We start from the raw sequence: 230,686 nt of genomic DNA on the forward strand, positions 1-230,686 counted from the left end.
ACCTACGCAGAGGCTGGCGATGTGATTCCTTACACGATTGTCGTGACCAATACTGGAAACGTAACCTTAACAAATGTAACGGTGACCGATCCATTGACAGGCTTCACACAAAACGTAGGCACACTAGCACCAGGCGAATCCGCTACAGTGACGACTAGCTACGAAGTGACTCAGGAAGATGTGGACAAGGGAGAGGTGATCAATACCGCTACCGCAACGGGTACAGATCCTGACGGAGGAGAAACTGGCGGTACAGCTACCGCAGTAGTTCCTGGTACAGATAATCCAAGCCTAAGCGTGGACAAAGTAGCAACCGTTACGACCTACGCAGAGGCTGGTGATGTGATTCCTTACACGATTGTCGTGACCAATACAGGAAACGTAACCTTGACGAATGTAACGGTAACCGATCCATTGACGGGTTTCACACAAAACGTAGGCACACTAGCACCAGGCGAATCCGCTACAGTGACAACTAGCTACGAAGTGACTCAGGAAGATGTGGACAACGGAGAGGTAATCAATACCGCTACGGCAACGGGTACAGATCCTGATGGAGGAGAAACTGGTGGTACAGCTACCGCAGTAGTTCCTGGTACAGATAATCCAAGCCTAAGCGTGGACAAAGTAGCAACCGTTACGACCTACGCAGAGGCTGGCGATGTGATTCCTTACACGATTGTCGTGACCAATACAGGAAATGAAACTTTGACAAACGTGGTGGTGACAGATCCTCTGACAGGAATGGTAGAAACAATTCCAACTTTGGAGCCTGGTCAAAGCATGACGTATTCAACATCTTATACAGTTACGCAGGCAGATGTAGCTAATGGAAGCATTACCAATATCGCGTCTGCTACGGGTACGGATCCTGACGGGGAAGATGTGGAAGATGAGGACGATGCTATCGTGGAAGTGATACCAAACCCGGATGTTCAGCTTATCAAGGTTGCGGATAAGGATGCTGTAATTGAAGTAGGTGAAGTGATTACCTACACCTTAACAGTGACAAATACCGGAAATGAAACTTTGGAGGATGTGGTGGTAACAGATCCGCTTACCGGATTTGAAACTACTATAACCGAGTTGGCACCTGGTGAATCTCAGAATTTTGAGACGAGCTATACGGTAACTGCAGCTGATTTTGTGGCAGCCGAACCTATAGTCAATGTAGCATTTGTGACGGCTCCTAATCCAGATGGAGGTGAAGCGCTCACAGATCAGGACGATGCTGTTACAGAGTTGACATGTGATGGTCAGACCTTGGTGACTGGTTTACTATTTAATATTATTGGTAGAGAGCCTCTGCCAAATGTACCAGTGGTACTCATACCAAACGCTTCTACGTCTGCTGATACGTTAATATCTATAACCAATGCTTTGGGAAGATATTTCTTCAGAAATATTCCAGTTGGTGATTACACGATCAAAGTACTGGATGAAAATCTAGAAATTACGCGAGGTCTTAGAGCCATAGATGCTGATACGGCTGAGATCAAAGTGGAAGCTTGTATTTATGATCCGGTAGATTTCAAATATGCGAAAACCGGGGAGGGACCTACCAACAATCCATTCCTGAGAGGGTATGTTTGGTATGATCTGAATGGAGATGGTATTCAGAATGAATGGTATGATGCTGATGGAGATGGTCAAGTGACTCAAAACATCATTGTGCAAGGTCAAGCAATCAATATCTTCAATTGGGAATGGTTTGACTTGAATGGTGATGGATCCTATGAAGGTCCTCAGAATGAAGGCGAATTGAATAAAGCCGGATTTGGAAATCCTGCAGGTCAGAATATGTCCATCAAAGGGCCAAATGGCTATGAAGCAATGGCTACTGTAGGTCAGTTTGGATTCTGGAAACATGAGCTGACGCAAGCTGATCCTTATGGTGATTACGAGGTGACTTTGGTGACTGATCCGGTGTTTGATGCGCAAGGATTGAAGCTAGGTGCTTCAGGTTTGGTGAAGGTACTACCTGACCCTTCTGGAAGATTGACAGAAATCACTGCCGGTACCCGATTGGTTTGTGAAGTGACTACACCGATCGTTCAGACGGGCTCAGTGACCCGAGAGAACCCTACGAACTTTGACTTCGATTATGGTTTGAGATGCTTCTTAGTAGATAATGAAGTCAATCTGATGGTGGAGAAAACTTCATTCGAAGTAGAAATCTACGAAGGTGATGAGTTTGAATACGAAGTAATCATTCGAAACATCGGTGGTGTAGATGCTACAGAAGTGGTATTGACTGATGACCTACCGGCAAACGTAACCTACTTGAGCAATGAGGTGACTTCAAATGCCAGCAATGCAGAACTTAGTACGAGCGTAACTGGAAACAGAATCACGTGGACTATGCCGCTATTCGTAGCTGATGCGCAGATTACATTGGTAATCCGAGTGAAAGCTGGAGATGTAGGCTTGATTACCAACGTGGCTGAAATCAGCTCAAGCGAAGTTGATACCGATGAATTGGATAATCAAGACGATGACGTCAACACGATCCTGCCATTCCATATTCCTAACGTAATCACGCCTACTACCAAGGACGGCGATAATGATACCTTTGAGATAGTAGGTTTGGGTAAGTTTGTGAGCAACGATATCGTGATATTCAACCGATATGGGGATCATGTCTTTGAAACTGAAGACTACCAGAATGACTGGGATGCTCCAGGTCAAGTCTCAGGCACATACTTCTATGTGTTGAATACGGTGGACAAAGACGGTAAAAAGCATGAATTCAAAGGTTGGATTCAGGTCATCAAGGAGTAATCCGAGCTTGCGATGAGTTAGTCAATCTTTGTCATAAAATTAGAAAGGCCTTCAGGGGCCTTTCTTTTTTGTCTAGTATCTTGCGACCGAAGTCTTTTCCCCATACAAATGAACAACACGCCTTTAGCAGAACGAATGCGTCCTACCCGATTGGAAGATCTGATCGGGCAGGAGCATTTATCTTCGCCCAAGTCATTTTTATACAAAGCCATCAAATCCGGCAATGTGCCCTCCCTGATACTTTGGGGACCTCCAGGGGTAGGGAAGACGACAATTGCCAATATAATAGCGAATGAAATCAAAGCGCCTTTTTATACCCTTTCGGCGATAAGCTCGGGGGTGAAAGATATTCGGGAGGTGATCGAAAAAGCTAAATTCCAGATGGGTGTCGTGCTATTTATCGATGAAATACACCGCTTCAATAAATCCCAGCAGGACGCTCTTTTGGGAGCTGTAGAAAAAGGGGTGATCCGATTAATCGGCGCGACTACTGAGAATCCTTCCTTCGAAGTGAACGCAGCTTTGCTCTCCCGGTGCCAGGTTTTTACGCTGAATTCTCTAGGTAAAGCAGAACTGGAAGCCATGATTCACCAAGCGTTGGAGCAAGATGTGGAGCTGAAAAAAATAAAAGTAGAGCTTCAGGAGACAGATGCACTATTGAGAATATCTGGAGGAGATGGGAGGAAGTTGTTAAACCTCCTGGAAATCGTTATCGATGGTATCAACGAAGATCCTTGTGTGATTACTGACGAAAAGGTGATGCAAATTGCGCAGCAGAAAGTAGCCCTTTACGACAAGTCCGGCGAGCAGCATTACGATATTATTTCTGCATTTATCAAATCCATCCGAGGTTCGGACCCCAATGCGGCTGTATATTGGCTGGCACGAATGATCGAAGGAGGAGAAGATGTGAAGTTTATCGCCAGGAGATTGGTGATTTTGGCTTCTGAGGATATAGGGAATGCCAATCCGAATGCCTTGCTGTTGGCTACTAATTGCTTTGAAGCGGTAAAGATTATTGGCTATCCAGAATCTAGAATTATTCTTTCCCAATGCGTGACCTATTTGGCCAGTTCGCAGAAAAGCAATGCGGCCTACCTGGCGATCAATCAAGCCCAAGCCTTGGTGAGAGAAAAGGGAGATTTGTCTGTTCCTTTAGCTTTGCGCAACGCGCCAACCAAACTGATGAAAGACCTCAACTATGGTAAAGCGTACAAATATTCACACGATTTCCCGGGAAATTTTGTAGCACAGGAATTTTTGCCAGAGGAGATAAAAGGTCTGAAACTCTACGATCCAGGAGACAATGCGCGGGAAAATGAATTGAGAAAATACCTTAGCTCAAAATGGCAAGGAAAGTATGGGTATTGAGATATTTCTCAATATGAGATTTGAAATTTCAAATTTGAAATTCATTAACCTACAAACCCTATAAAATTACTATAGAATTGTATTCTCAATTCAGTTTTTCATATATTTGTCACACTAACTATTGGTATGACACAAGAGCAATATTCTAAGTATTCATTTCTACTGGACCGTACGGCCCGGAAAGTGAAGCAATATGCTCAACAGCAGTTCAAATCAGGAGATTTTGATGTGACTGTGGATCAGTGGTTGGTATTGAAAAATCTTTCAGAAAATGAAGCATTAAGCCAGACTGAGTTGGCGAATTTGGTGTTTAAAGACCACCCTACGCTTACGCGTATCATCGATTTGCTTTGCAAAAAGGGATATGTGGAGCGCGTGCCTCATCCACAGGACAGACGTAGTTTTCAGTTGCACCTTACGGAGACGGGCGTATCCAAAGTAGTTTCACTTCGACCAGAGATTCACCATATCCGAGAAAAAGCTTGGGAGAATTTGAGCCCAAACGATTTCGATGAGTTTAAGAGAATTCTCGATACAATTTATCAAAATCTAAATGGCGAATCGCCAGAGCAATAACACCTAAAAAAAGAATTTATAATCAGGGCAAACCCCAAATTTTAATTCATTATGATCCACACAGACCTTTGTATTATCGGAGCCGGCCCAGTTGGCCTATTTGCAGTATTCGAAGCTGGTTTGCTGAAAATGCGCTGTCACCTCATCGATGCTCTGCCTCAGGTGGGTGGTCAGCTTTCGGAGATCTATCCGCAAAAACCTATCTACGATATCCCAGGCTATCCAGAAGTGAATGCTCAGGATCTGGTAGATAACTTGATGGAGCAGGCAAAGCCTTTTTCTCCGACCTTCACCCTTGGTGAGCGAGTGGATCATTTGGCTAAGCAAGAGGATGGATCATTCATCGTGACTACCAGCGACAAAACGAAAGTGCACGCTCAGGTGATCGTAATTGCTGGCGGATTGGGTTGTTTTGAACCAAGAAAGCCTGCTGTTGAGAATTTGGAGCTGTTCGAAGGTAAAGGAATTACCTATATGGTGAAAAATCCAGAAACCTTCCGTGACAAAAATGTGATCCTAGCTGGCGGTGGAGATTCTGCTCTGGACTGGACTATTTTCCTCTCTAAAGTCGCCAAGAAAGTGACTTTGGTACACAGAAATGAAACCTTCCGTGGCGCTCCTGATTCAGCTTCCAAAGTTTTTGATTTGGCTAACAAAGGAAAAATAGACCTGATTCTTTCTGCCAATTTGAAAGAGGTCTCAGGAAATGGCGTTTTGGATACCGTTACTTTTATAGACAAGAACAAAGAGGAGATTAAGATTGAAGCGGATTATTTGATCCCGCTGTTTGGGTTGAGTCCTAAGCTAGGGCCAATAGCAGACTGGGGATTGAGCATCGACAAGAATGCCATCGAAGTGGATACCCGCGATTATTCTACGGGAGTAGAGCGAATCTATGCGATCGGAGATATCAATACCTATCCAGGAAAGTTGAAATTGATCCTTTGTGGTTTCCATGAAGCAGCGATAATGATGCATTCTGCTTTCAAATATGTGTATCCAGATCAAAAATTGAGTTTCAAATACACGACCGTTAATGGTGTGAATGCCTTTTAATACTATTTTTGCGCCATGGTAAATTTTACAGTAGAAGATCAGGAAGGTAATCGCCAAGAGCATGAAGCTCCTGAGGATATGGGGTTAAGTTTGATGGAAATCCTCAAAGCATACGAATACCCCGTGTTGGCCACCTGTGGTGGGATGGCGCTTTGCGCTACTTGCCACGTGGAAATTTTGGAAGGAAATGATGGACTTGGAGAGGCTACTGATGTGGAATTAGACCAGTTGGAAAATTTGCCTGAATACTTTCCGACTTCACGCTTAGCTTGCCAAATCCGAATCGGAGAGATCTTGGAAGGTGCCGTGGTGAAGTTGAGAGGAGAGGACGTAGTCTAAATAAAGTAAAGTAGCAAGACGTTAGTATTAAGATTTAGAACCGAGAGTCAAGAACCAAGATACTTGAGCCAAGAAATATGATTTTGGAACCACCTGGAAACGGGTGGTTTTTTTGTTTTTATTTAAAAAGGGCACTAAGAAAGCGTAAAGCGTGCGGTCGTCCTGGTTCTCTAGAAGCAGGACTAGTAAGTAAGTTTATCTTAATAATGCTTAAAGCCAAGACGAACTTGGTAACTTTTGGTATTTTAGTAGAATATGAAAATTTTACTCACATTACTTATTCTGATTTTAGGCAATCAAGCTTTGGCATGTACCTGTTCATTTTCTAACCCTTCTGACAGATTTGTTTCAGCTGATTTCGTAGGTAGGATCAGGATTGTAAAAATCCATCCCAATGAAGCAAATGATAAATCCTATAAAGCTGATGTGGAAATAATCGAGCATTTCAAAGGGAACAAAATCAAATCAATATACATCGCTGGAAGAAGTGACGGAGAATTGGGTTCATCTTGTGATGTTTATTTTCCTGTAGGATCAGACTTATTGGTTTTTGCTAAATCTGATTCAAATGGCAGGATATCTTTTGGGATGTGCTCCTTTCCAATTGAGTTTGAAAATAATCTTGACCAAAATCTGCGCGATTTAGAGACAGTACGAGTTTTGAGTAAATATGACAGTGTATTTACTGCAGATTATGACACTGTAATATCTCCTAATTTCTTTGAGTTTTTGGAAAGCAAAAGAGGGATTCAATTAAAAGAACAATACGCACTTTTTGAAGTTGTGCTGGATGATCGGGTTAGTCCTTCGGAAGTGAATTTGATAAAAGGATTTGCAGATGAGATAGATTCAGAGATAATAGATGAGCTTCTAAAATCAACGTGGAAGATAAGATTTCATAGGAAAGAGAGCTTCATTGAGGGGCCATTGAAAGTTATTGTCTCTGTTTATTTCTATCCAGCAGAAGGGGAAGATAAAAGCTTAGTAAGTACTTTTGCTTTGTAAGGAAGTCGTAAAATGAAAACCTTTTTTATGGTTGATAAAAAAAGTGCTAATGCTTTTAAAAATATTTGGCCTATTGCTCAAACCACCCAATCAAAATAACTCTCCTTTGACACTTCATTCCAAACTGCATCAGGATAGGCTTTTGCAAAGGCAACGGGGATCTTGGAATTTGCCTTGCTCCACTTGAATTCCAATCCCTGCATTTTTTGCTGACTGTCGATTTCTAATAGATCTATCTCCTGCCCATCATAAGTTCTCCAAAAAAAATAGTTAGGATGGTAATCATTTGCAGCATTAAGCTTCATTCGCTCACTGATCATCCATTGTTCCCAAAGCGCTCCGATATCATTTCTGTATGTCAGAGGACTGAAATTATTGATCAAGGCATTCCGAATTCCATTGTCATAGAAATACCACTTCTTTGATTTGGATACCTCCTTCCGAAGATTTTGACTAAAGCCACCAAGTGGATAAATGATAAAGACTTTGGAAAGCAAATCTAAATAGCGATCTACCGTCTCTTTATTGATCTGAAGACTGTTTCCTAGCTCGACTGTACTGACTTGGCGTCCAACTTGGAAGGCAAGTAATATCAATAGGCGAAGCAAAACATCAGCGCCTTTGATTGCTGTTAGTGCCAGAATGTCCTTGAGCAAATAGGAATTGACCAGAGATTTCAAGTAATCTTCCTTTTCAGCTAGAGTATGAAGATGAATCAGTTCAGGATAGCCTCCATAGATCAAGCGATTCGGCAATTCATTCAAACTTTCCAATCTATTTTCTAAAGCAGAAAATTCCACTTGAGCCAGTGGGAAAAGCTGAAACTCCAATTGTCTTCCAACCAAAGGTTCTCCCGCATCGTTGATCAAATCAAAGCTACTGCTTCCAGTAGCGATGATGGTAATCCCTTTGATGGAGTCAATCATCAATTTTAAGATTTTGCCGATGTTTGGAATTGCCTGAGCTTCATCGATGATGACTAATTTTTTTTCACCAATTAATGCCTTATAGTTCGCTACAGTTCGGTTTTGAAGATATTCAGACACTTGAATGTCCTCGCCAAGAAGCATTAAGGTATTTGCTTCGTGCAGTTTAGAGATGTTTTCGATAATCGTAGTCTTCCCAGTTCTTCTACTTCCATAAAGTAGCAAGACCTTTTGCTTTCCGATTTTCGTAGCGATTTTTTGTTCAATATATCGTTGAATTTTCATGGCTAAAATATTAATTAGGCTGGTTGACCAGCGCAATTTACATTAATTAGGCTGGTTGACCGGCGCAATTTACATTAATTAGACGGTTTGGTCTTGAATTCTAGATTTTTACAAACAAAAGCGATTAGTCCTTTTGGTAGGGAATCGTTATTTTGAAGCACAGTAAACCTCATTGGATCATGAAACTTTTCTTTTTCCCACTCCTCATTCTTCTTAGTGTTGTGCAGGTAGGGATTGCTCAGACTACCGACAAACAAAAAGTGGATTCCAACGAGATTTTATATCTGATCAATCAATATTCAGCGGCAAGAGAAAATAGAGATACAGTTCTTCTGAAGAAAATTCTTACCGCAGATGTAGATCAATTAGTATCTTCTGGAGAATGGAGAAATGGGATTGACGCGGCTGTTAAAGGCATGCTCGCTAGTTCTTCCACTAATCCCGGTGATCGGAAATTAACCGTTGAGAAAATCAAATTTCTTTCAGAAAACTCTGCTCTGGTCGATGCTCGATATATCATCACTAACTCAGACCAAACACAGCGAAAAATGTGGAGTAGCTTTATCGTAGTCAAAAATAAAAATGGCTGGCAAATTTCCGCTATCCGAAATATGCTTCCCACAGGTGATTCATAACTAACTTTTCTATGCGAAATATCTTCCTTCTCTTATTATCAGCGTTGTTGCTTTTCCAATGTAAACCAGCTGATACACCCCCCACGCTGATCCTTCACAATGCTAAAATTTGGACTGGCGAAAATGAAAGTTCTTTTGTCCAAGCGTTAGCTATCCTTGATAGTTTGATCATAGCCTCGGGAGATTCCGAAGCGATTCTGGCAATGGCCGGGGAGGAAACTGAGCTCATGGATATGGGAGGTAAATTGATCACTGCTGGATTTAATGACGCGCATATTCACTTTTTGAGTGGTTCTATGGGTTTGACGCAGGTGGAATTATCAAGTGCTGAAACTTTTGAAGCGGCGATCGAAAGTACGCTGCAATTCATCGCTGAAAATCCTGATAAAGAGTGGATCACGGGTAGAGGTTGGCAATATACTTTTTTCGAATCTGGATTGCCGGATCATGAATCCATGAAAGCTTTGAATATCAATCGCCCAGTTTTCATCAGGGCCTATGATGGGCACTCTGCTTATGCCAACCCGAAGGCGTTGGAGTTAGCTGGTTTGGATGCAAGCAGTGAATTCAGTGGTTTTGGCGAGTTGGTCAAGGATGAAGCTGGTCAATTGACTGGAGCTTTGAAGGAAAATGCCATGGGATTGGTAGGAAGATTGGTGCCTGAGGATACATTTGAAGATCAATTGAATGGGCTTCGCAAAGGAATGGAATATGCTGCTTCATTGGGGATTACCTCTGTTCAAAATGCCTCAGGTTCAGAAAATGATCTTCGTCTTTTTCAGCAACTCTACGAAAATGATGAACTCACTGTCCGGTATGCGGCTGCTTTTTCGGTGTCGGAGAGCAGTACCCAAGATCAGTTGGATAGGTTTGCTTTTCTAAAAGATAGCGTAGGAAAAAACAACCCTTGGATCAAAGCTGATGCAATCAAATTCATGATCGATGGAGTGATTGAAGGGCATACTGGTGCGATGTTGCAATCCTATTCGGATCTTCCAAAAGAGGACCCTTTGGCCTTTGGTCAGCTGAATTTCTCCATAGATCGATACCAAGAGCTGGTGAAGCGCTTGGATTCCAAAGGTTTCAGATTGTACACGCATGCCATTGGTGATCGAGGGGTTCGGGAGGTTTTGGATGCGTATGAAAAAGCGCTTTCGGAAAATAATTCCCAAGCGAAACGCCACCGGGTGGAGCATATCGAGACAATTCATCCTGATGATATTTCGCGTTTTGCCACACTTGGTGTCCTACCTAGCATGGAGCCTATTCACGCTGAACCCGGGACCACGACCGTTTGGTCTAAAGCAGTAGGAGAGGAGCGATTGCCTTATTCCTTTGCTTGGAGGTCTTTATTGGACGCAGAGGCAAAGTTGGTTTTCAGCAGCGATTGGCCGGCTTGTATTAGTTTGAACCCTATTCGGGGTATTCATGATGCTGTGAATAGAAGAAATCCATCTGGCTATCCTGAAGGGGGTTGGATTCCTGAAGAGCGAATTAGCATTTTTGAAGCGATGAAAGCCTATACTTCTATGGGGGCTTATTCCTCTTTCGAGGAGAACTATAAAGGACTGTTAAAACCAGGATTCCTTGCCGATCTGGTAGTTTTTTCCCAGGACTTATTTGCTGTAGATGCTATGGATATTCATAAAACTGAAGTGGAATTGACTATGGTGGATGGAGAAATTGTATTTTCAAAAAAGTGAGCTCCTGATCTATGAGTTGCTGCTAGTTGTGGTTGGAAGGCAATGCTAGTTCATCTCTTTTTTTGACTATTACACGAATAGTACTTTTGATCATGATTTTTTGCTTTACATTACCTACGATGATTGCCTTGAAGAACAGGCGAAATCAGTTTACCACCAATACTTAACCCCACTAATTATGAAGAGAAAATTACTGCTCTTGCCAGCGATGCTTTTGGCAGGGATGTCTTTTGCACAAGATGTAGAACTTGATGCAATCGAGAAAATTAAAAAAGAAGGTTTGGAGAATTCCAAAGTGGAAGAAATTGCTTTTAACCTGATCGATAAATCAGGCGCTAGACTAATGAATTCTGAAGGCTATGAACGAGCGATGGATTATGCCGTAGAGCAGCTTACAGAATGGGGCTTGAAAGATGCCAAAAAGGAAGCTTTTGGAGAATTTGGTCGTGGTTGGGAAATGGAAAAAACGTATGTAGCGATGACCAAACCTTATTACATGCCTTTTATAGCTGTTCCTCAGGCGTGGACAGAAAGTACAAAAGGTGAGGTAACTGGCAAAGTTGTTTTCTTAGATGTCAAATCTGAGGATGAATTAGCTCAGTATAAGGGCAAACTCAAAGGTGCTATAGTAGCGATCAAGCCTTCCGGGTCACAAAATGCCACCTTCACTGCTGATGCCACGAGATTTACTGCCGAGCAACTGCATGGAATGGAGCATCCAGCGCCTAGAAGCGGAGGCAACGGAGGTTATACTCCTGAGATGATTGCTGAGTTTAGAGCAGCGAGAGCTTTGTCTCAAAAAGTAACGGAATTCATCGTCAATGAAGGTCCTGCCTTGATTATCAAAGGGGTTAACGGAAGACACGGTACGCTTTTCACGAGTAGCCCTCGAGGGTTCATGAAAGATGCGCCAAAAGGTATTCCTACTCTGGAAACTTCCCCTGAATACGTCAATCTCATGGCTCGTCTGAATAGTAATGGAGTGGAGGTAGAAGTAGAGGCGGAAGTACAGACTCGCTACAGAACGGATGATCTCCAGGGTTACAATGTGATTGCAGAGATTCCAGGTTCGGATCCGACTTTAAAGGCTGAAATTGTTATGCTGGGAGGTCATTTGGATTCTTGGCATGGAGCTACTGGAGCTACTGATAATGCAGCAGGCTGTATAGTGATGATGGAGGCAGTAAGGATCTTGCAAGCTACTGGACTTCAGCCAAAAAGAACGGTTCGAATAGCTCTTTGGGGCGGAGAAGAAGAAGGTTTGTACGGCTCTAGAGGCTATGTGAAAAAGCACTTTGGAGATCCTCAAACAAAAGAAATGAAGCCGGACCATGAGAAAATGTCTGCTTATTACAATATCGACAACGGAACTGGTAGAGTTCGCGGAATATACCTTCAGGGCAATGCAGCGGTGGAGCCAATTTTCAATGCTTGGTTTTTACCACTTGATGACATCGTGGAAGATCGTACCATTACTATTAGTAACACAGGAGGTACAGACCATCAGAGCTTTGATGCGCTTGGCTTACCAGGTTTTCAATTTATCCAAGACCCAGTCGAATACAATACCCGCACTCACCACACCAATATGGATATGTATGAAAGACTTGAGCTGGATGATTTGAAGCAAATGTCTGTGGTGATCGCGTCATTTGTCTATAATACTGCGCAGAGAGATGAGATGCTACCGAGAAAACTGGCAAATAAATAGTTACCTGCACTATAAAAATGCCGTAGTAACAAAAGGATGAAGAAAATTGTGGACAATCAAAAACTTGAATTGATCTATAAAAAAGGCAATGGAGCTTGGACATACCATCTTGTCATTCCAAATACAGCCGATATAGATGGGACTTGGGGTTCGCTTAAAGTGTCTGGATTGATAGATGATTATGAGTTGAAAGAAATGAACTTGGCACCAAGAAAAGAAGAGGACAAAATAATTTCAATAAACAAAGAAATCAGAAAGGCAATCGGTAAAACGGGTGGAGACATAGTTACCGTTACCTTGTTTCTTCATACACACGACAGAATAAATAAGAATTCAGAAATTCTTAATTGTTTTGAAGATGCAGACGCACTGGAATCATTTAAATCATTAAATGAAGATGATCAAGAAAAAATTATGGATAACACCACTTCACAAAAAACTGAGGCCAAACAAATTGAGCAACTAAATCACTATATCAGCCAATTATCAAGGTAAATAAATGGGCAAGGGCTATAAAGAAACTTGAAAAAGCTTATAGAATAGTATGATTATTCGCATTTCTACCAATAAGGTGGAATAAGCAATGTAGCAAATGTTAAACTTAAGCATTGAGGCCGCTTAGATCTTGGGTCATCGGTCTTCCAACCAGATAAGCAAGGAATATAAGGTGACTGGTACCATTGCAGATAATCATAATTTAACTAAATTCTTAGACAATTTAACCATGAACATCAAAAAAATCTTAATGCTAGGCGTAGTGCTCATGTTTGCCGGAATGGCAGCATACGCACAGAGTGACATCACAGGGAAGTGGAATACCGTTTATTCAAGTCCAGAAGGTGATTTTCCATTGGTTCTCAACTTCAAAGTTAATGGGGGTGTCGTTACAGGCACTATTGGAAGTGAAATGGGAGAGCTGCCATTAGATCATGGTAAAGTAGAAGGTAAAAAATTCACCTATGATTTCGTTTTCCAAGATATGCTGATCAAACATGCAGGTGAGTTGATCTCTAAAGACGAAATTCTAATTAAGTCTGAGATGGGTGAATTAAAATTGACTCGAGCTAAAGAGTAAAACTTAGCAAACTTTCCTTGCCCTATTTCTGCAATTTTACCTGTGGAAATAGGGCATTTTTATGATTCTCAATGCTTTCTATTAGTAATGAATAATTCTCAAAAATCCTTTTTGAACTGGAGCGGTGGCAAGGATTCGGCCTTGACGTTGTACAAATTGCTACATTCATCAGAATTTGAAGTTGCCTGTCTTTTGACAAGTATCAGTAAGAAATATCAGCGTATTTCCATGCACGGTGTTCGTGTGGATTTATTGGAAATTCAGGCAGAGCATATTGGTTTACCCTTGGTTAAAATGGAAATTCCAGATATGCCATCCATGGAGGTTTACGAAGAAGCGATGCGGAATTCGATGATGAATCTAAAACAGCAGGGCATTTTAACTTCAGTTTTCGGAGATATTTTTTTGGAAGACTTGAGAGCTTATAGAGAAGCCAAACTGGCTGAATTGGATATTCGCAGCGTTTTTCCACTTTGGAATCAACCCACTAAGGAGCTTATTCGTGAGTTTTTAGATCTGGGCTTCAAGACGATTACAACTTGTGTGAACTCTAACTTTTTGGATCAGAGTTTTGTGGGTAGAGTGATTGATGAAGATTTTCTGAAAGATCTTCCGTCCCACGTCGATCCCTGTGGAGAGCATGGGGAGTTCCATACCTTTGTGTACGATGGGCCAATTTTTCATAAACCCGTTGAATTCGAATTGGGTGAGGTGATTATGAGAAACTATGCGGCACCCCAAACTGAGGACGATTCGGATCAATGCTTTTCAGATAAAAAAGAAGAGCCAAAAGAAAATGGCTTTTGGTATTGTGATTTGATTCCAATTTGAGCTGTTTTTCCCGAATCACACATCCGGGTCATATTTCTGAAATTTCCGACAGCTTCGCTTACTATTTTGAAGGAGAAAGAGTGTTGAAAGAATTGATAAAATTGAACTGACTTAGACAAATGTCATTAAATCCGCGGCAAGCGTACGTGATTTTATAGAGGAGTGAGGAATCAAGTTGCAAGTTTTATTTCTGAAGTAAGCTATAACGCCTTAGTCGATAAGTTTGTCAACAACGTGATTACACTCGTCAGAGCCAGGGTGCCATAGGATGACTTTAACCAATGTGCGGTTAGGGGTACTTTTTCACCCTCAGAATGGCCTGCATATCTACCTATCTCTGAACGCACCATGCTTCGATCAAAAAGATGGAAAGACAGTTGAATCTTTGCAGTCAGAAGAAACAGCAGCTATCGGAGATTAATTTCTCATCGAGCATAAATTTTTGGTCTTGAAAGTCCCATTTTTAGTGGTTCAGGGGGGGTCCAATTTCCTGATTAGTCCCGCTCATCGCCACTTCTTTCAAATGGAGATTACATTACCTGAGGTAGTGATTTTGATAATCGCTTAATTACTAGGTAGAATCTTCAGGCTTACTCTTCCAGTAGTTTCTTCAAGATTGAACTAGCGGCTTCTGATAGTACTGTGCCTGGCCCAAAGACTGCAAATACTCCAGCATTTTTGAGGTATTCATAATCTTTTGCTGGAATCACTCCTCCAGCTACGACCATGATGTCATCTCTTCCCAGCTTTTTCAACTCATCGATCAATTGCGGTACCAGTGTTTTGTGGCCTGCGGCCAAAGAAGATGCACCTACGATATGCACATCGTTTTCGATAGCCTGCTGTGCTACTTCGGCTGGGGTCTGAAAAAGTGGCCCTATGTCCACATCAAATCCCATGTCTGCAAAACCAGTCGCAATGATTTTTGCGCCGCGGTCATGACCATCCTGACCCATTTTGGCTACCATTATTCTTGGTCGGCGGCCTTCCATGTCAGCAAACTTGTCCGACATTTGTAACGCTTTGGTAAATGATTCCTGGTTTTTCACTTCTGCTGCATATACTCCAGTGATAGATTTTGTTTGAGCCTGATGTCTTCCAAATACTTCTTCCATTGCATCGGAGATCTCTCCCAAAGTTGCCCTATTTCTAGCTGCATTCACTGCTAGTTCAAGTAGATTTCCTTCTCCCGAGCGGGCTGCTTGAGTGAGTGATTCCAAGCTTTTAGCTGTAGCTGCTTGATCTCTAGAGGCTTTCACTTTTTCTAATCTGTTGATTTGAGACTCACGGACTGCTTGATTGTCCACATCGCGCACTTCAATCTCGGATTCCTCATCTACCTGATAGCGGTTGACGCCGACTATAGTATCCCTTCCACTGTCTATTCTAGCTTGCTTTTTGGCGGCAGCTTCTTCTATCCTCAATTTGGGCAGACCAGCTTCTATGGCCTTAGCCATCCCGCCTAGTTCTTCCACTTCTTCGATCAATGTCCATGCTCGCTGTACTAATTGATCTGTCAAAAATTCAACATAATGCGAACCTCCCCATGGGTCAACTACATCTGTGACGCCAGTTTCTTCTTGAAGTACCAACTGCGTATTCCTGGCAATTCTAGCCGAGAAATCCGTCGGCAGCGCGATGGCTTCATCCAGAGAATTAGTATGTAATGATTGGGTATGGCCCATCACGGCCGCGAGAGCTTCTACAGCCGTACGCGTCACATTATTGTAAGGGTCTTGCTCTGTCAGCGACCAACCTGAGGTTTGGCAGTGGGTGCGAAGTGCAAGAGATTTTTCAGATTTAGGATTGAATTGCTTCACGATTTTGGCCCAAAGCAATCGACCTGCCCGCATCTTAGCGATCTCCATGAAGTAATTCATTCCGATTGCCCAAAAGAAGGAAAGTCTCGGTGCGAAATCATCAATATCCAAACCTGCATTTACTCCTGTTCTTAAATATTCCAAACCGTCGGCTAAGGTATAGGCCAATTCTAGATCGGCTGTAGCCCCCGCTTCCTGCATGTGGTAGCCTGAAATAGAAATGGAATTAAACTTCGGCATGCGCTCCGAAGAGTAGTTGAAAATATCTGCGATAATCCGCATGGAGGGTTGCGGAGGATAGATGTAGGTATTGCGCACCATGAATTCTTTCAGAATATCATTCTGAATTGTGCCACTCAATTGCTCAGGTTTCACGCCTTGTTCCTCTGCGGCTACGATATAAAATGCTAAAATTGGGATCACTGCTCCATTCATCGTCATCGAAACGGACATTTGATCCAAGGGAATCTGATCGAACAGCAACTTCATATCCTCGACCGAATCAATGGCAACGCCGGCTTTTCCTACATCACCTACTACCCGCACATGATCCGAATCATAGCCCCGGTGCGTAGCCAAATCAAATGCTACCGAAAGGCCCTTTTGTCCTCCTGCCAAATTTTTCCTATAAAAAGCATTAGACTCCTCCGCAGTAGAAAATCCAGCATACTGGCGAATCGTCCACGGACGCATGCTATACATGGTGCTGTAAGGTCCTCTTAAGTAAGGAGGTATTCCAGCCGCATAATTGACATGAGCAAGTTTTGCGATCTCCTCGCCCTCGAAACGAGCCGGTATAGAAATCTGCTCTGGCGCCTCCCAGTTCTCTTGTTTCTTGGTTTTGGAAGGTTCTAGATCACTTGATTTCCAGTTTTTTATATCAGGTCTCATGAGTTGGCGAGGGTTTTTTGTTCCACTAAATAGGTTTCTCGGCTAGGAAGAAGCTCATGGTCTTCTTCCTTAAATGGTTTGAAAGGAAGGTTATTTTCCAATTTTCCTTTGGCGAGGTATTTATTTGCTCCGACTTTAATGCTCGACTCGGAGAGGATTTTGTGTTGAGCAGTGTCTCTGGAGCTCCTGATCTCAGTATGTAAACTTCGGTCTTCGAAGCTTTTCAGCCAGCCTCCTTTTTCCTCCAAACCCTGAAGATCGGTTACCACACATTTTTCTAGTTCTTTTTGCAAATGCTCTAGATAGAATGACCCGGATGCAGGATCCATCACTTTGTCCAGGTAACTTTCTTCTTTTAAAATAGAAGAGATATTTCTAGCTATTCGTTGTTGCAATGCTGAAGCACTTTTTTGCTCGGTAGGTATTACCCATAGTGAGTTGGCACCGCCAAGAATTCCAGCCATGGCTTCATAGGTTTGACGGATGAGGTTGGTGTTGCTGTCCAAAATAGACTTGCTCCACGTGCTGGTAGAGGCGATGATATGGATGCTTTCCATCTCAAGTAGTACTCCGTAGTTGCTAGCTAGATCTTTTACCAGCTTTCGCAACGTTTTTACTTTTGCGATTTCAGCGAAATGTAAATGCCCTACTGCGGTGTGAAAGGCTAGATTATCAAATACTTGTGCCGGGGAAATTGCTTTTTTTGAAAGCTTGTCTATCAGTTCAATTACCTCACCTAATCCGTAGGTGAGTTCTTGGATACCGGTGGCTCCTGCATTTGCATAGCGTGTAAGGTCTAGTGTCATAGGATAAAATTCCCTGAAGTCCTTAAAATCACTGATGGCTTTGGCAGCTAGATCAATTCCAGAATCGAAATTTTCGCCGGTCCTGAATAGCTCATCGCAAGGGTTCCACAGTAGTGCGCCACGCAGCATAGAAGGTTTGAGCGTAGAAGATGATATCCAGTCTTGGATGGCTCTCAACGCCAAGACTGTTTCGCCTGTAGGCAGAAAGTTGGTAGAGATAAATTCAGTATGTACTCCACTTAGAATCTGATTAAGATTTTCTCTCCCATTCAGATGAAGTACCAGTCCGTCTGCGCCGTTTTGAAGTGAATGAAGGATTTGCTCATTAGCAGTTTTTTCATTTTCTGAGAAAAATGCAACCAAATTATTCCAAAGTCTTTGAGGAAAACCCGGGAGTTTTGCGTCAGGATGGAAATCATACCCTACTCCAGGAGTCGCTAGATCCTCTGAAGTATAGAAGGGTTCAATTTCAATTTTTTCCCAAAGCGTGGATCGCAGAGTGTCATTAAAGTCTTTTCCTTTTAGGTCTTTTTTCACCTGATCTATCCAGTCTTTTTTGCTGGAAGGAGGGAATGTGTAGAAGTCCTGATTTGTCATAATTGGGCTTGTAAATTTGTCTCAGTCAAAATTCCTTTCGAAAAAACCACTGGGTCATTGGTAGCAGATGATTGGCATGACTACTTTCAAAATTAGGAAAATGAGGGGGAAATCAAGAAACTAAATGGATTGCATTCCTATTTCGCAAAGTTTTGTACTTCTTTTCAATAGTCTGAAAACTAGAATATTTATCTATGTGAGGGCAAAATGGCTCCTTAGGTGCCTTTTTCTATATCCATCATAGGGAGAACGATTGGGTTTCTAAGTATTCGGTTGTGAGAAAAGCGGAGTTGTTCAAAAACTCAATATTTCAAGAAGAAATGCATTTTTTATTTAAGTTAATTATTCTCAAATTTGACACCCTTGCACCTACCGCAAGATCATTGTTTTTCAGAAATCTTCTCTAATGAGTTCAGAAGCTAGCGCCGTTTGGAATGAATGTTTACGTGTTATCGAGCAGCACGTCAATGAGCAGAGCTTTTCAACTTGGTTTAAGCCCATCAATCCCGTCAAGTTGGAAGGCACCTCGCTGACCATACAGGTTCCTAGCCAATTTTTCTACGAATGGCTGGAAGATAACTATGTGCAGGAATTGAAACTTGCGATCAAAACTACCTTAGGACAAAGTGGGAGACTGGAATATGCGGTGGTGGTGGATAGAGGAAACTCTTCCAATCAGCCTTATGTGGTTTCTTTTCCGCAAGGGAATGCGGGTGCCAGCAAAAAACCTCAAGCACCTACTGAGCCCGACAAAACGCCTTTTGAGATGAAATCTCTGAATGCTGAGGCTTTGACTAATAGTAACCTGAATCCAACTTATACTTTCACCACTTATATAGAAGGCGATTGCAATAGATTGGCTCGCTCTGCTGGTTTTGCAGTGGCGACCAAGCCTGGAATCACTTCTTTCAATCCTTTGATGGTGTATGGTGGGGTAGGTCTAGGAAAAACTCACTTGGTGCAGGCAATCGGCAATGAGATCAAAAATGGACCGGATAATAAATTCGTGCTCTACGTTTCTTCTGAAAAATTTGTGAATCAATTCATGGACTCCATCAAGGATGGAAATGTGAAGAGCTTTACAAATTTCTACATGCAGGTGGATGTGCTGATCATTGACGATATACAGTTTTTGGCAGGAAAAGACAGAACCCAGGAGATGTTTTTCCACATTTTCAATCACCTGCATCAAAGTAAAAAGCAAATCATCATGACTTCAGATTGTCCGCCCAGGGATCTGAAAGGTCTGGAGGAGCGTCTGCTTTCCCGATTCAAATGGGGTCTGACAGCGGATCTGCAAATGCCTGATTTTGAGACCAGGGTAGCGATCATCCGTAGGAAAATGCAATCCGAAGGAATCGTCATTCCAGACGATGTGGTGGAATACCTAGCCTACACGGTGGACACTAATGTTCGTGAGCTAGAGGGAATTCTTATTTCGCTTATCGCGCACGCTTCTTTGAATCGCGTAGAAATTAGCCTAGAGCTAGGCAAGACGGTGATGAAAAACATCATTAAGGATATAGAAACGGAAGTCGGTGTTGATTTCATCCAGAAAACTGTTTCTGAATACTATGGAATTCCTTTGGAGGATTTGAAAGCCAAAACACGTAAAAAGGAGATCGTGACGGCTAGACAAGTCGCTATGTATTTTTGCAAGGAATTCACCAATCATTCCTTGAAATCCATTGGCTATCACTTCGGGGGTAGAGATCATTCCACTGTGATACATGCCGTGCAGACGGTAAATGACATCATGGAGACAGATGCTTCATTCCGAAATACGGTGCTAGAGCTGAAGAAGAAATTCAAGATGCGGTCTTATTGATCCCTCTATTTATCGTCTATTGTATTTTTTGAAATTATCTCCTTGATTGACTGGTTGGAAAACCGAAGAGACCAATCTTTTCACTACTCGCTTCTTACAAAATTTACTTTTTAAACCACTTATCTCATACACCACTTACTACTTACAAAAGTTACTTTTCACTAGACTTAACCGCTACTCATTCAGCTTTTTACCCATTGTATCTTCAAATCGCTGTAAAAGTCTGATGTAGCGTTTTTGAATATTATCTAAAAACTTCTCTTGAGTATCAATTTCATACACTGGGCTGTATTGTATCCTATCAATGATGATATCTAGCCAGGCTTTTCCATCATCGATTAATTCTGCATGAAAAGCTTCGACAGTCAAATCTCGTGATCCTGAAAAGGGACCTTTACCTATTTGTTTGAAATACTTTGTGATGGAGTTTAATGCCAATTCATGCGTTTCCTCAAACTGTTTGAGCAAGTCTCTAGCTTGCGATTCTGATAATTTACCATTCTTGGCTCGAAGGGAATAGTCTGTCAGATCAACTAGGGCAGCACTGAATTCTTCTAGGCATTTTTCGCAGGATTGGGTAGGAGTTTTCATGAGAGAGGATTTTTGACTGATCAGAAAGTCCATTTAAAGTACTAAAATCATTTGAGATAACTAAGCTTCTCAAGGTGAAAAGCTCAGTCATCTCATTGAATTCTATCTGGTTCGAGGCGAGTGGTACTACCTCACATTATAACTTTGCATAAAAGGCTGACCATTCGTTGCCACCCCTTCTAGTAGGAGTCTTCCGCTGAATTTTTCCAAATATGCTCCAACTTTATTCGGATCTTTAGCTGGGTCACCATTCACCTGTGTAATAATAAAGCCCTCTCTAAGGCCAAGTTCTCTTAAGTATCCTCGAGTCAAACTTGTCAATTTGATACCGTAATCAACCCCGAATTTGTCTTTTTCTATGGTGTTTACCGCCTCGAGTCTGGCTCCTAAAATTGCTGATCGGTAAAATTCCCGTTTGATTACCCCGCTTCCGCCTTCTAGATTCTGTAGCTGAAGACTAGCATTTTTGGGAGTGCCATTTCTTAGGTAGTTAACCGATAGTTGATCCCCAGGATAGTAGTAAGATAAGGCTTCCTCAAAACTCCCTTTTCCGGTGATGGTCTGATTTCCGAGTTTAGTAATTACATCGCTACGCTGCAATCCCGCACGCTCAGCTGCCCCATCTTTGATCACATGAGTCACGATTACTCCATCTAGTGTTTTGATGTTCATTTCCTCTGCTAGTTCTGGAGTGATTTCTACCGCTTCGATTCCAGGGATAGCTTTTTGCACCTCACCGTATTGGATCAGATCATTTGATACTTTCAAAGCAATATCCACCGGCACAGCAAACCCATACCCTGTGTAAGAGCCAGTTCTTGATAATATGGCAGTATTAATACCTACCAATTCACCATTGACATTGACTAAAGCTCCGCCGGAGTTTCCCGGATTAATAGGCGCATCGGTCTGAATGAAACTTTCTAATGGGAAGTCTCCTCCAAGAATATTGATCTGACGCTCCTTGGCAGAAACAATCCCAGCTGTCACGGTAGAAGTCAGGTTAAATGGGTTACCGACTGCTAGTACCCATTCGCCGATTCTGAGGTCACGACTAGAGCCTCGCTTGATTGCAGGTAGATTTTCGCCTTCAATCTTCAATACTGCGATATCTGTATTCTTGTCGGTTCCTACTAGTTTGGCTTTATAGGTTCTTTTTTTGTGTACGACTTCGATCGTTTCTGCTCTATCGATCACGTGGTTATTGGTGACGATATAGCCGTCATCAGAGATGATCACGCCGGACCCTGTACTCACTTGCTGAGATGGCGCCCCGCCACCTCCGAAGAAATAGTCAAACATGCTGTACCTCGTAGGGTCAGTGCCTGAGAAATTTTTGATAAAAACGACCGACTCCGTGCTGTTTTCCGAAGCTTCTACAAAAGAGATGGGGGCATCGGTAGCCGTGCGAGTGGATATAGGTTTATACTGCGAAGCAAAACTCACTTCAGTTTGATTATTCGTAGAGAATTCAGGGAAATCCTCTGCCTCATTGAAATTGAGTGAGCCCCAAACTGCAGCTCCGGCCACGCCTGCCAGAAAGGATACTCCGGTTGTTTTGAATAGACTGTTCATAGGTGATTCATTTTTCAATTGGACGAAAGCGAAATTATTCCGTTGATTAAATTCACATATTTTAAGTTACGATTTAAAAGAATCCTAGTCCATTGACCTTTAATATCATGCCGATTGGCAAAAACTGACGGTTTGTACGAGGAAAAGTGGGAGCATCTTGTAATTTTGTCACCTCTTGAGAAAACCCATTTAGAAATGTGGGGTTTATATTGCTCAACAATCCACTATTGAATGACAGAACCCAAACGCGTAGCTATCCTGGGCAGTACCGGAAGCATTGGTACCCAAACCCTAGCTGTAATTCGCCAGCACCCCGAAGATTTTATCGTTGAGGTTCTTACCGCACAGAATAATGCAGATTTATTAATCGAACAGGCGTTGGAGTTTATACCAAACGCCGTAGTGATTGGCAACGAAGCACTTTATGCTCAGGTTAGGGATGCTTTACAACCCAAGGATATCAAGGTTTTTGCTGGGCAAAAAGCTATCGCCCAGGTGGTAGAGATGGAGACGATCGATGTGGTGTTAACTGCTTTGGTTGGCTATTCAGGCTTGATTCCTACGGTAAATGCCATCAAAGCAGGCAAGCAAATCGCACTGGCGAATAAGGAGACTTTGGTCGTAGCCGGCGAAATCATCACGGCTTTAGCCAAAGAAAACCGAGTGAATATCTACCCGGTAGATTCGGAGCACTCAGCGATTTTTCAATGCTTGATTGGCGAATTTCATAACCCCATTGAGAAAATAATCCTCACCGCTTCTGGTGGGCCTTTCCGAGGCAAAGACAGAACTTTCTTAGAAACCGTTACCAGAGAGCAGGCGCTCAAGCATCCCAATTGGGATATGGGAGCGAAGATTACCATAGATTCAGCCTCTTTGATGAATAAGGGCTTGGAAGTGATCGAAGCAAAATGGCTTTTTGGATTGAAAAATGAGCAGATCGAAGTGGTCGTTCATCCACAAAGCATTATCCACTCAATGGTGCAGTTTGAGGACGGCTCGATCAAAGCACAACTTGGATTGCCGGATATGCGTATCCCAATTCAGTTTGCGCTGAGCTTTCCAGATCGATTGAAAAGTGACTTCGAAAGATTTGACTTTATGAATTACCCGCAATTGACTTTTGAGCAGCCGGATTTAAAGACTTTTCAAAACCTTCAATTAGCTTACGATGCCCTTGCAAAAGGGGGAAATGCACCTTGTGTTTTGAATGCTGCGAATGAAATAGCAGTAGCTGCGTTCTTAAACAAAGAGGTGGGTTTTCTGGAAATGTCCGATTTGATTGGCGAAACTCTCGAAAAAGCTGAGTTTATTGCACAGCCAAATTTGGCTGATTATGTGGAGACGGATGAGCGGGCAAGAGAAATTACTAAAGAACTAATAACGAATAGAGCATAATGGATACCTTAATTATGGTGGGCCAACTACTCCTGGGATTGTCAATCTTGGTGGGTTTACACGAGTTGGGCCACTTGCTTACCGCCAAGATGTTTGGCATGAGAGTAGAGAAATTTTCGATTGGATTTCCGCCTAAGATCGCAGGATTCCAGTGGGGAGAAACAGAATATTCCATCGGTGCGATTCCTCTGGGAGGATTCGTGAAGATCTCCGGGATGGTGGATGAATCTATGGATGCCGATCAGATGGCTGGAGAACCGCAGCCTTGGGAGTTCAGGTCTAAGCCAGCCTGGCAGCGTCTGATCGTGATGCTTGGCGGGATTATCGTCAATGTAATCACCGGTATTGTGATCTTCGTCATTTTGGTTTACAACAATGGTGAAACTTATTTTTCCAGAGATCAGGTCGTAGAAAACGGTATTGTAGCACTGGAAATAGGTGAGTCCATCGGGTTAAAGACCGGAGATAAAATACTGGATATAAATGGAGAACCTTATAAGTCCATCAATGATCTTTCTGCTGGTTCCGCCTTGCTTAGTGAGAATGGTTACTACACGGTAGATCGTGACGGAGAAATAATCAAGGTGGATATCCCAAGAGGATTCATCAATTCATTCAATAGTCAGGAAGCCATCAATAGCTTTGTGGATATACGGTATCCGTTTGAGTTGCGGGTAATAGACGAAGGTGGAGCGGCAGACAAAGCTGGGATTACGAAGGAGGACAAAATTCTGTCAGTGAATGGACAGCCGGTGACTTACTTCGATGAACTTCAGGCAGAGTTAGCAAAATCAAAAAGCCAAGAAGTGGATATTGAACTTCTGACTAGTGCAAATGATACCATTCATACGATGGTGGCTGTCACTGAGCGAGGTACTATTGATATTGCTGTTACTCCTTTGATTGAAATGGTGCAGAATAAGTATGGCTTTGCTGAGTCAGTCAAAAAAGGCACTACTAAAGCTTTCACCGTAGTCATCGTGAATGCTAAGGCAATGGGCAAAATGTTCACAGGAGAGGTTTCTACCAAAAATGTAAGTGGCCCTATCGGCATGGCTAAAATCTATGGAGATACTTGGGACTGGGGTAAATTCTGGACTATCACTGGATTGATCTCTATGATTCTTGCATTTATGAACTTGCTACCTATACCAGCTTTGGACGGAGGACATGTGATTTTCTTGCTTTACGAAATGATCTCCGGCAGAGCGCCTTCAGATCGTTTCCTAGAAAATGCTCAGAAAGTCGGAATGGTGATCCTCTTAGCTTTGATGGTTTTCGCTATAGGAAACGATGTGCTGAAACTGTTTACAGGAGAAGGCTAATCATATCAAATTGGAATGTAAAGCCGGGAGAAATCTCGGCTTTTTTTGTTTTAAAAAGGTAAAGTTTATCATGAAAACTATTTACGACATAAGCTATAGTTGATTCGAAATATTCTGTTTAACTAGCACCATAATTTAATCCATTTATGAATAGAATTTTACTCGTGGCAGGTTGCTTTTTTCTGATAGTTATGCCATTTTTTTTTGCCCACGCTCAGGGTGGATATGTGGAAGAGCAAGTCTGGTCAAATGTAAATCCAGACTCCCGGCAAGCTGAAGACTTTGTCATTCTAAATAATGGGCAAAAGCTCTTTGGTAAAGTGGTTAGAGCCTACGACTTTTCAAACTATGATCAGGTTGATTTCCAATACCAAGGAAATCTAAAAACCTATTTCCCGTCAGATCTTCAGGCTTTTGGTCTGGACAATGGTCGCTTTTTCATGAGTAAAATGCTCCCGGGATCTTCGGTGATTGAGTTTGTACAGGTACTTTTCTCTGGAAGCCTGCAGTTAGACTTTAAAAAGGGTAAATATTACATAGATTATGGTACGGATATTCAAGAATTGAAATCTTACTATCAAGGTGTGCCTGGTGAAGGATCTCCTAAGAAGAGACATGTTAAGCTTTATATAGCTACTCTCAAGATCCTGACTGCGGGCGTATGTGGCCAATCTCTCACAGACCTGATAGAAAGGTCTAAGCTGGATGAGCAGGATTTTATTCAAATTCTAATACAATATCATGAATGCGAGAAGTTACCCTATAAGCTGCATGTAGAAAAAATACCATTCGTTAGGGTGTCTCCATTAGTGGGGTTAGCTGCGGGATTAGATGTGACAAACTCATCTGATATTTTGGATAATTTTAATTACTCATTTAGTAATTCTTTAAGCTACGGAGCATTTGTTGGATTTAGGTTGCATGATTTCAGACGGTTTGCAAAGTCATCACTTGATTTTAAAGTTGGGTACGTTATGCGTAAGACAATTTTAGATGCAAGTGTAGAAAGGAGAGTGGAGCTGAATACTGCTAGTCAGGAATTCAAAGAATCAAATGTCGTTATACCTATAAGCTATAATTACAGTTTCATCAAAAATAGCTTTGCAGATCTATATATGGGCTTGGTTTTGACAGGCAGGTTTAGCGCGCTCCAAAATAATCTCTCCATAGTAGAAACCACTTCAAGCGTATCTCAGGATAAAACGGTTTTGAATGAGGAAGAGATTATGAGCGTACTAGATTTTAGTCTTATGCCGGGCATTAAGGTTGGAGCTAATTTCCCAACCAATTCTAAAATGAAAATTTTTACTGAACTGGGAATAGATTACATGAAAAATCAATACCAAGTTCAGATTTTGAATTTGCCGGAATTCAATATTAACCGGACTTTTATTTCATTTCAAGTGGGTGTAGAATTTTAGCATTATGAAAAATAGTTTGATAGTTCTACTTATTGCATCAGTTCTGATTTTTTCCTGCAATGAAAACGATGAAGTTAAGCCGAGAACCAACCCTCGTTTTAGTGTGACCTATGTGCAGGAAATCAATGAATTGGGAGCTGAGTTCGCAGCCAAAGTTTATGATTATGGGGAAGACGAAATACTTGAGTATGGATTTGTTTATAGCAAAGGAAATGAGCCTAGAATAGGCGCTGGTGAAGTCCTCAAAGCAGAGGGTCGTCCACCAAGTGAATTCCTATTGATCGCAGATCATTCGATGATAAAGGGGCAGAACTATTATGTAGCGGCTTTTATCAGAACCACTCAATCTACCGTGTATTCTCAAGCGATCAACTTTAAAAGCCAAGGATCTGAAGGGTTTTTCTTTGAAAAAATTATCGGAGGGCCGGAAGTCTATTATGGTGACACACTCACAGTATATGGAGATAGGTTTAGTAATAATATAACCAACTTCGAAGTAAAAATTAATCAGGCTATTTCCAGTGTCTTTGACCTACAGGAGAATAGTTTCAAAATTATCATTCCAAATGAATTGGGATTTGGATACAGCTATGATTATGATGGGAAGATTGTAGTGAACATTAAGATATTGGATAAATCCTTAGAAATTTTCCCTGATATCAAGTTCCACGACCCAATTTTCAACCCATCCGAGACAGCGTTGAATTACGATGACGATTTCTATATCAAAGGTAAATATTTGAAAGATGGAAATACGCTACTTAGCTACTCTAACCAATATCTGGATGTGATCAGTAGTTCCGACAGTATGATTGTATTCAGGCCAAATGCTAATTTTGAGACTTTAGAACCAGGCTTTATGGTATATCTGAGAGGTAAAGGATATGAAGTGAACAATGCTGTGCGTATTGAACGAACAGAGTTATTGCCTAATCAGCAATTGAAGATGGGGACAATCTATTCTCATTTGTTTATTAAAGGGACAAACTTCAATGCTGTTAATCCCTTCGCAAACATTTTTGTATCCGATATAGATGCTCAGAATCAGCAATTCTATATGCGAACATCAACTTCTACCCTAGCAGAGCTTGAAGTGAGCAATTACTATTTAGTACCAAGCCCTCGATTTTTCAAAGTTTGGGCAAACAATGGCGGTGTGAGATCCACAAATTTTGCGATGGTGGAAAATACTGAGCCAATGTTGGCATATATGCGAATGCACGCTTTACCCTTCAATGCTGCCTCTTCGGGAAGAGCTGTCAGCTGGAAAGGTAAGGGAATCTGGCTGGGTGATGGGAAAATTAGTGAAATCGATCCAGTGAAAAGAACTGGTAGAATTCTCAAGTATGTGGATATTAACCAAGGAAATATTGCGTCTTCTTTTGCAGTTATCCATCAAGATGTTCTTTATTTCGCAGGAAAAGATCAGACCATATCGAATACGCCCGGTAGATTTTATAGTTATAATTTGAATTCCGGCTTGCTCAAAGAGTTAGCAGCCATTCCATCAAAAGCATCTACTCCTCGAGCAGTGTTTGTGTCTGATGGAAATCTGTATTTTGGAGGGGGTTTTTATAGAGATGATGTGGATGTCCAAAAAGTAACTGAAGGCTATAAATTCAACTTAGCGACGCAGACCTGGAGCACTTGGAGCAAGGTTTTCCCTGTTTCAGATTACTGGGATTTTGAAACCACTTTTGTACACGATGGTCAGGTGTATGGTCTAGTGAATGAAATAGTAGGGTCTGATACTCGAGCTACACGATTGATGAGATTTGACAGTGTGAGCGAAGATTGGGTAGAGTTAGCCAACTATCCATATATAAAATACTCAAATGGAAATGCTGCGTTTTCTATTGGAGAAAAAGTCTATGTTTTCTTAAACGGAACCCTTCATCTCATCGATATGAGAACCTATGTGAGAAAGCAACTCGATGATGTGTCTTTCTATGACAAAGGATATGATGGGCCTCCATTACTTTTTCATGCTGATCAAAAAATATATTATGCTGACTACAATGATTATATACTTAATGAGATAGATCCGAATTACTTACGGGAATAACATCTGCCATTCTGACTACTTCAGTCTCTTGGCATGAGCCTTGACCTTTTAGGAAGAACCTCCGTATTTTGGGGGTTCTTCTTTTAATTTAGCATAAAACCGACAGCCTAGCTGTCATTCTGTCTATATGAGCCAATTCGAAAATTCTGTGTTTCAAAACTTAATGGTCGGTGAGTTTGCCGGTGAGGGAGATCTGATCCAGCTGATTACTGACGAAGAGGATGATTCACAAGGAAAAGAACTTCTTGAACAAGAAATTCCTATTCTATCGGTGAGAAACACGGTCCTTTTTCCAGGAGTAGTTATCCCAATCACTGTAGGCAGACAGCGCTCCATCCGTCTGGTGAAAAAAGCCCAAAAAGGAAATAAATTAATTGGAGTATGCGCTCAGATCAATCCATCTATCGACGATCCAGGCTGGGAAGATATCTACCAAGTAGGTACGCTAGCGAAGATCATCAAAATGATCGTGCTTCCTGATGGCAATACTACGATTATTATTCAGGGTAAAAAGCGTTTCAAAATCACTGAACAAGTGACTGATGATCCGTATTTTATCGCTAAAGCAGAATACCTGGAAGAGAATTTCCCGAAAAGCTCCAAGAAGATTCAGGCGCTAGAAGAATCCCTGAAGGAATCTGCCACCCGGATTCTTCATTTGAATCCTGAGATCCCGCGCGAAGCTCAGGTTGCATTGGACAATATTGACAATACCCCATTTCTGACACATTTTCTATCTTCCAATATCAACGCTCCGGTAGAATCGAAGCAGCGATTGCTGGAAATCAATGATGGCGTAGAGCGAGCGACGCTTTTGTTGGAATTCATGATGAAAGACATCCAGATGCTCGAGCTAAAATCTGAGATTCAGAAGAAAGTTCATACGGATATCGATCAGCAGCAGCGGGATTATTTCCTGCGTCAGCAGATGAAAGTGCTACAGACTGAACTTGGTGATGAAGGTCCAGAGAAGGAAGTAGAGGATCTGAGACTTCGCGGTGCTAAGAAAAATTGGCCGGCAGAAGTGAAAAAACACTTTGAAAAGGAACTCGACAAAATCCTCAGAATTAATCCTTCTGCAGCTGAATATCCGATCGCTTTGAACTATGCTGAGACCATGGTCGAATTGCCTTGGAACGAATTCACTCAAGATAATTTTGATCTAAATCACGCCAAGAAAGTATTGGATGGAGATCACTTTGGGCTTGAAAAAGTCAAAGAGAGAATCATAGAATACCTTGCCGTATTGAAATTGAAGAACGATCTAAAGGGTCCGATCCTTTGCCTTTATGGCCCTCCAGGTGTGGGTAAAACTTCACTTGGGAAATCCATCGCTGCGGCATTGGGTAGAAAATACGTAAGGATGTCTCTAGGTGGCATGCATGACGAAGCTGAGATCCGCGGTCACCGCAAGACTTACGTAGGTGCAATGCCTGGCAAGATCATCCAAAATATGAAAAAGGTGAAAATCTCCAATCCGGTCTATGTGCTGGATGAGATTGATAAACTTTCGTCAGATTTCCGAGGCGATCCATCTTCAGCGTTTTTGGAAGTGTTAGACCCGGAGCAAAACAACGCGTTTTTGGATAATTACCTGGAGGTAGAATATGATCTGAGCAAGGTGCTGTTCATCGCCACCGCCAATTCCCTGGAGTCCATTCAGCCTGCATTGCGGGATCGTATGGAAATCATCGAGGTGACAGGCTACACGCAGGAGGAAAAAGTAGAGATAGCAAAGCGCCATTTGGTAGCCAAGCAGCGAAAGGAGCATGGCCTGAAAGCGAAGCAAATCAGCTTTGAAAAGGCTGCCCTGGTGAAGCTTATAGAAGATTACACGCGGGAGTCTGGTGTCAGAAGCCTAGACCGAGCTATTGGAAAAGTGGTTCGAAATATCGCTAAATCAATTGCGATGGAGGAGGAATACAGCCCGAAGATTACTGCGGCAGCAGTGAGAAGAATCTTAGGTTCGGAGATTTTCGATAAGGAATCTTATACCGATAACAGCACCGCAGGTGTGGTCACAGGCCTTGCTTGGACCAGTGTAGGAGGTGAGATTTTATTCATTGAGACTAGCCTGAGCCGAGGAAAAGGGAAACTTACCCTATCTGGTCAGCTGGGTGATGTGATGAAAGAATCTGCGGTCACGGCTCTTTCTTATTTGAAGTCAAAAGCTGAAAAACTTGGAATCGATCATCGGGTATTTGACCAATATGATCTTCATATTCACGTGCCGGCCGGTGCTGTGCCCAAGGATGGGCCTTCTGCCGGAATTACTATGCTCACAGCTATGGCTTCCGTTTTCACCCAAAGAAAAGTGAAGGCGAAAGTAGCCATGACTGGCGAAATCAGTTTGATTGGGAAAGTAATGCCAGTAGGCGGTATTAAAGAGAAAATCCTTGCTGCCAAAAGAGCTGGAATAAAAGAAATCATCCTTTGCCGTAAAAATAAGCGCGATATCGAGGAAATTGATGAGCAATACGTCAAAGGAGTAGAATTCCACTTCGTGGAAAGAGTGGAGGAAGTACTGGAGATCGCGTTGCTGAAAACAAAAGTAGATGACCCGCTTCATTTCAATCTGCAAGCTGAAAACGGAAAAGATAACTAAATGGGTTAATTCATGCACCTGACAGATCCTGGGTGCATTTTCCCCATAATTAACTATACTAACTCAGATCACAACAGACCACGCCGATCTGAACACTTTTAACTAACGCCATGGAAAAAATACGATCACTTACTCCGAGACAAATTGTTGCTGAGTTGGATAAATATATTATTGGCCAAAACGACGCCAAGCGCAACGTCGCCATCGCTCTTAGAAACAGAATTCGTCGGCTGATGGTGAAGTCCGAAATCCAGAAGGATATCGTTCCAAACAACATTTTGATGATAGGTTCTACGGGTGTAGGTAAGACAGAGATCGCTAGAAGACTAGCCAAGATAGCCAATGCGCCATTTACCAAGGTGGAGGCGTCCAAGTTTACCGAAGTAGGGTACGTGGGGAGAGATGTGGAAAGCATGGTTCGTGATCTAGTGGAGCAGTCGGTAGCGCTGGTGAGAGAGCAGAAAAATGAGGCTGTGAAGGTGAAAGCAACCGAGGCGGTGGAAGAATTAATCTTGGATATTTTGATCCCTCCAGTGAAGGGTGCAGGTTTTACCCGTGTAATTCCTACTGATACAGAATTGGAGGCTGAGCCGAATAACGATGCAGAACTGAATGAAAGAACTCGGGAGCGCTTTAGAGAAAAACTTCGAGATGGAGAATTGGATACCCGAAAAATAGAAATCAGCGTGAAAGCTGGCTCGCCTATGGGAGTTGGGATGATCGGAAACGGAATGATTGACGATGCCAGTATGGCCGGACTTCAGGATATGATTTCGAATATGATGCCCAAAAAAATCAAGAAGCGAAAAGTGAGTATTTCTGAAGCCAGAAAAATATTACTTGAGGAAGAAATGTCCAAGCTTGTTGATTTCGAAGAAGTGAAAGAAGAAGCCATCAAACTCGCTGAAAACAACGGGATTATTTTTATAGATGAGATCGATAAGATTGCTTCCAAATCCAGTAAAAATGGAGGTGGGCCAGATGTAAGTAGGGAAGGCGTACAGCGAGATTTGCTTCCGATCGTAGAAGGGTCAGCAGTGAATACAAAGTACGGAGTGATTAATACGGATCACGTGCTATTCATTGCTGCAGGCGCATTTCATGTAGCGAAGCCTTCAGATTTAATTCCGGAGTTGCAAGGTAGATTCCCGATCAGAGTGGAGCTGCAGAGCTTGACTCAGGAGGATTTTTCCCGAATTTTGCGCGAGCCGAAAAATGCACTTACCAAGCAGTATCAAGCGCTCTTCGAAGCGGAGGAAGTTTATCTTGAGTTCAATGACGAAGCGATAGAGGAGATCGCCAGACTGGCGTTTTTGATAAATCAGGAAGTAGAAAATATTGGTGCGAGGAGACTTCATACGGTCATGAGCCACCTGCTCAATGATTTCTTATTTGAAGTTCCTGATACTATCACTTCGAATTCCAAAATCATGGTTACCAAAGAAATGGTGCTGGAACGATTGAATTCACTCGTGAAAAACAGAGACTTGTCTCAATATATCCTTTAATAGTACCCCAAAGATTTGAAAGTAATGCGTAAATCACTTCTGATACTGACCGGCCACAGCAAAGGCTTAGGTAGAGCTATATTAGATGCTTATTTGAAGAAAGATGAGTTTGAAATTATAGGTATTTCCAGGACTGTTCTAGGTCTTGAAAACCCTAAACTAACAGAGGTCAGTTTGGATCTGGGGGATTTGGATGCGCTGGAGAATGATCTAGTCAGCTTGTTTCCGCAAGGTGAATTCGATGAGGTGATTCTGATCAACAATGCTGGCTGGATAGGAGAGATCAAAGTTGTAGGAAGTCTTCAGATAAGAATGATGCGCGAGCATGTGAATATCAACCTATTGGCGCCCATGTTAATGACGAATGCCTTCGTCGCAGCATATAAGGACTCTACAGCCAAGAAAATCATCTGCAACATCAGTTCTGGTGCAGCTACCAAGCCTATGGAAGGTTGGAGTAAATACTGCAGCACCAAGGCGGCTATAGCAATGTTCACCAAAGTGGCTGCCAAAGAAAACTCGACTTCGCAATTTAGATTTTTCAGTGTTGCGCCTGGTATCGTGGATACACAGATGCAGCATGAAATCAGACTTGCCGATGGTTTGGATTTTCCTGAAATAGAACGATTTAAGAGTTATAAGGAAAATGGAGATCTCTCAACGCCGGAGTCCGTTGCCTCAAAAATCAGCTACTTGCTAGCGAATGAAAGCGAATTTGAGGAAGTGATCCAGGACGTTCGAAACTTCGATTTGCCGGATTGATTGTAGAGTGCCTTGAGAATTAGTCTAGGAAAAGTTATTTGTAATTGCCGTTCATAGAAACTACAACAGCTGTTTCAGCAAAGGAGGAAGGTACTGGGTGTTAGGTGGATTAGGCAGCTATGGATTTCTCCTAAATTTCTCGCGCTAAAAACACTTCTTACTTCTCACCTCTTATCTTTCTTTCTTTGGGTAGTCGAAAAACCAAAATTTCACATTCTCGGGGCGAAACTGCATCCATTGATCCTCTTCCATTTCAAATCCATAGTGGCCGGAAGTAGGTAGATTGTCAAAGTTCCCTCCGAAAAAGGCGATAAAATCATTCATCCCAGGATTGTGGCCCACTAGGAAAATCAGTTCATTTGCATCGTCTTGCTTTTGGATACATTTCACAATCTGCGTAAATGAAGCATGATAGAGGGTTTTGTCATACACTATCTTAGATTTCGGAAGATTTAGTACTTCAGCGAGAAGCGAGGAAGTTTGTGTTGCACGAATAGCTGATGAAGTAATAATGAGGTCTGGTGTCAAGCCTTTTTCTTTCAGTCTTAACGCCATCATAGGCACGTCGTTTAGCCCTCGAGTAGCTAAGGGTCTATCGTGATCTGTCAGCTCAGAATTATTCCATGCTGATTTTCCATGTCTCACCAAAATTATTTTCTTCATTTTCTTAAAATAGGAACGATTATTTTGTTTTTTTTAATCGAATATTTACTTTTAGACCTCTTTCAATTACAAATTATTACAAATTATTATGTCAACGGGAACAGTAAAATTTTACAACGAGGCCAAAGGGTTCGGATTTATCGTAGATGATGAATCACAAAACGAAGTATTCGTACACGCAACTGGTTTGGTAGATCAAATCGCACAGAACGACAAAGTAACTTACGACGTCAAAGAAGGCAACAAAGGCCCTAATGCTGTCAATGTAAAAAGAGCTTAAGAAAGATCTTTTTTGTTAGCGAGAATCAATCCTCTGAAGTTCACTCTTCAGAGGATTTTTTTTGATCATCTGTTGGATTTTCTTTCTTCTCCGTTCCCAGCTTTTTAGGACTAATGTCTTCTCCAGGTTTAGAAATAGTTTCTTTCCAATTGGAAGGAATAGATTTGAGGTAGAGATCTCTTTTTGGAAAAGGGATTTCAATGTTATTTTCAGCAAATTTTTCAAAAATAGTACTCATCACTTCGGCGCGAACATCTACCCAAATATCCATGCTTTCTACCCAAAATAACACTCGGAAGTCCACAGAACTGTCATTGAACGTCTGCATATAGACATGAGGTACTGGAGCTTTTAGAATACGCTCACCTTTCAGTATGTCCTCCAAAACCGATTTGACGAGCTTCATATCTGAGCCATAGCCTACTCCTATAATCAATTCTACTCGTCTTTTTTTGTCCGAAAGTGTCCAGTTAATCAGGCTTTGCGAGAGCAAATCCCCATTCGGAACCACGATCTCCGAGCCATCGTAGGCTTGAATCTTGCTAGCTCGGATTCCTACCTCTTTTACGGTGCCAGCGTTAGGGCCAACTTGGATTTCGTCTCCAATCTGAATGGGACGCTCGAATGCAAGGATAATTCCCGATACCAGGTTGTTGATGATTGTCTGCAAACCAAAGCCTATACCTACGGACAAGGCTCCAAGGACAATGGCTATCTTGTCAAAGGGGATTTTGGCAGCTGTCATTCCTAGAAAAAAACCAATCGTCAATACGGCAAGTCGGATTAAAAGCACCGAGCTACCTAAGCGTTGCTTCCTGGAAGTTGCAGTTTTTTGGTCCTTGACTGAGGCAAAGTACGCGATGTTATTCGCAAGAAAAGTAGAAACATAGAGAATGGTGATGAAGAGGAGGATACTGCCAAATTGAAACACCGTATCACCTAGCTTGCGGTCCTTCTCGAGAAAATCAAAAAACCAGTTGAAAACCACGTCATTATATCCTAAGTGCCATATCACGCCGTAGATCCAGGTGGCTGTGGCAAAAACGTATAAAAAGCCTTTCATCCGTTTCTGCAAATCTTGAAAATCGAAGTAGGAAGTGAATCCATCCGTCTCTTTTTTGCTATGCTCGATGAACAAATAGACAGCTTCCAAGAACACGTTCACGAAAAGGTAAAGACCTATACCTCTATAGAAAAGGATAGCCCCCGTGATCGTATAGGTTTTGGATAGGTTAAAGCGTCCCAAAATATTGGTGAGAAATGCAAAAGATTCAATCCCAATCAGGAAGAAAGCTAGGTATTTCAAAAATGTATGATGCTTGTTGTTGAGTTTTTTGGTGTTGATCAGAACCAGAATCCCCATCACACTAAATATCACCGAACAGATCAGGATGAACCACCTTTCCTGGTAAATGACCTTCCAGTTCAGGCTACTCATAGCTAGTAAAAGGTAGGGCGGAAGGAAAGTAAACCACAGGTTTTTGAAGTACGCACCAAATTGGTTTTTCACGAGCAAGCTAGAAGCTATAATCATGAACAGAGACAAAATGGATATGAATACCAGAGGTGGTTTATGAAAAATGATTAAGAAAATAGGTATTAGAAAAAGTAATGTGGAGGTAAAGGTGTGTTTTTTGAAGTATTTGACTCGATCTAGAATCAGCGAGGCAAAATCTTTTTCCTTACTGATTTCATTGATGGAAGCTTTGATCTTCAGGTAAACCACTAATAAAATGATCAAGCTAATCACTGAAATCAGCGCTGTCCTCTCCAGATAGGCTTTGAGCAGCGCGGCGTTTAGCTCCATCGATTCCTTTATGACAGTTCTGGAGTCTGTTAGATTGGCGTAGTTGGTTGGCTCCCATGGATAGTTTATTTCTTTGGTCCAGTATTGCCTATCTAGTCTCTTTTTGTTTTGATTGAGGTATTGTTCCAAGCTCAGGAATACCAATGCATTTTCGGATACTTTCGCTTGATACTTCGCAGTGATTATTTCTTGCGCCAAGTAGATGCTATCCACTGTTTTCAAGGAATTTTTAAGCGACCTCAACTCACTATTCATCGCGGGTATCAGCGTGGTATCACTCAAAGTCAAGGCAAAAAGTGAATCAGACTTCATTGCATATAATTTCACACCGACCTCGGTGAGGAGATTAATCCGGCTTTGAATTTTCTTTTGGTAGGATTCATTCAAATCACTGACGGTTTCTACCAAGTTTTCCATACCTACCAAATACCGGTGATTGAGGTATTCATAGTCCAATTCTGTTTTGAGTTTTATCTTCTCCGCTATCAGGTAGATTTCAGGGAGTTGAATAGACATTTCTGTAGTGTCGAGATTATTAGCGAGTTCTAATTTTATTTCACTAAGATCAAAAGCATACTGCTGAGCTCTATTGATAACTTGCGTGAGCACTGAACCAGCCGTTTGTACACTGCGAATGGAGTCTTTTGGTTGTTCTGTGAAGGTGAAAAGCGTATCAATAGCATCGATGGAGGTGATTGAATTGGAGCTTTCCGCTGCTGCCGTGGTCTCTTGAGCTAAAGAAAAGAGCGGGAGTGATAAAGTAATAATTAGTGCTATTATTAAGCGCATCATAAAATCTTATTTGCCTTTAATATAGAGAAATCGTTTTAAAAGAGACTTTAAAGATAAGTGAGCCAAATATGCTTTAACCTAGCTTTACGTCGTCACATTATACATGCAAGATTACAGTAATTAAACTGACAATGGATCAGATCTTCTAAAACAAGATCACTAATCTACAGTTAGAATAGTAGGCCGTTCTAAGCATAAAACTGTCAAGATTAACTAATGGTAAGCGTTCGAAAAGCGGTTAATTCATGTTAATTTGGAGTTCTGATAAGCTTTTTGGGTATAATAGTTGGATCTATTCGAGCAATCACTCAGTTTAATACTTATAAATAAAACTAAGAAAATATGAGCAAAAAACAGTTCTTTTTGGGAATGCTTCTAGCCTCATTGATTGGAGGCATTGTCGCCTTGGCAGGTGTTAATTTTCTCATCCAACCACAAAGTGCAAACAGCTTCGATGAAAAGCAGCCGATAAGCTTTGCAAACTTGCTTTCTGGGGATGAATTTACCGTTCCTGATGGGATAAATTTTGTTGCTTCTGCTGAAACTGTCGTTCCGGCAGTAGTACATGTCAAAAGTGAAATGACTTACTCCGCGAGAGCTAGAGGCCGAAGAGATCCTATACAGGAGTATTTCGGAATACCTCCTCGAGAGCAACAGGGAGATAGACCTTCAGTGATGAGCACTGGTTCTGGGGTGATCATTTCTCCCGACGGCTATATCGTGACCAACAATCACGTGGTAGAAAATGCTAGCCGCCTGGAGATTTCTCTGGATAACAACAAGCGCTACGAGGCGAAAGTAATTGGGACTGATCCTACGACTGATTTGGCCCTGTTGAAGATTGAAGCAGATGGACTTCCATTTGTGAGATTTGGTGATTCTGATAAAACTAAAATTGGCGAATGGGTTTTGGCTGTTGGAAATCCATTTGATTTGAATTCTACAGTGACAGCTGGTATTATTTCGGCCAAAGCCAGAAACATCGGGATCCTCAGAAATGTAGAAGATGGCCTCTCTATCGAATCATTTTTGCAGACAGATGCTGTAGTCAATCCTGGAAATTCAGGAGGAGCTCTAGTGAACCTCGCCGGGGAGTTGATAGGTATCAATACCGCGATAGCTAGTAATACAGGGACATTTAATGGTTATTCATTTGCAGTGCCTAGCACTTTGGTGAAAAAAGTGATGGATGACCTGATGAAATATGGAACCGCACAGCGCGCTTTACTTGGTGTTGGGATTTTAGATGTAAGTCAAGAACTTGCAGAAAGCCTAGATATTGAGTTTCCTGTGGAGCAGGGCGTGTATATCAGAAGTGTGAATGAAAATAGCGGTGGAGAAGATGCCGGTCTCAAAGTAGGTGATATCATCATTAGCGTGGATGGAAGAGCAACTAATAATGTTGCTAACCTTCAGGAATTGGTGGCAAGAAAAAGACCAGGAGATAAGGTAGATGTGGAATACATTCGGGATGGTAAAACCATAACTACGAACGCTACATTGAAGAATTTCTCAGGGACTACTGATATTGTGGAGAAAGTTATTCCTATCACCTATGAATTTGAAGGGGTGAGATTTGAAGAAATTCCTGAGCGAGTGAAAAGCCAGCTTGAGCTTTCTGGAGGTGCAGTAATTGCAGCGGTGAATGGTCAAAAATGGAGAAATTCAGGTGCGCGAACTGGCTTCATCATTACTTCAATAATTAATGAAAATGGTAGAGTTAGAATTACAAACGTTGACAAATTGCTTGAAGTATTAAAGGAAACAGAGGGCGACCCTATCGTTGTCCTTGGTATGTTCCAGGATGGTACTGAATACTATTTCGAGGTGAATTGACCTACATAAACTTGAAAAGTAAACAGGCCGATGATCAATCATCGGCCTGTTTTTTTATCATAGCCTCCCATCCCCAACATAGCACACTAATGGTCACCGAGAGAGGTCGAGGTGAACAACCATCACATTTGGCTACTGGTGAACTATGGATCATCGGACAAATTCAATCATCAAGGATAGGAATTAAGTAATTTATCGAGTTTTAGGTGGTTAAAAATTTTCTTAATCCACCACCAATTTATAGGTAGGATCCTCCAGTACATTTACGTCGATCAGCTGATCTGCATTGGCAAGCAATTTTTTACAATCAGGGCTCAGATGTTTTAGATGCACTTTTTTCCCGACTTTCAGATAGCGCTCCGTCAATTTGTTCAAGGCTTCTATGGCCGACATGTCCACCACACGGCTTTCCTGGAAATCAATAATCACTTCACCAGGATCATTGAGTACATCGAATTTCTCGTTGAATGCAGCAATAGAACCAAAAAACAGCGGTCCAAACATTTCGTAGTGCTTTACACCATTTGCATCGATGTGCTTTCTGGCGCGGATTCTTTTTGCATTATCCCAAGCAAAAAACAAGGCTGCTAGGATCACGCCTACTAGTACTGCCAAAGCCAAATTATGCAAGAAAGCAGTGATCAGCGTCACTAGCACCATCAGGAATACATCCGATTTTGGCATTTTCGTGAAGGTTTTTAAGCTCGCCCATTCGAATGTGCCTATAGAAACCATGATCATCAGACCTGTCAAAGCGGCCATTGGCATCTGCTCAATCAGGCTAGAACCAAACATGATAAAGACCAAAAGCATGACCGAGGCAACGATTCCTGATAGCCTGGCTCTAGCGCCGGAAGAAACATTGATTAAACTCTGGCCGATCATGGCACAGCCGCCCATTCCCGAAAATACCCCAGAAAGCATGTTGGCTATGCCTTGAGCTACCGCTTCTTTATTTCCACGTCCCCGTGTCTCGGTGATTTCATCGATGATATTTAGCGTCAAAAGACTTTCAATCAAGCCAACTCCTGCCACTATAGCAGCATAAGGGAAAATGATCTGAAGTGTTTCGAAAGTCAAAGGAACAGCTGGAAGGTGAAAAGGAGGGAAACCGCCTTTGATAGCTGCTATATCTCCAACGGTTTTGGTGTCGATATTGAGTACAGTGACGATGCCAAATACGACTAAAATAGCTGTCAATGAGGCTGGAACTGCTTTGGTGAGTTTTGGTAAGCCCCAAATAATAAGCATGGTTAACAAAACAAACCCAAGCAAAATGTAAAGTGAAGATCCAGTGAGCCAGTTGCCGGAAGCATCCTTAAACTGATCCAGCTGAGACATGAAAATGATAATAGCCAGACCATTTACGAATCCAAAAATCACTGGGTGTGGTACCAAGCGCATCAGTTTGCCTAGTCTTAGCGCTCCTGCAGATACCTGTAAAATACCTGCTAACACAACCGCTGCAAAGACATATTCCACTCCGTGAGTTGCGGCTAAGGTGACAATAACTACAGCCACAGCACCAGTTGCGCCAGAGATCATCCCTGGTCGGCCTCCCAAAATGGAAGTGACAAAACCCATCATGAATGCCGCATACAAGCCCGTCAGTGGTGAAAGCCCAGCTATTAATGCAAAAGCTACAGCCTCTGGAATGAGGGCCATTGCTACTGTAAGTCCAGAGAGAACCTCAGTTTTATAATCTACTTTTTGGCTGAAATCGAATAAGTTGAAGTATTGTTTCAAGGTGTGGGTAGGTTTGGCGGTTTGTTCCGCTCGAGTTGAAAACAGGTTGCAAAGATAGACAAAAACCCCAATTCGAAATTTTATTTGGCGTACTAGGCTAGTTGAGTGGTGGTATGGTACAAGTAAGTGTGTTAGTGATGCGATTTTGAAAGATTCACTTATTGTCCTTTCACTGCGATTCGGAATTAAGTGCATTTTTTTACTAACAGTTTAAAAAAGAGTCAACTAATTATCCGCAATCTTGCCAGAATCCAAAATTCCCTCGCTCAACCGGACAGAAGTCCCAAGTCCTCTGATCGAACTGGGTTCACTTCTTATATTGACAAGAACTCATTTTACAATTAAGCTCTTTACTGGTAAACAAGCGGATATTCACGTAAAACAATGCATTAAAGTGGGCTTCAAAATTTTTACAAGTGAATGATTTGTCATTGGTCACATTCTGTGAGGTCCTAAGTAAAAAAAACTTAAAAAAAAGGATAGCCGATTGGCTACCCTTTTATGCTGGTTTAGGACTCGATTACATATTTCCTCTACTCGAAGTTGATCTTGATGATGAACTGCCAGATGAGGTTCTAGCGTTCGTAGAAGGAGAGGAAGATCTTGAACTCGAAGAACTTTTTACCTGAGATGAAGATCTACTCTCGTTAGGGGTAGATCTGGACTCAGTACTCCTAGATGGTGAACTTTTCACTGATGGACTAGAAGACTGAGTCCTTGACTGAGCTGGCTGTGATCTAGTAGAACTAGGAGTTGTTCTGCTTTGCGTAGTGCGATTTGCAGGCGCTGTTTGAGTTCTGGCTGGACTTGACTTCTGAGTAGCTGGTGGTGACTGTGTTCTAGAAGTACTTTGCTTGCTCGGTGCAGTTCTCACCGTAGGAGAAGATGTTCTACTCTCGCTACTTCGAGAATTGCCAGGGCTTACCTGACTCTGGCGACTAGGGGTCGAAGTTCTCGTTTGAGAGCCTGAGTATGGAGTTGTTTCAAAACTACCAGCTCGGCTTGAAGATGGGCTAGCAGATCTTGTAGAAGTGCCTTCATTTCGGCTAGAAGGAGTGCTTGCTGAAGACCTAGAGCTTCCAGAAGAAGTGTTCGTTGATCGGCCAGAAACAGCTTCTGATCTGCCGGCAGACCTAGATGGACGAGCTGAAGGTTGAGTTCTGGCTTCTCCGGAAGATAGAGTTCTAGACGGTCTCGCAGCCTCCGTAGTCCCTCTTGCACTTTGTAAGTCAGGTCTATAAGCGCTCACTGCAGTTCTGGAGGCTACCGTTCGGCCCGCTGAATTGCTACTTACCACCCTTCTCTCAGGATATGATCTGTTGGTCACTCGTTCTACTTCTCTTTGGGAAGGTCCGCCATAGTAGTGGTTATTATTATACACTACGGTGTTATTGATAATTGTGGTTTGGTTGTAGATGTGCGTTCTTCGGCCATACGGCACATAGTATTTGTAAACGTTGGCATAGCCAAATCTTACCTGAGGCACGAAAACCCAATAATTCGCAGGGATATTTATTCTGAAGTTGATGGAGAAGCCAGGACCCATGGGTGCCCAGCCATAGTATCCGCCACCAGATCTCCAGTCCACCCAAGCTGGACCCCAGTTGTAATCTGGAACCCAAGCCCAAGACTGATAATTGGTGTCAAAATACCATCTCCCGTAATGGAAAGTAGCCCAGCCCCAGTCATAGTCAGACACCCAGGTGTTGCCGTAACCTGTCATCACCCAGTGCCCGTTCGTGCCGTAAGGGTGAAAGTCTTCATAGACGGCTGGAAGCCATACGTAGCCATATCGGGCGTCTTTTACCCAATCGCCATAAGGCATCAGTTCATCGTAGAATACCTGGAAAGAAACGCCTCCTCTAGATTCTGCCTTGATTTCACCAGGACTTATCCAGATCAAAGCGATGATTCCAAGGGTCAGGTTTCTCAGCCATCGGGGTACTTGTAGCGTTTTCATGTTTCGTTGGATTAGGAGTTAAATAATTTGTTCGGTAATCAGGTTGGTTTGGTGGGCTTCCATTGATGCAGATGCAATTATCTGTAAAAAGGATGCATGCATACTGAAACCAAAATCACGCCAATTTTAAGAACTTCCTTAAAATGGGTAATTGCTGATTGGTGTTTACGTAAAAAATTGGTCTAATTAATTTGCTGAAATGCTATGATTGTTAAAAAATCAAATATTATATTGTTACTTAATTGAAAAAATATAATAATGCGAGTAAGGTAAAAATAATTTTTCACTATAGACCCTTGCGTTTTGGCGAAAAAAAGCTGCTAGTGATATCAGATGTTATTTTTAGAAAATTTCATTGTCTGCTCTGTTCCCGGAAAACCGACAAAGCAATAAATGATTTGGTTGACTAAAAAGTTGAGGCCGCTTCGAGCACAAACCCCTGACGAGAGGAAGAAGCTCCTGTCCGGATGAACAAAGAAATTTCGTACAAGGGAAAGGGTGCGGATATTTGTATTTGAAAAATTCTAGCCGTGGAAAATTATAAAGTATTTTATGGCAGTAATAAAATTGCTTAAGGGCTCATTCTTTGGAGTCGTCCCCTTTATTTTTTGAATTGCGTTTTCTTGAGCGCTCAAGTGTGGCCTTCCTATATTCGGGATCATTATGGTAGCGATTTCTAGCAGACTCAAGCGTTTTTTGTCTGTATTCAGGATCGTTTTGGTAGCGCTCACGATAAATCTTCTGCTTACTTTCTCTGAATTCAGGATCGTTAGCATATCTCTCGTTTAGCTTTTTAAGATTTTTCTTGTAACTACTATTGTCTGAATTATCCATTTGGAGATCTAGGTTAAGGTTTTGTTTGAGGTGAATTTAATGCTTAGGAGTTAATATCAGGTAAAATCCATGGAGCTCGATAAGTTGGCCAAATCAATTCATTTGCGGAAGCATTTCCTGTAAATTCTCTAATTTCTTCGTTCCATATCAATTGTTCGGCACCGATTCTTGCCGCGATATTTGGGATATGGGCATGAAGTGCGGCTATTCTCCCGGCCTCAGGAGGGCAAACGGGTTGTTCTCGGGTTTTAATACATTGGACGAAGTTGGCCACATGGAGGTTGTGGCTCTCGGTCATGCCATCTAGATTTTTTGCCTGTACTTTTGGCTCCTTAGCTACCGTGTCCCATTCAGGGTAGATTTCATAGCCATTGCGATTTAGGATTAGCGTACCTTTTTCTCCCACATAGCCTATCCCGTAGGGTTTGTTGTAAGGTCCTGTTTGAAGTCCTCCATTCATGTCATAATTGATCAGAAAGTCCTTTTTAGGATAGAGGACATTCATGGTGTCGAAAGTGTCGCGATCCCTGTTTTCCATGTTGGCATTAGTGGCATAAACCTGCACTAAAGAGGGTGTGGCTGGAGTCTCTTCTACCCAGATAGCCATATCGAGCAAGTGGACTCCCCAATCAGACATCAATCCTCCGCCGTAGTCCCAGAAATGTCGCCAGCTTCCATGAAAGCGATTGGGGTTGAAGTCTCTGGAGGTTGCGGGTCCTAGCCAGAAATCATAATCCACACCTTGAGGGATGGGCATGGCGGGTTGTATGAAGTTTCCCAGTCCGTAATTGAAATTTGACCAAATATTGACTTTTCTGATTTTACCCAGGTAGCCGCTTTTGACCAGATTCCGAGACTCGATGAATGCTTGACCAGATCGTTGCTGCTGACCGACCTGCATTATTCGGTTGTATCGATGAGTCGCTTTCACCATCAGCTCGCACTCACCAATGGTATTCGCCATGGGTTTTTCTACGTAAACATCCTTTCCAGCTTGGCATGCGGCGACAGCGATCAGGCAATGCCAGTGGTCAGGCGTGCCGATAATCACAGCGTCAACGTCGTTTCTTTCCAGTAGCTTTCTGAAATCTGTATAACGATCCGGCTTCTTTCCTTGGGCGGTTTCCACCTCTGCGATTCTGCGGTTTAGCACATTTTGATCTACATCACAGAGTGCTACACAATCAACTTGTGGCAGTGCCAAGTGATGACGAAGAATTCCAAAGCCCATGTTATTGCAGCCGATCAATGCTACTCGGACTTGATCGCTGGCACCTATTCTTTGCCTGGCTTGTAGAAGTGAAGGGGCGAGCCAAAGGCCTCCCGCGATGATTCCGGAAGATTTGATGAAATTTCTGCGGGGATTCATTTTTAGGCCTATTTTGGTTTGAGTATTTAATCAGCATTCAAAATACGAGAAATGGAACAGAATCTGAATTTGTGAGGTGAATAGTTTGTAAAAGTCAAATTCGGTGGTGATATCAATTGAAAACTGTGGATAAATCTATTAATTGAGTGGATATCTTGTGTACTTACAGCTGATTCTTTGGGGAGAAATTGTGGAGAATTAATTAGTTGTTTTGTTGGAATCAGGTTTTATATTTTTCAACTTTAATACATCAAGTAAAGGATAAATGGTCGGGAATACGCTCCCGGATTCTAATTGAAAGTTTGAGATCGGGCACAAAGGGGAATTTATTTTAGAATAAATTTCTGAGACGAAACATCGCAGAAGTGCTAAATCGATTAGGTTGAGTTTGGATCAGTCCTCAGATAGATTCAAATCTTCGTACATGAAAGAAGCGCAAGCAATTGTACTTTGAGAGGGGTAACCCCAGAAGTGAGAATACGATTAGTCAACTGGCTGAATCTCTTCGGAGAGAATGCGATCGAGCACAAAGGAACGGCTGGTTAGATCCAGAAGTTTGCAACGGTTTTACCGCAGAAGTGCAACTACTGATCGGCCCATGAATGATATTCCTAAGTGAATATCGAGACTCTTGGCATGAATGGTTGTATCCCTTGGGAAAAGACTGAGACAGTTCGCTGCAGAAGTGCATTACAAGAGAACTCTAATGGGACATGCGTTTCGGCGTAGCTTTCAAAGCTAGAATATAAACTCGGGCAACTGAGGATAGCCACCAACATTAGCTTGACACAGATTGAAAACCATGGTTTTTAATTTGTGAAACGGGAAGAATTCGCAAGAATCTCTTCCCGTTTTTGTTTATTACAAGGTTTTTTTCTGGTGAATTGGGTTGAAAAATGTTTACTTTTTCATCATTTCTGCGATAAGCTCAGGGGTGTAAAATACCTCTATATACCTCAACGCTCAGCAAGCACTCATCACTTCTTTTACTTGTTTTTGACCTTATCTCCTTTGACGGGAGAATAATCCGTTTTTGTTTCTCCATTCACTATGATTTCTTCAAAATAGGCTTTGGCTCCGGTAGCTTTAGTCATGTCCTCCACATTCTGAATATGGAAATGCAGATGAGCTTCCGAAGAATTTCCTGAATTCCCACATAGGCCCAGCAACTCTCCTTGCTTTACTTTCTGACCTTCTTTTACAACTATCGAGTGTTGTTTGAAATGCGCAAAGAATAAATATTCATTAGTTACAGTCTTCAAAATGACCGTATTACCTGGAATATATATAGGATTCAACTCACCTGGAACATTGTCTTTGACTCCATCTACCACTAGCACCACTTCTGCATCTGCAGGAGAAATCAGTTCCTTACCAAATGCATAGTAGTCTTCATTTGTCTGTCCATTGGTTTTATAGGTCTTTCCGCTTGCATCCATGATCATGATGTCGAAGGCATTTTTTTGGGCTGCATGTTCCACATGATAGTTCAGCTCTTTAGTGTCACCTCCCCAAAACACCGTCCATTCGCCTTGGAATGGCAGGATCAATTTGGTTTTGTTCCTTTCAAGTGTAGGTAGATTACGTTCTTGGAAAGGTTTGACAAACAAGCCGTTTATTTTTGAATCAGTGTCAAGAGAAATATTGACAGCAAAAAGACCTTTCTCAAAAGTTGTTTTATAGGAAGCATAGGTACCGTTTTCATAACGGGTAAATTCCATATTCTCAATTTTCCCAACCTGAGAATGGAGTCCATTGATAAAGTCTGTCGTTTTCTCAATGGGTAAAGCTGCTTTCATCTGGGAGGAAAAAAGATCAAATATCTTTTGATACTCAGCGGCATTAAAGTACTGTTCAAATTCTCCCGAAACTTTCTTGTATGTTTCTTGCTCATTTTGGGCAAAACTGAATAGAGGTAGTAAAAGCGTTAGAAAGAGGATAGATCTTTTCATTGTTATTGCTGGTTTGGTCTGCGTGTTAATTTAACCAAAAGTCTGCTTGGCTAGAATTCGACCGTCAATTACTTATTGTTGAGAAAAAAAATGTTGGAGAGAATAATTTTTGCGATTGGATTTTCAAAAGTGATTTGAATAGATCCTTAGGATGGTGCATTAAACAAATTAAAAATAGGAGTTTTGTTGGGTAAAGCTATCCTTTACTTGATATGATTTTTAACAATAGTCAACCGCTTGAAGGTTGCAAATTGGCTTTCAATCTGGTTTTAATTCAACTTTCTGTTCACAAGTCTTTTCTGCAAAAGCCAAAAAAAAGTCGCTTTACAGTACGTAAAAGCACTATAAAACGACAATCAAGACGTATTATTCCCAGAGGTTTAGTTTGTGGTAGGGGAGATGATATCAGGTAGCTTCCTAATCGCCTAGCGTAGTTTGGGCTAATACCCCCTTCTTATCTATTGGGAAATTACCTAGAAGGTGTGATGAAGGCTGAATTGTAACTGACCTTTAGCCCAATTATTTGTTGTTTGTTTCATCCAGCCTGATTGTAACCGCAAATTATCTCTGAGTCCATAGCCCAACCCTAAGTAGGTTCGGTTACGATCAAAGAAAGGAACGCTAGTGTTGGCATCTACCTCTCTTTCTCCATTGATAAATATCTCATTATAGAGTGCGAGATAAACGGCTTTCTTTTCCAAGCTCGGTTTGTTGAGCGGGACGTTGATAAAAAGATTGTATCTATAGCGTGTGCGCATGTCTAAATCCTCTATCCAGCGTTGTTCATATCTGAAGCGGTGCGTGAGGTAAAATCTCCCTCCCAATTTCTGTGGGATCAAGGCTTCCTGATAGATTCTATTTTCGATTATATTGATATTATCCTCTCCAAAGCCCCCCGAGGAAATAAAAGCATAACCCATAGTGAATGTAATGCCTGCGTTTTTTGGAGTAAAGGTCAAACCTGTCCGAAGTAAAAGCTGCTCTTTATCGCTGCCGAGGTTCCAAGACCGGTATTGATAATCTCCTTGAATTCCGAATTGGCTATCCTTGAACTTAGTATTGAAGAAATACATGTACCAAGCACCGAGTTGATCTTCGTCGATGGCCGTCTGGGCTGAGGACGAAAGACCATAAGCGCTCAGTAATATCAAAAGAATTAATCTTTTCATACGTTTATAATTTGATTTTAAATAGCCACATGGAATCTCGCAGCGATTATAATCATGCCAGTGTGTGACGTTCTTCGTCATGCCTGCCTGCCTCAGGCAGGCCTGTCTGCCTCAGGCAAGCTCGATTTCTTGATTTGATTTTAAAAGGGCTGTCTCCTGAGTACAGTTGTCACATGGAGCGAAGCCGAAATGTATCCTGATTTAAAGGAAATGGCTATTTGCTCTTTGCCTTGGGACAGGTAGGTGCTCATGCCGACATCAAAATACTTGGTGAGACAGCCTTATATATTAATACCGGTTATTTGGAGAATTTAGGTAAACTCACGATTGTTTCCTCAATGAAATTTACATAACCTGTATTGAGATCATATACCGCACCTACGATCAAGATCTCCCCGGAGTCTGATTTTCTACTCAGCACTGGTTCCAATGATCTAAGCTCGTTGACCTGCTTGATTACATTTTCCCTTATCGCCAAATCCAGCGCTTCTTTGGGTTGAAGGTTTGCTGCTTTTGCTTTTAGTGAAGCAGGCTTGATAGAATTGATCAAAGTCACTACGTGTCCCGGAGGGTTCTCTGGAAGTTTCATAGCCGCATCTACTGCCCCACACGACTCATGTCCTAGAACTACGATTAATTTAGTGTTCAATACAGCTGCTCCATATTCTATGGTGCCATAGGATGCTTCTGCCATCACTTGACCTGCCGTCCTGGTAATAAAGAGATCTCCCACACCCTGATCAAAAATAATCTCATTGGGTACACGGCTATCAGAACAGCCCACAATAGTAGCAAAAGGAGCCTGACCCAGCGAGCTGTTTCTCAAATCGTCATTGGTCTGTCTGGGCCGGATACTTTTATCTTCTGCAAATCTCTTATTGCCATAAATGAGTTTTCTTATACCAAGATAAGGATCAGCAAAAGCACTGTCACGGTCAGCGTTATAGGAAGTTGGATTTACTTTCAACAATTCATTGACTTTGGGTGTGTTTTGTGCAAAAGAAGCTGTAAATGAAAGCGCACAAAAATAGAATATTGCTGTGTAAGCAATGTTTTTTAAAGATATCATATTGAGTTGTAGTTAGAGGAAATTGGCTGAATAGCAAGAGTTTAATGACTCCATTTATACATCCAAAGAATAAGATATAGGTAAATTCTACCCTAAAGGATTACACTTAAAAAAGGTATTCGGGGGGAGTTGCCAGCAATTCAGGGTGATGGATTTCTATAGCTATAGGAACAAAAATAGATATCTCTCTAGTAATGAAATTTGTATTTTCATAGGCAACTTGAGATCCAATACTCAACCAATTTAACTTCTCCTCCTCTTCTACCTCTATGTCCAAAGGTATTGAACTCTCTGTCGTGGTAAGCTGGTCAAAATAATCAGCTGGTAGATATGCACCAAGAATGCAAACCTGAAAAATCAGGGCACATAAAGTGTATAAGAATAGAGTCTTGGAGCTTGACATTTTGGTAGTGTTATAGCCTTCAACAAGCAAGATTACATTTGGTTTAAAAAAAGTTGAAATTTGGCGTTCTTCAGTTTTAAGCTTATAAAGAAAACCTAGAATTCAAGGTGCTTCGTTTTGATTTTTGAGTGTAAAGCTTTTGTTATAAATAAGTCGTGAACCCCGCCTTATGTGGTTCAGGGCTTCTTTAGATAGACTATTAATCCAATGATTCAGTTCAGGATTACAAATCCTGAACAGCGGTGGAACAACGAAATGTCCTTCTTCTAGAGAAGCAGAACAGCTTACTGCCTTCCGCGGAGATCTACGCGAACTTTGCGGTTAATTAAATTTTCTCCTTCACTAGTTGATCCATCACCCAATTGGCTCTTGCTCCACTGATTCCAGTACTTTGACAGGTTCCGGTGCCTAGCAAATCTCCGACGATGGTTTTAATCAGAGGTTCTTGTATATGTTTTGGAAGGTCGAAGGAGAATTTTTCTATGCCTTTTTCATCAGTTTCTAGTACGAACTCACCTTTTCCAAAGGTCTCATAACTGATTTTTCCTTTACTTCCGTAGATTATTGTTTGATCAATCTCAGCATTTTCAGAGGTGGTAAAGCACCAATTACCAGTGCCTAAGACCCCGCTTTCAAACACGAAACTTCCCGTCACAATATCCTCCGCTTCGTAGGTTTTGGCCTGATTGGATGCAAATCCGTTCGCTTGGGTGATTTTCCCAAAGAAAAAGTCAAGTAAATCCAACTGATGGGAAGCTAGGTCAAAAAAGTAGCCACCTCCCGCAAGTTCGGGATTTACCCGCCAGTTTGTTTCTACTTTTGTGATCAGGCTTGCGTCAAGTTTTTGCTTTAAGTTGATGTGAACCGTACGGATATCTCCTAAGGTTCCTTGACTAATCAATTTTTTTATTTTGAGAAAGTGCGGCAATTCTCTTCGGTAGTAGGCCACGTACAAAGGCACGTTAGCTGCTTCACATGCTGCTATCATTTCTAAGCATTCAGCGTGCATTCTAGCCATTGGCTTTTCCACATAGACAGGCTTCCCTGCTGTAGCTGCGAGTTTTGCTAGTTCTAGATGGGCATATGGAGGGGTAGCTATGTAGATGGCATTGACCTCTGGATCGTTGATGAGTTCAAGAGCGGAAGTGTACCATTTAGGCACTCCATGTCTTGCTGCGTAGTCCCTCACTTTTTCTTCCGAGCGACGCATGACAGCGGCTATTTTGCTGTTTGGGACAAGATTCATGGCTGGGGCGGATTTGACTTCGCAGACATTTCCCACGCCTAAAATTCCCCATCTTACTTCGGTATCTTGGATTTTGCTCATGGCTAAAAATAGTGGATACGCATGGAATCCAAGTACTACTTTGCGCTAAAAAAGAAGATTTCCCTCTTATAGAGTAGTTGTTCTTTTCTTCCTCACTAGGCTGTCGGCAGGATAGGTGGCCTTCAGATAGGCCATTTGATCTTTTGCCCAAGCTATAATTACTTGTCGGTCTGCATCGGATAGCTTGGCTTCTGGATGAAGCCCAAAATAGGTGTAAGACTCAAGAGGCATTTCCTTTTCCTCCACCATTTCTATCGTTTCTTCAAATTTATGATACTGATAGGCTAGAGGGCGATTGGTGAACTCGTCAAAATTCAGGTGACTTTTACCTTCTTGAATGTGGTCGTTCAGCCAATATCCAATAGGTTCTATGCTCGCATACCATGGGTACTCAGACGTGTTTGCATGGCAATTATTGCAGGCATTGTTTAGTAATTTGTTGACTGGACCTGGGATGTCATAGCTTCCTGATATAGGGTATGGAGCTGGTGAGCCCACATTTTTCTCATAGGGTATAAATTGGATGGCAATTACCAGTGCCAAAACGACTAATCCGATTTTTTTCAGCATAAGCCAGAGCGTTGAAGGGAGGAGATTTAGAAGTCAAACTGACATCAAGGTATCAATAAATCTGCTGAATCTTATTGAATGTACCCTAGCAAAAGGCGAAATGATTGTTGCTAGTAAATGCAATCATTTCGCCCAAGAAATTCAATTGAATAAATCCTTCGTTGAATTTTTTATTTTATCACCTCTTTGTTCATCTCAGAATAAGTAGGAGGTTTTTTCGATTTTCTTTAGTCAGCTTAGGAAGCTGCCCATTGCTACTTTTCAGAAACTGAGAGTGGTGTGCGGTAACTAGCGTTTATGCCAGGATTTTCCTTTGTTTTTAGAATAGAAGCTTCCTTTTGGTCCTTCGCCTAATAATTCTTTGCCTCCATCAGCCAGGTCTGTAAACTCCCCAGGACTTGCTGGATTTCCCATATATCGCAGATTCCACGTTTCGCCATCATCGACAGAACACTCAATTTTAAGCGCGTTGGTAGGGCAGATTCGAATTAATTCTTTACCCTTTTTAATCATTTGTGCCATTTTTAATTATTTAATTCCTGCCAATCTAAGAATGCTTGACGTTTAAAAAAAAACTAAGCAAAGTATTTATGGATAAAATCCAATTTTTTATTATCTACTTCCAGATTTTTTTTTGAAAATTTTTGGAAAAACAGACTTTTTCAACCCATTAAATCCCTGAAATTGCTTCTGTGTAAGTAGGGATTTATCACTTGAATTCAGAAGTTTTCTTGAATTGGCAGATTGTTAGTACACTATTAAAATATCAGAACCCGCTCAAAATCAATTTGAACGGGTTCCGAATGATTTATTTTCTAGGGAAAAATTACATTTCCCACCCTTCTCTGTACGTTCTGCCTACGAATTGGTTCGCTTCTTCAAAATTCGTGATCAGAAGTTTGTCTCCATCCCAAAGCAATTTCTTGCGTCCGTAGAATTCAGGTTGACCTTTGGCATTTTCTCTTCGAAGCATGTAGCTGCGGATTGCCAAATTACCCATCAACACAGTCTCCGTCATAGGTCCGGCGTAATCAAATGAAGAAGTCAAGCCTTTATGTTCTTCACTTCCAAAGCCAGCCTTGCATGCATCGACCCACTTTCTCTGATGGCCATACTCTGGCTCAATGTTTTCCTCGGTCTGAGGTCCAAACTCTTGAGTTCCGTCATTTAGGTACAACTTAGGCATCAGCGGAGAACTGTCATTGATATTGGTGGATATAATTCCTTTTTCCCCGATGATCAATACGCCATTGGCACTTCCTGCACCTCCAATGTCATGATCTGCTGGGATAATGTCCGGATGAGCAGGGCGAATACCGCCATCCATCCAAGTCATATTGATTGGTGACTTGCTCTTTGGCGTAGCCGCGAAATTGAGCGAGATAAATGATGAGGCAGGGCAGCCGGCTGGATGATAATCTGCAGTCCACATGCCACTATATACTGATCCAACGCTACATTCTGCGTCTGTAGGATAGTGCAATCCTAAAGTTCTGAATGGAATATCGATCAAATGGCATCCCACATCACCTAGAGCGCCGGTTCCATAATCCCACCAACCTCTCCAACTGAATGGGTGAAGGTTTGGAGTATAGGCGATTTCAGGTGATGGACCTAGCCAGAGATCCCAGTTTAGTGCATCTGGTTTGGAGCTCGGAGCTGGTTTCGGGAAAGCACCTCCTTGAGGCCAAACAGGTCTATTTGTCCAAACTTCTACTTTTGAAATCTTACCGATTTTGTCTTCGTCCACCCATTTTTGCACCAGTTTCAACAGCTCATTAGAGCCGCCCTGATTTCCCATTTGGGTCACCACTTTCTGACTTCTGGCCATCTCAGTGAGCATTCTTGCTTCTTTGATGTTGTGGGTCATAGGTTTTTGTACATATACGTGCTTCCCACGCTCCATCGCATACTTAGCTGCTGGTCCATGCACATGATCGGGAGTAGAAATAGTCACCGCGTCGATATCTTTCTCTTTATCGAGCATTTCGCGGAAATCAGCGTAGCGCTTTGCGTCAGGGAATCTCTCTACCGAAGCTTTGGCAGATCCCGAAAAATCTACATCACAAAGTGCTGCAACTCGCTCTCGCCCATTAACAGAAGCATTTCTAATGTCACTGGCACCTTTTCCTCCCGCTCCGATAGCAGCTAGGTTCAATTGATCGCTAGGTGAAATAAATCCAACTCCGCCGAGTACGTGGCGAGGAACAATCATAAATGAAGAGGCAATCGCTGCGTTTTTGATGAAATCTCGCCGTGATTGTCCTTCAGAATTTTTTTTGGGTTTGCGCATGAGGTTTTAGTTTTAGGTCAAATAAGTATTCTAAAATAGGGATTTATTTTTTCGAATTAGGACTGTTTGTTTTTAAAGGACTACTATGCCATGATCAATGGTAGCGCGTGAGATTTGTGTGCTTGGAAATCTGAAAGAATAGAGTGGGTAATTCTTTTATCTATGTCAAATCCAAAAAGTGACCTACCTGATTTAGTGATTTGCCTGCCCGTGTTTTATTTTAGGTTTTTTTTAAAAATCAGAATTAAATAGTGTAAAAAATAAAATAATCAGGACAATACAGGTGGCTCCTGATAATTTTTCCTAGTTTCTTTGAATATATTGAAACTGAAAAGATTTTAACTAACGAATTCAAAAAGCCTGAAATGAAAATAGGAGTTTTAAAAGAGACCAAGGCGGGGGAGCGAAGGGTGGCACTTAGTCCTGATGTTATTAAGCAGTTGATCAAAAAAGAGTTTTCCGTGTCAGTGGAAACAGATGCCGGGGTTGGTTCTAATTTTTCTAATGAAGATTACATTGCTTCAGGTGCTACAGTGGCTGATTCTCCGGCAATTTTTGAAGCAGATGTTCTGCTCAAAGTCAATCTTTTTACAAAAGAAGAAATCGCCCAAATGAAAAATGGAGCTGCCTGCATGTCCATCATGTATGCCTATAATTTTCCGGAAATCCTCGCCGAATTGAACAAGAAATCCATTACCGCCTTTTCTATGGACGCAGTGCCGAGGATCTCAAGAGCGCAGAAGATGGACTGCCTAAGTTCTCAGGCCAATCTAGCTGGCTACAAATCGGTAATTCTTGGCGCAAATTATCTGGAAAAGATTTTCCCACTGATGATGACTGCCTCAGGTACAATCACTCCGGCCAAGGTTTTGATTTTCGGAGCTGGAGTGGCCGGATTGCAGGCGATTGCTACCGCAAAAAGATTGGGTGCTGTCGTGGAAGTGTCTGATGTGCGTCCCGAAACAAAGGAGCAAGTGGAATCACTCGGAGGTAGATTTTTGGCCGTAGAGGGAGCAGAGGAGGTAAAAGTGGAGGGAGGATATGCGGCTGAGGTTTCTGCGGAGTTTTTGCAAAAGCAAAAAGAACTCATTGAAAATAAAATCAAAGACGCAGACTTGGTCATTACTACGGCCTTGGTGATGGGTAAAAAGTCTCCCATTCTCGTCACTGAAGAGATGGTCAAAACCATGAAAAAGGGAGCTGTGATCGTGGATATGGCGGTGGAGTCCGGTGGGAACTGTGAAATCTCCGAGAAGGATCAAATCGTGAAAAAGCATGGGGTCACTATCATAGGTGAATCTAATTTACCATCGCTCATGTCCACGAATGCAAGTCAATTGTATGCAACTAATATCAGTACGCTTCTTCTGCACTTGGCTACCAAAGATGGATTTAATCTAGATCTTGAGGAGGAAATCACCAAGGGTGTTTTGATCACTTACAAAGGGCAAGTAGTTCATGAATTCACCAATAAAATTTTAACTAAGTCAACTTAACTCTAGTCATATTATGAGCTCTGAAGCATTGATTATTCTGATTTATATACTTGTTCTGGCAAGTTTTCTGGGATTTGAGCTGATCGCGAAAGTCCCTCCAACCTTGCATACCCCGCTGATGTCTGGATCGAATGCGATATCGGGAATCACCATCGTGGGAGCACTTTTGGCCTGCAACGAAATGGGCTATACTACTATTAGTAAGTGGCTGGGCATGATTGCCTTAGTGCTTGCTACCATCAACGTAGTCGGGGGCTACACTGTCACAGATCGTATGCTTAAAATGTTCAAGAAAAAATGAGTACAGCCATAGAATTAGCATATTTGATTGCCTCAGTATTGTTTGTGCTGGGGATGAAAATGATGAACAAGACCAAGTCGGCACGACAAGGAAACCGACTTTCGGCGCTTGGAATGTTTATAGCCATTTTGGCGACCTTAGTTCAGATTGATGCCATATCACTAGTTGAGATTCTAGGATGTATCGTGGTAGGTTCAGCGATTGGTATGTACTATGCCAATAAAGTGGAGATGACCAAGATGCCGGAAATGGTCGCGATTTTTAATGGATTTGGTGGTTTGGCCTCCTTTTCTGTTGCGCTTTCGGATTATTTCCTTCGCACAGAAGTCAATGTAGAGTCCATAGCGCTAGTGACCGTCATCAGTATTATTATTTCGGTCTTTATTGGTGGTCTTACTTTCACCGGATCTTTGATTGCTTACCTGAAGCTGAATGGGAATATTTCCGGTTCGCCGATCACGTTCAAAGGTCAGCATGCCATTAACTTGCTTCTGTTCTTAGGATTCCTTACCGCAGCAGTATTTACCGTGATGGATCAAACAGATCCTTTGCTTATCATTATTTTGGTTGTCATTGCGTTGGTTTTAGGGGTTTTGACGGTCATTCCAATTGGCGGCGCAGATATGCCGGTGGTGATTTCCCTGTTGAATTCCTACTCAGGAATGGCAGCTTGCGCCACGGGTTTTATCCTCAATAATAATGTGCTGATCGTGGCGGGTTCTCTGGTCGGTGCCTCGGGGATTATACTCACGCAGATCATGTGCAAAGCCATGAACAGATCCTTAATCAATGTGTTGCTGGGAGGTTTTGGGCAGACAGTGAATGAAGCTCAGGCAGATGGCCCATCTATTACTGTGAAAGAAATAGGAGTGGAGGAGACGGCTATGCTGTTTGATGGGGTATCTTCTGTGATTGTAGTGCCGGGTTACGGCATGGCTGTAGCCCAAGCGCAGCACGTGATCCGCGAACTAATGGAGCAATGCGAAAAGAGGAACATAGACTTCAAGTTTGCGATCCATCCGGTAGCAGGAAGAATGCCGGGTCATATGAACGTGCTTTTAGCGGAAGCCAATATTTCCTATGATAAACTGATCGAAATGGAAGCTATTAATGATGAGTTTCCAAACACAGATCTAGTACTGATCGTAGGAGCGAATGACGTGGTAAATCCAGCAGCTCGAAATAATCCGCAAAGCCCGATCTACGGAATGCCGATTCTCAATGCAGATAAAGCCAGAACAGTCATCGTCTGCAAGCGAAGCATGGGTAAAGGCTATGCCGGCGTGGAAAATGAGTTGTTTGGTTTTCCAAACTGCCTGATGCTATTTGGCGATGCCAAACAGACGATTACCAAGGTAGTATCTGAGATGAAGGAAATGTAAGTTGATATGGGATTTTTGATTTATGATTGCTGAGATTTTTAGAACTACAGTCCATGTCTCAAAAACCTGTGATCGTTGTCCATGCGCTAAGGAGCTAGTGTAACAGACCGTTAAACAACTAGAAATCACTTTAAGATGCCAAAAAAAATCGAGCGATTTGAATTTTAGATCGCTCGATTTTTATGGCTTAGGGTTGGGGAAAACACTTATTCCAAGGCTAGTGATACGTATTTTATTTTCTCCCTATTGTAAGTATATGTCAGGTGAACGGTGCCGTCTTTGGCCTGGATGATCGCTGGATAACTGAATTCTCCTTTTGGATGATCTTCTAGCACATGTATTTCATCCCAATTCACACCGTCCATTGACATCATGAGGGAAAGCTTATTTCTACCGTCTTTGATTGGGTTGCAGAGCAGAAGTTGTATCCCGCTTTTTAAAGTAACTCCGTCTATTCCAGAGTTATTATGAACTAGGCCGGTGGATTCCACAGTGGACCAGGATTTACCGTTGTCCAAAGACCAGGTAGTGCCGATCACATCCTCTTGTGTTCGCGCTAGCATCTGTAATTTTCCATTGGGATAAAATAACACCGTAGGCTGGATGGCGTGGAAATCACCGTTATCAATTTCAATTTTTCGCCAGTTTTGATTGTCCGCCGTGGTTGTTTCCACATGCATGCTCCAGATCCCATTGGTTTCAAAACTACTCGGATGCAGCAAGGTTCCATCTGCTAGTTGTACAGGTTTGTTCTTCACCGGCCCTAGCATTCCAGGAGGAATTTGAATGGCTTTAGACCAGGTTTTTCCTTCGTCTGTGGAGGTTTTGTAAAGTCCCCACCATTCTTTTGGGTTAGGGCCTTCTTTATAATATAAGGTGAGCAAATCATCTGAATTGCGGTAGAGAACCGGGTTCCAAGTTGGGTTACGGAAGTCTTTATTTTCTATACCATCCGCTACTACTTCTGGCGTGGACCACTTTCCGTTGATGAGTCTGGCAGTGAAAATATTGACATCAGGATGCCTTTCGTAGGTGCCACCAAACCAGGCCGCCAAGATTCCGTTGTCTGTTTCGACCAGGGTTGAAGCATGGCACTCCGGAGTAGGAAGTTTTTCATAGATAAAGCCTGAGCTTAGGATTTTCACGGTTGGTTTTTCTGGGTTTGAGAAAAAGCTGAAAAGTGAGAGTATTATAAGTGCTGTTTTCATAAGGTAATTGGGTGTTAGATCAAATTGAGGAAGTAGGCTTGCTTGGTTAGGTTAATTCCATTGGATTTCAACAAACTCAATGAAATGCTCCCAATCCTCCCAAGTCAAGTTATGTTTTCCCTGCCGAATATGATAGCCGGCGAAAGGCTGGATGATCGGCTCTTTGAGTTCTTCGAAAGCAAGTGGGAAACTTACCTCTTTCCCATAAATCTCTGCATACACCCGACTTCCTAGTTGCATAGAAATATACTCGCCTTTGGGGTCTGCCCATTGATCTCCACGGGCACTGGCGAAGTAAATGGACCTAGGCGCGAAAAGCATGGCGAGCAGGTGCTGATCTACGGGTAGGTTTTCTTCCTGATGATTAAAAGCATTAAAATTATCAGCAAACCAGTGTGGGAATTTGCTGTTGATGATAGCTACTGTCTCACCGTATTTTCTACGTGAGATTGCCGCTCCTCCACAGCCAGATTCATTCGGGAATGCTACCGTCCAACGAGTATCGTTCGCTGCAGCCCACAGGGTAGCTTTTCCACCGCGTGAATGTCCAACTAGTGCAGATTTAGTGATGTCAACTAACGGGCTTTGCTCGAAATAGTCCATGGCGCGCATCGCTGCCCAGCTCCAGGCACCCAAGGTTCTCATTCCGTCAGGTTTGGAAAGCTCTTCGGGGTATAATGTGTCTAATATTCCTTCGGAAAAACGTTCTGCATCATCTGGAGCTACCGTTTCTCCATGGAAGGAAGCTGTAGCAAAACCACGATTTATCAACTCTGATACAGGCCAAAAACCATCTTCAACCAAAGAACCATCCTCCGGTTTTGGACGGTGATTGATGAGAAGAAAAATCGGAAAGGGCGCGTTTCCAGTCTTGGGAAGGAATAGGTTCAGCCGCATGGTGTGTGATTTTCCATTTCTCGTCACAGTTATATTCACCTCTTTCAAAATGGCTTTTTCCGGATAAGGATTGCTAGCTTCTTCCACCTCATCGAAAGAAATTTCATCAAAATCATTGGGGATATTTCCATAGATATTTTCTCTAAATAGATTTAGTATCTCTGGTCTGCGGATTTGTTCCCAATCCTCAATTGAGGAGATGAATCGCCCGCTCAAGCTCACAAAAGGATCAGGAAGGTTGATTCCTGGAACTTTGGATTCATCGTAGTTTGCTGGAGATTGTGCCATCGTGATTGAATAAAAGAGAACTGTCAAGAAGGTGAAAAGGTAGGGTTTGAATCCCATAGTCAAGTGAATTATGAGCGTTTTTGCTCCGTTCGGTGTATAATTTATTAGAAATTAATGAAATACCCGGATTTGAAAAAGTAGTTCTCTGACTAATTGGTAGTAAAGCTTTTAGCTGAATTGATTGTCCTGGCTTTATGGAGAGCTGTTAAAAAATGAGGCGATTTAATTGTAATCAATAAAATCCGGCGCAGCTACATAGACGTCGGAATTTCTAAAGCGCAAGTTTTTCCTGAAGCTAAGAGCGAATTTTGACTTTCCTTCATCGTCAGAGGGTATAAAAGTTCCTTTTACTTCCATGGTGCCAAATACTAAGTTCTCATTCCGTATTCTCATTCCAAGACTGAAACCTGTGTAGTTCTGATAGCTACTTTCACAGGTAGGGCATTTTAGTTTGGTCCAATGAATAGCACTAAAAGGAGCAATACGAAAACCTATCAGTGACCAAGGGGTGAATAAAGTGGATTCGAAAGCCAAGGAGGTTCGCTGGGTAGCGTCCACTTCTTCCACTCGTAAGCCGGGTATAGTGTTACCACGGATGGTGAGCCAGTCATTGGTAGTTCTATCAAAAAGCTGCGTGAAATATCCAGAAATTGTGTTTCTGATTTTATATTTTCCTAGCGGGAATGCTTGAGAATTGTACGTACCGCCAAGCTGAATTACCCCATCTTCCGAATTGCCATTTCTGAAATAACTCGCGCCATTTAAGGTAAGATTGTAAAAACTACCATTTTTTGAAGCTCCATTATAGTTCAGGCTAGCGCCAGAATAGGGCCTTTGAAGGCTCATCGTTTTAGTATATCCTAACGTCACCGCTAGATTGTAACCTTTAGGGATGTCCTCAGTTCGTCCAAAACCATAGACATATTGAGTTTTGATGAAGCTTTGTTCGTACCACGTGAATTCGGCCAGAATTCCTGCACTGCTGTTATACCTTCTTTCTGTTTCCAGACCATCTTGATCCGGGTTGTCAATGAAGTTTCCGTCAAAAAGTCTCAGCGCCAAGAATTCTCGCTGTCTATCATTGGTGGCTTTTTCCGATCCAAAATTATATCCCCACCAGAGATTGCTGGCATTGTACTTATAATCCAGAAACACTGAATCTGGCCTGGAAAACACATTCTTTGACCAGTTTTGACTCCAGTATGCTCCGCCTGCCCATTTGGAATAAGGCGACACCAAAGGGCGTTCTAAGTTTATCCCGGTAGAATATTCGTTCTCTTCTCCGAAGCTAAGCCCTGAGTTTAGTTGAGTATAGTATAAGGTCAAATCGACTAAACTGCCGAGCAGGCTGCTTTTGGCATAGGCTAAAGCAATTCCTGACTTGGGAGTTCTATCGATATCAAAAAGGTAATCAAATTCAAAACCTTGTCCTCTGCCATCTAAATTGGCATCATAAACCTTGAAGAGAGGAGCAGATGGGAAGCTGCCTCCCACCGATCCACCTATACTGAAAATATCTCGGGTGATCACCGTCAGATCGACTGAATCAGTGCCATCCACCGGAGTGACTACGATGCGACTTTCGAGAATGAAGGGCTGATCTCGTAAGAATCGCTCATTATCGCCTAGTTTATAGGGGTTTATTTTTTGATTGGGCTTGATGAAAAGGTGTTGTTTAACCGTCTTTTCCCTGGTATTAGTATGAAGTTTATTGGCGATTTTACCCACTTTTTGCACCATTGGCTTATCATTTCCATAGATAGAAAACTCAAATCCAATTGGCTCTACGGTAATAGTGCGTATGATCATGCCCTCATAGGCGAGGAATTTTTCTTCGGCCTTTTCTACCAGCACAGTATCTCTGTTTGATCGGGTGATGAAATCCATTCCTTTTTCAAGGGCTTTTTTAGTTAAGGAGACTTTCGACGTATCATTCTCATCTTGGGCAAAACCATGCTGACTTATGCAAAGGTGCAGAAGGATTATAAGTGTGATTTGAAATAAAAGATTTAACCTTTTCATGCTTTTGGCTCCAAAAAACAAGGTTTTTGTAGCACTTCATTGAAGAGTTTATTTAATGATACACACATAGGTTGCCAATATTTTACATCACAACAAGTGCTGCTTAGGGGTGAAATTAAGCTAATCAGCGAGCATTTGTTGCTATAGCGCCAAAGGTAGATAGAGTTGAGCTTTTTTATAAAAAAGGATTCTGATTATCTGCAAGCTTGCCAGTACACAAAATTCCCTTGCTCAACCGGACCCAAGTCCGGTGACCGATGTGACCTCAATTTCCCCATAGTTATCGGGATTGACCAAATCCTCTCATGCTTTGGCTCATTGCTGGAAATAAGGAGGATATACATGAAAAGGATTTTTAATCCATTGGAATATGATATAATGAGGAAGTGTTTTTAAGAAACTAAGCCAGAAGGACTATTTTTAAACTATGATAAAAATTCTCCTAACACAGCTATTGCTAGTTATCATTTTTAATTTTCAGCTTTCTGCGCAAGACTTAAGATCTTTTCAACTCCACTCTCATAATGATTACTTGCAGACGGTGCCTTTCTGGACGGCGTATTCTGCTGGTGCTACTTCTATCGAGGTAGATGTGATTTTGCAAGACAGTAAGCTCATGGCCGCACATGAGACGGAAAGTATCAATCCCAAACGTACCCTGGAGAGTTTGTATCTCAATCCTATTTCTGAAGGCTTGAAAAGTGGGGTGATTTCTAGCATTGATTTTCACCTGTTGGTAGATCTGAAAACATCAGCTTATCCCACGTTAGATGTTTTGCTGGAAAGCATGAAAAACTATCAGGATATTCTCCTTTCAAAAGAAAATCCTAAAGGCTTGAAGTTGATTATCTCGGGAAATCGACCGAAACCTGAGGATTATAAGAAATATCCGGAATGGATGCTTTTTGACTACCAAAGTAAAGTTTTGACTGAGGATTTGCCTTGGGAGAAAATCGGGATGGTAAGCCTTAGTTTTCGGCAGTTTTCCATCTGGAACGGTAAAGGCAGAATGGTGGAAGAGCAGCGCAGATCGGTACAAGATTTTATTGATTTGGTTCATAGTTTTGATAGGCCAGTCCGCTTTTGGGGTTCGCCGGATAGCAAGTCTGCCTGGAAGGCTTTCTATGAAATGGGTGAGGATTACATCAATACTGATCATCCTATAGCCGCAGCTGACTACTTAAGTAAGCTGGAACAAAATGTTTATCAAAATCCCAATCTTCATGAGATTTACCATCCAAAATTTGAAGTGGATGGAGTAGCTACTCCGGTGAAAAATGTGATTCTGATGTTAGGCGATGGAAATGGTTTGGCGCAGATTTCCGCTGCTTTATTTGCCAATGACAATCAGCTGAATCTAACTCAATTGAATACTATCGGCTTGGTGAAAACCCAGGCTGCGGACGATTTTACTACGGATTCAGCTGCTGGAGCCACAGCTTATGCAACTGGCGAGAAGACCAATAACAGAGCTTTGGGTGTGGATCCTTCGGGAAATGTGCTGGCAAATCTGCCTGATATTTTGGACGGCTACGGTTTCTCCAGTGGAATTATTACCACTGATCAGCTCACTGGAGCTACCCCGGCATCCTTCTATGCTCATCATTCCGAGCGAGATGACTCGCAAGATATTGCGGCTTTTCTGTCTGAGAGCAACTTGGATCTATTCATCGGTGGAGGTAGATCCAGATTCGAACTGGAGCTGGAAAATCTGAGAAATTCCGGGTTTACTTTGACTGAAAATCTTGAAAATTTACATGGAGATCGGGTAGGCTATTTCGCTTCGGAAGGTTCATTGCCGAAGGTACTGGAAGGGAGAGGGGATTATTTATTGAAAAGTACGAGTGCTGCTTTGGAGTTTTTTGAGCAGAAAAAGAGTCCATTTTTCTTGATGGTGGAAGCTGCGAACATTGATTCGGGTGGGCATTCTAATAACACTTCTATGATCGTTTCCGAGATGCTGGATTTTGACCGGGTGATAGGTGAAGTAATTCGATTTGCTGATGAGCACCGGGGGACTCTAGTGCTCATCACAGCAGATCATGAGACGGGTGGCGTATCCATTCCTCAGGGAGATATCTCTTCACATACGGTAGAATTAGCTTTTCATTCTGATGATCATACGGGGATCATGGTTCCGATTTTTGCCTATGGAGCGCATGCCGATGAATTCAGAGGAGTGTTTGAGAATACGGAAGTATTCCAGAAGATCATGAACTTGATAAAGCTTTATCAAACCAAGTAATCTGTGTTCTACCTGCGACCGAGCAAGGTGAATGGAAGCATAAAAATGTTTCTGATGAGGTCGAAAGATAGTTCCACCGCGAATCCCAGTAGTCTAAATGGAAGTAGAAACAACCAGACGATGGGATAGAGTACCAGAGCCAAAAGAGCCAGAGGCCAGCAAAGAATGAAGAGTATGCACCAAAGTAGGAAGCTTAGCATGAATATCGTTTTTTTGTTTGTACTGTCAATTGCTGTTCCAGCTTGAGAAATCTTGTGTTAATATAAAATGGTGGCATTGTGAAGTTTTTTATGTACGCTAGCGATCAAGAAAAGTAAATGAACCGAACAGTTTTCATCTCAATTTTTTGAAGAAATGGAAATTGAGCGCTAACCTCATAAGCAAGCTCCCTCATTTAGTTGGAAATAGTTGCCTCAAGTAGCTGAAATTCATCAATTAAAAATCTACTAGATTCTGAATGGGTAGCGGATAAGACGTAGTATAATTTTTTGGTAATATTAAATTTAGGTGATTTTTCTCCAGGAAGAGTTTATAAAGTCAATATAATTACTAAATTGAAAGGAGGTTTTACCAAATTGTGCTTTAGACCTTGAAAAGAGATTAGTGCAATTTGATAGGTGTATTTGCCCATTAGGATAAATGATTCGATGTTTAATCTTGGTAAAGTATTATTTTTCCTTTTTTGTTTAAATAGAGATACGATTTTTAAATGGTTCTCTCTTCAGTTTTAGCTTGCTATAGAGTTTGTGTAAAAATTATATATAAGATACATTTTTTATAATGTATAAGTTGGCGAGTAAAGCACTTTGTCTGTTTTGTCGGAGTGTTTATCTACCTGTTTTTCAGTATGAATGGTTTTTTTTAAGTAAAGTCGGTTATTTCTTTATTTAGAAAATTTTAAGCGGAAGAGGAATTTTTAAACTTATTCCGTGGAGTAGGGCAAGTATTGTTTAATAAGTAATGTGTAAGGCCTATGAACTAGAAAAAATGCCTTTTCAAGGAGCAGTTGAAATTTCAAGGAAATTCTCGCTGCATATCATCCGGAACCTGTTTAAGAGTAAATCTTACAGGGTATTAATTAGTGATCAATACCAATAAACCTCTCAAAATATGAAAATATATTTACAAAGACAGCTCCTAGAACTGTCTAAAATAGTCCTATATGGATTCATGCTGCAGTTAATGTTTAGCCCTTTCATTTTGGCTAGAACTGCTTCTAATTTGCTCTACGATGAGACCTTTAAAGAGGTCACCGTAACTGGTCGGGTTTTAGATGAAACTGGACTCCCTCTTCCTGGTGCAACAGTGTCTGTAGCGGGAACAACTTCTGGAACGATTACAGATATAGATGGGCTTTATTCTATTACAGTAGCTGAAACAGCAGATTTAATTTTTTCCTACATAGGCTATGAGCCGCAGCGTGTCACCGTAGGCACACAAACGGTCATTAATATCACCCTAAGTCCTGATGCTACGGCGTTGGAAGAGGTGGTAGTGATAGGATATGGCACTACGAAAAGGAGTGATTTGACAGGATCTGTCGGTTCGGTTGGAGCTGAGGCCTTGCGAGAGCGGCCGGCAGCCTCTCTAAACCAAGCCTTGGCAGGCCGAGTAGCTGGTGTACAAGTGAACAATAACTCTGGACGCCCTGGAGGAAGAACTACTGTTAGAATCAGAGGATTCAGTTCTATCAACTCATCTAATAACCCCCTCTATGTGATAGATGGCGTGCAGATGCCAATGGGAACTTTGGATCAACAGAGTAGTGCTATCGATTACATCAATCCAAACGATATAGTCTCAGTGGAAGTGCTGAAAGACGCCTCTTCCACAGCAATTTATGGGTCTAGAGGAGCAAATGGAGTCATTTTGGTGACGACCAAAAAGGGCAGATCAGGTGAAGGAGTTGTTACCTATAATGTGGACTTGAGCGTGCCAATCATCGGCCCAAATAGACCGGAAGTTCTCAATGCTAAACAGTACCTAGAAGTGGAGGACTTGGCTTGGGCAAATATGGCTAAATACGATCCTCAAGGTTGGGCTGACGGCAAGTGGGCATACCTGAATCCCGCGCTGCGTAGAACTGATCCACGAGTATTTGATAGCCAAGGTAATCCTCTGTTTGATACTGACTGGCTTGAAGAAACTACACAAAATAAATTATCCCAAAACCATCAGTTGGGCTTTTCGGGAGGTAGCGATAGAACTTCCTATTCGCTTTCATTAGGTTATAGAGATGATCAGGGACTGGTAAAAACCTCTTATCAAAAAAGGTATTCAACCCGATTTACCCTCGAAGATAGAGTAAAGTCCTGGCTGACCGTAGGCGGTAGTTTGAGTTACAACAACCAAACTGAAAACCTGGTGGATGTAAGTGACGCGGTAGCTCGACAGATGGTAGAGGATTTTCCATTCTTACCTGTGAAGTATGAGGATGGAACTTTTGCAAACAATAGGGACTATCCATTCGCAGAAGGCACCATGAGTTCTGCACATAGATTATCAGGAAGAAGATACATTCTCAATACCCAGACTACGTTGGGTAGTGCTTACACTAATATCAAATTTTCGGATGCCTTAGAAATGAGAACAGCCTTAGGTGTCAACATTCTTACTCAGGAAAATGATAGATCTGAAACAAGAACGCTAGCTATCAACCAAAATGGAACAGCATCTAAGAGTATGAGGAAAGATACTTTTTGGTCCTTGGAAAACTACCTGACTTATTCCAAAGTTTTTGCTGAAAGACATTCGTTCACGGGATTACTAGGTATTTCTTGGCAAGAGAATAATTTCACTTCCATGAACGCCAGCATACAGAATTTCTCTACCGATTATTTCTTATACAATAATTTGGGCGCAGGCAGCCAGCTGCCGCGTGTGGGATCAAATGCTGCTCGTCAAGCGCTAAATTCCTATTTCTTCAGATTGAATTACATTCTGGATGATAAGTATTTGTTTACGGCTACAGGTCGTGCTGACGGTTCTTCCAAATTCGGAGACAATAATAAATATGCATTCTTTCCATCTGGAGCCTTCGCTTGGAGAGTTTCGGAGGAAGGTTTTTTGAAAGGTAACTCCACCATCTCCAATCTGAAAATAAGAACTAGTTATGGTTTGACAGGTAACTCTGAGATTCCTCCTTATTCTTCTTTATCCCTATTGAGTTCCAATTATTCTGCAATTTTCAACGAAACACAAGTTGGTGGAACAGGAATTAATAGGCTTGCTAATCCAGATTTACGATGGGAAAAAACTGCTCAGACAGATTTTGGATTCGAGCTGGGAATGTTCAACAACAGACTGAATATAGAAATGGATTTCTATTACAGAAAGACTACAGATATGCTGTTGGATTCACCCGTGCCAAGAACAAGTGGCTATGCTACTATCAGAAGTAACGTAGGTTCTATGGAAAATAAGGGGATCGAATTCACCCTTAATTCAGTGAATTACGAAAAAGAGAATTTCAGCTGGAACACCTCCTGGAACTTATCCATGAACAGAAATAAAGTTCTCTCTTTAGCCACGCCAGCGGATATTTTTGGAGTAGGTGGGCCAAATTTCACCAATCAGACGAATATCATCAGAGTAGGTGAGCCGGTAGGTTCCTTCTGGGGATTGACCAGACTGGGCACCTGGAGTGAGGTAGAGCGAGCAGAAGCTGCGGAATTTGTGAGTTATAGAAATGGATTGACAATTCTTCCTGGAGATATTAAATACCTGGACGTCAATGGTGATAAAGCAATCAATGACTCTGATCGAATGATTATCGGTAATGGAAATCCGGATTTTTGGGGAGCTATTTCCAATACATTCAGGTTCTACAATTTTGATCTTTTGATAGAGCTTCAGTACAGTGTAGGAAATGACATCTTGGATATGACACTTCATCCAAGTGAAGACCGTCAGGCTTTGGCGAATAGCTACACTTCAGTGCTTAACGCTTGGACGCCAACGAATCAAAACACAATGATTGCAGAGATTCGTGATACGCGGGCGGGATATGTGACCAATGTGGACTCACACTGGGTAAAAGACGGTTCATTTTTACGAGGACGTAATTTACTGCTTGGGTATAACTTCCCGGCCACACTCACTAATTCCATCAAGTTGAGCAGATTGAGAGCTTATGCCTCAGCGCAAAACTTCTTCCTGTTGGTCGGTGATGACGTGAACGGCGACCCTGAGACTACACCAATTCGAGGTGGAAATGGGGACAATGTATTCTCCCAAGGTATGAACTGGCACAGTTATCCTAGACCGACTATTTTCATGTTTGGCCTGCAGGTTACACTTTAATTCTCTGTCAACTTAAAGCGATATAAAAATGAAAAATAACATATATAATAAAGCGGGCAAGGTGTTCCTATTGATAACACTTGTATCAGGATTTGTAGGGTGCTCTAGTTTTTTGGATGAAGAAGATCCTTCTAATCTTACACCTGATAGCTTCTACACTATTCCCGATCATGCCGAGGCAGCATTAGCAGCAGTATATGCCGATACTCGATTTATAGGAGATGGAGCAGGAATATTTTCCTCTACCTGGCAGTTGCTGGAAGCTCCTACGGGGACTTCTACGACAGAGACAGCACAGAACTCTGACCTCAACAACTTATATGGACTGATCTACGATGGCCGTACACAGCATGTGATCAACTGGTGGAATGGACTTTATAGAGTCATAGCTCAAGCTAATTTGGTGTTAGATAAGGTTCCAGCTATTAATCCTATGGATGAAGTTCAAAAGACGCGCGTTTTAGGTGAAGCTAGATTTCTACGAGCATGGTCTTACTTCTACCTGGTAAGATTGTGGGGGGATGTCCCATTGATAGTACTTCCACAGACCGCTAGTTCGGAAAATTTTCAACCTGCTCCAGCTTCTCAGGAAGAGGTTTATGCCTTGATTTTGGAAGATTTAAAAGCTGCTGAAGCCGCAGGACTTCCGTGGATGACCACAAGTGGGAGAGTCTCTTTAGCCGCTACCAAATCCTTGCTTGCAAAAGTATATCTAACGATGGCTGGTTTTCCCCTAAGTAAAGGGGCATCTCACTATCAAATGGCTGCTGACAAATCAAAAGAAGTAATCGATTATGGGCAGGCTAATCCTTTGATGATAAATTTATTTCCTACCTATGGAGCTATTCATGATGAGGCTAATGGCAATAGATTAGAGCATATTTTTATGCTTCAATACAATGTAATTGTTGCTGGAAATCCGATGAATAATATGTTTCCGAACTTCAAGCCCGTCACCTTTGCAGGTCCTTCAGGCACGGGTAGTACAGTTCCCACACAAGAGTTTTATAATTCCTATGAGTCTGGTGATCTTCGCGCGGTAGATCAGGTAGGATATTTCTATACTACTTATTACACCAATGGAAGTGGTGCTCCTTTTGATTTGGGTGCACCCTACATCTTCAAGCATTTCAATCAACTTGCGCTAGGCTCAAAAGATAAGCCTGGCAATAGAGCAAATAACTTGAATGTGCCATTGATCCGGTTTGCAGAAGTATTGCTTATCTATGCAGAAGCGCAGAATGAGGTGGGTGGACCGAATGCCTTGGCTGTAGAGAGTTTGAGAAGAATTCGTAGTCGTGCTGGGTTGCCCACTCCATCTCTGGGTGAGTTCAATCCCAATACATTCAGAGAATTAGTCTGGAAAGAGAGATGGCATGAGCTCTGTTATGAGCAGCTAACCTGGTTTGATATGCTTCGCTTACGCAAAGTATATAATGAATCTACTAATGGTTTTGACGAATTTGTAGGGCATAGGAACCCAAGTTCAAACCAGACGCTGCAAGCAAGACATTATCTGATGCCTTATCCACTGCCTGAAATGCAAAACAATCCAAATCTGATGCCTCAGAATCCAGGATATTAAGATTGATTTTAGCTTGTATTTCAATAAAAGGCTTCACTTCTGTGGAGCCTTTTTCTGCATTCAGGGATTCTTCTTTTAGTAGAGATTGATAATAAACTAAACTATAGCTTTAGATTTTTATTATGCTGTTTTGAGGGTGATTTAGTGAAACCTAGTGATTGATTAGAGCTAATGACCTATTTGTGATTGGATAGGATGATTCATACAGAGGAAATAATACACTTATGCTTTGAAAATCACTTTTTTTCAAAAAAACTATATATGTATCCGCAAGCTTGCCAGTACAAAAAATTCCTTATCTCAACCAACTAGAAGTCCGAAGATAGGTGACCGAAGTGACCTCAATTTCCCGATAGGTCTCGGGATTAATCAAATCCTATTATACTTTTAACTTAACTGTTAACAAAGCGGCAATGCATAAAAACTAAAAAATAATATACTTGTGCCAATCATTCCAGAAGAATTCTTTGACCATTCGAAGGCTGATCGGGTTCAGTTGCATGAGATGCCATATTTCGAATACTCTATTCGAATTACACCAAGTCAAATTTTGGTGCTCATTAAGAAGTGAGGTTTTAGTATTAGTAATTCTAGTTTTTGAAAAGCATGCGGAGGTAGGCTTCAGCAGATTTTTTACGTTAAGCATTTTTCGCTTTCTATTTCAAACCCAATAGGGCACAAAAAAAGGACTCCCAAAGGAGACCTATTTTAAGTGTTGAGTAGTAAGAGAGATTATTTTTCCACCCCTTCAAAATACCGCTTCAGCGTATATTCTGGCTGCCAACGATCCGGTTTTCTTGTAAGAGTTGATGGATCGTATTCCAGCTGTTTGATGGGTTTGGTGGTCAAAGCTGCTGTGTCTCCAGAACTTTTTTGCCACTCTTTCAGCATAGTTATTAGTTCCTCTTTGGTGGAGGAATACGCCTTGTTTTCCGCCAGATTATTCAATTCAAGTGGGTCATTCCTTAGGTTGAAAAGCTGCGTGTAGTCTCGCTCAGGGTATCTAATCAGTTTCCACTCTGGAGTTCTAACAGCACGCACGGTGTATCTGTAGGCTGTGAAAAGGCTGTTTCTCACACCTTCCTCATTACCGTTCAGAATAGGAACTAAGCTTTCACCGTCCACTTGAGAAGGCTTTGGAAGACCTGCCAATTCGGAAAGAGTAGGATAGAGGTCGTAGAGATAGACCATCGCATCGAAGGTCTCATTCTGTGGGACACCTGGGCCTTTGATGATCATAGGAACTTTAGTGCTATGTTCGTAGAGACTTTGCTTGCCCAGCAAGCCATGACTTCCTGCTGCCAATCCATTATCCGCAGCATAAACGATGATGGTATTATCGTACTGATCGTTATCCTTCAAAGTTTGGATGATTCTGCCGATTTGTTCATCCAGATGTGTAATCAGCGCATAGTAATCAGACAAGATCATCTGGATTACCTCAGGCTTTCGCGGCCAGTCAGTCAGTAATTCATCGCGAACCATCAATTGATCAAACTCAAATGGATGGTATGGCATATAGTTTCCAGGCAAAGGCAGTGAGCCATCAGGATAGTAGCCGATGTATTTTGCTATAGGTGAGTAAGGATCGTGAGGCGCGGTAAAGGCCACATAGGCCAAGAATGGATTGTCTTTCCCTGACCTTGCATGAGTATTCAAGAAATCTATAATGCCCTCGGCAAAAACTTCTGTGGAATACCCTCTGGTAGTAGGCTCATCAAGCTTACCATTTCCATCATAATCCCGCATCGCCACGCCGTAGTGATCTGCCATTCCGCCCAGATAGACATTTTTTGCCTGCTGAAAACTGTTCTCGAAGGCTTCCCTTTCATTATGCCATTTGCCAGTTCCGAAGGTAGTATATCCTGCTTCGGCAAAATCCATAGGAAAGGTGCGCTCATCCTTAAGTTTGTCATACACATGAAATAGACTTTTACCACTGAGCAACATCGCCCGACTGGCAGCACAGACTGCGCCGTGATTTCCACCCATGACATAGGCATTTTCAAAGCGGCTACCTTCACTCGCCAGTTGATCTAGGTGGGGCGTTTGGATATATGGGTTGCCTGAGGAACCCAAGGCATCTGCACGCTGATCATCAGCGAAAAGGAAAAGGACATTCGGTTTTTTGCTCTGCTGCGCAAAGCTCACTTGGGCGAAGGCGCACCAAAGTAGGAGTAAGAGCGCCAACCCACCCATGGTACGTTTATCTTGCATCAATATCTTCTTGAGTATAGCCGTATTTGGCGATGACTTTTGCACGTTCTTCTTTTCCTTTTTCTGTTAAATATGGCGTGATTAATGCCCAGATACTTTTGACCATGGCACCTTTTTCCGTGAATTTATTGGAGGCTAAAACTTCTCTTTGCGATAGCCAAAACGTGATGATTATACGAATAAGGTGCTGTACACTTTCACGAGTCTCAGGTTCAATTCGTAGCATGTATTCATCGCTGAGAAATTCTTCAAATAGCGCATCCATCTGAAGTTTTCTATATTCAGAAGTTTTTTGGATGAGGCTAGTGATGTTCAGGTAGGTTCTGGAGATTTCCAATACATCCAGGTTGATAAATCGGTAGCGGTACTGAAACTCTTCTAGCTGGATCAGCAGCAGATGTACGTGTTCTATGGATGAGTACTCTGGTTTTCTAGAGATAAAATAATCGGACATTTCTGACCTCATCTTCTCATAAATCGCCAAGATAATATCTTCTTTAGTCTTGTAGTGATAGTCAAGATTACCGTGACTGATTCCCATTTTGGCAGCAATATGCCTACTTGTAATTACCTGGACGCCGAATTCATTGTATTGCTCGATCGCTGCAATTAGTATTTTATCTTTGGTCTTTAGCTTTTTTGTATTCTCCATTTTGATTGCTTAGAAGTTGAAAAAAGATGTTTTCTCAAGATATAGCTGAATTAGTAAAAAAGGGATTATTAACCTCCTTTTTTAATTATAAGAACCCAATTACTACATCTATGAACATTTTGATTAGTAGCTGTGCCGTTATTTTAGGTTAGATTTAGTACAAGAGCAGGTTAAGGATTACTGCAATTCAGGAGGCAAACCAAACCAATCAAGTAACTATCCCCCTAAACTATAAAAAATAGTGCATAAGCACTAATTTTGTTCTATGAAAAGAGGGTAAACTTATACTTATTTGATCTAGTAAATGCAGGGGATAGGGCTGCAACCAGGTACCCTTTAAGACTAGTATTCAGCAGTGTCAAATCTGCTAAGCACGGCTTCTAACTTTGAGATCTTAATCTGAACAGATGCGGGTAAATTAATTTTTGAAATAGAATTTTGCTCCAATGGATCATCCAAAAGTGAATATATTCTTCCATCATCGTAAAGCTTCCATTCTTTGTCTTGCGCGTAGGTACTATTTTCAAAATTGCCCCAATTGGGCGCATAATAGGAATATATCCACTCACGCTTTTTAGAATTATCTCCTAGAAGTTGAGGATAAAAGCTTAGTCCATCTGAATTTGCAATTTCAGGATTAGTAAAGTGAGCAGTTTCTAGTAAGGTAGGTAGGAAGTCGGTAAAGTCGATCAGGTTATCATTTGTGCTTCCAGGCTTGATTTTGCCTTTCCAATTTGCAATAAATGGAACATGAGTTCCCGCTGTAGTGGTAAAACCCTTGTCACCTTTGATAGCTTTGCCAAACTGGGAAGTGGTCACTTTTCTATCGGTACCATTATCGCCCACGAAAAGTATCAAGGTTTTTTCCCTGATTCCAAGTTCTTCGGTCTTATCCACGATAGATCCAATAAGCTTGTCCATGTAGTTCACCATTTCTGCGAAATAGATAGGATCGTTAGTCTTGGATTTGGAATCAAAATCTTCAAATGCTGGGTTGTCTGGAGTTGGGACGAATGGATCATGAGTTATAGCCATTGGGTAGTAGATAAAGAACGGCTCACTTTTGTTCTTCTCCATGAACAGATTGACCTGCTCTGTAAAGAGATCTGGGCCATATTTCCCTTCATAAGTTTGAGTTCCCGCGTTGGAGCTAATCAAAGGATCTTTGTATCTACTTCCCAGCTGTTTGACTTGCCATAGAAAGTATTCATCAAATCCCGCCTCCTCAGGCAAAGCACCTATTTTGCCTCCTGCTAGCTTGTGTTGTCCAGCATTTCCATACAGCTGCCATTTTCCAGCAACGAAGGTATGATACCCCATTTCCTTCAGATAATCAGCAAAGGTAGGCTCTCCCTTTTTGAGCAAACCAAAACCTATGTAATTCCTGAAATTATACTTGCCTGTCATAATCTGCACTCTGGAAGGAGTGCAAAGTGGCATAGCGTAAGTCTGCGTGAAATTCATTCCTTCCTTAGCTAGCTTGTCCAGATTCGGAGTTTGATATTCATCTGCTCCGTTTATTCCTAATGTTTCAAAACCAAGATCGTCAGCCATAATCAGGATGATGTTTGGAGAAGCTCGCTTGATTTCCTGAGCTTTGAGGCTCATTACAACACAAAGATTGAGAAGAAATAAAAGGCGGAAGGAATAGCTTTTCATGATGGCTTAGTTGAAAAGGTTTAAACTAAAGAAGGAGAAGCAATTAGCTTCTCCTTCTATCAAATTACCAGTTTGGGTTTTGTTTAAGGTTTGGATTTAAGACAAGCTCGTCAGAAGGAATTGAGGTAAGGTAATCCTGATCTGGTCTGAATTTGTAGCCATTTGGCAACTGAGTTTGAAAATAGTCTGTCTGCCCATTTTCATCCAAAAGCGGGTTAAATCCGGGGAATTCCGAAGGAGCAAATGGATAACCTTTCGGTCTTTTTCCTATTATTAAGTTATGTGCCGCCCATCGTCTAAAGTCATCAGGTCTTTGGCCCTCTAGCGCTAGCTCCACTCTTCTTTCATTCCTGATGGCATAAAGAGCATCATCAATAGCATACCCGTAATCCAGTAGGTTGGCTCCATATTCCGACTGAGGAATAGCCTCAAATGCTGGCATCCCCACTCGGTCCCTTAAAGCATTCAGTGCATCGTATGCGATGGTTCCATCTAATTCATATTTAGCCTCAGCATAGTTTAGCAGGACTTCTCCATATCTGAAAAAGATTCTTCCTGTTTGGCTTAAGCCACCAAAGTCCGCTCCTGCTGCTGAGGAAAAAGGATTTGAGAATTTTTTCACCTGGAAGCCAGTAGCGGCAAGTTCTTCAGACCCACCATTTAAGAAAGGCTTGTCAAAGATTTGTCCAGAGCTTGCTACTCTTAAATCACCAGGTATCCATACCGTTGCCTTCAGCCTTGGGTCAGTGTCCTCAGCAATTTTCCGTAGGAAATCATTGCCTTTTGCAACTTGAGTCAGCCCAGTGTAATCATATGGCTTACCATCTTTGCCTAAATACGAGCTGATCAATGACCAGGTCAGGGACATATCTCTCGTACGTCGGGTTACATAAAATTGTAGCTCATGTCCAAGCTGCTCAGCAGTGCTTGCTATTCGGTAGAAAAGCACTTCATTGATCCCAGACATATTGTCTTTTCCGAATAGATCGTAATAATCTGACTCAGGTTTTCCGGTAGAATAGAGTCCTACATTGTATTCTCCATTCATGAGTTTTTCAGCCGCTATTACTGCTTCCTGAAAGTATTTGTCTGGGTCAGCGCCATTTGTGCCGAAGACAGTTCCTGCATGATATTTTTGCCAGGTTCCTTCATAAAGTGCCACTTGAGTTTTGAAAGCAAGAGCTGTTTCTTTATTGAGTTTGGCATTCCCGACACTTGCTCTGGTACCTAAGTACTGGAAGGCTAAGTCTAATTCAGCCAAAATAAAATCCGCTACTTCAGTCCTAGGATCCTGCTCTTTGTAAAGGTCTTCATCACCCGGTAATAACTGATTTACATAGATAGGTACGTCTCCATAAGTTTGTAACTTTTCATAGTAGAACCAAGCTCTGAAGAAATGTGCTTCACCTAAAAACTGGGAGTAAGCGCTCAAATCATCTTCGACATTTCCAAGGTTATCAAATAAAATATTGATACTTCTGATATCGGACCATTCATTAGTCCATTGTCCATTTCTCGGAGCCCTAGAGCCTTGGATCACAGCGTTTGGCACCGCTACAATTAGGTTGTCAGAACTTGTTTCAGATAATGGAAGATTAGCAGATCCGTGGGTAGGTAGCCCTGCATAATATTTCTTCACATAGTTTTCTATGTCATTGGCGGTTTTGAAATAATCGCCGACTGATATTTGATCCTCAGGCGCATTGTCGATAAAGGATTCACATCCAATAGTTCCGGCCAAAAGAATCAAGAGTCCAAATAGTGATATTGATTTTTTCATTGTCGTCGTCTTTATTAATAGGAAATTTGTACACCTACAGATATCATTCTATCTGCCCCATACGTTTTTCCGGCTCCCCATGAACTTCCTGTTGCTACTGGATCTATGCCTACCGGGATTTTAGAGAAAGTCACTAAATTCTCTCCTGTCACGTACAGTCTAAAATTGCTCAAGCGCATTTTGTCCAAAACCGGATCTGGGAGTGTGTATCCCAGTTGCAGATTCTGAAGTCTCAAATAGGCACCATTTTGCAAGTAGCGTGTACTCGTCAGGCGGTTTTTGTTATTTTGACCATCATTGATGTAAGGTCTAGGGAAGTAAGAGTTTAGGTTGATGTTGGCTTCTCCTTCGTAAAGTCCTGTGTACATATCACCTGGCGTATCTCTGAAGTAGTCCAAATGCTGTGGGAATATGGAGGATTGATTACCGGATCTAAAACCCCAGAAAATGTTGTCTCCTGAGTCAAAGGCAAGGTCCCTTTTGCCCACACCTCTCCAGATCATAGACAGATCAAAACCTTTAAAAGAAGCATTCAAGTTAAGCCCATACTGCCATCTCGGCGTACTGTTTCCTATGATGCTAAGGTCACCAGGATTATCCAGGGTGTTATCGCCATTGTCCACTTTTCCATCCCCATTGATATCCAGGTATTTAAGGTCGCCAGGATTCCACTTAAGGCCTGTTATGTCGGACAAGTCAACTTGCGAAGTATAAGAGTCCACTTCTTCTTGGCTTCTGTACAGATCGTGTGCAGTATATCCCCAGATTTCTCCCTGCTCTCTACCTTCGTACCAAGTGGATAGAACTCCATTTGGATTAAGGTATTCTGTCACGAAAGTACGGCTGTCAAAAATGTTAAAGCCTATGTTGAACGTCAGTCCGTTAGAAAGTGTCTGGCCATAGTTGAGCGTAGATTCCCATCCTCTTGTTCTAAGGGTAGCATTATTAGACTGTGGAACTGAAGCACCTAAAACTCCCGGTGCAGGATCCACAGGGCCGATCATATCAAATGTAGTTCTCTCAAACCAATCAAAGACGAACTTTAGACGATTGTCCAAAAAGCTCATATCAGCTCCTATGTCAATGGATCTTGCAGTTTCCCAAGTTAGGTCAGGGCTGACCAGTGAAGGCGTGCCGGCAAAACCAATAGGTCTAGTTCCTCCTTGGGAGAAAATCCAGTTGACAGCATTGCCCGAAAGCGGGATAAGTTGCAAATCCTGATATGGAGTGACATTTTGGTTTCCGAGCTCACCCCATGAACCACGAAGCTTGAAAGTATTCACGGCTTGGCTGATGCCTTGCCAGAACGCTTCCTTGTCGATATTCCATCCTACGGAGAAAGAAGGGAAAAAGCCCCATCTATTTCCTTCTCTAAATCTGGAAGTACCATCATAGCGAGCGTTCAACTCCAAGAGATATTTTTCATTGTAGTTGTAGTTAAATCTACTGAAATAGCCTTGGGTACTTACCGTAAGCAAGTTTTCGTCCATCTGAATCTCACCATCAGCAGTATTCAAAGAAGGGACAGTCGGTACAAGCAGGTTAGTCCTGAACCCGGAAAGATTTCTATTCTGAGTCTTCTCGAATTGAGTTCCTGCCATCAGTTTGAAATTGTGAGCATTATTTACCTGCAATTCATACGAGGTGTAAATATTGGAAGTCCAGTATAGATTGCTGTAGTGTGTTCTTCTGGTGTTACTTGGTACCGTATTTCCGCTTGGAATCACTGTGCCATCTACCAAATTGTCATAAACAGTAAGTTCATTGCTTCTATAGAAAATATCTGTGTTTTTCATCGCAAAGTCACCATGAATAGTCCATCCCTCCGTAGGTCTCAGATCTGTGGCCAGGGTGTGCCAGTTTTCCGTAGTCTCCGTGATATCAGTACCTGCATCATTTACCCAAGGGATTTTGGACTGAATCATAATATTCCCAAAACCATCATACAGCGCATTGGTCGGCATCGTTCGGGCGATCTGATGGAAAATTAAATCATAACTCCCCTGACGATCCATGTTTGGAATCTCTCTAATCTGCTTTGAGAATCTTGGCTGGTAGGTGAAATCCCAATTCTTTGTAATAGATGTGGTGATTTTACCCATGATATTATAGCGGTCAAATGTATCAGTACCGTAATTCAATACACCAGATTGACCATAAAGTCCCGCCGAGAAGTAATAGGATGTATTATCAGAACCTCCGGACAAGCTTAAATCATGTTTCTGGATCATTCCTTTACCGAAATACTCATCAAACCATTCTCGGTTGGCATTACCGTTTTGGTTAAAGCCCCACTGATTGAGGTTGTTAGGAAGAGGAGTGGTTTCGAAAAAGGTAGCGTCAGCAGGGAAGTTGGCATTGCCTCTAATAAAGTCAAAATCCCCTCGCTGAAATGCAAGAATATTGTCTATTGTACGATTTGGGAAAAATCTGCCTCCTGCGCCAAATACTCCTGCTTCATTAATCACCTTGGCATGATCATAAGAGTTAATCATGGAAGGTAGATTTTGTGGAGAAGCTACGCCAATACTTCCAGAGTAACTTGCTTTTAACTTTCCTCTACCTGATTTTGTGGTGATCACAATCACACCATAGGGTGCTCGTGCTCCGAAAATGGCAGATGCCGCGGCATCCTTCAATACAGAGATGGACTCAATATCGTTGGGATTTAAACGATCCATATCACCGGGAATACCATCGATGACTACATAAGGAGATCCACCATTGAGCGATCCCATGCCTCTGATCTGAATGTTCATTTCTGCACCTGGTTGAAAGCCAAAGTTCCCTGTACTGAATGTCAAGCCTGGGGAAGTTCCCTGTAGCAATTGAGATACAGAAGGAGATGGGCGATCTGCCAATACTTTGCCTTCTACTACATCTACAGCACCGGTTAGGTTGGTCACTTTTTGTGTGCCATAGCCTACTACCACTACTTCATTGAGAGAAGAGATATCCTCCTCCATGACCAAATCTATGACGGTTCTGTTTCCTACCGTGACTTCTTGGGATTGGTAGCCAATATAACTGAATGCTAAAACTGCTTCTGGTCCAGAAACTTTGATAGAGTACTTTCCATCAGAATCAGTTACAGTACCTGTAGCGGTACCTTTTACAAGGATAGTTAACCCTGGAAGGGAAAGACCATCTGAGTCTATTACAGTTCCGGTTACTGTAAGTGGGGCTGTTTGGGCAACCGTTAATCCTGAAGTGATCAGGAATAAGAACAGTAGGCTGCCAAGGAGCAAGTTACCAAAGCCGTTTTTGCTTTCCGGCCTACAGCTGATACTGTTCGGGGTTGTTGTTGTAGAGTTTCTCATACGCACAGGATTAGAAATGAATTGTAAAATCGGCTGGAATAGCCATTGTCTCAAAGTATATCTTACTAAGTACCGGTAAGTTAAATTAAAATAGTGCAGATGTCCTATTAATTCTTGAAAAAAATAGGCCTTTTGGACCAAAAAAAGATAAAACATTGGAATAAGGGCCGCTTTTTGTCGGTTCTTTTGTTGAAAGTGTCCCTGAAGAAATTATTTTTTAGATGGCTCAGTTGGTATCGAAGTCTTATTTTCCTGCCAAATTAACTTTGACGAGTCTTTGTGATTAACTCGTAAGCTTACCTCTTCTGATTGGTTAATGCTCTTGTCTGCAACTGGGAGTACGGGTAGAGATTTTTGAGTCCACTGCTTGATAAAAATGTACAGGGTGGGACAGTTGAAAAGTCAGCTTGTAAATCAAGCGGGATAAAAATGACAAAAGATTCATCCTCAGCTTTTACCCAGAATTCACAGCAGGCATTCACCACCGCAGCCAGGCCTAGTTGCACCACGCCTTTAGGTGGACCGAGCTAGTGGAAGTTGGGATCATCAGCCATTTTCTTAAAAGTGATTCCAAAATCTGACATCACCTTATAGATTTCCTTTTTATCCAAGGATGGAAGATGTTATTATGCTTTAATCACTTGTCGTAGGTTATGCCCAGATCGTTTGTTCTGACTTCTTTAAGTTTTTGAGCTAGTTTCTTTTGCAAATCAGCCACCACAGTACGGTACTCAGGGTTCATCGCCAGATTCGTGAATTGCTGCGGATCATTTTTCATGTCGTAAAGTTCCATACCTGAACCTGCATCCTCATCGTATTGGATGTAAGCATATTCGTCAGTTCTGATCAAAAATGATTTCCCTCCCTGCGTCACTGAGAAAGCAAAGTCACGGACTTTCTTCTTTGGATTTTTCAATACTGGCGTCAGGCTTTTCCCTTGGATTTCTTTGGGGTAGTCCAAGCCAGCGAGTTCGGCAAGCGTAGGGTAGAGGTCGATCAATTCCACAAAGGAATTGGCAACTTGGGCTTTTTTGCCTGGGATTTTGATCATCATCGGCACTTGGACTGACTCGTCCATCAGACTCACCTTCATCCAGAATTCATGCTCATCGAGTAGGAATCCATGGTCAGAAGTGAAGACCACGATCGTTTGGTCTTCTAGCCCTTCGTCCTTAAGCGTCTTCAGCACCTTGCCCACCTGCGCATCCATGTAGGAAACCGAAGCGTAATACGCAGCGATTGCTTTCTGCTTCTGGACATCGTTCATTTCCGCGTTGACGCTGGTCACGTAATTGATTCCACGTGTTGGAATGTCGTCCCAGTCATTTTCTTGCTGCTTTGGTAGTTTGATTCCTTCGTATGGAAAAGGCTCGAAATATTTGGCTGGTGCCACAAAAGGTACATGCGGCCGTACAAATCCCACCGCCAAAAAGAAGGGTTTGTCCTTGTGCGTACGGATAAGTTCAGAGGCTTTTTCAGCTGTTTTGCCATCGGAATGGGCTAGATCATCGCCGCTTGCTTTGACAATAGTCATCACGTTGCCGCCTTTTCTTTCTATGTTTCCATCCGGATTATTTTGCACCAATTCCGCTTCACCTGCCGCTTGCCACTCAGGTCCTTGGGAGTTGAATTTCTCCGTCCAGGATGCCGGATCATCTTTTCCATCCGAACCTGTCTCTATATCAATCGGGACTCCCATGTGATAGATTTTACTCACTCGCGCAGTGTAATAGCCGTTTTGTTTGAACAGCTCAGTCATAGATGGTCTATCCGGGCCGACTTCCTCTCGCCCGCTGACGTATCCATAGGTTTGCGTCGCATTGGGATAGTAGCCAAACATAAAGGAGGCACGAGATGGGCCACAAACCGGGTATTGTGAATATGCGCGGGTAAAAACCGTACTCTCTTTCGCCAATTGATCTGTAGAAGGGGTGTGCGCAGACTCATTTCCATAGCTACCTAATGCCGTCGTAGTCAGATCATCGGATATGATGAATAGCACGTTCGGCTTCTTCTTTTGCTGAGAAAAAGCAATAGCAGAATGAAATAGGAAAAGAATTATAAGTAGTTGCTTCATTGTTTTAGGATGTTTTTTCAAAGGACACTCCTCCATCTTGAGAGGAGAGATGCACTATTTCTACGAGCTTCATTGGCTGAAAAGCATAGGCAGTATTGTTGAAAATAGAAATACCTGAATCTGCTAAGTCCACCAAACGGACAGTTGTGTTAGTGAATGCAAAAAGTGAGATGCCAATCACAGGCTCCGTAATAGATCTTCCTCCGAGGATATAGACTTGACTTGATTTTCTTGTTTTGGCAGAAAACCACAGACCTATAAGGATTATCGCCAAGAGGTAAGTAAGTAAGATGACTAAGTCTATGGAGCTGATTGATGTCATTTCGATAGGATAATTCTAACTGAAAAGTAGGCGGAAAAAACTGCACTGCTCAGAATTTCGCTACTAACATATCGAAATTAGGGCTGCGGGACTAATTTTGTCTGATTTATTTTGTTTATTCATGCCATGATCTGCTAAGAGCGAGAAGTTGCCGGAATATTTCGTGTCTTATTCATGAATTTCAAAGTTGAAATTTCGGAAGGAGAGATGGGCATCGCTTTCAGTATCAGCGAGTAATCTGCTAGATTAAATTCACAACTTCTGCTTTAAAGCAATAACCTCTAAATTGGGACTTTATAAAAAAAATAATTTATGTCTGGAATGAAGAACTGTTTTCTCTATTTAGTCGCATGTATCGCTACGATGGCTTGCAGCAGTACGGATGCACAAAAGCCAACAGAGCGGCCAAATATCATTTTTATCATGGCCGATGATCATGCCTATCAAGCTATTAGCGCTTACGGAGAGGGGTTGAATGAGACGCCAAACATAGATCGAATAGCTAAGGAAGGGGCTATTTTCACCCGCGCCACCGTCACCAATTCTATCTGCGCGCCTAGCCGGGCGGTATTGTTGACGGGCAAACACAGCTTCCTGAACGGCAAAGTGGATAATATTCAGCCCTTTGATTGGGATCAGGATAATTTTCCGAAGCTGATGCAAGCAAATGGTTATGCTACAGCGTTGATCGGGAAAATTCATCTGGATGGACAGCCACAGGGATTTGATTACTCCATTGTTTTGCCTGGGCAGGGCCATTATTACAATCCTGACTTTTTGATCAATGGGGAAACGAAGAGAATCGAAGGCTATGTCACCGATATCACAACTGACTTGGCTTTGGATTGGCTAGAAAATGGCCGAGATAAAGAAAAGCCTTTCGTGATGCTTTATCATCAGAAAGCTCCGCACCGAAACTGGAAGCCCGCTCCTGAGTATTTGACGCTTTACGATGACAAGGAATTTACCCCACCTGCGAATTTCTTTGACCATGAAACCAACTACCAAGGAAGAGGGACTGCTGCCAAAGAGCAGACGATGGAAATCGATGAAATAATGCGTTGGGGACGTGATTTGATGCTGGAAGTGAATCCTAATGGAGATAGCACAGGCTTGAAAGGAGATCTTAAACGCTTTAATCCTGAGCAGTTGAAGGCTTGGAGAGAAGCATACGATCCAAAGAATGCAGCATTTCTCAAAGCCTATGGGCAACTAAATGAGAATACGCTTACGCTGGAGAAGAAGCGTGAGATCGCGATTTGGAAATACAACCGCTACATCAAAAACTACCTGCGGACGATCAAATCAGTCGATGATGGAGTAGGTGAGGTGCTGGATTATTTGGAAGCAAATGGCTTGGCCGAAAACACAATTGTAGTTTATACCTCTGATCAAGGTTTCTACTTGGGAGAGCATGGCTGGTTTGACAAGAGATTTATGTACGAGGAGTCATTCCGCACACCACTGTTGGTGAAATATCCGAAGGAAATCAAGCCCGGGACTTCTATCAAAAGTTTGGTTCAAAACCTTGATTTTGCGCCTACATTCCTAGATTATGCTGGTATTGAAATTCCAAAGGAAATGCAAGGCGATTCTTTCAGAAAACTTGTCAGCGGAGAAAGTAATGAGTGGAGAGATGCTGTTTATTACACCTATTATGAATATCCAGCCGAGCACAGCGTGAAGCGCCACAACGGAGTATCTACCGATCGATACAAGTTGATTCACTTTTACTACGATGTGGACGAGTGGGAATTGTATGATTTGGAAAAAGACCCTAGGGAAATGAATAGCGTCTATGACGATCCTGCCTATGCTGAAGTGCGGGAGATGATGCACAAGAAATTCGAAGAAGTGCGGATGAAATATGGCGACAGCGATGCGAACGATAAGCGGTTTTTGGATGAATATATGGAGGTTTACAATAAGAGAAATGGGAAGTGATTATCTAAGCGATGACAGTTGTCTTTATTAGTAGCTTATAAGGCGGGAAGACAGAAGACTGCAGTAGCCTCAATCTAAGAGTCAAACTTAAACGCGATTGGTTTAGATTTTTACTGCCAAATGCGGGGAATTATGAAATAAGTCAATTGGATCTAGTATGTTACACTTTAGGTATCTTTCCAGTTGGCTAGGAGGAAAAGAATCAAAGTGCCGGGCCTTCTCTTACTTTAAAAAAATTGAAATAAAATGAGCAATTATAAAAAAGCATATATCGCAGGGGGATGCTTCTGGGGGATGGAGGATCTCTTCAGGACACGTCCAGGAATAATGGATTCAGAAGTTGGGTATCAAGGAGGGGAAAATGAAAACCCTACTTACAGAAATCATCCCGGACATGCCGAGAGCATAGAACTGACTTACGATCCTTCGGTGACTTCCTTTAAGGAAATTCTGGACTTTTTCTTCAGAGTGCACGATCCTACCACCGTGGATCAACAAGGTAACGATAGGGGATCTAGCTACCGCTCGGCTATTTTCTACCAAAACGAGGAGGAAAAGAAAGAAGCCCAAGAAATGATAGCCTTGGTAAATGAGTCTGGAAGGTGGCCAGGTAAAGTCGTGACTACCTTAGAGCCATTTACACCATTTTGGGTAGCTGAGGACTACCATCAAAATTATTTAGTAAAAAACCCGAATGGATATACCTGTCATTTCTTGAGGTTTGAGAAGCCATTTCTTGAGGGATGAAGGAGGTTTGATGTCGGGTGACGAGAGACGGGAGACGGGAGACCGAAGTGGGCTGAATGTCCTGAAGATAATTGGGATTGACCCGAACTGATGATGATTCTAGGTCTTTTACTACCAGAGTGAAAATAAAAGGAAATGAAAAGAAGTAAGAGCTTTAGCTAATGCCGCATCGGTCATCGCTCACCTAACATCAGGCTAACCAAAGAAAGTGCTGCAACTGACATCTTTAAAGACAAATAGTTATACCTAAAAAACCACCATAACATGAAGCATATTTTAAAATCCATTTTCCTTGGCTCCTTGGCAGTTTTTGCTTTTTCCTGCAAGACAGAAGAAGCGGCCAAGACAAGCGATCGGCCGAATATCATTTTCATCATGTCCGATGATCATGCCTATCAGGCGATTTCTGCTTATGATAATACGCTGATCGAAACTCCTAATATTGATAGAATTGCAAAAATGGGTATGCTTTTCACGAATGCCTCAGTTACCAATTCGATCTGTGCGCCTTCACGCGCAACCATCCTAACGGGAAAGCACTCGCATATCAATGGCAAAGTCGATAATCATTTTCCTTTCGATACTACAAATGTCACTTTTCCTCAGATCCTTCATGATGCAGGCTACCAGACAGCGATGTTTGGTAAGCTTCACTTTGGCAACAGTCCAAAAGGCTTTGACCAGTTTAAGATTTTACCAGGTCAGGGAGCGTATTACAATCCTGATTTCATCACCAAAAACGAGGGTAACATCAAGGTAGAGGGTTATGTGACGGATATCATCACAGACATGACCTTGGATTGGTTACAAAATGAGCGCAAAGCTGATCAGCCTTTTATGCTGATGTATTTGCACAAAGCCCCACACCGTGAGTGGCTTCCTGCTGAGCGCCATGTGGAGGAATTTACCAACAGAACTTTCAAGGAGCCAGCGACCTTGTTCGATGATTACTCTGGAAGAGGAAGAGCTGCTCACGAAGCGGAAATGAACTTGCTGACCGATATGCACTGGTCTGGGGATTCAAAGGTTTATCCGGATGTGATGGATGAATTGGGCATTCCTGAAAACTCAAATTGGGATAAAGGAGCCTTTGAGCGGGAAGTAGGAAGAATGAATGAGTCGCAGCGTGCAAACTGGGACAAGGCATATATGAAAGTCAATGAAGACTTCAAGAAAGCTTATCCAACCATGACCGAGGAAGATAAGATGAAGTGGAGGTATCAGCGCTACATGCAGGATTATCTAGGTACGATCAAAGCAGTGGATGAGAATGTGGGCCGCGTGTTGGATTACTTGGAAGCAAATGATTTGATGGAAAATACGATCATCGTCTATACTTCTGATCAGGGTTTTTACCTTGGCGAGCACGGCTGGTTTGACAAGCGCTTTGTATATAATGAGTCTTTCAAAACACCTTTATTGATGGCTTGGCCTGGAAAAGTAAAAGGAGGGACAAAATCTGATGAGATGGTTCAGAATCTTGATTTCGCACAGACTTTCCTAGCTGCCGCTGGGATCGAAGCGCCATCTGATATGCAGGGTGAAAGCTTACTGCCATTGCTGATGGGTGAAACTGACAAATGGACGCGCGATGCGGTTTACTATCACTATTACGAATATCCATCTGTGCATATGGTGAAGCGTCACTACGCGATCATTACTAAGGAGTATAAATTGGTGCACTACTACTTTGACAATGACGAGTGGGAATTGATCGATAGAAAGAAGGATCCAAATGAAATGACCAATGTCTATGATGATCCTGCTTATGCTGAAATTCAGGCTGAGCTTCATAAGCAGCTGGACGGTTTGCGAGAGAAATATGGAGACAGTTCAGAGCTAAGTCAGAAATACATTGATATGTATCTGGATGATCTTCAAGGCAGACAAGGTTTCTTTGGTGCAAAAGACACCAACTTGATCGATAAGATCTTTGAAGATAGAAAGAAAAAGTAAGGTTACGTTTTACCTATCATAAAGAGCCTCAGCAGATTCGTTTGCTGAGGCTTTTGTTTTTTTAACCGCAGTTTACGCAAAGTTCACGCAAAGGGTGCAAGTTGCTGAACTCGTTCGTGAGACGCGAACGAGGGCGGAGGGAGATAATTCTATAAAAATCTAAAACTCGTTCTAAGAGAAGGGTTCGTTTGTAGAATCTGAAATCGTGCGTGAAAGATGGCGGTGAGGGACGATTCGACTGTAGCATCAATAATCGTTGGTGAGACACGAAGGTAGGCACTGAACGTCCGAAAAAGATCCGAAGGATTGAAACGATTCATAACCCTCGGCAAAGCCGGGGGTATAGGAAAAGCAAATGCCTATAGCCCTGAAAGGGTGAAACTCTATGTTCTGCCTTTTCAGGGCTATAGTATATGAGTTTGTCAACTTCCCTGCACTACTTACAGAGTTCTCCCACGGGGGACAGGTATAAATGGTTTGGCACCCCCGTATAGTAATCGGGATCGAAGCCTATGCAGTTAATTTAATCGCTGAGAGCACCAAGTTCGCGCAAAGGGCGCTAGTCGCAATAAACCATTCGTGAGACACGAACGGAGGCGTTGAGCTTTTTATGTTTTCATTTTTATAAAAAAAGCTCTTGCGAAAACTCTGCGTCCTTGGCGCCTCCTGCGCTAAAAACCACTTTTTAATAAAATCTATTTTTTTAGCCATTTGAGCTTCCTAATTTGAGGGTAAACCCTCAAACCCATGAATAACCTGCATCAACCCTACGCCATCTCTCCTGAGGCAAAAGCTTTTTACCAGGAAAATAACTTTATCAAGCTCAAGCAGGTGCTTAGTCCAGAGGAAGTCGCGCATTTCAATGAAGTGATTTCAGCTGAAGTTCAGCGGAAAAACACGCAGGAAAGACCACTAGAAGAGCGCGATAGCTACAGCAAAGCATTCTTGCAGATTTTCAATCTCTGGACGGAAAGCGTGTAAGTGAAAAAGCTGGTGATGAGTAAGCGCCTTGCTCAGATTACTGTGGATTTGATGGGCTATGAAAAAGTGGACTATATAGCTATGGATGTGTCATGATAAAGAGAATAGCTTATGATAAATACTCCTAAGACAATATTTTATTATCTTAGGAGCATTTATAAGAGATGTCTGACAATAAGAGTATTTTTTCTATGTTGAAGGTGCCTTATTCAAATAAATTTCTAAAATAAATTACCAAATCATATATCTTTTCTTTTGTAATTGTTATTTTAGAAAAATAACCACCATAAATTATTGCAGGTAATAAATATAATGGGGGTAAGTATTTTTTTAGAAATAACATTACAATAATGCTTAAAAAAAAATATATAATTAACTTGATTTTTATTATTCTAGCCATATTGAAACTATCCCTTCTGCCGCTGCAGTTATTGCCGAAGCAGTAACTGCAGATGCTAAACCTGTTGCTGAACCACCAACGAAACCTCCTAACACCGCTCCTATTCCTGCACCTATTCCTGCAGTTGATACTCCCAAAGCTAAACCACCTGCAACCATTCCTGTGGTTACACCTGAAGGAAATCCATATCCAAATGCAACTAGGTCCGCTACAGCAACATTATGCCAATCAATTTGGCTTTGAATTAAGTTGTGAGTCCCAATAGGAATAAATTTCACGTTGTATTTTTTAAACCACTTCTCACCTTTCTCAGTATTCCAATATTCTATTGAATCCTTAGATATGCTTGTCATGCCTAAAATATAAATGATTTCATTTTCGTTGAGCTCGAGTAAAGCTTGTTTTTCGATTTCTAATATATTTTTAATTATAATGTCAAAAGTATTTCTTGTGTCTTTAATTTCATTTTTAATAAGGGAAACATATTTTTGTTGATTCAAAGTTAAGTTACGACTCTGTAACATTTGGTTAAAACTCATTTTTTCAGAGTTTTCTATAATATCTTTCAGAGCATTTATATGTTCTAGGCTGGTTAAATTATTTGGATCATCCGGGGTTTTCTTTGTATTATTATTAATATTAAATACATAGTTTATACAATAGTCATTAATTTTTCTGTAATTTACTGACTTATTCGTATTTATCACGTTTTGGAAAATACTGTCCAATGCATTATTATGCTCCTTACCAAAAAAATCTAAAGGTTCTGGGGTGAGGATAAGTAATTGTTTGTTAGAATCCGTTGGAGTTAATGGAATTTCATCACTGCAACTGAAAAATGTAAAGGAAAAGATTCCAAGGAGAACAAATTTTAAGGGTTTCATAGGATAATAGAGTTAAAGTGAAAAGAATTTAAGTTAAAAGTTTGTTTTATTATTAGTATGTCAATATGGCAACTTAGACCTCTAAGAATTGATTTAAGCATCGAATTTAAGATATGATATTTCAACCCTTACTTCTTCTTAGAAAGAAAATTGAATTTGGTTGAAAATTTTATTAAAAGTAAAATAATTTCATGAAAAAATTTATTTTTCTTTGGTTAAGGTTTTTTTATAGCTTTTGAAATTTTGATTTTCGTATTACATGGTAGGGATTAAAGTCCTATTTTCAATTGATCAAGGTGCTTTCATATCTATTGATTAAATTGTTTTGAATTTGAGCTTCCTAATTTGAGTAAAAATCCCCAAACCCATGAATAACCTGCATCAACCCAACGCCATCTCTCCTGAGGCAAAAGCTTTTTACCAGGAAAATAACTTCATCAAACTCAAGCAGGTGCAAAGTCCAGAAGAAGTAGCGCATTTCAATGAAGTGATTTCAGCTGAAGTTCAGCGGAAAAACACGCAGGATAAACCCATGGATGAACGGGACACTTACAGCAAGGCATTCTTGTAGATTTTCAATTTGTGGACAGAATCTGAGGAAGTCAAAAAGGTGGTACTTACCAAACGACTAGCGCAAATCGCTGCGGATCTAATGGGCTGTGAGCAAGTGAGGATATACCACGATCTGGCCTTATTCAAAGAAGCAGGTGGAGGATTACTCCTTGGCATGCGGATCAGTATTACTGGCCGATAGATACCGATAATACGATAACTGCTTGGATTCCTATTCAGGCAACTCCGCTGGAAATGGGACCGCTGGAGTTTTCGGCTAAAAGTCAGCAAATTGTCTTTGGAAGAGATTTGCAGATCGGTGATTATTCCGAAACCAAAATCAAGGATAATCTACGTACCAACAACTTCGAGCAGGTAATCGAAGCTTTTGATCTGGGTGAGGTGAGCTTTCACTCAGGATGGGTTTTTCATCGTGCCGGAGCGAATCAAACAGATCAGATACGCAAAGTAATGACGGTGATTTACATGGATGCTGAAGCCAAACTGATGAATCCCAAGAATGATAACCAAATCCATGACTGGAATACCTGGTGCCCTGGAGCAAAAATCGGTGAGGTGATTGACACGGAATTGAATCCGGTGGTGGGGTAGGCACAGGATTGCCAAAATCCCAAAAAGGCCTATTTTATGGTTTGATTTTCCCAAACTCACACCACAACCCCATGAAACCGACCTATACTTACAACCAAACTTATATTTGGCTAATAAGCCTCTCCGCAGCTCTGGGAGGCTTTTTGTTTGGGTACGACTGGGTGGTGATTGGTGGAGCCAAGCCTTTCTACGAGCCTTTTTTTAACATCACTTCCGCAGCAGATCAGGGCTGGGGCACGAGTTCGGCCCTCATCGGATGCATGATCGGTGCGGGGATCTGTATTCTGATTTCAGATAAGTTGGGCAGGAAAAGACTACTGATTGCTTCAGGTCTTTTATTCTCTGTTTCGGCTATAGGAACCGCATTGGCTGGGACTTTTTGGGAGTTTAATTTCTATAGAATCATCGGTGGCGTGGCGATGGGAGTTGCGCTGAATCTCTCACCGCTTTATATCGCCGAACTTTCTCCTCCTGAGAAACGGGGGAAAATGGTCACCATCAATCAGCTGCTGATCATGATCGGAGTGCTTCTGGCTCAGCTGATCAACTGGCAAATTTCCCTTGCGGACACGCAATTGGCAGACGATGCAAGTTTTGAGATGATTGCAGCGAGTTGGTCCGGGCAATACGGGTGGAGGTGGATGTTTGCAGCAGAAGCTATTCCGGCGCTGTTATTTTTTGTGTTGATGTTCTTTGTTCCCGAGTCCGTGCCTTGGCTGATCAAGAATAAAGAAGAAAATCGAGCGCGAAAAATTTTGGTGCGAATAGGAGGGGAGGACTATGCGAAGGATACCCTAGTGGAGGTGAAGACTACTCTGAAAGAAGGAGATTTCGGGCAGGTCAATTTCAAAGAACTGCTCCAGAAAAGAGTGGTTAAATTGCTCGGAATCGGTATTTTCTTAGCCTTCCTTCAGCAGTGGAGCGGAATCAATGTGGTGATTTATTATGCCGCAGACATTTTTCAAGCAGCGGGATACAATCTCAAGCAAATGATGCTGAATATTGTCGTGATTGGCGGTGTGATGGTGCTTTCGGTTTTTATCACGTTGGCTACGGTGGATAGATTTGGGCGAAAAAAGCTTCTACTTATCGGTACTGCTGCGATGGCGATTTTGTATGGTTTGATCGGGTATTTTTTCCTGATAGACCTCGGAGGAAATGCTGTTGTTCTTGCGGTATTGACTAATGTGATGTTCTATTCCTTCACTTTGGCTCCCTTGCTTTGGGTGGTGCTATCGGAGATTTTTCCTACTCGGATTCGAGGAGCAGCGATTTCCATCGGCGCATTAGCGCACTGGGTAGGGAATTTCACCCTGACGTATTTCTTTCCTGCCATACGCGAGAACTTAGGATGGGCAAACAACTTCTGGCTCTACGGAGGAATATGTGCCTCCGGGTTTTTGGTGATTTACTTGGTTTTGCCGGAGACTAAAGGCAAGTCCTTGGAGGAAATCGAGAGGGAATTGGTGGGGTGATAGCGTGACACCCCTTGAGTTATTGATTGGCAGTTTCCTGCACACGCTTCGGCTCATACTGGGAGAATGGATAAGTCCTCGGCATTACTTCCACACCACTAGTGATTTTCAGTGGAGTTTTCCCTGCAAAAGTTACTTCGATGAAATAGCCTTTAAAGCCTCTCTCAGGTTCTTGCAAAGCCAACTCGTAAGTTCCTGATTCGTTGATCTGCAATTCTTCCCCTTTCCAATTTGGACCAAATTCATCTACGCGGAAGTCTCTCGCTTCGGGATTATAGGCGGTCCAAGCTTTCACTGAAACAGGCTTGTCTGCTGGATCCAAGGTAAGTTGGATTTTGTCATCTGTCACTTTCCAATCGTATTTCGGTCTCGGGCTTTTGTTTAGAATAGAAGCATAAAAAGAAATCATATTCGGTAGTGCATCAGACTCAGAAAGGTCATGACCAAAGTTTGGAACGTATTGCATGTGTTTTTCTCCAATCAGTTCATTCCAATAAAACTCCCAACTATCTGGTTGGAAAAACTGATCCCCGGCGGCATTGATCAATAGTTTTGGCATGTCAAAATCTGCCTTGAATGAATAGGGATCTGTAATCTCCAGAAGTCGGTCAAACTCAGGCGTGCCCATCCAATCCATCACGCCTTCACTCACGTAGTCATCCACTGCAGGCGCCCAAAAACCATAATTTTTCCAATGATGATCAAAGGATTCATCGAGGTTCAACATGTCGATCACGACTGGAATAATCGCAACCACCCGATCATCTGTGGCGGCCGTTGTCCAAGTAGTCCAGCCTCGTTTGGAAGCTCCACCGATCACGAAGGAATCAAGTTTCTTTTGGTAGTTTTTCTCCACGGCATCGGTGACAGCGTCCATGCCTAGTTTGACTGCTTTGGTCATCGGAAATCTTGCAAGCCATAGCGCATCTTCATCTTTGGCTCCGCCTTCTAAGAATTTGCGCCAGCCGTAGGCAATGATGGCATCTTCTGTCCGTTTGCCGGGTGCATCGGTGAAACTGATAGGTTGAAACGGGATGTTGTGGATTTCTGCTACGATGGAATTTGTTTGCATCGCTGCGGTCACGATAAGCTGATTTGGCTTCTCTGGCATTTTGCTAGTCGTACTACCTCCTCCGATCCACATGAGGCTCGTGGTGAAAGGCGTTTTCTTTGGCACCACCACGGAGATCCAGTGCCACCATTCCGTCTGATCGACTTCGGCAGTGGTAAGCCAGTTTTGGGATACCATTCTTAGGACATGAAAATCATACTCCTCTCCCGGCACGCTGTGTACGATTTCGTAGGAAAAATCTGGACTGGGCGAGTTCACGTAATCTTTCAGCAAAGTGCTGGATCTAGTCTCTGATGCCTCAGTTTTCTTTTCCGAAGGAGAAGAACATGCTACAAAAAGCAAAAGCCCGTAAACGGCGAGGAGGAATTTTTGGGAGGTTGATTTCATGGTTTTGTAGGGTTTCTTTCTAAAATATATAGAATAACCCTAACTCCAGCGATAGGAGGCAAATGGAAATAAGCCTAGTATTCGATCTTTTTGAAGACTATCTGCTTGTATTCGTCGCGCTCATATAGAATTCCCAACTCTTTTCCCCCTAGCCAAACCAAGTCGCTGTAGGCAGTCCACGCGGTGTTTCCGGAAATATCCTTATGGTCGATTAGCAAAGGGTCAATCCAAGTCCTGCCTAGATCGGTGCTGAATTTGACAGTGAGGTCATTGCGTTGGTCAGTGCTGGCGTTATTAGAATGTGCCAAAATGGTATTACCATCCTTGTCCTCAAAGGACAAAATTGAAGCCTGACAAACGGGATCGGGAAGGTTTTCCTCGAAATATTGCTCTGACCAAGTAGTGCCACCATCCTCTGAAAAGGCGATAATTCGCTGGCGTATATCCCCGCGTTGGTTGCGCGAACTCATGATCATTTTTCCATCTGGAAGTTCGGCGGCTATGGATTCGTTGGAACCGGGAAATTCGATTGACTCGGAGATGTTGAAGGTCTCGCCATGGTCATCGGTGTAGAAGCCGTGTGCCTGATAATCCGACCAATCTGAGACTGGGTCCCCTGAAGAATGGTTTGCCGCGACGTAGATTCTGCCTTGGTGAGCTCCCTGCTGGAATTGGATGGCATGGCCCGGTGTATTGGCGTAGTGTCTCCAGTCTGCGGGATTTGCGTAGTCTGGATTGAACTCAGGATTATTTGGTTTGTGAACTTGGGCGGTGATATTAATGGGTTTTTGCCAAGTTACACCCAGGTCAAAGGACTTGATCATCCAGACTTCACGTACGCCTTTGTTCATTCGCACATCGTATTCATGGTTGTTTCCGGTGTTGTAAAAAAGGTAAACCACGCCTTGCGGATGCTCAGGATCAAAGAGGTCTAGGACAGGTGCCGGATTGCCAGCCTGAAGGTCGTCATAGTCCACTATGGTCTGAAGCGCAGACCAGGTTCTGCCTTGATCGCTGCTTCTTTTTAGTACCAGGTTGATATCTCCGTAGTCATTTGAACCGTTTACTCTGCCTTCGGCAAAAGCCAAAAGTTCCCCTGAGGGAGTGCTGATAATCGCAGGAATTCGGTAAGTGGCATGTCCTTCTTTGCCGCTTTCAAATACTAGGGTTTCTTGGGCGAAAAGGGCGGAAGAATAACATAATGCCCAAAGAAGTATCAGAATTCGCATAGGGAAAAGGAAGTAGTAAGGACTAAAAATGGGGAATTCAATCTGCCAAAACAAGCTAGTTTACACAGGGACAGTTAGGAGAAAGCGAAAAATGAAATCCCGCCTGCTAAGATCAACCCGATAAGAAGTGTAGAAACCTTCCAGAGCCCATGCGCTTTTCTCAATTCCATAAACTCAAAGGCTACTAAACCAAATTTTACCATAGCCAATCCCATCAAGGCTAAGGGAATATATCTGACCGAAATCAACTCGAAATAAGAGAGTAAACCTGTGCAAAGCGTAAGGGTAACTAGCACGACAAAACTCAAGAGAAGCGGATTTTTCATGTGTTTTTAAGTTGGTATTTAATGGCCATATAACCTGTCCCGATTTTGATCGGGAGAATCTTGCATAGTTATAATCATCCCAGTATGTGACGTTCTTCGTCATGCCTGCCTGCCTCAGGCAAACTCGATTTCATGATTACCAGATTAAATAAAGTGCCGGGAAAAGCAGGAGCCAGATCAAATCGCACATGTGCCAAAATGCGCCGACAGCTTGCAAATCCTCGGTGTCGATAGAGGAAGTAGCAGATCTCATTTTGAATAAGACTACGCCAATGATGATCAAGCCTATGAATACATGAATGAGGTGGAAGCCAGTCAGCAACCAGTAGAAGGTGAAGAAGGTGTTTTCTCCCAAACCGATTCCCAGCGAGATTTTCTCATAATACTCCCAGCTTTTCACTACTACAAATAGAAGTCCGCCCGAAGCTGTCCATACAAGCAGACGCTTAGCTCGGCCTTTGTTAGATGCCTGAAATGCATGAACCGCCGCTGCCATCGCGTAGCCACTTGAAAGAAGAATCAGGGTGTTGATCGTTCCTATTACTCGACTGAGTTGTCCACTTGACTCCCTAAATATCTCCCGCTCGAATGAGCCACTGTAGGCCAAACCAAGCATTCCCATCCCAAAGGTGATGAGTTCCAGGAAAATGATTATCCATAGCAGAATGCCTCCTGGAGGGTAAAAAAGTGGGTTTTGATATGCTTTGGTGTCCATCTTTTCCGGAATTTGCTAGCAGAATTTCCCTGCTTTTTACTGATGCTTTATTTTTTCGAAGAATTTGATGAGGGACTGCAGGAGTTCGATCGGAGTAGTGAGAATCTGATAGTGATTTTGTCCGAACATCTGGGGCAGGTAATACTTGGCGTTCGCCTCAATGGCCAGCGCGTACGAATTAATATTTCGGCTGTTTAATTCGCTCAGAGCTTGTTTGACGTCCTGAATTCCATACTTTCCTTCATACTTATCGTAGTCATTTGGCTTGCCATCCGAGATCAAAATAACCCATTTATTTGCCGTGTTTCTTTGGTCCAATCTGGCTCCAGCATGACGAAGGGAAGCACCGATCCGGGTATAACCCTGAGGTTCTACTGCGCCGATTTTCAGTTTTCCCTTGTCCCAAGACTCGTCAAAATCTTTCATCGTAAGGTAAGTGGAGAAATTCCTGGTCTTGGAATAAAAGCTATCGATGGAAAAGTCGATGTTGAATTCATGTAGGATCTCTCCGAAGAGAATAGACACTTCTTTTTCAACATCGATCACACGATTGTTGGCAGCATAGCCATCGCTGGAAAGGCTGATGTCGAGCAAGAGGATGATGGAAATGTCCTTTTCTTTTTTTCGGTTTGAGATGTAAATGTTTTCCGAGGGTGTTTTACCTGCATGCACATCAGTGTAAAAGTCTGTGATCGCATCGATGTCAAACTCTTCGCCTTGGTTTTGTCTTCGTTGCCACTTCTTTTTATTGTTGACCGAAGTGAGCATTTTCCTCAAATTCATCAGCGTGGAGGCATTTTTGGAAATGGTTTTTTGATAATAGGTAGAATCTGCCTTGAGTTGGAGACGCGGATAGACCTTGCAGAATTCCGGTTTGTACGCTCGCGTTTTGAAATCCCACTCGTCATACTTGAGGTGCAAGCCCTTTTCATCTGTCTCGGAGGATTCGCAGATGGAAGTGTTTTCGGTAAATTCCGCCTGATATACAGAGTGTGCCGTATCATCTACTCTGACGGTGAACCGCATACTGAGTTCCTCCAGCGCATCCTGATGGTCTTTTAGGTCGTCTTTTCCATCAAAATCCCGCCAGACTCCATTCGCTTCTTCGGCAGTTTCTACCTTCTCGAAGTTATGCGTCATGACGTAGTCTTCCTGTTGCTTTTTGTCCACCGTGAGACTTTTGACTTCCTCTACTGCTTTTGCTTGCAAAATGGTGGAGGGAGCGACATCCTTTCCTTTCTTGGTGTTTTTATCAAAGTTGGTTAGCGAATCGTCCTCGGCTGCATCCGGTGAACTGAACATCCATTTGCCATACAGCCAGGAGTAATCGGTCAGCTCCTTTTTTTCAGCTTTTTTCTCAAAGAAAATTTTGAAATCCTCATGGAGGTTGAAAAGAGTAAGGTATTCCTCTTCGAGATAGGAAAGGATTGCTGGCGCGCTTTCGGCGGCCATTTGCTGAGAAAGTTTCAGGTCATCCGTTTCCTTTTTCCAGTTCAATCCCAATTCCTGTTGTATGCATAGGTAGAAGGTTCTGTAGAAGTAAAATTTCAGATTTTCTTCCCAGGTGGGGAATTCTGAAAAGGCTTTGGGCAGAAAGAAGTTGTTGTTTTTATACCCTCCTTCTCGCTCTGCCGGAAATAGTTCTATGGCATTGCCTGTGATAGCTCTTGCGAGAAAAAGCAAGCGCGGCTTGACAGCATCCAATTCCACCCGATGCGCCATTTTTTCATCCGAAGCTTTTTTCTTTTTTCGAAGGAATTTGGCTACGCTCCCAAAAATCCACTCATCTAAATCCAGTCCCATTTTTTCTCTCAGTTAGATCATCAGTCCTACCAAATCCTTCAAGGCTTGGGTAGTTTGAACGTCATCAGTAAGCGGTTCCACCACCGCCACATTGATCGATAGTCTTTTTGGCAATCCGCTGTGAATAAGCTTTGCAGCATCGACAAGCAAGCGTGTTGATACCGTCTCAGCCAGTCCTAGCTCGGTGAGGTTTCTGATTTTTTGGCCTATGGCTACTAGTTTTTTAGCGGTCTCTGCTTCGATCCCGGTTTCATTTACGAGGATTTCGGCCTCTGTTTTAGGATCGGGGTAGTCGAAAGAAAGCGCGATAAATCGCTGTCTGGTGGATGGTTTTAATTCCTTAAATCCTCGCTGATAGCCGGGGTTGAAGGAAGCAACGAGCATAAAATCCTCGTGAGCTTTGATGGTTTCGTCCAGTTTGTCGATGAAAAGCTCGCGGCGGTGATCCGTCAGCGAGTGGATAGCGACGATAATATCGGGCCTGGCTTCAGCCACTTCATCCAGGTACAGCAAGGCGCCTTCTTTGACCGCACGGGTAAGTGGGCCATCCAACCACACAGTCTCGGAGCGTTTGATAATAAATCTGCCGATCAGATCCGTCGAGGAAGTTTCTTCGTGGCAGCTGATGGTAATGATTCGCTTTCCCAGTTCATGCGCCATGTATTCTACAAATCTGGATTTCCCGGTTCCTGTGGGGCCTTTCAGCAGGAGTGGAAGTTTGTTTTGGAAGGCCTGTCTGAAGACGTCAACTTCCTTGTGAGTTTCTTTATAATAAGGTGCAGTGAGAACCATGTTTAATTTTTTTGATTTTTGGAAAAGGGGCCGGGCTATTTATAAAGAATTTGATTTTGAAATTGTATCATGAAGAAGCAAAATTGACCTATTAGGCGGTTAGCACTAGGATTACCGGTACTTCAGTCGTCCGTCAACGGTCTTCCAGCCTTTCAATCAAGGAGGTTAGATTTACTTGATGATACACTGTTAATCAGATGTTTTATACTAGCCCAGCCTTACTTTTCATATTGGTTTATAGATTCCTTATTGGGTGATAAAAAACCTTTCTAACCTTTTCATTTTTTTTAACGCAGGACTTTAGCCTCCTCTTCGGTGTCTATAGTCAACGCTTCATCTGTTGGTCGGCCGTATTTAACAAACTCATAGATGTATAGAATAATACCCGTAGCGAATAAGGAAGCATTGAGCAGCATCACTACAAAGTGGATTTTCACTTCTTCCTGAGCTACCATGAATTCCATTCCCAGAATTCTTTCCAGATATACTTGCACCACACCGGCTACACCCATGGCCACTACCATACCGAGCATACCGATATTGGAAAGCCAGAAAGCAAGATGCCCGAGGAATTGATCGTGTCGTTTGCGACCAGTCATATTGGGCATGGAGTAGCTGATAATAGCCAGGACAATCATCGCATACGCTCCCCAGAATGCATAGTGACCATGCATCGCAGTGACTAGCGTTCCGTGTGTGTACAGGTTGGTCTGAGGTAGTGTGTGTGCAAAACCAAGCAAACCTGCTCCGATAAAGGAAACTATCGCTGCTCCAATCGTCCAGAATAAAGCAATCTTATTCGGATGATTTCTTTCTCCTTTTCTATACATATACACGGCGAAGAGTGCCATGGCTAGGAAAGCTAAAGGCTCCAGCGCGGAGAATATTCCACCCACTACTAACCAGATTTTGTTTACACCGATGTAATAATAATGGTGTCCAGTACCCAAGATTCCTGATAGAAAAGTCAATCCTACAATGACATAAAGCCATTTTTCAATCACCTCTCTATCCACTCCAGTTAGTTTGATGAGGAGAAAAGCTAGAATACCGCCCATGATCAATTCCCAAACTCCCTCTACCCATAGGTGGACAACCCACCAGCGGAAAAACGAATCTGTCACCTGCGAATCAAACCAAATCATGCCGGGCAGGTAGAGCAAGGCTGCGAAGACAAGACCCATGGTCATCACGAGTGCAGTGGTAGTCTGTCTTTTACCTTTGTAAAGCGTGGTGAGAATTATCCCCAAAAACAGCAGCACATTGACTACGACGAGGTAATCCAATTCCCTTGGGATTTCCAGGAATTTTCTTCCTTCCCAGATATTAAAGTGATAGCCTGTGATAGCTGCTACTCCCACGAGAGCAAGGGAAATCAATTGCACGTAGGCCAACTTCACGCTGACGAGTTCATGCTGGGCTTCTTCAGGTATAATGTAATACGCTGCACCCATAAAGCCTGTCAACAGCCAGACAACCAAGAGATTGGTGTGAACGGCGCGGGCAGTATTGAAGGGGATCCACTCATGGAGCCCGTCCATTCCGATTCGCGCAAAGCCCATAATAAACCCGTAAACGATCTGTAGAGCGAAGAGAAGCATACACAAGGCGAAAAACCAGTAGGCTACTTGTTGTGATTTATATTTCATGGATCTATCTTTTTATTTTGTCTTTAGCCAAAGGAGAAACGATTCTTTCGAATCCGTTCAGGTCGATTTCTCCTATCCATTCGAAGTAAGCCACCATCGCTTCTGCGTCTTCGTCAGACATTTCATAGGCGACCATTTGTCGGCCATTCGGTGACCAGGGCACTGGAGATTGGAGAATAGCCTTGACCATAGGGCCACCCTTTCTTTCGATTACTTTGGTGAGTTCGGGTGCGTAGTAGCCGCCTTCGCCCAGAACCGAATGGCAACCCATGCAATTGTTGGTTTCCCAAAGATGTTTTCCTTTGATTACCTGTTCGGTGATCGCTAGATGATTGGTTTGGTCATTGCTTGGGGCCAGAGAATAGATCGTCAATCCTATAAAAGCCAGGAATGAGACAGCCGTGCCCCCTAAGAAGAATGCCCGTGCTTGTGATTTTGAGAGCATATAGAGTTGGGTTAATGGTGAAATAATAAAAGATATACATGTCCTTTATTATTCGAATATAGAGGTGGAAAAATTAGATTGATAATCTGTCAAGCTCCTTTTATCAGAAATAATAAGGAACCTGATTTATATCATTTCGTATGCTGAGGGCAATCACAAAAATGGGCTCTATTAGAAGAATTTCTTTCGAGTATCTACTGGAAACAGGTGGTAAGTAGCGTTAGTCCTGCGGCTTGTAGGGAGTGGAAAAAAGTGAATAAGATTATCCGCTTTTCTACCAGTAAGGTGGAATAAGCAATGTAGCAAATGTTAAACTTAAGAATTGAGGCCGCTTCGGTCATCGGTCTTCCAACCAGATAAGCAAGGAATATAAGGTGACTGGCATTAGTGCGGATAATCCTACTAGATTAACTCTCTACTAAACAGAGATGGATTTCTAGTAAAAAACTTCTTTGCTATGCCTGAACGTCAGTCTTTTAAGCATCTTACTTCGCGTCATTTTTTAACTCATTTACACAGGAATTCTAACTTAGGTTTTCTAGGTCAAAAGTTGATTTTTTACCTGAATAGACTAGTACTCTTGTCAGGATATAAATTAATTTTTTAACTTGTCTATACAAGTTGGATTTAATACCTTGGCGATTGAATGAACAATAAACCCTATTTCCTAATGAGTAAAAATCATCAATCGAGCAGAAGAGATTTTATCCAAAAATCTATCTTGGCAGCTTCTTGTACGCTCTTTTTACCTAAGCTAGTTGGAGCAGCTTCTTTGGAAGAATTCAAAAAAGTAAAAATCAACGGCCATCTATGGGTCTATGCAAGTAAGTTTCCTCCGAATTGGGATGCCTATCCTGACTTAGAAATTGTTTTTGCTGATATGAGCTATGCTGGGCTCGATGGGATAGAATTGATGGAATCGATTCTCAGGCATGATGATGCAGTAGAGAGAATCAAAGAGCTCACCAAAAAATATAAAATTGGTGTTTCAGGCACTTCTTATGGAGTAGGGTTCAACATGTGGGATGCTAGCCAATATCAGGCAATTGCTGACGACTTGGAGTTGGTGATTCCTAGGCTGGCTGAAGTCGGAGGGACCACTTTCGGAGTTTCAGTCGGAGGCGCGGATCATCTCAAAACAGATGCTGAATTGGATGCGCAGGCAAAAATCCTAAACTTTTTGATGAAAATCTGTAAGGAAAATGGCATTGTCCCAAATCTTCACAACCATACCTACGAGGTAGAAAATGACCTGCATGATCTAAAAGGAACGCTCGCAAGAATTCCTGATATCAAACTTGGCCCTGATCTGAATTGGTTAATACGTGGAGGAGTAGATCCGGTAGAATTCATAGAGACCTATGGCGAGCAGATCGTTTACTTGCACATTCGAGATCAGTATGAAGATGGCACGTGGACAGAGTATGTAGGTCAGGGAGACACTGATTTTTCAGCGATTTCTAAAGCGCTTGAAAAGCAGAATTTTCAAGGGCAAGTAGCCATAGAACTGGCTTTTCCTAATGATTTTACGCCAAGTAACCCGCTGAAAGAAGACTGGAAAATAAGCCGAAAATTTGTTCAAAAGACCTTTGGTTGGTAATTAGATAATTAAACTTTAGACCCAAAAACAATGAATATAGCCATGTTAGGATCGGGATTTATCGCCCGATTTTATGCCACATCACTCCATGCTCAGCGACGAATAGACCGCGTGACGATGGTCTATTCTAGAAACAAGGAAAATGCGCAGCGATTTGCTCAAGACTATGGTTTTGAGGATTTTACCGATGACATGGAGGCCGCTATCAATCATCCTTCAGTAGATGTGGTGATGATTTCTTTGCCCAATCATCTACATGAAGAAGCTGTGGCCGCCTGTGCCAAAGCCAAAAAGGATGTGCTCTGCACCAAGCCGCTAGGACGAACAGCAGCAGAAGCTAAACGCATGCTTGATATAGTAGAGGAAGCAGGCATTTTCGCAGGATATCTGGAAGATTTGTGCTACACGCCCAAGTTTCTAAAATCTTTGGAAAGTGTCAAAAACGGATCACTTGGCAGAATTCTATGGACCAAATCCAGAGAAGCACATCCTGGACCCCATTCGGATTGGTTTTGGGATATGGAAAAATCCGGCGGCGGAGCGATGATCGATTTGGCTTGTCACTGCATTGAGATTGGAAGAAATTATATTGGGAAAGACGTCAAACCACTTGAGGTCATGTGCTGGGCAGACACGCAAGTTCATCCTATTGACGCAGAGGATCATGCTATCGGGATGATCAAATATGCCAATGGTGCGATTAGCCAATTTGAAGTCAGTTGGTGCTTTCGCGGAGGCATGGATCTGCGAGATGAAGTAATGGGAACAGAAGGCACGATTTGGATTAATAACTTTTTGAGGACTGGATTCGAAACCTTCACTACTGGTGGTGGAGGAGGTTATGTAGCTGAAAAAGCTGAAGTGGATAAGGGCTGGCTGTTTCCTGTCGGAGACGAAGCACATGAATTGGGTTACCCCAATATGTTCACAGATATGTTTTCGGCAATAGATGAAAAGCGCGAGCCATTGGAAACATTTTACGACGGATATGTGGTCAATGCCATCTTAGATGCGGCCTATAAAAGTGCTAAAACTAAACTGTGGGAACCTGTTGTGTTGGAAGACTGGAGAGGTGAGGAAGGAGTAATTTATGAAAAAAACACTAAATCTTACGATGACGACCATTTCTTGATCAAAGAGGAAAAGCTTCCAAATGGAGATGTGAAGCTGATCCTAAAGCATAAAATGTCAGGTGAATTAAGTCAGCGAGTACAAAAAGCTACCACATGATAGACGAGTCTTTTGATACTAAAAATATCAACCTAAACATGCGCGCCAAACAAGCAAATACCTACGACGCAATTGTGATCGGGTCAGGAATCAGTGGAGGATGGGCTGCGAAAGAATTGTGCGAAAAAGGCTTGAAAACCTTGGTGCTTGAACGAGGCCGTATGGTCGAGCATAGCAGAGATTACCCTACTGCCACGATGGCACCTTGGCAATTTGAACATAGAAATCAATTGACTCGGGAAATGCGGGAAGAGAATCCCATCGTAAGCAAATGTTACGCGTTTCAGGAAGCTACAGCTCACTTTTTCGTCAAAGATAAAGAACATCCCTACATCCAAAACAAGCCATTTGACTGGATTCGTGGCTATCAAGTGGGTGGTAAATCACTGACTTGGGGTAGATGGACTCAGCGCTGGGGCGAGCACGATTTCAAAGAAAATGAAAAGGATGGCAACGGAGTAGATTGGCCGATTCGATACGAAGATATCGCTCCTTGGTACAGTTATGTAGAGCGTTTTGCAGGTATTTCTGGCAATCGAGATGGTTTGCCTCAGATACCCGATGGTGAGTTTCAGCCACCAATGCAGATGAATTGTGTAGAGGATTATTTTAAATCATCTCTCAAACAACAGTATGCTGACCGACATTTAGTCATTTCTCGCACGGCTAACTTAACAAAGCCACTGAACGGTAGAGGAGCCTGTCAATACCGGGATCTTTGCTACAGAGGATGCCCTTTCGGCGCCTATTTCAGCAGTAATTCCACCACACTTCCGGCGGCTGAAAAAACGGGGAATATGACACTCAGGCCATTTTCTGTAGTTCATTCACTTATTTATGATACAGAAAAGGGGAAGGCTACAGGGGTGCGTGTGATCGATGCCAACACCAAAGAAGAGATGGAATATTATGCGAAGATCATTTTTGTCAATGGTTCCACGCTGAATTCTACCTTGATCCTGATGAACTCTACTTCAGATCGCTTCCCAAATGGAATGGGCAATGACAGTGGAGAATTAGGGCACAATCTCATGGATCATAATTACAATGGTCGCATTACGGCAGATTTCGAAGGCTTTGAAGATAAAAACACCTTTGGTCGAAGACCTACAGGTACCTATATGCCAAGATTTAGAAACTTCGGAAATGATGTACAATCTGAATTCTTGCGCGGATATTCCTTTGCAGCCATAGGTGGAAGAGGTCGGATAAGTGCTGCGCATGGAGATAGTTTAGGTGAACCTTTGAAAAAGAATCAAACTGAACTTGGTCCTTGGACGATGACTATGTTTGGAATGGGAGAATGCCTTCCCTATCATGAAAATCACGTAGCGCTTAGCAAAGATCAAGTGGATGAATGGGGGATGCCTCTGTTAATCATTGATGCGGAATACAAGCAAAATGAAAATGCGATGACAAAGGATATCGTGGCAAGTGGAGTAGAAATGCTCGAAAAGGCAAAATTTAAGAATGTCAACGGACAAATCCAGAACAGGAATTTTGGCTTCAATATACATGAAATGGGGACTGCCAGGATGGGTAGAGATGCAAAGACCTCTGTGTTGAATAAACACAATCAACTCTGGGGAGCAGAGAATGTATTTGTCACAGATGGGGCGTGCATGACTTCAAGCGCATGTCAAAACCCCTCTCTGACCTATATGGCGTTGACGGCTAGAGCTGCTGATTATGCCTTTTCTGAGTTGAAAAAACGAAATCTTTAAGTCGGAACATGAAAGAGACAGCAAGATATATTACCGTGCAAAAAGACCTTCGACGCTCAATTATTGAAGGGAAATATAGCGTTGGAGATTTACTTCCTTCAGAAAACGACTTGTGTAATCACTATGGAATAGCCCGGATGACCGTGAGAAATGCATTGAGCAATCTGGAAGCAGAAGGCTTGATCGAAAGACAGAAAGGAAAAGGGAGTATTGTAAAGTTGAAGCGCAAAAGTATTGAGCTGCTTTCGATCAAAGGTTTTACCGAGATCATGAAGGGAAGAGAGCATCAGATCAATACGGTGTTTCTCAAAAAACCTGGTTTTATTCCTTGGCCGAAAGATTTTTACTGGTCGCTGTCACAGGAGGAAATTCAGTCCGGGGCTATTTTTCTAAGCAGAATCCGAATGTCTGGTGAAAAGGCGATCATGATGGAGAACACCTTTTTGTCGAATAGTCAACTGGTAGGTTTTTGTGAAAATGAGTTTGTCAATAAATCACTCTTCGACACTTTGATCGTGAACCACGACATAGAGATGACAGGAGTGGTGCAAAAATTCAGAGCGATACCAGCCACCGTAGAATTAGCGAAATCTCTACAAGTGCGAGTTGGGGCACCGATTTTGGAGATTATCAGGAAGCTGACCACTAACCGTGAGGGCTTTTTTGTGTACTCCTTCGCCTACTGCAATACGGATGATTTTACAATAGAAGCTTAGGATTATGGATTTTTCAAATACAAGTTACATCATCATGGGCGGCACATCAGGCATGGGACTGGCAGCGGCTTTAGCTTTGGAAAAACAAGGCGCAAGAGTAGTCGTGGTCGGAAGAGCTGATGAGCAAATCCATTTGGCTAAGGAAAAGCTAAGTTCGTTAGCTGTAGTAGTAGCAGGAGATGCTACCAATCCAGAAACGATTGAAAGTGCGATTGAAAAAGCACACGAGAAATTTGGAGCGATCACAGGTCTATTTCATGTGGCAGGAGGGAGCGGTCGGAAATTCGGAGATGGTCCCTTGCATGAAATGACTTTGGACGGTTGGAACAAGACATTTGAAATTAATCTTACTGCTATGATGCTATCGAATCGAGCGATGGTGAATTATTTTTTAGCACATCAACAACCGGGAATGATCCTCAATATGGGGTCCGTTTTGGGATTCTCTCCTTCACCTAAATATTTTGTAACCCATGCCTACGCGGCTGCGAAAGCGGCTGTCGTAGGTTTTTCTACATCCATCGCATCCTATTACGCCAGCCATAGTATTTGTGTGAATGTAATTGCCCCAAGTTTATTTGAAACTCCAATGGCTCAGCGGGCGATGGAGGACGAGAAGATTCAGCATTTTCTCAAGTCCAAGCAACCACTCGATGGTGGCAGACCTGGACAGCCAGAAGATATTCTGAATGCTGTGTTGATGTTTTTATCCCCAGACTCCAAATTCATCACAGGCCAAGTACTGGCGATAGATGGGGGTTGGGCAATCAGCGAAGGACAATACCAATAAATAGGTGATGGATAAATACTATTTAGGAATCGATATTGGAGGCACGCAAATCAAGTTAGTTGTACTGGATGGATCTGGGAAAATTCTGCAACAAACCGAATATTCTACTCATGATTCTGATGAAAATAGCCTGGGTTGGAAAGATAAAATCGTAGCCTTAATCACTGAGAAAACACGAGAATATGCTTCTGGTGATAGCTCCAAAATGGGGTGTGGAATCTCCGCACCTGGATTGGTAGATTCGTCCAATCGTAAGACTCTTTACATGCCTGAGCGGCTTCAAGGGATTGAAGGCTTGGATTGGTCGAAGGAATTGAATCGTGAGATCGTCGTTCTGAACGACGGTCACTCCGCTTGTTTGGCTGAGTATGAAGGATTTTATAAAAAAGAAGGAATTAAAAACATGCTGATCCTAACTCTTGGAACTGGGGTAGGAGGAGGAGTAATTATCAACGGAGAATTGTTTCAGGGCGCACTTCAGCGTGCTGGTCATTTTGGTCACTCGGTAGTCGATCACATGGGCGCCAAAACGATGACGAATATGGTCGGGAGTTTGGAATATGCAGTGGGCAACTTCTCGGTAAGTGAAAGGACTCATGGGAGATACAGCACTGTCAAGGCATTAGTGCAAGCGTATGCTGAGGGAGATCCGGTAGCTTCATACTGGTGGCTGACGACTGTTCAAAAGCTAGCAACCTCATTGGCTTCATTGATCAATGCTTTTTCTCCTGAAGTGATCGTATTAGGAGGCGGAATCACGAGCGGTGCTAGAGATTTATTAATGAAGCCACTTCGGGAATTTATGGAGTTGTACGAATGGGCTCCTTCTGGAAAACCTGTTCCCATCATAGAAGCTAACTATCATGGGTTTGCTGGAGCAATTGGAGCGGCTCTAATGGCGAAAAGGCAACAGTAGGAGATGGAAAGCAGGAAGATGAAAGGGCAGCTGGAGCAAAGCCGAAGGGGTTTTCAAAGAATGGAAATTATTGTCCTCGACTTCGCTCAGACTGACACCACTATTCTGCTCAGAGTCAAACAAGTACTTCGATTGGCCTGAAGCTAACCTAGATTGAGGTCTTGACAGGTTTAAAAATCGAATCATGATTATTGCGCTTTTCTGCCAGTACTATTTTAAGAGAAATAGAGAAAAAACTCGAAAACTATAAATGAGGCCATTTCGGTCTCCTGTCTTCCAGCCTCTTCACCAATGAGAATTAGGCTGATAAACTAATTGAGAATAAATACAAAAAAACAACATGAGTTATACAAGACAATATTTAGAAAAAGGACGCGAAATCATCGATGTCGTAGCTTCTCAGGAATCTAAGATCCAAGAAGTAGCTCAGCTTTTTGCTGATTCAATTCTAAAGGGAAGACTGGTGCATCTTTTTGGATCTGGCCATAGCCGGATTATGGTAGAGGAGATGTGGCCGAGATATGGTTCCTTTCCGGGATTCAATCCCATCGTGGAGCTTTCTCTTTCTTTTCACAACCTGGTAATAGGCAGCAATGGGCAGCGTCAGGCTATGTTTTTGGAAAATGTACCAGGTTTTGCACCTAAAATCCTTAGGAATTTTGACATCACAGCTGAAGATACAGCCCTGATCATTTCATCCAGCGGATGCAATGTAGTGCCGATAGAAATGGCTGAAGAACTTCAAAAACGTAAGGTCAAAGTGGTAGCGCTCGTAAGTAGCAAGCATCTTGAAGGAAGTACCTCAAAAAGAGCAGATGGAAAAAAATTAATTGACTTCGCTGATTATGTTTTGGATACTGGTGCGCCTTTGGGAGATGCGATGATTTATTTAGATGGATTGGATACACCAGTAGCTCCGGGTTCCACCTTGGGCGGTGTATTACTTATTAATACCATAAAAGCAGAAGTGGCAGCAATCCTTCAGAAAAATGGAAAAACTCCTAAAGTACTCAGCAGCGGAAAGATCATTGGAGATGAAAAAGCTGCCGAATTATTCGAAGCCGCTTACGATGAGCATGCGCACAACATGGCGAAGCTCTATCAAAACGTAGGACCACACACTAGCTAATCATGGACTTATCAACTTCAATCGCTAAGCAATACAAAACCGATATTCTCGTGATCGGTAGTGGAAGCGCAGGTTCAATTGCGGCCATTGCTGCGGCTCAGGGAAAATATAAGGTGACTTTGGTTGAGCGCTATGGTTTTCCAGGTGGAACTTCCACGCAGATGCTGGATACATTTTATGGATTTTTCACTCCATCCGATGAGCCTAAAAAGATCGTGGGTGGATTGCCAGATCTGGTAGTCAATGAATTGAATAGAAGCGGCGATATCTTTCTCCGTCCGAATACCTATGGAGCAGGAACAGGAGTGAATTATAATCCTGAAAAACTTAAAGAAGTTTGGGACAGGTTATTAGTGAACAATGGAGTGGAGCTGTTGTATCACTGCACGCTGGTCAGTGTTGAAAAGACAGGAGAGGTTTCAGTTTGCGTGTTTTTCCACAAAGGGATTGGGTTTTTCACCATTACGGCTAAGAGAGTTATCGATGCTTCAGGAGACGCTGACTATTGCCATTGGGCTGGTTTGCCTTACGAAAAAGCAGGAGAACATGAACCCGCTCAAAGCATGACAACCACTTTCCGCATGTCCAATGTGGACCTGGAGGTATTCGAAGAAGCCGGAGGCAAGAAAATGCTCAAAGCAAAAATGGGTGAGGCGTTCGATTCTGGGACTTACCCTTTGCCACGAAAAGAGGGGTCTGCCCATGAAATGTGCCAGCCTAAATGCATCTCAACTGTGGCCGTAAAAGTGGCTGGCTACGATCCTCTGACCCCTGAGGGAATTACAGAGGCTGAGATAGAAGGAAGAAGGCAGTCCTTTATTTTTGAAGATTTTTTCAGAGCCGAAGTACCCGGTTATGAAGCTTCTAAAATCATCGGACTTTCCCATCAGATTGGTGTTCGGGAGACGAGAAGGGTATATGGAGAATACCGCCTGACAAAGGAAGATTGCATGGAAGCCAAGCAGTTTGAAGATCAGATTTTCCTTTGCGGAGCCCCTATAGAAGATCATAGAAAAGGCGCGGATGGGAGTTCGGAGACCTACTGGCAATACGTGCCAAATGGAGGGAGTTACGGGGTTCCTTACGGTACGCTGATTCCGAAGGAAAGTTTGAATACGTGGGTTGTTGGGCGTTGTTTCTCGGCAACGCATGATGCTCATGCTTCCTGTCGATCCATGGCTCAGACGATGAGTATGGGACAGGCGGCGGGTTTTGCGGCAGTTCAGTCATTGAACATGGATGTGGATGCCAAAGGTATTTCCGTCGCTGAGTTGCAAAATACGCTAATCAGCAAAGGGGCGATTTTGGAATTGCCGCGTAAGGTTGCAGATATTTCAAGAAATGGTTGGGATAAAAATTAGGTGATGGAAAAGAAGTTTTTTAGGTCAGTTTTGGGAGATGTGGATGCTGAAAACATGGGATTCACCTATTCACACGAGCATATCGTGATTGAAGATAGCTATCCGACGGCAGCTCATCCTGAATTTCTGCTGAACGACGTGGAGAAAATAGCTTCTGAGTTGAGCGAATTCTATGTCCTTGGGGGTAGGACGGTGGTAGATACCATGCCGGCTAACTGCGGGAGAAATCCACTGAAGCTTGCCGAGGTGAGCAGAAGAAGTGGCGTGCAAATCATCGCTCCGACAGGCATACATTTGGAAATATATTATCCGGAAAATCACTGGAGATATACCTACTCAGAAGAACAATTGACGGATTTGTTTATTGCAGATATCAGGGATGGAATTGATCAGTTTGATTATTCCGGGCCTTTTGTGCAGCGAACCGGGCACAAGGCTGGGCTGATCAAGCTGGCGACTGGAGATGAAAAATTCACACCGCATCAGGAGAAAATATTCAGGGCAGTGGTGAATGCTCATTTGGAAACAGGAGCGCCGATTTTGACGCATACCAATTTTGGAAGGCAAGCACTAGAGCAAGCGAGGCTATTTGACAAACTGGGAGCAAAACTGGATCATGTGGTACTTTCTCATGTGGATCGAGCGAAAGATGTAGAATACAACCGTGCTGTGCTAGATATTGGAGTTAGCGTGGAATATGATTCTGCTTTTCGCTGGAAAAAAGAGGAGCCAAATTATACGCTGAATCTGATCGAAAATCTGATCCAAGATTATCCGGATCAACTAACGCTGGGAATGGATATGGCGAAAAATGGGTATTGGAAAAGCTACGGAGGTGCGCCTGGATTAACTTATTTAATTGAAACTATTCCAGGCTTTCTAAAAGAGAAAGGATTGGAAGCCTACGCTCAGAATATTTTCTTTGGAACACCTAGAAGATTGTTTTCATTTTTCAACAGGTAAGTACTAATTAGCAGGTAGTTAAACATAACTCATTAACCATGAAAAATCAACGTAGAGAATTTCTGAAAAAAGCTGGTGGGAGCTTAGCCTTAGCTTCCGTAGGAACAAGCTTAGCCGGATCGGCTTCTGCCAAAAGTTTTCTTCTCCAATCTAAGCTAAAATCACAGGCAAATGATACAATCAGAATTGGTCTGATAGGTGCCGGAATAATTGGGCATTACGATACGGATGCGGCTTTGACCATAGATGGAATTGAGTTGGTAGCGGCCTGTGACTTATATTCTGGAAGACTGGAATATGCCAAGGAGAAGTACGGGAAAGATCTTTTCACGACTCGTGATTACCGAGAGATTCTGGCCAGACCAGATATCGATGCAGTATTGATATGCACGCCGGATCACTGGCATCAGCGAATCGCCATCGATGCGATGAAAGCCGGAAAACATGTCTATTGTGAAAAGCCCATGGTGCAGCGGATCGAGGATGGGCAGGCGATCATAGATACCCAGAAAGCAACAGGGAAAATACTTCAAGTTGGTAGTCAGCGTGCGAGTTCTGTGGCGGTGCTGGAAGCTAAAAAAGTTTTTCAGTCTGGAGCGATAGGGGATTTGACTTTTGTGTCGGCTTATTGCGATCGAACGACAGAAATGGGCGCCTGGAATTATTCCATACCCACTGATGCCAGTCCAGAAACTGTGGATTTCGATACTTTTTTGGGCTACGCCCCAAAGATACCTTTTGATGCAACCCGTTTTTTCCGCTGGAGAAATTACAGCGATTACGGCACAGGAGCAGCGGGCGATTTGATTGTGCATTTATTGACCACGCTACATACGGTCACAGACTCTAAAGGTCCAAATAAGATCTTCAGTGCGGGAGATTTGAAATTTTGGAAGGATGGACGAGATGCTTATGATGTGATTAATGCATTGATGACCTATCCAAAGACTGAGCAACATGATTCCTTTCAGGTAACTACCCGAGTAAATCTCTGTGATGGAGAGGGCAACGGTCAGTTTGGTTTAAAGCTTGTCGGCACAGAGGGAGTCATAACGATAGGTTGGAATGATTATACACTTCAGACGCTAAAGAGAGATGTGGCGCCTGGATTCGGTGGATATGATTCATTTACAAGTTTTTCAGCCGAAGAAAAAAAGGATTTCAAGAAGTGGTACGTGGACAAGTATGGTGATGAAAAGGGAGGGGGATTCAATAAAAATGAGCCAGTTAGATTCGAAGCAGCAGCAGGATATGACGATAGAGTAGATCACATGATCACCTTTTTCAATGGTGTGAGAACGGGTTCGCCGATTTTGGAGGATGCTGAATTTGGGCTCAGAGCAGCAGCACCTTCACTTGCTTGTAATCTAAGTATTGCCCGGGAAAAGCCAATTCTTTGGGATCCGGTGGGGATGAAGTTGGTTTAAGAGTATCGTTTTTTATAGCGGAACTCATTCTTCTTCTCTTTGAAATATCCTTGATCGTAAAATCATTAGGCTATGGAAAATGCTTAACGCCATACTACTTTCATTCTTCACATCAATTTTGGGGAATCACCTTTTCCCAAAAACCACTTTGATAAACTAACGCCGACCACGGATTAGTTTCCTGATGTGGATATGTATAGAACTATGGAATTCTAGTTGGAGTTAAAAAAGCAACCATTTACCCCTAGTTCTAGGAATCTCACTATGTTCCCAACTTTATTCCTCTTTCATTCAATATGACAAATATTTTAATTACCGGAGCCACAGGAAATATTGGCAGTGAAGTAATCCAGTTTTTAATGGAAAAGGAAACTGGTTTGGATGTAATTGCCGCAGTTCGTGATATACAGAAATCAGAGAAGGCTTTTTCTGGCAATGAGCAATTGAAGTTTGTCAAGTTTGATTTTGAAGAGAAAGAAACTTTTAAAGCCGCATTCACTAGTATCGATATACTTTTTCTCCTTCGACCCCCTCAACTAGCTGATGTAGATCGTTACTTTGATCCGCTTCTGAAAGAGGCAAAAGAAGCAGGAATAAACAAGATCGTTTTTCTCTCGGTGCAGGGGGCTGAGCTGAGTAAAGTTATTCCCCACAACAAGATTGAGCGTCTGATCAAATCTTATGGCTTTGAGTATATTTTCGTCCGTCCGAGCTATTTCATGCAGAACCTCACGACCACTTTGTTACCCGAAATAAAGAAGGATCATCGGATTACACTTCCGTCGGGAAATGCAAAGTTCAATTGGGTAGATGTAGTAAGTATTGGAGAAGCTTCGGCGGTTTTGATTTCTCGGTTTGAAGAGTTCAAGAATAAAGCATTTGAAATTACTGGAAATGAAAACCTGAATTTTAAAGCGGTGACGGAATTAATGAGTGATGTGCTTGATAGAAAAATAGAGTTTATTAGCCTTAATCCTGTTAGTTTTTATTTCAAAAAGAAAAAGCAAGGAACACCGAGCGATTTCGCTTTGGTGATGACGATGCTTCATTTTTTACCAAGGATACAAGGAGAGCCTACTATTTCCGATGCCTTTTTTCAGTTGACGGGAAAGCAACCGAGCACATTGAAGGAGTTCTTGGAGCGGGAAAAGGCAGTTTTAACCTAATGCCTTTAAAACCAATTTTATAGTTGATTAGATTTAATGGGAAGCTGTATTTCAACTACCATCGCAAGTATCAAATACGAGAGAGTTGGGTGAGTTCGATATGTTTGGAATACCTAGTTTAACAGAGCAGCGGGTCAAAAACTTAGGACACAGCTGGAAAAGGATAGATCCGATCAGTAGGTAAAGAGAACATGATGTAAATCGCGCAGGAGATCAATAAGCTCTTGTTGTGTCAGGTGAGGTCAAAATAGTTAGGAAGTCTAGGCCTTTTGTTAATTGAAAAAAATCATAAGTATATCTGCCATTTTACCTGCAAAGCGGCAAAAGTATCATAGAAAATATCAAACTTAGGAATAGAGGCCGCTTCGGTCACCAGTCTTCTGACATGATTGACAAAGATTGTAAGGCGACTGGCATCAGTGCGGATGATCATAAAAATTTAAATCAATAAGTAATGACTGTTTTCGCATTAGTCCTATCCAATAGTAGTTTAAAATCTCATCGTGTATTTTTTACACTTATTCTATTTCTCGTAGGTGTTCCATCATTTGGAAGTCAACTTTTGGATTCTATCCACAAAAAAGAATCATGGGTTCAAGATACGCTGATAGACCTTTCTTCAACAGTAAAAGTGGAGCGGATCACAGCTAGTGATGGTCAATATTGGTTTGGCTATTACGACAAATTGCAGACCGATCCCTCTGGTCGGTATGTGCTAGGGATGAAAGTGGATTCTATCTTTCGATCTCCCACAGCAGAAGACACTTTGCGAATTGGGATTATTGATTTAGAAAATGGGAATAAGTGGGAGGAAATCGGAACGAGCACTGCGTGGGGCTGGCAGCAGGGATGCATGCTTCAGTGGATACCAGGTTCTGATGAAGAGGTGATTTGGAATGATAGGGAAAATGGAGCGTTTATTTCAAGGGTTTTTAATGTAAAAACTGGCGAGAATCGCACATTACCCAAGCCAATCTATGCGTTGAGTCCTGACGGTACTTTTGCCGTAGGCACCGAATTCAATAGAATTCAAAATATGAGACCTGGCTATGGCTATCCTGGAATTGCTGATCCTTACATCAATGAGAAAGCTCCAGCTGAGATTGGTATTTATAAAATGGATTTGAAAACAGGAGAATCAAACATGATTATCTCTCTAGCCGAAATAGCTGAAATGCCCAATGCAGAGGGGAAAATTGACTCAAAATATTTCCATTATTTCAATCACCTTCTGGTGAGTCCGGATAGTAAGAGACTGGTTTTTTTGCACAGGTATAAAACTTATGACCCAAAGGTTGGCAGCACAGGCGGTGGATTTATCACAAGAATGATCACTGCAAATGTAGATGGGTCAGATATTTACCTTTTAGATCCATCTGGATTTACCTCTCATTTTATCTGGAAAAACTCCGACCAAATCACCGCATGGACTAAGCCAGCAGGAAGGAAAGAAGCGTTTTATAGATTTACTGATAAAACTGATCAAGTGGAAATTGTAGGAGAATATGCCATGCCTGTCAATGGACACAATACTTATGTGCCTAATACTAATTATGAGTGGATCATCAACGACAGCTATCCACAGGGAGAAGATCGACTACAGATACTTTATCTCTATCATGTTACTACCAACAAAAAGGTGGTAGTAGGGAATTTCTACGAGCCTGCCCATTTCAAAGGAGAATGGCGCTGCGATCTGCATCCAAGGGTTAGTCAGAACGGTGACTACCTCATTTTTGATTCTACTCATGAGGGAGGAAAAAGGAGTATGTATAAGGTGGAAATAGGTTTTATTAAGGAAATGTGACTTTTGTTTACTTTTCATGAGGAGCATTGAGTACATACAAATCCTCAAACTTAAGAATCATGAATTGGAGTTTAAACAGTAGAATTATTATAGACGACCAGGTATATTCATAAATTCACTTCTCTAAATCTATCATTTCAACTATGCAATGATGAGTTTTTTACCTGTTTGAGTTACTTTAATTGGGTTATTTCTCCTTAAATACTTGAGTATGAGGCATAGTGCATTCAACTTGGAGAGTTGTGATGGGTCTAAGGTTAACTAAAATCGGGTGACCTTTACCTGAGCCAAGCCAGAAATAAAACATAGGGCGCCTCGGAGTTATATTTTTGGGCTATCTTTTCTGACACGGTTAGAACCTAAGCTACAATTGTCACTACAAGCAGGAGATCCAAGAAACATTCAAAGAACGATTAGTAATTCAGCCTTCCCCGATTTGAAATCAAGTTTTGAAAGACAAATAGCTAATTGTCATTCACAAACTATTGCTCCTTTGAATTTTATTTTGTTTGTATTTTGAGAAGGAAATGGAGGTTAAATAGCCATTGTGATAGTTTCGTGATGAATAGAATATAGATTCCACACTCATAATATTTTTCAGATGAATTCGAGCCTGCCTGAGGCAGACAGGCCTGCCTGAGGCAGACAGGCCTGCCTGAGGCAGGCAGGCATGACGAAGAACGTCACATACTGGGATGATTATAACTATGCAAGATTCTCCCGATGAAAATCGGGACAGGCTATGTGGCCTTTAAAATTAAAATTATAAATACGTGAAAAAAGTACTAATAGTAGAAGACGATCCCAATATCAGCCAGCTAATCCAAATTCATTTGAAGGATCTGCACTATGAAATTAATGTAAAAAATAATGGTAGGGAAGGTTTTGAAGAAGCAAATACTAGTGGTTATGATCTTATTATTCTAGATATTATGCTTCCAGAAATGGATGGTTTAGCCATTTGCCAACGATTGAGAGCTTTGGATAATTTTACTCCAATTCTGATGATTACTGCAAAATCAGAGGAAATAGACAAAGTAATTGGATTGGAGTCTGGCGCTGATGATTACATCACCAAGCCATTTAAGATCCGGGAATTTATCGCCAGAGTCAAAGCCATCATGCGGCGCCAGGATCAGTTTGCCCTACTGTCGGCGAATGATGTCAAATTGATCAAATTCCAAGCTCTGGAAATAGATGAAAAAAAGAGGAAAGTGATACTATCAGGCAAGCGTATGAATCTTACTCCTAAAGAATTTGATCTCTTGGTACTTATGGCGAAAAATCCTGGGAGAAGTTATTCTCGCTCGGAACTTCTCGAGCTTATCTGGGGATATGATTTTTCTGGCTACGAGCATACTGTCAATGCACATATCAATCGTCTCAGAGCTAAGGTTGAAGTAGATCCTAATAACCCTATCTATATTCTTACTTCCTGGGGAATAGGGTATCGATTCAATGATGAATTTTAAGACACAACCATGAAAAGTTTATTTCTAAGGATTTCCTTACTATTTACCCTGGTCCTGTTAATCGTTGGCTGTTCTTATGTACTTATTACTGCAGTGACAGCGCAGCGGTACTTCCAGGAAACTACCCAGCGTCTCAATGCTACAGTTGCAGAATATATGATCCAGGAAGTCAACCCCTTTGTTGACGGTAAGGTAAATGAAACTGCTTTGGGAACTATCATGCATTCCATGATGGCAGTCAATCCTGGTATTGAAGTTTATCTGCTTGATCCTACAGGAGAGATTCTTTCTTTTGTCGTTTTAGATCAGTTAGTGAAGCTGAAGCGAGTTGAACTAGGTCCGGTGAAAAAGTTTATAGAGTCAAAAGGAGATGGATTTGTTTTGGGGGATGATCCTAGAAACCCAGGGGAAAAGTCGGTTTTCTCTGCTACAGCAGTTTATGAAGAGGGTGCATTATTAGGCTACGTTTATATTATTTTGGCAAGTGAAAAATATGAAACCATTGCCTCGGGAGTTCTTGGGAGCTACTGGATTCAGCTCACATTCAATTCTATCGTAATTACGTTGGTAGTGGCATTATTGATCGGTTTGGTGCTGATTGCTTGGTTGACAAGACATTTAAGAACGATAGTAAAAACGGTAGAACGCTTTAAGGATGGAGATATGCATGCAAGAGTTCCTGATTTTAAAACCAATTCTGAGTTCGCCGTTTTGGGAGATACTTTCAATCATATGGCTGATCTGATTCTAGATAATATAAAGGAGCTTAAAAAAGTGGATAGACTTCGTCGGGAATTAATTGCGAATGTGTCACATGATCTTAGAAATCCTCTTGCCATAATTAATGGCTATATAGAAACTCTTCAAATGAAAGGTGATACACTTTCCGCCGATGAGAAGGAGAGTTATCTGAAAATCATAAGTAAAAGCACAGATAAGCTCACCAAATTAGTCGCCGATCTGTTTGACCTTTCCAAATTGGAGTCTGGGCAAATGCAGATAAGGAAGGAAATCATTAATCTCCAAGAACTACTTTTCGATAGCAGTTTGAAATATGAATTATTGGCTAGATCTAAAAGAATAGTAATTGAGACCTCTATTTCATCTGCTTTACCCCTCGTTAAAGCTGATCTTTATCTCATTGATCGTGTTATACAGAATCTTTTAGACAATGCAGTTAAGTACACCCCTGAAGATGGGGAGATAAGAATAGAAGCTAATCCAAAAGGAACTGGAGTAGAAGTCAAAATCAAAAACACGGGGGGAGGGATCCCTCAAACAGATTTGGAGGCTATTTTTGACAGGTATTATATGATTGACAAAGAGCGGGAAGGGGTAGAGGGATCGGGACTTGGTTTGGCAATAGTTAAACGAATACTTGAAGCTCATGGAACAGAAATCTACATAGAATCAGATTCTAATTCATTCACAGAGTTTATTTTTGAACTTCAATGACCGTTTAGGAAAAAAGAATATTTACAACAAAGGTCAGCAAATTATTGCTGGCCTTTGTTGTAAATAACTAGTACTAGATTTCTATTTTATTTCAGCAAAACCAAAAGGAATTGCAGCAGCTCCACACCAAATTATACCATGTGTAAATTTTGCCGCAGGGGAATTAGGTAATTTAAAAAAATGCTCCCCTGACTTATTTACCACAGCTACCAGTTGGAAACTGGATTGTTCTGAAAGAGCAAGGTCCTTGGACGTTGAGAGATAAACTGTGACAGTGCCAGTGCTAAACTTGGTCGTGAAATCAGTCCCAAGCTTGACGAAAAAACGTCCACCTTCATCTGAAATCAAATCAATCATTCCTTTGGTGCTAGTGCCACTTTGTGCAGTGAAATTCCCTGATTTCAGTATTTTCACTGCTCCAATCGGAAGTTCGGTAGCGGGATTTCCCGGAGTTCCTGGTACTCCATCTGGAACTGTCGGCTGAGCATCTTCTGAGGAGCTGCATGCGCCAAGTGAAATGATAAGGAAGATAAAGAGTAAACTATGGATAGATTTTTTCATGATTCTTAGAGTTTAAAATTTTCTAGATTTCGAAACAAGATTCTATTTCTGCTATAATTAATAATTCCCTGTCTTTTCAAGTTAGACAATGTTTTGGTAACAGTCTGTCTGCTTGAGTCAGAAAGCAAGGCAAAATCTTCATGGGTTAAGTTTATTTTGAGTAGAGTTTCATCACCATATTTCTTCCCTAATTTTATCGCAAGATCTTTAAGTACTGCTTTTATTCGTCGCTCAGCATCATAAGAAATAAGTCGCTCATGCCTTTGGGCTGCCTCCGATGCTCTTTCTAGGAGTTTTTGGGTTAGATCTGCTTGTTCTTGAATTGTAAGGTTAGTGATCTTATCAATTTTTTGGATCAATGTTCCTTCCTCTAGTGCTATCGCATAGCTTAGATTTTTTTGTGGAAAGACAGAGTCAAATTGGCCTTCACCAATGATTTCGTTTTCTCCCACGATTTTCAGGATGGTTTGAAGACCATTTGGAAGAATTTTCTGAAGCTTAACGATTCCTTTTTTAACAAGATAGAACCCCTCTGAATGCTGATTTTGCTTATAGATGGGTTGACCTTTTGAGTACCTTTTGACAACTGGGAAAGTAATCTGTATTGACTCTCGAGAGGGTTGAATTAGATTAGAAATCATTTTTTCTGTGGTTTATGTTCGTAATAAATTCCCAAGCCGAGAACTCCTGAAGAGTAGATGTTTTTGCGCTCGAAAATCCAATCATTGTAATTTCTGTAGTTCAAACTCAGATGGATATTTTTGTAAACCGGCGCACTCGCTCCAAAGCTATATCCAGTGTATTCTGAGCCATCGCCTCGAACAAAATCAGTAGCAACTTCCACCTCATCTACAGACTTGAGGGCATTAAGTCGTGCATTTACCCAGACAAAATTCGCAATATGATATCCAATTTCAGCGCCTATGGCAAATTGATCTGAGAAGGATACTCCATCATATTGTGTTCTGAAATTATACGAAGTGAAAATATTCCCATAGAGTGGGATAGTTGGAAGTGCAAATGAGCTGGCAAGGGTGGTCCATACATTGAATTCACCATCACCTGATGGTAGATTTATCTGTTCAAAATTATTGACTTTACTTTGAGCAAAATGATTTGCATTTCCGATCGGCAGTTCTGGAGCCACTGAAATGCTTAAAGGGAAGTATTGTTTGAGCAAAGCATGCTTAAATTCTAAGCGTAAGTCCCCTAGACCGCTAACCGTTTCAGTGGTTTCAAATCCATTCCAGGTTTGCAGAGGCCAATTGGCCATAATGGTGAATTTGTCGGTGACTCCATATTCTCCATAGAAAACCAAGGATTGCTGAGAAAACTGATTTGTTTCTAACTGAGCTCCATCTAATGAGAAATAGTCTTTTGACTTCATAGACTGAAAACTGAGTTGGTAAAATCCTTCTGTTTTCTCTTTGGTCCAGCCACTTTGCGCAGCAATATCCAGAGAAAATAAACACATAAACCCAAGACTAACTGCCTTGAGTTTAGGTGTGAATAATAGTAGAGATTTCATGCTTAGTTATTGAAGAGGAGCATTTCCGAAAGGAATGCCAACAGATCCACACCACAGAATAACATGTGTATATTTAGTGGTACTAACTCCAGTAGGTACAGCGAAGTAATTTTCTCCTGCATTTCGAACGGGCCCCATCACCAATAGATTTGGATTTCCCATTCCTGGATCAGGCATGAACGTAGCAGATGTAGAAAGATATACCGTAACAGTACCAGTAGCCAGGGCTGTATTGAAATCAGAGCTAAACTGTAGGAATTGTTTGTTTTGAGAATCGTTGCCGATTGCTGCTGTTCCCATGGATCCTGCGGAGTTTTGATCCGTAAATACTCCACTTCGAGTAACGCTGAATGTTCCGGTCGGTCGAGTTGGGTCGATTGTGATCGGATCGTTATCGTCAGCGCAGGATACCAATCCTAAAAAGGCAACATAGAAGACAATTAGTATTTTTTTCATGTGAGTGAGGTTTTGTTGTATTCAAAATTGCCTGTATAGTATCACAAAAAAGTCACGAAAGAGTAATTGATTTATACCTTAACGCCTTTTCTTTCAGGTGAATAAAGCTACTGCTAAACCAGTAATGATGCGTCACTTTTTCGCACTATTGACAGAATAAACCGGACTTCTCCCGGAAAAATTTAATGAAGAGTTCACAGGATTTCTCATCTCATAATCGGTTTAGAAAGTGGATTAGATTCATGTTTTCTGGCTTTACTCATAGAAATGTGTTCTTATCTAACTCGCAAGACCATTGACACCAATTTTCATTTACCAACGTGCGAACTCACAGATACATAGTTATTTAAGATGTATAACCGATTTGATACCAATATGGCGCTTAAAGCAAAGTGAGAATTGGTCAACTTGAAAATTGAGGCCATTTCGGCCACCGGTCTTCGGACTTTTGTCCGATTGAGCTATGGAATTTTAATAATAGGAAAGATTCCGGTCAATCATTTTATTTAAATTAAATCTAAATAACTATTGTCATTTAATTTCCCGATTCTATCTTTGCCTCAGTTTAGAATTAATCTTAATAAATCATGAAGCAAATATTATTGGCCTTGTTACTTTTTGGATGGTCACAAATCGGGTTTTCACAAAGTGAAGCAGGAGCTATTGAAGGAACAATTTCTGATACAAAGGGTGAAAAACTAGTCGGTATCACCATCCTATTGAAAGGAACTTCGAAAGGAGCCTCGACCAACCTTGAAGGTGAATATAGGCTAGAAGATGTCATTCCAGGGAAGTATTTGATGGAAATATCAGGAATAGGGTATAGTAAAAAATCCTTTCAAATAACTGTAGCGTCTGCTACCACCGTGCAAAAGGATGTCACATTGGAAGAAAGCATTGAAGAACTCCAATCCATCGAGATTGTCGGTAGAAAGGAGACGGATTACAAGAATAACGTCTCATTCATAGGTACGAAAACTGCTACAGCTTTGAAGGACGTACCGCAATCCATCAGCTACGTGACCAAAGAACTCATGCTTGATCAAGGTGCGTATCGGGTCAATGACGTGGTGAAAAACATGAGTGGTGTCAATCAGTATTCTTTCTACAATGACATTACGATACGTGGTCATCGAGTGCAGGGACAAAGCAATTCCTCTATCTTGATCAATGGGCAGCGAGCATTTACCAGCTTCTGGAAGCAGCAGCTGATTCCTCACATCGAGCGCGTGGAGGTGATCAAAGGACCAGCTTCAGCTATGTTTGGAAATGCTTCTGCTGGAGGTACGATCAATCGGGTAACCAAAAAACCTTTAGAAGAATCAGCTCAATCCATCAGTACTTCTTTTGGAAGTTTTGAGACCTTCCGTACGCTGGCGGATTTCACAGGACCTCTGACAGAAGATAAAACGGTTTTATATCGACTCAACCTAGGCTACGAAAATTCTGGGTCATTCAGGGATTTACAATTCGATAAAAATTTAATTATTGCTCCTAGCATCTCATTCCTACCAACTGAAAACACTCGAATCAATGCCGATTTGGTGATTCAGCGGTCAGATACTAGGCTTGATCGAGGACAGTCGGTACTCGGCGATGGGGATTTGTTTTCTACGCCTATCTCCACTTCACTGAATAGTGTCAATGATTATCTCAAAGAGGATACCTATAATTTCACGTTGAATATAGCTCAGAAACTGGCTAGCAACTTGACATGGAACACCTCATTCATGCGATCCAATTATTCAGAAGATCTATTGGAGCACCGATCTGCCAATACCTATGCAAAAGATGGGCTAGGACAGCCTATTCCATCGCAGGTGGAAATGCAGGTCTTCATCAGAAAGCGGACCTGGAATGCAGACAATGTTAGCACTTACCTTAATTATGATGTACAAAGGGGTAAATTCAAGCACAAATTACTTCTTGGCTATGATTACGCCCAGCAAAAGCAATTGCCTGGTGGATCCCAACTTCAAGCTAGAGGCTACCGCAATGCTGCTAATACTGGAGCAATTAATAGCTTCAATCCTGCTCAATCAGGCAACTACCTCTTGGATTCTAATGGGAATCCAGTTCCGAATGTCTCCCATTTTGATCTGACGGCGACAAATCCTTATGTATTGCGAGATATGTCCAAATACTTTTACACCTCAGTGCGCTATGATCCATCTTTACTACGCACCCAAGGAATCTACCTACAGGATCAGATTCAGATCGGAAAGCTTCAGGCGCTGATCGGTTTGCGACAGGATTACTTCACTGATGTGATCAACTACAATACTCCGGATGAAGAAGAAGTTACCCAAAATGCTTTTTTGCCGAGACTTGGGCTAGTATATAGCATCAATAGCCACATCAATGCTTATGGAACGTATGTCACTGGCTACCAACCGCAGTCTGCCTCTGCGATCAACAATCCACTTGCTGGTGGACCTTTTGATCCGCTTGAAAGTGAACTCTTCGAAGCGGGTATCAAGTCGGATTGGTTTGACAGCAGATTGGTGGTGTCAGCAGCGATCTATAACCTGACAGTGAACGGAGAACTATACAACGCTGGAGTAGCTGGAAGTCCTGAGCTTCTGGTCCAAACAGGCGAGGAAGTGTCTAAGGGATTTGAGTTTGATGTGATTGGTCAGCTCGCTACCAACTGGAGCATTACAGCCAACTATGCCTACAACGAGGCTACGATTACCGAAAGTGCCAATGAGGAAGAGATCGGTCGTCAAAAACCTAATGCTCCAAAGCATCAAGGAAACCTATGGACTAAATACAGCATTGAAAATGGAAAGCTAGCAGGCCTGGGTTTTGCGCTCGGTTCCAACTTCGTGAGTGATCGACTAGGATCTATTGTCCCGGCTGGTCAGGATCCTAAAGAATTTCCTTCATACCAGCTTTGGAATGCTGGGGTATTCTACCACATCAACAAGGTAAGAGTACAGCTCAATATCAATAACCTGACAGACAAAACCCATTGGGTGGGAGGGTACGATTACTTGAGGGCTTTTCCTGGTGCGCCAAGAAACTTCCTAGCGACTATTACCTATACCTTGTAATAGATTAATGCATCGGCGAGGTCCTTCTCGTCGATGTTATTTTAAGTCAATATTTGAGGAAATGAAATTTAAGAAAAAGGTCTTTTTCGATATTCACAGTTGGATCGGGATCAAACTTAGTATTCTGTTTTTCATTGTGTGCTTTTCAGGAACTATAGCTACGCTGAGTCATGAGATGGATTGGCTTTTCATACCCGAAATGCGAGCCGAGGAGCAAAACGTAAGGGCTTCTAAAAATCAAATCATTCTAAATCTAAGAGCAGCATATCCCAACGGCACATTTACGTATTGGGCGGCATCAGAGGAACCATATTTGTGCGACATTATTTATGTGGTTCAAGATGAAAAACAAGTATATGCTTTTGCAAATCCTTACACGGGGGTTATTCAAGGACATGCATCCATCACCTTTCAAAGATTTTTTAGAGACTTGCACTACTACCTGTTTATTCCTTTTCAGGTAGGCCACTTTACGGTCTTGATTTTCTCGTTTTTGCTTTTGATCTCATTGACCACCGCGCTTTTGTTCTATAAAAAGTGGTACTCCAAACTCTTTGAACTTAAAATCCACAATGGGCCGTTGGTGTTCTTCAGAAGTCTTCACCGACTCGTTGGTTTATGGTCGATTCCATTTACACTACTCTTTTCCATCACTGGGATTTGGTATTTTGCAGAGCGTACTAACATTGGGAACTTAAGCGACATCGCTAATCCTAAAGCTCCAAAAATTGAAAGTCGGTTTAGTGAAGAGCCAAATGCTTCAGATTTTGTGTTTACGGTGGATTATTCTTTAGCCGAGCAAAAAGCGCAGAAGGCAATACCCGGCTTGATTATAAAAGACATACTTCCCCCAAAAAATCCGACGGAGCCTATCTATTTGACTGGGCTGAGTGATGTCCCGTTAGTGCGCAATCGTGCCAACCGGGTGTACCTCGACCCCAAGGACTATAAGGTGATAGGAGTACAAAACGCAGCTGAGTTGAATACAGCGACTTATCTCAATGATATAGCCGATCCAATTCACTTTGGCAATTGGGGAGGATTGATTACCAAAGTGATTTGGTTTGTTATGGGAATGGGCATCTCTTCGCTGATTTTGACTGGTATATGGATCAGTCTCAAACGGAAAGTAAAGTCCAGGGCCAAGCAGATGAAGCAGCGAATGGGGGTCTGGAAATACTTGAATTGGGCAATGTTTCTAGTGGTTATTGGATTTATGTATGCCGCTTTGATTTCTAATTATCATGCCACTCCAGCAGCATTTATAACGATTACAGCAGGTTGGTTTGTGTTTATTACGCTTGCTTGGTACCTATTTGAGGTGAAGCTTAGAGAGATAGCGGCTACAGAACTTAAACAAGAAAGAACTAAGGTGATCTAGTTTTCCGTATGCGGTATCAACTTACAAATAAAGGATTGATCATAGCAGTCCAAGTCCTGATCCTGAAATACTGGATAAAATATAAACCGAAGGTGATAAGATCAGACGCAAATTGAATCTGGAGAATTGTATCCCTGAATTACTGGTAGAATTCGAGCATTTATTATGGCACACTGCCGTTGATCCGAACGAGAAGGACTTTACTACCATCCACTACTTTAGATTTTTTTCAGCAAAACTTTTTCTCTTAGGGAAAATACTTTCTCAAAATACCTCGTTTTTTAAATTGAAACTAATGACCTACGTCGATCCTGAGACAGAAACAATTTTTAAGGTGTGCGGGGATATTTTTGGCTGAGGGCAATGACCGTTCACAATTGCTTGCTAGGTTGAAATCCAGGGGGATTATCACTGAGTCATAGCATAGAGATAGTAGAAATACTTTAATGAAAGATCAATGTTCCCTTTTTATACTTCTCAAGTGGACTATCAATTTTTTTTTTTTATACTAAAAAGCCAGTCATTTTCCTGACCCACAGTGATCAGCTCAGAGCGGTTTTAGGAGTTGGCTGAAATTCTACTTTCCAAACGAATGAAAAAAGTCCGTCAATTCTGAAGATAAGACAGACTTTTGTCCTGTCGATTAGCTATAGAACCTTCACGGGATATACCATTCTACTTACATTGCCTACGATATCCTCTGCCCAGATGATGAGCACAAGGTCGTTAGGAGCAGATGAAGGTATCTGGATTGGGTTTTGGACCAAACTAGTCTGAAGATCAAGTTCTAAAGTGTTAGAAAATGATTTCCCAGTAAGCGATCTCCAGTTTGATTTGCCCCACATCTGCTGTGAAATAAGCACCTCGCCTTCTCCATCTTTTTCATCTAGATTGTCTTGTGTAGCCAACCGAACCCAGACGAAAGCCAAGTCACTTGAAAGAGGATCATCTCCTTTAGCTATTTTTCCATTTAGGCTAAGCGATAGTCCTTTTTTTGCAGATAAGGAATTTCCACTGGACATTTCCAAATCAATGACTGGTGCATATGGGCGCTGTATATAAAATGTCGTGTGGTAGTTGGATGCGTTGGCAAAACTAGTTTGATTTCCCAGGGCGTCAGTAGCAGATATGGTGATATGGTACGGCCCTGCAATTACATTGCCTGAAACAGAAGAGTTTGCCCCTGCCCATGAGACTTTAAAATCATCAAGCACCACTTCAGTGGCACCAGCTTCAATTTTCAACTTTGGGTCACTTGCCGTCGCTGAGAATATTTTCCTTACAGATAGTCGCTCAAAGTTTGTATTTAATCTACCATGTGAATGCCCATCAAATCCACCGTGGATGTCCAAAAGAATTTCGTTCACTCCAGAGGGATCATTTACTTTCAGCATCACAGGCGCGGCGGTAAGAGTTGGAGGGAATAATTGTCCCGCAGCAGGTTGAATAGAAGTGGAAGCACTGATCGCACTGATTTTTGGAGAGACGAGGTCGGCCGGGTTCTCTGACTCGCCACATGAAGCCATCGTTAGTAGTGTCGCTAAAAGAATCAAAATGGTGTTAAATTGAAATTTCATATTTTGTTTGATTTAGTTCTTGATAAAAGGGATGAGGAGACTCAGGGAGATATTTCGACCTGGTTCAGGAATATTTATTAATCGATAGCGACTCAGATGATTGAAATAGACGGTATTTCCTACATTTCTTACGCTCGTAATTAGTTTGAGCTCTCTGGATATGACCGAAAAATGCACGACTCCCCCCAAATCAACAAGAAAGTATCCTTCAGTCGGAAATTCATTTCTGGCGACTCGATTTTGAGCCATAGTTCCTCTAAGGTCTGCATAAAGCTCCGCTCTGAAGCGCTGAGAACCATTTTGAAATAAGTTTTGACTCAAATGAAGTAGTGCGCTAAAGGGAGGAGTGAGTGGTAGGGGCAAGTTTTCTTCCAAATTCATAGTGTACACATACTCTAGACCTAGATTTATCTTAGTTCCAGTATTTAAATCTCTGCCTATACTAAGTTCTCCACCTAGGAAAATGGCATCATCCTGCGTGTATTGCCAAAGTGTACTACTGCCTGGAAGTGGTGAAAAGCTGCCACTAGGAGACAGGTAAATGAAATTTTGGAAAAAAGACAAATAGGGAGAAAAACTTAAAAAGAACTTATTCATTAATAACCCATAACCAATATCTAATTGGTAACTCCGTTCGGTCACTAAATTTGGATCTCCTTTTTCGTGGCGAAAATTTCCATGGTGAATTCCATTGGAAGCAAGTTCGATCGGAGTAGGAAAGCGAACTCCTGAACCTAGGTTGACTTTCAACAGATTGGAAGAATTTGCTGACCAAACAAATCCAGCAGAAAAGCTAGGACTCAATAGGTTTTTGGTAATATCCGGATTACGCTGGTCAAACTCCCCAGTTGGTTCTAGTTGATCATATAAGGGCTGAAGATGTTCTTCGATATCCATTACTATGCCGTCAAGGCGAATTCCTGCATTTAAGCTTACTCTCTCTCCCTCTTGGTTGATGATGCCATACAAACCACCTTGTGCGCTTTGGTATGCGGGAAGCAAAAACTCAAAACCTTCGTAGTTATTGACCATTCCTTGAGTCATTAGACCATATTCGAGGGTGATCGAATTAGCTAGTTGTTTAGTTTTCCGCAAGTTGGCAGTAACTGTGTGAAGCGTAAGTCCCAATGCTACATTACCATCAGGAGTGGGGCCTATGCCATGTAGATGGGGGAAAGACTGCTCTTGACGCTGATTACTTTGATATCCTAAGTCCAATTCTAGCGAGCCATTAGACTGATTCCACTTGGTATTTGACAGCAATTTCCAATGTGTGTTTAGCTGTCGCGGTAGGGAAATATTACGAGAATCTCCATCGTCTTCAAGACTTGATGAGGTGGGAATTCCAACCGCGCCAGTAAAAATGCCTGCAGTCTGGTTAAAGCGACTTAGGGTGAGCTGGGTGCTCCCACTTTTAAAAAACATACCCGAAGTCAATGAGAAGTGAAGTTCCCTGCCAGCAGTATTTTTTAATCGTTCATCTACGATAGGTAGCACATATCCGGCATAGGTATAGCGATCTGCCGGAACCCGATAGTCGGCAAATGAGGAGCTACTTACTCTTCCTGAACCAAAGAAATGTCCCTTACGATAGGATAGATCAGTACTTTGGCCAAAAAAGGCATTGTTACTCTGATAGTCCAGCGCAGTACGTAACGTAAGGCCTTCACTAGTTTTTGGCATAGCAGGCAAAATATTCAATACTCCACCCATGGCATCTGGTCCGTATCGCAAAGCAGCAGGGCCTTTGATGATTTCCATGCGAGATACATCATGGGGATCTACCTCTAGCCCATGATCGGCTCCCCATTGTTGGCCCTCTTGTTTGATCCCCCGATCATTGACTAATATTCTGTTGAAACTTAATCCTCTGATCATCGGCTTAGAAATGCCAACGCCCACATTCAAACTCTGGACTCCGGGGATTTTATCGAGTGCTCCACCCAGACTTTGACTTTGGGTATTTTGAAGGAAATCCTGATAGATAAGCAGATCAATCTGCGAACTAGAAGTGCTTCCCAATCCAAACCTATCTCCAATGACAGTAGCTTCTTCTAAATCCATAGTGGTGGGTGTAAGTTTGATTGAAATCGTTTGATTTAGATTGAGTTCGGTATTGATCCAGTGGTCGGAATAGCCGATGTGAGCAACTTTAATCTTATCTGGCTGAGTAGGAAATTTTAGTGTAAAAGTTCCTTTCGACGAGGTGATTAGTTTTTCTGATTTGATTTCATCTGCCCAGAAAACCTCCAAAATAGCCTGAATAGGATTGTTCTCTTCATCGGTGACTTGACCTTTGACTTGGTATTGAGCATGCGCTATAAGCTGTACAAGGGCAGAGAGTACTAGTGTAAGTAGTGTTTTCTTCATTTCAATAAAGCAACAATGTTGCGAGTACAAAGGAAATTAATTGAAGTCATTAAAACATATCTTTTCAAGTTTATTTGCAATAATGTTGCAATTTAATTGCAATTGTGTTGCAAATAAAATTTCACTTCTATTCATTTGTACCTTCAAATCAACTAACTGACAAATGAGAAAACTGAACAAAGTTTATGGCTTTTTGCTTCTTGCTGCTTTTGGCTGTCAAGAGGATGATGATCTTATCATCGAACAAAAAACTTTTGAAACCACAGAGAGCGAGTGGATCAGAATAGTGACAATGGACGAGACTGGCACTATTGGATTGATGAATCCTACAGCAGGAACTTCCCGCTCTTTGAATGTTGCACCATTCGCTACAGGTAGCAGAACTTACTTAAGCTCATCTGGAAGATATATTACTTCTGTGATGAGAAATGAGGGGGAAGTTCGCTACTTCGACACAGGGATCGAGTTTCACATCGATCACGGTCACGAATACGAACCGAGGTGGGTCAGTGGAGTAGCTAAGGCTCCTCTCCCTACTCACTTTTCTACTTCACAAGAAAACATAGTGATTTTTAATGATGGAGATGGATCATTCACTTGGTCTCATGAGCAATCCATGGCGATTCCTTCTTTCTCTCCAAAAATTATGAGCAACCTTGGTAATGGTGTGCATCATGGTGCCGCTACGTGGCTTGAGGGAGATCTGTTTGCAGTGACTTTTAAAAATTCTACTATCCCGGGACCCCTTCCAGAGACAATCAAATTGATTGATAAGAATGGAGTTATTGTGGCTGAATCAGCAACAGCAGTGGTAAGCGGGATTCATGGCGATGCTTCCAATGGCAAATATGCTTTGTTTGGAGGTATGGAAGGAGTATTAGTTGCTAGCAAAACCAAAGAATTGTTTCTAATCCCTAATGCAGCTGGTTTGGATTCAGGACCAGGTAATTGGCTTGGGAGTCTAAAGTCAAATGACAAATCTGACATTTTCTATGGAAGTGCAGGAAAAAAGGGGATTTTCAAAATTGACCCTGTAGCTAAATCTATTACGAATGTATATGTAGGTGATGATGTGGCGGCATATTTTTTCAATGCCAACGGATCAAAGCTTATCATCCAGAAGAAAAATAATGAGGTAATTATTTTAGATGCTGATTCAGGAAACACTATGAATACCGCTGCATTATCCATTGCCGTAGATTCTAATGCTAGCGCAAGGAAATCTTTGACAGATCTAGAAATGTATAGGGTTTTAGATGAGCCTTCTCCAGTATTGACAGCTTCAGAATACTATTTATATGTGTTGGATGGATCTAGAACTACTATCAACATCTTAAGTCTGGAAGATATGAGTACAGCAAAGACGATGGAATTGACTAGTCCGGTAACTAACATCATGAGAATTGGCTTTCATTTCGAATAATCATAAGAATATAGTTTGGTTTATTAAAAATGCTATCGGAGATTTCCGGTAGCTTTTTTTTACTATCAGCTGTACGTAAGGCTTTATCGTGAAATTGCAAACAATAGTATTTCACAATTATTGAATGATTTCACTAAAAGGCCTTAGATAGTTTCTTTTTTTAAGGACGAAATCACCGGGTTGCTTAATATAAAGCTCAACCAGAACAATCAGAATCGTGATGGCTTGATGGCGAAGATTGATAGGACCAACAGCAAATTAAAAAAAGCGAGGAATCTTTTTGTGGAGGATAAGAATGATGCAGAAGATTTCAATTCAATAAAAAGAAAGTGCCAAAGCGACATTGACAGCAGTGAAAACCAAATTTCAGCATTAAAGCTAACCACTAAAAAAGACTTTAAAGTAATGATAGACAGGGGTTTGATGGTGATAGATAGGCTGGGTGAACCATATGAAAACGCAAGTGTGGAGGAGAAAAAAATTATACTGAGTTCGACTTTTTCGAAAAAAGTAACTTTTCAAGATGAAAAAGTTCGAACTCCCGAAGGCAACAAATTTGTTAAGCTTATCTATCTGATAAATAGCTGATTGCCCTTAAAAAAAGAAAGGCACAAATCCTTCAAATTTGGATTTGTGCCGTCAGGTGGAGCTGGTGAGATTCGAACCTTACTCGTAATGTATTGGTATTCAGTAGTTTTGAAAACAATTTTTTACCTACTACACGATTTACGCAACGAGTTTTTTAGTTTTTCGTCTTTGCCTGTTTTTGCCACAGAATATTTTTTCTGAATTGTACCTACACAACTGCTATTTGAATGAACTTGATTTCGAGTATTTAAATTTAAGAAAATAAAATTGAATAAGGGATTTCTTTTCAGTATAGCATCCATAAGAGAATGGAAATTCTACTCTGCCCATTTGTTTAGGCTTGAAAAGTTAGCATTTGTATTATTCCCTATTTAGTCAATCTTTTTGATAGCGAGCCATTTTCTCGCAAGTGTTTTTCACGTAATCACGTGTTTTATATGTGAAAATATCAACTTATAAGTATTTTTCACGTAATTAGGATGCGATTAATTTTGATTGAGAACAATTACAAAATATACAATAGGATCTATGGAGGATTTTCAGTTTTCTAAATCCGTAACTGTTTTTCATGGGAGAGCAGTTCCTGAAGAAGGATATTTGGCCGGTTATTCCGCCATTATTGATGTTTTTGGAATACAGATTCCTCTGCCTAATAAACTAGTTTTAATAAGTAGCAAGAATCGTACTTATGAAAAACAAAGTTGGCGAGTTTTTCCGTTTCGATATTTACCTGAAAATAACCTTTACAAACATCTTGTTTTTGCCATAAAATATGAGGGATTAAATCTCCTATTTTTTAAAAAATTATTTGAAATTATTGATAATAAGGAGATTATTAGCCTTGTAAAGGCTGAGCCTAATGGACAATATGCCCGTCGTATATGGTTTCTATTTGAATGGTTGACAGGTGTGAATCTTCCTATTCCTGATTTGGAAAAAGGGAATTATGTAGAATTACTTGATGAGAAAATTCAATTTTCTATTGGTTCTGGTATTAAGTCTCAAAGACATAGAGTTACTAATAATCTTCCTGGAACAAGAGAATTCTGTCCTTTGGTTTTCAAAACAAAAAAACTTGAAAATTATATAGATAAGAGACTCTCAGCGCAGACAGAACATATCATTCAGGGTGTAAGAAAAGACTTTCTTCAGCGAGCAGCAGCGTTCCTTCTATTGAAAGATTCCAAAGCATCTTTTTCAATCGAAGGAGAGAGTCCTAAAAGTAAGAGAGCTGCACGTTGGGGACAGGCATTGGGACAAGCCGGCATGAAAAGCCTATCAAAAGAGGAATTGTATCGACTTCAACAGTTGGTAATTGAAAATCCTAGATTTATGGTGCTGGGATACAGGCAAAAAGGTGGGTTTGTAGGAGAACATGACAGGGTTTCTGGAGAGCCTCTACCAGACCATATTTCTGCAAAATGGGAGGATATAGAATTTCTAATGGAGGGCTTGTTGGATACAGAAAAAATTTTGATTGATGAATCATTTGACCCCGTTGTCGCTGCCACGGTTATTGCCTTTGGCATGGTTAATATTCATCCATTTGAAGATGGGAACGGAAGGATTCACCGTTATCTGATTCACCATGTGTTAGCCAAAAAGAAATTTGCTCCGCAAGGAATTATTTTTCCTGTATCGGCAGCAATCCTAGATAGAATTAATGATTATCGGACGGTTCTGGAAAGTTATTCATTACCACTTTTGGATTTTATCGAATGGAAAGAGACTAAAGACCATAATGTTGAGGTATTAAATCAGACTATCGACTTTTATCGCTACTATGATTTGACTCTACATGCCGAGTTCCTTTATGAGTGCGTTGATGAAACTATCGAAAAAATAATTCCTGCGGAAATTGAGTACCTGGCAAAGTATGATGAGTTCAAAAATTATATTGAAGAGGAATTTGAAATGCCAGACAAATTAGTTTCGATACTTGTGCGTTTTTTGGAGCAAAACTCAGGCAAACTTTCTAAAAGAGCCAGAGAAAACGAGTTCGTATTATTGCACGATGAAGAAATAGAAGCAATTGAAAATACTTTTAAATCCGTCTTCAATCCAAGAAATTAATTGTTCTGACAATTGTTTTAATCTGGTGGTGAAGTATGTGCAGACAGTCTATGCAATAAGTGCCTAGTTTAGTTAAGCAAGTTTTGTTATCCTTGAATTCACTTCAATCTCACTCCACTCCCCAATCTTGGATGATAGGAAGGATTATATTCTACCAACCCTCGATCTTTTAATTCGGAGATACATTTATGATAGGTAACAATACTTTTTACTCCAGAAAGTTTCATGATTTTTCGTCTGGATATCTGAAATGGATTGCAGCGTTTCTGCACTTTCCAGAGTTGTAACATGGCTAAAAACACGGCTACACGAGTGGGTTGGATGCCTCTTTCTTTTACGATTCTTTCCACATAATATTCCATTCCAAGGGCTGTCATAAGTGATGTATTTTATTGCTTGAAAAGTGATTTCAACTCTTCAGATTTGTAGTAGTAAAGCCCTGAGATTTTAACAGGGCGCACTAATCCCCGAATCCGTAAATTCTGTAAGGCTGCATCGGAAATACTCAGCATTTTTTTTACATCCCGGCTGCGAAGCCATTCCTTTTCGTCCGGTTTTGTTTCAGGTGGTTCTTCCAGCAGTATTTTAAGGTCAGCAAACAACTGAAATCGCAAGTTTTCCAAATCTTCTTTAGTGATGGTTTCCATGGTCTTAGAATTGAAATTGAATTGACTTAGGCTTGGTTTCTTTAAGGTTCTTTAGCTAATGCGACCCGACTTTGACTCATCCGGTTGAACGTTGGCAGGTAGCATATGTAGCCATACTCATGGAGTTGCCGGATGATCTTGAAGTAGGTGGCAGTGCTGGATATCTTAGCAGCTTTCATAAGCTTTTTTCTTTGGATAGGAAAGGGTTCAATACCTCCATATTCTTCACGTGCATGAAGCAGCACGGAGAAAACCCCGATATGGGATAGGCATATTCTTGGATCTTTTTCGATCCCAGCCATAAATTCCTCCAATGCTTCTTTCATCTGTACATGATTTTTTTTTAAATGGTCAGATGGAATCTCGCATGCTAAGTAATCATTCTAGTATGCAACGATCTCTGTCATGCTCGATTTCATCTGCTCCATACGTAGGGGATCTATCCTGCTATTCCTGCACTCTTCCTTTTTCGTGTCTTCTTCGTGGGACTCTCATCCGATTCTTCATTGACTTCCTGCTTTTTGGTTTTGGTTTGTGATTCACTTTTTCCTTCCCGCTGAGTTTCTGCAGTGCGTACCTGATTGGCATCGTAGGTATTCACATTTTTGAACTGTGGGCTGGCTTCCACAAAGCGCTTTTGTTCACCCTCACTTCCGGAAAAAGTTACAGATTGACGGTTTCCCTTTTTTAAGGAATCCATCAGCTTGCTTTGGTCTTCAGGATTACCAAGTTCTTTTATCGGGTGCTTTTCCAATGCCTTTTGCAGATCAAAGCCGTAATTCTCATGGAACTGCTTTAGTTTAAAGTTTCCTTGATTGTCGGTTTCCTTAAAGTCGAGTTGGACCCAGGCATTGTACTTTTCCTGCTCCTTGTTTACCAGATCTTTGTTTACTGCACGACCATCCAACAGATTGTAACCTTCTTTCAATGTGATGTTGTTGTCCTTGCCTATGTAAAAGGTCTGATTGATCGCCGGTTCCTCCTGTCCGGATTTGGTCAGACTCAGGTCGTACTTGTTAAAGAAATACATATCAGTCATTTCTGACTTTCGAAAATGCAGGTTTGCATTGACGGTATCCCCTCCAAAATTTGCCTGGTGATCCAGCATGAAATTGGATTCTCCCTTGCTGATCTTTTCTTTTAATTGAGGCTCCAAAGCTTCGCCGAATCCGGTGTACTTAACCTGGTTTTTGAGGTAATCGAAATTTTGTTCGTTCATGATCTATGTTGTTTGTGGTTAACTGATAAAGATTTATTGATTGGTTTTTCTGTAGGTAAGGAATCTTACTCTACCACAGCTGCCTGGATAATGTGGTTGTTTTTGACTTTTATTTTCAAATGTCTTCCGCCTTGTTGTTCCATTAATTCAATTCCTAAATGCTTTTGGTCTGGAATGGTAAACTTGGGAAGAGCTACGACTATGGTCTGGGTTGACTGCGCAGGAATTTGTGCTGTATTGCCGAGAACCTGAATGGGGATTTGCTCCAGTTCCTGTACTGCTGTTCGTTTGCCTTTTCTGTTGTCCCGGATAAAAAAGCGGAACTGTTCCACATCGTAGGTAATATTGGTTTGGTTCTCAAGACTGATCTGAAAATAAAGTAGGTCTTCTTCGATGTAGATACCGGTCAGACTTAAGCCAGTCATGTATTTCCGTTGTCTGATAGGTTTGATTCGCTGGTTTTTTACAGCTACTTTTTGAGCGGTTTCTAAAACGGCCACTTCATTGGATGTTCCCTTTGGGAACTCAGCGTCAGGTTTTTTGGAACCTGGAATTACAGTCAAATTGAGCTGTTGGGGATTTGCAGAATAACTTACTTTAAATGAGTAAAACTTACCGTCTGATGTGATCACAGTTAGGTTGCTATTGTTCATTTCGCTTGTTTCAGCTTTCACCTGAAGGATGTTTTCAACGGAATTTGCACGTTGAACCATGATTTCTCGATTGCCTCGGTCCACACTTTTGATAGCCTGCGGGAAAATCAGGTTAGTAGTAAGCTGCTCGCTGATCTGTATGGAAACAGAAGGGATGGACTGAGTGATAAAGGCAGTCTTGGATTGAGCCAATACACTCCAGTTGACCATACAAAGTATTCCCCCCAGCGCAAGTGCGATCGTACATTTAATTAGTTTATTGCTATTCATCGGATTGGATTTTAAAAGGTAGAATTGCTTTTTTCATCGCTGAGCCAGATCTGATAACCTGCTTTAAGCGTGAACTGAATCAGTTTGGTCTTTTTGCTTAAGAAGCTTTTTGCAGTTTCGATTCCCGCACTTGCAGCCTGGGCTTCCAGTGAGGTATCGAACGTGCTTATCCCAAATCCCTGAATTGCCCGATCACTAGCTTGTGCAGTCACTTCTCTTGATAGTGATCCTGGGATGTAAATTCCTTCCATTCCATCTGCATCATGAACAGTCAAAGCCACGGGTAGGATCTGGTCATGTACCCGAATGTGCTGGATTTCAATTTTTAGACGTTCTCCGTTGAGTGAAGCGGTGCCATATACCAGCTGATCTTTGGGAATAGTTAATCCATTGATACTTGCTGCCTCAGTCAACCGAAGTTTCACTGTAGCTCCTGATGTCAGTGTTTGTGTTTCATGGATTACAGCTTTAATGGAGTTTGACTGCTCGTTTATATCGTCTGGACTTTCTAAGCCAAAGAAGCCATTTCTTTCTGACGTTACTAATTCTCCCACAGTAGCTACTTCAGTAGGTTCTAAACTGGAAATTTGTTGAGTATTAGACATTGGGTTTACATTATATACCTGGTTTTGCTGCTGGATCTGGTTGGAGCGTATTCTGGCTTGTACACGTTCAGGATGCTGTATGTCCAGAATCTGTTCGAGTAACTGGCTCATTTGCTGCATTTCTGGATCTGTGCTTGCATTGCCTGCCTGCATCTGCTGCATCATGTGATCTAGCCGATCTAAGTCTGCGCTTAGTGTTGGATCACCGGCAGTTTGAGTGAGTTGGTTTGTCTCAACTTTTTTATCGTGGACTTTAGCAATCGGCTTTTCCATAAGCGTTTGGTTGAGTGCTTCCAGTTTTTCCATAATCAACCGTTCATTCGGGGCATGAAATTCAGCCATAGGAACACTTCCCAAACTACCATTTTCCAAGGATTGGGAATCGGTTAGTTGGTTTTCATTACCTGTGCTTTTTTCTGGGTTAAAAGCCATGCGATAGTACGGGTCATTCTTTACTGCCTGTAGAAATCTAGCAGAGTCTGTTTGGGACTTTTTATAATGCCCTAGCTTGTCAAGTGCTTGGGTTTCATTATCTGCAATACCTGGCAGCTCCATGTTGATTCTACTTTGCTGGCTTTGCGTAGGATCAGTTGCTATCCCGTTTCCGCCGCCGAGAGCCCAGAATGTAAAAGTCAAAAAGGGTACTGTGAGCAGGGGTAGCATTAGAAGAAATTTTCGTTTCTGCTGTTGTTTTTGGGTTGTTGTGTTAGTCATGGTTTATATTGTTTTGAAGTGTTAGGGTTTGAAGTGAGACTGTCGGGATCGGAATTTGAATTTCCCAAATCAGGAAAGTAGGGGGGAGTGGTTGTTGGTAATTGTTCTGTTGGAGGAGAAAAGGAGGAGCTTTTAAAAACAAGCAGGTAGGCACATCCACTTAATGAAATGAGGAGAAAGAGAATTAAGTATAGGTATTTAGCTCTTTGACTGAGTTTCTCAGTTCTGTGGTGGAGCAGTTCCGCGAATTTTTGGGCTTGGAGTTGCCCAAATTCTTGGACTGCTTCGATGGGATTGGGATGTGTTTGAGGGGTATTCATGCTTAGCGGTTTTGAATATGTGTATCCGTATTTTCCAATGTCTTCCAGCCTTCGATCAGGAAACCGTGAGGATTATTATCACTGCGGGACACCTCGCGTAGGTAACCTTCAGTCACTAGTTTTCGGGTAACGATGGAGCCTGTCCGGGTCAACTGTTGGGTACCATAATACCGGAAGTAAGACGGGGTTTGCTGCAGATCAATGGATACACTGTCCATGTTGATTTCCTGACTGATATTCCCTGCAATGATATTTGAGTAGTAATTGCTTTCCGTCAGGTTATCGTATTGACGTTTTGCAGAAGCATCTGCCAGATAGAGTGCTTTGGCTGTATTTGCGATGATGACTTTTTCATCAGGATCGAGTGTGAAGAAATACCGGTGAAAGGTGGATATATGATCTTTTGCCTCGACATAAATATTATCCCTGCGGTCTGTTGCAAAAGCTTCCAAAGCCTTTCCATTGGCCAGGATGTAGACTTTTTGCTGAAGCGATGCGGTCAATTGCTGACTCTTGTAGAGGGTGAAACCTGAAAAGAGGAGACAACCGAGGATTATCGTAAGTGTGAATAACCGGATTTGTCGAAAGGCGGTGTCTATGTTTTTTGGTTTGCTGAACATGGGTAGTAAGATTAAGAGTTGCCTTTAAGTTTGCTGGATTGATAATCACTGCCATCCTTGAAGTAACCGGCTGCCGTACCACGTGAAGCCATGGACTGGTTCATGCTTCCTGCCTTATCCCCATAGGAATCAGCAGACATACTTGATCCTCGTGTTGTAGCTATTTTGGCGGCGGAGCTGGCCATGGAAACAGTGCTGAATGCAGCTTGAGTGAAAAAGCTGGATGCTTTATGCGGAAGTGCTCCACCTGAAGCAGCATGGACAATGTAGTTGGCTACTGAGGGTACTGAGAAATAGCCTATGATACCGATCACCAAAAAGATCAGGTATCCTGTATCTGTGGCAGAGAAGAAGGTGTCTCCGGTGCTTTCTATTTGTCCTATGTCCAGCACGAGCATTTTTTCCTGTACGGTGCTGATGATGGCTCCGAAGATATTGGCCACAGGAAGCCAGAGGTAGATATTAATATAGCGGGCAAGCCAAACCGTAAGTGTATGCTGGAATCCATCATAGACAGATAGACCGAAAACTAAGGGGCCCAGAATGGATAGAACAACCAGTTGAAAGGTTCTCAGGGTATTGATGCAAAGCGCGGCAGCTTCAAATAGCAATTGCAATATTTCAGCAAGGGCTTGTTTGATCCAATGTTTAAAATTGAAGCTCCATTTTGCATTTGAGAAGAGTTCGTTGTTCCATAAAGATTCTAAAAAACCTTCCTCCGGAGCAGTAGCTTCCTCAGGCAAACCCTGAGTGTATTTCAACCATTTTTCATAATCCCCCTCCCTGTAATTACTTCGGTACATTTGGCCTTTAATAGTCCCTTTAACGACTTCTTCTTTATGCTTCAGAAGGTTTTCAATAGCTTGGTTGGAATTGTCCATCATCGAGGCTGTAGCGTTGACAGTTGGATTCATCACTCCATTGATCAGGGAAAGAACAGATGGGAATAGCAGGATACAAGAGCCGATGGCAAATGGCCGGAACAAGGGATAGAAGTCAATGGGTTCAGCATTTGCTATGGATCGCCAAACTCTGGAGGCGATATACCATAAAGCTCCAAAGGCAGCAATTCCCTGAGCCACGCTGATCAATTGACTGCATAATGGCATCATCTCAGAGTAAAGGTCTTCCAACACGCCATGGAGTCCTCTGTCATAGCCCACCTGCGCCTGGGTAGTCAGTGGTAAAAGGATGGAGAATAAAATGATAGCTATGGATTTAGGAATTACTTTCATGGCGATGGTTGAGCTTAGCTCCCTATTTATTGATAGAGGTTTTTGATTCCATTTACTTCCTGATTTGCCTTGATTCGGCTAATTGCCAGAACCTGGTTCTCCTGATTGAATGCAGTTAGGAAAATCAGCTTGTCTAGCATGTGGGTATGGATCTGATCAATGGTTGCCAACCGTTCCTCATCTGACATCCTAAGTCTATTTGTAGTTAAGACTAATGTTAGTTCATCGAGCTGTTGCAGACTTTTTTTGAAGAGATTGTTATACACTGAAGAGAGGTAAGAGATTTCCCTACTCGTGAACTGACCGGAGTTTTTGAGTTTCGCAAAGGCCGACTTATAATCCTTTACCAGCTTGATTTGAAAACGGATAATTTCTGCGACTTTGTAATAGTTTTTTACCGTTGGATTTACTTGTAGCAAGCCATCCAGGAAGGCTTCATGGATTGTGAAATTTCCTGACGCGATAGTTGAAATCTGTGAATAGCCGGAATTCAGTGTGTTGTATCCTTTTTCCAGATCGCTGAGTATTTGCTTGAGCTGGCTCAGTTTGGTGACGTTAAGCAGTAACTGAGCAATTTCGTCTTCCTGTGCTGATGCTGGCTGAAGGTTTATCGTGAAAATGAGCGGGAAAAGCAGTATCAGTAATTTTTTCATGGTTGAGTAGGTTAGAGTTGATCAAGGGTATGAAAGTTTCTTGCTTGGCTAATCCCGTTTAGTTCCTGCTCTCTAAAGCTGGATAATTGAATGGCTTCCTGTCCAAACCGTATTGTATAGGTATAGATGCTTTGCATGTGCAGGAGGAGTTGTTCCAGTCTGATGATGCGCTCTGAATCAGACAGGCTGAGTTCGCCGTTTTGCAAAAGGGCTTGTAGCTCAGTGAGCAGTTGCCCAGTTTCTTTTTGAATGTTTAAAAAAACATGGCTGACCACATTTTCTTCGGAAGCATTGAGCTGGTTGAGTGAGCTAAGTTGCTTTTGGTATTGTCTTGATACCTGTTGAATAGTTGAAGCTAATGCTATTATTTGCCGGGTATCTGGATGGGATTTTACTTTAGAACTTACCTTCGAAAAAGATTGGAAATGGTCCTTATGCTGATCAAAATCTCCATTTGTGATGGTAGTGATCAAGCTGAGCCCTTGTTGGCTAACCTCATAACCTTTTTTAAGGACAGTACGGTAGGATTGCAATGCAAAGATCTGCTCGGCCAGATACTTCTTTTTGGTCTGCTTTTGTTGAAACCATTCCTGGAAGTTCTGTGCTGATACTGGCAATGCCGCAGCGATGAGGTAAAGGAAAATAAGTATCTTTTTCATAGGTATAGGGTGTTAGGGTTGGATCCCGTAGAGTAGCTGTATGTGTGAAATCTCTGTGTTGCTTCTCGCCCGTTGTAAACTCAGCTGTCCGTTGCTGCAGTTAAATGAGAGCAAGTCCTGGTAGTTTTGATCTACCTGTAGAGCAGTCTCATTCAGTAGGGTCAGTCTTTCCCCATCACTCATTTGAAGGGTAAATGATTTGACCAGAAGTGCCAGCTGATCCAAGTTGTCTACCGTAGCTCTCAGAATTCCAGAGTACACATGGCCCATGTACTCTTTTTCTAGAGTGGTGAAATGATCATCCTGCTGGATTACTGCCCAGACTTTTTTGTATTCAGTGACAATCAGTGTTTGTTTTTGGGCGATGTCACGTACCCGATGGTAGCTGGAAATCGCTGACTTGACTTGTTGGAGCTCGTCGAAATATTTTTGTAGAGTTCGCGTTGCTTTTCTGTCCAGCTGGAGATCTCATCCAACTTGAGTTTGGACATGGTGTTTTCCAATACTTTTTGGGCATTCTGTAGCCAGATCACTTTATTTTGCTGCCTCTGAATTTGAAGATCTACTGCAACGATGACTTTCTTGACAGCAGCCTTAATTATCTCTACAATAGGAATTGCTGCTGCCGCCTGAGTCCGGGTTGGCGGAAGGATAAATGCTACACAAAGTACCGTGAGCAGGACTGTACGGCGGATGTTTTTATAGGAACTAATCATGGCTGTGTTTTTAGTGTTGGACTTGTTCTGCGGTAAGTGCTGCTATTCCTTTTTTAATGGAGCCGTATCGCTGGGCATAATCCATCACCTTGATTTTCTCGGTTTCTTCAGTCGTATAGGCGAGATACTCTTCTTTGGATACCTCGGTACGATACACTTTGGAGAGCATTCCTCCCAGACTGATGAATACCTCCTTGTAGATGCGATTGGGATCATTGGCCTTGTTGACAGAAAGTACCATTGCCCGTTCCTTGTCAGTTAAGCCCAAGAGTTCCTGTATCTGATCAAATTTGTTCTGGTACTTGGATTGGTCCAGTAGGATCTTGCAGTCACTGTTGTTGATGATGGCTTGCTTAACCACAGGGGAGCTGATGATGTCCTCGACTTCCTGGGTGACTACAATGGCTTCCCCAAAGAACTTTCGGACTGTTTTAAATAAGTATTTGATGTATTCAGCCATGCCTTCCTTGGCTATGGCTTTCCAGGCTTCCTCAATGAGAATCAGTTTGCGGATGCCTTTGAGCTTTCGCATTTTGTTGATGAAGACTTCCATGATGATGATGGTCACCACTGGAAATAGGATAGGATGGTCTTTGATATTGTCCAGTTCAAAGACAATGAATCGCTCCTGAAGTAAGTCCAGGTTCTCGGTGGCGTTTAAGAGGTAATCGAATTCTCCCCCTTTGTAATAGGGGCGAAGCACATAAAGGAAATTGCTGATGTCAAAATCCTTCTTCTTGACTTTATCGATTTGAAGAAGAGGCAGAAAGTCTGACTTCACGTACTCGTAAAAGCTGTTGAAACTCGCAAATAGGGATGAATCTGAAGCCAATTTTTCATAATATCCTTTTAGCGCATTGGAAAGGGCGACATACTCGCTTCGCGTGAAGGTTTCGTTGTCTTTTTTCCAGAGTGCAAGCAGCAGCGTCTTGATGCTTTCTTTTTTTTCGGTATCCAGCTGGTCACCTTCAGCAATGTAAAAGGGATTAAATTGGATGGGGTTTTTCTCATCATAAGTGAAGTAATAACCTCCGACCAGATCACAGAGTCCTTTGTAGGAATGCCCCACATCCACAAGGACTACATGTGTTCCCTGCTCGTAATAACTGCGGATCATGTGATTGGTGAAAAAGGATTTGCCGCTGCCACTTGGACCAAGGATGAATTTGTTTCTGTTGGTGCAGAAGCCTCTTTTCACAGGTTCATCGGATAGATCCACATGAACTGGTTTTCCGGTGAGCCGGTCTCCCAAGCGAATTCCAAATGGACTGAGCGAGTTTTGATAGCCAGTTTCCAGATTTAGGAAACAACTGGCTTGCTCCACAAAGGTGTCAAAGCTATCATTCATCGGAAAGTCGGCACTATTACCGGGGATTCCTGCCCAGATGATCTGGGCAGCTCCGACGGTTTCTTCCCTTGCAGTAGCCTCCATCTGGGAGAGGGCAGCGCCAATCTGCTTTTTGATTTCAGGAATCTGTAGCGGGTCTTCTGTCCAGGTTAGGATATTGAAGTGGGCTTTTACAGGTATTCTTTGTTCACTGATCGCCTCATTCAAATAGTCATTGGTAGCATCCCTTGCAATGGTATTTTCCCTGCTGTAATTGGCAAGTGACTGGAGACGGAGCCGTTTGGATTCCAGTCTTTTTAGCGTTTGCTGTACATCTTCAATAAAGATGTACTGGTTATAGATATGGTTGCAGGGTAGGAGCTGTCCAAGCGCTGAGGCAAAGCCCACGCTGAATTTGGTGGTGTCGGTGCTGTATTTATCATAATTAATCCTGCTCCCGCAAAGTGCTGGAAGATCACCAGCATCGGAAAGGGTGAATAAACGGCAGTGCTTATTGCCAACAATAAGATTGGGTTTGAACCTGATATCAGAAAGCCAGGTTGGTTTCTTGGTTTCGGAAAGGCTGCAGTATTTTTCCAGTATTCCCTTTTGGGTGCGAGTGCTGTAGATGTTTTGATCTTTTAGTCGATTCATCTGCACAAATCCGCTGTCGGTGAGGATGCGTTCGAACTGTCCGCAGGCATCCAGAAAGTTAGGTAGCGTGTCAGCCAGAATCAATTCTTCAGGGACAATATGGGAGCGGAGTAGCGTGGAAAACAGGCTGCTGGAAGCTTTCCTGTTTTTAGGACTAAGTGTCAAAAACAGGTAACAGCTATGATCTAAAAAGGGCCGCTCATGAAAGAAGCGTTCGCTGCTTCTATGCAGAAAGCTTTGATCTGAATTTGAAAAATTTGCTTGATGCTGACTATCAATAAACCAATCCTGTTTGTGTAGGATGCTGTGTTGTGGAAGTGTTTTGATTGCTTTGATCCACACTTGGTGGAAGGCTTCGTATTCCCGGTCGCTTAAGGTAAAGATCTCAGGAAGGTCTACTTGAAAAGCCACCGTGATATCCCCTTGTTTAGAAAGGATGCAATCCTGTTCTATACTCAGGATAGGGAAATGGGTTTCAAGTGGTCTTTCCATGGGATTGGCTTGTTTTGTATTTGGGATTGAGAGTTTTTAAGGGGTTTGGCTGATTTGGTGGGCTATTTTTTGGATTTGAGTTTTTGATACACTCCTCTGGATTTGATGCGGATAGCATGGGGGATCTGACGATGGGCAAGTTTTTTCATCATGCCATGTTCCCCATATTTATGGCTGAGTTGATAGATTTTGACGACTAATACTGATCCTGAGATTGCTATGATGATCAGACAGATAAAGGGATTTATTCCCAGAATATAGAGAATGGCAAAGCTGACAAGTAGTGCCAGCACACCGGCACCTAGGTACCATATGTACTGGGCTTTTAATCCTTTGAATTCAATGGACTTGTTGATGCCTTTATTGATCCGATAGATGCTGTTGGACATGTTGTGATGTGTTTTAGTTAAACTCCAAAGAAGGATTTGATAACTGTGGCGACTACGACTAGAAAGACACAGCTTCCAAACCATGCGGCTGCGACTTTGCCAGTATCCGGGTCACCTGCATTCCATTTTTGATAGACTTTTACTGCGCCGATCAGTCCAAGTATGGCTCCGATGGCATACATCAGACTGGTGCCTGCTGCGAAGTAACTTCTGACCTGACGATCTGCTTCGGCTATTCCTGCCAGTCCGTCCTGAGCTTTTGCAGTAAGTATAGATAAGCATAGCATTAGGACAGATAGTCCTGCTTTCGATTGGGCTGGAGTAAGGGGTTGGTGGTTCTTTTTCATTGGATTAGCATTTTGTGATCGTTGGATATTTTTAGATTTTGGGAGAGTTAGTAGCGATTTGGGTTAAGGAGAATGAGCTGCCCAGGCTTCTTCGAGCTCTTCTTCGCTGAAGTTGATTTGACAGTGTCTGACTGCGTTTTCCAAAATGAAATTGATAACGGCAACCCGGTAGGCGGGCTCCCGAAGCCCGGTGTGGTTTGACAGCGTCTGGATCAGCTGCAAGAGCAGTGTATCCTTGCATGCCCTTTTTTGCCCCGCCTTCCCGAGTATGCCGCTTAATTCCGCAACTGTTGCTTCCAACTCTTCAAAATGATCAGTAGGCTTACCATCAGTCCTCATGTGGTCCTGCTCCTCTTCCTGTTGACGGTTCTGACTGATCTTATTTATCCTGCCGGAAAGCAGGCTGCGAAATTCTTTTGGGTAGTGTGCTACCAGTATGGTTATATAGTAAGCCGCTATGCCTACTGCCAAGGTGCTGAAGTATGTGTTCCAGGTAATTGCTTCCAACATAGTGCGACTGTTTTAAGTCAGCGTCCTTGTTTTGTCTCGCTGACAGAAGCAAATGTGGGTATGGTAAATTCCTGGTTTTTACACCGATGTGGTAGCTACCAAAAAAAAATAATGAAAGTATTTGGATTGGGGAATGTGTATTTACTGACACCTTAACTAATTGCTAGGTATATATCTAGATGGTTAATTGGGATTTATTCTAGGGAATTTGATAGCAAAAAAAATGAGAGTTTTGGCCTCTGAATTCCTCACAAAGTTAGTCCTCTGGGCTCTGGGCGACCGAAAGCTTCCGGCATAAAGCCGCTTGCTGCGCTGCGCTTTTTATTCCTTTGCCTTCCGGTCTTTGTCGCCCACGGCCTGATGAAGCTTCATAATTCATTGTTCCACAAAAACGAAAAAGATTATGGAGACCCAAGAAAGAAAAATTGATTTGTTTGAAGTAGCTGAGATTAAGCTGAGCTACAGTGCAAAAGTAAAAGCTTCACTTCGTCCAAGAGTAGAAAGCTCAAGACAGGTGTATGAGGTTTTTGCCAAAGCCTGGGATCAGGACAGGATAGAGTTTGTTGAGGATTTTAAAGTGATGCTGCTGTCCAGGGCAAACCGGGTTCTTGGTATCGTAACTATCAGTTCTGGAGGAACAGCAGGAACTATTGTAGATGTAAAACTAGTCTATGCAGCTGCTATCAAATCAAATTCCAGTTCTGTTATCTTGGCTCATAATCATCCGAGCGGAAATCTACTTCCCTCAGAACAGGATAAAAGATTGACACAGCGAGTAAAAGAAGCTGGAAGAATCCTAGATATTCCGGTACTGGATCATGTAATCATGACTGCAGAAGGATATTATTCCTTTGCCGATGAGGGGGAGCTTTAGGCTTCCTTTTTTATTTTTCTGAATTCAACTCCGTTTTTCATTTTCGATCAGTACGTATGTTTTTATTCAAAGTCATTTTTGCTTTTAGATACGATAAAAATGTGATTGTGATTTCAATAAGTTGACCTATTTCAAATCAGTAAGTCATATAGAGCAAGTTTTTCAAATGCAATTTTGAGGGTTCTTTAGTGTAATGGTTCTTTAGGGGTATTGTGTGAGCCTACAGTAAAACTTTAATTTTTTCTATTCCTTCTTCAGCCAATTTAGCCAGAACCGGTCACACGAGGCAAGAGACTTCGGCATAAATCCCATGCTTTCGCCCCTGCTGGTTTATTCCGATTCCTCTTGCACTTAGTGCCCGGCTCAGGCTGGTGCAGCTTCATAAGTATTTGTCAAACCAAAACACAATAGCTATGAAGACTGAAGTAAAAAGATCAGTAAGTGAGACACCTGTAAGAAGGAAGAACAGGGAGGCCTATTCAAGTAAGGCTGTAAACTCAGTAAAAACAAAAGGATCATCGGATATCTATCAGAAGTTTACCGATCTGATTATTGAGAAACTGGAACAGGGAGTGATTCCCTGGAAGCAACCTTGGCATGAGATGGGATTGCCTTCCAATTACCTCACCAAGAAACCTTATAAAGGGATTAACCTCTGGCTGTTATTATCCTGTGGGCATCAGTATCCGTATTACCTGACTTTCAAACAGGCTAATTCATTAGGTGGTAAAATTAAGAAGGGTGCAAAGGCTCTTCCCATCTGCTTCTGGAACTTTGTCTTCAGGGACAAGAAGACAGGGAAGACGATTCCCGAGAGCAAACTGGACTTCTATGATCTCAAACAGGTCGGTAGATCCGGATTTCTCAGAGAATTCAAGGTCTTTCCCATAGAACAGATAGAGGGGATCGATTGGGAGTTTCCAGAGGAATCACTTAAAACCCAGTTACTGGAAAATGAGGCCTGCCAGAAAATTTATGCAGAAATGGTAAGGCCTCCCGAGTTGATTCATCAAGGTTCCATGGCATATTACAGAACGGATCTTGATCAAATTACCATGCCGGAAAGGAAATTGTTTCCATCGAGCGAAGTCTATTTTGGAGTGCTTTACCATGAGCTTTGCCATGCGACGGGACATTCTTCGCGACTTAACAGGGCTGAAATTACAGATCCTCATCCAGCTTCATCTCCCGAATACGGAAGGGAGGAACTCTTGGCAGAGATGGGAGCAGGGTACCTAAATAACTATACTGGGATATTGGATCAAAACTTACTGGAAAACTCAGCAGCGTATATCCAAAGCTGGTTAAAGGAACTTCGGAACGACAAACATCTACTAATAGACGCAGCCAGCAAAGCGCAGAAAGCAGTCGATTATATTCTCAATGAGTGTCCATTTTAGAAAGAGGGGGCAACCCCTTTTTTGGTCATGGCTGGATACTGAAAAGGGTTTGGTCTATAAAAGATCCGTATTTAAAACTGAAGCTATTGAGCAGTTGGTGGATCTTTCGAAGGGTAAAAGATGAAAACATATGCTACCAATGGCCACGTGACTTACTGAATTGAAAAATTCAATGTGGCCATGGAAGCGCAAGAGTTAGTGAAGAATTACGGGTGTTTGTCTTTTCAGTAGTTTACCGAAAGATGCTTTTTTAGATCGATTGGAATTGTTTAGTGGTGGAAACTTATGATGGTTTTCTTAGGTAAGTACTTAGGAGTTCAAGCTGGGATGATCTATCTATATTGGAAAATATTCTCATTTTGAAGCTTTATAACTGAAAATATTTAACATTTTCAGTTAAAATCGCTCCTAAATTGAAAAAAACTTGCAAAGATAATTTTCCTCATAATAGAAAATACATGTATATCAGCTATTTATAGTGGAAAATATTTGAAATATTGAGCTTGAACCTAATTTATAATGGAAAAAAAACATCCCAATCCACTTACAGGAAATTATATATAGCTCCTCTGATCCAACCATCTCCAGGTTTGTTTCAAAACTGGAAAAAGAAGGTAAAATCAGAAAAATTGCACCTAGATTATATTCAGCTAATTTCGAGGATAGCCCTGCAGCTATCATAATAAGAAATCTGTTTTCCGTTCTTGGGAAATTATATTCAGGAGCAGTAGTAAGCCATCGTTCTGCGCTGGAATTTAAGCCTACGAATGCAGGTCAGATATTTCTGACCTATAAATACACCAAGAAAATTGAATTGCCGGGCATAATGATCCACTTTTTGAAAGGTAACGGGCCAATAGAAGGAGACAACCCATTATCTGGGGAGTTATATGCTTCCCAACGTGAACAGGCATTTTTGGAGAACCTTCAAGTCTCTAGAAGACCGGGGACTAATTCAAAAACGCTGACATTTCCTGAAATAGAAGATCGTCTGGAACAAATTATAAGGGTAAATGGAGAACAGGAGCTAAATAAAGTAAGAGACCGGGCTAGGACCCTAGCGAAGTAATTAAATATGCTAACCGAGTTTGATAAACTAAACAAGATAATCAGCGCACTACTGACAACGCATCCGGCAACTATATTAAAATCTCCGGTAGCCGCCGCACGTGCATTTGGTAATCCTTATGATCCTGCCAGGATTAGTTTATTCGAAATGTTGTTTCAGGAATTGGCCCATCAGGAATTCAAATACAGGGAAGAGCAAAACCTCAGTAACAAGTCGTACAGGAATTTTACATTTTTTGAAAGTTATTTTTCTAATTACAATGAGGGTACAGTTTTCGAAGTGGGGGAAGCAAAGCAAATTATTCAGACCCAACTACCACTTGTAAAGAGAAATGGGGATTCGCATGACGGTATGGGGACCTACAAGATTGTCTCAAATAAAAGCGAAATGAGTACTACTCCGAATTCACCTGAGGAATTACTTACCATATTGAGTTATAGACAACAGCTATTGTTATCAGCTAGGGCAGATAAGAATCCCGGAAGTTTTAAGCATATTAATAATTATGCCAGTCAATCTGAACTTGTTGATTCTTCACTTGTAAGGGGAACGCTGATCAAAAGTTTTGACTTTTACCAAGCACTCAAGCACCCATTTGCGAAGGCAGCCTATATTATGTTCGTTATCAGCGAAATTCATCCGTTTTTGGATGGAAATGGGCGTGTGGCCAGGGTAATGATGAATGCTGAGCTAACAAAAGAAATGCAATCCAAAATAATAATACCAACAGTATATAGGGAGGATTATTTGGGAGCCTTAAGAAAATTAACCAGACAAAGTGATCCTAAGCCCTATATTCGAATGCTTGCCCGTACCCATGAATTTAGCGCCACGATTGTAAGCGAAGACATGGACAAAATGCAGGCACTGTTGGAACAAAGCAATGCCTTTTTGGAACATACAGAGGGAAAATTAAGGATTATTGGCTAAGTGCCCAGTAACTATTGATAGCTACATCCAATTGCACCTATTCGGATACTATTTGCGGCAATTCCTCTTTCTTATCCTGTACTCTGTATTACCTAGGGTTAGGTAAGGAAATATGGAATCTGGCATTATTCCGGATTATCAGATTAAAGAATTTCCTCCCAATTGATTTCCGGTAGATCTTCCAGTATGTTGTGGAGGTAACCGTCTCCCTGGGCAAATAATATCGGAGGTGTGTCTTCGGTCTCTTTGATTCGCACCGGGATTTCATTGGTGTTTGCTAAAACAAAAAACTCCCAATTTCCGGATCGTATCCCTTCAATAGCCTCTTTGGTGCTGATCGCCCACCGTTGACCTGTATTGTTGACTCCTCCGATCTTTAGGATTATAATTGAATTTTTACTTTTGGAATCCTTTTGTATAAAATGGACGATTAATTTTTTCATGTGTTTAATCTATTCTCGTACAAATATGTCAAATAATATAGAGGAAGCATTAGTTCGTCTACCAAATGCTGATTTATTCTGTAGTAGGAGTGCAAATGGTATAATGATTTTTTTTCGCTCTATTCCCTTACCGACTTTAGTTTTACTCCCTTTTCCAGAAGTATTTGTAGGAGAATAGAACCATCTTTTTCATTATCCTGCTCAATAAATCCTCGGATTGCTCTGGAAAGAGATGCAATTTCATGCGCCTTTTTAAGGCGATCAAAAGGGAATGGATCTGGATTTGTGCTTATAATCAAGCTTACTTTTATTTCCACACGCTTCTCTATCCCTTTTAATTCACTACATATTTCTGCCCAGTTGTACATGCGATTTTTGAAATGATTCTTATCGCAATATCGAATGACTTTGAGTTAATATTTTGGTTCTGCCTTGTTTTAAATTCTTTTTGAACCAAACTGTCTCAGTGGTTTTGAAAAATAAGGGAAGGGCTGTGTGTTCGCCATAATCTTCGAGGCAAGGCCTCTTTTATCTTGGCGGTTAATTTAAAAAGGTAATAAATTTCCCCGACCAAGTCATCCCGGAATTTGAGACTGAGTTTGTTGAATTAGTAAAGTGTTAACGGTCACTTCTCAAAAACTATTTTATATTTATATGGGTATAGATAATTAGTAATGAGGAACTTAAATGGTTATTCTGATTGGGAGCATAGAAGAGACAGGGAAATCGCATTGTTTGATTCAGAAACCAGGTCATTAAATGTGTGGTTTTTTAGGGTTTTCATCCTATTCCCTATTATTGTTCTAGTTTTAATTATTACAAATGAATTACTGGGTAATTCTTACAAAGCAAAAGGAACTGTAGTTGGATATTCTTTTTCTGAGGGTGAATGGGTGGGACCGCCGTCAATGTTTTCTGATCATCCAAGTATGATGTCTTCATTTACACATTATAGAGAAGATGCATATAATGTGATTGTCAAAATGGAATCAGGGCAACCCATATCATTTTTATGTTTTTCATGTAAAGCATCCAGTTACAAAGGTGGTGATTCTGTTGATTTCATCATTTCCGAACCCTTAGTAGGCCGAGCAAAGTATTCAGAAGCAGAGAAGTAGCTTTCGGTTTATATTAAACTGGATTTTGAAGCAAAATGATTGTTGGCTCACTGGCTTGAATTATAAACTAGTAGAGGTCATTCATATAGAAAAAAATAAAACACACCAAAGAAATAGCTGGTGATCTGGATCTAGTGATCAAGGAGCTGATACCAACTAATTCTAGAATAGCCTCCGTGGAGGATGTGAAGGCAGTTCTTTTTTCGGATAAACATGAGGGTTATTTGATTTGCAGAATACCAAACAGATCAATAAGACGTATTGGTGGACTTTTACTTTCTATTGACCATAATTTTTAGTTTTAATCAAATACTCGTTTTGAATTTTAATTTCATTTTTTAGTAATACGCGTACTTAAAAATAAATTTTCCATTTTGTGTTTTTTTTAAGAATTTCTCCTTAACTATGTAAAATCGTAATTGATGTACTAAGGAATAAAATTGAAAAAAGCACTCAAAAATATAGCGTCCATAAAATCCGGTGTTTTTCTAAAACCCCAGGCTCAAGGTGATTTGGTTTACTTGCAAGCTAAGCATTTCAATGCTGATGGCGAGCTTGACTCCGAGCTTTTCCCAGACGTTCAATGGCAGGATATTTCGGAGAAACATGTATTGAAGCCTGGAGATATCTTATTTTCAGCAAAAGGATTGAAGAACTTTGCAGCTGTCTATGAATCACGGAACTTGCCTGCGATAGCTTCCACATCATTTTTGATTATTTCTATTTGGGAGAAAACAGTAGATCCTGAGTATGTAGCCTTGATTATTAATTCAAGGCCTAGTCAGGAATATTTGAAAGGAGTCGCTAAAGGGACTTCGATTCCCTCAATAAGTAAAATGCAATTGGAGGAATTTGAAATTGTGATGATGCCAAGGGGAATCCAGCAGAAGTTGGTCGCATTAAGTAAATTAAAAAAAGAAGAAAATGATCTAGTTTCAAAGATAGAGCGATTAAAGAAGCTGAGTTTTGAGCAGGATTTAAATACTATTATACAGCAATATGAGTAAAATAATAACGCAAAAAGACATCAACGACGCGGTCTGGAGAGCCTGTGATACGTTCCGTGGAAGCATTGACCCCAGTGTCTATAAGGATTATGTGTTGACCATGCTTTTTGTCAAATACCTGAGTGATGTGAATGATGACACAGAAGAGGAATACTTAAAAAAATATCACGGAGACCAAGAGCGTGCAAAGCGAGCCATGCGTCACGAGCGATTTATTGTTCCGGAGCATAGCCATTTTAAGTATTTGTATGCCAACAGAAATGCGGTAAATATTGGAGAGTTGATAGATATTGCCCTTGTGGACCTGGAAGAAGCCAATCGCCAAAAGCTGTATAGTGAAGATGGAGCAGGGATTTTTAAAAATATCAGCTTCAATAGCAGTGTATTGGGAGAGCCAAAGGATAAAAACAACCGACTCAAAAATCTACTTTTGGACTTCAATAAGCCTGAGTTGGATTTGAGGCCATCTCATCTTTCTGGGGTAGATATCATTGGGGGAGCTTATGAGTACTTGATTTCCAACTTTGCTTCCGATGCAGGAAAGAAGGCGGGTGAGTTCTTTACACCAAGTGAAGTCTCCACTTTGTTGGCTAAGTTGACTAAATCAGCTCCAGGTTCAAGGATATGTGATCCTACATGTGGATCTGGATCCTTGCTGATCAAGGCAGGTCAGGAGGTTGGTTCGTCTAATTTCTCGCTCTACGGTCAGGAAGCTAATGGTAGTACCTGGGCTTTGGCGGTAATGAATATGTTTTTGCACGGATTTGATAATGCTACCATCAGATGGGGAGACACCATACGGAATCCTAAACTGAAAGAAGGGGATTCTCTGATGAAGTTTGATACTGTGGTTGCTAATCCACCTTTCTCCTTGGATAAATGGGGGAAAATCGAGGATAAAGATGGAGAAATAACTACGGTAACTTGGGATCCTGAAACGGATCTATATAATCGTTTTTGGAGAGGGGTGCCACCTAAGAGTAAAGGCGATTGGGCATTTATCACCCATATGATCGAAACGACCTATGAGGGAAAGGGGAAGGTTGGAGTGGTTGTTCCTCATGGAGTACTTTTTCGAGGCAGTTCTGAAGGACGTATAAGACAGAAAACCATTGAGGAGAATCTGCTGGAAGCAGTGATCGGTCTTCCGGCAAACTTATTTTTTGGAACGGGTATTCCAGCAGCAATCCTGATTTTCAACCGGGATAAACAGCAGGGTAAGAGCGTCTTATTCATAGATGCTTCTCAACATTATGCTGCTGCCAAAAATCAAAATAAGCTTCGGGATTCGGATATCAAGCATATTGTAGATACCTACCGGAATTTTAATGAAGGTAAATCCCAGCCTGGTGTGGTAGAGGATAAATTCAGCTATGTGGCCACATTTGAGGAGATCAAGGAGAATGACTTTAACCTGAATATTCCACGATATGTGGACACATTTGAGGAGGAACCTGAAGTGGATATCCAGGCAGTCCAACAGGAGATTAAAAAGTTGGAAGGAGAACTGAAGATTGTTCAGGCTAAGATGGACGAATACCTAAATGAGTTGCTAAAAGGATAAAGGATGAGCCAATTTCACCATATTAGACTCAAGTCTGGGGTTCGGACTCCCCATCAAGTGCCAATGAGAGCGGCATGGACATTTGCGATTAACAAACAGGCCAGATTGATTTTGGTGCCCTTATTTCGCCGACTTATCGTTGATTGGTATGTAGAGGATGGAGTGAAGTTTCCAATGATTTCGGGTATGGCTGGAAGTATTTATAGAAGAGTAGTTGATTTTGGGGATTTTCCTGTTGATGAATTGATTCCAGTTAGAAAAATTATTAAGGACTTTGTTCAGAAGCTAAAACCTTCAGATTTAGAGTTACTGAAATTCTATTTTTTAGGATCGGAATTAGAAGAGAATCATTTATTTCAACATAAACAGAATCCTGATCTTAATTCACTTGAGGAAAATCTCGTTGAAGAAGGGAAGATTTTTTTGGAACAAATTTCTGCCTTTCCTGATGAACAGCTTGAGTCATATATTTTACAGGAACTCACTGAAATTGAAAATATAATTTCAAGTGGGGATTGCCTCAATAGTCTGAAAGTGGACGATATCATTCGAATCAATGAGAATTTTTCGGAATATTTGGATATGCCTTATCGGGAGATTGCATTGATTGAGGTGCCGGGAGAGGAGTGGGATTATTGGGAAAGAGTGTATGAGGAAGAAAGAAAGACTATAGGCAAAAAGCTGAATTCTGATGAAGGTCTTGAATGGCTGGAATGCTGGCTTTTACCTGATGGGAGTTTTAAGGTAAAAGGTGATCTTTATTTACCTGAGACAAGAGACAATGCGGCGAAAAAGTGGATTCATGAGGACATGGAATCTGTTTTGGTGATGTTGGAGACTCGTTTGATTGAAACCTATGGAATCCGGGAGCAAGACATCAAATATACTTTTTTTACCAAAAGAAAGAATTTAGAAAGTGTTGATTTGTCCACGGGCATGAACTTTTTTAAGGATCAGATTGAGCAATATGGAGCAGATGATTTTGAATCTGGAATCAAATACCATCTAGTTAGAGAAGTGAGGGGTGACCATCAGATCTGGGGAGCTCAAACCAACATTATTATTAAAAAGCAATTTTTTGAACTTGAAGATCAAATGGATTTAGTTTCTGCTTGGGTGATCCATGTGGACAAAGAAGTATTTAAGCTGGAGAGCCAGTTGTCTATGCGTGAAATGGAAAGAATGATCCAGATGCTATTTGATAAAATTAATGGAGATTACTTAAAGGTATACGGAGGCTAATGGTGAGCGATAAAGTAAAAAAAGCAGGTTTGGAGTTTGAGGTTCCCACTGGTTGGGAATTGGAGTGCTTAGGTTCTTTGTCTGGGATTCAACAGGGGTTATCAAAGGGGAAAATATATAAAAACGTCAATACGGTTTTTCATCCTTATTTGAGAGTTGCAAATGTGAAAGATGGATATTTTGATCTTTCGGAAATTAAGGAAATCGAGATACCTACCTCTGATTTGGAAAGGTATTCCATTTTGGAAAATGACATTCTCATTACAGAAGGTGGCGATCCGGATAAGCTCGGAAGAGGATGTATTTGGGAGGGACAGATTTCAAAGCCGGTATTTCAGAACCATGTGTTCAGGATTCGGGCATCTAACTCAAAATTGAATCCGTGGTACCTTTTCAATTACTTGCAAAGCCATAAAGCGAAAACTTACTTTCTTAATTCGGCTAAACAAACAACTGGTATTGCATCCATAAATTCTTCCCAGGTCAAAGAAACACCAATCCTTCTCCCTCCACTTGTCGAGCAAAAGAAGATTGCTGAAATCTTAGGAGCTATTGATCAAGTGATCCAAACCTTCGAGAAACTGATAGCCCAAAAGGAACTTCGAAAGAAATGGCTGATGCAGAATCTGCTGAATGGTAAGAAACGGTTGAAGGGGTTTAGTGGGGAGTGGAGGGAGTTTCAACTTTTAGATTTATTTAATAGAGTTACTCGAAAAAATGAAGAGCGTAATTCAAATGTTGTAACTATTTCTGCTCAAAGAGGATTTGTTAAGCAAAAGGATTTTTTTAAAAAAAATATAGCAAGTGAGATCCTTGATAATTATTTTTTAGTGTACAGAGGAGAGTTTTGTTACAATAAAAGCTATTCTAATGGTTATCCTTGGGGCGCAACTAAAAGACTGAACGATTTCGATAAAGCGGTTGTGACTACACTTTACATATGTTTTGGGATTAAAAATGAAGGAAGTGCAGACCCCGACTTTTTTGAGCAGTTTTTTAATGCGAACCTTTTAGATAAAGGCCTAGTCAAAATAGCGCATGAAGGCGGAAGGGCTCATGGATTGCTTAACGTGACTCAATCAGATTTCTTTTCCTTGAAAATATCTATCCCTGAAATGAAAGAACAAACTGCCATTGCCCAAGTCCTTCAAACAGCAGATTTTGAAATCAACCTGCTTAAGACCAAAGCGGAAAAGCTGCGGGAGCAGAAAAAGGGGATGATGCAGAAGTTGATGACAGGGAATGTGAGGGTTAAAATTTAGATTTTATGAAATATTTAGTTTATGATCTCAAGCAATTGAAAAGAGGAGAAAGAGTTCAGGTTACTCTTTCTGGAAATGCTGCGAATGTTTGTTTAATGGATAGTTCTAATTACTCGAATTATAAAAGTGGGCGTAGTTATAGATACGTTGGTGGGCTTATTAAAAGATCTCCAGTAGTTCTAGGTGTTCCAAATTCGGGACATTGGTACGTGACGGTAGATATGAAGGGATTAAGAGGAACGACAAATGCTAGCGTAAAAGTACTCCCATCTGCCCTTCCTACTTATCAAGAAACTCCTTTGTCTAGTGTTCCATCATTAGTTCAGGGCAGAAATGAAACTCCTTTTGGTATTGTTGAGGATGATGAAAGGGAATTTGATGTTTTTATTTCCCATGCCTCGGACGACAAGGATTCTGTGGTTAAACCCTTAGCGTTTGCTTTACGCGATGCTGGATTGAAAGTCTGGTATGATGATTTTGAATTAAAAATAGGTGATAGCTTAAGGCAGAAAATAGACAAAGGTTTAGCAAAAAGCAGGTTTGGAATAGTGGTTTTATCGAGAAATTTTATAAAAAAAGGATGGACAAATTATGAGCTTGATGGGATTATCACACGGATGGTAAGTGGTGAGCAGGTTCTTCTTCCTATATGGCATGAAATAACCAAAAAGGAAGTTATGGATTTTTCACCTTCCATAGCGGATAGAGTTGCTAGAAACACATCATTATTCACAGTAGAGGAGATTGCTGTAGAAATTTCAGATTTAATACATGGCAATGCTTGAATTAAATAGCTTAGATGAAAAATATTTAAAACTCTGAATCGAGCTAATAAACATGATAACAATAATTGTCGATAAGTCTACATTTCAATCGTTAAGCTTTACTGAGCTAGAAAAACTTAGTCGCTATTATAAGCATAATATTGCGCCTGTTTTAGTAATGGAAATCTTGGGTGATCTTAAAAAGGACTTTGATCCAGAGAAAAGATCTGCTGTTGAAATTGTAAGTGATTTTTCAAAAAAGCTTTTTCCTATGCAAAGTGTGGTAAATGGTTATTATAAAAGTCTAATTCATGTTGAACTAACTGGAGGTGAGATTCCGCTCGATGGAAGACCATTCTTACAAATGGAGAAATTGGTTCAAGCAGAGGATGGAAGCAAAGGCTTCATTGTTAAGGAGACTGAAGAGGAAGTTGCTATTCACAAATGGAAAGATGGTCGTTTTTCTGAGGCAGACCACATGTTATCCAAAATTTGGAGGGATACAACTACTCAAGAAGATGTCCTTAAAAATCTTCAAAAGATTCTTAAAAACTTAACCATCCCTAAACTAAAATCTTTGAAAGATTTAGATTTATATGTTGATGAAATAATTTCCAACCCAAACTTCCAAGACCAGCTTTTAGCTCACATTATTGATTTTTACAGTAGAGGTGATATTGATGGTGTAAAACTCTTTAATAGTTGGGTTTTAGCCGAAAAGCCAATTTTACGTAATTACTTACCCTATTCAATCCATTGTTTGAAGGTTGATTTATTGTTTTTGTTTGGTTTAAAGAACGAATTAATCGGTGTTAGACCTACGAATAAAGTGGATCTGGAATACCTTTTTTATCTTCCATTCTGTAATGTGTTTACATCGAATGATAAAATTCACAAGCAGCTGGTTCCATTGATTATTAGAAAGGATCAAATGTTTGTCATTGGGGAAGATTTAAAAATTGATTTAAGAAATATAGTAGAGTTTATTGATAAGAAGGAATTGGAGGAAAAAAGGAAATTTGCTTCCATACCTCCAATTAATGAGGCTTCGTTAACATTTCAGATTTGGAAGAGATATTTGAATTATCCGCTTTCTAACTTCAAGAGTAGGGAGCTTTCGATGGAAGAACGTGAGTATGCTAAATCTCAAATGGACAAATTTATCAGAGCATCACAAGGAGAAAAAGTAGAGTTTGAAGATGGTGAATCAGGTGATTTTATCGTAAGGAAAACCTATTTAAGTAAAAAGGATACTTGTTTTTGTGGAAGTGGAAAGGTTGTGATAGAATGTTGTCTATCAGAAAGTGAATTTGAAAAATTAGCCAAACAAAAGTAAAAGCTGTCTTTGGAATATGAGCATTAAAAACATCTACATAGACGAAAGCTGCCATCTGGAAAATGATGGATTTCCTGTTATGTGTATCGGTTATCTGAAGATTGAGGCGACAGATTACGAAGACATCAAGGCGGGAATCAAATCCATCAAGCTGCATTATAAATCACCTACTGAGATCAAGTGGAATAAGCTGTCTATTTCCAGAATGCCGATGTACCGCACATTGATAGATTTCTTCTTTGATCAGCCGATATTTTTCAGATGCCTCCTGATGAAGTATAAGGATCGATTGCATCATGAGGATTTCAACAAAGGAGATCATAACAGCTACTATTACAAGCTGGTTTATTTTGTCTTGAATTCCATGACAAATCCACCCCGGCAAAATGAGTATCGCGTTTTTATGGATATTAAAGATACCAGGGGACGGGAGCAGCTAGAACAAATAGAACGGGTCTTTGTCAACAAATATGCTGGAAACTCTCCATTTACTCATTTTCAACACATCCATTCCGATGAGAATGAGTTGATGCAGCTAACTGACCTTTTTATTGGTGCTATTACCTACAAGGCAAGAGGGGAGCATCTTAAAAAAGGCGCGTCGCAGGTGAAAAAGGAAATAATTGATTATTTGGAGAATAAGTCAGGTTATTCATTGGATGAAGGGACAGAGCCTTGGGAGGAGAAGTTCAATATTTTTGATCATCAACCCAAGAATTTGAAGTGATGTTGGATTTAGATGACCTGGAAGAATTATTTGATGACTTGGGATATGAAGAACTTACCAAAGACCAGCTTGACGTTTTACTGAAAATTTTTCAAAATGATTTTATTGATGAGCCATTTGAGATAGACGGTAGAAGAGTGAAAGTCGTGGATAAACCATCTTTCAATCGGGAATTTAGAGGGTATCCAGAGACGTTTGTGCACCTGATTACCAGGGAAAGCAAAATGAAAGGACAAAGGATGTTTGACCCGGCTAGGACAAATTGCCTCCATTGGATAAAACCCATTTTACTTCATTTTGAAGATCCTAGAATTAAGTATTATGAATTCACAGATAATAAGGGAGTATTGAAAAAGCACTTCTGGTTTCAAGAAGCTGATTTTATGGTGGTTTTGAAACCAATCGGAAGTGACTTGTTAGTAGTCACTGGTTTTAAAGTGGATGTATTGGAAAGAAGAACCTATTTAAAAAGGTATAGGGATTACCATGGGCTATAAAAAAGAAAACCGCATTTCGATGAATGCGGTCCGCATTTACGGATCTGCGGGCAACCAGGTCTTTCACCCTTTGGGCGATGACAATGCAAACTTGATCATTTCACATGAATTACACAATAATTTCACAGTTTTTGTTTAAAATCAGTCTAATTAGAGAAGAAAACAGCTCAGATTTTAACCTTTTTTAACAAGCCATATGGATACACCCAGTTTCAAAGAAGATCATATTTCACAGATTCCTGCAATACAATGGCTCTGCAAACTTGGGTTTGAGTACCTGCCGGAAGAGGAAGCAATGAAACTGCGTGGAGGAAAAACTACCCAGGTTTTGCTGGAAGAGGTACTTCGAAAGCAACTTCGTTTGATTAATTCTGAAAAGAAAGTCAGTTCCAGTCGTAACACTTACATAAGCGAAGCAAATATTGAAAACGGAATCCGAAAACTTCAGGAGATTCCTTTGAACGAAGGCTATATCCATTCCACCGAAATAATCTATAACCTGCTGACTTTGGGAATGGCCGTGGAGCAGACTGTGGATGGAGATCGGAAAAGTTTTACCCTACAGTACATCGATTGGGAAAATCCCCAAAACAATAAGTTTCAGGTTTCAGAAGAATTCAAAGTCTTACGTAGCAACGGCAAAGATCATTACATTCCGGATCTAGTGATTTTTATCAACGGAATTCCCATTGTGATCCTAGAGTGTAAGCGACCGGACATGAAGGAGCCGATCAAGCAGGCTATCTCCCAACATTTGAGAAATCAGCAGGAGGACGGGATTAGAAATTTTTATGTGTATGCCCAGCTGCTGGTATCATTGGCAAACCAAGAAACAAGCTATGCTACCAATGGTACTCCGTTGAAATTTTGGGCGCAGTGGAAAGAAAAGATTTCATCCGATTTGAAAAGGAAGGAATATGAGGATCAATTAAGGGTAATCAAAAAAGAGAAACTAGAGCCTACCGCACACCAGAAACTGTTTTCGGATCGCTTTTCCTATGTCAAGCGATATTTTGAAGACTTGGAGAAGGAAGAAGTACAATTTACGGCGCAAGATGCGTTTTTATTCAATCTATGCCGACCGGAGAGGCTTCTTGATTTGATATACAACTTTATTCTGTTTGATGGTGGTACGAAGAAGGTCACCCGATATCAGCAGTACTTTGCAGTCAAGAAGACATTGGCACGTCTTAAGGTTTTAGTAAAAGATGCAAAAGGTAGGGATCGACGAGAAGGTGGGGTGATTTGGCATACACAGGGAAGTGGTAAATCTCTTACGATGGTCATGATGGCGCAGGCGATTGCCATGGAAAAAAGCATTTTGAATCCAAAAATCATTTTGGTAACGGATCGGACGGATCTGGACAGACAAATTACCAGTACGTTTCGAAAATGTGGGATGGCAGTCAATAATGCTTCGACTGGAACGCAACTGGTACATTTGCTCGAAAGTCCAAGTGATGCTGTAGTCACTACGATAATCAACAAATTCACCGCTGCGGTAAAGAAGATTCAAAAGCCGCTGGAAAATCCGAATATTTTTGTTTTGATAGACGAAGGACATCGGACCCAGCATGGAACCTTCAATATCGAAATGCAAAAGACCCTGCCAAATGCATGTTTTATTGCGATGACAGGTACTCCTCTTTTCAAGAAAGAGAAGAGTACAGCTGCCAAATTTGGGGGAATGATCGATGCCTACACTGTAGATGAAGCCGTGAAAGATGGGGCGGTCGTCCCACTCTTGTATGAGGGGAGATTGCCATATCTAAAAGTGAATTCAGGCCCTCTAGATAGATTTTTTGATATGGTTTCGGAACCTTTTAATGATAGGGAAAAGGCTGATTTCAAGCGGAAATTTAGCCGTGCTGACCAGATCAACTCTGCTGAGCAAAGAATTTATGTGACCTGCTGGGATATCAGTAGACACTTTAGGGACAATTGGCAAGGAACAGGGTTTAAAGGTATGTTGGTCTGCGACAAAAAGCTAAGTGCTATCAAATACAAAGAGATCTTAGATGAAATAGGACTGGTAAGCTCTGAAGTTTTGATTTCACCCATTGATGATCGGGAAGGAGAAGACAATGCCTATGAGCAAAGCAGTGACAAAGTGCAGAGGTTTTGGAAAAAGATGATGCAGGAGCATGGATCTGCCAAAAAGTACGAGAGCCAAGTGATCAGTCGCTTTCAAAACCTGCCTGATCCAGAAATTATTATTGTCGTAGATAAGTTGTTGACGGGCTTTGATGAACCCAAAAACACGGTTCTTTATTTGACCAGAAATCTCAAAGATCACAAACTGCTCCAGGCTATTGCCCGGGTGAATCGAGTAGAAGAAGGTAAAGATTTCGGATTTGTGATAGACTATTATGGAGTCATTGAAAATTTGGACGATGCATTGAAGATGTATGCTGCTTTTCAGGAGTTTGATGAGCTCGATATGGAAGGAACACTGGTGAATATAGAGGTAGAGATCAACCGACTTCCGCAGAGGCATTCTGAACTTTGGGATATTTTTAAAAGTGTAAAAAACACAAGGGATGCGGAGGCTTATCAGCTTATCTTGCGTGACGAGTCAGTTAGGGTGATTTTTTATGACAAGCTCACTTCTTACGGTAAAAGTTTGAAACTTGCTCTTTCGACCATTTCCTTTCATGAGAGAACTGACCCAAAGGAAATCGATCGGTACAAATCCGATCTGCTTTTTTTTATGAAGCTACGTGTCGCAGTTGTTGCCAGGTTTTCTGACCGGATAGATTACAGTCGATATGAAGAGCAGATTCAAAAACTGCTGGATACTCATGTGACTGCAGAGGAGGTAGAGCCCATTACTGATTTGGTCAATATTTTTGACAAAGACAGTTTTGCTAGTGAAGTTGAGAAGACGGTGGGAGAGGCGGCGAAAGCAGATAAAATCGCAAGCCGGACAGCCAAATATATCTCCGAAAAGATGGATGAAGATCCCGCTTTTTATAAGAAGTTTTCTCAACTCTTATCCCAAACAATTGCCGATTATGAGGCGAGGAGGATTTCGGAAACCCAATATCTTCAAAAGACAAAAAATGTCATGGATGCGGTGCTCAATCATACAGATTCGGACATTCCCGAGCTGCTTAAGGACGAGTCGGTGGCAGCTGCTTTTTATGGATTGACCAAGGAGTTTTTGGATGAAAAGATTTCCAACACCGATGCGCTAAAGTCTATCTGCGAAACTTCTGCATTGAAAATAAATCAGCTTATAAAAGCGGAGGTGTTTGGTCAGGGGCAGAGTCCTATTGTGGAGTGGGAGTCCAAAAGAGAGATTACCGGTAAACTTATTATCGAGATAGGGGACTACCTGATAGATGAAGTCCGTGATAAACATGCGAGGGAGATTTCCTACTCAGAGATCGATTCCTTGGCTGAAAGAATCTTGGCCGTTGCCAAAAAACGCTATCGATCATGAAAGATTCAATTCAGTTTGGTTCTAGGGTGATCGATTATGAAGTGAGTTTTTCGGATCGGAAAACCTTGGGAATAACTGTCACACCTACCTCCGAAGTCTTGGTCAAAGCACCTGCCTCTGCCAACAGAGAAAAGATCAAACAGGTTTTGCAAAAACGTGCTGCATGGATTATCAAGCAGCAGAGTTTCTTTTTGTCATTCCAGCCGAGACTAACAGAGCGTAACTATGTAAGCGGAGAGACTCATCTATATCTGGGAAGGCAGTACCGATTGATGATAGAAGAGGCAAGTCAGGATTCGGTGAAGTTACTTCATGGAGAAATTCGTGTAGAGACTACAGATCGTGGTAAAGTGAAGGAATTGATGAAGGCTTGGTATCTACAACTAGCTCGGAAGAAATTTGAGAAAATTGCTTCTGAGTTAATTCTAAAATTTAGATCAGAAGGTGTGGCTCCAGATTCAGTGGTCATACGAGATATGGCTTTGAGATGGGGAAGCTGCACTCCAAAAGGAAAAATAATACTAAATCCTGAGTTGATCAAAGCACCCAAAGGATGCATAGAATATGTCATTATTCATGAGCTATGCCATTTGGTTCACCCGGACCATTCTCCTGCTTTTTTCAGACTTCAATCCCGTTATATGCCTGATTGGGAAAAATGGAAGGAGAAGTTGGAGCGGATGATGGCTTAGTTTGAATAATTTTTTATTTTTAGAGTCAATGTTAAATTGTCCACTTTTTTAATTAAAAAATTGGACATTTTTATATTTTTTATGGTGTGAAGAGCTTGTGAAAATTACTGATTACATAGGAGGTAGGATAGATATACTCCCTGAGGGGTATGTGTTCACCTAAGCTGATTTTAATAGTAGAGTGAAAAGGAGTGAGGTTTCAAAGTGCTAAATAGGAAGGCTTCAAAATGTTGTTTTAATCGAAATCTTTCAAAAACATTGATGCACGATAAAGGTGTTTTGTGATAATTTGGAAGGACGAGTATAGATGCTTTGAGATATTAGGTTCCGGAGTTTAGTTGGCAGATTTCCTCTTTTTTCTATCGGCTTTCAACTTCATTTTCTCAATGCGTTCTTTGGATTTTATTTCTTTAAGCTTAGTGTCATTATTCTTCCAGGTTTCATAGAATGGATATAGAAGTTTTATGAAAAGGAGAATAAGTGATATGACTAAAGGTGCTTCAACCCCTCCTATAAGGTAGCTTAAAATTCCTAAAATGATTCTCTTTTCCATTTCTCCTAAATTTGCCTGAAACATAAATCAAACTTCTGAGTAAGGTTAGGACACAATGTTTACAAGTCAGAGGACATTGAAAATCATTGATTCTAGCTTATCATGAGTGTTTTTGATTTTGTTTCAAAAGACGGATTTCTGTTGGCTCCAGAAAGGACAAAATCGGAGGGTATTAATTTTGAGCAAAATCTCGCTTGTTGAATTAGATTCAATAGGTGGGGTTCGGAACAAATTTGGATCTGGGAAACTTGAAAGATTAGGAAAGAGTAGAGAAAGTGAATTGCCTGAAAAGCCTTGATTGGAAACAACTTGAAGTATTTTAATAATTCCTGACATTTTGCGTCAAATTCGATTTTTCAACTAGTTATTCCTGATGGTAATGGATAGATTTATTGTGTTATAACTTTAAGCAAAACGAGCATGAAAACCAGAAACGGAATCAAGCCAGGACCAAAGAGAATTGCCAAGTCAACCGGTCAGCCAGATCGTAGACAGCATGATAACAAGAAAACTCCTGGAAATATCCCTTCATTGAAGCCACATAAGCATAAGCCGGGCAAGTGAATACAATTCTTAAATCGTCAACAGTTTTCGAGATTGATAGGAAAATGATAACAGCTACCAAAGTATCATTCTTTGTAAGATGTTTTATGATCATGGAGCAAAAAGCTAGAGCCCTGGATTTCCGAACTTTACCCGCACAAATCTTAGTGAAAGGAGGGAAGGGTGAGCAGTAAAATGGGAATTTGCAATATATGTGGAGATTATTCAGAATTAAGCAAAGAACACGTTCCTCCTAGAAGTGCTTTTAATAAAGGTAGATGGACACAATATCTCTATACAGACAATCAGTGGGCTGATAATCCTCTTATTCTTCCCAATACTAAGAGGATTTACCAAGGTGGTGTAACATTCTCAACATTATGCGGTAAATGTAATAATAATACAGGAGGCTGGTATGCAGGTTCATTCTCGGACTGGTGTCATTATAGCATGGACATTTTAAAAAGAGCTAAAGGGAAAACCTCTCTTTATATCCCAAATGAATTATACCCTCTAAAGATTTCTAAGCAGATAATAACGATGTTTTTTGCTATAAATGATTCGGATTTCAGAAAGAGGCATTCGAAGCTGGTTAAGTTTGTTTTGGATAAAAGAAGTTATCCTTTGCCAGATGAATATAAAATTTGGGCCTATTTCAAAATAGATGAGAATTTAAGATACATCTCTGAATCATACATTGGTAATTTCAACAAAGGTCCAAAACCAATAATGATCACAGAAATCGCATTTCCGCCATTTGGATTTCTACTTACAAGTCCAGTCGATAAAGAAGATATTGATCATAGATTAACCAATATAACTCATTTTAGTTATTTCAAATTTGAAGAAAAAAGGCATTTCGATTTGAGGCTCCCAACCTTGCCTACAGTTATTAACATTGCAGGCGATTTTAGGTCAAAGTCAGAAATTGAGGAGGCTATCAGAAGTAGTAAAGCATCACGAGTTAGAGATAATTTGTAAATATTGACAAGTCATTCTCTGTATCAGTAAAACAAAATATGATTTACTTTGAGTCTTAACATTCATGAACTTCAAGTTATAATCAGCAATAGAGAACTAGCTGCAATCATTTGGATATTTTTAATTATCCTAAGCCTCCAATTTAATACGAAAACTCGAATGTTGTTTGGTAATGTGGTAAAAGCCTTCTTCGCTTCTCGTATTCTGTTTGTCATCTTATTGGCATTTCTTTATTCCAGTTTCATAATTTTTCTGTTACACCAACTTAAAATTTGGAATTTTTCACTTTTAAAAGATTCTATATATTGGTTCATAGGCTCGGGAGTTCTAGTTATTATCAGTCTTACCAAAGCAGATAAAGAAAAAGACTTCTTCAAGAACATACTTTGGGATAATTTGAAATTAGTTTTGATCCTAGAGTTCGTTGTAAATCTTCATCAATTTGGATTGATAACTGAACTACTACTCCTACCCATTATTTTATTCCTTACGATGATCCAAGTAGTTGCTGGCAGGGAGGAACAATCACAGAAAGTAAAGTCATTAGTTGATTGGGTTTTGGTTGTTTTCGGATTTGCCATGCTTGGAATTTCACTTCAACGTATATTGGCTGATTTCAGAGGTTTTGCTACCAATCCAAACCTTAAGTCCTTTCTTCTGCCAATCATCTTATCGATAAGCTTTATTCCATTTGCTTACTGCGTTGCGCTTTATATGAACCTTGAGCTATTATTTATTCGGCTGGGTATTTTTCTTACAAACAAGAAAAATCTGAGGTATGCTAAGTGGCGAACTGTCCTTAAGAGCAAACTTAGTTTAAAGAAACTAAAAGAGATTTCTCCTAGAATTAACTCTCTTTACAATGGATCGACGAGGGAGGATATTAAAAACACAATTATTTAACTTAAATGAATTCCGCTCATCCTTCGGCAAAAGCTTACCAATTCTTTGGCTATTCAAACCAAAAATCTTGAATTTTCCTTCCGATTATCTAAAAAATACCCAGTACAGGGTATGTTCTCGTATTATTTTTTTCCTGTTCTTACGACAGTTCTTTATCACCTGAAGACAAAGCCAGCGTTTACACCATTCTTCTGGGCTTAAATCCTGAATCCACCAAACACCATTTGATTCTTATATCTCGATGATAGTACAAAACGATCGCCTTCTCCTAAAGATCCTTTCCTGATAGCGCGGTGTATTGGGAAGAGAGAAAGAGGTTAGGTAGAAAATTTGGCGAATTGCATACGATCAGCAGCAAATTATTTTATTTTTGACTGTAAGGACATTTTTGAATATAATAATATTAGTTAAATATTAATTGTGAAAACAGATGTGTATGTAAATACCTGATAATCAATGATTTGTAAAAAAAAATGATTTATTATGTTTTTTATTTTTAGTAGCTTAAAGAAGAAGAGAATAATATAATAAGGGCACTGTGACATTTTATCAATCCTATGGGGAAATATGATACTTTTTTTGGAGATACATTTAAAAAGGTGAGAGGAATGCTAGCCAATGACTTGAATGATTTGTTAATAAGAACCTTTAATATTACACCAGATAATTCAAGAAAATTAATTCAACGAAAAGCTGAATCAAATGTAATAGGGTCTACTAAACCTCTAACTTTTGGTTATGGTCAATTTTATTACTACGACCCACAATTTATACCGAGTAGAGAAGAAATAAAGGAACTTTTAAAAGAGAGACGGCCACCAGTCTACAGACTTTTGCAGCTCCTCGATATAACTGGAGGCGCAATAAGTTTTTATGAGGGTTTAAAGATCACATCATCGCCCGATGAAAGCGCAAATTCAAAAGTGAGTTTTTTGAAGGACATAATCATCGATTTAGGAAAACTCCGATTTGTGGTGGAACGTAGCGATGAATTTGGAATAAATTATATCCTGAATCGGTGTGAAGACGAGGAAGATTATAAGCTCAAAATGCTACGTCATCGCGAAAATATTCAACTGGACACGGTGTTTAATGCTGACTTAATGGGTTGGCTTTTAGACGCAAATATTATTGCTACTTATGGAAATTTTAGATCAGCTTCAAACCCCGGATTTGGCGTAGAACATAACAATTTATTTTGGGATGCATTTGCTTATTCAAAGATTAGTGGTGTCAATTTAAGAACTGCCTCTGAATCTAATACGATCCAAAAACAAACGCTAGTAGTGTTGGATATTGTTATTTATCGTGATTATTCCTTAAACGATCTAAATGGGTTTATTGCAAGAATTCAAATAAATAACAATTCAGTTAAAGGTGAAAAAAGAAGAAGTATACCAGTAATTATTTATAATAAGAGTGATGATCATACGATCAATGTTGCAAAGAAACTAGGGTTTCTAATTTTTAGCTTGGCTAAGATATACGGTAGTAATATTAATAGACTGCTTGTAGATATTAAGGCTACTCAAACTTCGATTAATACTAGCTTGGCTGATGGAGTTGAAGCTGCATTAAAGAAGATCGATGTAAGCGGCCAAAAAGCGAAACTGAAAAATTTAAGGGGAATATTGTTCGAAGCATTGATGAGGCCGATATTGGAAAGCATTTATCCAAATTCTCAAATTTTTCCAAGTAAGCTACTGAAGCATCCTGATAAGAAAATGACAAGAGAATTTGACTATATAATAGTTTCCTCAAATCCTAAGGAATTAATATTGGTAGAGTTGAAAGGGTATGCAGGTAATTCTTACATACGCTTAGGAGATTCTAAGACCAAAGGCACCCTCCGATATTTTTTTCGTGGTTCTATTCCTTTAGCCAAAGATTATTATAAAGATGACATGATTTTGGAGTCACATTTAATCAAAGCGATATTCATTACCACTGGGGAGTATCATTCGGAATGCAATGATTTTATAGAAGCTTCTTTAAAATCAAGCCAAATTCCCTCTCGCATGGATAGTAGTATATGTAATGGAGTAGCATTTATGAAGTTATTGAAGGAAAACAATTTTGATCACGAACTCAATATAGTTAACCAATATTATATAAGAGTGGATGCGGAAGAGTGATCTTTAAATGACTGCTATGATATAAAAATTTGAATAGCACTTATTCGTAGGTTATTATATAAATTATTTTAGATATTAATTCAATTGTCTTAAGATGTTCTTGACAAACCTTAAATTATGGAACTTTAGGATCTTCGGTACCGATGGATCCTTCGACCGCTCTAAACCCAATCTATCCCTTAATTTCAATGATGGCATTAATGTGCTAATCGGCGAAAATGATTCTGGTAAAACTGCCATTATCGATGCAATTAAAATGTTGCTAAAAACCCATAGTGGCGAATGGATAAAAATTGAAGACGAAGATTTTTTTAATGATTCCCACCGCTTGAGAATAGAATGTCGCTTTAAAGGAATGAGCGATAAGGAGGCCAAGCACTTTACTGAATGGCTCGACTGGGTTACAGAGGGTGCTACAGGAAAGCCATATCTTACAGTTTACTACGATATTTCCAGAAGAGATGGAAAGATTATACCCGCCGATATTAAGGGTGGTATAGATGATGCCGGACATATACTCACCGCCGAGGCAAAAGAAATGCTCAGGACAACATATCTTAGGCCACTTCGGGATGCCAAAAGTGAGCTTTCCCCAAAGCGTAATTCTCGCCTTTCACAGATACTCTATTCCCATGCAGCTTTCAGCGATAAAAAAACACACCGGTTAATCGGTCTTGCGCAGACGCTAAATACAGAGGTGACTGAATATTTTAAGGGTAAGGATGCTGCCGGCGCTGATCTTCCTGCTGGCGACCTTTTGGGAAAAGAGGTTAAAAAGGTAATGGATACTTATCTTAACCAGTTCTCTAAGAAAAATACGGCCTTTAGGATGACTTCAGCAGATCTTAAAAGCATACTGGAGTCCCTATGCCTACTTTTTGAAGATGGTTATAACTTGGGACTTGGTAGTCATAACCTCCTTTGTATAGCGTCAGAACTCTTACACTTAAAAAAGGGAAACTGGGACGGCCTGCGTCTAGGACTTGTAGAAGAGATAGAGGCTCATCTCCATCCACAGGTCCAACTTCAGGTGGTAGAAACCTTGAAATCCCATTCTAAGGATATGCAGCTCATATTTACCACCCATAGTCCAAATATAGGGTCTAAGATATCGCTGGAGAATCTGATTATGTGCCATAAAGGAATGGCATATCCCTTGGGGCATGCTTTCACAAAGCTTAATAAGGATGATTATAAATTTTTGGAAATATTTCTTGATACGACAAAAGCAAATCTATTCTTCTCAAAAGGTGTAATTCTGGTAGAAGGTTGGGCAGAGGAAATCCTCGTGCCTGTCATCGCTTCGGCAATAGGAATCGACCTTACTGAATGTGGAGTTTCAATAATCAATGTAGGCAGTACGGCTTATCTACGTTTTGCAAAGATATTCCAGAGAAAAGTAGCTCCGTTGATGCAGATACCCGTGGCCATTATTACCGATGTAGATATTAGGACTTATGAAAAAAATCTGGTAATTGATGAAGCTGGAAAGCCTTTCCTTGATGAAAAGGGCAAATCTACCTACGACTACCTGAAGAGAGACGTTGCCATAGTATCGGCTGAAACGGTGGCAAAGAAGACAGCAATAGATAAATCAGAAGATAATGTACAATATTTTATTTCTGGCGATTGGACACTAGAATATAGCCTGTTTAAGTCCATATGCATGACTGCCCTTTTCAAACAAACGGCAGAAAGGGTCCACAGCAAAACAGGTTGGGCAACTGATTTTGAGAAGAAACTCGCAGAAAAACTTATTCTCAAGAGTCTTGATAAAACTGAGATAGCCTATCTTTTAGCGAAAACGTTACTCGAATTACTGGAAACAGACCCTGAAAGAGCCGAATCGCCCTTAAAAGAAATAAATGAAGCTGATGGCAAAAGTGACGCAATAGATTATATAATTAAAGCTATCAAACATGCCTCAGGAAATTGAGATCACAGATAACCAAGTGAGGTTAGCAGAAAAGCATCTGCTACCTCAGGGAAAGAGTTTTGATGAAGAACGGATAAATTTTATTAAAGATTTGTCTACGCATGATCTTCATGCAGTACCTGGAAGTGGAAAGACAACTGCATTGCTGGCCAAGCTCATCGCTCTGGAACAGCACCTTCCATTCGCCGATAGGTCTGGAGTATTAGTTATTTCCCATACCAATGCCGCGGTCGATGAGATAAAGCAAAAAATTGGACATATCTGTCCAAGGTTATTCGCCTATCCAAATTTTATTGGTACAATTCAGGGATTTGTTGATGCATTTTTGGCAGTGCCCTATTATAAATCAGTGTATCGCAGACGTCCGGTGCGTATTGATGATGAGATTTACGATGAAAATCATTTTCCTGATTACAAGCTTTCAGCATATCTTAATAATAGAAGTGACGGCAAAAAATTATTATATAAATATAGATTGGGAAAGGACGGAAAGCTGACCTTGGCACTGGAAAATAAACCATTTGTTTTCCCAGAAACATCAAGTACTTATCAAAAAATATTGGCCATTAAAAAAGGACTTCGTGAGAGTGGTTTTTTATGCTTTGATGATGCCTATATCCTTGCTCAAGAGTACCTCGAGAAATTTCCTGGGATTATCAATATCTTAAGAAAGCGATTCGGTTTTGTTTTCATCGATGAGATGCAGGACATGGATAAGCATCAGTATGATCTGCTTGAAACCCTGTTCGGAAACGCTGCAGAAGTCGCTTATCAGCGTATTGGTGATAAGAACCAAGCCATCTTCAATTCTGAATCAGAGATGCTCGACATTTGGGAGGAACGTAATGTAAAGGAGCTAAACGGAAGCCACAGGCTACATCCCGCCACAGCCTGTATCGTAGAATCACTTGCGCTGAGTCCTATAACTGTGGTTGGAAATAAGACCAATCCTGATGGATCTGTAGTCGATATAAAACCGGTAATGTTGGTTTATGAAAATAATACAGCTAGTGAAGTAATATCCTGTTTTTCAGATGAGATAAAAAGGCTTGTAGATGTGGGGAAAATTAAACTGGCCAGTGATAACGTGCATAGGGCAGTAGCTTGGACAGCTGCAAAACCTGGAGACAAGGCCAATATGATCAAGCTTAACCATTACTATAGTAGTTTTTCTAGGGACCACATAAAACTTAAAATCAATTACCCATGCTTAGAAGCCTATCTTTACTTTCATCAAGAGGATGCTGGCAAGCTAGCCTCGATCCGAAAGAGTGTACTTAATGGGATACTAAGGGTTCTGAGATTGGAAGAAATTGTAAATCCAGAGACAGGCCGCTCATTTACCAAAAGAAGTCTGGTTGATTGGATTAAAGAACAACATGATGATTTTTACCGTGATTTCAAGCTCCAGCTTTACCAGATAACTGCGCTGAATGTAGAACAGAAAAAAAAAGAAGCATTGAACGCTTTTGTTAAGCTCGCAACCGAGGTCGTATCCAAACTGGGCAAGACCATTAAAAAATCAAAAGCCTTTATTGCTGAAAAATATCTGCCGGTTGCTTTCGCAGCAGACCCAGAACAAAAAAACAATTGCTTTGTTAAAAACGGAATCCATATCGAAGTAGCAACAGTCCACGCTGTAAAGGGACAAACACATACTAGTACTCTTTATATGGAGAGCTTTTACCAAATCAACGTAGGCGGCAAAGGACAATATGAGTCTTCCAGAGTTGCAGATCAGTTACAGGGAATTTCGCTGGCTGCAACTGAGCATGAATATATCAAACAGTCACTAAAAATGACTTATGTTGGATTTTCAAGAGCTACTCACTTGCTAGGCTTTGCAATCCATAAGTCTCGTTATGATAAGTTTTATGCTGGTAAACCAAATTTGGATCGATGGAAAATTATCAAAGTTAACCAGTCATAAAATACCTTTAATATCTGTTCATAATAAGAAATATAATCTTTTTAAAATTTCAGTTATGTTTCAAAATAGTGGTTCACACGCAGTTTGCTTTCAGTGCCATTTTTTTTAATAAATGATTTCTTTTGGAAAGTTAAATATCCAGTTTCGACCAGATAAAGAAGACTTTTTGTGGCTTTCTCACTATTGACTTTAATGTGAAGTCTCGCCAGTTCTTTTACTACTTGGCTTACTCGTTTCTCGGATTCGAAGTATCCTTTTTCAACTAGTTTTGTACGAATATTGAATGTGAGGCTATTCTCGTTTTTTAGATTTACAAAAAAATTAGGGTTGTGGCTGTTGGCGACAATGAATTGATTCATTTGTTCAACAGCCTTTTCAGTCTTTCGAAGCCTGAAATTTGAATTAAAAACGTCAGCTTTTGTAAGACCAAGTTTATCAGCAAGAGATTCAGCAATTGAATCACTGATTGATCTTCTCCCTTTTCTTAAAGAATACATATGGTCTGTGGAAATTTTAAGAAAGCCAGCCATTCCAATTGGTGTGAGTTCTAAGAACTTTATAAACTCTTTAAATCTTTGGGCTGAAATCTGGTCAAGTCCTTCGTTAACTTTATTGTCCATGACCAAATGGAGTTAAATAATTAGTCTAAAAAGTGGTCATAAATTTTTTGATCTTACTTTCTTTATTTATATTTAGACACTTAAGAAAAAGTGAAGGATTTAATCCTTCGACTTGGCATTAATCAATGAGTCTCGACTGCAATTCCGACAATTTGTATTAGGACGAGACGGTAGGTTAATGCTCAAGGGATTATTATGCGTACTTTCGTATGCACTATAGCTCTTGGGCCCTATCGTAATTCCGTTCCTAAAGACGTCGGAACCTGCAGTGCGGTAGATTGGCGCCCAGGCTATGGTGCTCCATTTTTATCGTCATAAAGACTCGTTTTACCATTTTTCATTTTTAATGAAAACGAGCATGATTGATTTACTTCCTTTTCTGTTGCAGAAAGTAGCCTGTAGGATCCACAGGCTGGGAGGGTATGCTCAGTTGGTAAGCGGGTCATTGTGTTCTCTACCTATTACATGTAAGCTATTACCAGAGGAACTCGGCATCGCCGCTGTAGATCGCCTGTATCCTTTGAAGCCCAAGAATCCGATCTAAGGATCAGGGCACTTTTTCTCTCTGATTGCTTCCGATTGGGCTTTGTATGTTTGGCGGAACGATCCTTACAGATCAGAGAGTGACGATTATTTCGTCATTGCGAGAAAAGCCCCTAGATGAAAAGAGAGGGGTTGCCGAAGCAATCTTATGAAGGTTTGTACTTCACACTTTGAGACTGCTTCGTCGTTCCTCCTCGCAGTGACGACAAAATGGAGATCATCTGCTGCAGCAGGTCAATAGCTCCATTACTTTATTGATTTCTTATTAATTATTGCTGGACTACCGGAAAGGGGTAGGGTGGAAGGATTATGTCTTGGTTAGAGCCAAGAGACAAGAACCTAGAGTCTAGAATTTAATGGTATAAGTTCGTGATTCTAGTTTCAGATTTTAGACTTGAGCTTTCAGACTTTCTACCCGTTCCATCGCATACAGACAGGTGCTAGTCCGCTTCGACTTCGCTCAGCGTGACAAACATCGGACACCCGACATCGGTCATCCAGCATAACAATCTAAAAGCATGAAAAAACTAATACTCATCTGCTTACTGGGATACCTATGTCTTCCCATAAGCACAATCTACGCAAATAATAAAGTTGCTTCACCTACGGTAGAAGAGGAGTGGGGAGCATTCTCCACTTCCTCCGATACCCTGACCATTGGGGATCAGATTCCTTCGGGGATCGAATTCTCCGAGGTATTGCAGTTTGACTCGGATAAGCTCCGATTGGATGACTATCGGGGGAAATATGTCATTCTGGAATTTTGGGCTCCTACTTGTACGGCCAGTATCGCTTCGCTACCTAAGATGGAGAATCTGAGTCAGGAGTTCAGGGATCAGATTGCAGTTATTCCCATGACCATCTTTGAAGAGGAGCGGGTTTCCGAGGTCTTTGCCGGGTACGAATCTCTTGACGGGGTTGATTTGCCTATAGTGCTCCATGCAGGTAAGATGCGAGAGCTGTTTCCGCATTCCACTATTCCTCATTTTGTTGTCCTGGATCCGGAAGGGAAGGTGCTTGCTATTACAGGGGTAGAGGATCTGACTAGTGGGAACCTAAAGAAAATGTTGTTGGGGGATACTGAAGTCTTCCGATACAAGGAGGACCGTAAAATCCTACTGGGCAGGTATGACAAACTGATTTCTGAAAGCCCTCAGATCCCTTCTAAAAATATCTGGTTTCAGTCTGCGCTGACTGGGTATATTCCTGATGTACCTGCGTCCATGATTCAGGAATACGAGGACCTTTCCCATATACGCATCGTCAATATGCCCTTGATCAGGCATTACCAGTTGGCTTTTTCGGAAAGGGATCTGGTGGATTATTATGGGAGAAACCGTATTCAGACTATTGGATTTGAAGCCGAAGAACTCTTTACCAAAAAGACAGGAATGGATTATCTGGACTGGAAAGAACAGGGTAATCATGTTTTTGGCTATGAGTTGATCGCTCCTCCTTCCCAAAATCCCTATGCGCTGATGCGCGAGGATCTAAACAGGTACTTCCCCCATATCAAGGCCTCTGTCAAAAAGGAGAAGCGGAAGGTGTATGCGATAGTTCAGCAGGAAGGAACTAACTACCCCAAAGCGCAAGAGGTTGAAAGCAGCTATCAAGCCGGATCCTTTGGGCTTAGTATGCAAAATTATCCCTTGCAGGGCTTTGTCTATCACCTTAATTTCTATTTCTATCAACGATCAGAATTCCCTATCCTCAACCTGACCGGAATAGACTATCCCATTGATCTGGAACTGGAAGCACAGCTATCCAGTATTTCCAGCCTGAAGCAGGCGCTACGTCAGGTGGGTTTGGATCTGCTGGAAAAGGAAGTGGAGATCAACGTATTGGTTTTGGAAAAAATAGGGGATGCTAAAGTACTGGCTTTATGAAAAATCTACTGATTCTAATTTTTGTTTTGGCCTTTTCTTCTATGGATCTATGCGCCCAGAATCTGCAAGTTGTAGGAAGGGTGCAGGATCAAACTACCGGTGAAGCATTGATCGGAGCTTCGGTGCGTATTCTGGAAAGCGGAACGGGGAAAATTACCAATGAGGAAGGTGTATTCCGTTTTGAGTTGGACGCAGGAACCTATACGCTTCGGATTAGCTACCTGGGTTATACTGTCCGGGAAATTGAAATGGAAGTTCCTCTTTCGGAGCAGTTAACTATCCTTTTGGCGCCAGAAGACTTTGAGTTGGGAGGCGTAGAGGTACTCGCCACTGGTTATCAGGAGATTCCGAAGAGCAGGGCTTCAGGTTCTTTTGTTTCCTTGAATGAGGAACTGGTGGATCGTAGGGTAAGTACCAACCTGATTGATCGATTGGAAGATGTTACTTCCGGTCTGATCCTGAACCGTACCGGTGACGTGGGGAGAGATCCCATTTCCATCCGAGGCAGAAGTACCTTGGGAAGGTTTTCCCAGCCTTTGATTGTGATAGATAATTTTCCCTATGATGGAAATCTGGAGGATATCAACCCGAATGACGTTTCCAGTATTACCGTCTTGAGGGATGCTGCTGCGGCTTCAATCTGGGGTGCCCGTGCAGGAAATGGGGTGATCGTTATTACCACCAAATCAGGAAAGAGCAACCAAGCCACCCGAGTCAGTTTTACAGGTAATGCCAACTGGATTCAACCTACCGATCCTTTTCTTGCTCCAAACCTAGGAGTAGATGATTACATCGATGTGGAGGAAATGCTCTTCGGACAGGGCTTTTATACTGCCTTGGAGTCTGATTTTGGAAATGAGGTATTAAGTCCGGTCGTGGAAACCTTAATCGCAAAACGGGATGGATTGATCTCATCATCGGAAGCAGATGCAAGGATCGCAGCATTCCGAAGTTATGATCTGAGAAATAATCTGAATGAATACATCTATAGGCCCCAACTCAATCAGCAATACAATCTTGGAATAGCGGGAGGAGGAAATTACCATACCTACCGGATTTCTTTAGGTTATGACGACATTCGACCAGAAATCATTGGGGATGCTTCCAATCGGGTTACCTTTTCCCTGAAAAATGATTTTTCTGTCTTTTCGGATAAACTGAAGGTTCAGACTGCTTTTTATGGGGTGAAAAGCAGGGATACGGATGCTCATATGGCTCCCGATGATATTACCTTCAGCAGCTATGCAGGAACCTATCCCTATGCAAGGCTGGCAGATGAATCAGGAAATCCCTTAGCGTTAAACCGGGACTACAGAAAGGGGTTTAAGGAGGAAATGGAAAGCTTGGGCTTATTGGACTGGTCTTTTATTCCTTTGGAGGAAAAAGGAAGATCTAACACTACTTCCCTGCGGGATGATTGGCGGGTAAATTTGGGATTGACTTATGAAGTGCTTCCAGGTTTATCAGTTCAGGCATTGTATCAATATTGGCAAAATACTGGTCTTACAGAACGTCAGTATCAGGACAATAGCTATGATGCCCGAAACCTGATTAATCAATTTACACAAGTAGCCGAAGAGGGAGACTTGTCTTATGCCATACCAAAGGGAGGCATTTATAACTACTCGAATTCTAGAGCTTATTCCCATTCAGGTAGGCTGCAAGCCAATTATGAAAAAGATTGGGAACAGGGATGGAAATTAAATGTGCTGGCAGGAACGGAAGTCAAAGCCTTGGAGTCCAACTCCTTTTCAGGGAGATATTACGGATATAATCCTGAATTGGCTACCACACAGGTGGTGGATTATGTGAGTTTGTTCCCCTTGTCCACCAATCCTTTTGCTACGGCACGGATTCCCAACACTGAAGGAATCAGTTTGCTGCGTGATCGATTCTATTCAGGTTTTGCCAATGCTTCGCTAGTGTATCAAGACCGATACCTGCTCACCTTGAGTGCAAGAAAAGATGCTTCCAATCTTTTTGGCGTCGCTGCCAATCAAAAATCTGTTCCGCTCTGGTCTGCCGGATTGGGATGGACGCTGAGCGAAGAAAAGTTTTATAACTGGGCTTGGATGCCGTTTATGAAGCTCCGAGCTTCCTATGGATACAATGGAAACGTTGACCGTAGCCTGACTGCTTTCACCACGGCGCGTTCGACTACATTTAATCCTATTACCCAGATTCCTTATTCCATCATCGTAAATCCCCCAAATGAAAATCTACGCTGGGAGCGGATCAAGATTCTGAATCTGGGTCTCGACTGGGAAAACAGGTCAGGTAGGATAAAAGGCACCTTTGAATTTTACAAAAAGGAAGGCTTGGATCTGATCGGCACAATTCCTTATGCACCTTCCACCGGAATCACATCATTCTCAGGGAACAATGCTGCCACGCAAACCAAAGGTTTTGATCTCTCACTGGAAACGGTCAATCTGAAAGGCAAATTTACCTGGTCGTCGGTGCTATTGCTTAGTGGAATCAAGGAAAAAGTCACTTCCTACGAAGATGAGATCAATGTGAGTAACCTCCTGAACTATGGTATAACAGGTTTGGGAGGAACCTATTTTCCAATCGAAGGAAGACCTCTTTTTGGGGTTTATTCCTTGCCATGGATGGGATTGAATCATGAAACAGGAGATCCTGTGGGTTTGCTGGATGGAGAAGCCAGTGAAGAATATCGGGAGATCATCAACGGAGCCACATTGGAATCGCTAGTTTATCACGGTCCGGCACGTCCCACAATTTTTGGCTCATTCAGGAATAGCCTCAGCTTTCAGGGCTTTAGTCTTTCGGCAAATATATCCTATCGCTTCGGGTATTACTTCCGAAGATCTTCGGTGCAATATGAATCCATTTTGCAGGGTCGGGGAGGTCATTCTGATTATGCCCTTCGCTGGCAGGAAGTAGGGGATGAATTGATTACACAGGTGCCTTCCACGCCTGAGGCGAGGGATGCATTTCGGGATCAGTTTTACAGAAGCAGTTCGGTCTTGGTAGAAAAAGGGGATCATATCCGCTTACAGGATATCCGGCTGGGTTATAAAATTTCTACCACATCCAAGCGAGCAGGGATTTTCAACAATGCTGAATTCTATTTATATGCCAATAATCTAGGCATTATCTGGAAAGCCACGGATACAGACTGGGATCCTGATTTTGGAACTTTCAAGCCTAGAAAAAGTATCGCAGTGGGAGTTCAACTGGATTTCTAACCAGCAAAAAGATCATCAAGAATTAAAAGGGAGCCGGTCATCAAATTTCTTCATAAGGTGAGGGTGGTTCCTCTTTTAGACCTGTCCGGGGAGAAATTCCCGGGCCCCTTTTTAACTCATTAATTATAAATCAAATGAAAAATATTCTAGAACAGATTAAACAAAAGAAAGGTAGATTGGCACTTTTGCTGTCTTGTTTTTGCCTCTTTGGCCTGATGTCCTGCGAGGAGTTTTTGGATGCCAAACCTAATCAAAGCCTGGTAGTTCCCAAAACCTTGGCAGATGTGCAGAGCCTGCTGGATAATACGAATGTATTCAATGGGCAGGCAACCTTGCCAAGTATTGCATCCGAGGAGGTCTGGATTTCCGATGCAGGATATGCAGCGTTAAGTAATCCCATTGAGCAGGCGGTATTTATCTGGTCAGATGACCCTTATCCATCCGGATTCTCTGGGGACTGGAACAGTTTGTACGAGCAGGTATTTTATTCTAATGTTGCCTTGGAAGTATTGGAGGATTTCGAAGGGGAGCAGAGTGAGTTTTACCAAACCTTGCTTGGTTCGGCTTATTTCTACCGAGGCTATGCTTACCTGCAATTGGTATCGGAATTTGCAATGCCCTACCAGAAAGCAGGGGGAAATGAGTCCTTGTTAGGAATCGTGCTCAAGTCCACTGCAGATGTAAATGAGGAGCTGGAGCGAGCTAATCTACAGGAAAGCTATGATCAAATTGATGCGGATTTGACTAGGGCAGTGGAATTGTTGCCGGAAAACAATATGCCCAAAACCAGGCCATCCAAAGCCATTGCCTTGGGAGTGCTTTCAAGATTTTACTTAAGCACTTTCCAATACACTTTGGCCGCGCAGTCTGCTAGGGAGGCTTTGGGGATTTATACCGATCGATTGGATTTCAATGAACTGGATGTGGATGCAAGAAGACCCTTTACCCGTTTTGACGAGGAGACTTTATTTTACTCCACCTTATTTAGTTATTCCTATTTGAGATCTACTCAGGTATTTGTGGATTCGGCCTTGATGGATCTATATGAGGAAGTTGATTTAAGAAAGCCTGCTTTTTTTGATGAGACCTCCTCTGGGAATTTTAACTATACGGGAAAGCTTTCCGGTGCTACTCAGAATTTTGGTGGAATCAGTGTAGGGGAGCTCTACCTGAATGCTTCTGAAGCATTAGTGAGAACAGGCAAGGATGAGGTAGCATTAAGTATGCTCAATGAATTAATTTCCTTACGGCATCAATCGGAAGCTTGGATGCCATTATCCGAATTGAGCTCGGAAGAATTATTGGAGAGAATCCTTGAAGAGCGTAGAAAGGAGCTAATAGGGAGGGGATTACGCTGGATGGACTTGAGGAGATTGAACCAGGAAGTTGAAGCAGAAACTTTGGTTAGAGTTGTGAATGGGATTCGATATGAATTGGCTCCCAATTCTCCAAGGTATGCATTTCCTATTCCTATGGATGAAATCAGCAGAAGCGGAATTGTGCAGAATCCTTGATATATAAAAACCCGAGGCTCATGGGAGCCTTGGGTTAGTGGTACTAAGGTTTGAATTACAGTTCCACAAATTCTCCTTCGCTCAGCACGTTAAGGATACCGGTTGCTGGATTGTCATTGTGGAATTCTACCAGACAATACATTTCACTGGCATTACACTCATAGTCCTCGGACTGAACCAGTATAGTGACATCCCTATAACCATTAGATTGGGTGGCGTCTGGGGTCCAGATTTTAGTTGCCGTAGGTTCTCCACCTATGACGGGAGCATTGAAGGCAAATGCAGCAAAGGCTGCTATTACAAATGCAAATGCAGGTAATCTTTTAATTAGTGTATTCATGATTATGTCCTGTTTTTTAACATATCAAAAACAGGAAAAACGTTTAGGATTCCCGGATTGAGCTACATGCTGTTTACCGGAAGTGGTTAAAATACCTACTCTGTTTAAAGGGTTTTCGGCATCTCCCTCTTGCACTACCCAGTATAGTCTGGAGTCTCCACTTCCAGATTCGGAGACAGGTAATGCGGTAAATTGAGTTGATTTTCATTAAGCTATTTTTTGGGGTGGGATAATGCCTTTTCCTGCCCCGTTTTTTCAAATTCCTAGTGACAAGTCTTTATTCTTCAGAGCGATAGTGTTTAATTATTTACTCTTTAGATGCTGGTGTAATTAATATTTAGTTTATATTGTTTAAGGAAATAGTTGCTATCACCTACTAAAAACTTAACGCCTCAAGGCGGGATCTGAGGATTCCGCTTTTTTGTGAAGTATAGTCCGATGATACTTATTCCAATCATTCCACTGTTAAGCCAGAAATGTGCTTTCCAACTTAGGCTTTCTAAAACTCCCGCACAGTTGCAGGGAACTCTGGGAAAAGCTCCTACCCAGATCAATCCCACATAGGTGGTGAAGACGGTGAGGAGGAGGATACTTGAGAGGTATCCCCACCATCTACTGACTGAAAAGAGTAGGAGTAAGGCAATCAGCAACTCAATAGTCGGTACTGCATAGGCCAGTACTTCTGCCAGCTCTGCAGGAAAGGTCTGGTTATGGAATGCTTTTCTGCTGTCCTGCCAGTGTAGGATTTTGTCAATTCCAGTATAGGTCCATAAGAGGATCAGCAGGATGCTTGGGATAGCTGATTTTTCTGTGTTTTCCATTCATTTTAATGTTCGATGGAAAGTTGGGTATTATAAAAATCCAGAATTCACAAGGTGGGTGATAAACTTAAAAAGTGTATCAATTATACAATTTTAGATGGTTTTGAAAAATAAGTGATTGATTAGTTGGTTTTTAGATGTCGGAATTTTAAACTGGACTACTGTTTTTTTAGTGAATAATAGAACTAAGCAAGTTCGGCAGTTGGATCTCCAACTGTAAAGGCAATTTAAATGTAAGCTCTGGCAAGGAGTTTTGTTATCGGAAGTACTGTGTAATCTAAACAGTCATCATCATGAATGGGTATGATTTGGATCCAACGTTTTTAAAGAAACTTTTCGGACTGGAAGGTAAAGTGAGTGATAATGCTTTTGAAAAAGTAGGTGAATTTCTGGAAATAAGGAATGCTAAACGAAAAGCTACCATCCGTCATGCCGGTACTGTGGAAACCGAATCCAGGTTTCTGGTGGAAGGAATGATCGGGATGTACTATATGGGTAAGTTGTCCAGACTCTACTTTCCGGGTGATGTCTTTATGGATTTTGAATCCTATCAAACACAGATACCCAGTAAATATCGCTTTAGGTCTTTGGGAGAATCTTTTTATATAAGCCTTTCCTACCCAAATGAAACGCTATTGCTGAAGGAAATACCTGAGTTCACAGACTTTTCAAAATCCCAGATTGCAAAAGTCCGACATTCTGATGTGGAATGGCATGCATTTACCCAGATGAACTACCGGGACAAACTCAAGGTGATTGAAGAGAAGTTCCCCAAGTTCACCTATGATCTGACCAATAATGAAAAGGCGAGCCTTCTGGGGGTAAGCTACGCTACAGCAGCACGTATTAAGAAAGAGTCCACTGGTAAAAAACCTGCTGATAAAAGTGGAAAACTTGGAAAATTGCTACACTATCCATTTCCTGCCTATGTCCACACTGATGCAGCTGAAATCGAGGAACAGACTGTCTCCTGGGCTTTTCACTTCCATTCAATCCTTAGGAACAACGTTGAGATCGCCTATTACAAAGAACAAAAATTCAGTTACCTGTCCTCCTGCCTGTATCCGGAAATTGATATTGAAAAAGGGGTTTGGATTTCCAAGCTCTACCTCTGGCTGTTTTATCTGGATGATTTGACAGATGATTTGCATGTCGGGCAGAAAGCAGGTTTTTGGGATTATCTACTGACTGGGGTTGATAACATCATGGGGGGTAAGCCATTGGGATTTAATCCTGATCGTATAACAGTTTTCCTAAATGCTTTTAGTGATCTGGCTACAGAATTCGATGCGCTGGTTTCTGGCTATAAGGAACTGAAGGGACTGATATTTTCCGAGGTTCTGAATTATATGCAAAAGAATAAAATTGAAGCGGAATTTAAGGACAAAAAGACTCTGCCTAGTTGGGAAGAATACCAGGTTATCAGGCCAGCTTTTTCAGGAGGAAATCTAGCCTTGGCCCTTTGTGCCTTTGAATCAAGTGAGAATTTTTCAAGTGATTCTTTTGATTGGAAAGAAACATCCGATCTCCGTGTGCAGGCTGCCAAGCTGATCTACTTATCCAACGACTTGATATCTTACCAAAAAGAAACTGATAGAGGTGATTTTATGAATGCCGTGGCGTTATTGATGCAACATAAAGGAATGAGGTTCAAAGAGGCCCAGCAGGAAATTTTGAACCTGCATGCGGAAACACTGGAGGAATTTATGGTGCTGGAAAGAAGATGGAGAGAGGAATACAAGCCTGAAAACAGTGGTATACTGAAATACCTCAAGCAGATCAAATACAAGATTGCAGGTTCAGTGCATTGGTCACTTTCGATTTCTCCACGCTACAGGAAGAGTTGATTCTTCACTTAAAATTCTAATTTATGAGCATTCTCGCGTTTTCGGACCAGATAATCTCCAGACTGAAAAATGATCTGGAGGTTTTGAAAATGGATGGAGAAAACAAGCTCATCCAATTTGAATCTGCCTTTCACCTAGTGGATGGGGCTTTGGATAAGATCAAACTGTTCATGGACAAATACGAATTTGCGTCTGATACGGAGGAGATAGAATTCTTCAAACACCATTTGACCTACCTCCTAAGGGAGTCTGTCTATTTCTCCGAGCTTTTCAATATGGAGTCTGTCAAACCGGCTGGATCGGAACATGAAATCAGAAAATTCTATGAAAAGGAATTGCTGAGTGTACAGGAGTTCTTACAAAGCAACCAGAACCTTTACAATTATCTCCTAATGAGAAAAGAGAACCAGGACAAGGTTTTTTTCTTAAGAAGTGCGCAGGCGCCAGTATATAAGCCGAATTTATTCTGGCATACCTTGGATACCAGATATTGTACTGTCTATACTTTGTATTGTGCCAGGATCATGGGCACTCTTTCATTGGCAGGCTATATCCATGATCAATTATTGTTCTTACATGACGCAAAGAGCCCAGTTAATGAAGATAGAAATCCCCAATTGCTTTGGACTGGGAAAAAGGCGGACTTGGTGGAATTGGTATATGCCCTGAAAACTTCAAATGCAATAAATTACGGAAATGCCAGTGTTTCGGAATTGGCAACCATTCTGGCAGAAGTATTCGGTAAGGAACTGCAGGGGTATTATAGAACCTTCCTGGAAATAAAGTCCCGTAAGAAAAACAGGACTTTGTTTCTCGATAGATGCAAAGAAAATCTGGAGGCTTATATGAGTAGTTTTGAAGCGGGGAAGTAGTAATCATTCCCTATGTATTAGGATTAAAAAAAGACACTGAATGAGTTGAGAGGCAATCAGAGTTCTGGAAATAAATAAGGAGGATATGAAAGCATTTGTAGAAAAGCTTTTTGAGGAGATGGAGTTGTCACTGAAAGAGGTGGCGAAAGAAACTTCAAGCGAAATACAAAAAGCTGAGAAAAGTGGAAGAGCTGTCCATGCTATTTTACTCAAACTTAAATTGTTTATGGGGGGATATCAATTTGCTGATAGTACCGAGGAGATAAAGTTCTTTAAGGAGTACAAACCTCTATTTTATAAAGAACTAATATTTTATTCTGAGCTTACATACATTGAATCAAGAAGACCTATAGGAAAGAAAGAGCTTATCAAGTCGTATTATCATCATGTAATGGATCAGATTCAGGATTTTTTTGCTAGAAACCATCAGCTCTATATCTACCATCAGTTGGATAGGAGTGACCAAGACGAACAGCTGTTTTTAAGAAATTCTCTCCCTGTTTCATTTATCCCAGATTATTCCTTTGATTTTGACCCGGAGTTTTCTACAGTGAACAGCAGTAAGTTGGCCAAAATAATGGCTTATGAAAGTCTGATTGAATATATGCAAGAACAGTTAATAAAATTAGAATTGGGGCTAGGTAAAAGTGGGGACAAAAATTCAAACCATGAATGGACGGACTCAAAGTCTGCATTGATTGAATTGGCTTATGCGCTGCATTCAAGAGGCTCTGTAAATCACGGAAAGAGTGATGTGAAGATGATCATATCGATTCTGGAGAAAATCTTTCATGTGAAAGTTGGGAATTTCTACCGCACATTCCAGAGCATGAGGGGCAGAAAAAAAGGGAGAACAATCTTTTTGGATGGTCTGAAGGAAAGCTTGGTGAAGCGGATGGATGATACGGATATGGGATATCAATAGGACAAATTATGTTTTGGGAAAATTTATTTATTGTATCGGTAGGAATTTGTCTTTTGGGAGGAGGCTTTGCGTTGAGGGTATGGGTGAATCGTAGGAGATTTTACCGACGCGGTCCCGGAGGCTTGCAATATTATTCTAGATATAGCAAAGCAGTTTTAAGTTCTATGGTTGAAGGTTTTATGATGTTTGTGAGTATTCCAATGATGATCTTGGGAATGCTGATTATATTTTTATGGAGTATTTATCTGATTGACAGAGGTAAGTATAAAATTCAAGACTCTGATAAAACAGAAAAAAGTCAAGAAGATCCCACAGCCCACTTCCTTGTTCCTGCGGAAAAGGGCTATGGTAAAAGATTGATCTACCCTTTACAAACCGATTCATTCCCTGCGTCCATGAATCGATTTGTATAAGGTAGATTTGATCACTGGAATGATACCTAAGCTTTCTGTATTTTTTAGCAATAAGTAGCCTGTTTCTCCTAGCATTGACTTGTCAGCCCTTTAAGTTTGGTACTTAGGGTAGTTAGTCCCGCTTTCTCCAAGCTATCGGAGATAATAGTATTCAGTTCTTCTTCTGATTCTTTTGAGATGCGAATAGGGCATTTTCCGGATTCGGATTTTTGTTCCATTCCACGTGTGATTACTTCACTAAGTAACAACACAGTTTTGCGGGGAATTTTCAGATCGATTTTTACTGTGTCATTCATGCCTGGAACGGCAAGTAGGGTATCGTAAATTGTTTCAAGAGATGAGTTCGCCATGTTTTATTAGTTTTGAGTTGGAAATAATGTTTTCCTAAAACTACTGTCTATCAATGAAATGAGCCTATTTAGAAATTGATCAGGATAGGTAAATGATCCAAGCACTTTTTATACTTGTATCACCTACCGACTGGGATTATAAAATGGATCAGCGATTTTTCCAAAGCTTGATAAACCTTCAATAAGCTAACGGGATTTCCTGTGTCCTCTGAAATCGGCAAGATGTACGGTTGTATCACAACCGGGATCTTGAACCCCTTACTCCGAAGTCGTGGGGTTGGAATTTGTAAAGATGTTGAACAGTGAATAAGGATCGTGATGAAGGAAAAGAACAAAAGAAGCAAATGGTTGCATGTTAGGCTGACACTTCAAGAATATGAGAAAATCCAAGAGGCATTTGAGCAGACAGTTCAGGATAATCTAAGTGATTATACCAGAAAATTGCTTTTGAAAAAGCCTGTTATCGGGAGGTATAAGGATACCGGAATGCAGGAACTTTTGGCCGAGTTAACATCGCTGAGGAGAGACTTGCATGGTATTGCTACCAACTATAATCAGTTGGTGAAAAAGATAAATTCAACTACTGGAAATGAACTAAAAATTCACCTTTCTGAGGGAAACATATTACAGCGGGTGATTGAAGATTCACTGAAATCGGTTACCCTTTTTATCAATCAATCAGCAGCGAAATGGTTGCAATCATAAAGACCAGCGCTTCTTTAAGACGACCATTCCACTACAATGAAAATAAGGTAGAACAAGGAATGGCTGAATTGCTTTTGATCCAGAACTATCCGGTTGAGGAAGGGGTCAAGTCAGCAGATATTCGTTTGAAATACATGCTTAAACTGACTGAATTGAACTCCAAAACTTCAGTGAATTCAGTGCATATTTCTCTCAATTTTGCTCCTGGAGAGGATTTTGAAAAAGAAAAATTACGAAAGATTGCCATGGAATACATGTATGGGATTGGGTTTGAAGACCAACCCTATCTGGTGTATAAACACACCGATGCAGGTCACCCCCATCTGCATATAGTCACTACGAATATTGAATTGGATGGAAAGCGGATTGCTCTCCATAATATCGGAAAACTCAAGTCTGAACCGACCCGAAAAGCCATCGAAAAACAGTTTGGTTTGGTGCCAGCCGAGTCCCAGAAACAGGGACTTTTTTTAGCAAAGCCTGTGTCGATTTCCAAACTGGACTATGGTAAATCTGAGACTAAGCGAGCCATTGGAAATGTAATGCAGCATGTATTAAGAAACTACAGTTACACTTCCTTGCCTGAACTAAATGCGGTATTGATAGGCTATCGAATTTTGGCTGACCGTGGGACTGAAGAATCACGAATTTTCAAAAATAGAGGTCTGGTTTTCCGGGTGTTGGATGGTCAAGGAAATAAAGTTGGGGTACCTGTAAAGGCAAGCAGTTTTCATTTTCGTGCTACACTTAATGCCATAGAATCAAAGTTTGAATTCAATAAAACAGAACGTAAGAAATATATCAATTCCATTCGCTCAGCAATTGATCTGACTGTATTGAAGATGCATAAAAGCAGTTTGGATGAGGTAATAAAATGCCTGGAGAAGCAGGGCATTGTCACGGTCAAACGGGAAAATCAAGAAGGTCGGCTGTATGGGATTACTTATGTTGACCATCGAACCAAATGTGTGTTTAACGGAAGTGCACTGGGTAAAAAATACAGTGTGAATGGATTGTTAAATCGATTAAAAAGTATTCAGAAAAATGAAACGGGTTCTACCGAATCGTTCCTCAAATCACCAAGTCTCCAGCAGGAAATTTCACACGCTCAGCGATCTATCATACTGAATTCTGATAAGGAAACCAGAACTTCCAATGGCTCTTCAAGTGGTTTGTTTGATGAAGTGATTACACCGATGGAGACGTATAGTTACCTGCCATTTGAATGGCGGAAGAAGAAACGGAAAAAGAGAAAGCAGGTAAAATAACAGGATTAAACTAGGAGGGGATGGGGATGCAAACTGGAGAAAACGAGCAGGGATTACGCAAGATTTTGGACATGACCCGCTTAATGGGAGTTGGGGTTTTGGGACTGCATTTTTATTACTATTGCTATGTTACTTTCAAAGATTGGGGACTGGTTTCAGATCTGACTGATGGAGTATTAGAGAATGTTATAAGTACCGGTCTCTTTGAGAATTTTTATACCTCCAAGCTTATTGCGATTGCCTTGCTTGCGATCTCACTTTTGGGAATCAAGGGTAGGAAGAATGAAAAGATGAATGCCAAAACAGCATCGGTTTATGGCGTTTTGGGCCTGGTATTTTATTCAGGAAGTTACGTCTTGATGCTGTGGAAAGCGCCAATAGAATGGATTTCGATTACCTACATGACAGTTACCTCCTTAGGTTTTTTGCTTATCCTTTCGGGTGGAACTATGCTTTCTAGAATTATTCATGACAAACTCAGTAGTGATGTTTTCAATTCAGAAAATGAAACATTCCCTCAAGAAGAACGACTGCTAGAAAATGAATTCTCAGTTAATTTACCTACAAAATATAAACTGAAAGGAAAGGTTAGAGACAGCTGGATCAATGTGATCAATCCTTTTCGTGGCCTGATGGTGTTGGGAACACCGGGTTCGGGAAAGAGCTATTTTGTGATTCGTCATGTGATTACTCAGCACATCAAAAAAGGCTTTTCCATGTTTGTGTATGACTTCAAATTCGATGATCTGTCATCCATTGTTTACAATACCTGGCATAAAAATAAGGCTAGTTATAATGTAGTTCCAGCATTCTATGTTATCAATTTTGATGATCTTACAAGGAGCCATCGCTGCAACCCGTTGGCACCGGAGACCATGTTGGATATTACTGATGCAGCAGAATCAGCCCGGACGATATTGATGGGTTTGAACAGGGAATGGATCAAAAAGCAAGGAGACTTTTTTGTGGAATCACCGATCAATTTCCTGACTGCTATCATCTGGTTTCTTCGAAAATACAATGGGGGAGAATTCTGTACCTTACCCCATGTAATTGAATTGATGCAAGCTGATTACGATGAGTTGTTTACGGTCTTGCGTACTGAGAAAGATATTGATGTGCTGATCAATCCATTTGTCAATGCCTATCTGAATGATGTAATGGAGCAGTTGGAAGGGCAGATTGCTTCCGCTAAAATTTCTATGGCAAGATTATCTTCAGCACAGTTATACTATGTGCTTTCAGGGAATGATTTCACGTTGGATATCAACAATCCAGCCGAGCCCAAGCTGGTTTGCATGGGAAACAATCCCCAGAAAATTCAGATTTATGGAGCAGTACTTTCACTGTATGTAAACCGTCTAGTGAAGCTGGTAAACCAAAAGGGAAAGCTAAAAAGCAGTCTGATTTTCGATGAGTTTCCGACCATCTATTTAAACGGAATGGACAGTCTTATTGCTACGGCAAGGAGTAATAAAGTTGCTACTACTTTGGGAGTTCAGGATCTTAGCCAGCTTAGAAAAGACTATGGACGAGAGCTTGCCGATGTGATTATGGGCATAGTTGGAAATATCATTTCAGGGCAGGTGAATGGGGATTCTGCCAAACAATTATCAGATAGGATAGGGAAGATCATGCAAGACAGGCAGAGCCTTTCCATAAACAGTGCAGATACTTCTGTCAGTCGATCAAAACAGTTGGAGTCTGCTGTTCCACCTTCTACCATATCCTCTCTTTCATCGGGTGAATTTGTAGGGATGGTAGCAGATAATCCAGATTGTAAACTGAGTTTAAAAGCATTTCATTCTGAAATTATCAACGACCATAAAGCCCTTAAAAAGGAGCAGGAGAACTATCAGTCTATACCTGAAATCCGAAAGCTGGACAATACTATCGTACAGAGAAATTACCTGCAGATAAAACAGGATGTTCAGGATATTATTCAAGCTGAGATGAGTAGGCTACTGAACGATCCAGGACTGAAGCATTTGGTGATAAAGAAGATTGAATGATTTTATTACTTTATCCTTGACATAGCTGGAAAATGATTTTTTATGCAGCTGTTTATCAAATTGTTTTAGAATTTAGTAAAACCTTAGAGGTTGTATAATTGCTTTTTTTCTGCAATAGCCTTGCACTACTTTATTTTGTAGCTTTGCAAATATGAAACGGCTTGGAAATAAATCATTTATTGCGCTACTCCTTTTGGGGATGTTGTCGATGAATTTGGATTTATGCTGTCAGATACAAAAGCTTCCCTTCTTGTTTTCACATTTTGGAGAGCATCAGAAGGAGCATGGTGATTCAGTATTAGACTTCGTCGTTGAAGATTACATAGATCACGGGAATGATAATACAGGTCATGACGAAGAAAATCATGAGAATTTACCATTTCACGGAAATCATACCTGTTCCCACCCTTCAATCTATTTCTCCTCCATTGCTGAATTTGTAGTACCTCAGTCTTTTACTGAGAAGGTACAAGCAGAAAGCTATTATAATTTCCTTTTTACCTCACCGGTTTTAGGTGAACTTTTTCAGCCTCCTCGGGGCTAATTCCCTCATTTCATTTCGTAGCAATTTATCCTGATCAGAATACTTGATATTCCTGTTTAAGATTGCTGTGAGTGCTTTTTTCTTTGGGCAAATCTGCCCACTTCCATTTTAATTCATAAAACTTAATTCCTTATGCTGGATAATATAATCCGGTTCTCAGTTAAAAATAAACTGATAATCGGGCTACTTACCATAGGATTAGTCATTGTGGGCGGGTATTCACTTACCCAACTTCCCATTGATGCAGTTCCTGATATTACCAATAATCAAGTACAAGTAATCACTACTTCCCCGTCATTGGCGGCTGAAGAAGTAGAGCGTTTAATCACATTTCCCATCGAAATCACGATGGCCACTATTCCTGACATTGAAGAAATCAGAAGCTTTTCGCGTTTCGGGTTGTCAGTTGTTACCATTGTGTTTAAGGAGAATGTGGATGTCTATTGGGCCAGACAACAGGTAAATGAACGCATGTCCGAAGTCAAAGAACAAATACCTCCGGGGATAGGAGCTCCGGGGATGGCTCCGATTACCACAGGGTTAGGGGAAATTTACCAATATGTAGTTGGTGTAGAACCTGGCTATGAAGACAAATATGATGCACGTGAACTTAGAACTATTCAGGATTGGATAGTCAGAAGGCAGCTACTTGGTACGCCAGGGGTAGCTGATGTGAGCAGCTTTGGAGGGTATCTCAAACAATATGAAATCGCCATAGAGCCTGATCGGCTCAAATCTTTGAATGTATCAATTGCTGATATTTTCCAGGCGCTTGAAGATAATAATGAAAATACCGGTGGAGCCTATATTGAGAAGGATCTAACTGCTTTATTTATTCGAAGTGAAGGCTTGGTAGGTTCTTTTGAGGATATCAATAATATCCCCGTACGGGTAAATGAAAATGGGATTCCAGTTCTCATTAAAGATGTCGCAAAAGTACAGCTTGGTAATGCTGTGCGCTATGGGTCTACCACCAGGAATGGTGAAGGTGAAGTAGTCAGTGCGATTGTAATGATGCTGAAAGGTGAAAATTCGGCAGAGGTTATTGATAACGTCAAATCAAAAATCGAAGAAATTAAAGAAACATTGCCCGAAGGGGTGACTTTAGAGCCTTTTTTGGATCGATCCAAACTTGTGGACAATGCCATTGGCACAGTTAGTAAAAATCTGATTGAGGGCGCCTTGATTGTCATTTTTGTTTTGCTGCTTTTGCTTGGCAATTTGAGAGCAGGGCTGATAGTGGCTTCGGTAATTCCACTTGCCCTGCTTTTTGCTTTCTCACTCATGAATCTATTCGGGGTGTCTGGTAACCTGATGAGTTTAGGGGCAATTGATTTTGGATTAATTGTAGATGGAGCCGTCATTATAGTTGAGGCAACCATGCATCATTTAGGTTTGGTGAAAAGGAAAACAAAGCTGACACAGCTGGAGATGGACGAAGAGGTGTTTCTTTCTGCAAGTAAAATCCGAAATTCAGCTGCGTTTGGGGAGATTATAATTCTTATCGTATATCTACCAATTTTAGCATTGGTTGGAACTGAGGGTAAGATGTTCAGACCAATGGCACAGACCGTGGCTTTTGCTATTCTTGGTGCATTTATACTCTCGCTTACTTACGTGCCCATGATCTCTGCACTTTTTCTAAGCAAGAAGATCAGTGACAAGCCTAATATTTCTGATAAAATCATGGGATTTTTCCATCGCTTCTACGACCCTTCCATTCGATGGGCTATGCATCATAGGGGAATAGTCATTAGTGTAGCCTTGGTTTTATTGATTGTTTCAGGTTGGGTTTTTTCCCGTATGGGTGGAGAATTTATACCTACTCTGGAAGAGGGGGATTTTGCTGTGGAAACGCGGGTGGTCACTGGTTCTTCCCTTCAGAATACCATGAAGGCTACAACCCAGGCAGAGAAGATTCTTTTGGACCAATTTCCAGAGGTAGTGGAAGTTGTATCTAAAATCGGGGCAGGTGAAATTCCAACGGATCCCATGCCAGTTGAAGCTGCGGATATGATGATTGTCTTAAAGGATAAAAGTGAGTGGACTTCAGCTACCAACAGGGAAGATTTGGCAAATAAGATGTCTGAAGCTTTGGAAGTTTTGCCAGGGGTCAACTTTGGATTTCAACAACCCATACAAATGCGCTTCAATGAATTAATGTCTGGGGTGCGTCAGGATGTGGCTGTCAAAATTTATGGAGAAGACCTTGAAAAACTATCTGAATACGCCAACCAGATAGGACAGATAGCACGAGGTGTAGAAGGAGCGGAAGATATTTATATAGAGGAAGTGACGGGAGTGCCACAGATAGTCATTGATTACAAAAGGGCTCAACTGGCTAAATATGGACTAAGTATAAAAGAAGTGAATCGGTCTATACAGGCAGCATTTGCAGGTGCTTCAGCCGGGAAGGTTTATGAGGGGGAAAAACGGTTTGATCTGGTAATAAGACTCGATCAGACTAAAAGAAATGATATTGAGGATGTTCAGAATCTTTTTATCGCCCGGGCTAACGGAGAGCAGATCCCGCTATACCAAGTAGCTGAAGTTTCAGTAAAAGAAGGCCCCTATCAAATCCAGCGGGATGATACCCAGCGGAGAATTGTAGTCGCATTCAATGTGAGAAATCGGGATGTAGAAAGCATAGTTAATGAAATAGAGTCCAAAATTGAAAATGCTGTAACATTTGAAACGGGTTATTTTGTGACATTCGGAGGCCAATTCGAAAATTTGGTTGAAGCTAAAGCCAGACTGGGGATTGCAGTTCCGCTGGCCTTGTTATTGATTTTTGTCTTGCTGTTCTTCACATTCGGTTCTATCAAACAGAGTATTTTGATCTTTACGGCTATCCCTCTTTCCGCCATCGGAGGGATTTTCGCTTTGACCTTACGGGGAATGCCTTTTAGTATATCTGCAGGAATTGGGTTTATTGCACTGTTTGGCGTAGCTGTACTTAATGGTATAGTTCTGATTGCTGAATTTAACCACCTGAAAAAGGAAGGGGTCACCGACATATTTGAAAGGATCTATTCGGGAACTAGAACCCGGTTAAGACCTGTAATTATGACTGCTTCCGTGGCATCTTTGGGCTTTTTGCCAATGGCTCTTTCATCTTCAAGTGGAGCGGAAGTTCAAAAACCACTGGCTACCGTAGTGATCGGGGGACTGATCACGGCCACCATCCTGACTTTGGTTGTCTTACCTATATTATACTATTATTTCGAAAGAGGTTTGAGAAGACCCAAAGGCACTGTAGGGTTACTGGTGATTGGATTCTTGGCCTTAGGAAATTTATCTTCCTATGCACAAACTCCAATGCATGTTACTTCCCTGGATCAGGCAATAGCACTGGCTTTGGAAAACAATCCAAGTGTCAAAGCTGAAGGACTTAGATTGGAACAACAGCGGGCATTAAAAGGGGCAAGCTGGAATATTGGGAAAACAGCTGTGGACATGGAATATGGCCAAACAAACAGTGCCTTCACCAACGACAGCCGGTTTTCGGTTTCCCAGACTTTTGAGTTTCCGACCACCTATAGCCGACAAAATGGATTGGCTGAATCTAAAATAGTTTCTGGTGAGTTGGCAGTGGAGATGAGTAAAAATGAATTGATCAGATCCGTGAAATCCACTTGGTATGCGTTGTGGACTGCAAGGAAAAAAGGGAAATTACTTGCCAGGCAAGACAGTATTTATGACCGGTTTGCATCTGCAGCTTCCTTGAGGTTTGAGTCTGGTGAAACCAATCTTTTGGAAAAGGCAACCGCAGAGACCCAGGTGGCTGAGATCCAGGCTATGATAGCTCAGAACAATGCCGATGTGGAGATCAATACCAAACGGTTGAGGATGCTTATCAATGCTGAAGTTACGATTGAGCCTGAAATGGGAGGATTGAAGGAAAATTCACCTCAGCTTTCTCTGGACCAGAATAGTATCGCCGACAACCCTACATTAGCCTGGGTTCAGCAGCAAATTGCCATTGCAGAAAAGGAAAAGTCAGTCGAAAAATCTCGGTTGATGCCGGACATCAAACTAGGGTATTTTAATCAGTCCTTCAATGGGCCAGGTCAAACCATGTCTGGAGACCCTGTAGTTTACAGCTCAAAAGACCGCTTTGATGGATTTCAGGTGGGTTTAGCCATTCCTATTTTCAGTTTGAAGTCACAATCAGCGATTATTAAATCAAAATCAATTCGGATTGCTGAAGCAGAGGAACAAGAAACAGCATTCACCAATGAGCTCGAAAACCGATTCACCTCTTTACTTCTCGAGTACCAAAAATTCCAGACCAGTTTGGATTTTTATGAAGATAGTGCTCTTCCTCAAGCAGAGCTTATCCTAAAACAATCCCAGAGAGGTTTCCAAAGTGGTGAAATTGGCTATGTGGAATACACACAAGGACTCAATAGAAGCTTGAATGTGTACTTCAACTATCTGGATTTACTGGACAAATCCAATCAAACACTTATTCAAATCGAATTCTTATCGGGTATCAACTAAAACCGATCAAACGGAAATAATATGAAATCAAGCATGAATAAAAAGTCAGATTCTAAGGTGATTAAGGAATGCGAGATTCATATAACCATAGCAAATCAAACTATAAACAGATGAAAAAATATATCATAAATAGTCTCTTCACATTACTTGTTCTTGGAATTGCCACGTCCTGTGGGTCTAAGGTTGAAAGCATTGAAATTCAGGGGGATCATGAGGAAAATGAATCCAGGGTCGAACTGAGTCAGGCACAATTTGATGTCACCGGGATTGAGCTAGGCAAGCTGGAATTTAGGGAAATTGGCAGCGAACTGATGGTCAACGGGGTGATAGACGTTCCGCCTCAAAATAATATTTCCATCACAATGCCTTATGGGGGATTTGTGAAGAATACTACACTCCTTCCTGGAGATGAAGTGAAAAAAGGCCAACTACTCGTGACAATAGAAAATCCTGAATTCATTCAGTTTCAACAGGATTATTTGGAAAGCCTGGCAAACAGTTCCTTTCTGAAGTCTGAATATGAACGCCAGGAGAAATTGTACAGTGAGCAAGTGGCATCCGGAAAGACATTTGAAGAATCCAAAAGTAATTTTCTGGCCAATGAAGCTAGAATCAGAACCTCCAAAGCCAAGTTGACCATGATTGGCTTTGATCCGGAGAAAGTGGAATCCGGGGAAATCAGATCTGTCGTGAATATTTACTCTCCTGTGACTGGAGCTGTGCTGGATGTATATACCAATATTGGCAAATATGTGAACCCACAGGATGTAATCATGGATTTAACGAATTCCGATGACCTCCATGTGGAGCTTTCTGTCTATGAAAATGACATCCCAAAAATCAAGAAAGATCAGCGCATCAAATTCAATCTCGCCAATACGAATGATGAATGGAGAGAAGCCCATGTGTTTTTGGTTGGTAAGGGAGTTCGAAAAGATAGGTCGGTGACTGTTCATGGGCATTTTGACAGTAAAAACACCGATTTGCTCCCAGGGATGTATGTGACAGCAAAAATAGAAACTGCAAGCGAAGAAGTCTTGGTAGCACCAGATGATGCGGTGGTAAGATTTGGGGAGAAGCATTTCATTTTTTCTTACTTGGGGCAACGGGACGAGAATGGAGAGCCCGCATATGACTATGAAATGATAGAAGTAGAAATGGGTAATAAGGAGGACGGATTTACGCAGGTGACCCTTTTGGATTCCAGTCTTGTCTATCAGGATATTAAACTGGTGACAAAGGGAGCATTTACCTTACTTTCAAAGGCAAAGAATAGTGAAGAAGAAGGCGGGCACCATTAATCATTTTGTGAAAAACACTACTAACATGAAACTTAAATAGAAAACCTATGGAACAGGAAAAAGTGGAACACTCTGGGATATTCGGAAAGAATAGTGAATTGATTTTCTCCATTTGCTGTGGAGCTCTTTTGGGAATTGGGTTTGGCCTGAGTTTTTTAGAAGATGTGCCTCAATGGGTAAGTCTTGCCATGTATATAGGAGCCTATTTTTTTGGGGGCTTCTATACCGCGAAAGAGGCGATAGAAACCATATTAAAGGGAGGTTTTGAAATTGATTTTCTCATGTTGGTCGCAGCCATAGGTGCTGCGATCCTGGGAGAATGGGCAGAAGGTGCATTGTTGCTGTTTCTATTTAGTCTTGGGCATTCATTGGAACATTACGCTATGGGAAAAGCGCATAAGTCCATTGAATCACTTGCAACTCTTGCACCAAAAACCGCCTTAAAGAAAACTGAAGGCAGTTCGGTGGAAGTGGGAATTGAAGAGTTGGAGGTCGATGATATCATCATTGTTAAGCCTAATTCCAGAATTGCGGCAGATGGGGTTATTGTAAAGGGAAGTAGTGCTGTGGACCAATCTCCTATTACTGGTGAAAGTATACCTGTAGACAAGGAAGCTATAAAAGAACAGGATGAACAGCATATTTCCCTAGATAATGTGCATCAGGAAAACAGGGCATATTCAGGAACGATCAACGGAAACGGCACCTTGGAAATTAAGGTGTTGAAAATTGCAGAAGACTCTACTGTTGCCAGGTTAATTACCTTAGTCAATGAAGCCAAAGCGCAGAAATCACCCACTCAGCTGCTGACCGATAAATTTGAGAAGTATTTTGTCCCATCGGTTCTGGTATTGGTAGTACTACTGTGCTTTGCCTTTTTGGTGTTGGATGAGCCTTTTAGTGATAGTTTTTATCGCGCAATGGCAGTTTTGGTGGCAGCAAGTCCGTGTGCGCTAGCAATTGCAACACCTAGTGCGGTATTGAGTGGCGTTGCCCGGGCAGCAAAAAAAGGAGTTTTGATTAAGGGAGGAAGACCACTGGAAGATTTGGGAGTTCTAACCGCAATTGCATTTGATAAAACGGGAACTTTGACAGAGGGAAAACCAAAAATCACAGTGGTAATCGCATGGAATAGTATTTCAGAAGACGAGTTGCTGGGAACCGCAGTTGCGGTGGAAGGGCTAAGTGATCACCCCTTGGCGAAAGCCGTGGTGAGAGACGGTAAAGAAAGGATGGAAGGAAAGAAAATCCCAGAGGCGGATTCATTGGAAGCCGTTCTTGGCAAGGGCATAAAGGCAAATGTGGGAGCAGATAAAATTTATATTGGCAATCTGGATTTGTACGAAGCGCTGGATGATAACAAACCCTCACAAGAAATTATCGAGAAAATAGAATCTTTGGAATCCAATGGGAACACAACCATACTGGTGAGGAAAAACGATACTTATATTGGTATCATCGGGTTAATGGATACTCCAAGAGCTGCGGCAAAGTCCACCCTTGCGGCGCTCAAGGAAATTGGGATTAAAAAGATGATTATGCTCAGCGGGGACAATCAGAAAGTAGCAGATGCAATAGCCCAAGAGGTTGGATTGACGGGGGCAAAAGGAAGTCTGTTGCCTGAAGAAAAGGTTGAGGCTATCAAGCAATTAAAGCAGTCAGAATCCAAGATAGCTATGGTAGGTGATGGGGTGAATGATGCTCCGGCTATGGCAGCTAGTACTGTTGGTATTGCAATGGGGGCAGCAGGGTCTGATGTAGCTCTGGAGACTGCCGATATAGCTTTAATGGCTGATAAGTTGGAAATATTACCTTTTGCAATTGGACTGAGTAGAAAGGCTAAAGGGATTATCAAACAAAATCTGTGGATCAGTTTAGGTGTAGTGGGACTTTTAATACCTGCTACAATTTTTGGATTCGCATCTATTGGAGTTGCTGTATTGATTCATGAAGGTTCTACCATTGTAGTTGTAGTAAATGCATTGAGACTGCTTGGCTACGAAAGGAATTGATAATATTGAATGAATGAGCAGCCGTTTAATTATTTTACTAAATGGAGAAGTCACTATTTGAAATAAAACAGATGGATTGTCCTTCCGAGGAAAATCTGATTCGGATAAAGTTGGATGGAATTACTTCTGTTAAGAACCTGGAGTTTGATATACCCAACAGAAGATTGATTGTCTTTCATATGGGGGAAATAGAACAGATTGAAAAGTCAATTTATGAATTGAATTTGGGAAGTAGGAAACTATCCACAGAACTTACTAACCAGACTGATTTCCTTGAGGATTCCAACCAGAAAAGGCTCCTCTGGTATGTACTTGCAATCAACTTCGTTTTTTTTCTTATCGAAATGGCTACAGGAATATTTTCCAAATCCATGGGGTTGGTTGCGGACAGTTTAGATATGCTTGCAGATAGCTTAGTGTATGGCATTAGTATATTTGCGGTGGGAGGGACTATTCGGAAGAAAAAACGAATTTCAAAACTTGCGGGGTATTTTCAAATTGTACTTGCTCTAATAGGTTTTTCAGAAGTGTTAAGTAGGTTTTTCGGGATGGAAGAAGTTCCCAACTTTTCAACGATGCTTATAGTTTCAATTTTTGCACTACTCGCTAATGCTCTTTGTCTTTACCTTTTACAAAGGTCAAAAAGTAAAGAAGATGCTCACATGAAGGCAAGTATGATTTTCACCTCCAATGATGTAATCATAAACTTAGGCGTTATAGTAGCTGCTCTTTTGGTCAACTGGTTGAATTCCAGTCTTCCAGATTTGATCATTGGAGGAGTAGTTTTTGTTTTGGTGGTCCAGGGTGCATTCAGAATTTTGAAATTGAGCAAATAGGGAGTTATATAATTTTAATAAACTTTACTCAACATGGAGAATTCTATTTTTTAGAGTGCCTTTTTTTCTTAAGAGTCATGATGAATAAAGTGAAACCTGACCCTACAGCCGCTAACCCAGCAAGAGAAAATATCCTTAAGAGGAGGTTGTTGAAGTTGTCTCTCCCCGCATAGTCCATAGTGTGGAACATCCAAAGAAAGTCAAACCAACGCCAAGCTCGGTGCCTGACTTTGGTAAACTGGCCACTCTTAGCATCTACATATGCTACCAGATTTTCAGAGGTATCGAAATGTATTGCCCATGCAGGAAGCGATGTACCTCGGTATTCGTGATGAGCCCCAGCATCAGTCAGGTAATTAACTTCCCTGATTTGGAGATTTTCTTTGATATAAATTTGAGCGATTTCTCGTGCTTCAGCCTCAGAAATCTCTGAATGAAGCTTTCCTGATTTAGCATCAAATAGCTTGCTTTCATTTACCCAATAGTAGGCATCATGATTTACAAATCTAAGTTCTAGGGTTGAGATCTTTAGGGTGGAATCGAGCTGATTGATGTCGATTAGTTCGCTAGCATTTTCATGCATCATATGATCATTACGAAAATGATCTCCATGTATTTCATCGATATCTGTCCAACTGAAGTATAGCCCGGAAATAGTCCAAAAGATAAATTGGATTCCTATAAATACACCTAGAAATCTATGGATTCTCCGTGCATAATATTGATTGTTTTTTCTCATTATTCAGCGTTCACTGCTTCAAACGAGACCTTAGTCTTGTCCCATGAAATTGCGACTGTAGTTGTTTTGGCATCTTTTTCTTTGACTTCGAAAGTCAGCGCTTCCACAGTTTCATTTAATTTTTCCGGTTTTACATTGATCCTGATCAGATCATTGGAAGCATTATAGTCATCTGCCAAATGCATGTCCCAATCCTGATTCAGTATTATTGTCCATTCCTCTTTTCCTGGGATGGTAAAAAGCCCATATTGGCCAGCCTTTATCGTTTCGCCGTTTATGATCACATCTTTGTCAAATTTGATATTGGTAGCTTTGTGGGCACCTGTCACCCAGACTTCATTATAAGCCACAAGCCCGCCAAAAATCTGTCTCCCTCTTACACTTGGAGCACTGTAATCAATATAAATATGATTACCACCTGTCATGGCCATAGCTGAAGTTCGGGGGCTTTTGGGTACTTCCGCGGGCTTCGCCTCATGAATTTCATGAGATTCTGATTCCATTTGATGTTCCATGTGGTCCATTTCATGGTTTTCTTTATTTTTTGGATTGCAGGCTGCAGTCGCAAATAAGGCTAGTAATATTAGTTTGATTTTCATATAGTTGGGCGTTTTTATTATTGAATTGTTTTGGTGACTTCTCCACAGGAGAGCATACCTTTTCCAAAGTATGGGTTCATAACTTTTTCCTCCAGACTCAGCCAATCAGCACCTTTGTTGGAATCTGCCATTGGACAATGCTGCACATAAATTTTGGAACCCAAAGGCGTGAAATTTTCGGCCAAACCAACCATTTCGTCTGAGATAGAAAGAAATGAATTTCGGATATTTTCCAGAGATTTGGCACTCTTAATTCTAACCAAATCGACTTTAATGTTTTTTTCGTATTTCATCCATTCCACATGGGCATCTCCTTTGAACTCGGACATATTTACTTTTTCCACTGAAGCAAGCATTGTAGCAGCGCTAGCTTTGGCAATGGACAGATCATCTTTGGTCAAAGCATTTTTTAATTCGAAATAGCTGTCAAAAATCAGCTTCAGCTCATCTTTAGCTTGGGGCGTTAACACTACCGCTCTTGGCGATGAGTGATTAGTAGTTTCCATTTTCATTCCAGGCATTCCACCATGATTGTGTCCAGTCATTGCAGCTCCTCCATCAGGAGACATCATACTCGGTTTCCCCGCAAGTTGAGCGGCAGCATCAATGCTGAATGTGCCATTTACTGCGATTTCTTCTCCTGATTCTAAACCTGAAGTAATGACATATTCTGAGCCCAAAGATGCGCCAAGAGTTACTTCCCGAAGCTTAAAACTTACTGCTTGATCTGAAACATTCTTCACATAAACCACAGATCGCGTTCCTGTCCACATCACAGCCGTTTTTGGAACTATGATGCTGTTATCTATAGACTTACCGTTACTTTCCACTTTCCCGGATACAAACATTTCAGGCTTGAATTTCAGGTTAGAATTACTCACTTCCAGCCTTGCTTTTGCTACTCTTGTCTGAGGGTTGATCATCGGGTCGATGTAGCTGAGTTTTCCGGTGAAAGTCTCACCAGGAAGGGACTGAACAGTAAATTCGATTTGATCACCTTTTTTCACCCATTGCAATTCTGATTCATAGACGTCAAATAATACCCAGACTTTGCTGAGATCAGCAATTTGATATATAGGTTCCCCTTTGCTCACATAGTCGCCCAGATTCACCATTTTATCAGTGACATATCCTGATACATTCGCTAAAATTGGTAGTTGCTCGGTTACTTTTCCTGTAGCAAGAATTTGTGCTATCTGGGAATCAGTCAGTTTCCAATTTTTAAGTTTTTCTTTGGCTGCATTGAAAAGCGCAGGTTGGGAATCCTTGATCTTCTGTGCCTGAAAAAGTTCTTCTTGTGCGGTAGCCAATTCCGGTGAATAAATTTGTCCTAATACCTGACCTTTTTTTACATATTCACCCGTGAAGTTTACGGACAATTCTTCAATCCTTCCCGGTATATGCGCTGATTGTGTATAATTCTGACGTTCATCAGCTTGAATTTTTCCGTTCAGACGAATTGACTTTCCAGCATCAGCATTACCAACTAGGATTGATTGTACCCCTGCAAGTTGCATTGCAGTAGGAGACATGGTTACAGCCATAGGATCAGCATCAGCATTATCATTCTCCAATGGGATTAGGTCCATTCCGCAGATTGGACAATCACCTGGCTCATTCTGTCGGATTTGAGGGTGCATGGAGCAAGTGTAGGTAATAGGGATTCCAGCGATCGACTCGACATGCTCATGTTCATCGGCTTCTAGTTTTGGAGAAGGAGCAGGCTTAAGTAGCCAACCTATGGTCAGTCCGATCAGCAAAGTGACAGCAATCAGGACAAATTTGTTATTGAATATATTTTTCATTTTGTGTATTACTTAGAATTTTTAATCCTAATGTTTACTATGTCAAATTCAATTTTTAAACTAAAATCATGAATTTGTTAAATTCCATTCACTGTAAGTTTTGCAGGTAAGCAACGAGTTCCTTTCGGTCTGAGTCAGATAATATTGCATCCCGATGTATGAGAGTGTATGAGGAAATAGGCATTTTTTTTTGCTCAATTTGTTTAATCATACTCTCTAATTTCATTTTTTCCATTCTCTCGGATAGTGATCCATATTGAGAAAGATTTAATTCTTCCTTACCCTCCCGGATATGTTTTTCAAGTAACCAAGCAGCAGGCTGAAGTTTGCTATACCATGGGTAGTTGATCTGATCACTATGGCAGTTGTAGCATGAAGTTTTAAGCATCTTTCCAATATTCACAGGTGGATTATTAAGAATTATGAAATCATTGGAATCTTTAGGCAGGTAAGGATTTTGATTGGTGGGAATGAATTGAATTCCCACCAAGACAATAAGGAGTAAGGTTGTAAAAACCCCGACTACTTTTTTCATCCGATTTCTATCACTTGCTTTACAGCTCCACAGGTTTTCATTTTACCAGCAAACAGGGGATTCCTTATTTCTTCTGAATCACTCAGCCATATGCCACCTTCATTCTTGTTATACATTGGACACTGCTGCTGATATAGCTTTCTGTCCGAGCCTACAATTGCCAATAGATCTGTGAAGTCTTTTCCCATTGCCTCAAAATGCTCAATCTGATGATCCATTTCACTTTTGGCGATGTGCTCACTGTGTTCTTGGATAACTTCCAATATGCTACTTACTTCGGATTTCTTTTCATCGGTTAACTGATCGAATGAAATGGTTTTTGCATTCTCAGCCAGTTTAGTTGCTGCTTTTGCAGCTTCTTCCTTACTGTTGTTTCCAAGAGCTGTTTTGATTTCCAAGTACTCATCTATTAGATCAGTCTTAGTGGCCGGTCCACTCATGTCCATTCCTTTATCCATGTTGTCCATAGATTCAGACATTGCATTATGGTCTTCTGATCCCATGGTATGATCCTCTTGTTTCTTTTCTCCACATGCAATAAGTGAAAGAGAAAGTCCAGCAATTAATGCCAGCGATAGAATTGTTTTTTGAGTTTTCATTTTACTTCATTTTGAATTTTACGGATACTTAGTTTTAATTATTGATGTTTACCTATGCTTTAAGTTTCTGTTCTAAGCGACTAGCAGCCAGAAATCTTATGTGCCAATGGGTGGTTTATGTATTTCTTTTTTAGATAATGTCAGTTAAGATTTGATCTGCCGTTTTAATAACTGTGCGTTGAAGGCCACGATGACTGTACTTAAACTCATCAGAGCTGCACCAATTGCTGGGCTTAGAATAATTCCGACGCCAGCCAATACTCCTGCAGCCAAGGGAACGGCTACGATATTATATCCTGCTGCCCACCAGATATTCTGCATCATTTTTTTGTAAGTCGCAGTTCCGAAAAGGATCAGGTTGGCGATGTCTATTGGGTTGCTATTGACCAAGATGATATCAGCAGTTTCAGCAGCAACGTCAGTACCTGATCCCACAGCAATTCCTACATTTGCCTGTGCCAAGGCTGGGGCATCGTTGACTCCATCTCCGGTCATTGCTACGAATTCACCTTTAGCCTGAAGGTCTTTGATAATCTTCTGCTTGTCTTCCGGCATTACTTCTGAATAATAGCCGTCCAGACCTAATGTTTCACTTACTGCTTTGGCTACTATTTCATTGTCGCCGGTAGCCATTAAGATCTTAATTCCGTGCTTTTTAAGTGTATTGATAGCTTCTTGAGACTCATCACGGATTTCATCCGCTAATGCGATGTAACCAATAAGCTTTTCATCCGAAAGTACAAAGACTACTGTTTCGTCTTCTGTTTTGAAAGCACCTTCAGGTTGTTCTATGTCTTTTTGTTTTAATCCACCAGGACTTAAAATACTGATCACACTGTCGCCAAGTTTGGCTTTTATGCCCATTCCAGTGATGTTTTGGAAGTTTTCTGGCTTGCCTAGTTTTAATTCTAGCTCCTTTGATTTTCTTAGAATTCCACCTGCGATTGGATGTTCAGAACTGTTTTCAAGTGCTGCTGCAATGGCGAGTAAGTCTTTATCTTCCATTCCCTCTGCTACGCTTTTGAATCGAGTCACTCCGAATTCACCTTTGGTCAAGGTTCCTGTCTTGTCAAAAATGATGGTGGTCAGGTTCCTTGAATTTTCAAAGGCAGTCCTGTTGCGAATCAACAAGCCGTGCTTAGCAGAAACGGAAGTGGAAATAGCAACAACCAATGGCACCGCCAGACCTAATGCATGGGGACAGGAGATTATCATGACCGTTACCATTCTCTCCAGAGCGTAATTGAATTCTTTGCCAAGGCTTAGCCATACTACCAAGGTGATAATTCCTGCTGCCAAAGCGATGTAGAACAACCAGCCTGCAGCTTTGTCAGCCAAATTTTGAGTATTGGACTTCGTTTTTTGTGCCTCTGTAACTAATCCTATTACTTTGGACAAGTACGACTCTTCTCCAGTGTGCTTCACTTTGATTTTTAGGGCACCATTATCATTCACTGATCCACCGATCACTTCATCGTCTTTCTGTTTTGCCACTGGTTTGGACTCACCTGTAAGCATGGATTCATTTACATGACTGCTCCCTTCCAGGATTTCACCATCAGCTGGAATTTTTTCACCTGGTCTCACTAAAATTGTGTCTCCAGATTTTAGCTCTGCAATAGGAACATCTTCGGATTCACCATTTTCCTTTATTCTCCTAGCTTCTGAAGGCATCATTTTAGCCAGTTCCTGAAGAGCATTAGAAGCTCCCATCACTGATTTCATTTCTATCCAATGTCCTAGCAGCATGATATCAATCAAACTAACCAATTCCCAAAAGAATATTTTTCCAGAAAGGCCAAAGACTACAGCTGAGCTATAGAAATAGGCTACTGAAATCGCCAGTGCAATCAATGTCATCATGCCTGGTTTTTTCTTTTTCAGTTCCTCTACCATGCCCTTTAAGAATGGCCAGCCTCCATAAAAGAAGACCACCGAGGAAAGGGCGAATTGCAAGTATCGGTCTCCTTCAAATCTGAATTCATAGCCCAAAAGCCCTTGGATCATTGGTGCCAAGACTACTATTGGCAAGGTGATCACCAGAGAAATCCAGAATCGCTTTTTGAAATCTTGGATCATATGCATATGATGCATGCTATGGTCATGACCTTTCATTCCATGCTTTCCCTTTTGATGGGATTCATGTTCCTTACGTTTATGGTCTGAATGTTCCATTTTATCTTTGTTTAAATAGCTGTCTAAAAGATTTTAAAATCTAACTGTCAATCCACCACCGGCGCCAAAACGATTGTCGTAACTTCCCATGACAGAGAAGTTTCTGGAGAAAATATAACTAGCACCCGCTGACCAGGTAGTCTCCCCTTTGTAGTTGGAGTTTTCGCCTGATTTGGGAAGGGTATTTGTCCATCCAAAATCCATTTGATATTCATAATTAGCGAAAATGGTAGTTCGTGGGAAAATCATGATTTCTCTGTTGATTCTGAATTCTGGTCTGAGTTTGCTATCAAGCCTTACATCGAGATTGAATAAGTAAGGTGTGAGGAATCGAATCCCGACCACTGCCGTTGCATTGATCTCATCAAGACTTTCGGCCACCTCATTTTCCAGGTTCACTCCAGCGAATACTCTGAAATAATCATAGAGATATCGTTCGTAGCTTACCTCTGCTTCAAAATTCTGGTTATATCCATATTCCAGATCCAAGTTGAACTGATTGCGAATATTTGAAGACATTAGGTTTAGACCTACCATTTGGGAGGCTACATTCGCAGTTCCCCAGTTAAAATATTCATCACTTTCTTTAATAAGTTTTTTTAGCGGAAAGCCTTTTAATCTTGGATCTCGTGGGGTTTCGTAAGAGAATATCCTGGCCATTCCACCCATCATATGATAAAGCACATGACAGTGGAAAAACCAATCTCCCTCTTCGGTACCTTCAAATTCAATAGTGATCTTTTGCATTGGAGGCACATTCACCGTATGCTTGAGAGGTGAATATTCTCCTTTATCGTTGATTACTCTGAAGAAATGGCCATGAAGGTGCATCGGGTGATGCATCATCGTGAGGTTGTTCAAGGTAATTCGAGTTACTTTTCCGCCTTCGATTTTTATCTTATCAGCTTCAGCTAGTGGTACTCCATTCATGCTCCAGATGTAGCGCCACATATTTCCTGTAAGATTCAGTAGAACTTCATTTACAGGTTCATTGGCTGGGAAGCTGGTTTTTTCGGGTGATTTTAGGTAGTCGTAATTGTATTCGGCGAACATATCCATACCAGGCATTTTGTCCATAGACGCACCCATATCCATTTTACCATCCGTTTCCATAGGTTTAGCCATTGGTTGATTGTGGTCCATTTTGGAATGATCCATACCTTGCATAGTAACTTTTTTAGAAGAATCACTTGAGCTTTTCTCCTCCATATTCATCTTGGAATGATCCATTGTCATTTCAGTCTTCTCCATCTTCGAGTGATCCTTATTCATTTCATTAGGATTCATGTCGTCCATGTTCAACTTATCATCCATTTGCATTCCCCACTTATCCATCATTTCTATTGGATTCTCTTCGGAAGGTTTAAACTTCATGGCCGGGGCTCCCATTTTCATGTCCATCTTTGCCATTTTCATCATCATTCCTATTTTGTCGGGGCGGGGGACATCTGGAGCACTGAGGATATTTCCATTTCCTAAGAAAGCAGACGTTTGCCCCGAGCCGTCTTGTGCAGTTGCTCTGATTTCTATCTTTCCAGAATCTGGAATAGTGACAATGAAGTCGTAGGTCTCGGCGATGGCGATAAAAGTCTTATTGTGGACTATTGGCTCCACGTCCAGACCGTCAGCAGACACAAGCAGGGGATCCGCTCCTCCGAAAGTCAACCAAAACTGTGATGATGCAGATCCGTTTATAAACCGTACACGCACTTTCTCCCCAGGTTTCAAATCGGGGTACTCTGAGATAGACTGGCCATTTGTAAGGAAAGCATTGTAGTAAATGTCTGCAATGTCAGCACCTTCCATTCGTTGTTTCCAAAAATTCATCTGAGCACCGAAGCCTCCTCTTGCTATCACTTGATTTAGAGGTGTTGCAGTGCCTTTTTTGATGTTATACCATTCATTTCCTCGCTTTAGGTTTCGCATTACATTCATGGCTTTCTGATTGGTCCAATCAGACAGAAGAATGACCAATTCTGTATCGTATTCCAGCGTTTTCTCCTTCGGTTCAATAACTATAGAGCCGTAAACACCACTTTGCTCCTGAAGCATTGTATGCGAATGGTACCAATAGGTTCCAGCCTGCTTCAGAGGAAACTCATATTTTTGGGTTTCTCCAGGCAGTATCGGAGGTGTGGTCAGATAGGGGACTCCATCAAAGAAATTCGGAAGAAGGATCCCATGCCAATGAACAGAAGTTTCCACATCCATTTCATTTTTGACATAGATGACAGCATATCCGCCTTCCTGAAAAGTCAGTGTAGGGCCTGGAATTCCACCATTAACAGTCATAGCGGGCACAGGTTTTCCAGCTTTGGTTACCATATCTTTTTTTATAGATAAAGTATAAGTGGCAGTGTCAGCTGGTGTCTGATCTGCTTTTGCCAAACTGCTGTTCTCGCCCATGCAAAGAAGAAACAGAATGGAACCAATGAGATATTTTAGCATAAGTCTCATCGCTTATTTTGTCGCCTCCAGTCGCTCAATCATTGCCTGCATCTGAGCGATCTCCCGCTGCTGTGCTTCTATGATATCCTGCGCCAATTTCTGTGCTTCTGGATCTTGGAGATGAGCTTTTTGGCTTACCATGATGGCTGAAGAGTGATGTGGAATCATGGCTTTCATCCACTGCACATCTGCAATTAAGGTTTGATTTCTCAGCATAGTCAGCGTACCTATGAAAACGATTAGGGAAGAGGCTAGAATAATGTAATTGGTCTTTTTATTCTCATACATTCCCCACATAAATAGAAGCATGGAAATGGCCATAGGGGCAACCATCAAGATGGTCATATAGGTCCTGGTAGTGCTTAGCATGACATGCTCGAATAAATCTGCATTTAGAAACATTACTCCATACATAATGACAAAGGAAACTGCCATCATTGCTGCGAATTTTAAATAGTTCTTACTTTTCATAATCAGTAGGTTTTAGCGGTTATATAATTGATTTGAGCCAAGGAAGTTTGATAAGCTACCGTGGCTTTGAGTTTCATTTTTTGGTATTCCAACAGTTGTTGCTGTACCCTCAAGACCTCTTCAAAGTCGTTTCCTGAATTGCTATAGGCAGAATAAAGTAATTCCAGAGTTTGCTCGGACGTTTGCACTTGTTTGCTATACAGCGAGATCAGATTCTCCTGAATCTCCATGTCGGAGGAGAAGCGGTAATAGGAGCCATAGAGTTTATTGTTGAGCTCGTCCTTCTCCAGTTGATAAGATTCCTGCATAAGTTCGGCTTCCTTCTGAGCACCCTTATATTTCCCTCTGAAAATCGGTAGGCTCATCGTGACCATAGGCATCAAGACATTTTTCCCGTTATCTGGGATGTCCATATCTGTTCTTTCGCCGACAAGTACATAATCGACACCTGCACCTAGCTTTGGCATACCTTGCTTTTGGGCAACACGCACGCTTGCTTCACTGGCCTGAATTTTCAAATCTATACTCCCCAACATGGGGTTTGCCTGGATTGAATCAGTTGAAATCTGCCGGTCAGCATCCGTGATTTGGAGCATCTCAGAGATCTCAACGGGGGAATCATGAGATCTGGAAAGCAGGGAATTGAACCATGAATTGCTTCCTTTGATTTTCATCTGTAGCACTTCGATGTTAGTCTTGGCTGCCTGAATCATGATTTCTACCCGTAGCGCATCTGCAAGAGAACCTTGACCGTTTTCGAATTTTGATTTAGCTAATGAGTAATAGGTTTCCAGGATTTCCAGATTCTCTCTTTCTAACTCGATCAACTCATGTATCTCTACCAAAGGATAATAAACAGTGGCCAATTGGCTGTATAGTTGGTTCTTAGCATCCAGAAATTCCTGATATTTTGCTTCAGCCATGAAGGAAGCTACATCTTCCTGAGCTCTTAGCGTACCGAACCAAGGGAACATCTGCGTCAAAGAAAAGCGGGCATTCTGAGGACCAACTCTGGTTTCAACCGGAGATATGAAATATCCAAAAGACAGGTTTGGATCTTGTAAGGATCCTACCTGCGGGATTTTTTCCATGGCAGCTTCAAATGCTTTGTATTTAGCTTGAAGACCTGGATTGTTTTCAGCGCCTATTCGAAAATAGTCTTCTAAACTTTGCGAACTAGCTGAGAAACTCATACCCAGAAGCAAAAGAATGGAAAGTGTGGTAGTTTTCATTTTCAGCTTTTTTTAAGTTTTCGTTCTTCCCGGATGGAGTATAAGACAGGTACAATAAAGTAGGTGATAGCAGCCACGATCATTCCTCCAAAAGCCGGAATAGCCATCGGAATCATGATATCTGACCCTCGTCCCGAGGAGGTTAAAATCGGAAGTAAGGCTATAATGGTAGTAGCCGAAGTCATGACTGCCGGTTTTATTCGACGCTGTCCAGCTTCCACAATTGCCTTTCGTATTCCTTTAAAATTGTCAGTTTTGTTGCGTTCAAAACTCTGGTCCAGATAAGTAGCCATCAGCACCCCATCATCGGTAGCAATACCAAAAAGCGCAATGAACCCAACCCAAACCGCTACGCTCAGATTTATTTGGTGTACTTGGAACAGGTCCCGCATATTTGTGCCAAAGAGGTTAAAATCAGCAAACCAAGGCTGGCCGTAGAACCATAGCGTAATAAAAGCCCCGGAGAACGCCATAGCAATTCCAGTGAAGACCATGAAAGTGGTGCTTACGGATTTGAACTGGAAATAAAGAATCAAAAAGATAATGACCAATACTGCCGGGACGATGATGCTCAGGCGTTTTTCTGCACGAACCTGATTTTCGTAGCTACCGGAGAATTTGTAAGTCACTCCAGTTGGGACTTCCAGCTCGCCTGAATCAATTTTGCTTTGGATCAGCCGATTGGCATCCTCGACTGTGGTCACTTCAGAATTCCCATCCCGCTTATCGAATAGCACATAACCCACCAAAAAAGTCTCCTCACTTTTGATTGCCTGAGGTCCCCGGACATAGTCGAAGTCAACAAGTTGGCCTAAAGGGATTTGAGCTCCTGTAGGGGTAGAAACATAGATTTTGGACAAGCTCTCAGGATCATCCCGTAATTCCCGTGGATAGCGAACACGGACAGGGAATCGCTGCCGTCCTTCTACGGTGGTAGTGATATTCATGCCTCCAATAGCCGTTTCTATTGTTTGCTGTACATTTTCTATTGTTAAACCAAATCGGGCGATTTTCTCTCGGTTTATCTTCAGCTGTAGATAGGGCTTCCCCACAATTCTATCAGCGAATACTGCTTCTTCTTTGACTGAGGGAACCTGCTTTAATATAGTTTCCAGTTGAATACCAAAGTTCTCGATGGTCTGCAAATCAGGCCCATAGACTTTGATTCCCATGGGTGCCCGCATGCCAGTTTGGAGCATAACCAGTCGGGTTTCAATGGGTTGGAGCTTAGGTGCGGATGTGATTCCTGGGATTTTTGTAACTGCAATAATTTCATTCCAGATATCATCTGGGGATTCTATATGATCGCGCCAGTTTCTGTAATACATTCCATTCTCATCAGGGACCAAATTTTTTGTAGACTTATTTTGTGCAAGAGCGTCCTGATTCGATAGGGTGTCACCAGTTGTAAATATGAATCTATCTTCTTTATCAGTTTTGAAACGCTGTTTATGCCCTTTGGAGTTGAGTAGATATTCTGACTTGTAATTAATGATATTCTCGTACATGGAAATCGGAGCTGGATCCAATGCAGATTCTACTCTTCCCAATTTCCCAACTGTCAGATCAACCTCCGGAATGTTAGTCAACAGCATATCCAATTGACCAATAATTTTTCTATTGTAAGCAATGCCAGAGTGAGGCATCGCAGTTGGCATGAGTAGGAAGCTTCCTTCATTCAGAGAAGGCATGAATTCCTTTTGCATCCCCGGGAACGTATGTGATAAGCTAGACCATGGTTTACTGGATTGAATATCCCAACCTATGAGATTGGTGGCTTTGGGAATTAGTCCAAAGGTGGCATTAAAGCCAAGCCAAACGGTTGCTCCCAACAAAATTAAGGCTGCAGGAATACTGAGGAAGGCAGTTTTGTGGTCTAGGCACCAGGTTAATACACGTTTGTAATTGTATTCCAATATGGAGAATGCACCTAAGATCAGGCTGACCAAAATGGCGACAAATAACACATTGGCAATAATAGAATGAGAAGCTCCTAGTGGTAGCCAATAAGTAGCTAAGAGCCATACCACTCCTACGATTGCCAGAATAATTTCAAGTTGATTGTATACAGGTAGAATGCGAGTTGGGATGGTTCTCGCTTCTTTTTCTACATAGATTTTTGCAAAAGAAATGATGCTAAAGAATACCAACATTATTCCTGCCCAAGTATAACCGTAAATCAGAGCTCCAATACCGAGCATGAGTAATAAACCATTACCTAATAGCTTGTACCGCTGATTTTTGACTTTGAAACCAAAAAATACATGAGCTAACAGAGGTAGAATCAATAATGAAACTATCAAAGCTGCTATAAGAGCAAAAGTCTTGGTATAGGCTAGAGGACCAAATAGTTTTCCCTCTGCAGCTTCCATGGTAAAAACAGGAATAAAGCTCACAATAGTTGTAGACACTGCAGTTAGAATTGCAGTAGCTACTTCGGAAGATCCCTTGTATATGGTGGTGATTAATTTTTGCTCAGGTGGAGCTTCGTCAATGTGTTTGATGATATTTTCAGAAAGTATAATTCCAAGATCCACCATAGTTCCGATAGCGATGGCTATACCTGAAAGAGCTACGATGTTTGCATCTACTCCGAAGTAGCGCATGGCTATAAAAACCATGAGAATGGCGATCGGTAATAAACTGGAAATCAAGATGGAAGCTCTGAGATTATAAACCATCACGATTACCACCAAAATAGTAATCAGGATCTCTAGCGAAAGAGCCTCTTCCAACGTTCCTAAAGTTTCCTGGATCAGGGTTGACCTATCGTAAAATGGCACTATAGTCAACTGACTTATACGGCCATCTGCCAAAGTCTTTTTGGGAAGACCCGGAGCTATTTCGTTGATTTTCTCTTTGAGGTTATTGATGACCTGAAGGGGGTTGGAACCGTATCGAGCGACAACTACACCACCGACTACCTCAGCTCCATCTTTATCCAAAAGTCCTCTTCTATTGGCAGGGCCGAGGCTTACGACTCCGATGTCTTTTATCCGGATAGGAACATTTTGCTCCACGGAAACCACGGCTTCTTCTAAGTCTTCTATTTTTTTGATGTAGCCTAAGCCACGCACTAAATATTCAGCTTGATTGATTTCTATAGTTTTAGCACCTACATCCCGGTTGGATTGCTTTACCGCCTCCATGACTTTCATTAAGGGAATATTGTAGGCTTTAAGTGCGTCAGGGTTAACATCCACTTGATATTCCTGTACAAATCCACCAATAGAAGCTACTTCAGAAACGCCTTCGACTGCATTTAATCCATATTTCACAAAGAAGTCTTGGACAGTTCTGATCTCATGGAGATCCCAGCCCCCAGTAGGATTTCCTTGTTCATCTCTACCTTCGAGTGTGTACCAATAGACTTGCCCCAGTGCTGTGGCATCGGGTCCCAATCCTGGTTGAACAGCTTCTGGAAGTAGCCCTGCCGGTAATGAACTGAGTTTTTCCAGAATTCTGGATCTTGACCAATAAAATTCTGTTTCTTCATCAAAGATGATGTAGATGCTGGAAAAGCCAAAAATAGAGGAACTGCGGATGGACTTGACACCTGGAATTCCTAATAAGTAAGTCGTAAGTGGGTAGGAAATCTGGTCTTCAATATCCTGGGGAGATCTTCCTGGCCATTGTGTGAATACGATCTGTTGATTTTCGCCAATATCTGGAATGGCATCCACTGGAACAGGATCGGAAGGTAGAGCACCGACTTTCCAACCAAATGGAGCAGTCACTATGCCCCATGCAATCAGAGCAATCAGTAAGAGTACGGTAACGAGTTTATTCTCAAGAAAATACTTGATAATTGAGTTAAGCATGATTTAATCCTGGTAAAAGGGGAAACTAGAATAAAGAGGCTAGATAGTTGAAAGCTACTAGGAAAAAAGATGTCGGATGACCGATTACCAGGAAGTATTAAATCAGGAATGATTGAAAAAGAACTGTGTAGTTTTTTTCAATCGAAGGGGGGGAAATAAATGGATTTATATAAGCTTCAGTACTTGTTAATTCAATACCAAAGATAAAGGATTGGGTAAATGCCGCAACAAAAATTAGTTGGACTGAATCTAATTGAAGAACTTTTAATTGTTGATCCCCATCGTTATGAACAAGTTCAAAACTATTTTGACAACATGGGTTTGCTTCACTTAAGCCCCCTTCTTCTGAAGAAGAAGACTTTTGGTGTTTCATACCACAATCCAAATTTTTGGCAGAAAGACCTATTGCATTTAACATTTCAGATCCCATGCATATATGACTGCTTTTCGCCAAACCGATGTTTGTGAAAAGAAGTAAAAATGCTAAAACTATGGAAAATGATTTTTTCACTAATACAATTATAGGATAAATTCCTGAGGCTTTGAAATAATTTAGCTGAATCTTAATCTACGCAATTTTCTTAATTGGGTTTAAGATTTCCTTTAAACTTTGCAAAGAAATATTTTTTGCAACTTCTGACTTATCTGAAAGCATGTGAGAATTGGAAGTGTATTTGGCTTATTGCAATGGTTTTTAACAACAACTTTCGTTTTCTTGAATTAGTGAACAAGGTACTGTTCCATATAGAAAAACTGCCATTCATTTTTTGGCAGATCCTCTGATTTTTTATGTCTGCAGTTTGGACAATTTATTTCTGGGTTTAATTGAACTACCATTTGTTTTCATCTTTGTCGGTTACGCTATAGACTGTTGAATTAATTGCTTTCTCGATTTCTGTTTTTTCAAATTCAATAATTACATTTCCATTTTCAAAGGACGTTTTTGAGTATACGATTCCGTTGAATTTATTTAATTCGTGACTTAAGTGGACTTAGCAACTCACACAAGTCATTCCGTTGATTTTGGTTTCAGTTGTTTCAATGTCCGATTTTTCGGCTATGAATAGGTCCATTTCTATTTGGGTAAATTAATTTTGAAAAAAATGGTTTGTTTACTAGATAGTTTCCTATTTAAACTTGACCTCAATTAGAGTTTCCCCCTCCCCATCAATTCTCTGGCATATTTTGATTTTCCGTTGTTCTTGTTCAATGTAAGATTCATTTTTGAGTTTTGGACTCTCCATAAAATAAGCTGTATTCTTAATTTATTTTAACTTATCTCGGAGTGCCTTCATGTCAAAACTTATCTTCGTATCTAGGATTTTGGCATAGTGCTGTGTCTGCTTAAGGGATTTGTGTCCGAGCATTTTTGATACGGTTTCGATAGGGACTCCGTTGGCAAGCGTGATTGTTGTCGCAAATGTGTGCCTTGCTATATGAAAGGTGAGTGGTTTATTGATCTCGCAGACATCTGCGATTTCCTTAAGATACGAATTCATCTTTTGGTTGCTCAATACTGGTAGGACATGAGCCCCGTCCTGGCATTGAGGATGGTTCTTATATTTTTCAATAAGCTCCAAAGCTTTTGGTAATAAGGGCAAACGGGTAGGAGAATCTGTTTTTTGTCGATGGGTATAAATCCATTTTTCCCCATCTATTCCCGTAGAAATCTGATTCCTTTTTAGATTTTTGACATCTATATAGGCTAGTCCAGTAAAGCAGCTAAAAAGGAAAATATCCCTAACCTGGCTAAGACGTTGTATAGAGAATTTTTTCTCTATTAAATTTTCTATTTCATGCCAAGTAAGAAAAACCCTGTTGTTGACTTTGGTCGCCATCTTGAAACGGATGAATGGGTTTCTGTCAAGCCATCCATTATTGATGCAGATTAGAACTACTTTTTTAAAGTTGTTGAGATATTTTACAGTGGTATTGTGATTGCAATTTCTAATACTCTTAAGCCAGAAAGCGTAGGATGAGATAAACTCGTAATCTAACTGCTTTATGTCCATATCCTTTTTCTTGTACTTCCAGTTAATAAATGAGCGGGTGTGGTCCAGCGAGGTTTTGTAGCGTAGCAGGGTCCCTTCTGCGAAATCCTTTCCTACCAATGATTCTAAATTATCATTGTGTTCTTGGAAGATTTCTAGGATCATTTTTCTTTTTTCTCCAATACCAAGGATAATATTTTTCAAGGATTCGGCGGAAATTTCCTTGTCTGATTCAAGTAATTGTTTTTTCGCCTGAAGTACTTTGTGATGGATGGTGTCCAAATAGGCATTTAATTCTCTGGCATCTTCTTTTGTCCCCTCTGCTCTACCAAAAGCTGTATTCCATCGTGAAACTGCCCACAATCTTTTGGTAGACAGTTCTTTTGATTGACCATCCACGGTAATCCTGAGGTAGACATACCTCGCTGATCCGGTTTCTTTTTTGGATTGTTTCAAGAAGAAGTGCAATCCGAAGCTTTTTTCTAACATGACAAATTAGTTTAAAGTTAAATAAAACTCGAAAATCAGGCTCTAAATAACAAGAAGCTCAATATATGAACATGTTCATAATCAGTTAACTATGACTTCCATCCAGCGTCTTTTTTTTGGGAGAAGCCGAACTACACGAATGACGCAACTGAATTTTGAGTAATTGTGAAGATTTTGGTGGTTTTAGCCACAAAAAAAAGCCTGCAAAGAGTCTTTTTGCAGGCTTTAATTTTACAATTCTGAAAAGCTAAAATCTGATAATCTAAAATTAAAAGACTGTTAATCAGCTATTTAATTCCTTTTAATCAATTTATTGAAGTCATTTTGTATAATTTCTTCAACTTTTTTTTAGCTTTTTCCGTGGAGCTGGTGAGATTCGAACTCACGTCCAGATAAGGAAACAACGTACCTTCTACATGCTTAGTCACCGGTTGGGTTTTCGATCGAAATATGCTGGGTGACACACCTAGTTTCGACTTAGCTACTGAATCTTAAACTTGCATAATAGCATCACAAGCAGCAGTCCGATCAAGTCGACACCTCAGATCCACCCGGATCAGACAACGGGCGGTGAGATGTGGCCGGGGAATTACTCTCGTAACTCAACCCTTCAAGCAGTCTATCCTATAAGGTTAGATTAGGCAGCCATAGCGTAAGATTCTTCGCCATTTATAGTGCGTATGAATTTTTCAAGGCCGTACATACTCCAGCCTGCATGCGAGCCCGATTTTTACACTTACTGTCAATACCGGTCAGCCCCATTTTGTAGTGGGATGACAAAAGTAATGGAAAAATAGTTCCGACATGAAGTTGGAGAAATTTAATTGGATGAGTCAGAGACCAGTGATCAGTTGGTGGGTTGATAACTGAACACTGATCTCTGAAAACTGTTTCATATTCTCTAAAAGGATGGGCTTCAAACTCAATTCTTTACGCAAATTCTTTTGAATAGCACTGATTTCAGTTCCTCCGAGTATAGAGTTTTTTATATCTTGCGGTGATGGAAAATTTCGTCGTTTCGGCAAGAAAATATAGACCGGCAGATTTCAAGAGCGTTGTTGGACAGCAACATATCACTACTACGCTACAGAATGCCATAAAAAACAATCACTTAGCTCAGGCTTTTTTGTTTTGTGGACCACGTGGAGTGGGCAAAACTACCTGTGCACGTATCCTTGCCAAGACTATTAACTGCGAAAATAAGACTCCAGAACAGGAAGCCTGCGGTAAATGTGAATCCTGCGTTTCCTTCCAAAACAACTCTTCCTTCAATATCTACGAACTCGATGCTGCCTCGAATAACTCCGTAGATGATATCCGAAATCTGGTAGATCAAGTACGCTACGCACCACAAAAAGGTCAGTACAAAGTCTATATTATTGATGAGGTTCACATGCTATCAAATCAGGCTTTTAACGCCTTTTTGAAAACTTTGGAGGAGCCACCTAAGTATGCCATCTTTATTTTGGCTACAACGGAAAAGCACAAAATCATCCCAACCATACTTTCCCGCTGTCAGATTTTTGATTTCAATAGAATTCAGATCAAAGACATCTCAGGTCATCTTCAATACATCGCTGAGAAAGAAAAGGTGGATTATGAAGAGGAAGCTTTGAGGCTAATCGCAACCAAAGCCGATGGTGCTCTTCGCGATGCGCTTTCCATGTTTGATTTGATCGTCACTTATTCCGCTGGGAAAAAGGTGACCTATCATGAGACCATTGGGAATCTGCATATCCTTGATTATGATTATTATTTCAAAGTTCTCGATGCGCTCGTTGCTGAAGATCTATCGCAGGTTTTATTGATTTTTGATGAGATTCTGAAGAAGGGATTTGATGGTCACAATTTTATCGTCGGGCTTTGTGAGCATTTACGTGACCTATTAGTTGCTAAAGACCCCGCTACCGTAGCTCTGATAGAAGTGTCAGAATCGGCCAAAGAGCGATACTTGCAGCAAACAGAAGCTGCTTCGGCCTCTTTTTTACTTTCTGCACTGAACATTGCAAACAATTGCGATATCCATTACAAAACTTCTAAAAATCAGCGATTGCATGTAGAGTTAGCTTTGATGAAAATAGCCAAACTTCCACAGGCATTCCGCCTCTCTATGGTGGTAGCTGCTGACGCAAAAAAAAAAGTCTGATAGAGGAAATTCCTGAGCCGACCAAAGAACCCATACCACTTCCTACCGCTAATTCTGCTTCCAAGACCAGTTCTTTACAGCGAACTATTGCTATACCCAAAAACCTAGGGCATACCAAACAGTTGGCTGATCAGAAAGCGAAAGAGGAATTGGAAATTGCTAAATCAAATGTAAAGCAAGAGGTAGTCGAAGTAGTAGGGACGGGGAGAGATCTGAGTCAAGAAATCCTGGATAGTGTTTTTCTTGATATAAAAGATCACTTTCAAAAGCTGGGTAAAAGCATGGAAATAGCTATCCTTGGCGAAGGGCTGAAGCTCAAAGAGGGCGCAGTAATGCTGGAAGTGATGGGACATGTGCAGGAGGAACTTGCCTTGAAGATGAAACCTGAATTGATTCGAATCATCAGGGAGCTCGGCTCTGTCAATCAGTTTAAAGTAGAAGTGGAGATAAAGGAAGAGCTAGAGACTCAGCGTACTCAGCTGTACACAAGTACGGATAAGCTTAATTTTTTGAAGGAAAAGCATGCTGCGCTAGGTGAGTTCCAGCGGAGATTTGGATTGGAGACTGATTACTAGAAATCTAGTGAAATTCCAAAATTTATGAGATTCTGAAGCTGCACGGCTTGTTTTGACGTGCCGTCATCTTGCTTGATAAACACCTCCTCATCATAGATCAGCACGGTTTCTATTCTAGTGGATATAAATCTGTTCACTTTCATTCGGATCACAGAATTGAAATTGACCACCATATTACCAAAGACTTCATAGTTGGAAAAAAGGTTGATGTCGGACTTCCAAGTGACGTTTTCGAATAGCTTGATATCTGTCACAGAGGCAGCGATAGACACCCCTGCTTCTGCGCGTACATTTTCGCCAGGTACCACACCAAAGGCCCCAGCTCGGCTCAGTGAATCATCTAGAACGATCGTAAATCTCCCTGTGAAAGGTGAAAGGATGACGGAGATTTTGCTTTTGTCTTTGTACGTTTTTCTATAGTTCAAACCTGTAGAAGATTGCACGTAACCAGGAGAAAGCAAATCTGAAATTTTGGTACGAACTTCAACATCGCTTCCGGATGGCCTGGAATATTTGTATCCTGCCAGTAGCTGAGTCCTGGCGTCTAGCTGAGTGGATAGGTAGAAGAATTCCGACAATTCTCTACCATAGTTACTTATGAAGTTAAAATTATCGTTGGTTTTTCTAGTCTCGTAGGCACGGTCATTTTGCCGATTGAATCCCAAGTTGACGTTGAGCTGGGTGTCCCAGATTTTATTGTCTTTCTTATAATTTGCAAAAAGTGTCAAGCCAGAATTCATGGCAAAAGTACTGGATCCTCCTGCCGCCCAATTGGATAATGTGACTTGTTGAATGTTAAGATTATAATTCCCGCCTGTTTTCCAAAAAATCTCTTTGACTGGCTCTTCTATCAAAAGTGAGTCCCCCAGCATCAGCAAGGTATCTCCGTTGATCAATACCGTATCAGGAATGTACTGCCTATCCTGAGCCAGTAAGGGGTGGCTTAGACAAAGGAGAAATAACCCAAAAATCAGGATGTACTTTGACATTTAAAAAGCTTGTAGGAATGGTGACTAGGGCTGAAAGATAACCAATTTCTGCCCAATGGATATGATGTTTTGAGACCCTATCGTGTTCCAATCCTTCAATTGATTGACTGTTACGCCGTATTTTTTGCTGATTGCAAATAGTGTCTCGCCGCTAGATACTGTATGGATTAATCTCGAGTTAGTAGTGGTAGAAGTATTCTGAGGAGGATTATTTACTGTTACTTGATTGCTAGTGGGAGCTGGCGTTGGCGTAACGCTTGCTTGCTTCGTTGGCGTTGGCGCGGTGGTTTTTACCATCGGAATTTCTTCTCCACGCTTTCTGTGCTCTTGCAGGTTCAGTACCATTCCTGCCTTCAACTCGCTATCCCTTCTAATTCTATTTTTAGACTTCAAGGCTGAGAGCTTGATGCCGTACTTTTGGGAGATGCTCCAGAGGGTTTCTCCAGGTCTTACTATATGCGTAGCGACTTCCGCGCTGGCATTCTTTTTCTCCGTATAGTAATATTTGCCGGCTTCTATTCGCTCACCTTTATCTAAATCATTTAGCCTTCTTAGCTTATTTTCTTTTACGCCTACACGATCAGAAAAAGTGCTTTGGGTGGTAGTTTGTGCAGCTTGAACGCCGTCTAGGTTGTTGACAGTGATCTGATCAGCCTGTGATGCTTTGGTAGTATTTCCAGCAATTTTAGGGAAAGAGTCTGCTTGCTTATACGCTGGTGAGTTAGAATTCTGAGTTGGTCTAGGCTGAGTTTTTGGTTTTTGTTCTACGACAACTGCCTGCTGAATAGGAAGAGATCCATCTTTCACATACACTACGGTATATACTCTGTCGCCTGGGATTTTACCGTTTTTGGTCCATAGGTTATATTCTTCGAGGTGCTTCACGGTCACTCCGTATTTTTTGGCTAGAGCGGCTAGGGTAGTAGGTCCTTGTACGCGGTCCTCTACCATGTAGGTGCCGTTGCTGACTAGGGAGGTGGTTTGGCTGCCAAAGGCAATTTTATGTGCTAGGTATTTCTTAAAGTACCAGTGTGTATTTCTATCTACATCTACGACTTGCTTTCCGTTATATTGCGTACCAAAATATGCTTTGGCACCACCCAAGCCCATCTGATAGGATACCAAGGCACACATCCAATTGTCAAAAGAATTATTGTGTTTTTTCAGGTAAAGAGCTGCACCTTTAGTAGAGGAGACGATGTTTTTTCGCTCATCGATTTGGCCATCTACCCGCAGAAAAACTTCCTCGGCTGTGCCTTGCTTGAACTGCCAGAAACCTACTGCATTACTAGTTGATACAGCGTCTCCGATCAAACTACTTTCTTGGATTGCTAGGTATTTCAAATCCACCGGTGCACCAGCATTCCTAAGTTCTCGCTCGATGATCGGCAAGTACAGGTTAACTCTATCTTGTTTTATCTTAAAATAAGACGGGTTTCGATACTGGGCATCTACGTCTAGTTGGATTTCTCTTCTTGCCTGAGGATTGATCCGAACGATCATGTCTGCGAATTCCAGTTCAGCTGGAACCTGAGGGATTTGAGCTATAGACTCAAAGCCAAAAAGTAGGAATAGAATTAAAATGGAGTTGGAGATATGAGTTTTTTTCATGCGAAAAAGGCATTCGTAGTCGATTCAGCCTCATTTTAGCAAAAATGATTCCCCTTTTGGATTCCCTTAGGTTTTTCTGAAATTCTTTTAATCGTAAAGTACAGGGAGGTTTCGAAGAGTAGCGCAGGAAACTTCAGAAACGCTGTCAATGAAGATTTTTAACTTTTAGAGTTTCATTGGCAATCCTGGGTACGGGCAGTTACCCTAAATAGATTAGAATTAGTTATGGATGTCACTGCTCACTGAGACTGATCAAGCACTAGTGACTACATGGGGGTTATTCAACACATCCTACCTCATGATTTTTTTCTAGCCATCATTACCCCGTCTCGGATAGGAAGTAGGGCATTTTCTACCCTTGAGTCATTCTGAACCGTCGAATTAAAGTCCAGAATAGCCTGCGTGTCTTTGTCGATTTTCTGGCCTTCTTCAACCAGAATTTTCCCTGACCAAAGGACATTATCTGCGAGAATGATGCCTCCAGGATTCAGCTTGTCGATTATCAAATCGTAATACTTGCCGTAGTTGCATTTATCTGCATCTATGAAAACCATATCGAAGGGACCAGGAAGGGTAGGAATGATCTCCAACGCATTCCCAAGTCTGTAATCAATTTGCTCTGCGAGCCCGCTTTCTTCAAAAAATCCCCTGACCATTGTTTCTAACTCATCATTGATATCCAGTGTGATTAGTTTACCTTCTTTTCCTAGACCTCTCGCCATGCATATTCCAGAGTAGCCAGTATAAGTGCCAATTTCCAGAATGGTTTTTGGATTCTGCATTTTGACGAAAAGCTCTAGCATTTTTCCCTGAAGCTGTCCAGAGATCATACGTGGCATCATGACTTTGGCTTGTGTCTCGCGCGTGATTTTTAGCAGTAAATCATCTTCTGTAGTGGTATGATCTTCGCAATAAGCTAAAAGTGCCGGATCGATAAATTCCATGATTATTGAGGACTGTAGGTGAGGTAAGTAAGCTGTTCTGGATTGAAAATGTCCTGAGCGATATCCAGTATTTCTGTAGCCGTAGTATTTTTGATTTGCGTGAAAATTTTATCTAAAGGATCTACTTTTCCATGATCCAGCAGGCTTTTGCCATAGACTAGCATCAAGGCGGAATAGTTTTCTTCAGCCATCGCCATCTGGCCAATTGCCTGCTCCTTAGCCATGTGAAGTTGCAACGTCCCAAGCTTGGTAGTTGATAATTTTCGCATTTCTTTGAGAACAAGTGACTGAGCCTTTTGGAGTGTTTTTCCCTCAGTTCCAAAGTAAATCCCGAAAAAGCCAACATCAGAAAATGGCTGATAACTAGACTCTATGCTATATACATAGCCATGTTTTTCCCGTAGCATAAGATTCAATCGGCTGTTCATACTTGGCCCGCCTAGGATATTATTCAGGAGATAAAGTTTAAATCGATTGGGATCATAAAGAGAAAAAGCAGGTCGGCCGATCGCACAAAGTGACTGGCTGACGTCACGCTCTTGGGTCTTGATTTTTGGAGTATAATTACTGAAACTGCTCCTTACATAGAGGCTTCTTTTGGGTTGGATTTGGGAAAGAGGGCCTTCGATTCCCTGCAAAACTTTCTTGAAAGGAATGTTTCCAACGACTGAAAATATAAGCCTTGAAGTATCCAATCGGGTGGAGATAAAGTCAAAGAAATCCTGCTGAGTGAAGCTTCCTACAGTTTGCTCTGTTCCTAGAATATTTCTTCCTAGCGCATGGTTTTCAAACACCAATTCGTCCAGCTCATCCTGTATCGCATCGTCCGGAGAATCTCGGTACATGGCCATTTCCTCCAAGATAACCTGACGTTCTTTTTCAATTTGTTTTTCCGGAAATGTGCTGTTGAAAGTAATGTCAAAAAGTAATTCTGCAGCTTTTCCGAAATGCTCTTTGAGCGTGGAAGCATAGAAGCAAACTTTCTCTTTGGTGGTGTAGGCGTTCAGTTCACCGCCGAGGGATTCGAGGCGGTTGAGTATATGGAAGGTTTTGCGTTTTTGTGTGCCTTTGAAGGCCATATGCTCCCAAAAGTGAGCCAGGCCTTCTTGCTCCTTGCTTTCGTCCCTACTCCCTATATCTAATATAAATCCGCAGTGAACTAGTCTGGTGTGGGTAACTTCCTGATGAACAATCCGAATGCCGTTACTAAGTTCTTTGATGTTTAATTCCATGCTTTTTTTACCCTGTCGGTAATATACAAAGTAAAGCAGGAAAATGGTTCCTGAGGAATTTCAAACCTGATTTTCGACTGAGAATTTGTAACTTTCCATATCAAAATCAGAAAAAATCGAGGAGTAGGTAGGATTTATTTTCCTCCTATAGATGATACTAGTAAGTTAGATTTCCCTCCCGCTAGCAACCGGGCTAACCATTGAAAAACCAAAAAATAATGAAATACCAACCTCTTTCCAGTTCCCTATACATCAAGAATCGCGAGAAATTTTGCTATAAACTACCCGAAAGTAGTGTGGCGATTTTCAACTCCAATGACATCATGCCTACCAATGCCGATGGTACGATGCGCTTTCGTCAGAACAATGATTTGTTTTACCTCACTGGAATAGATCAGGAAGAAACGATCTTGCTAGTGGCACCTGATTGCCCAAATCCCAACATGCGCGAGATTCTTTTCCTCCGCGAGACAAACGAGCATATCGCGATCTGGGAAGGGCATAAGTACACTAAAGAAGAAGCAAAGGCTGCCTCAGGAATTACAAACATTCAATGGTTGGCTAATTTTGACCAAGTGTTCAATACTGTAATGGCATTGTCCTGCAACGTCTTTTTGAATACCAATGAGCATCTGCGCGCAGGGGTAATTGTAGAAACTCAAGACGCGCGATTCATCAAAGAGTGCAAGGAGAAGTTTCCGCTTCATACTTATCATAGATCTGCCCCGATCATGCATGAGCTTAGAGGATCAAAGGAAAAGGAAGAAATCGCTCAGTTACAACTTGCTTGTGACATTACAGAAAAGGGCTTTAGAAGGATACTGTCTTTTGTAAAGCCTGGTGTGACGGAATACGAGATCGAGGCGGAATACCTGCATGAGTTTGTGAGAAATCGAAGCAATGGCTTTGCTTACCAACCCATCATTGCGTCTGGATCTTCAGCATGTGTACTTCATTATATTGAAAATCACAAGGAATGTCTTTCAGGAGAAATGCTTCTCATGGATGTTGGCGCAGAATATGGTAATTACAATGCGGATATGACTCGCACTATCCCTGTGAGTGGAAGATTCACTGAGAGGCAAAGAGCAGTTTATGATGCTGTATTGCGGGTGCAGAAGGAAGCTTCTAGGATGTTAATGATTGGAACAAACATCCAAGACTACCACAAGGAAGTGGGACTCATTATGCAGAGTGAATTGGTAGGTTTGGGATTGATTGATCAGACAGATATCAAAAATCAAGATCCAGACTGGCCGGCTTACAAAAAGTATTTTATGCATGGAACATCACATCATATAGGATTAGACGTCCACGACGTAGGAACCATGCATGGACCGATCAAGCCAGGAATGGTATTCACTGTCGAGCCAGGAATCTATATTCAGGAAGAAGGTCTTGGAGTACGATTGGAAAACAACATCGTGATCCAAGAAGGAAAAGGATACTTTGATTTGATGCGAAATATCCCAATTGAAGCGGAAGAGATTGAGGAGTTGATGAATAGTTAATATCATTATACTCAATAATGCCAGAAACTTTGTTTTCGTTGGTAATCTGGCTGGAAGACCGAAGCGGCATCATTATAAGAGTTTAGCAATCCCTACATTGATTATTCCACCTTACTGGTAGAAATGCGGATAATCATATAGTTAATTCAATCTTATATTACTAGAAACAAAAAAGCTTTACCCGTTGATAAACAGGTAAAGCTTTTTTTATGAATCGATTTTGTACTTAATCGTTTGGATATGGAATGTAAACAAAACTGGTGAAGGCCCCATCGATCACAAATAAGCAGCAAAATTCATCTGGGTCTTTGTAAGCATTTTGGAAGTCTTGTATGGTGTCTTCTCCAATCAATTTCCGCTGAATAAACTCATCGAGATAGGTAATGAAGTAGTTCCAATCTAAATCTTTTTCTGCTTTTCCGATAAAGATTTTTCCGATGGGTTGCATCTCTTTGGAGATAGGGAAGATTGGGTATTCAGAAAATTTACGTGAGCGAATTTGATAAGAAGCTTCCTTCAGGATGTCGGAAATCTTCACGAAATCACTGGTAATCGTTCCCAAATATTTCCCGTCTAGTTCAGGGGCATTTTCATCTCTCATTATTTCCTTAGGATTAAACTGATTACATTTTCTACATGATACGTCTGCGGAAACATATCCACAGGCTGAATTTTTTCAACATCATATTTTTCTGCCAAAAGTGCTACATCTCTAGCCTGAGTGGCAGGATTACAGGACACATAGACGATCTTTGGAGCATTTAGCCTCAAGAGCATTTGCACGACTTTCTCATCCATTCCAGCACGTGGCGGATCGGTGATGATCAAATCAGGCGCGGCATGATTAGCAATGAATTCCTCGTTCAGCATGTCTTTCATATCTCCGGCGTAGAATAGCGTATTGTCAATTCCGTTGATCTGAGAATTGATTTTAGCATCTTCGATCGCAGCTGGTACGTATTCGATCCCGATGACTTGCTTGGCTTTTTTGGCTACAAAATTGGCGATAGTGCCAGTTCCGGTGTAGAGATCATAGACCACTTCATCGCCTTGCAAATCGGCAAAATCTCGCGCGACTTTGTACAATTCGTAAGCTTGCTCAGAGTTGGTTTGATAGAATGATTTCGGCCCAATTCGGAATTTCAACCCTTCCATTTCTTCTTCGATGTAGTCTTTACCAGAAAAAGTCACCAAGTCCAAATCATGGAAAGTCTCGTTGCCTTTTGTATTGATCACATAGAGCAAGGAAGTGATCTGAGGGAATTTTTCTTTCAAAAACCCCATCACATGTTGGATGCCCTCCTGATCATTTTCCCCAAACTGCACGATGACCATGGATTGCTCCGTGCTGGTGGTTCTGATGATCAGATTTCGAAGTAGTCCCACTTGATTTCTGATGTCGTAGAAGCTTAGTTTGTTTGCTAGCGCAAAAGTTCTAAGCTCATTTCTCACCTCGTTGGAGATATTTCCCTGAAGGTAACAGTGATCCACGTCGATGATCTTGTCAAACATCTTTGGGATATGAAAGCCCAGTGCATTTCTGTCAAAATCTTCTCCTGATTGGATCTGCTCTAGGGTCAACCACTTTTTATTGGAAAAAGTAAAATCAAGTTTGTTTCTATAATAGCGAGTATTTTCAGAACCCAGTGTTGGCATCACTTCAGGAATATCCACTTTAGCTATACGCTGAAACTGATCGAGTACCTGCTGACGCTTGTAGGTTTTCTGCAGGTCGTAATTGATGTGTTGCCACTTGCAGCCGCCGCAGGTGCCAAAATGCGAGCAAAATGGATCAATTCGTTCTTTAGAATACTCGTGGAATTTCACCGGTTCACCTTCCATAAAGGAGCTTTTCCCCTTGGTAATGCGCACATCCACCACGTCCCCGGGAGCTACACCTGTGACAAAAACTACCTTTTCCTCATGATGTCCCAAACATTTTCCCTCCGATGCAATACGCTCGATGAGTAGGTTGGTGATCACTTTATTTTTCATTTTTCGCGACATGGGCGCAAAATTATGGAAAAAAGGGCGAAAGACCTTTGTGCTACTAAAATGAGAGAGTAGAAATTAAGAATGCACCAGATAGATTACTTACCTAATAAGTCTATAAAAAAGGGCAAACATCTATCATCAGATTTGAACTCCATAGATTGATGCGGAGAAAGAATCACCTCATCAAAAAATGACATGTAAAGATGAGTTTATGACGCCTCTTGGGAAATTTGAGATTGAGTTCAAGGATGAATATTTATTTGAATTCTTGGAGGATGTGCCCTTATGAGTCATTTTAGCAAAGAAATCAAATCGCTTCTCTGAAGCCCTTCCCATCAGCTTTAATCGTTTTTTACAATCAAAAATCTCCTCTGAAGCTATTCCTACGCTAATGTGGTTTGATGCAAAACAAATTAACTCTGAAAACATTAACACTACTAATAGTAGCGCCAGCGACGTATTTTGATTTTGGCTGCATGATTCCAAATTCACCAAACGTAGTATCGTAGCTATTTGCTCTTCAATCGATTTATCTCATTTGAAACCTATCCTATCTATTTTTTGTCATTTCTCTATATTTGCAGCATCAATGAAACAAAATAGCCTTAAAGATAAAGTTGTAATCATCACTGGAGCTTCTTCAGGAATAGGGGAGGCCTGTGCTTTTGCTTTTGGCATGGCCGGTGCTAAAATCGTGATTACCGGTAGAAATCAGGACAAACTGGATGTAAGTAAAACCAAGTTGGAAGCCAAAGGCATACAAGTTTTGGCTATATCTGCAGATGCATCTGTGATTGCTGACAATGAGCGAATGGCCGAAATAGTCTTGGAGAAATTTGGCAAAATTGACATTCTGATTAACAACGCTGGAATAACTATGCGGGCATTGTTTCAAAATCTTGATTTTGATGTATTTCATAAAGTGATGAATACCAATTTCTGGGGTACCGTCTATGCCACCAAGGTTTGTTTGCCGTCAATTATAGAAAACAGAGGTACTGTGATAGGGATCTCCTCTGTCAACGGATTCCGAGGCACGCCAGCCCGAACTGCCTACTCAGCCAGTAAATACGCAATGAATGGTTTTTTAGAATCTCTTCGAACTGAAGTGATGAAAAAAGGGGTACATGTATTGGTGGCTTGTCCAGGCTTTACAGCTTCGAATATTCGTAAAAATGCACTTACTGCTCATGGTTCTGTGCAGGGTGAATCTCCTAGAGATGAGTCAAAAATGATGAGTTCAGAAGAAGTGGCTGATGAAATTTTAAAGGCTACCTTGAAGAAGAAGCGTGATTTGACATTGACAGCTCAAGGTAAGCTGTTGAAGTTTTTGAATAAATGGGTGCCGGGTCGATTGGATCATATAGTGTATAGTCAGTTAGCAAAGGAAAAAGACTCACCTTTCCATTAAATGCCTGAATCGATCTTTCAGACTTACCGGAATCGTCTCATCGACCTGTCGTCCAAAAACAGATCGCTTTATTTGCCTAAGACAGCCAGTTTCGGAGTAGTAGATCTGAAAGAGCTTGACTTTTTGAATGGGGAAAATAGCTTTGGGATTATTTCTAAGGCTATTTCATCTCAAAAAACAATTCCATTACTTCCAGAATCTGACCCTAGAATAGCCAGTGTAAATACACTATCCAAGACTTTTTCCAGACTTTCCTTTCGTGACCAACTTACCCAAGAAGAAACAGGTGAGCAATCCCTTTATCTGGGTTGGCCTTTTGTGGAGGGAAAGCTGATCAATGGACATGTTTTGCGAGCGCCTTTGCTTCTTATGGGGGTGAAGCTGCATCTCGACAAAGGTCAATGGAATCTGTCGAAAACAGATGAATGGCAATGGAATCCTGCGTTTCTTTTGGCTTATAGTCATGCCTATGGCAAAGCGCTAGATGGAGAAATTTTGAATCTGGCCTTGCAGGACTTGTCCAACGATACGACCGAATTTAGAACTGGACTTTCAAAACTTCTCAGTGACCACTTTTCGATTCAGTTAAGTTCCTCACTTTTCGAGGATCAGCTCGTTGCCTTTTCTGTTTCACAGGCAAGCCTTGATGCTAGTGTTTTTCAAGATGGAAAACTGGCCTTGAAAAGTTATGCACTCTTAGGTTTGTTTGCTCAAAAAGGCAGTTTTCTATTTTCTGACTATGAAGAGTTGGAAAAGAAAATTGGGGAAATGAGTTTGGAGCAACTGTTTACGGAGCATTTTGTATCCGAAGAAAAGCTAGTAATTCCACGCGAGGATCAGCTTTTTCCTGTCTTTCCGCTGGACGCTTCCCAGGAAAATGTGCTGCTTAACGTTCGTCAAGGGAAAAGTGTCGTGGTGGAAGGCCCCCCGGGTACAGGGAAGTCACAATTGATCGCGAATCTAATTTCTGACTATTGTGCGAGGGGCAAAAAGGTTTTGGTGGTTTCACAGAAAAGAGCTGCATTGGACGTGGTTTTTGAGCGATTATCCAAAGCTGGATTTGGAGATTTTTTAGGTTTGGTTCATGATTTTCGTGGGGATCAAAAAGTACTCTTTAAAAAATTAAGATCTCAAATAGAATCGATAGAAAGCTATCAGGTGCAAAATCGTGGAGTTGATGCTATTCAGTTGGAGCGTGAAATTGCCCAGTATTCCAAAACGATTTCTAAGCTATCTGAAAAGTTTGAAAGATTCAGAAAAGTGCTTTATAACGATGATCCTGCAGGTATTCCGATCAAAGCGATGTATCTGAAGGCTAGTTTAGACAAGCCATTTATCGCGGATTCGGAGTTGACTCAACTTGATTTTAATCAAGCGCAGGACTTTGAGAAAAATTATAGAATCTACCATTCCTATCAGGCTCAAATCAAAAACACCTTCTGGGAGAATCGAATTTCTTTTGCGCATTTTGAGCCAGTTGTATTTCCGAGGATTTCACAGAGCCTTCGAGAGGTCTCTGATTTCAGGTCAAATTCTACATTTGAAAAGCTACCTGACCTAGCTCAACTGATCTTGGAGAAGAGTGATTTTGTGAATCAATTGGACGAGCTGACCGCCTCTATGAATTTAGTAGAGAGATCGGATTTGGTCGTTTCTGCTGTTTCCGATAGAAAGCTTTTCTCCAGCGTAAGCGAAGTGCAGAAATGGCTGGTGACCTCTATCGAAAAGCTTCAAGTGCTACAGTTTGATAGTGATAGAAATCCAGAAAGTCTTTTGAACCTTCAAGAAGAACTTGATTTGTTGAAATCAAAAGCCAGCTCATGGTGGGGAAAACTCCAGGTAAATCTGAATAAGGGGAGGTTTCCGCTGACTTTCGCACTATTGAGTAAATCTAACCTAGCGTTTGATCTAGATTCGATCACTAGGATTCAGGCAGATGTGGAGGTGATGAATGGTCTCTACGATGAACTTTCGAATCTTCCAAAGATTGTTGGTTTTGACGTTACAGAGCTTTCCGTTGAATCATTTTCTAAGCAACTCGATAGTTTAAATCCAGTTTTGGAATGGGTTGCCAAATGGGAAAAGCAGAAGGATCTTCATTCCCTCGCTGACTGGAATTTGATGGAATTCAGAAATCAGCTGGACCATGTCCATGATCTTTTTAAATCTTTTGCGGCTCAAATGACCCATTGGAAAGCATATTTGAGTGATTTACAGATTTTGGAAATCATGCAAAATGGCTTTGGTTACTCAACTACCGATTTCCAAATTAATCAGACTTTTACGGAGCTGGTTGCATTTGATAGGTTTTTAGACGCTGCAGGTCTGGATTCAGTTTCTTTTTTCAACAAGCTGGAAACTGACTTTTCTGATTTGTCTTTAGATGAACAGGTTTCTGTCTTTTGGAATTCTTGGTATTTGGCATGGATTGCTTCTTTGGAAGCCAAAGAGCCGCTTTTGGCAGAGGCTGGGAGTCTCACTATGCAACACGAGCTGAATGAATTTAAAACTGCAATTCTTGAAAAAAGGAAAATATCCAAACCTATTGCCTTGCTCAGACTTCGTGAACAAGTGTGTGCTGAACTAGAATTTAATCGTCTGGGAAATCGGCTAACCTATCGGGAGTTGCTTCATCAGGTGAGTAAAAAGCGTCAGCGCTGGCCAATTCGAAAACTCATCGAGGAAATGGGAGAAGAGATTTTTCGGCTTTTGCCCTGTTGGTTTGCGAGTCCAGAGACGGTTTCTGCTTTGTTTCCTTTGGATTCAGTTTTTGATCTGGTGATTTTTGATGAGGCTTCACAGTGTCAGGTGGAGCGGGGTTTACCCGCTATGCTTCGTGGCAATCAAGTAGTTATTGCGGGAGATTCCAAGCAACTCAAGCCATCGGATTTCTATCAGGTCAAGTGGGAATCAGATGAGGAGGGATTGGAATACGAAGCAGAATCCTTACTTGAATTAGCGGGTAATTTCTTTGAAAAGCACCAGCTTCGGGGACATTATCGCTCTGCAGATCCAGCCTTAATTCACTTTTCGAATACTAATTTCTACGAAGGCAAACTCGAGACTTTACCTGATTATGAGACTAATAGGGCTGGCCTTCCTGCTTTTTCTTGGGAAAAAGTGGAGGGAATCTGGGCCAATCAGGTGAATAAAATGGAGGCTGATGAAGTCGTATTGAAAGTCCAATCTATTTTGAATGCCAATCCGTCAGATACCATCGGAATAGTGACTGGAAATTATTTTCAGATGGAATTAATCCGAGAGAAGCTTTGGAAGGCAGGATTTCAGGATGCCAATATCAAAGTTCGAAACATTGAGAATGTGCAGGGAGATGAGTTCGATCAGGTGATTTTGTCGCTTGGTTATGCGCCAAATGCTGAAGGGAAGCTGATGACAAATTTTGGGCTTTTAGGCAA

The 230,686-nt window shown here is 41.4% G+C and carries 182 protein-coding genes and 1 other RNA gene (1 of these 183 cut by a window edge); 96 read left to right on the top strand and 87 right to left on the bottom strand.

Annotated features, from left to right (window positions below):
* The 6 genes from ABJH64_RS14790 to ABJH64_RS14815 form a co-directional block, all read left to right on the top strand.
* Positions 1–2,781 (top strand): gliding motility-associated C-terminal domain-containing protein (locus tag ABJH64_RS14790; protein WP_348358214.1); only part of this gene is annotated, 2,781 nt, incomplete at its 5' end.
* Between the two features lie 108 nt (positions 2,782–2,889).
* Positions 2,890–4,152 carry a replication-associated recombination protein A gene (locus tag ABJH64_RS14795; RefSeq protein WP_348276566.1) on the top strand — a complete coding sequence of 421 codons (1,263 nt, stop codon included), beginning with the start codon at positions 2,890–2,892 and terminating at the stop codon, positions 4,150–4,152.
* Between the two features lie 126 nt (positions 4,153–4,278).
* Complete coding sequence (locus ABJH64_RS14800; RefSeq protein WP_348276565.1) at positions 4,279–4,728, top strand: MarR family transcriptional regulator; 450 nt, start codon at positions 4,279–4,281, stop codon at positions 4,726–4,728.
* A gap of 51 nt (positions 4,729–4,779) precedes the next feature.
* Positions 4,780–5,784 (top strand): NAD(P)/FAD-dependent oxidoreductase, encoded by a 1,005-nt coding sequence (locus tag ABJH64_RS14805; RefSeq protein WP_348276564.1) that lies wholly within the window; start codon positions 4,780–4,782, stop codon positions 5,782–5,784.
* Positions 5,785–5,799: 15 nt separating this feature from the next.
* Positions 5,800–6,123, top strand: coding sequence for a 2Fe-2S iron-sulfur cluster-binding protein (locus tag ABJH64_RS14810; protein WP_348276563.1), 324 nt, complete (start codon positions 5,800–5,802; stop codon positions 6,121–6,123).
* A gap of 255 nt (positions 6,124–6,378) precedes the next feature.
* Positions 6,379–7,128 carry a hypothetical protein gene (locus ABJH64_RS14815; RefSeq protein WP_348276562.1) on the top strand — a complete coding sequence of 250 codons (750 nt, stop codon included), beginning with the start codon at positions 6,379–6,381 and terminating at the stop codon, positions 7,126–7,128.
* A gap of 77 nt (positions 7,129–7,205) precedes the next feature.
* Here ABJH64_RS14815 and ABJH64_RS14820 read toward each other — a convergent pair whose 3' ends face one another.
* Positions 7,206–8,339 carry an AAA family ATPase gene (locus tag ABJH64_RS14820; protein ID WP_348276561.1) on the bottom strand — a complete coding sequence of 378 codons (1,134 nt, stop codon included), beginning with the start codon at positions 8,337–8,339 and terminating at the stop codon, positions 7,206–7,208.
* A 179-nt stretch (positions 8,340–8,518) separates the two neighbouring features.
* Here ABJH64_RS14820 and ABJH64_RS14825 point away from each other — a divergent pair, with 179 nt between their 5' ends.
* The 6 genes from ABJH64_RS14825 to ABJH64_RS14850 all read left to right on the top strand — a co-directional run bounded on the left by ABJH64_RS14825 (position 8,519) and on the right by ABJH64_RS14850 (position 14,294).
* On the top strand, positions 8,519–8,974 hold the full coding sequence (locus ABJH64_RS14825) for a DUF4440 domain-containing protein (protein ID WP_348276560.1): 456 nt from the start codon (positions 8,519–8,521) through the stop codon (positions 8,972–8,974).
* 11 nt (positions 8,975–8,985) lie between these two features.
* Positions 8,986–10,677: an amidohydrolase family protein gene (locus ABJH64_RS14830; protein WP_348299362.1), complete on the top strand. Its 1,692-nt coding sequence runs from the start codon at positions 8,986–8,988 to the stop codon at positions 10,675–10,677.
* 178 nt (positions 10,678–10,855) lie between these two features.
* Positions 10,856–12,388 carry a M20/M25/M40 family metallo-hydrolase gene (locus ABJH64_RS14835; RefSeq protein ID WP_348334430.1) on the top strand — a complete coding sequence of 511 codons (1,533 nt, stop codon included), beginning with the start codon at positions 10,856–10,858 and terminating at the stop codon, positions 12,386–12,388.
* A gap of 36 nt (positions 12,389–12,424) precedes the next feature.
* Complete coding sequence (locus ABJH64_RS14840) at positions 12,425–12,883, top strand: DUF1905 domain-containing protein (protein ID WP_348299360.1); 459 nt, start codon at positions 12,425–12,427, stop codon at positions 12,881–12,883.
* A gap of 229 nt (positions 12,884–13,112) precedes the next feature.
* Positions 13,113–13,463 (top strand): hypothetical protein, encoded by a 351-nt coding sequence (locus ABJH64_RS14845; protein WP_348299359.1) that lies wholly within the window; start codon positions 13,113–13,115, stop codon positions 13,461–13,463.
* A gap of 87 nt (positions 13,464–13,550) precedes the next feature.
* Entirely contained in the window at positions 13,551–14,294 is a 744-nt protein-coding gene (locus ABJH64_RS14850; RefSeq protein WP_348299358.1) for a diphthine--ammonia ligase, read from the top strand.
* 590 nt (positions 14,295–14,884) lie between these two features.
* Here ABJH64_RS14850 and scpA read toward each other — a convergent pair.
* The gene (scpA, locus tag ABJH64_RS14855) at positions 14,885–17,005 is read right to left on the bottom strand and encodes a methylmalonyl-CoA mutase (RefSeq protein ID WP_348299356.1); all 2,121 of its coding nucleotides are present in this window, start codon (positions 17,003–17,005) and stop codon (positions 14,885–14,887) included.
* On the bottom strand, positions 17,002–18,408 hold the full coding sequence (locus ABJH64_RS14860) for a methylmalonyl-CoA mutase family protein (protein ID WP_348299354.1): 1,407 nt from the start codon (positions 18,406–18,408) through the stop codon (positions 17,002–17,004). The genes scpA and ABJH64_RS14860 overlap by 4 nt, the downstream gene beginning before the upstream one ends.
* A 406-nt stretch (positions 18,409–18,814) precedes the next feature.
* Here ABJH64_RS14860 and dnaA point away from each other — a divergent pair, with 406 nt between their 5' ends.
* Positions 18,815–20,236 (top strand): chromosomal replication initiator protein DnaA, encoded by a 1,422-nt coding sequence (gene dnaA, locus ABJH64_RS14865; RefSeq protein WP_348276499.1) that lies wholly within the window; start codon positions 18,815–18,817, stop codon positions 20,234–20,236.
* Positions 20,237–20,410: 174 nt separating this feature from the next.
* Here dnaA and ABJH64_RS14870 read toward each other — a convergent pair whose 3' ends face one another.
* Both ABJH64_RS14870 and ABJH64_RS14875 read right to left on the bottom strand, forming a co-directional pair.
* Positions 20,411–20,827 (bottom strand): nucleotidyltransferase substrate binding protein, encoded by a 417-nt coding sequence (locus ABJH64_RS14870; RefSeq protein ID WP_348276500.1) that lies wholly within the window; start codon positions 20,825–20,827, stop codon positions 20,411–20,413.
* 126 nt (positions 20,828–20,953) lie between these two features.
* Positions 20,954–22,402 carry a trypsin-like peptidase domain-containing protein gene (locus ABJH64_RS14875; protein WP_348276501.1) on the bottom strand — a complete coding sequence of 483 codons (1,449 nt, stop codon included), beginning with the start codon at positions 22,400–22,402 and terminating at the stop codon, positions 20,954–20,956.
* A gap of 231 nt (positions 22,403–22,633) precedes the next feature.
* Between ABJH64_RS14875 and ABJH64_RS14880 the strand changes: the two genes are divergently transcribed.
* From ABJH64_RS14880 to ABJH64_RS14910, 7 genes are all read left to right on the top strand, one after another.
* The gene (locus ABJH64_RS14880) at positions 22,634–23,800 is read left to right on the top strand and encodes a 1-deoxy-D-xylulose-5-phosphate reductoisomerase (RefSeq protein WP_348276502.1); all 1,167 of its coding nucleotides are present in this window, start codon (positions 22,634–22,636) and stop codon (positions 23,798–23,800) included.
* Positions 23,800–25,125 (top strand): RIP metalloprotease RseP, encoded by a 1,326-nt coding sequence (gene rseP / locus ABJH64_RS14885; RefSeq protein ID WP_348276503.1) that lies wholly within the window; start codon positions 23,800–23,802, stop codon positions 25,123–25,125. The genes ABJH64_RS14880 and rseP overlap by 1 nt, the downstream gene beginning before the upstream one ends.
* 146 nt (positions 25,126–25,271) lie before the next feature.
* Positions 25,272–26,546 carry a hypothetical protein gene (locus tag ABJH64_RS14890; RefSeq protein WP_348276504.1) on the top strand — a complete coding sequence of 425 codons (1,275 nt, stop codon included), beginning with the start codon at positions 25,272–25,274 and terminating at the stop codon, positions 26,544–26,546.
* A gap of 4 nt (positions 26,547–26,550) precedes the next feature.
* Positions 26,551–28,611, top strand: a complete 2,061-nt coding sequence (locus tag ABJH64_RS14895) for a hypothetical protein (protein ID WP_348276505.1) — start codon at positions 26,551–26,553, stop codon at positions 28,609–28,611.
* Positions 28,612–28,738: 127 nt separating this feature from the next.
* Complete coding sequence (lon, locus tag ABJH64_RS14900; protein WP_348276506.1) at positions 28,739–31,216, top strand: endopeptidase La; 2,478 nt, start codon at positions 28,739–28,741, stop codon at positions 31,214–31,216.
* 110 nt (positions 31,217–31,326) lie between these two features.
* Positions 31,327–32,724: an ATP-dependent protease ATPase subunit HslU gene (gene hslU, locus ABJH64_RS14905; RefSeq protein ID WP_348276507.1), complete on the top strand. Its 1,398-nt coding sequence runs from the start codon at positions 31,327–31,329 to the stop codon at positions 32,722–32,724.
* A gap of 24 nt (positions 32,725–32,748) precedes the next feature.
* The gene (locus ABJH64_RS14910) at positions 32,749–33,486 is read left to right on the top strand and encodes an SDR family NAD(P)-dependent oxidoreductase (protein ID WP_348276508.1); all 738 of its coding nucleotides are present in this window, start codon (positions 32,749–32,751) and stop codon (positions 33,484–33,486) included.
* 171 nt (positions 33,487–33,657) lie between these two features.
* On the opposite strand, the gene ABJH64_RS14915 is transcribed toward ABJH64_RS14910, so the two are convergent.
* Positions 33,658–34,149, bottom strand: coding sequence for a histidine phosphatase family protein (locus ABJH64_RS14915; protein ID WP_348276509.1), 492 nt, complete (start codon positions 34,147–34,149; stop codon positions 33,658–33,660).
* 88 nt (positions 34,150–34,237) lie between these two features.
* Here ABJH64_RS14915 and ABJH64_RS14920 point away from each other — a divergent pair, with 88 nt between their 5' ends.
* Positions 34,238–34,429: a cold shock domain-containing protein gene (locus ABJH64_RS14920; RefSeq protein WP_348276510.1), complete on the top strand. Its 192-nt coding sequence runs from the start codon at positions 34,238–34,240 to the stop codon at positions 34,427–34,429.
* A gap of 40 nt (positions 34,430–34,469) precedes the next feature.
* On the opposite strand, the gene ABJH64_RS14925 is transcribed toward ABJH64_RS14920, so the two are convergent.
* The gene (locus tag ABJH64_RS14925; protein ID WP_348276511.1) at positions 34,470–37,028 is read right to left on the bottom strand and encodes a mechanosensitive ion channel domain-containing protein; all 2,559 of its coding nucleotides are present in this window, start codon (positions 37,026–37,028) and stop codon (positions 34,470–34,472) included.
* Positions 37,029–37,370: 342 nt separating this feature from the next.
* Between ABJH64_RS14925 and ABJH64_RS14930 the strand changes: the two genes are divergently transcribed.
* Positions 37,371–38,864: a trypsin-like peptidase domain-containing protein gene (locus ABJH64_RS14930; RefSeq protein ID WP_348276512.1), complete on the top strand. Its 1,494-nt coding sequence runs from the start codon at positions 37,371–37,373 to the stop codon at positions 38,862–38,864.
* Between the two features lie 222 nt (positions 38,865–39,086).
* Here the strand turns inward: ABJH64_RS14930 and ABJH64_RS14935 are convergent, their stop codons facing one another.
* The 12 genes from ABJH64_RS14935 to ABJH64_RS14990 all read right to left on the bottom strand — a co-directional run bounded on the left by ABJH64_RS14935 (position 39,087) and on the right by ABJH64_RS14990 (position 53,556).
* Positions 39,087–40,610 carry a SulP family inorganic anion transporter gene (locus tag ABJH64_RS14935; RefSeq protein ID WP_348299757.1) on the bottom strand — a complete coding sequence of 508 codons (1,524 nt, stop codon included), beginning with the start codon at positions 40,608–40,610 and terminating at the stop codon, positions 39,087–39,089.
* A 520-nt stretch (positions 40,611–41,130) separates the two neighbouring features.
* Positions 41,131–42,570 (bottom strand): DUF6600 domain-containing protein, encoded by a 1,440-nt coding sequence (locus ABJH64_RS14940; RefSeq protein WP_348276514.1) that lies wholly within the window; start codon positions 42,568–42,570, stop codon positions 41,131–41,133.
* Positions 42,571–43,149: 579 nt separating this feature from the next.
* Positions 43,150–43,404, bottom strand: a complete 255-nt coding sequence (locus tag ABJH64_RS14945) for a hypothetical protein (RefSeq protein WP_348276515.1) — start codon at positions 43,402–43,404, stop codon at positions 43,150–43,152.
* A 43-nt stretch (positions 43,405–43,447) separates the two neighbouring features.
* Positions 43,448–44,773, bottom strand: a complete 1,326-nt coding sequence (locus ABJH64_RS14950; protein WP_348276516.1) for a Gfo/Idh/MocA family oxidoreductase — start codon at positions 44,771–44,773, stop codon at positions 43,448–43,450.
* Positions 44,774–45,759: 986 nt separating this feature from the next.
* On the bottom strand, positions 45,760–46,725 hold the full coding sequence (locus ABJH64_RS14955) for a DUF3887 domain-containing protein (protein ID WP_348276517.1): 966 nt from the start codon (positions 46,723–46,725) through the stop codon (positions 45,760–45,762).
* 473 nt (positions 46,726–47,198) lie between these two features.
* On the bottom strand, positions 47,199–47,894 hold the full coding sequence (locus ABJH64_RS14960; RefSeq protein WP_348276518.1) for a DUF2490 domain-containing protein: 696 nt from the start codon (positions 47,892–47,894) through the stop codon (positions 47,199–47,201).
* A 298-nt stretch (positions 47,895–48,192) separates the two neighbouring features.
* On the bottom strand, positions 48,193–48,963 hold the full coding sequence (locus tag ABJH64_RS14965) for a carbonic anhydrase (RefSeq protein WP_348276519.1): 771 nt from the start codon (positions 48,961–48,963) through the stop codon (positions 48,193–48,195).
* Positions 48,964–49,069: 106 nt separating this feature from the next.
* The gene (locus ABJH64_RS14970; protein WP_348276520.1) at positions 49,070–49,396 is read right to left on the bottom strand and encodes a hypothetical protein; all 327 of its coding nucleotides are present in this window, start codon (positions 49,394–49,396) and stop codon (positions 49,070–49,072) included.
* A gap of 295 nt (positions 49,397–49,691) precedes the next feature.
* Positions 49,692–50,693 carry a Gfo/Idh/MocA family oxidoreductase gene (locus ABJH64_RS14975; protein ID WP_348276521.1) on the bottom strand — a complete coding sequence of 334 codons (1,002 nt, stop codon included), beginning with the start codon at positions 50,691–50,693 and terminating at the stop codon, positions 49,692–49,694.
* A gap of 66 nt (positions 50,694–50,759) precedes the next feature.
* Positions 50,760–51,263: a heme-binding domain-containing protein gene (locus ABJH64_RS14980; RefSeq protein WP_348276522.1), complete on the bottom strand. Its 504-nt coding sequence runs from the start codon at positions 51,261–51,263 to the stop codon at positions 50,760–50,762.
* Between the two features lie 288 nt (positions 51,264–51,551).
* A complete protein-coding gene (locus tag ABJH64_RS14985; protein WP_348276523.1) occupies positions 51,552–51,785 on the bottom strand; it encodes a hypothetical protein in 234 nt (77 codons plus the stop codon).
* A gap of 304 nt (positions 51,786–52,089) precedes the next feature.
* Positions 52,090–53,556 (bottom strand): Gfo/Idh/MocA family oxidoreductase, encoded by a 1,467-nt coding sequence (locus ABJH64_RS14990; RefSeq protein WP_348299754.1) that lies wholly within the window; start codon positions 53,554–53,556, stop codon positions 52,090–52,092.
* Positions 53,557–53,921: 365 nt separating this feature from the next.
* Here ABJH64_RS14990 and ABJH64_RS14995 point away from each other — a divergent pair, with 365 nt between their 5' ends.
* From ABJH64_RS14995 to ABJH64_RS15005, 3 genes are read left to right on the top strand one after another with little or no spacing between them, the layout of a single operon-like run.
* Positions 53,922–55,052, top strand: coding sequence for a Re/Si-specific NAD(P)(+) transhydrogenase subunit alpha (locus ABJH64_RS14995; RefSeq protein ID WP_348276525.1), 1,131 nt, complete (start codon positions 53,922–53,924; stop codon positions 55,050–55,052).
* Positions 55,053–55,065: 13 nt separating this feature from the next.
* Complete coding sequence (locus ABJH64_RS15000) at positions 55,066–55,353, top strand: NAD(P) transhydrogenase subunit alpha (protein ID WP_339870008.1); 288 nt, start codon at positions 55,066–55,068, stop codon at positions 55,351–55,353.
* Positions 55,350–56,735 (top strand): NAD(P)(+) transhydrogenase (Re/Si-specific) subunit beta, encoded by a 1,386-nt coding sequence (locus ABJH64_RS15005; RefSeq protein WP_348276526.1) that lies wholly within the window; start codon positions 55,350–55,352, stop codon positions 56,733–56,735. The genes ABJH64_RS15000 and ABJH64_RS15005 overlap by 4 nt, the downstream gene beginning before the upstream one ends.
* Before the next feature lie 206 nt (positions 56,736–56,941).
* Here ABJH64_RS15005 and ABJH64_RS15010 read toward each other — a convergent pair whose 3' ends face one another.
* The 3 genes from ABJH64_RS15010 to ABJH64_RS15020 all read right to left on the bottom strand — a co-directional run bounded on the left by ABJH64_RS15010 (position 56,942) and on the right by ABJH64_RS15020 (position 61,150).
* Positions 56,942–57,943 (bottom strand): sialidase family protein, encoded by a 1,002-nt coding sequence (locus ABJH64_RS15010; RefSeq protein WP_348276527.1) that lies wholly within the window; start codon positions 57,941–57,943, stop codon positions 56,942–56,944.
* Between the two features lie 51 nt (positions 57,944–57,994).
* Positions 57,995–59,185 carry an acetylxylan esterase gene (locus ABJH64_RS15015; protein WP_348276528.1) on the bottom strand — a complete coding sequence of 397 codons (1,191 nt, stop codon included), beginning with the start codon at positions 59,183–59,185 and terminating at the stop codon, positions 57,995–57,997.
* A 165-nt stretch (positions 59,186–59,350) separates the two neighbouring features.
* Positions 59,351–61,150: a hypothetical protein gene (locus ABJH64_RS15020; RefSeq protein WP_348276529.1), complete on the bottom strand. Its 1,800-nt coding sequence runs from the start codon at positions 61,148–61,150 to the stop codon at positions 59,351–59,353.
* Between the two features lie 427 nt (positions 61,151–61,577).
* On the opposite strand from ABJH64_RS15020, the gene ABJH64_RS15025 reads away from it, so the two are divergent.
* The 3 genes from ABJH64_RS15025 (at position 61,578) to ABJH64_RS15035 (ending at position 69,282) form a co-directional block, all read left to right on the top strand.
* Positions 61,578–63,395 carry an alkaline phosphatase gene (locus ABJH64_RS15025; RefSeq protein WP_348276530.1) on the top strand — a complete coding sequence of 606 codons (1,818 nt, stop codon included), beginning with the start codon at positions 61,578–61,580 and terminating at the stop codon, positions 63,393–63,395.
* Positions 63,396–64,577: 1,182 nt separating this feature from the next.
* The gene (locus ABJH64_RS15030; RefSeq protein ID WP_348276557.1) at positions 64,578–67,697 is read left to right on the top strand and encodes a TonB-dependent receptor; all 3,120 of its coding nucleotides are present in this window, start codon (positions 64,578–64,580) and stop codon (positions 67,695–67,697) included.
* 28 nt (positions 67,698–67,725) lie between these two features.
* Positions 67,726–69,282 carry a RagB/SusD family nutrient uptake outer membrane protein gene (locus ABJH64_RS15035; RefSeq protein ID WP_348276531.1) on the top strand — a complete coding sequence of 519 codons (1,557 nt, stop codon included), beginning with the start codon at positions 67,726–67,728 and terminating at the stop codon, positions 69,280–69,282.
* A 732-nt stretch (positions 69,283–70,014) separates the two neighbouring features.
* Here ABJH64_RS15035 and ABJH64_RS15040 read toward each other — a convergent pair.
* From ABJH64_RS15040 to ABJH64_RS15070, 7 genes are all read right to left on the bottom strand, one after another.
* Positions 70,015–71,499, bottom strand: a complete 1,485-nt coding sequence (locus ABJH64_RS15040; RefSeq protein WP_348276532.1) for a sulfatase-like hydrolase/transferase — start codon at positions 71,497–71,499, stop codon at positions 70,015–70,017.
* Positions 71,489–72,151 (bottom strand): TetR/AcrR family transcriptional regulator, encoded by a 663-nt coding sequence (locus ABJH64_RS15045; protein WP_348276533.1) that lies wholly within the window; start codon positions 72,149–72,151, stop codon positions 71,489–71,491. The genes ABJH64_RS15040 and ABJH64_RS15045 overlap by 11 nt, the downstream gene beginning before the upstream one ends.
* 342 nt (positions 72,152–72,493) lie before the next feature.
* Positions 72,494–73,759 carry a sulfatase-like hydrolase/transferase gene (locus ABJH64_RS15050; protein WP_348276534.1) on the bottom strand — a complete coding sequence of 422 codons (1,266 nt, stop codon included), beginning with the start codon at positions 73,757–73,759 and terminating at the stop codon, positions 72,494–72,496.
* A gap of 115 nt (positions 73,760–73,874) precedes the next feature.
* Positions 73,875–75,590 (bottom strand): RagB/SusD family nutrient uptake outer membrane protein, encoded by a 1,716-nt coding sequence (locus ABJH64_RS15055; protein ID WP_348276535.1) that lies wholly within the window; start codon positions 75,588–75,590, stop codon positions 73,875–73,877.
* Between the two features lie 14 nt (positions 75,591–75,604).
* Positions 75,605–78,910, bottom strand: coding sequence for a TonB-dependent receptor (locus tag ABJH64_RS15060; protein ID WP_348299202.1), 3,306 nt, complete (start codon positions 78,908–78,910; stop codon positions 75,605–75,607).
* Between the two features lie 637 nt (positions 78,911–79,547).
* A complete protein-coding gene (locus tag ABJH64_RS15065) occupies positions 79,548–80,987 on the bottom strand; it encodes a sulfatase (protein ID WP_348276537.1) in 1,440 nt (479 codons plus the stop codon).
* 4 nt (positions 80,988–80,991) lie between these two features.
* The gene (locus ABJH64_RS15070; RefSeq protein ID WP_348276538.1) at positions 80,992–81,309 is read right to left on the bottom strand and encodes a hypothetical protein; all 318 of its coding nucleotides are present in this window, start codon (positions 81,307–81,309) and stop codon (positions 80,992–80,994) included.
* Positions 81,310–81,630: 321 nt separating this feature from the next.
* Between ABJH64_RS15070 and ABJH64_RS15075 the strand changes: the two genes are divergently transcribed.
* The 4 genes from ABJH64_RS15075 to ABJH64_RS15090 all read left to right on the top strand — a co-directional run bounded on the left by ABJH64_RS15075 (position 81,631) and on the right by ABJH64_RS15090 (position 86,937).
* Complete coding sequence (locus tag ABJH64_RS15075) at positions 81,631–83,253, top strand: sulfatase (protein WP_348276539.1); 1,623 nt, start codon at positions 81,631–81,633, stop codon at positions 83,251–83,253.
* Positions 83,254–83,499: 246 nt separating this feature from the next.
* Entirely contained in the window at positions 83,500–84,000 is a 501-nt protein-coding gene (gene msrA / locus ABJH64_RS15080; RefSeq protein WP_348276540.1) for a peptide-methionine (S)-S-oxide reductase MsrA, read from the top strand.
* A gap of 264 nt (positions 84,001–84,264) precedes the next feature.
* Positions 84,265–85,956 carry a sulfatase gene (locus tag ABJH64_RS15085; protein ID WP_348276541.1) on the top strand — a complete coding sequence of 564 codons (1,692 nt, stop codon included), beginning with the start codon at positions 84,265–84,267 and terminating at the stop codon, positions 85,954–85,956.
* Between the two features lie 747 nt (positions 85,957–86,703).
* On the top strand, positions 86,704–86,937 hold the full coding sequence (locus tag ABJH64_RS15090) for a hypothetical protein (protein ID WP_348276542.1): 234 nt from the start codon (positions 86,704–86,706) through the stop codon (positions 86,935–86,937).
* A gap of 387 nt (positions 86,938–87,324) precedes the next feature.
* Here ABJH64_RS15090 and ABJH64_RS15095 read toward each other — a convergent pair whose 3' ends face one another.
* The gene (locus tag ABJH64_RS15095; RefSeq protein ID WP_348276543.1) at positions 87,325–88,221 is read right to left on the bottom strand and encodes a hypothetical protein; all 897 of its coding nucleotides are present in this window, start codon (positions 88,219–88,221) and stop codon (positions 87,325–87,327) included.
* Positions 88,222–88,588: 367 nt separating this feature from the next.
* Between ABJH64_RS15095 and ABJH64_RS15100 the strand changes: the two genes are divergently transcribed.
* The 4 genes from ABJH64_RS15100 to ABJH64_RS15115 all read left to right on the top strand — a co-directional run bounded on the left by ABJH64_RS15100 (position 88,589) and on the right by ABJH64_RS15115 (position 90,860).
* Positions 88,589–88,792, top strand: coding sequence for a hypothetical protein (locus tag ABJH64_RS15100; protein WP_348276544.1), 204 nt, complete (start codon positions 88,589–88,591; stop codon positions 88,790–88,792).
* Between the two features lie 9 nt (positions 88,793–88,801).
* Positions 88,802–88,975 carry a hypothetical protein gene (locus tag ABJH64_RS15105; protein WP_348276545.1) on the top strand — a complete coding sequence of 58 codons (174 nt, stop codon included), beginning with the start codon at positions 88,802–88,804 and terminating at the stop codon, positions 88,973–88,975.
* 14 nt (positions 88,976–88,989) lie between these two features.
* Complete coding sequence (locus ABJH64_RS15110; RefSeq protein ID WP_348276558.1) at positions 88,990–89,385, top strand: phytanoyl-CoA dioxygenase family protein; 396 nt, start codon at positions 88,990–88,992, stop codon at positions 89,383–89,385.
* Between the two features lie 71 nt (positions 89,386–89,456).
* Positions 89,457–90,860, top strand: a complete 1,404-nt coding sequence (locus ABJH64_RS15115; protein WP_348276546.1) for a sugar porter family MFS transporter — start codon at positions 89,457–89,459, stop codon at positions 90,858–90,860.
* Between the two features lie 19 nt (positions 90,861–90,879).
* On the opposite strand, the gene ABJH64_RS15120 is transcribed toward ABJH64_RS15115, so the two are convergent.
* The 8 genes from ABJH64_RS15120 to ABJH64_RS15155 form a co-directional block, all read right to left on the bottom strand.
* Positions 90,880–92,319 (bottom strand): PhoPQ-activated protein PqaA family protein, encoded by a 1,440-nt coding sequence (locus ABJH64_RS15120; RefSeq protein WP_348276547.1) that lies wholly within the window; start codon positions 92,317–92,319, stop codon positions 90,880–90,882.
* A gap of 74 nt (positions 92,320–92,393) precedes the next feature.
* The gene (locus ABJH64_RS15125; protein ID WP_348276548.1) at positions 92,394–93,548 is read right to left on the bottom strand and encodes a sialidase family protein; all 1,155 of its coding nucleotides are present in this window, start codon (positions 93,546–93,548) and stop codon (positions 92,394–92,396) included.
* 74 nt (positions 93,549–93,622) lie between these two features.
* Positions 93,623–93,874 carry a cytochrome C oxidase subunit IV family protein gene (locus ABJH64_RS15130; RefSeq protein WP_348276549.1) on the bottom strand — a complete coding sequence of 84 codons (252 nt, stop codon included), beginning with the start codon at positions 93,872–93,874 and terminating at the stop codon, positions 93,623–93,625.
* Between the two features lie 136 nt (positions 93,875–94,010).
* A complete protein-coding gene (locus ABJH64_RS15135; RefSeq protein ID WP_348276550.1) occupies positions 94,011–94,589 on the bottom strand; it encodes a cytochrome c oxidase subunit 3 in 579 nt (192 codons plus the stop codon).
* A gap of 36 nt (positions 94,590–94,625) precedes the next feature.
* Entirely contained in the window at positions 94,626–96,392 is a 1,767-nt protein-coding gene (locus ABJH64_RS15140; RefSeq protein ID WP_348276551.1) for a VWA domain-containing protein, read from the bottom strand.
* Positions 96,393–96,404: 12 nt separating this feature from the next.
* The gene (locus tag ABJH64_RS15145; protein ID WP_348276552.1) at positions 96,405–97,184 is read right to left on the bottom strand and encodes a CbbQ/NirQ/NorQ/GpvN family protein; all 780 of its coding nucleotides are present in this window, start codon (positions 97,182–97,184) and stop codon (positions 96,405–96,407) included.
* Between the two features lie 287 nt (positions 97,185–97,471).
* Positions 97,472–98,833 (bottom strand): cbb3-type cytochrome c oxidase subunit I, encoded by a 1,362-nt coding sequence (locus ABJH64_RS15150; protein ID WP_348276553.1) that lies wholly within the window; start codon positions 98,831–98,833, stop codon positions 97,472–97,474.
* A gap of 4 nt (positions 98,834–98,837) precedes the next feature.
* Complete coding sequence (locus ABJH64_RS15155) at positions 98,838–99,278, bottom strand: c-type cytochrome (protein WP_348276554.1); 441 nt, start codon at positions 99,276–99,278, stop codon at positions 98,838–98,840.
* 670 nt (positions 99,279–99,948) lie between these two features.
* On the opposite strand from ABJH64_RS15155, the gene ABJH64_RS15160 reads away from it, so the two are divergent.
* The 11 genes from ABJH64_RS15160 to ABJH64_RS15210 all read left to right on the top strand — a co-directional run bounded on the left by ABJH64_RS15160 (position 99,949) and on the right by ABJH64_RS15210 (position 112,300).
* Positions 99,949–100,878 carry a sugar phosphate isomerase/epimerase gene (locus ABJH64_RS15160; RefSeq protein ID WP_348276555.1) on the top strand — a complete coding sequence of 310 codons (930 nt, stop codon included), beginning with the start codon at positions 99,949–99,951 and terminating at the stop codon, positions 100,876–100,878.
* Between the two features lie 30 nt (positions 100,879–100,908).
* Positions 100,909–102,108, top strand: a complete 1,200-nt coding sequence (locus tag ABJH64_RS15165) for a Gfo/Idh/MocA family oxidoreductase (RefSeq protein WP_348299204.1) — start codon at positions 100,909–100,911, stop codon at positions 102,106–102,108.
* Entirely contained in the window at positions 102,105–103,832 is a 1,728-nt protein-coding gene (locus tag ABJH64_RS15170; RefSeq protein ID WP_348299206.1) for a GMC family oxidoreductase, read from the top strand. The genes ABJH64_RS15165 and ABJH64_RS15170 overlap by 4 nt, the downstream gene beginning before the upstream one ends.
* Positions 103,833–103,840: 8 nt before the next feature.
* Positions 103,841–104,548, top strand: a complete 708-nt coding sequence (locus ABJH64_RS15175) for a GntR family transcriptional regulator (protein WP_348273664.1) — start codon at positions 103,841–103,843, stop codon at positions 104,546–104,548.
* Positions 104,549–104,552: 4 nt separating this feature from the next.
* A complete protein-coding gene (locus ABJH64_RS15180) occupies positions 104,553–105,338 on the top strand; it encodes an SDR family oxidoreductase (protein ID WP_348273665.1) in 786 nt (261 codons plus the stop codon).
* A 7-nt stretch (positions 105,339–105,345) separates the two neighbouring features.
* The gene (locus ABJH64_RS15185) at positions 105,346–106,254 is read left to right on the top strand and encodes an ROK family protein (RefSeq protein WP_348273666.1); all 909 of its coding nucleotides are present in this window, start codon (positions 105,346–105,348) and stop codon (positions 106,252–106,254) included.
* A 340-nt stretch (positions 106,255–106,594) separates the two neighbouring features.
* Entirely contained in the window at positions 106,595–107,383 is a 789-nt protein-coding gene (locus tag ABJH64_RS15190) for an SIS domain-containing protein (RefSeq protein ID WP_348273667.1), read from the top strand.
* 2 nt (positions 107,384–107,385) lie between these two features.
* Positions 107,386–108,744: an FAD-dependent oxidoreductase gene (locus tag ABJH64_RS15195; protein ID WP_348273668.1), complete on the top strand. Its 1,359-nt coding sequence runs from the start codon at positions 107,386–107,388 to the stop codon at positions 108,742–108,744.
* A 3-nt stretch (positions 108,745–108,747) separates the two neighbouring features.
* Positions 108,748–109,707 (top strand): aryldialkylphosphatase, encoded by a 960-nt coding sequence (locus tag ABJH64_RS15200; protein WP_348273669.1) that lies wholly within the window; start codon positions 108,748–108,750, stop codon positions 109,705–109,707.
* Between the two features lie 38 nt (positions 109,708–109,745).
* Positions 109,746–111,134, top strand: a complete 1,389-nt coding sequence (locus ABJH64_RS15205; RefSeq protein WP_348299208.1) for a Gfo/Idh/MocA family oxidoreductase — start codon at positions 109,746–109,748, stop codon at positions 111,132–111,134.
* A 296-nt stretch (positions 111,135–111,430) separates the two neighbouring features.
* A complete protein-coding gene (locus tag ABJH64_RS15210) occupies positions 111,431–112,300 on the top strand; it encodes an NmrA family NAD(P)-binding protein (RefSeq protein WP_348273671.1) in 870 nt (289 codons plus the stop codon).
* Positions 112,301–112,586: 286 nt separating this feature from the next.
* Here the strand turns inward: ABJH64_RS15210 and ABJH64_RS15215 are convergent, their stop codons facing one another.
* Complete coding sequence (locus ABJH64_RS15215; RefSeq protein ID WP_348273672.1) at positions 112,587–112,733, bottom strand: hypothetical protein; 147 nt, start codon at positions 112,731–112,733, stop codon at positions 112,587–112,589.
* Positions 112,734–112,754: 21 nt separating this feature from the next.
* On the opposite strand from ABJH64_RS15215, the gene ABJH64_RS15220 reads away from it, so the two are divergent.
* From ABJH64_RS15220 to ABJH64_RS15230, 3 genes are all read left to right on the top strand, one after another.
* A complete protein-coding gene (locus ABJH64_RS15220) occupies positions 112,755–114,107 on the top strand; it encodes a hypothetical protein (RefSeq protein ID WP_348273673.1) in 1,353 nt (450 codons plus the stop codon).
* Between the two features lie 773 nt (positions 114,108–114,880).
* Entirely contained in the window at positions 114,881–115,579 is a 699-nt protein-coding gene (locus tag ABJH64_RS15225) for a response regulator transcription factor (RefSeq protein WP_348273674.1), read from the top strand.
* A 9-nt stretch (positions 115,580–115,588) separates the two neighbouring features.
* A complete protein-coding gene (locus ABJH64_RS15230) occupies positions 115,589–117,034 on the top strand; it encodes a HAMP domain-containing sensor histidine kinase (RefSeq protein WP_348273675.1) in 1,446 nt (481 codons plus the stop codon).
* 81 nt (positions 117,035–117,115) lie between these two features.
* Here the strand turns inward: ABJH64_RS15230 and ABJH64_RS15235 are convergent, their stop codons facing one another.
* Genes ABJH64_RS15235 through ABJH64_RS15250 form a run of 4 tightly spaced genes read right to left on the bottom strand, consistent with a single transcriptional unit; the run spans position 117,116 to position 119,579 of the window.
* A complete protein-coding gene (locus ABJH64_RS15235) occupies positions 117,116–117,595 on the bottom strand; it encodes a hypothetical protein (RefSeq protein ID WP_348273676.1) in 480 nt (159 codons plus the stop codon).
* A gap of 5 nt (positions 117,596–117,600) precedes the next feature.
* The gene (locus ABJH64_RS15240) at positions 117,601–118,236 is read right to left on the bottom strand and encodes a Crp/Fnr family transcriptional regulator (RefSeq protein ID WP_348273677.1); all 636 of its coding nucleotides are present in this window, start codon (positions 118,234–118,236) and stop codon (positions 117,601–117,603) included.
* Positions 118,233–119,123 carry a hypothetical protein gene (locus ABJH64_RS15245; protein ID WP_348273678.1) on the bottom strand — a complete coding sequence of 297 codons (891 nt, stop codon included), beginning with the start codon at positions 119,121–119,123 and terminating at the stop codon, positions 118,233–118,235. The genes ABJH64_RS15240 and ABJH64_RS15245 overlap by 4 nt, the downstream gene beginning before the upstream one ends.
* A gap of 6 nt (positions 119,124–119,129) precedes the next feature.
* Complete coding sequence (locus ABJH64_RS15250; protein WP_348273679.1) at positions 119,130–119,579, bottom strand: DM13 domain-containing protein; 450 nt, start codon at positions 119,577–119,579, stop codon at positions 119,130–119,132.
* A gap of 587 nt (positions 119,580–120,166) precedes the next feature.
* Here ABJH64_RS15250 and ABJH64_RS15255 point away from each other — a divergent pair.
* Both ABJH64_RS15255 and ABJH64_RS15260 read left to right on the top strand, forming a co-directional pair.
* A complete protein-coding gene (locus ABJH64_RS15255; RefSeq protein ID WP_348273680.1) occupies positions 120,167–122,635 on the top strand; it encodes a TonB-dependent receptor in 2,469 nt (822 codons plus the stop codon).
* A 61-nt stretch (positions 122,636–122,696) separates the two neighbouring features.
* On the top strand, positions 122,697–124,016 hold the full coding sequence (locus ABJH64_RS15260) for a PepSY-associated TM helix domain-containing protein (RefSeq protein ID WP_348273681.1): 1,320 nt from the start codon (positions 122,697–122,699) through the stop codon (positions 124,014–124,016).
* A 647-nt stretch (positions 124,017–124,663) separates the two neighbouring features.
* Here the strand turns inward: ABJH64_RS15260 and ABJH64_RS15265 are convergent.
* On the bottom strand, positions 124,664–125,593 hold the full coding sequence (locus ABJH64_RS15265; protein ID WP_348273682.1) for a DUF4625 domain-containing protein: 930 nt from the start codon (positions 125,591–125,593) through the stop codon (positions 124,664–124,666).
* Positions 125,594–125,605: 12 nt separating this feature from the next.
* A complete protein-coding gene (locus ABJH64_RS15270) occupies positions 125,606–127,963 on the bottom strand; it encodes a TonB-dependent receptor (RefSeq protein WP_348273683.1) in 2,358 nt (785 codons plus the stop codon).
* A gap of 163 nt (positions 127,964–128,126) precedes the next feature.
* On the opposite strand from ABJH64_RS15270, the gene ABJH64_RS15275 reads away from it, so the two are divergent.
* The 3 genes from ABJH64_RS15275 to ABJH64_RS15285 all read left to right on the top strand — a co-directional run bounded on the left by ABJH64_RS15275 (position 128,127) and on the right by ABJH64_RS15285 (position 132,047).
* Positions 128,127–129,386 (top strand): hypothetical protein, encoded by a 1,260-nt coding sequence (locus ABJH64_RS15275; RefSeq protein WP_348273684.1) that lies wholly within the window; start codon positions 128,127–128,129, stop codon positions 129,384–129,386.
* 180 nt (positions 129,387–129,566) lie between these two features.
* On the top strand, positions 129,567–129,974 hold the full coding sequence (locus ABJH64_RS15280) for a hypothetical protein (protein ID WP_348273685.1): 408 nt from the start codon (positions 129,567–129,569) through the stop codon (positions 129,972–129,974).
* A gap of 528 nt (positions 129,975–130,502) precedes the next feature.
* Positions 130,503–132,047: a Fic family protein gene (locus ABJH64_RS15285; protein ID WP_348273686.1), complete on the top strand. Its 1,545-nt coding sequence runs from the start codon at positions 130,503–130,505 to the stop codon at positions 132,045–132,047.
* A gap of 98 nt (positions 132,048–132,145) precedes the next feature.
* On the opposite strand, the gene ABJH64_RS15290 is transcribed toward ABJH64_RS15285, so the two are convergent.
* The 16 genes from ABJH64_RS15290 to ABJH64_RS15365 all read right to left on the bottom strand — a co-directional run bounded on the left by ABJH64_RS15290 (position 132,146) and on the right by ABJH64_RS15365 (position 144,077).
* On the bottom strand, positions 132,146–132,424 hold the full coding sequence (locus ABJH64_RS15290) for a hypothetical protein (protein WP_348273687.1): 279 nt from the start codon (positions 132,422–132,424) through the stop codon (positions 132,146–132,148).
* Between the two features lie 12 nt (positions 132,425–132,436).
* Positions 132,437–132,694, bottom strand: coding sequence for a DNA-binding protein (locus tag ABJH64_RS15295; protein WP_348273688.1), 258 nt, complete (start codon positions 132,692–132,694; stop codon positions 132,437–132,439).
* 41 nt (positions 132,695–132,735) lie between these two features.
* Positions 132,736–133,020 carry a hypothetical protein gene (locus ABJH64_RS15300; RefSeq protein WP_348273689.1) on the bottom strand — a complete coding sequence of 95 codons (285 nt, stop codon included), beginning with the start codon at positions 133,018–133,020 and terminating at the stop codon, positions 132,736–132,738.
* Between the two features lie 113 nt (positions 133,021–133,133).
* On the bottom strand, positions 133,134–133,913 hold the full coding sequence (locus ABJH64_RS15305; RefSeq protein WP_348273690.1) for a hypothetical protein: 780 nt from the start codon (positions 133,911–133,913) through the stop codon (positions 133,134–133,136).
* Between the two features lie 65 nt (positions 133,914–133,978).
* Positions 133,979–134,836 carry a conjugative transposon protein TraN gene (traN, locus tag ABJH64_RS15310; RefSeq protein ID WP_348273691.1) on the bottom strand — a complete coding sequence of 286 codons (858 nt, stop codon included), beginning with the start codon at positions 134,834–134,836 and terminating at the stop codon, positions 133,979–133,981.
* Positions 134,837–134,847: 11 nt separating this feature from the next.
* On the bottom strand, positions 134,848–136,155 hold the full coding sequence (traM, locus tag ABJH64_RS15315; protein ID WP_348299513.1) for a conjugative transposon protein TraM: 1,308 nt from the start codon (positions 136,153–136,155) through the stop codon (positions 134,848–134,850).
* 322 nt (positions 136,156–136,477) lie between these two features.
* Complete coding sequence (traK, locus tag ABJH64_RS15320; protein ID WP_348273693.1) at positions 136,478–137,095, bottom strand: conjugative transposon protein TraK; 618 nt, start codon at positions 137,093–137,095, stop codon at positions 136,478–136,480.
* Between the two features lie 11 nt (positions 137,096–137,106).
* Complete coding sequence (gene traJ / locus ABJH64_RS15325) at positions 137,107–138,330, bottom strand: conjugative transposon protein TraJ (RefSeq protein WP_348273694.1); 1,224 nt, start codon at positions 138,328–138,330, stop codon at positions 137,107–137,109.
* Positions 138,331–138,356: 26 nt separating this feature from the next.
* A complete protein-coding gene (locus ABJH64_RS15330) occupies positions 138,357–138,983 on the bottom strand; it encodes a TerB family tellurite resistance protein (RefSeq protein ID WP_348273695.1) in 627 nt (208 codons plus the stop codon).
* Positions 138,984–138,994: 11 nt separating this feature from the next.
* Entirely contained in the window at positions 138,995–139,642 is a 648-nt protein-coding gene (locus tag ABJH64_RS15335) for a hypothetical protein (protein ID WP_348273696.1), read from the bottom strand.
* Positions 139,643–139,654: 12 nt separating this feature from the next.
* Complete coding sequence (locus ABJH64_RS15340; protein ID WP_348273697.1) at positions 139,655–139,912, bottom strand: hypothetical protein; 258 nt, start codon at positions 139,910–139,912, stop codon at positions 139,655–139,657.
* Between the two features lie 74 nt (positions 139,913–139,986).
* Positions 139,987–140,358, bottom strand: a complete 372-nt coding sequence (locus tag ABJH64_RS15345; protein WP_348273698.1) for a hypothetical protein — start codon at positions 140,356–140,358, stop codon at positions 139,987–139,989.
* A 10-nt stretch (positions 140,359–140,368) separates the two neighbouring features.
* Entirely contained in the window at positions 140,369–142,831 is a 2,463-nt protein-coding gene (locus ABJH64_RS15350; protein ID WP_348273699.1) for a TraG family conjugative transposon ATPase, read from the bottom strand.
* A 62-nt stretch (positions 142,832–142,893) separates the two neighbouring features.
* Positions 142,894–143,220 (bottom strand): DUF4133 domain-containing protein, encoded by a 327-nt coding sequence (locus ABJH64_RS15355; protein ID WP_348273700.1) that lies wholly within the window; start codon positions 143,218–143,220, stop codon positions 142,894–142,896.
* A 17-nt stretch (positions 143,221–143,237) separates the two neighbouring features.
* Positions 143,238–143,507, bottom strand: a complete 270-nt coding sequence (locus tag ABJH64_RS15360) for a DUF4134 domain-containing protein (protein WP_348273744.1) — start codon at positions 143,505–143,507, stop codon at positions 143,238–143,240.
* 123 nt (positions 143,508–143,630) lie between these two features.
* Positions 143,631–144,077 (bottom strand): hypothetical protein, encoded by a 447-nt coding sequence (locus ABJH64_RS15365; RefSeq protein WP_348273701.1) that lies wholly within the window; start codon positions 144,075–144,077, stop codon positions 143,631–143,633.
* A gap of 403 nt (positions 144,078–144,480) precedes the next feature.
* Here ABJH64_RS15365 and ABJH64_RS15370 point away from each other — a divergent pair, with 403 nt between their 5' ends.
* From ABJH64_RS15370 to ABJH64_RS15385, 4 genes are all read left to right on the top strand, one after another.
* Positions 144,481–144,951: a JAB domain-containing protein gene (locus ABJH64_RS15370; RefSeq protein ID WP_348273702.1), complete on the top strand. Its 471-nt coding sequence runs from the start codon at positions 144,481–144,483 to the stop codon at positions 144,949–144,951.
* 413 nt (positions 144,952–145,364) lie between these two features.
* Positions 145,365–146,351, top strand: coding sequence for a zincin-like metallopeptidase domain-containing protein (locus tag ABJH64_RS15375; RefSeq protein ID WP_348273703.1), 987 nt, complete (start codon positions 145,365–145,367; stop codon positions 146,349–146,351).
* An 826-nt stretch (positions 146,352–147,177) separates the two neighbouring features.
* Positions 147,178–147,420, top strand: a complete 243-nt coding sequence (locus tag ABJH64_RS15380; protein ID WP_348273704.1) for a hypothetical protein — start codon at positions 147,178–147,180, stop codon at positions 147,418–147,420.
* A 6-nt stretch (positions 147,421–147,426) separates the two neighbouring features.
* A complete protein-coding gene (locus ABJH64_RS15385; protein ID WP_348273705.1) occupies positions 147,427–148,350 on the top strand; it encodes a Fic family protein in 924 nt (307 codons plus the stop codon).
* A gap of 143 nt (positions 148,351–148,493) precedes the next feature.
* Here ABJH64_RS15385 and ABJH64_RS15390 read toward each other — a convergent pair whose 3' ends face one another.
* A complete protein-coding gene (locus ABJH64_RS15390) occupies positions 148,494–148,793 on the bottom strand; it encodes a DUF3892 domain-containing protein (RefSeq protein ID WP_348273706.1) in 300 nt (99 codons plus the stop codon).
* A 119-nt stretch (positions 148,794–148,912) separates the two neighbouring features.
* A complete protein-coding gene (locus ABJH64_RS15395) occupies positions 148,913–149,161 on the bottom strand; it encodes a hypothetical protein (protein WP_348273707.1) in 249 nt (82 codons plus the stop codon).
* Between the two features lie 306 nt (positions 149,162–149,467).
* On the opposite strand from ABJH64_RS15395, the gene ABJH64_RS15400 reads away from it, so the two are divergent.
* The 11 genes from ABJH64_RS15400 to ABJH64_RS15450 all read left to right on the top strand — a co-directional run bounded on the left by ABJH64_RS15400 (position 149,468) and on the right by ABJH64_RS15450 (position 162,447).
* Positions 149,468–149,911: a hypothetical protein gene (locus tag ABJH64_RS15400; protein WP_348273708.1), complete on the top strand. Its 444-nt coding sequence runs from the start codon at positions 149,468–149,470 to the stop codon at positions 149,909–149,911.
* Between the two features lie 440 nt (positions 149,912–150,351).
* Complete coding sequence (locus tag ABJH64_RS15405; protein WP_348273709.1) at positions 150,352–150,918, top strand: hypothetical protein; 567 nt, start codon at positions 150,352–150,354, stop codon at positions 150,916–150,918.
* A complete protein-coding gene (locus ABJH64_RS15410) occupies positions 150,911–152,482 on the top strand; it encodes a type I restriction-modification system subunit M (protein ID WP_348273710.1) in 1,572 nt (523 codons plus the stop codon). Before ABJH64_RS15405 ends, ABJH64_RS15410 begins: the two co-directional genes overlap by 8 nt.
* 3 nt (positions 152,483–152,485) lie before the next feature.
* Complete coding sequence (locus tag ABJH64_RS15415; protein WP_348273711.1) at positions 152,486–153,724, top strand: hypothetical protein; 1,239 nt, start codon at positions 152,486–152,488, stop codon at positions 153,722–153,724.
* Complete coding sequence (locus ABJH64_RS15420; protein ID WP_348273712.1) at positions 153,724–154,986, top strand: restriction endonuclease subunit S; 1,263 nt, start codon at positions 153,724–153,726, stop codon at positions 154,984–154,986. The genes ABJH64_RS15415 and ABJH64_RS15420 overlap by 1 nt, the downstream gene beginning before the upstream one ends.
* 5 nt (positions 154,987–154,991) lie before the next feature.
* Positions 154,992–155,771 (top strand): DUF1883 domain-containing protein, encoded by a 780-nt coding sequence (locus ABJH64_RS15425; protein WP_348273713.1) that lies wholly within the window; start codon positions 154,992–154,994, stop codon positions 155,769–155,771.
* Between the two features lie 52 nt (positions 155,772–155,823).
* Positions 155,824–157,086 carry a hypothetical protein gene (locus ABJH64_RS15430; protein WP_348273714.1) on the top strand — a complete coding sequence of 421 codons (1,263 nt, stop codon included), beginning with the start codon at positions 155,824–155,826 and terminating at the stop codon, positions 157,084–157,086.
* Between the two features lie 16 nt (positions 157,087–157,102).
* A complete protein-coding gene (locus tag ABJH64_RS15435) occupies positions 157,103–157,813 on the top strand; it encodes a DUF3800 domain-containing protein (protein WP_348273715.1) in 711 nt (236 codons plus the stop codon).
* Positions 157,813–158,310: a hypothetical protein gene (locus ABJH64_RS15440; protein WP_348273716.1), complete on the top strand. Its 498-nt coding sequence runs from the start codon at positions 157,813–157,815 to the stop codon at positions 158,308–158,310. Before ABJH64_RS15435 ends, ABJH64_RS15440 begins: the two co-directional genes overlap by 1 nt.
* Before the next feature lie 196 nt (positions 158,311–158,506).
* Positions 158,507–161,755, top strand: coding sequence for an HsdR family type I site-specific deoxyribonuclease (locus ABJH64_RS15445; RefSeq protein WP_348273717.1), 3,249 nt, complete (start codon positions 158,507–158,509; stop codon positions 161,753–161,755).
* Positions 161,752–162,447, top strand: coding sequence for a SprT family zinc-dependent metalloprotease (locus ABJH64_RS15450; protein WP_233757777.1), 696 nt, complete (start codon positions 161,752–161,754; stop codon positions 162,445–162,447). Before ABJH64_RS15445 ends, ABJH64_RS15450 begins: the two co-directional genes overlap by 4 nt.
* A 334-nt stretch (positions 162,448–162,781) precedes the next feature.
* Here the strand turns inward: ABJH64_RS15450 and ABJH64_RS15455 are convergent, their stop codons facing one another.
* The gene (locus tag ABJH64_RS15455; RefSeq protein ID WP_348273718.1) at positions 162,782–163,000 is read right to left on the bottom strand and encodes a hypothetical protein; all 219 of its coding nucleotides are present in this window, start codon (positions 162,998–163,000) and stop codon (positions 162,782–162,784) included.
* Positions 163,001–163,420: 420 nt separating this feature from the next.
* Here ABJH64_RS15455 and ABJH64_RS15460 point away from each other — a divergent pair, with 420 nt between their 5' ends.
* From ABJH64_RS15460 to ABJH64_RS15485, 6 genes are all read left to right on the top strand, one after another.
* Positions 163,421–163,564 carry a hypothetical protein gene (locus tag ABJH64_RS15460; RefSeq protein ID WP_348273719.1) on the top strand — a complete coding sequence of 48 codons (144 nt, stop codon included), beginning with the start codon at positions 163,421–163,423 and terminating at the stop codon, positions 163,562–163,564.
* A gap of 162 nt (positions 163,565–163,726) precedes the next feature.
* On the top strand, positions 163,727–164,524 hold the full coding sequence (locus ABJH64_RS15465; protein ID WP_348273720.1) for a hypothetical protein: 798 nt from the start codon (positions 163,727–163,729) through the stop codon (positions 164,522–164,524).
* Positions 164,525–164,572: 48 nt separating this feature from the next.
* Positions 164,573–165,427: a hypothetical protein gene (locus tag ABJH64_RS15470; protein WP_348273721.1), complete on the top strand. Its 855-nt coding sequence runs from the start codon at positions 164,573–164,575 to the stop codon at positions 165,425–165,427.
* 557 nt (positions 165,428–165,984) lie between these two features.
* Positions 165,985–167,562, top strand: coding sequence for a hypothetical protein (locus ABJH64_RS15475; RefSeq protein ID WP_348273722.1), 1,578 nt, complete (start codon positions 165,985–165,987; stop codon positions 167,560–167,562).
* 100 nt (positions 167,563–167,662) lie between these two features.
* Positions 167,663–169,498 carry an AAA family ATPase gene (locus ABJH64_RS15480; RefSeq protein ID WP_348273723.1) on the top strand — a complete coding sequence of 612 codons (1,836 nt, stop codon included), beginning with the start codon at positions 167,663–167,665 and terminating at the stop codon, positions 169,496–169,498.
* The gene (locus ABJH64_RS15485) at positions 169,482–171,428 is read left to right on the top strand and encodes a UvrD-helicase domain-containing protein (protein ID WP_348273724.1); all 1,947 of its coding nucleotides are present in this window, start codon (positions 169,482–169,484) and stop codon (positions 171,426–171,428) included. The genes ABJH64_RS15480 and ABJH64_RS15485 overlap by 17 nt, the downstream gene beginning before the upstream one ends.
* 53 nt (positions 171,429–171,481) lie before the next feature.
* Here ABJH64_RS15485 and ABJH64_RS15490 read toward each other — a convergent pair whose 3' ends face one another.
* A complete protein-coding gene (locus ABJH64_RS15490) occupies positions 171,482–172,048 on the bottom strand; it encodes a hypothetical protein (protein WP_348273725.1) in 567 nt (188 codons plus the stop codon).
* A gap of 1,061 nt (positions 172,049–173,109) precedes the next feature.
* Between ABJH64_RS15490 and ABJH64_RS15495 the strand changes: the two genes are divergently transcribed.
* The 3 genes from ABJH64_RS15495 to ABJH64_RS15505 all read left to right on the top strand — a co-directional run bounded on the left by ABJH64_RS15495 (position 173,110) and on the right by ABJH64_RS15505 (position 179,203).
* A complete protein-coding gene (locus ABJH64_RS15495; protein ID WP_348273726.1) occupies positions 173,110–174,477 on the top strand; it encodes a TlpA disulfide reductase family protein in 1,368 nt (455 codons plus the stop codon).
* Positions 174,474–177,689 (top strand): SusC/RagA family TonB-linked outer membrane protein, encoded by a 3,216-nt coding sequence (locus tag ABJH64_RS15500; protein WP_348273727.1) that lies wholly within the window; start codon positions 174,474–174,476, stop codon positions 177,687–177,689. The genes ABJH64_RS15495 and ABJH64_RS15500 overlap by 4 nt, the downstream gene beginning before the upstream one ends.
* A gap of 134 nt (positions 177,690–177,823) precedes the next feature.
* On the top strand, positions 177,824–179,203 hold the full coding sequence (locus ABJH64_RS15505; protein WP_233753550.1) for a RagB/SusD family nutrient uptake outer membrane protein: 1,380 nt from the start codon (positions 177,824–177,826) through the stop codon (positions 179,201–179,203).
* Positions 179,204–179,258: 55 nt separating this feature from the next.
* On the opposite strand, the gene ABJH64_RS15510 is transcribed toward ABJH64_RS15505, so the two are convergent.
* Positions 179,259–179,543 (bottom strand): hypothetical protein, encoded by a 285-nt coding sequence (locus ABJH64_RS15510; RefSeq protein WP_233753549.1) that lies wholly within the window; start codon positions 179,541–179,543, stop codon positions 179,259–179,261.
* 392 nt (positions 179,544–179,935) lie between these two features.
* Complete coding sequence (locus tag ABJH64_RS15515) at positions 179,936–180,364, bottom strand: MauE/DoxX family redox-associated membrane protein (protein WP_111612307.1); 429 nt, start codon at positions 180,362–180,364, stop codon at positions 179,936–179,938.
* A gap of 293 nt (positions 180,365–180,657) precedes the next feature.
* Between ABJH64_RS15515 and ABJH64_RS15520 the strand changes: the two genes are divergently transcribed.
* The 4 genes from ABJH64_RS15520 (at position 180,658) to ABJH64_RS15535 (ending at position 184,421) form a co-directional block, all read left to right on the top strand.
* On the top strand, positions 180,658–182,211 hold the full coding sequence (locus ABJH64_RS15520; RefSeq protein WP_348273728.1) for a terpene synthase family protein: 1,554 nt from the start codon (positions 180,658–180,660) through the stop codon (positions 182,209–182,211).
* 23 nt (positions 182,212–182,234) lie between these two features.
* Entirely contained in the window at positions 182,235–183,083 is an 849-nt protein-coding gene (locus ABJH64_RS15525) for an RteC domain-containing protein (RefSeq protein ID WP_348273729.1), read from the top strand.
* Positions 183,084–183,168: 85 nt separating this feature from the next.
* Positions 183,169–184,008, top strand: a complete 840-nt coding sequence (locus ABJH64_RS15530) for an RteC domain-containing protein (RefSeq protein WP_111612304.1) — start codon at positions 183,169–183,171, stop codon at positions 184,006–184,008.
* Positions 184,009–184,016: 8 nt separating this feature from the next.
* On the top strand, positions 184,017–184,421 hold the full coding sequence (locus ABJH64_RS15535) for a hypothetical protein (protein ID WP_348273730.1): 405 nt from the start codon (positions 184,017–184,019) through the stop codon (positions 184,419–184,421).
* Between the two features lie 68 nt (positions 184,422–184,489).
* On the opposite strand, the gene ABJH64_RS15540 is transcribed toward ABJH64_RS15535, so the two are convergent.
* On the bottom strand, positions 184,490–184,771 hold the full coding sequence (locus tag ABJH64_RS15540) for a hypothetical protein (protein ID WP_348273731.1): 282 nt from the start codon (positions 184,769–184,771) through the stop codon (positions 184,490–184,492).
* A gap of 318 nt (positions 184,772–185,089) precedes the next feature.
* Between ABJH64_RS15540 and ABJH64_RS15545 the strand changes: the two genes are divergently transcribed.
* The 8 genes from ABJH64_RS15545 to ABJH64_RS15580 all read left to right on the top strand — a co-directional run bounded on the left by ABJH64_RS15545 (position 185,090) and on the right by ABJH64_RS15580 (position 197,952).
* Positions 185,090–185,476 carry a hypothetical protein gene (locus ABJH64_RS15545; protein ID WP_348273732.1) on the top strand — a complete coding sequence of 129 codons (387 nt, stop codon included), beginning with the start codon at positions 185,090–185,092 and terminating at the stop codon, positions 185,474–185,476.
* The gene (locus ABJH64_RS15550; protein WP_348273733.1) at positions 185,461–186,744 is read left to right on the top strand and encodes a relaxase/mobilization nuclease domain-containing protein; all 1,284 of its coding nucleotides are present in this window, start codon (positions 185,461–185,463) and stop codon (positions 186,742–186,744) included. Before ABJH64_RS15545 ends, ABJH64_RS15550 begins: the two co-directional genes overlap by 16 nt.
* A 26-nt stretch (positions 186,745–186,770) precedes the next feature.
* On the top strand, positions 186,771–188,756 hold the full coding sequence (mobC, locus tag ABJH64_RS15555; protein WP_348334553.1) for a conjugal transfer protein MobC: 1,986 nt from the start codon (positions 186,771–186,773) through the stop codon (positions 188,754–188,756).
* 151 nt (positions 188,757–188,907) lie between these two features.
* The gene (locus ABJH64_RS15560; protein WP_111612298.1) at positions 188,908–189,300 is read left to right on the top strand and encodes a hypothetical protein; all 393 of its coding nucleotides are present in this window, start codon (positions 188,908–188,910) and stop codon (positions 189,298–189,300) included.
* 132 nt (positions 189,301–189,432) lie between these two features.
* Positions 189,433–193,803, top strand: coding sequence for a CusA/CzcA family heavy metal efflux RND transporter (locus tag ABJH64_RS15565; RefSeq protein ID WP_348273735.1), 4,371 nt, complete (start codon positions 189,433–189,435; stop codon positions 193,801–193,803).
* A 110-nt stretch (positions 193,804–193,913) separates the two neighbouring features.
* On the top strand, positions 193,914–195,104 hold the full coding sequence (locus tag ABJH64_RS15570; protein WP_348273736.1) for an efflux RND transporter periplasmic adaptor subunit: 1,191 nt from the start codon (positions 193,914–193,916) through the stop codon (positions 195,102–195,104).
* A gap of 47 nt (positions 195,105–195,151) precedes the next feature.
* Complete coding sequence (locus tag ABJH64_RS15575) at positions 195,152–197,116, top strand: heavy metal translocating P-type ATPase (RefSeq protein WP_348273737.1); 1,965 nt, start codon at positions 195,152–195,154, stop codon at positions 197,114–197,116.
* 41 nt (positions 197,117–197,157) lie between these two features.
* Positions 197,158–197,952, top strand: a complete 795-nt coding sequence (locus ABJH64_RS15580) for a cation transporter (protein WP_111612294.1) — start codon at positions 197,158–197,160, stop codon at positions 197,950–197,952.
* Between the two features lie 43 nt (positions 197,953–197,995).
* Here the strand turns inward: ABJH64_RS15580 and ABJH64_RS15585 are convergent, their stop codons facing one another.
* From ABJH64_RS15585 to ssrA, 13 genes are all read right to left on the bottom strand, one after another.
* Complete coding sequence (locus tag ABJH64_RS15585) at positions 197,996–198,691, bottom strand: PepSY domain-containing protein (protein ID WP_348273738.1); 696 nt, start codon at positions 198,689–198,691, stop codon at positions 197,996–197,998.
* Entirely contained in the window at positions 198,691–199,290 is a 600-nt protein-coding gene (locus tag ABJH64_RS15590) for a DUF2911 domain-containing protein (RefSeq protein ID WP_348273739.1), read from the bottom strand. Before ABJH64_RS15590 ends, ABJH64_RS15585 begins: the two co-directional genes overlap by 1 nt.
* Positions 199,291–199,307: 17 nt before the next feature.
* Entirely contained in the window at positions 199,308–201,095 is a 1,788-nt protein-coding gene (locus ABJH64_RS15595) for an efflux RND transporter periplasmic adaptor subunit (protein ID WP_348273740.1), read from the bottom strand.
* An 88-nt stretch (positions 201,096–201,183) separates the two neighbouring features.
* Positions 201,184–201,630 (bottom strand): heme-binding domain-containing protein, encoded by a 447-nt coding sequence (locus ABJH64_RS15600; RefSeq protein ID WP_192085332.1) that lies wholly within the window; start codon positions 201,628–201,630, stop codon positions 201,184–201,186.
* Positions 201,627–202,229 carry a DUF3347 domain-containing protein gene (locus tag ABJH64_RS15605; protein WP_348273741.1) on the bottom strand — a complete coding sequence of 201 codons (603 nt, stop codon included), beginning with the start codon at positions 202,227–202,229 and terminating at the stop codon, positions 201,627–201,629. The genes ABJH64_RS15600 and ABJH64_RS15605 overlap by 4 nt, the downstream gene beginning before the upstream one ends.
* A 144-nt stretch (positions 202,230–202,373) precedes the next feature.
* Positions 202,374–204,404, bottom strand: coding sequence for a copper-translocating P-type ATPase (locus ABJH64_RS15610; protein WP_348273742.1), 2,031 nt, complete (start codon positions 204,402–204,404; stop codon positions 202,374–202,376).
* A gap of 33 nt (positions 204,405–204,437) precedes the next feature.
* A complete protein-coding gene (locus ABJH64_RS15615) occupies positions 204,438–206,810 on the bottom strand; it encodes a multicopper oxidase domain-containing protein (protein ID WP_348299030.1) in 2,373 nt (790 codons plus the stop codon).
* 54 nt (positions 206,811–206,864) lie between these two features.
* On the bottom strand, positions 206,865–207,323 hold the full coding sequence (locus tag ABJH64_RS15620) for a DUF305 domain-containing protein (RefSeq protein ID WP_192085328.1): 459 nt from the start codon (positions 207,321–207,323) through the stop codon (positions 206,865–206,867).
* A 2-nt stretch (positions 207,324–207,325) separates the two neighbouring features.
* On the bottom strand, positions 207,326–208,555 hold the full coding sequence (locus tag ABJH64_RS15625; RefSeq protein ID WP_348274395.1) for a TolC family protein: 1,230 nt from the start codon (positions 208,553–208,555) through the stop codon (positions 207,326–207,328).
* 2 nt (positions 208,556–208,557) lie between these two features.
* A complete protein-coding gene (locus ABJH64_RS15630; protein WP_348274396.1) occupies positions 208,558–212,376 on the bottom strand; it encodes an efflux RND transporter permease subunit in 3,819 nt (1,272 codons plus the stop codon).
* A gap of 97 nt (positions 212,377–212,473) precedes the next feature.
* Positions 212,474–212,887 (bottom strand): hypothetical protein, encoded by a 414-nt coding sequence (locus tag ABJH64_RS15635; RefSeq protein WP_348274397.1) that lies wholly within the window; start codon positions 212,885–212,887, stop codon positions 212,474–212,476.
* A gap of 754 nt (positions 212,888–213,641) precedes the next feature.
* Positions 213,642–214,856: a site-specific integrase gene (locus ABJH64_RS15640; protein ID WP_348274398.1), complete on the bottom strand. Its 1,215-nt coding sequence runs from the start codon at positions 214,854–214,856 to the stop codon at positions 213,642–213,644.
* A 358-nt stretch (positions 214,857–215,214) separates the two neighbouring features.
* Positions 215,215–215,616, bottom strand: a transfer-messenger RNA (tmRNA) gene (gene ssrA, locus ABJH64_RS15645).
* Between the two features lie 240 nt (positions 215,617–215,856).
* On the opposite strand from ssrA, the gene ABJH64_RS15650 reads away from it, so the two are divergent.
* Both ABJH64_RS15650 and ABJH64_RS15655 read left to right on the top strand, forming a co-directional pair.
* Entirely contained in the window at positions 215,857–217,002 is a 1,146-nt protein-coding gene (locus tag ABJH64_RS15650) for a DNA polymerase III subunit gamma/tau (RefSeq protein WP_348274399.1), read from the top strand.
* Positions 217,003–217,124: 122 nt separating this feature from the next.
* Positions 217,125–217,577 carry a hypothetical protein gene (locus ABJH64_RS15655; protein WP_348274400.1) on the top strand — a complete coding sequence of 151 codons (453 nt, stop codon included), beginning with the start codon at positions 217,125–217,127 and terminating at the stop codon, positions 217,575–217,577.
* On the opposite strand, the gene ABJH64_RS15660 is transcribed toward ABJH64_RS15655, so the two are convergent.
* The 4 genes from ABJH64_RS15660 to ABJH64_RS15675 all read right to left on the bottom strand — a co-directional run bounded on the left by ABJH64_RS15660 (position 217,574) and on the right by ABJH64_RS15675 (position 222,353).
* Positions 217,574–218,566: a DUF3078 domain-containing protein gene (locus ABJH64_RS15660; RefSeq protein WP_348274401.1), complete on the bottom strand. Its 993-nt coding sequence runs from the start codon at positions 218,564–218,566 to the stop codon at positions 217,574–217,576. The two genes, ABJH64_RS15655 and ABJH64_RS15660, sit on opposite strands and share 4 nt — an antisense overlap.
* 24 nt (positions 218,567–218,590) lie before the next feature.
* Positions 218,591–220,177: a LysM peptidoglycan-binding domain-containing protein gene (locus ABJH64_RS15665; protein WP_348274402.1), complete on the bottom strand. Its 1,587-nt coding sequence runs from the start codon at positions 220,175–220,177 to the stop codon at positions 218,591–218,593.
* 296 nt (positions 220,178–220,473) lie between these two features.
* Positions 220,474–221,121: an O-methyltransferase gene (locus ABJH64_RS15670; protein ID WP_348274403.1), complete on the bottom strand. Its 648-nt coding sequence runs from the start codon at positions 221,119–221,121 to the stop codon at positions 220,474–220,476.
* Between the two features lie 2 nt (positions 221,122–221,123).
* The gene (locus tag ABJH64_RS15675; protein ID WP_348274404.1) at positions 221,124–222,353 is read right to left on the bottom strand and encodes a pitrilysin family protein; all 1,230 of its coding nucleotides are present in this window, start codon (positions 222,351–222,353) and stop codon (positions 221,124–221,126) included.
* Between the two features lie 218 nt (positions 222,354–222,571).
* Between ABJH64_RS15675 and ABJH64_RS15680 the strand changes: the two genes are divergently transcribed.
* On the top strand, positions 222,572–223,864 hold the full coding sequence (locus ABJH64_RS15680) for an aminopeptidase P family protein (protein ID WP_348274405.1): 1,293 nt from the start codon (positions 222,572–222,574) through the stop codon (positions 223,862–223,864).
* A 226-nt stretch (positions 223,865–224,090) separates the two neighbouring features.
* On the opposite strand, the gene ABJH64_RS15685 is transcribed toward ABJH64_RS15680, so the two are convergent.
* Both ABJH64_RS15685 and rlmD read right to left on the bottom strand, forming a co-directional pair.
* A complete protein-coding gene (locus tag ABJH64_RS15685; RefSeq protein WP_348274411.1) occupies positions 224,091–224,468 on the bottom strand; it encodes a hypothetical protein in 378 nt (125 codons plus the stop codon).
* Entirely contained in the window at positions 224,465–225,871 is a 1,407-nt protein-coding gene (gene rlmD, locus ABJH64_RS15690) for a 23S rRNA (uracil(1939)-C(5))-methyltransferase RlmD (protein WP_348274406.1), read from the bottom strand. Before rlmD ends, ABJH64_RS15685 begins: the two co-directional genes overlap by 4 nt.
* Before the next feature lie 577 nt (positions 225,872–226,448).
* Between rlmD and ABJH64_RS15695 the strand changes: the two genes are divergently transcribed.
* Both ABJH64_RS15695 and ABJH64_RS15700 read left to right on the top strand, forming a co-directional pair.
* On the top strand, positions 226,449–227,270 hold the full coding sequence (locus ABJH64_RS15695) for an SDR family oxidoreductase (RefSeq protein WP_348274407.1): 822 nt from the start codon (positions 226,449–226,451) through the stop codon (positions 227,268–227,270).
* Positions 227,271–230,686, top strand: partial view of an AAA domain-containing protein gene (locus tag ABJH64_RS15700; RefSeq protein WP_348274408.1) — the 5' portion only. 466 nt of this gene lie beyond the right edge of the window; the window shows 3,416 of its 3,882 coding nt (coding positions 1–3,416); the start codon lies at positions 227,271–227,273; its stop codon lies beyond the right edge, outside the window.

It is taken from the genome of Algoriphagus sp. (assembly GCF_039969895.1).
In the GTDB taxonomy this organism is placed as follows: Bacteria; Bacteroidota; Bacteroidia; order Cytophagales; family Cyclobacteriaceae; genus Algoriphagus.

Excerpts from the sequence above, each read along its gene's own strand:
- ABJH64_RS14795 (WP_348276566.1), top strand. The coding sequence starts at position 2,890 with ATGAACAACACGCCTTTAGCAGAACGAATGCGTCCTACCCGATTGGAA.
- ABJH64_RS14800 (WP_348276565.1), top strand. The coding sequence starts at position 4,279 with ATGACACAAGAGCAATATTCTAAGTATTCATTTCTACTGGACCGTACG.
- ABJH64_RS14805 (WP_348276564.1), top strand. The coding sequence starts at position 4,780 with ATGATCCACACAGACCTTTGTATTATCGGAGCCGGCCCAGTTGGCCTA.
- ABJH64_RS14810 (WP_348276563.1), top strand. The coding sequence starts at position 5,800 with ATGGTAAATTTTACAGTAGAAGATCAGGAAGGTAATCGCCAAGAGCAT.
- ABJH64_RS14815 (WP_348276562.1), top strand. The coding sequence starts at position 6,379 with ATGAAAATTTTACTCACATTACTTATTCTGATTTTAGGCAATCAAGCT.
- ABJH64_RS14820 (WP_348276561.1), bottom strand. The coding sequence starts at position 8,339 with ATGAAAATTCAACGATATATTGAACAAAAAATCGCTACGAAAATCGGA.
- ABJH64_RS14825 (WP_348276560.1), top strand. The coding sequence starts at position 8,519 with ATGAAACTTTTCTTTTTCCCACTCCTCATTCTTCTTAGTGTTGTGCAG.
- ABJH64_RS14830 (WP_348299362.1), top strand. The coding sequence starts at position 8,986 with ATGCGAAATATCTTCCTTCTCTTATTATCAGCGTTGTTGCTTTTCCAA.
- ABJH64_RS14835 (WP_348334430.1), top strand. The coding sequence starts at position 10,856 with ATGAAGAGAAAATTACTGCTCTTGCCAGCGATGCTTTTGGCAGGGATG.
- ABJH64_RS14840 (WP_348299360.1), top strand. The coding sequence starts at position 12,425 with ATGAAGAAAATTGTGGACAATCAAAAACTTGAATTGATCTATAAAAAA.
- ABJH64_RS14845 (WP_348299359.1), top strand. The coding sequence starts at position 13,113 with ATGAACATCAAAAAAATCTTAATGCTAGGCGTAGTGCTCATGTTTGCC.
- ABJH64_RS14850 (WP_348299358.1), top strand. The coding sequence starts at position 13,551 with ATGAATAATTCTCAAAAATCCTTTTTGAACTGGAGCGGTGGCAAGGAT.
- scpA (WP_348299356.1), bottom strand. The coding sequence starts at position 17,005 with ATGAGACCTGATATAAAAAACTGGAAATCAAGTGATCTAGAACCTTCC.
- ABJH64_RS14860 (WP_348299354.1), bottom strand. The coding sequence starts at position 18,408 with ATGACAAATCAGGACTTCTACACATTCCCTCCTTCCAGCAAAAAAGAC.
- dnaA (WP_348276499.1), top strand. The coding sequence starts at position 18,815 with ATGAGTTCAGAAGCTAGCGCCGTTTGGAATGAATGTTTACGTGTTATC.
- ABJH64_RS14870 (WP_348276500.1), bottom strand. The coding sequence starts at position 20,827 with ATGAAAACTCCTACCCAATCCTGCGAAAAATGCCTAGAAGAATTCAGT.
- ABJH64_RS14875 (WP_348276501.1), bottom strand. The coding sequence starts at position 22,402 with ATGAACAGTCTATTCAAAACAACCGGAGTATCCTTTCTGGCAGGCGTG.
- ABJH64_RS14880 (WP_348276502.1), top strand. The coding sequence starts at position 22,634 with ATGACAGAACCCAAACGCGTAGCTATCCTGGGCAGTACCGGAAGCATT.
- rseP (WP_348276503.1), top strand. The coding sequence starts at position 23,800 with ATGGATACCTTAATTATGGTGGGCCAACTACTCCTGGGATTGTCAATC.
- ABJH64_RS14890 (WP_348276504.1), top strand. The coding sequence starts at position 25,272 with ATGAATAGAATTTTACTCGTGGCAGGTTGCTTTTTTCTGATAGTTATG.
- ABJH64_RS14895 (WP_348276505.1), top strand. The coding sequence starts at position 26,551 with ATGAAAAATAGTTTGATAGTTCTACTTATTGCATCAGTTCTGATTTTT.
- lon (WP_348276506.1), top strand. The coding sequence starts at position 28,739 with ATGAGCCAATTCGAAAATTCTGTGTTTCAAAACTTAATGGTCGGTGAG.
- hslU (WP_348276507.1), top strand. The coding sequence starts at position 31,327 with ATGGAAAAAATACGATCACTTACTCCGAGACAAATTGTTGCTGAGTTG.
- ABJH64_RS14910 (WP_348276508.1), top strand. The coding sequence starts at position 32,749 with ATGCGTAAATCACTTCTGATACTGACCGGCCACAGCAAAGGCTTAGGT.
- ABJH64_RS14915 (WP_348276509.1), bottom strand. The coding sequence starts at position 34,149 with ATGAAGAAAATAATTTTGGTGAGACATGGAAAATCAGCATGGAATAAT.
- ABJH64_RS14920 (WP_348276510.1), top strand. The coding sequence starts at position 34,238 with ATGTCAACGGGAACAGTAAAATTTTACAACGAGGCCAAAGGGTTCGGA.
- ABJH64_RS14925 (WP_348276511.1), bottom strand. The coding sequence starts at position 37,028 with ATGATGCGCTTAATAATAGCACTAATTATTACTTTATCACTCCCGCTC.
- ABJH64_RS14930 (WP_348276512.1), top strand. The coding sequence starts at position 37,371 with ATGAGCAAAAAACAGTTCTTTTTGGGAATGCTTCTAGCCTCATTGATT.
- ABJH64_RS14940 (WP_348276514.1), bottom strand. The coding sequence starts at position 42,570 with ATGAAAACGCTACAAGTACCCCGATGGCTGAGAAACCTGACCCTTGGA.
- ABJH64_RS14945 (WP_348276515.1), bottom strand. The coding sequence starts at position 43,404 with ATGGATAATTCAGACAATAGTAGTTACAAGAAAAATCTTAAAAAGCTA.
- ABJH64_RS14950 (WP_348276516.1), bottom strand. The coding sequence starts at position 44,773 with ATGAATCCCCGCAGAAATTTCATCAAATCTTCCGGAATCATCGCGGGA.
- ABJH64_RS14955 (WP_348276517.1), bottom strand. The coding sequence starts at position 46,725 with ATGAAAAGATCTATCCTCTTTCTAACGCTTTTACTACCTCTATTCAGT.
- ABJH64_RS14960 (WP_348276518.1), bottom strand. The coding sequence starts at position 47,894 with ATGAAAAGATTAATTCTTTTGATATTACTGAGCGCTTATGGTCTTTCG.
- ABJH64_RS14965 (WP_348276519.1), bottom strand. The coding sequence starts at position 48,963 with ATGATATCTTTAAAAAACATTGCTTACACAGCAATATTCTATTTTTGT.
- ABJH64_RS14975 (WP_348276521.1), bottom strand. The coding sequence starts at position 50,693 with ATGAGCAAAATCCAAGATACCGAAGTAAGATGGGGAATTTTAGGCGTG.
- ABJH64_RS14980 (WP_348276522.1), bottom strand. The coding sequence starts at position 51,263 with ATGCTGAAAAAAATCGGATTAGTCGTTTTGGCACTGGTAATTGCCATC.
- ABJH64_RS14985 (WP_348276523.1), bottom strand. The coding sequence starts at position 51,785 with ATGGCACAAATGATTAAAAAGGGTAAAGAATTAATTCGAATCTGCCCT.
- ABJH64_RS14990 (WP_348299754.1), bottom strand. The coding sequence starts at position 53,556 with ATGCGCAAACCCAAAAAAAATTCTGAAGGACAATCACGGCGAGATTTC.
- ABJH64_RS14995 (WP_348276525.1), top strand. The coding sequence starts at position 53,922 with ATGAAAATAGGAGTTTTAAAAGAGACCAAGGCGGGGGAGCGAAGGGTG.
- ABJH64_RS15000 (WP_339870008.1), top strand. The coding sequence starts at position 55,066 with ATGAGCTCTGAAGCATTGATTATTCTGATTTATATACTTGTTCTGGCA.
- ABJH64_RS15005 (WP_348276526.1), top strand. The coding sequence starts at position 55,350 with ATGAGTACAGCCATAGAATTAGCATATTTGATTGCCTCAGTATTGTTT.
- ABJH64_RS15010 (WP_348276527.1), bottom strand. The coding sequence starts at position 57,943 with ATGAAAACAGCACTTATAATACTCTCACTTTTCAGCTTTTTCTCAAAC.
- ABJH64_RS15015 (WP_348276528.1), bottom strand. The coding sequence starts at position 59,185 with ATGGGATTCAAACCCTACCTTTTCACCTTCTTGACAGTTCTCTTTTAT.
- ABJH64_RS15020 (WP_348276529.1), bottom strand. The coding sequence starts at position 61,150 with ATGAAAAGGTTAAATCTTTTATTTCAAATCACACTTATAATCCTTCTG.
- ABJH64_RS15025 (WP_348276530.1), top strand. The coding sequence starts at position 61,578 with ATGATAAAAATTCTCCTAACACAGCTATTGCTAGTTATCATTTTTAAT.
- ABJH64_RS15030 (WP_348276557.1), top strand. The coding sequence starts at position 64,578 with ATGTTTAGCCCTTTCATTTTGGCTAGAACTGCTTCTAATTTGCTCTAC.
- ABJH64_RS15035 (WP_348276531.1), top strand. The coding sequence starts at position 67,726 with ATGAAAAATAACATATATAATAAAGCGGGCAAGGTGTTCCTATTGATA.
- ABJH64_RS15040 (WP_348276532.1), bottom strand. The coding sequence starts at position 71,499 with ATGCAAGATAAACGTACCATGGGTGGGTTGGCGCTCTTACTCCTACTT.
- ABJH64_RS15045 (WP_348276533.1), bottom strand. The coding sequence starts at position 72,151 with ATGGAGAATACAAAAAAGCTAAAGACCAAAGATAAAATACTAATTGCA.
- ABJH64_RS15050 (WP_348276534.1), bottom strand. The coding sequence starts at position 73,759 with ATGAGCCTCAAAGCTCAGGAAATCAAGCGAGCTTCTCCAAACATCATC.
- ABJH64_RS15055 (WP_348276535.1), bottom strand. The coding sequence starts at position 75,590 with ATGAAAAAATCAATATCACTATTTGGACTCTTGATTCTTTTGGCCGGA.
- ABJH64_RS15060 (WP_348299202.1), bottom strand. The coding sequence starts at position 78,910 with ATGAGAAACTCTACAACAACAACCCCGAACAGTATCAGCTGTAGGCCG.
- ABJH64_RS15065 (WP_348276537.1), bottom strand. The coding sequence starts at position 80,987 with ATGAAGCAACTACTTATAATTCTTTTCCTATTTCATTCTGCTATTGCT.
- ABJH64_RS15070 (WP_348276538.1), bottom strand. The coding sequence starts at position 81,309 with ATGACATCAATCAGCTCCATAGACTTAGTCATCTTACTTACTTACCTC.
- ABJH64_RS15075 (WP_348276539.1), top strand. The coding sequence starts at position 81,631 with ATGAAGAACTGTTTTCTCTATTTAGTCGCATGTATCGCTACGATGGCT.
- msrA (WP_348276540.1), top strand. The coding sequence starts at position 83,500 with ATGAGCAATTATAAAAAAGCATATATCGCAGGGGGATGCTTCTGGGGG.
- ABJH64_RS15085 (WP_348276541.1), top strand. The coding sequence starts at position 84,265 with ATGAAGCATATTTTAAAATCCATTTTCCTTGGCTCCTTGGCAGTTTTT.
- ABJH64_RS15090 (WP_348276542.1), top strand. The coding sequence starts at position 86,704 with ATGAATAACCTGCATCAACCCTACGCCATCTCTCCTGAGGCAAAAGCT.
- ABJH64_RS15095 (WP_348276543.1), bottom strand. The coding sequence starts at position 88,221 with ATGAAACCCTTAAAATTTGTTCTCCTTGGAATCTTTTCCTTTACATTT.
- ABJH64_RS15100 (WP_348276544.1), top strand. The coding sequence starts at position 88,589 with ATGAATAACCTGCATCAACCCAACGCCATCTCTCCTGAGGCAAAAGCT.
- ABJH64_RS15115 (WP_348276546.1), top strand. The coding sequence starts at position 89,457 with ATGAAACCGACCTATACTTACAACCAAACTTATATTTGGCTAATAAGC.
- ABJH64_RS15120 (WP_348276547.1), bottom strand. The coding sequence starts at position 92,319 with ATGAAATCAACCTCCCAAAAATTCCTCCTCGCCGTTTACGGGCTTTTG.
- ABJH64_RS15125 (WP_348276548.1), bottom strand. The coding sequence starts at position 93,548 with ATGCGAATTCTGATACTTCTTTGGGCATTATGTTATTCTTCCGCCCTT.
- ABJH64_RS15130 (WP_348276549.1), bottom strand. The coding sequence starts at position 93,874 with ATGAAAAATCCGCTTCTCTTGAGTTTTGTCGTGCTAGTTACCCTTACG.
- ABJH64_RS15135 (WP_348276550.1), bottom strand. The coding sequence starts at position 94,589 with ATGGACACCAAAGCATATCAAAACCCACTTTTTTACCCTCCAGGAGGC.
- ABJH64_RS15140 (WP_348276551.1), bottom strand. The coding sequence starts at position 96,392 with ATGGGACTGGATTTAGATGAGTGGATTTTTGGGAGCGTAGCCAAATTC.
- ABJH64_RS15145 (WP_348276552.1), bottom strand. The coding sequence starts at position 97,184 with ATGGTTCTCACTGCACCTTATTATAAAGAAACTCACAAGGAAGTTGAC.
- ABJH64_RS15150 (WP_348276553.1), bottom strand. The coding sequence starts at position 98,833 with ATGAAATATAAATCACAACAAGTAGCCTACTGGTTTTTCGCCTTGTGT.
- ABJH64_RS15155 (WP_348276554.1), bottom strand. The coding sequence starts at position 99,278 with ATGCTCTCAAAATCACAAGCACGGGCATTCTTCTTAGGGGGCACGGCT.
- ABJH64_RS15160 (WP_348276555.1), top strand. The coding sequence starts at position 99,949 with ATGAGTAAAAATCATCAATCGAGCAGAAGAGATTTTATCCAAAAATCT.
- ABJH64_RS15165 (WP_348299204.1), top strand. The coding sequence starts at position 100,909 with ATGAATATAGCCATGTTAGGATCGGGATTTATCGCCCGATTTTATGCC.
- ABJH64_RS15170 (WP_348299206.1), top strand. The coding sequence starts at position 102,105 with ATGATAGACGAGTCTTTTGATACTAAAAATATCAACCTAAACATGCGC.
- ABJH64_RS15175 (WP_348273664.1), top strand. The coding sequence starts at position 103,841 with ATGAAAGAGACAGCAAGATATATTACCGTGCAAAAAGACCTTCGACGC.
- ABJH64_RS15180 (WP_348273665.1), top strand. The coding sequence starts at position 104,553 with ATGGATTTTTCAAATACAAGTTACATCATCATGGGCGGCACATCAGGC.
- ABJH64_RS15185 (WP_348273666.1), top strand. The coding sequence starts at position 105,346 with ATGGATAAATACTATTTAGGAATCGATATTGGAGGCACGCAAATCAAG.
- ABJH64_RS15190 (WP_348273667.1), top strand. The coding sequence starts at position 106,595 with ATGAGTTATACAAGACAATATTTAGAAAAAGGACGCGAAATCATCGAT.
- ABJH64_RS15195 (WP_348273668.1), top strand. The coding sequence starts at position 107,386 with ATGGACTTATCAACTTCAATCGCTAAGCAATACAAAACCGATATTCTC.
- ABJH64_RS15200 (WP_348273669.1), top strand. The coding sequence starts at position 108,748 with ATGGAAAAGAAGTTTTTTAGGTCAGTTTTGGGAGATGTGGATGCTGAA.
- ABJH64_RS15205 (WP_348299208.1), top strand. The coding sequence starts at position 109,746 with ATGAAAAATCAACGTAGAGAATTTCTGAAAAAAGCTGGTGGGAGCTTA.
- ABJH64_RS15210 (WP_348273671.1), top strand. The coding sequence starts at position 111,431 with ATGACAAATATTTTAATTACCGGAGCCACAGGAAATATTGGCAGTGAA.
- ABJH64_RS15215 (WP_348273672.1), bottom strand. The coding sequence starts at position 112,733 with ATGATCATCCGCACTGATGCCAGTCGCCTTACAATCTTTGTCAATCAT.
- ABJH64_RS15220 (WP_348273673.1), top strand. The coding sequence starts at position 112,755 with ATGACTGTTTTCGCATTAGTCCTATCCAATAGTAGTTTAAAATCTCAT.
- ABJH64_RS15230 (WP_348273675.1), top strand. The coding sequence starts at position 115,589 with ATGAAAAGTTTATTTCTAAGGATTTCCTTACTATTTACCCTGGTCCTG.
- ABJH64_RS15235 (WP_348273676.1), bottom strand. The coding sequence starts at position 117,595 with ATGAAAAAATCTATCCATAGTTTACTCTTTATCTTCCTTATCATTTCA.
- ABJH64_RS15240 (WP_348273677.1), bottom strand. The coding sequence starts at position 118,236 with ATGATTTCTAATCTAATTCAACCCTCTCGAGAGTCAATACAGATTACT.
- ABJH64_RS15245 (WP_348273678.1), bottom strand. The coding sequence starts at position 119,123 with ATGAAATCTCTACTATTATTCACACCTAAACTCAAGGCAGTTAGTCTT.
- ABJH64_RS15250 (WP_348273679.1), bottom strand. The coding sequence starts at position 119,579 with ATGAAAAAAATACTAATTGTCTTCTATGTTGCCTTTTTAGGATTGGTA.
- ABJH64_RS15255 (WP_348273680.1), top strand. The coding sequence starts at position 120,167 with ATGAAGCAAATATTATTGGCCTTGTTACTTTTTGGATGGTCACAAATC.
- ABJH64_RS15260 (WP_348273681.1), top strand. The coding sequence starts at position 122,697 with ATGAAATTTAAGAAAAAGGTCTTTTTCGATATTCACAGTTGGATCGGG.
- ABJH64_RS15265 (WP_348273682.1), bottom strand. The coding sequence starts at position 125,593 with ATGAAATTTCAATTTAACACCATTTTGATTCTTTTAGCGACACTACTA.
- ABJH64_RS15270 (WP_348273683.1), bottom strand. The coding sequence starts at position 127,963 with ATGAAGAAAACACTACTTACACTAGTACTCTCTGCCCTTGTACAGCTT.
- ABJH64_RS15275 (WP_348273684.1), top strand. The coding sequence starts at position 128,127 with ATGAGAAAACTGAACAAAGTTTATGGCTTTTTGCTTCTTGCTGCTTTT.
- ABJH64_RS15285 (WP_348273686.1), top strand. The coding sequence starts at position 130,503 with ATGGAGGATTTTCAGTTTTCTAAATCCGTAACTGTTTTTCATGGGAGA.
- ABJH64_RS15290 (WP_348273687.1), bottom strand. The coding sequence starts at position 132,424 with ATGACAGCCCTTGGAATGGAATATTATGTGGAAAGAATCGTAAAAGAA.
- ABJH64_RS15295 (WP_348273688.1), bottom strand. The coding sequence starts at position 132,694 with ATGGAAACCATCACTAAAGAAGATTTGGAAAACTTGCGATTTCAGTTG.
- ABJH64_RS15300 (WP_348273689.1), bottom strand. The coding sequence starts at position 133,020 with ATGAAAGAAGCATTGGAGGAATTTATGGCTGGGATCGAAAAAGATCCA.
- ABJH64_RS15305 (WP_348273690.1), bottom strand. The coding sequence starts at position 133,913 with ATGAACGAACAAAATTTCGATTACCTCAAAAACCAGGTTAAGTACACC.
- traN (WP_348273691.1), bottom strand. The coding sequence starts at position 134,836 with ATGAATAGCAATAAACTAATTAAATGTACGATCGCACTTGCGCTGGGG.
- traM (WP_348299513.1), bottom strand. The coding sequence starts at position 136,155 with ATGACTAACACAACAACCCAAAAACAACAGCAGAAACGAAAATTTCTT.
- traK (WP_348273693.1), bottom strand. The coding sequence starts at position 137,095 with ATGTTCAGCAAACCAAAAAACATAGACACCGCCTTTCGACAAATCCGG.
- traJ (WP_348273694.1), bottom strand. The coding sequence starts at position 138,330 with ATGAAAGTAATTCCTAAATCCATAGCTATCATTTTATTCTCCATCCTT.
- ABJH64_RS15330 (WP_348273695.1), bottom strand. The coding sequence starts at position 138,983 with ATGAAAAAATTACTGATACTGCTTTTCCCGCTCATTTTCACGATAAAC.
- ABJH64_RS15335 (WP_348273696.1), bottom strand. The coding sequence starts at position 139,642 with ATGAAAAAGATACTTATTTTCCTTTACCTCATCGCTGCGGCATTGCCA.
- ABJH64_RS15340 (WP_348273697.1), bottom strand. The coding sequence starts at position 139,912 with ATGGGCCATGTGTACTCTGGAATTCTGAGAGCTACGGTAGACAACTTG.
- ABJH64_RS15345 (WP_348273698.1), bottom strand. The coding sequence starts at position 140,358 with ATGATTAGTTCCTATAAAAACATCCGCCGTACAGTCCTGCTCACGGTA.
- ABJH64_RS15350 (WP_348273699.1), bottom strand. The coding sequence starts at position 142,831 with ATGGAAAGACCACTTGAAACCCATTTCCCTATCCTGAGTATAGAACAG.
- ABJH64_RS15355 (WP_348273700.1), bottom strand. The coding sequence starts at position 143,220 with ATGTCCAACAGCATCTATCGGATCAATAAAGGCATCAACAAGTCCATT.
- ABJH64_RS15360 (WP_348273744.1), bottom strand. The coding sequence starts at position 143,507 with ATGCTATGCTTATCTATACTTACTGCAAAAGCTCAGGACGGACTGGCA.
- ABJH64_RS15365 (WP_348273701.1), bottom strand. The coding sequence starts at position 144,077 with ATGTTGGAAGCAATTACCTGGAACACATACTTCAGCACCTTGGCAGTA.
- ABJH64_RS15370 (WP_348273702.1), top strand. The coding sequence starts at position 144,481 with ATGGAGACCCAAGAAAGAAAAATTGATTTGTTTGAAGTAGCTGAGATT.
- ABJH64_RS15375 (WP_348273703.1), top strand. The coding sequence starts at position 145,365 with ATGAAGACTGAAGTAAAAAGATCAGTAAGTGAGACACCTGTAAGAAGG.
- ABJH64_RS15380 (WP_348273704.1), top strand. The coding sequence starts at position 147,178 with ATGATCCACTTTTTGAAAGGTAACGGGCCAATAGAAGGAGACAACCCA.
- ABJH64_RS15385 (WP_348273705.1), top strand. The coding sequence starts at position 147,427 with ATGCTAACCGAGTTTGATAAACTAAACAAGATAATCAGCGCACTACTG.
- ABJH64_RS15390 (WP_348273706.1), bottom strand. The coding sequence starts at position 148,793 with ATGAAAAAATTAATCGTCCATTTTATACAAAAGGATTCCAAAAGTAAA.
- ABJH64_RS15395 (WP_348273707.1), bottom strand. The coding sequence starts at position 149,161 with ATGTACAACTGGGCAGAAATATGTAGTGAATTAAAAGGGATAGAGAAG.
- ABJH64_RS15400 (WP_348273708.1), top strand. The coding sequence starts at position 149,468 with ATGAGGAACTTAAATGGTTATTCTGATTGGGAGCATAGAAGAGACAGG.
- ABJH64_RS15410 (WP_348273710.1), top strand. The coding sequence starts at position 150,911 with ATGAGTAAAATAATAACGCAAAAAGACATCAACGACGCGGTCTGGAGA.
- ABJH64_RS15415 (WP_348273711.1), top strand. The coding sequence starts at position 152,486 with ATGAGCCAATTTCACCATATTAGACTCAAGTCTGGGGTTCGGACTCCC.
- ABJH64_RS15420 (WP_348273712.1), top strand. The coding sequence starts at position 153,724 with ATGGTGAGCGATAAAGTAAAAAAAGCAGGTTTGGAGTTTGAGGTTCCC.
- ABJH64_RS15425 (WP_348273713.1), top strand. The coding sequence starts at position 154,992 with ATGAAATATTTAGTTTATGATCTCAAGCAATTGAAAAGAGGAGAAAGA.
- ABJH64_RS15430 (WP_348273714.1), top strand. The coding sequence starts at position 155,824 with ATGATAACAATAATTGTCGATAAGTCTACATTTCAATCGTTAAGCTTT.
- ABJH64_RS15435 (WP_348273715.1), top strand. The coding sequence starts at position 157,103 with ATGAGCATTAAAAACATCTACATAGACGAAAGCTGCCATCTGGAAAAT.
- ABJH64_RS15440 (WP_348273716.1), top strand. The coding sequence starts at position 157,813 with ATGTTGGATTTAGATGACCTGGAAGAATTATTTGATGACTTGGGATAT.
- ABJH64_RS15445 (WP_348273717.1), top strand. The coding sequence starts at position 158,507 with ATGGATACACCCAGTTTCAAAGAAGATCATATTTCACAGATTCCTGCA.
- ABJH64_RS15450 (WP_233757777.1), top strand. The coding sequence starts at position 161,752 with ATGAAAGATTCAATTCAGTTTGGTTCTAGGGTGATCGATTATGAAGTG.
- ABJH64_RS15455 (WP_348273718.1), bottom strand. The coding sequence starts at position 163,000 with ATGGAAAAGAGAATCATTTTAGGAATTTTAAGCTACCTTATAGGAGGG.
- ABJH64_RS15460 (WP_348273719.1), top strand. The coding sequence starts at position 163,421 with ATGAAAACCAGAAACGGAATCAAGCCAGGACCAAAGAGAATTGCCAAG.
- ABJH64_RS15475 (WP_348273722.1), top strand. The coding sequence starts at position 165,985 with ATGGGGAAATATGATACTTTTTTTGGAGATACATTTAAAAAGGTGAGA.
- ABJH64_RS15485 (WP_348273724.1), top strand. The coding sequence starts at position 169,482 with ATGCCTCAGGAAATTGAGATCACAGATAACCAAGTGAGGTTAGCAGAA.
- ABJH64_RS15490 (WP_348273725.1), bottom strand. The coding sequence starts at position 172,048 with ATGGACAATAAAGTTAACGAAGGACTTGACCAGATTTCAGCCCAAAGA.
- ABJH64_RS15495 (WP_348273726.1), top strand. The coding sequence starts at position 173,110 with ATGAAAAAACTAATACTCATCTGCTTACTGGGATACCTATGTCTTCCC.
- ABJH64_RS15500 (WP_348273727.1), top strand. The coding sequence starts at position 174,474 with ATGAAAAATCTACTGATTCTAATTTTTGTTTTGGCCTTTTCTTCTATG.
- ABJH64_RS15505 (WP_233753550.1), top strand. The coding sequence starts at position 177,824 with ATGAAAAATATTCTAGAACAGATTAAACAAAAGAAAGGTAGATTGGCA.
- ABJH64_RS15510 (WP_233753549.1), bottom strand. The coding sequence starts at position 179,543 with ATGAATACACTAATTAAAAGATTACCTGCATTTGCATTTGTAATAGCA.
- ABJH64_RS15515 (WP_111612307.1), bottom strand. The coding sequence starts at position 180,364 with ATGGAAAACACAGAAAAATCAGCTATCCCAAGCATCCTGCTGATCCTC.
- ABJH64_RS15520 (WP_348273728.1), top strand. The coding sequence starts at position 180,658 with ATGAATGGGTATGATTTGGATCCAACGTTTTTAAAGAAACTTTTCGGA.
- ABJH64_RS15525 (WP_348273729.1), top strand. The coding sequence starts at position 182,235 with ATGAGCATTCTCGCGTTTTCGGACCAGATAATCTCCAGACTGAAAAAT.
- ABJH64_RS15530 (WP_111612304.1), top strand. The coding sequence starts at position 183,169 with ATGAAAGCATTTGTAGAAAAGCTTTTTGAGGAGATGGAGTTGTCACTG.
- ABJH64_RS15535 (WP_348273730.1), top strand. The coding sequence starts at position 184,017 with ATGTTTTGGGAAAATTTATTTATTGTATCGGTAGGAATTTGTCTTTTG.
- ABJH64_RS15540 (WP_348273731.1), bottom strand. The coding sequence starts at position 184,771 with ATGGCGAACTCATCTCTTGAAACAATTTACGATACCCTACTTGCCGTT.
- ABJH64_RS15545 (WP_348273732.1), top strand. The coding sequence starts at position 185,090 with ATGAAGGAAAAGAACAAAAGAAGCAAATGGTTGCATGTTAGGCTGACA.
- ABJH64_RS15550 (WP_348273733.1), top strand. The coding sequence starts at position 185,461 with ATGGTTGCAATCATAAAGACCAGCGCTTCTTTAAGACGACCATTCCAC.
- mobC (WP_348334553.1), top strand. The coding sequence starts at position 186,771 with ATGCAAACTGGAGAAAACGAGCAGGGATTACGCAAGATTTTGGACATG.
- ABJH64_RS15560 (WP_111612298.1), top strand. The coding sequence starts at position 188,908 with ATGAAACGGCTTGGAAATAAATCATTTATTGCGCTACTCCTTTTGGGG.
- ABJH64_RS15565 (WP_348273735.1), top strand. The coding sequence starts at position 189,433 with ATGCTGGATAATATAATCCGGTTCTCAGTTAAAAATAAACTGATAATC.
- ABJH64_RS15570 (WP_348273736.1), top strand. The coding sequence starts at position 193,914 with ATGAAAAAATATATCATAAATAGTCTCTTCACATTACTTGTTCTTGGA.
- ABJH64_RS15575 (WP_348273737.1), top strand. The coding sequence starts at position 195,152 with ATGGAACAGGAAAAAGTGGAACACTCTGGGATATTCGGAAAGAATAGT.
- ABJH64_RS15580 (WP_111612294.1), top strand. The coding sequence starts at position 197,158 with ATGGAGAAGTCACTATTTGAAATAAAACAGATGGATTGTCCTTCCGAG.
- ABJH64_RS15585 (WP_348273738.1), bottom strand. The coding sequence starts at position 198,691 with ATGAGAAAAAACAATCAATATTATGCACGGAGAATCCATAGATTTCTA.
- ABJH64_RS15590 (WP_348273739.1), bottom strand. The coding sequence starts at position 199,290 with ATGAAAATCAAACTAATATTACTAGCCTTATTTGCGACTGCAGCCTGC.
- ABJH64_RS15595 (WP_348273740.1), bottom strand. The coding sequence starts at position 201,095 with ATGAAAAATATATTCAATAACAAATTTGTCCTGATTGCTGTCACTTTG.
- ABJH64_RS15600 (WP_192085332.1), bottom strand. The coding sequence starts at position 201,630 with ATGAAAAAAGTAGTCGGGGTTTTTACAACCTTACTCCTTATTGTCTTG.
- ABJH64_RS15605 (WP_348273741.1), bottom strand. The coding sequence starts at position 202,229 with ATGAAAACTCAAAAAACAATTCTATCGCTGGCATTAATTGCTGGACTT.
- ABJH64_RS15610 (WP_348273742.1), bottom strand. The coding sequence starts at position 204,404 with ATGGAACATTCAGACCATAAACGTAAGGAACATGAATCCCATCAAAAG.
- ABJH64_RS15615 (WP_348299030.1), bottom strand. The coding sequence starts at position 206,810 with ATGGGCGAGAACAGCAGTTTGGCAAAAGCAGATCAGACACCAGCTGAC.
- ABJH64_RS15620 (WP_192085328.1), bottom strand. The coding sequence starts at position 207,323 with ATGAAAAGTAAGAACTATTTAAAATTCGCAGCAATGATGGCAGTTTCC.
- ABJH64_RS15625 (WP_348274395.1), bottom strand. The coding sequence starts at position 208,555 with ATGAAAACTACCACACTTTCCATTCTTTTGCTTCTGGGTATGAGTTTC.
- ABJH64_RS15630 (WP_348274396.1), bottom strand. The coding sequence starts at position 212,376 with ATGCTTAACTCAATTATCAAGTATTTTCTTGAGAATAAACTCGTTACC.
- ABJH64_RS15640 (WP_348274398.1), bottom strand. The coding sequence starts at position 214,856 with ATGTTAGAAAAAAGCTTCGGATTGCACTTCTTCTTGAAACAATCCAAA.
- ABJH64_RS15650 (WP_348274399.1), top strand. The coding sequence starts at position 215,857 with ATGGAAAATTTCGTCGTTTCGGCAAGAAAATATAGACCGGCAGATTTC.
- ABJH64_RS15660 (WP_348274401.1), bottom strand. The coding sequence starts at position 218,566 with ATGTCAAAGTACATCCTGATTTTTGGGTTATTTCTCCTTTGTCTAAGC.
- ABJH64_RS15665 (WP_348274402.1), bottom strand. The coding sequence starts at position 220,177 with ATGAAAAAAACTCATATCTCCAACTCCATTTTAATTCTATTCCTACTT.
- ABJH64_RS15670 (WP_348274403.1), bottom strand. The coding sequence starts at position 221,121 with ATGGAATTTATCGATCCGGCACTTTTAGCTTATTGCGAAGATCATACC.
- ABJH64_RS15675 (WP_348274404.1), bottom strand. The coding sequence starts at position 222,353 with ATGGAATTAAACATCAAAGAACTTAGTAACGGCATTCGGATTGTTCAT.
- ABJH64_RS15680 (WP_348274405.1), top strand. The coding sequence starts at position 222,572 with ATGAAATACCAACCTCTTTCCAGTTCCCTATACATCAAGAATCGCGAG.
- rlmD (WP_348274406.1), bottom strand. The coding sequence starts at position 225,871 with ATGTCGCGAAAAATGAAAAATAAAGTGATCACCAACCTACTCATCGAG.
- ABJH64_RS15695 (WP_348274407.1), top strand. The coding sequence starts at position 226,449 with ATGAAACAAAATAGCCTTAAAGATAAAGTTGTAATCATCACTGGAGCT.